Annotated in this window: 198 protein-coding genes, 12 pseudogenes and 2 riboswitches (1 of these 212 cut by a window edge); of the genes and pseudogenes, 101 read left to right on the forward strand and 109 right to left on the reverse strand. The window is 62.9% G+C overall.

Translation table 11 applies throughout. The features are described from left to right. From PM2_RS07055 to PM2_RS07065, 3 genes are all read left to right on the forward strand, one after another. Positions 1 to 982: BamA/TamA family outer membrane protein (locus tag PM2_RS07055; protein WP_042131558.1), on the forward strand; the 982-nt coding region annotated here is incomplete at its 5' end. Positions 983 to 1,080: 98 nt separating this feature from the next. Next, the gene (locus PM2_RS07060; RefSeq protein WP_016714065.1) at positions 1,081 to 1,464 is read left to right on the forward strand and encodes a hypothetical protein; all 384 of its coding nucleotides are present in this window, start codon (positions 1,081 to 1,083) and stop codon (positions 1,462 to 1,464) included. A 14-nt stretch (positions 1,465 to 1,478) separates the two neighbouring features. Further along, on the forward strand, positions 1,479 to 2,444 hold the full coding sequence (locus tag PM2_RS07065) for an endonuclease (protein WP_028698915.1): 966 nt from the start codon (positions 1,479 to 1,481) through the stop codon (positions 2,442 to 2,444). 49 nt (positions 2,445 to 2,493) lie between these two features. Here PM2_RS07065 and PM2_RS07070 read toward each other — a convergent pair whose 3' ends face one another. The 8 genes and pseudogenes from PM2_RS07070 to PM2_RS07105 form a co-directional block, all read right to left on the reverse strand. Then, positions 2,494 to 3,468, reverse strand: coding sequence for a 2-hydroxyacid dehydrogenase (locus tag PM2_RS07070; protein ID WP_016714063.1), 975 nt, complete (start codon positions 3,466 to 3,468; stop codon positions 2,494 to 2,496). Positions 3,469 to 3,478: 10 nt separating this feature from the next. Then, a complete protein-coding gene (locus tag PM2_RS07075) occupies positions 3,479 to 4,771 on the reverse strand; it encodes an MFS transporter (protein WP_028698914.1) in 1,293 nt (430 codons plus the stop codon). 58 nt (positions 4,772 to 4,829) lie between these two features. Next, complete coding sequence (locus PM2_RS07080) at positions 4,830 to 5,780, reverse strand: sugar kinase (protein WP_028698913.1); 951 nt, start codon at positions 5,778 to 5,780, stop codon at positions 4,830 to 4,832. Beyond that, complete coding sequence (locus PM2_RS07085) at positions 5,773 to 6,546, reverse strand: sugar phosphate isomerase/epimerase family protein (RefSeq protein ID WP_016714060.1); 774 nt, start codon at positions 6,544 to 6,546, stop codon at positions 5,773 to 5,775. Before PM2_RS07085 ends, PM2_RS07080 begins: the two co-directional genes overlap by 8 nt. 66 nt (positions 6,547 to 6,612) lie before the next feature. Beyond that, the gene (gene ptxS, locus PM2_RS07090) at positions 6,613 to 7,632 is read right to left on the reverse strand and encodes a transcriptional regulator PtxS (RefSeq protein WP_016714059.1); all 1,020 of its coding nucleotides are present in this window, start codon (positions 7,630 to 7,632) and stop codon (positions 6,613 to 6,615) included. A 264-nt stretch (positions 7,633 to 7,896) separates the two neighbouring features. Continuing rightward, positions 7,897 to 9,144, reverse strand: a pseudogene (locus tag PM2_RS07095) (c-type cytochrome). 12 nt (positions 9,145 to 9,156) lie between these two features. After that, positions 9,157 to 10,941, reverse strand: coding sequence for a GMC family oxidoreductase (locus PM2_RS07100; RefSeq protein ID WP_028698912.1), 1,785 nt, complete (start codon positions 10,939 to 10,941; stop codon positions 9,157 to 9,159). Positions 10,942 to 10,944: 3 nt separating this feature from the next. Beyond that, positions 10,945 to 11,694: a gluconate 2-dehydrogenase subunit 3 family protein gene (locus PM2_RS07105; RefSeq protein WP_016714056.1), complete on the reverse strand. Its 750-nt coding sequence runs from the start codon at positions 11,692 to 11,694 to the stop codon at positions 10,945 to 10,947. A gap of 276 nt (positions 11,695 to 11,970) precedes the next feature. On the opposite strand from PM2_RS07105, the gene pmrG reads away from it, so the two are divergent. From pmrG to PM2_RS29825, 4 genes and pseudogenes are all read left to right on the forward strand, one after another. After that, on the forward strand, positions 11,971 to 12,660 hold the full coding sequence (gene pmrG / locus PM2_RS07110; protein ID WP_028698911.1) for a lipopolysaccharide core heptose(II)-phosphate phosphatase PmrG: 690 nt from the start codon (positions 11,971 to 11,973) through the stop codon (positions 12,658 to 12,660). A gap of 2 nt (positions 12,661 to 12,662) precedes the next feature. Further along, positions 12,663 to 13,481, forward strand: coding sequence for a phosphatase PAP2 family protein (locus PM2_RS07115; protein WP_028698910.1), 819 nt, complete (start codon positions 12,663 to 12,665; stop codon positions 13,479 to 13,481). A gap of 339 nt (positions 13,482 to 13,820) precedes the next feature. Beyond that, a pseudogene (locus tag PM2_RS07120) lies at positions 13,821 to 15,122 on the forward strand (T6SS effector BTH_I2691 family protein); the annotation flags it as partial. Further along, complete coding sequence (locus PM2_RS29825) at positions 15,122 to 16,282, forward strand: DUF6708 domain-containing protein (protein ID WP_080693998.1); 1,161 nt, start codon at positions 15,122 to 15,124, stop codon at positions 16,280 to 16,282. The pseudogene PM2_RS07120 and the gene PM2_RS29825, both read left to right, overlap by 1 nt. Here the strand turns inward: PM2_RS29825 and PM2_RS32175 are convergent. Then, positions 16,185 to 16,469 (reverse strand): OprD family outer membrane porin, encoded by a 285-nt coding sequence (locus PM2_RS32175; RefSeq protein ID WP_459170665.1) that lies wholly within the window; start codon positions 16,467 to 16,469, stop codon positions 16,185 to 16,187. The two genes, PM2_RS29825 and PM2_RS32175, sit on opposite strands and share 98 nt — an antisense overlap. After that, positions 16,418 to 16,800 (reverse strand): annotated as a pseudogene (locus PM2_RS07130) (LysR family transcriptional regulator); the annotation flags it as partial. The pseudogene PM2_RS07130 and the gene PM2_RS32175, both read right to left, overlap by 52 nt. Positions 16,801 to 17,069: 269 nt before the next feature. Between PM2_RS07130 and PM2_RS07135 the strand changes: the two are divergent. From PM2_RS07135 to PM2_RS07160, 6 genes are all read left to right on the forward strand, one after another. Further along, positions 17,070 to 18,398 carry a hypothetical protein gene (locus PM2_RS07135; protein ID WP_016714045.1) on the forward strand — a complete coding sequence of 443 codons (1,329 nt, stop codon included), beginning with the start codon at positions 17,070 to 17,072 and terminating at the stop codon, positions 18,396 to 18,398. A 32-nt stretch (positions 18,399 to 18,430) separates the two neighbouring features. After that, positions 18,431 to 20,662: an Ig-like domain-containing protein gene (locus PM2_RS07140; protein WP_028698907.1), complete on the forward strand. Its 2,232-nt coding sequence runs from the start codon at positions 18,431 to 18,433 to the stop codon at positions 20,660 to 20,662. Between the two features lie 15 nt (positions 20,663 to 20,677). Continuing rightward, the gene (locus tag PM2_RS07145; protein ID WP_016714043.1) at positions 20,678 to 21,151 is read left to right on the forward strand and encodes a curlin; all 474 of its coding nucleotides are present in this window, start codon (positions 20,678 to 20,680) and stop codon (positions 21,149 to 21,151) included. 16 nt (positions 21,152 to 21,167) lie between these two features. Next, a complete protein-coding gene (locus PM2_RS07150) occupies positions 21,168 to 22,613 on the forward strand; it encodes a curlin (protein ID WP_028698906.1) in 1,446 nt (481 codons plus the stop codon). Positions 22,614 to 22,722: 109 nt separating this feature from the next. Next, the gene (gene alkB, locus PM2_RS07155) at positions 22,723 to 23,370 is read left to right on the forward strand and encodes a DNA oxidative demethylase AlkB (protein WP_028698905.1); all 648 of its coding nucleotides are present in this window, start codon (positions 22,723 to 22,725) and stop codon (positions 23,368 to 23,370) included. Positions 23,371 to 23,516: 146 nt separating this feature from the next. Next, positions 23,517 to 23,804, forward strand: a complete 288-nt coding sequence (locus tag PM2_RS07160; protein ID WP_016714040.1) for a hypothetical protein — start codon at positions 23,517 to 23,519, stop codon at positions 23,802 to 23,804. A gap of 58 nt (positions 23,805 to 23,862) precedes the next feature. Here PM2_RS07160 and PM2_RS07165 read toward each other — a convergent pair whose 3' ends face one another. The 4 genes from PM2_RS07165 to PM2_RS07180 all read right to left on the reverse strand — a co-directional run bounded on the left by PM2_RS07165 (position 23,863) and on the right by PM2_RS07180 (position 26,863). After that, positions 23,863 to 24,123 (reverse strand): DUF1652 domain-containing protein, encoded by a 261-nt coding sequence (locus PM2_RS07165; protein ID WP_028698904.1) that lies wholly within the window; start codon positions 24,121 to 24,123, stop codon positions 23,863 to 23,865. A gap of 232 nt (positions 24,124 to 24,355) precedes the next feature. After that, complete coding sequence (locus tag PM2_RS07170) at positions 24,356 to 25,243, reverse strand: pirin family protein (RefSeq protein WP_028698903.1); 888 nt, start codon at positions 25,241 to 25,243, stop codon at positions 24,356 to 24,358. Between the two features lie 96 nt (positions 25,244 to 25,339). Beyond that, positions 25,340 to 26,212: an alpha/beta fold hydrolase gene (locus PM2_RS07175; RefSeq protein ID WP_028698902.1), complete on the reverse strand. Its 873-nt coding sequence runs from the start codon at positions 26,210 to 26,212 to the stop codon at positions 25,340 to 25,342. A 21-nt stretch (positions 26,213 to 26,233) separates the two neighbouring features. Further along, positions 26,234 to 26,863 (reverse strand): LysE family translocator, encoded by a 630-nt coding sequence (locus PM2_RS07180; RefSeq protein WP_019099248.1) that lies wholly within the window; start codon positions 26,861 to 26,863, stop codon positions 26,234 to 26,236. Positions 26,864 to 26,987: 124 nt separating this feature from the next. On the opposite strand from PM2_RS07180, the gene PM2_RS07185 reads away from it, so the two are divergent. Then, complete coding sequence (locus tag PM2_RS07185) at positions 26,988 to 27,467, forward strand: GNAT family N-acetyltransferase (protein ID WP_016714035.1); 480 nt, start codon at positions 26,988 to 26,990, stop codon at positions 27,465 to 27,467. 45 nt (positions 27,468 to 27,512) lie between these two features. Here the strand turns inward: PM2_RS07185 and PM2_RS07190 are convergent, their stop codons facing one another. The 4 genes from PM2_RS07190 to PM2_RS07205 are packed head-to-tail and all read right to left on the reverse strand — an operon-like array spanning position 27,513 to position 33,068. Beyond that, positions 27,513 to 28,442: an aliphatic sulfonate ABC transporter substrate-binding protein gene (locus PM2_RS07190; RefSeq protein WP_028698901.1), complete on the reverse strand. Its 930-nt coding sequence runs from the start codon at positions 28,440 to 28,442 to the stop codon at positions 27,513 to 27,515. Between the two features lie 3 nt (positions 28,443 to 28,445). Next, the gene (gene mgrA, locus PM2_RS07195) at positions 28,446 to 29,489 is read right to left on the reverse strand and encodes an L-glyceraldehyde 3-phosphate reductase (RefSeq protein WP_016714033.1); all 1,044 of its coding nucleotides are present in this window, start codon (positions 29,487 to 29,489) and stop codon (positions 28,446 to 28,448) included. Further along, entirely contained in the window at positions 29,486 to 30,820 is a 1,335-nt protein-coding gene (locus PM2_RS07200) for an LLM class flavin-dependent oxidoreductase (RefSeq protein ID WP_028698900.1), read from the reverse strand. The genes mgrA and PM2_RS07200 overlap by 4 nt, the downstream gene beginning before the upstream one ends. 31 nt (positions 30,821 to 30,851) lie before the next feature. Beyond that, positions 30,852 to 33,068, reverse strand: a complete 2,217-nt coding sequence (locus tag PM2_RS07205) for a TonB-dependent receptor (protein WP_028698899.1) — start codon at positions 33,066 to 33,068, stop codon at positions 30,852 to 30,854. Between the two features lie 260 nt (positions 33,069 to 33,328). Here PM2_RS07205 and PM2_RS07210 point away from each other — a divergent pair, with 260 nt between their 5' ends. The 9 genes from PM2_RS07210 to PM2_RS07245 all read left to right on the forward strand — a co-directional run bounded on the left by PM2_RS07210 (position 33,329) and on the right by PM2_RS07245 (position 42,351). After that, entirely contained in the window at positions 33,329 to 34,375 is a 1,047-nt protein-coding gene (locus tag PM2_RS07210) for a LacI family DNA-binding transcriptional regulator (RefSeq protein ID WP_016714030.1), read from the forward strand. Positions 34,376 to 34,628: 253 nt separating this feature from the next. Continuing rightward, entirely contained in the window at positions 34,629 to 35,450 is an 822-nt protein-coding gene (locus PM2_RS29835) for an RHS repeat-associated core domain-containing protein (RefSeq protein WP_232866175.1), read from the forward strand. Between the two features lie 93 nt (positions 35,451 to 35,543). Next, a riboswitch (cobalamin riboswitch) is annotated at positions 35,544 to 35,767 on the forward strand. Positions 35,768 to 35,860: 93 nt separating this feature from the next. After that, a complete protein-coding gene (locus PM2_RS07215) occupies positions 35,861 to 36,049 on the forward strand; it encodes a CbtB domain-containing protein (RefSeq protein WP_016714029.1) in 189 nt (62 codons plus the stop codon). A gap of 9 nt (positions 36,050 to 36,058) precedes the next feature. Beyond that, positions 36,059 to 36,745, forward strand: a complete 687-nt coding sequence (locus tag PM2_RS07220) for a CbtA family protein (RefSeq protein ID WP_028698898.1) — start codon at positions 36,059 to 36,061, stop codon at positions 36,743 to 36,745. Then, positions 36,745 to 37,131: a cobalamin biosynthesis protein gene (locus PM2_RS07225; protein ID WP_028698897.1), complete on the forward strand. Its 387-nt coding sequence runs from the start codon at positions 36,745 to 36,747 to the stop codon at positions 37,129 to 37,131. The genes PM2_RS07220 and PM2_RS07225 overlap by 1 nt, the downstream gene beginning before the upstream one ends. 32 nt (positions 37,132 to 37,163) lie before the next feature. Then, positions 37,164 to 37,916 carry a precorrin-4 C(11)-methyltransferase gene (cobM, locus tag PM2_RS07230; RefSeq protein ID WP_028698896.1) on the forward strand — a complete coding sequence of 251 codons (753 nt, stop codon included), beginning with the start codon at positions 37,164 to 37,166 and terminating at the stop codon, positions 37,914 to 37,916. Positions 37,917 to 37,982: 66 nt separating this feature from the next. Further along, positions 37,983 to 38,225 carry a DUF1272 domain-containing protein gene (locus tag PM2_RS07235; protein WP_016714025.1) on the forward strand — a complete coding sequence of 81 codons (243 nt, stop codon included), beginning with the start codon at positions 37,983 to 37,985 and terminating at the stop codon, positions 38,223 to 38,225. Between the two features lie 222 nt (positions 38,226 to 38,447). Continuing rightward, positions 38,448 to 39,062, forward strand: coding sequence for a response regulator transcription factor (locus PM2_RS07240; RefSeq protein ID WP_016714024.1), 615 nt, complete (start codon positions 38,448 to 38,450; stop codon positions 39,060 to 39,062). A gap of 13 nt (positions 39,063 to 39,075) precedes the next feature. Beyond that, positions 39,076 to 42,351 carry a transporter substrate-binding domain-containing protein gene (locus PM2_RS07245; RefSeq protein WP_028698895.1) on the forward strand — a complete coding sequence of 1,092 codons (3,276 nt, stop codon included), beginning with the start codon at positions 39,076 to 39,078 and terminating at the stop codon, positions 42,349 to 42,351. On the opposite strand, the gene PM2_RS32015 is transcribed toward PM2_RS07245, so the two are convergent. The 3 genes and pseudogenes from PM2_RS32015 to gnuR form a co-directional block, all read right to left on the reverse strand. Continuing rightward, positions 42,326 to 42,820 carry a methyl-accepting chemotaxis protein gene (locus PM2_RS32015; RefSeq protein WP_373446710.1) on the reverse strand — a complete coding sequence of 165 codons (495 nt, stop codon included), beginning with the start codon at positions 42,818 to 42,820 and terminating at the stop codon, positions 42,326 to 42,328. The genes PM2_RS07245 and PM2_RS32015 overlap by 26 nt on opposite strands. Positions 42,821 to 42,859: 39 nt before the next feature. Continuing rightward, positions 42,860 to 43,681 (reverse strand): annotated as a pseudogene (locus PM2_RS32020) (PAS domain-containing protein); the annotation flags it as partial. Between the two features lie 100 nt (positions 43,682 to 43,781). After that, positions 43,782 to 44,801, reverse strand: coding sequence for a transcriptional regulator GnuR (gnuR, locus tag PM2_RS07255; RefSeq protein ID WP_025752930.1), 1,020 nt, complete (start codon positions 44,799 to 44,801; stop codon positions 43,782 to 43,784). A 207-nt stretch (positions 44,802 to 45,008) separates the two neighbouring features. Between gnuR and PM2_RS07260 the strand changes: the two genes are divergently transcribed. The 3 genes from PM2_RS07260 to PM2_RS07270 all read left to right on the forward strand — a co-directional run bounded on the left by PM2_RS07260 (position 45,009) and on the right by PM2_RS07270 (position 47,395). Beyond that, positions 45,009 to 45,548 (forward strand): gluconokinase, encoded by a 540-nt coding sequence (locus PM2_RS07260; RefSeq protein ID WP_019099261.1) that lies wholly within the window; start codon positions 45,009 to 45,011, stop codon positions 45,546 to 45,548. Positions 45,549 to 45,658: 110 nt separating this feature from the next. After that, positions 45,659 to 47,011 (forward strand): GntP family permease, encoded by a 1,353-nt coding sequence (locus PM2_RS07265; RefSeq protein WP_028698893.1) that lies wholly within the window; start codon positions 45,659 to 45,661, stop codon positions 47,009 to 47,011. Positions 47,012 to 47,095: 84 nt separating this feature from the next. After that, entirely contained in the window at positions 47,096 to 47,395 is a 300-nt protein-coding gene (locus tag PM2_RS07270; RefSeq protein WP_016714016.1) for a hypothetical protein, read from the forward strand. A 9-nt stretch (positions 47,396 to 47,404) separates the two neighbouring features. Here the strand turns inward: PM2_RS07270 and PM2_RS07275 are convergent, their stop codons facing one another. From PM2_RS07275 to PM2_RS07290, 4 genes are all read right to left on the reverse strand, one after another. Further along, entirely contained in the window at positions 47,405 to 48,832 is a 1,428-nt protein-coding gene (locus tag PM2_RS07275; protein ID WP_028698892.1) for a sigma-54-dependent transcriptional regulator, read from the reverse strand. Continuing rightward, the gene (locus PM2_RS07280; RefSeq protein ID WP_033740247.1) at positions 48,801 to 50,294 is read right to left on the reverse strand and encodes a sensor histidine kinase; all 1,494 of its coding nucleotides are present in this window, start codon (positions 50,292 to 50,294) and stop codon (positions 48,801 to 48,803) included. Before PM2_RS07280 ends, PM2_RS07275 begins: the two co-directional genes overlap by 32 nt. 284 nt (positions 50,295 to 50,578) lie before the next feature. After that, positions 50,579 to 52,039 carry a sensor histidine kinase gene (locus tag PM2_RS07285; protein ID WP_028698889.1) on the reverse strand — a complete coding sequence of 487 codons (1,461 nt, stop codon included), beginning with the start codon at positions 52,037 to 52,039 and terminating at the stop codon, positions 50,579 to 50,581. 149 nt (positions 52,040 to 52,188) lie between these two features. Continuing rightward, the gene (locus PM2_RS07290; RefSeq protein ID WP_028698888.1) at positions 52,189 to 52,782 is read right to left on the reverse strand and encodes a lytic transglycosylase domain-containing protein; all 594 of its coding nucleotides are present in this window, start codon (positions 52,780 to 52,782) and stop codon (positions 52,189 to 52,191) included. Between the two features lie 185 nt (positions 52,783 to 52,967). On the opposite strand from PM2_RS07290, the gene gspG reads away from it, so the two are divergent. From gspG to PM2_RS29840, 3 genes and pseudogenes are all read left to right on the forward strand, one after another. Then, positions 52,968 to 53,393 carry a type II secretion system major pseudopilin GspG gene (gene gspG / locus PM2_RS07295; protein WP_028698887.1) on the forward strand — a complete coding sequence of 142 codons (426 nt, stop codon included), beginning with the start codon at positions 52,968 to 52,970 and terminating at the stop codon, positions 53,391 to 53,393. An 11-nt stretch (positions 53,394 to 53,404) separates the two neighbouring features. Beyond that, a complete protein-coding gene (locus tag PM2_RS07300; protein WP_016714011.1) occupies positions 53,405 to 54,595 on the forward strand; it encodes a type II secretion system F family protein in 1,191 nt (396 codons plus the stop codon). A gap of 57 nt (positions 54,596 to 54,652) precedes the next feature. Next, positions 54,653 to 54,838: pseudogene (locus tag PM2_RS29840) on the forward strand (transposase); the annotation flags it as partial. 318 nt (positions 54,839 to 55,156) lie between these two features. Here PM2_RS29840 and PM2_RS29845 read toward each other — a convergent pair. Next, positions 55,157 to 57,466, reverse strand: a complete 2,310-nt coding sequence (locus tag PM2_RS29845; protein ID WP_161775517.1) for a phosphatidylinositol-specific phospholipase C domain-containing protein — start codon at positions 57,464 to 57,466, stop codon at positions 55,157 to 55,159. Between the two features lie 421 nt (positions 57,467 to 57,887). On the opposite strand from PM2_RS29845, the pseudogene PM2_RS30700 reads away from it, so the two are divergent. The 6 genes and pseudogenes from PM2_RS30700 to PM2_RS07340 form a co-directional block, all read left to right on the forward strand. Continuing rightward, positions 57,888 to 58,053: pseudogene (locus PM2_RS30700) on the forward strand (IS5/IS1182 family transposase); the annotation flags it as partial. 298 nt (positions 58,054 to 58,351) lie between these two features. After that, positions 58,352 to 59,593, forward strand: a complete 1,242-nt coding sequence (gene mexE, locus PM2_RS07320) for a multidrug efflux RND transporter periplasmic adaptor subunit MexE (protein ID WP_016714008.1) — start codon at positions 58,352 to 58,354, stop codon at positions 59,591 to 59,593. Between the two features lie 12 nt (positions 59,594 to 59,605). Then, positions 59,606 to 62,785: an efflux RND transporter permease subunit gene (locus PM2_RS07325; RefSeq protein ID WP_016714007.1), complete on the forward strand. Its 3,180-nt coding sequence runs from the start codon at positions 59,606 to 59,608 to the stop codon at positions 62,783 to 62,785. Next, entirely contained in the window at positions 62,782 to 64,197 is a 1,416-nt protein-coding gene (locus PM2_RS07330; RefSeq protein ID WP_016714006.1) for an efflux transporter outer membrane subunit, read from the forward strand. Before PM2_RS07325 ends, PM2_RS07330 begins: the two co-directional genes overlap by 4 nt. A 188-nt stretch (positions 64,198 to 64,385) precedes the next feature. Then, positions 64,386 to 65,441 carry a tetratricopeptide repeat protein gene (locus tag PM2_RS07335; protein ID WP_028698885.1) on the forward strand — a complete coding sequence of 352 codons (1,056 nt, stop codon included), beginning with the start codon at positions 64,386 to 64,388 and terminating at the stop codon, positions 65,439 to 65,441. A 79-nt stretch (positions 65,442 to 65,520) separates the two neighbouring features. Next, positions 65,521 to 67,137: a response regulator gene (locus tag PM2_RS07340; RefSeq protein WP_028698884.1), complete on the forward strand. Its 1,617-nt coding sequence runs from the start codon at positions 65,521 to 65,523 to the stop codon at positions 67,135 to 67,137. Between the two features lie 6 nt (positions 67,138 to 67,143). Here PM2_RS07340 and PM2_RS07345 read toward each other — a convergent pair whose 3' ends face one another. Beyond that, positions 67,144 to 69,207 carry an ATP-binding protein gene (locus tag PM2_RS07345; RefSeq protein WP_016714003.1) on the reverse strand — a complete coding sequence of 688 codons (2,064 nt, stop codon included), beginning with the start codon at positions 69,205 to 69,207 and terminating at the stop codon, positions 67,144 to 67,146. Positions 69,208 to 69,401: 194 nt separating this feature from the next. Here PM2_RS07345 and PM2_RS07350 point away from each other — a divergent pair, with 194 nt between their 5' ends. Continuing rightward, positions 69,402 to 70,088: a type 1 glutamine amidotransferase domain-containing protein gene (locus PM2_RS07350; RefSeq protein WP_016714002.1), complete on the forward strand. Its 687-nt coding sequence runs from the start codon at positions 69,402 to 69,404 to the stop codon at positions 70,086 to 70,088. A gap of 133 nt (positions 70,089 to 70,221) precedes the next feature. Then, positions 70,222 to 71,028: a CSS-motif domain-containing protein gene (locus PM2_RS07355; RefSeq protein ID WP_016714001.1), complete on the forward strand. Its 807-nt coding sequence runs from the start codon at positions 70,222 to 70,224 to the stop codon at positions 71,026 to 71,028. 22 nt (positions 71,029 to 71,050) lie between these two features. Here PM2_RS07355 and hppD read toward each other — a convergent pair whose 3' ends face one another. Next, complete coding sequence (gene hppD, locus PM2_RS07360) at positions 71,051 to 72,127, reverse strand: 4-hydroxyphenylpyruvate dioxygenase (protein WP_016714000.1); 1,077 nt, start codon at positions 72,125 to 72,127, stop codon at positions 71,051 to 71,053. Between the two features lie 299 nt (positions 72,128 to 72,426). Here hppD and PM2_RS07365 point away from each other — a divergent pair, with 299 nt between their 5' ends. Together PM2_RS07365 and rarD are read left to right on the forward strand one after the other, a co-directional pair. Beyond that, positions 72,427 to 74,013 (forward strand): EAL domain-containing protein, encoded by a 1,587-nt coding sequence (locus tag PM2_RS07365; protein ID WP_028698883.1) that lies wholly within the window; start codon positions 72,427 to 72,429, stop codon positions 74,011 to 74,013. A 33-nt stretch (positions 74,014 to 74,046) separates the two neighbouring features. Continuing rightward, positions 74,047 to 74,934 carry an EamA family transporter RarD gene (gene rarD, locus PM2_RS07370; protein WP_028698882.1) on the forward strand — a complete coding sequence of 296 codons (888 nt, stop codon included), beginning with the start codon at positions 74,047 to 74,049 and terminating at the stop codon, positions 74,932 to 74,934. Here rarD and PM2_RS07375 read toward each other — a convergent pair. Beyond that, positions 74,897 to 76,468: a TerC family protein gene (locus PM2_RS07375; protein WP_028698881.1), complete on the reverse strand. Its 1,572-nt coding sequence runs from the start codon at positions 76,466 to 76,468 to the stop codon at positions 74,897 to 74,899. The genes rarD and PM2_RS07375 overlap by 38 nt on opposite strands. 270 nt (positions 76,469 to 76,738) lie before the next feature. Between PM2_RS07375 and PM2_RS07380 the strand changes: the two genes are divergently transcribed. After that, positions 76,739 to 77,320 carry a LysE family translocator gene (locus tag PM2_RS07380; RefSeq protein WP_028698880.1) on the forward strand — a complete coding sequence of 194 codons (582 nt, stop codon included), beginning with the start codon at positions 76,739 to 76,741 and terminating at the stop codon, positions 77,318 to 77,320. On the opposite strand, the gene PM2_RS07385 is transcribed toward PM2_RS07380, so the two are convergent. The 3 genes from PM2_RS07385 to PM2_RS07395 all read right to left on the reverse strand — a co-directional run bounded on the left by PM2_RS07385 (position 77,313) and on the right by PM2_RS07395 (position 80,490). Beyond that, on the reverse strand, positions 77,313 to 78,101 hold the full coding sequence (locus tag PM2_RS07385; protein WP_028698879.1) for an AraC family transcriptional regulator: 789 nt from the start codon (positions 78,099 to 78,101) through the stop codon (positions 77,313 to 77,315). The genes PM2_RS07380 and PM2_RS07385 overlap by 8 nt on opposite strands. Before the next feature lie 42 nt (positions 78,102 to 78,143). Further along, the gene (locus tag PM2_RS07390) at positions 78,144 to 79,262 is read right to left on the reverse strand and encodes a glycosyltransferase 61 family protein (protein WP_016713996.1); all 1,119 of its coding nucleotides are present in this window, start codon (positions 79,260 to 79,262) and stop codon (positions 78,144 to 78,146) included. A gap of 73 nt (positions 79,263 to 79,335) precedes the next feature. Then, on the reverse strand, positions 79,336 to 80,490 hold the full coding sequence (locus tag PM2_RS07395; protein ID WP_016713995.1) for a GNAT family N-acetyltransferase: 1,155 nt from the start codon (positions 80,488 to 80,490) through the stop codon (positions 79,336 to 79,338). A 457-nt stretch (positions 80,491 to 80,947) separates the two neighbouring features. Between PM2_RS07395 and PM2_RS07400 the strand changes: the two genes are divergently transcribed. From PM2_RS07400 to PM2_RS07410, 3 genes are all read left to right on the forward strand, one after another. Beyond that, on the forward strand, positions 80,948 to 82,567 hold the full coding sequence (locus tag PM2_RS07400) for an NADP-dependent glyceraldehyde-3-phosphate dehydrogenase (protein ID WP_028698878.1): 1,620 nt from the start codon (positions 80,948 to 80,950) through the stop codon (positions 82,565 to 82,567). 110 nt (positions 82,568 to 82,677) lie between these two features. Next, positions 82,678 to 83,145 carry a VOC family protein gene (locus PM2_RS07405; protein ID WP_028698877.1) on the forward strand — a complete coding sequence of 156 codons (468 nt, stop codon included), beginning with the start codon at positions 82,678 to 82,680 and terminating at the stop codon, positions 83,143 to 83,145. Between the two features lie 63 nt (positions 83,146 to 83,208). Then, positions 83,209 to 84,390 carry a DUF8534 domain-containing protein gene (locus tag PM2_RS07410; protein ID WP_028698876.1) on the forward strand — a complete coding sequence of 394 codons (1,182 nt, stop codon included), beginning with the start codon at positions 83,209 to 83,211 and terminating at the stop codon, positions 84,388 to 84,390. 109 nt (positions 84,391 to 84,499) lie between these two features. Here PM2_RS07410 and ilvA read toward each other — a convergent pair whose 3' ends face one another. Together ilvA and PM2_RS07420 are read right to left on the reverse strand one after the other, a co-directional pair. Further along, on the reverse strand, positions 84,500 to 86,059 hold the full coding sequence (gene ilvA / locus PM2_RS07415) for a threonine ammonia-lyase, biosynthetic (protein ID WP_028698875.1): 1,560 nt from the start codon (positions 86,057 to 86,059) through the stop codon (positions 84,500 to 84,502). Between the two features lie 181 nt (positions 86,060 to 86,240). Then, positions 86,241 to 86,672: a PACE efflux transporter gene (locus PM2_RS07420; protein WP_016713990.1), complete on the reverse strand. Its 432-nt coding sequence runs from the start codon at positions 86,670 to 86,672 to the stop codon at positions 86,241 to 86,243. 193 nt (positions 86,673 to 86,865) lie between these two features. Here PM2_RS07420 and PM2_RS07425 point away from each other — a divergent pair. The 3 pseudogenes from PM2_RS07425 to PM2_RS07435 form a co-directional block, all read left to right on the forward strand. After that, positions 86,866 to 87,294: pseudogene (locus PM2_RS07425) on the forward strand (glycosyltransferase); the annotation flags it as partial. A gap of 148 nt (positions 87,295 to 87,442) precedes the next feature. Then, positions 87,443 to 88,126 (forward strand): annotated as a pseudogene (locus tag PM2_RS07430) (DUF4434 domain-containing protein). Positions 88,127 to 88,131: 5 nt separating this feature from the next. After that, positions 88,132 to 88,332: pseudogene (locus tag PM2_RS07435) on the forward strand (nucleotidyl cyclase domain-containing protein); the annotation flags it as partial. On the opposite strand, the gene PM2_RS07440 reads toward PM2_RS07435, so the two are convergent. Both PM2_RS07440 and PM2_RS07445 read right to left on the reverse strand, forming a co-directional pair. Continuing rightward, entirely contained in the window at positions 88,307 to 89,605 is a 1,299-nt protein-coding gene (locus PM2_RS07440) for an ATP-binding protein (protein WP_016713987.1), read from the reverse strand. The pseudogene PM2_RS07435 and the gene PM2_RS07440 overlap by 26 nt on opposite strands. Before the next feature lie 6 nt (positions 89,606 to 89,611). After that, positions 89,612 to 90,313: a response regulator gene (locus PM2_RS07445; RefSeq protein ID WP_016713986.1), complete on the reverse strand. Its 702-nt coding sequence runs from the start codon at positions 90,311 to 90,313 to the stop codon at positions 89,612 to 89,614. A 159-nt stretch (positions 90,314 to 90,472) separates the two neighbouring features. On the opposite strand from PM2_RS07445, the gene PM2_RS07450 reads away from it, so the two are divergent. The 5 genes and pseudogenes from PM2_RS07450 (at position 90,473) to mobA (ending at position 96,402) form a co-directional block, all read left to right on the forward strand. After that, positions 90,473 to 91,648, forward strand: coding sequence for an efflux RND transporter periplasmic adaptor subunit (locus PM2_RS07450; protein ID WP_028698873.1), 1,176 nt, complete (start codon positions 90,473 to 90,475; stop codon positions 91,646 to 91,648). 11 nt (positions 91,649 to 91,659) lie between these two features. After that, positions 91,660 to 94,806 carry a multidrug efflux RND transporter permease subunit gene (locus tag PM2_RS07455; RefSeq protein WP_016713984.1) on the forward strand — a complete coding sequence of 1,049 codons (3,147 nt, stop codon included), beginning with the start codon at positions 91,660 to 91,662 and terminating at the stop codon, positions 94,804 to 94,806. Between the two features lie 43 nt (positions 94,807 to 94,849). After that, positions 94,850 to 95,119 carry a hypothetical protein gene (locus tag PM2_RS07460; protein WP_016713983.1) on the forward strand — a complete coding sequence of 90 codons (270 nt, stop codon included), beginning with the start codon at positions 94,850 to 94,852 and terminating at the stop codon, positions 95,117 to 95,119. A gap of 83 nt (positions 95,120 to 95,202) precedes the next feature. Continuing rightward, positions 95,203 to 95,556: pseudogene (locus PM2_RS31890) on the forward strand (Fic family protein); the annotation flags it as partial. A 261-nt stretch (positions 95,557 to 95,817) separates the two neighbouring features. Continuing rightward, positions 95,818 to 96,402, forward strand: a complete 585-nt coding sequence (gene mobA / locus PM2_RS31340; RefSeq protein ID WP_033740241.1) for a molybdenum cofactor guanylyltransferase MobA — start codon at positions 95,818 to 95,820, stop codon at positions 96,400 to 96,402. 67 nt (positions 96,403 to 96,469) lie between these two features. Here the strand turns inward: mobA and PM2_RS07475 are convergent, their stop codons facing one another. From PM2_RS07475 to peaA, 5 genes are all read right to left on the reverse strand, one after another. Further along, entirely contained in the window at positions 96,470 to 98,143 is a 1,674-nt protein-coding gene (locus tag PM2_RS07475) for a fatty acid CoA ligase family protein (RefSeq protein WP_028698872.1), read from the reverse strand. A gap of 139 nt (positions 98,144 to 98,282) precedes the next feature. Then, positions 98,283 to 99,404, reverse strand: coding sequence for a quinohemoprotein amine dehydrogenase subunit beta (gene peaD, locus PM2_RS07480; RefSeq protein ID WP_016713981.1), 1,122 nt, complete (start codon positions 99,402 to 99,404; stop codon positions 98,283 to 98,285). A 32-nt stretch (positions 99,405 to 99,436) separates the two neighbouring features. Beyond that, positions 99,437 to 99,760: a quinohemoprotein amine dehydrogenase subunit gamma gene (gene qhpC, locus PM2_RS07485; protein WP_016713980.1), complete on the reverse strand. Its 324-nt coding sequence runs from the start codon at positions 99,758 to 99,760 to the stop codon at positions 99,437 to 99,439. A gap of 1 nt (position 99,761) precedes the next feature. After that, positions 99,762 to 101,192, reverse strand: a complete 1,431-nt coding sequence (peaB, locus tag PM2_RS07490; protein WP_028698871.1) for a quinohemoprotein amine dehydrogenase maturation protein — start codon at positions 101,190 to 101,192, stop codon at positions 99,762 to 99,764. Between the two features lie 48 nt (positions 101,193 to 101,240). Next, complete coding sequence (gene peaA / locus PM2_RS07495; protein ID WP_028698870.1) at positions 101,241 to 102,806, reverse strand: quinohemoprotein amine dehydrogenase subunit alpha; 1,566 nt, start codon at positions 102,804 to 102,806, stop codon at positions 101,241 to 101,243. 448 nt (positions 102,807 to 103,254) lie between these two features. Here peaA and PM2_RS07500 point away from each other — a divergent pair, with 448 nt between their 5' ends. Together PM2_RS07500 and PM2_RS07505 are read left to right on the forward strand one after the other, a co-directional pair. After that, positions 103,255 to 104,748 carry an aldehyde dehydrogenase family protein gene (locus tag PM2_RS07500; protein ID WP_028698869.1) on the forward strand — a complete coding sequence of 498 codons (1,494 nt, stop codon included), beginning with the start codon at positions 103,255 to 103,257 and terminating at the stop codon, positions 104,746 to 104,748. Positions 104,749 to 104,839: 91 nt separating this feature from the next. Next, a complete protein-coding gene (locus PM2_RS07505; RefSeq protein ID WP_028698868.1) occupies positions 104,840 to 106,153 on the forward strand; it encodes an alginate export family protein in 1,314 nt (437 codons plus the stop codon). A 106-nt stretch (positions 106,154 to 106,259) separates the two neighbouring features. Here PM2_RS07505 and qhpG read toward each other — a convergent pair whose 3' ends face one another. The 34 genes from qhpG to mdcA form a co-directional block, all read right to left on the reverse strand. After that, positions 106,260 to 107,552 carry a flavin-dependent monooxygenase QhpG gene (gene qhpG / locus PM2_RS07510; RefSeq protein ID WP_028698867.1) on the reverse strand — a complete coding sequence of 431 codons (1,293 nt, stop codon included), beginning with the start codon at positions 107,550 to 107,552 and terminating at the stop codon, positions 106,260 to 106,262. Beyond that, positions 107,545 to 108,222 carry a subtilisin-like serine protease QhpE gene (gene qhpE, locus PM2_RS07515; protein ID WP_028698866.1) on the reverse strand — a complete coding sequence of 226 codons (678 nt, stop codon included), beginning with the start codon at positions 108,220 to 108,222 and terminating at the stop codon, positions 107,545 to 107,547. The genes qhpG and qhpE overlap by 8 nt, the downstream gene beginning before the upstream one ends. Then, complete coding sequence (locus PM2_RS07520; RefSeq protein WP_016713973.1) at positions 108,212 to 109,945, reverse strand: ABC transporter ATP-binding protein; 1,734 nt, start codon at positions 109,943 to 109,945, stop codon at positions 108,212 to 108,214. Before PM2_RS07520 ends, qhpE begins: the two co-directional genes overlap by 11 nt. A gap of 3 nt (positions 109,946 to 109,948) precedes the next feature. Next, a complete protein-coding gene (locus PM2_RS07525) occupies positions 109,949 to 111,859 on the reverse strand; it encodes a sigma-54-dependent Fis family transcriptional regulator (protein WP_016713972.1) in 1,911 nt (636 codons plus the stop codon). Positions 111,860 to 112,077: 218 nt separating this feature from the next. Next, entirely contained in the window at positions 112,078 to 112,929 is an 852-nt protein-coding gene (locus PM2_RS07530) for a CsgG/HfaB family protein (RefSeq protein ID WP_016713971.1), read from the reverse strand. A gap of 34 nt (positions 112,930 to 112,963) precedes the next feature. Next, the gene (locus tag PM2_RS07535; protein WP_028698865.1) at positions 112,964 to 113,377 is read right to left on the reverse strand and encodes a curli assembly protein CsgF; all 414 of its coding nucleotides are present in this window, start codon (positions 113,375 to 113,377) and stop codon (positions 112,964 to 112,966) included. Then, positions 113,374 to 113,769 (reverse strand): curli production assembly/transport protein CsgE, encoded by a 396-nt coding sequence (gene csgE, locus PM2_RS07540; RefSeq protein ID WP_019097062.1) that lies wholly within the window; start codon positions 113,767 to 113,769, stop codon positions 113,374 to 113,376. The genes PM2_RS07535 and csgE overlap by 4 nt, the downstream gene beginning before the upstream one ends. After that, entirely contained in the window at positions 113,766 to 114,293 is a 528-nt protein-coding gene (locus tag PM2_RS07545; protein ID WP_028698864.1) for a type II secretion system protein, read from the reverse strand. The genes csgE and PM2_RS07545 overlap by 4 nt, the downstream gene beginning before the upstream one ends. After that, positions 114,268 to 114,642: a type II secretion system protein gene (locus PM2_RS07550; RefSeq protein WP_016713967.1), complete on the reverse strand. Its 375-nt coding sequence runs from the start codon at positions 114,640 to 114,642 to the stop codon at positions 114,268 to 114,270. Before PM2_RS07550 ends, PM2_RS07545 begins: the two co-directional genes overlap by 26 nt. A 5-nt stretch (positions 114,643 to 114,647) precedes the next feature. Then, positions 114,648 to 115,127 carry a type II secretion system protein gene (locus tag PM2_RS07555; RefSeq protein ID WP_016713966.1) on the reverse strand — a complete coding sequence of 160 codons (480 nt, stop codon included), beginning with the start codon at positions 115,125 to 115,127 and terminating at the stop codon, positions 114,648 to 114,650. Next, a complete protein-coding gene (locus tag PM2_RS07560; RefSeq protein WP_016713965.1) occupies positions 115,124 to 116,989 on the reverse strand; it encodes a secretin GspD/PilQ domain-containing protein in 1,866 nt (621 codons plus the stop codon). The genes PM2_RS07555 and PM2_RS07560 overlap by 4 nt, the downstream gene beginning before the upstream one ends. Beyond that, a complete protein-coding gene (locus PM2_RS07565; protein ID WP_016713964.1) occupies positions 116,986 to 117,495 on the reverse strand; it encodes a hypothetical protein in 510 nt (169 codons plus the stop codon). Before PM2_RS07565 ends, PM2_RS07560 begins: the two co-directional genes overlap by 4 nt. Continuing rightward, a complete protein-coding gene (locus tag PM2_RS07570) occupies positions 117,495 to 118,055 on the reverse strand; it encodes a GspMb/PilO family protein (RefSeq protein WP_016713963.1) in 561 nt (186 codons plus the stop codon). The genes PM2_RS07565 and PM2_RS07570 overlap by 1 nt, the downstream gene beginning before the upstream one ends. After that, positions 118,042 to 118,584: a PilN domain-containing protein gene (locus PM2_RS07575; protein WP_016713962.1), complete on the reverse strand. Its 543-nt coding sequence runs from the start codon at positions 118,582 to 118,584 to the stop codon at positions 118,042 to 118,044. The genes PM2_RS07570 and PM2_RS07575 overlap by 14 nt, the downstream gene beginning before the upstream one ends. Before the next feature lies 1 nt (position 118,585). Continuing rightward, positions 118,586 to 119,365: a hypothetical protein gene (locus tag PM2_RS07580; protein WP_016713961.1), complete on the reverse strand. Its 780-nt coding sequence runs from the start codon at positions 119,363 to 119,365 to the stop codon at positions 118,586 to 118,588. Beyond that, positions 119,349 to 121,022 (reverse strand): GspE/PulE family protein, encoded by a 1,674-nt coding sequence (locus PM2_RS07585; protein ID WP_028698863.1) that lies wholly within the window; start codon positions 121,020 to 121,022, stop codon positions 119,349 to 119,351. The genes PM2_RS07580 and PM2_RS07585 overlap by 17 nt, the downstream gene beginning before the upstream one ends. A 60-nt stretch (positions 121,023 to 121,082) precedes the next feature. Beyond that, positions 121,083 to 121,616: a response regulator gene (locus tag PM2_RS07590; RefSeq protein ID WP_016713959.1), complete on the reverse strand. Its 534-nt coding sequence runs from the start codon at positions 121,614 to 121,616 to the stop codon at positions 121,083 to 121,085. Between the two features lie 249 nt (positions 121,617 to 121,865). Beyond that, positions 121,866 to 122,507, reverse strand: a complete 642-nt coding sequence (locus PM2_RS07595; RefSeq protein WP_016713958.1) for a SurA N-terminal domain-containing protein — start codon at positions 122,505 to 122,507, stop codon at positions 121,866 to 121,868. 12 nt (positions 122,508 to 122,519) lie between these two features. Continuing rightward, entirely contained in the window at positions 122,520 to 124,037 is a 1,518-nt protein-coding gene (locus PM2_RS07600; RefSeq protein ID WP_230852984.1) for a cytochrome c/ABC transporter substrate-binding protein, read from the reverse strand. A gap of 5 nt (positions 124,038 to 124,042) precedes the next feature. Beyond that, a complete protein-coding gene (locus PM2_RS07605) occupies positions 124,043 to 124,708 on the reverse strand; it encodes an SCO family protein (RefSeq protein ID WP_016713956.1) in 666 nt (221 codons plus the stop codon). Then, entirely contained in the window at positions 124,705 to 125,361 is a 657-nt protein-coding gene (locus tag PM2_RS07610; RefSeq protein WP_016713955.1) for an SCO family protein, read from the reverse strand. Before PM2_RS07610 ends, PM2_RS07605 begins: the two co-directional genes overlap by 4 nt. Continuing rightward, a complete protein-coding gene (locus PM2_RS07615) occupies positions 125,358 to 127,334 on the reverse strand; it encodes a cytochrome D1 domain-containing protein (protein ID WP_016713954.1) in 1,977 nt (658 codons plus the stop codon). The genes PM2_RS07610 and PM2_RS07615 overlap by 4 nt, the downstream gene beginning before the upstream one ends. Positions 127,335 to 127,352: 18 nt before the next feature. Further along, positions 127,353 to 133,208 carry a manganese-oxidizing multicopper oxidase MnxG gene (gene mnxG / locus PM2_RS07620; protein WP_028698861.1) on the reverse strand — a complete coding sequence of 1,952 codons (5,856 nt, stop codon included), beginning with the start codon at positions 133,206 to 133,208 and terminating at the stop codon, positions 127,353 to 127,355. A 276-nt stretch (positions 133,209 to 133,484) separates the two neighbouring features. Next, complete coding sequence (locus tag PM2_RS07625; RefSeq protein WP_016713952.1) at positions 133,485 to 133,700, reverse strand: DUF6708 domain-containing protein; 216 nt, start codon at positions 133,698 to 133,700, stop codon at positions 133,485 to 133,487. Then, positions 133,633 to 133,824, reverse strand: coding sequence for a toxin VasX (locus tag PM2_RS31895; protein WP_085985037.1), 192 nt, complete (start codon positions 133,822 to 133,824; stop codon positions 133,633 to 133,635). Before PM2_RS31895 ends, PM2_RS07625 begins: the two co-directional genes overlap by 68 nt. A gap of 431 nt (positions 133,825 to 134,255) precedes the next feature. Beyond that, on the reverse strand, positions 134,256 to 135,020 hold the full coding sequence (gene madM, locus PM2_RS07630) for a malonate transporter subunit MadM (protein ID WP_028698860.1): 765 nt from the start codon (positions 135,018 to 135,020) through the stop codon (positions 134,256 to 134,258). Positions 135,021 to 135,022: 2 nt separating this feature from the next. After that, positions 135,023 to 135,445, reverse strand: a complete 423-nt coding sequence (gene madL, locus PM2_RS07635; RefSeq protein WP_016713950.1) for a malonate transporter subunit MadL — start codon at positions 135,443 to 135,445, stop codon at positions 135,023 to 135,025. 65 nt (positions 135,446 to 135,510) lie between these two features. Beyond that, positions 135,511 to 136,431, reverse strand: a complete 921-nt coding sequence (mdcH, locus tag PM2_RS07640) for a malonate decarboxylase subunit epsilon (RefSeq protein ID WP_028698859.1) — start codon at positions 136,429 to 136,431, stop codon at positions 135,511 to 135,513. Next, complete coding sequence (locus PM2_RS07645) at positions 136,428 to 137,042, reverse strand: malonate decarboxylase holo-ACP synthase (RefSeq protein ID WP_028698858.1); 615 nt, start codon at positions 137,040 to 137,042, stop codon at positions 136,428 to 136,430. The genes mdcH and PM2_RS07645 overlap by 4 nt, the downstream gene beginning before the upstream one ends. 1 nt (position 137,043) lies before the next feature. Further along, on the reverse strand, positions 137,044 to 137,835 hold the full coding sequence (gene mdcE / locus PM2_RS07650; RefSeq protein WP_019098519.1) for a biotin-independent malonate decarboxylase subunit gamma: 792 nt from the start codon (positions 137,833 to 137,835) through the stop codon (positions 137,044 to 137,046). Next, a complete protein-coding gene (locus PM2_RS07655; RefSeq protein WP_016713946.1) occupies positions 137,832 to 138,680 on the reverse strand; it encodes a biotin-independent malonate decarboxylase subunit beta in 849 nt (282 codons plus the stop codon). The genes mdcE and PM2_RS07655 overlap by 4 nt, the downstream gene beginning before the upstream one ends. Then, positions 138,673 to 138,972: a malonate decarboxylase subunit delta gene (locus PM2_RS07660; protein WP_016713945.1), complete on the reverse strand. Its 300-nt coding sequence runs from the start codon at positions 138,970 to 138,972 to the stop codon at positions 138,673 to 138,675. The genes PM2_RS07655 and PM2_RS07660 overlap by 8 nt, the downstream gene beginning before the upstream one ends. Position 138,973: 1 nt before the next feature. Beyond that, positions 138,974 to 139,879, reverse strand: coding sequence for a triphosphoribosyl-dephospho-CoA synthase (locus tag PM2_RS07665; protein WP_028698857.1), 906 nt, complete (start codon positions 139,877 to 139,879; stop codon positions 138,974 to 138,976). Beyond that, positions 139,879 to 141,540 (reverse strand): malonate decarboxylase subunit alpha, encoded by a 1,662-nt coding sequence (gene mdcA, locus PM2_RS07670; protein WP_028698856.1) that lies wholly within the window; start codon positions 141,538 to 141,540, stop codon positions 139,879 to 139,881. Before mdcA ends, PM2_RS07665 begins: the two co-directional genes overlap by 1 nt. 254 nt (positions 141,541 to 141,794) lie before the next feature. On the opposite strand from mdcA, the gene PM2_RS07675 reads away from it, so the two are divergent. Next, the gene (locus tag PM2_RS07675) at positions 141,795 to 142,865 is read left to right on the forward strand and encodes an enoyl-CoA hydratase/isomerase family protein (RefSeq protein WP_016713942.1); all 1,071 of its coding nucleotides are present in this window, start codon (positions 141,795 to 141,797) and stop codon (positions 142,863 to 142,865) included. 16 nt (positions 142,866 to 142,881) lie between these two features. After that, complete coding sequence (locus PM2_RS07680; protein ID WP_016713941.1) at positions 142,882 to 144,033, forward strand: acyl-CoA dehydrogenase family protein; 1,152 nt, start codon at positions 142,882 to 142,884, stop codon at positions 144,031 to 144,033. Between the two features lie 139 nt (positions 144,034 to 144,172). Here PM2_RS07680 and PM2_RS07685 read toward each other — a convergent pair whose 3' ends face one another. Next, positions 144,173 to 145,105, reverse strand: a complete 933-nt coding sequence (locus PM2_RS07685) for a LysR family transcriptional regulator (protein WP_016713940.1) — start codon at positions 145,103 to 145,105, stop codon at positions 144,173 to 144,175. Positions 145,106 to 145,231: 126 nt separating this feature from the next. On the opposite strand from PM2_RS07685, the gene PM2_RS07690 reads away from it, so the two are divergent. Beyond that, positions 145,232 to 145,492, forward strand: coding sequence for a DUF2790 domain-containing protein (locus tag PM2_RS07690; RefSeq protein WP_016713939.1), 261 nt, complete (start codon positions 145,232 to 145,234; stop codon positions 145,490 to 145,492). Position 145,493: 1 nt separating this feature from the next. On the opposite strand, the gene PM2_RS07695 is transcribed toward PM2_RS07690, so the two are convergent. Continuing rightward, positions 145,494 to 146,186, reverse strand: a complete 693-nt coding sequence (locus PM2_RS07695) for a tRNA (adenine(22)-N(1))-methyltransferase (RefSeq protein ID WP_028698855.1) — start codon at positions 146,184 to 146,186, stop codon at positions 145,494 to 145,496. Between the two features lie 137 nt (positions 146,187 to 146,323). Here PM2_RS07695 and PM2_RS07700 point away from each other — a divergent pair, with 137 nt between their 5' ends. Together PM2_RS07700 and PM2_RS07705 are read left to right on the forward strand one after the other, a co-directional pair. Then, positions 146,324 to 146,704: a RidA family protein gene (locus PM2_RS07700; RefSeq protein WP_016713937.1), complete on the forward strand. Its 381-nt coding sequence runs from the start codon at positions 146,324 to 146,326 to the stop codon at positions 146,702 to 146,704. 121 nt (positions 146,705 to 146,825) lie between these two features. Then, the gene (locus tag PM2_RS07705) at positions 146,826 to 148,826 is read left to right on the forward strand and encodes a peptidase U32 family protein (protein WP_028698854.1); all 2,001 of its coding nucleotides are present in this window, start codon (positions 146,826 to 146,828) and stop codon (positions 148,824 to 148,826) included. A gap of 146 nt (positions 148,827 to 148,972) precedes the next feature. Here PM2_RS07705 and PM2_RS07710 read toward each other — a convergent pair whose 3' ends face one another. After that, positions 148,973 to 150,298, reverse strand: coding sequence for a sigma-54 dependent transcriptional regulator (locus PM2_RS07710; protein WP_016713935.1), 1,326 nt, complete (start codon positions 150,296 to 150,298; stop codon positions 148,973 to 148,975). A gap of 342 nt (positions 150,299 to 150,640) precedes the next feature. On the opposite strand from PM2_RS07710, the gene PM2_RS07715 reads away from it, so the two are divergent. Beyond that, on the forward strand, positions 150,641 to 150,907 hold the full coding sequence (locus PM2_RS07715; RefSeq protein ID WP_013972506.1) for a hypothetical protein: 267 nt from the start codon (positions 150,641 to 150,643) through the stop codon (positions 150,905 to 150,907). Between the two features lie 100 nt (positions 150,908 to 151,007). On the opposite strand, the gene PM2_RS07720 is transcribed toward PM2_RS07715, so the two are convergent. The 4 genes from PM2_RS07720 to cobW form a co-directional block, all read right to left on the reverse strand. Beyond that, positions 151,008 to 151,574 carry a vWA domain-containing protein gene (locus tag PM2_RS07720; RefSeq protein ID WP_016713934.1) on the reverse strand — a complete coding sequence of 189 codons (567 nt, stop codon included), beginning with the start codon at positions 151,572 to 151,574 and terminating at the stop codon, positions 151,008 to 151,010. A gap of 101 nt (positions 151,575 to 151,675) precedes the next feature. Continuing rightward, the gene (locus tag PM2_RS07725) at positions 151,676 to 152,686 is read right to left on the reverse strand and encodes a magnesium chelatase ATPase subunit I (protein ID WP_028698853.1); all 1,011 of its coding nucleotides are present in this window, start codon (positions 152,684 to 152,686) and stop codon (positions 151,676 to 151,678) included. Position 152,687: 1 nt separating this feature from the next. Further along, the gene (cobN, locus tag PM2_RS07730; RefSeq protein WP_028698852.1) at positions 152,688 to 156,449 is read right to left on the reverse strand and encodes a cobaltochelatase subunit CobN; all 3,762 of its coding nucleotides are present in this window, start codon (positions 156,447 to 156,449) and stop codon (positions 152,688 to 152,690) included. A gap of 3 nt (positions 156,450 to 156,452) precedes the next feature. Then, positions 156,453 to 157,520, reverse strand: coding sequence for a cobalamin biosynthesis protein CobW (cobW, locus tag PM2_RS07735; RefSeq protein WP_003247913.1), 1,068 nt, complete (start codon positions 157,518 to 157,520; stop codon positions 156,453 to 156,455). A 100-nt stretch (positions 157,521 to 157,620) separates the two neighbouring features. After that, a riboswitch (cobalamin riboswitch) is annotated at positions 157,621 to 157,834 on the reverse strand. A 100-nt stretch (positions 157,835 to 157,934) separates the two neighbouring features. Between cobW and PM2_RS31145 the strand changes: the two genes are divergently transcribed. The 3 genes from PM2_RS31145 to PM2_RS07745 all read left to right on the forward strand — a co-directional run bounded on the left by PM2_RS31145 (position 157,935) and on the right by PM2_RS07745 (position 159,644). Then, positions 157,935 to 158,111 carry a glyoxalase superfamily protein gene (locus PM2_RS31145; protein WP_162998273.1) on the forward strand — a complete coding sequence of 59 codons (177 nt, stop codon included), beginning with the start codon at positions 157,935 to 157,937 and terminating at the stop codon, positions 158,109 to 158,111. After that, positions 158,108 to 158,470, forward strand: a complete 363-nt coding sequence (locus PM2_RS07740) for a hypothetical protein (RefSeq protein ID WP_016713930.1) — start codon at positions 158,108 to 158,110, stop codon at positions 158,468 to 158,470. The genes PM2_RS31145 and PM2_RS07740 overlap by 4 nt, the downstream gene beginning before the upstream one ends. 154 nt (positions 158,471 to 158,624) lie before the next feature. Beyond that, positions 158,625 to 159,644: a branched-chain amino acid aminotransferase gene (locus PM2_RS07745; protein ID WP_016713929.1), complete on the forward strand. Its 1,020-nt coding sequence runs from the start codon at positions 158,625 to 158,627 to the stop codon at positions 159,642 to 159,644. A gap of 80 nt (positions 159,645 to 159,724) precedes the next feature. On the opposite strand, the gene PM2_RS07750 is transcribed toward PM2_RS07745, so the two are convergent. After that, on the reverse strand, positions 159,725 to 160,153 hold the full coding sequence (locus PM2_RS07750) for a multidrug/biocide efflux PACE transporter (RefSeq protein ID WP_016713928.1): 429 nt from the start codon (positions 160,151 to 160,153) through the stop codon (positions 159,725 to 159,727). 92 nt (positions 160,154 to 160,245) lie between these two features. Here PM2_RS07750 and PM2_RS07755 point away from each other — a divergent pair, with 92 nt between their 5' ends. Next, positions 160,246 to 161,100, forward strand: coding sequence for a LysR family transcriptional regulator (locus tag PM2_RS07755; protein WP_028698851.1), 855 nt, complete (start codon positions 160,246 to 160,248; stop codon positions 161,098 to 161,100). A 157-nt stretch (positions 161,101 to 161,257) separates the two neighbouring features. On the opposite strand, the gene PM2_RS31380 is transcribed toward PM2_RS07755, so the two are convergent. Then, entirely contained in the window at positions 161,258 to 162,304 is a 1,047-nt protein-coding gene (locus PM2_RS31380) for an RHS repeat-associated core domain-containing protein (RefSeq protein WP_080578110.1), read from the reverse strand. Between the two features lie 228 nt (positions 162,305 to 162,532). On the opposite strand from PM2_RS31380, the gene capB reads away from it, so the two are divergent. The 3 genes from capB to PM2_RS07775 all read left to right on the forward strand — a co-directional run bounded on the left by capB (position 162,533) and on the right by PM2_RS07775 (position 167,481). Continuing rightward, positions 162,533 to 164,278: a caprolactamase subunit beta gene (gene capB / locus PM2_RS07765; protein ID WP_027614937.1), complete on the forward strand. Its 1,746-nt coding sequence runs from the start codon at positions 162,533 to 162,535 to the stop codon at positions 164,276 to 164,278. 13 nt (positions 164,279 to 164,291) lie between these two features. Next, complete coding sequence (gene capA, locus PM2_RS07770) at positions 164,292 to 166,376, forward strand: caprolactamase subunit alpha (protein WP_028698850.1); 2,085 nt, start codon at positions 164,292 to 164,294, stop codon at positions 166,374 to 166,376. Between the two features lie 148 nt (positions 166,377 to 166,524). Beyond that, on the forward strand, positions 166,525 to 167,481 hold the full coding sequence (locus PM2_RS07775; protein WP_016713923.1) for an AraC-like ligand-binding domain-containing protein: 957 nt from the start codon (positions 166,525 to 166,527) through the stop codon (positions 167,479 to 167,481). A 33-nt stretch (positions 167,482 to 167,514) separates the two neighbouring features. On the opposite strand, the gene PM2_RS07780 is transcribed toward PM2_RS07775, so the two are convergent. The 3 genes from PM2_RS07780 to PM2_RS07790 form a co-directional block, all read right to left on the reverse strand. After that, entirely contained in the window at positions 167,515 to 168,408 is an 894-nt protein-coding gene (locus tag PM2_RS07780) for a DUF2950 domain-containing protein (protein ID WP_028698849.1), read from the reverse strand. Continuing rightward, entirely contained in the window at positions 168,405 to 169,784 is a 1,380-nt protein-coding gene (locus PM2_RS07785; protein WP_028698848.1) for a DUF3300 domain-containing protein, read from the reverse strand. The genes PM2_RS07780 and PM2_RS07785 overlap by 4 nt, the downstream gene beginning before the upstream one ends. Positions 169,785 to 169,932: 148 nt before the next feature. Continuing rightward, positions 169,933 to 170,592, reverse strand: a complete 660-nt coding sequence (locus PM2_RS07790) for a VIT1/CCC1 transporter family protein (RefSeq protein WP_028698847.1) — start codon at positions 170,590 to 170,592, stop codon at positions 169,933 to 169,935. A gap of 120 nt (positions 170,593 to 170,712) precedes the next feature. On the opposite strand from PM2_RS07790, the gene PM2_RS07795 reads away from it, so the two are divergent. Next, on the forward strand, positions 170,713 to 170,964 hold the full coding sequence (locus tag PM2_RS07795) for a hypothetical protein (RefSeq protein WP_028698846.1): 252 nt from the start codon (positions 170,713 to 170,715) through the stop codon (positions 170,962 to 170,964). An 81-nt stretch (positions 170,965 to 171,045) separates the two neighbouring features. Continuing rightward, a complete protein-coding gene (locus PM2_RS07800) occupies positions 171,046 to 171,765 on the forward strand; it encodes a TorF family putative porin (RefSeq protein WP_016713918.1) in 720 nt (239 codons plus the stop codon). On the opposite strand, the pseudogene PM2_RS30705 reads toward PM2_RS07800, so the two are convergent. Both PM2_RS30705 and PM2_RS07805 read right to left on the reverse strand, forming a co-directional pair. After that, positions 171,762 to 171,904, reverse strand: a pseudogene (locus PM2_RS30705) (EamA family transporter); the annotation flags it as partial. The gene PM2_RS07800 and the pseudogene PM2_RS30705 sit on opposite strands and share 4 nt — an antisense overlap. Before the next feature lie 29 nt (positions 171,905 to 171,933). Further along, the gene (locus PM2_RS07805) at positions 171,934 to 172,347 is read right to left on the reverse strand and encodes a RidA family protein (protein WP_016713916.1); all 414 of its coding nucleotides are present in this window, start codon (positions 172,345 to 172,347) and stop codon (positions 171,934 to 171,936) included. A gap of 189 nt (positions 172,348 to 172,536) precedes the next feature. Here PM2_RS07805 and PM2_RS07810 point away from each other — a divergent pair, with 189 nt between their 5' ends. Beyond that, entirely contained in the window at positions 172,537 to 172,860 is a 324-nt protein-coding gene (locus PM2_RS07810; RefSeq protein ID WP_028698845.1) for a hypothetical protein, read from the forward strand. Positions 172,861 to 172,904: 44 nt separating this feature from the next. On the opposite strand, the gene PM2_RS07815 is transcribed toward PM2_RS07810, so the two are convergent. Together PM2_RS07815 and PM2_RS07820 are read right to left on the reverse strand one after the other, a co-directional pair. Then, entirely contained in the window at positions 172,905 to 173,117 is a 213-nt protein-coding gene (locus PM2_RS07815) for a PLDc N-terminal domain-containing protein (RefSeq protein WP_016713914.1), read from the reverse strand. Positions 173,118 to 173,205: 88 nt separating this feature from the next. Then, on the reverse strand, positions 173,206 to 173,673 hold the full coding sequence (locus PM2_RS07820) for a hypothetical protein (protein WP_016713913.1): 468 nt from the start codon (positions 173,671 to 173,673) through the stop codon (positions 173,206 to 173,208). Between the two features lie 157 nt (positions 173,674 to 173,830). On the opposite strand from PM2_RS07820, the gene PM2_RS07825 reads away from it, so the two are divergent. After that, positions 173,831 to 174,838, forward strand: a complete 1,008-nt coding sequence (locus tag PM2_RS07825) for a GlxA family transcriptional regulator (RefSeq protein ID WP_028698844.1) — start codon at positions 173,831 to 173,833, stop codon at positions 174,836 to 174,838. A 7-nt stretch (positions 174,839 to 174,845) separates the two neighbouring features. Here PM2_RS07825 and PM2_RS07830 read toward each other — a convergent pair whose 3' ends face one another. Beyond that, on the reverse strand, positions 174,846 to 175,517 hold the full coding sequence (locus tag PM2_RS07830; protein WP_016713911.1) for a TetR/AcrR family transcriptional regulator: 672 nt from the start codon (positions 175,515 to 175,517) through the stop codon (positions 174,846 to 174,848). 138 nt (positions 175,518 to 175,655) lie between these two features. After that, positions 175,656 to 176,537 (reverse strand): NHL repeat-containing protein, encoded by an 882-nt coding sequence (locus PM2_RS07835; RefSeq protein WP_028698843.1) that lies wholly within the window; start codon positions 176,535 to 176,537, stop codon positions 175,656 to 175,658. Positions 176,538 to 176,734: 197 nt separating this feature from the next. Here PM2_RS07835 and PM2_RS07840 point away from each other — a divergent pair, with 197 nt between their 5' ends. From PM2_RS07840 to PM2_RS07855, 4 genes are all read left to right on the forward strand, one after another. Continuing rightward, a complete protein-coding gene (locus tag PM2_RS07840) occupies positions 176,735 to 177,715 on the forward strand; it encodes an aliphatic sulfonate ABC transporter substrate-binding protein (RefSeq protein WP_016713910.1) in 981 nt (326 codons plus the stop codon). A gap of 16 nt (positions 177,716 to 177,731) precedes the next feature. Continuing rightward, positions 177,732 to 179,123 carry an LLM class flavin-dependent oxidoreductase gene (locus PM2_RS07845; RefSeq protein WP_016713909.1) on the forward strand — a complete coding sequence of 464 codons (1,392 nt, stop codon included), beginning with the start codon at positions 177,732 to 177,734 and terminating at the stop codon, positions 179,121 to 179,123. Between the two features lie 106 nt (positions 179,124 to 179,229). Further along, the gene (locus PM2_RS07850; protein ID WP_013972924.1) at positions 179,230 to 180,066 is read left to right on the forward strand and encodes a bifunctional allantoicase/(S)-ureidoglycine aminohydrolase; all 837 of its coding nucleotides are present in this window, start codon (positions 179,230 to 179,232) and stop codon (positions 180,064 to 180,066) included. A gap of 90 nt (positions 180,067 to 180,156) precedes the next feature. Continuing rightward, a complete protein-coding gene (locus PM2_RS07855; RefSeq protein WP_016713908.1) occupies positions 180,157 to 180,756 on the forward strand; it encodes an START domain-containing protein in 600 nt (199 codons plus the stop codon). Positions 180,757 to 181,199: 443 nt separating this feature from the next. Here the strand turns inward: PM2_RS07855 and PM2_RS07860 are convergent, their stop codons facing one another. Beyond that, entirely contained in the window at positions 181,200 to 181,622 is a 423-nt protein-coding gene (locus tag PM2_RS07860; RefSeq protein WP_016713907.1) for an Lrp/AsnC family transcriptional regulator, read from the reverse strand. A gap of 183 nt (positions 181,623 to 181,805) precedes the next feature. Between PM2_RS07860 and ocd the strand changes: the two genes are divergently transcribed. Then, positions 181,806 to 182,858 carry an ornithine cyclodeaminase gene (gene ocd / locus PM2_RS07865; protein WP_016713906.1) on the forward strand — a complete coding sequence of 351 codons (1,053 nt, stop codon included), beginning with the start codon at positions 181,806 to 181,808 and terminating at the stop codon, positions 182,856 to 182,858. Positions 182,859 to 183,100: 242 nt separating this feature from the next. Here ocd and PM2_RS07870 read toward each other — a convergent pair whose 3' ends face one another. The 3 genes from PM2_RS07870 to pobA all read right to left on the reverse strand — a co-directional run bounded on the left by PM2_RS07870 (position 183,101) and on the right by pobA (position 187,066). Then, positions 183,101 to 183,982, reverse strand: coding sequence for a LysR substrate-binding domain-containing protein (locus tag PM2_RS07870; protein ID WP_028698842.1), 882 nt, complete (start codon positions 183,980 to 183,982; stop codon positions 183,101 to 183,103). 44 nt (positions 183,983 to 184,026) lie between these two features. Beyond that, complete coding sequence (gene ggt / locus PM2_RS07875; RefSeq protein WP_028698841.1) at positions 184,027 to 185,817, reverse strand: gamma-glutamyltransferase; 1,791 nt, start codon at positions 185,815 to 185,817, stop codon at positions 184,027 to 184,029. Positions 185,818 to 185,878: 61 nt separating this feature from the next. Then, positions 185,879 to 187,066, reverse strand: a complete 1,188-nt coding sequence (pobA, locus tag PM2_RS07880; RefSeq protein WP_016713903.1) for a 4-hydroxybenzoate 3-monooxygenase — start codon at positions 187,064 to 187,066, stop codon at positions 185,879 to 185,881. 172 nt (positions 187,067 to 187,238) lie between these two features. On the opposite strand from pobA, the gene PM2_RS07885 reads away from it, so the two are divergent. From PM2_RS07885 to PM2_RS07915, 7 genes are all read left to right on the forward strand, one after another. After that, a complete protein-coding gene (locus PM2_RS07885; RefSeq protein ID WP_016713902.1) occupies positions 187,239 to 188,117 on the forward strand; it encodes a helix-turn-helix domain-containing protein in 879 nt (292 codons plus the stop codon). A 72-nt stretch (positions 188,118 to 188,189) separates the two neighbouring features. Next, entirely contained in the window at positions 188,190 to 188,588 is a 399-nt protein-coding gene (locus PM2_RS07890) for a MerR family transcriptional regulator (RefSeq protein WP_016713901.1), read from the forward strand. Between the two features lie 19 nt (positions 188,589 to 188,607). Then, positions 188,608 to 189,507 carry a hydroxymethylglutaryl-CoA lyase gene (locus PM2_RS07895; RefSeq protein WP_016713900.1) on the forward strand — a complete coding sequence of 300 codons (900 nt, stop codon included), beginning with the start codon at positions 188,608 to 188,610 and terminating at the stop codon, positions 189,505 to 189,507. A 636-nt stretch (positions 189,508 to 190,143) separates the two neighbouring features. After that, positions 190,144 to 190,383 carry a DUF3203 family protein gene (locus PM2_RS07900; RefSeq protein ID WP_016713899.1) on the forward strand — a complete coding sequence of 80 codons (240 nt, stop codon included), beginning with the start codon at positions 190,144 to 190,146 and terminating at the stop codon, positions 190,381 to 190,383. A gap of 121 nt (positions 190,384 to 190,504) precedes the next feature. Next, positions 190,505 to 191,908, forward strand: coding sequence for a cytochrome c oxidase accessory protein CcoG (gene ccoG, locus PM2_RS07905; protein ID WP_016713898.1), 1,404 nt, complete (start codon positions 190,505 to 190,507; stop codon positions 191,906 to 191,908). Positions 191,909 to 191,958: 50 nt separating this feature from the next. Beyond that, positions 191,959 to 193,368 carry a GntR family transcriptional regulator MpaR gene (mapR, locus tag PM2_RS07910; protein ID WP_016713897.1) on the forward strand — a complete coding sequence of 470 codons (1,410 nt, stop codon included), beginning with the start codon at positions 191,959 to 191,961 and terminating at the stop codon, positions 193,366 to 193,368. Positions 193,369 to 193,490: 122 nt separating this feature from the next. Continuing rightward, a complete protein-coding gene (locus tag PM2_RS07915) occupies positions 193,491 to 195,557 on the forward strand; it encodes a hybrid sensor histidine kinase/response regulator (RefSeq protein WP_028698840.1) in 2,067 nt (688 codons plus the stop codon). A gap of 9 nt (positions 195,558 to 195,566) precedes the next feature. On the opposite strand, the gene PM2_RS07920 is transcribed toward PM2_RS07915, so the two are convergent. Next, positions 195,567 to 196,313 (reverse strand): SDR family oxidoreductase, encoded by a 747-nt coding sequence (locus PM2_RS07920; protein WP_016713895.1) that lies wholly within the window; start codon positions 196,311 to 196,313, stop codon positions 195,567 to 195,569. A 118-nt stretch (positions 196,314 to 196,431) separates the two neighbouring features. Continuing rightward, positions 196,432 to 197,349: a LysR substrate-binding domain-containing protein gene (locus PM2_RS07925; protein WP_016713894.1), complete on the reverse strand. Its 918-nt coding sequence runs from the start codon at positions 197,347 to 197,349 to the stop codon at positions 196,432 to 196,434. A 194-nt stretch (positions 197,350 to 197,543) separates the two neighbouring features. Between PM2_RS07925 and PM2_RS07930 the strand changes: the two genes are divergently transcribed. The 4 genes from PM2_RS07930 to PM2_RS07945 all read left to right on the forward strand — a co-directional run bounded on the left by PM2_RS07930 (position 197,544) and on the right by PM2_RS07945 (position 201,563). After that, positions 197,544 to 198,293 (forward strand): SDR family NAD(P)-dependent oxidoreductase, encoded by a 750-nt coding sequence (locus PM2_RS07930; RefSeq protein WP_016713893.1) that lies wholly within the window; start codon positions 197,544 to 197,546, stop codon positions 198,291 to 198,293. 99 nt (positions 198,294 to 198,392) lie between these two features. Continuing rightward, positions 198,393 to 199,691, forward strand: a complete 1,299-nt coding sequence (locus PM2_RS07935) for an MFS transporter (protein WP_016713892.1) — start codon at positions 198,393 to 198,395, stop codon at positions 199,689 to 199,691. A 19-nt stretch (positions 199,692 to 199,710) separates the two neighbouring features. Further along, positions 199,711 to 200,559: a transketolase gene (locus PM2_RS07940; protein WP_016713891.1), complete on the forward strand. Its 849-nt coding sequence runs from the start codon at positions 199,711 to 199,713 to the stop codon at positions 200,557 to 200,559. Then, positions 200,556 to 201,563, forward strand: coding sequence for a transketolase family protein (locus PM2_RS07945; protein ID WP_016713890.1), 1,008 nt, complete (start codon positions 200,556 to 200,558; stop codon positions 201,561 to 201,563). The genes PM2_RS07940 and PM2_RS07945 overlap by 4 nt, the downstream gene beginning before the upstream one ends. Before the next feature lie 64 nt (positions 201,564 to 201,627). Here PM2_RS07945 and PM2_RS07950 read toward each other — a convergent pair whose 3' ends face one another. From PM2_RS07950 to PM2_RS07970, 5 genes are all read right to left on the reverse strand, one after another. Then, entirely contained in the window at positions 201,628 to 203,163 is a 1,536-nt protein-coding gene (locus PM2_RS07950) for a DHA2 family efflux MFS transporter permease subunit (protein ID WP_016713889.1), read from the reverse strand. Continuing rightward, a complete protein-coding gene (locus PM2_RS07955) occupies positions 203,160 to 204,353 on the reverse strand; it encodes an HlyD family secretion protein (protein ID WP_028698839.1) in 1,194 nt (397 codons plus the stop codon). Before PM2_RS07955 ends, PM2_RS07950 begins: the two co-directional genes overlap by 4 nt. A 30-nt stretch (positions 204,354 to 204,383) precedes the next feature. Further along, entirely contained in the window at positions 204,384 to 204,857 is a 474-nt protein-coding gene (locus PM2_RS07960; protein ID WP_016713887.1) for a MarR family winged helix-turn-helix transcriptional regulator, read from the reverse strand. A 136-nt stretch (positions 204,858 to 204,993) separates the two neighbouring features. Beyond that, positions 204,994 to 205,623 carry a response regulator transcription factor gene (locus PM2_RS07965; protein ID WP_016713886.1) on the reverse strand — a complete coding sequence of 210 codons (630 nt, stop codon included), beginning with the start codon at positions 205,621 to 205,623 and terminating at the stop codon, positions 204,994 to 204,996. Positions 205,624 to 205,636: 13 nt separating this feature from the next. Then, positions 205,637 to 207,043: a sensor histidine kinase gene (locus PM2_RS07970; protein ID WP_016713885.1), complete on the reverse strand. Its 1,407-nt coding sequence runs from the start codon at positions 207,041 to 207,043 to the stop codon at positions 205,637 to 205,639. Positions 207,044 to 207,238: 195 nt separating this feature from the next. Between PM2_RS07970 and PM2_RS07975 the strand changes: the two genes are divergently transcribed. From PM2_RS07975 to PM2_RS07985, 3 genes are all read left to right on the forward strand, one after another. Next, positions 207,239 to 208,861: an acyl-CoA synthetase gene (locus PM2_RS07975; RefSeq protein ID WP_016713884.1), complete on the forward strand. Its 1,623-nt coding sequence runs from the start codon at positions 207,239 to 207,241 to the stop codon at positions 208,859 to 208,861. 72 nt (positions 208,862 to 208,933) lie between these two features. Beyond that, complete coding sequence (locus PM2_RS07980) at positions 208,934 to 210,703, forward strand: acyl-CoA dehydrogenase C-terminal domain-containing protein (protein ID WP_028698838.1); 1,770 nt, start codon at positions 208,934 to 208,936, stop codon at positions 210,701 to 210,703. Positions 210,704 to 210,919: 216 nt separating this feature from the next. Beyond that, complete coding sequence (locus PM2_RS07985; RefSeq protein ID WP_016713882.1) at positions 210,920 to 211,927, forward strand: FecR family protein; 1,008 nt, start codon at positions 210,920 to 210,922, stop codon at positions 211,925 to 211,927. A gap of 13 nt (positions 211,928 to 211,940) precedes the next feature. Here the strand turns inward: PM2_RS07985 and PM2_RS07990 are convergent, their stop codons facing one another. After that, the gene (locus PM2_RS07990) at positions 211,941 to 213,260 is read right to left on the reverse strand and encodes a Na+/H+ antiporter family protein (protein WP_016713881.1); all 1,320 of its coding nucleotides are present in this window, start codon (positions 213,258 to 213,260) and stop codon (positions 211,941 to 211,943) included. A gap of 545 nt (positions 213,261 to 213,805) precedes the next feature. On the opposite strand from PM2_RS07990, the pseudogene PM2_RS32025 reads away from it, so the two are divergent. The 8 genes and pseudogenes from PM2_RS32025 to PM2_RS08025 all read left to right on the forward strand — a co-directional run. Continuing rightward, a pseudogene (locus tag PM2_RS32025) lies at positions 213,806 to 214,771 on the forward strand (methyl-accepting chemotaxis protein); the annotation flags it as partial. 102 nt (positions 214,772 to 214,873) lie between these two features. Beyond that, positions 214,874 to 215,629: a methyl-accepting chemotaxis protein gene (locus PM2_RS32030; protein ID WP_371058886.1), complete on the forward strand. Its 756-nt coding sequence runs from the start codon at positions 214,874 to 214,876 to the stop codon at positions 215,627 to 215,629. 95 nt (positions 215,630 to 215,724) lie between these two features. Beyond that, complete coding sequence (locus PM2_RS08000) at positions 215,725 to 216,741, forward strand: ABC transporter substrate-binding protein (RefSeq protein ID WP_016713879.1); 1,017 nt, start codon at positions 215,725 to 215,727, stop codon at positions 216,739 to 216,741. After that, positions 216,738 to 217,586, forward strand: coding sequence for an ABC transporter permease (locus PM2_RS08005; RefSeq protein WP_016713878.1), 849 nt, complete (start codon positions 216,738 to 216,740; stop codon positions 217,584 to 217,586). The genes PM2_RS08000 and PM2_RS08005 overlap by 4 nt, the downstream gene beginning before the upstream one ends. A 70-nt stretch (positions 217,587 to 217,656) precedes the next feature. Beyond that, positions 217,657 to 218,520: a LysR family transcriptional regulator gene (locus PM2_RS08010; protein WP_016713877.1), complete on the forward strand. Its 864-nt coding sequence runs from the start codon at positions 217,657 to 217,659 to the stop codon at positions 218,518 to 218,520. Between the two features lie 124 nt (positions 218,521 to 218,644). Further along, entirely contained in the window at positions 218,645 to 219,562 is a 918-nt protein-coding gene (locus PM2_RS08015; protein ID WP_028698837.1) for an AEC family transporter, read from the forward strand. 32 nt (positions 219,563 to 219,594) lie between these two features. Next, positions 219,595 to 220,206: a cell wall hydrolase gene (locus tag PM2_RS08020; protein ID WP_016713875.1), complete on the forward strand. Its 612-nt coding sequence runs from the start codon at positions 219,595 to 219,597 to the stop codon at positions 220,204 to 220,206. 296 nt (positions 220,207 to 220,502) lie between these two features. Beyond that, positions 220,503 to 221,354, forward strand: coding sequence for a CAP domain-containing protein (locus PM2_RS08025; RefSeq protein ID WP_016713874.1), 852 nt, complete (start codon positions 220,503 to 220,505; stop codon positions 221,352 to 221,354). A gap of 44 nt (positions 221,355 to 221,398) precedes the next feature. Here PM2_RS08025 and PM2_RS08030 read toward each other — a convergent pair whose 3' ends face one another. Further along, positions 221,399 to 222,373 carry a GlxA family transcriptional regulator gene (locus PM2_RS08030; protein WP_020371274.1) on the reverse strand — a complete coding sequence of 325 codons (975 nt, stop codon included), beginning with the start codon at positions 222,371 to 222,373 and terminating at the stop codon, positions 221,399 to 221,401. 105 nt (positions 222,374 to 222,478) lie between these two features. Here PM2_RS08030 and PM2_RS08035 point away from each other — a divergent pair, with 105 nt between their 5' ends. Beyond that, the gene (locus tag PM2_RS08035) at positions 222,479 to 223,090 is read left to right on the forward strand and encodes a LysE family translocator (protein ID WP_016713873.1); all 612 of its coding nucleotides are present in this window, start codon (positions 222,479 to 222,481) and stop codon (positions 223,088 to 223,090) included. Positions 223,091 to 223,099: 9 nt separating this feature from the next. Here the strand turns inward: PM2_RS08035 and PM2_RS08040 are convergent, their stop codons facing one another. Continuing rightward, positions 223,100 to 224,299 carry an MFS transporter gene (locus PM2_RS08040; RefSeq protein ID WP_028698836.1) on the reverse strand — a complete coding sequence of 400 codons (1,200 nt, stop codon included), beginning with the start codon at positions 224,297 to 224,299 and terminating at the stop codon, positions 223,100 to 223,102. A gap of 111 nt (positions 224,300 to 224,410) precedes the next feature. Continuing rightward, entirely contained in the window at positions 224,411 to 225,310 is a 900-nt protein-coding gene (locus PM2_RS08045; protein ID WP_028698835.1) for a LysR family transcriptional regulator, read from the reverse strand. Between the two features lie 117 nt (positions 225,311 to 225,427). Between PM2_RS08045 and PM2_RS08050 the strand changes: the two genes are divergently transcribed. The 3 genes from PM2_RS08050 to PM2_RS08060 all read left to right on the forward strand — a co-directional run bounded on the left by PM2_RS08050 (position 225,428) and on the right by PM2_RS08060 (position 229,809). Continuing rightward, the gene (locus tag PM2_RS08050; protein WP_028698834.1) at positions 225,428 to 225,778 is read left to right on the forward strand and encodes a cupin domain-containing protein; all 351 of its coding nucleotides are present in this window, start codon (positions 225,428 to 225,430) and stop codon (positions 225,776 to 225,778) included. Positions 225,779 to 225,997: 219 nt separating this feature from the next. Next, a complete protein-coding gene (locus tag PM2_RS08055) occupies positions 225,998 to 228,415 on the forward strand; it encodes a glucose/quinate/shikimate family membrane-bound PQQ-dependent dehydrogenase (protein ID WP_028698833.1) in 2,418 nt (805 codons plus the stop codon). 125 nt (positions 228,416 to 228,540) lie between these two features. Then, positions 228,541 to 229,809, forward strand: a complete 1,269-nt coding sequence (locus PM2_RS08060) for a carbohydrate porin (RefSeq protein ID WP_016713868.1) — start codon at positions 228,541 to 228,543, stop codon at positions 229,807 to 229,809. Positions 229,810 to 229,842: 33 nt separating this feature from the next. On the opposite strand, the gene argE is transcribed toward PM2_RS08060, so the two are convergent. Beyond that, positions 229,843 to 230,686 carry the 3' portion of an acetylornithine deacetylase gene (gene argE / locus PM2_RS08065; protein WP_016713867.1) on the reverse strand. It continues 317 nt past the right edge of the window, so the window shows 844 of its 1,161 coding nt (coding positions 318-1,161); its start codon lies beyond the right edge, outside the window; the stop codon is at positions 229,843 to 229,845.

Consider the following 230,686-nt stretch of genomic DNA (forward strand, 5'->3'; position numbering starts at 1 on the left):
CAGCGAATACCAGACCAAGTACAATTTCGGCTTCACCGACCCCTACTTCACCGCCGACGGCGTGAGCCTGGGCTACAACGCCTTCTACAGCAGCACCGACTACAGCGATTACTACGACGATGGTGTTTCTTACTATGCAATCAACAGCTACGGCGCCGGGGTCAGCTTTGGCTACCCGATCAACGAAACATCGCGCCTGACCTATGGACTGACCCTGCAACACGACGACATCTCGCCCGGCACCTACAGCGCCGACGAGATCTACGACTTCATCGCCCGGGAAGGCAAGAGCTTCAACAACCTCAAAGCGTCGATCGGCTGGTCTGAATCCACCCTCAACAAAGGCGTGCTGGCCACCCGTGGCCACTCGCAAAGCCTGACGCTGATGGCCACCACCCCTGGTAGCGACCTGTCGTTCTACAAACTGGACTATAACGGCCAGACCTACCTGCCGGTGACCGCCAAAACCGCGCTGCGCCTGCACACCAGCCTGGGCTACGGCAACGGTTACGGCTCCACCGATGGCCTGCCGTTCTACGAAAGCTACACCGCAGGTGGGCTGGGTTCGGTGCGCGGCTTCAAGGACGGTGGCCTCGGCCCGCGCAACACGCCGGCCACCGGCACCTATGCCAGCGCCGGCCAAGCCTATTACTCCGACCGCGATACCGATGTGCTAGGGGGCAATATCCTGATTACCGGTGGCGCCGAGTACATCTTCCCGTTGCCGTTCGTGAAGGACCAGAGCCAGCTGCGCAGTTCGGTGTTCGTCGATGCAGGCAACGTGTATGCCGACACCTGCTATCTGTCGACCACCCAGGGCTGCGGCAGCGTGGACCTGGCGCAGATGGCCGTGTCGCTGGGGGTTGGCGTGACCTGGTACAGCCCGATGGGGCCGCTGAGCTTCAGCCTGGCGGCACCGCTGAAAAAACCGGACAACGCAGAAACGCAGATCTTCCAGTTCTCGCTGGGGCAGACCTTCTGAGCACCGACATTACCTGCTTTTACCCCTGCTTAACCCAAGTTGACAGTCACCTTGCCTAAGCTGGGCGGCATTCGAACGCCGCCCAGCAGGACACGCCCATGCCACCTTTCACACCTTGCTTGCCCAACGCATTGCGACACGATGAAGTCCCGCTCGCGCTACTCGATCTGGTCCAGCAGCGCCTGGCCAACCTGCTCGGCCCGCGTTTCACGGTGGTCCTGGGCGGCAGTGGCAACGGTGCCGGGGTCAGCCACTACCACCTGGCCATCCAGCACAACCAGAGCGGCGTTTCACTGGAAGACTATGGCGACGTCGGCGCCGGTTTCATCGAGCGCCTGCTGCGCATGGGCACCCAGGTCAGGGACATGCTCGACTCAGCCACGTTCAACCATATGGCCAGCGACGACCCAGGCCGACCCTTGGTGTGGCTCCGCGAGCTGGCCAGCCCCGGGGAAACCATTACAATGCGCGACCCATCCTGAAATATGTTTTTCTCATGAAATCACTGCTTTACGCCGTAACCTTACTGTTTTCCTTTACCCTGCCTGCCTTGGCCAACCCGCCGGCAACCTTCACCGAAGCCAAGGTGGTGGCCAAGCAGAAGGTGTACCTGGACCAGGCCAGCAGCGCCATGGGCGACCTGTACTGCGGTTGCAAGTGGACCTGGGTGGGCAAGTCCGGTGGGCGCATCGATGCGGCCTCGTGTGGGTACCAGACCCGCAAGCAGCAGAACCGCGCCGAGCGTACCGAGTGGGAACACATCGTGCCCGCCTACACCTTCGGCAACCAGCGTCAGTGCTGGAAAAATGGCGGCCGCGAGCACTGCGTGGACAACGACCCGGTGTTCCGTGCCATGGAAGCCGACCTGTTCAACCTGTACCCGGCAGTGGGCGAGGTGAATGGTGACCGCAGCAACTTCAACTACGGCATGGTTGCCGGCAATGCCGGCGAATATGGCCAGTGCACCACCAAGGTCGATTTCATCCAGCGCGCTGCAGAGCCGCGTGATGAAGTGAAAGGCCTGGTGGCGCGTACCACGTTCTACATGTTCGACCGCTACCAACTGAGCATGTCGCGCCAGCAGCAACAGCTGTTGATGGCGTGGGACAAGCAGCACCCGGTGTCGGCCTGGGAAAAAGAACGCGACCGCCGTATTGCCGCGATCATGGGCCATGCCAACCCGTTCGTGAGTGGCGAACGCAAATGGACTGCCGACTACAAGCCGGCTGGCAGTGGTGTGGTGCAAGCGGTGTCGGTGAAAGCGACCAAAGCGCAGGCCAAACCGAGCCTGGCCAGCGCCGCGTCGGTCGGGGCTGTGCTTGGCAACCGCAACAGCCATGTTTATCACCTGTCTGTTGGCTGCCCGGGCTACAACCAGGTAGCGGCGAAGAACCAGGTGACCTTCGCCACCGAGGGTGAGGCGCAGGCTGCGGGCTATCGCAAAGCCGGTAACTGCCGATAAGTGCCCGCTCAGCTGCACAGCAAAGGGGCCGTATGGCGGCCCCTTGCTCTCACGACCTGCACACCTCATTCACCAGATTCGCCGGCCGTTCGCCGGCCAGCGCGCTGAGCAGGTTGTCCACCGCGCAACGCGCCATGGCCTGGCGTGTCTCCTGGGTTGCCGAGCCGATGTGGGGGGTCGCTACCACGTTATCCAGCTGCAGCAGCGGCGAGTCTGTGGACAGCGGCTCCTGCACGAATACATCCAGCCCCGCACCCCGTATGCGCTTGGCCCGCAGCGCATCGACCAGCGCAGGCTCATCCACCACGCGCCCACGCGAGATGTTCACTAGGATCGCCTCAGGTTTCATCAGCGCCAGCTCCCGTGCGCCAATCAGGCCTTCGGTGCTGGCACTCAGCGGCACGGTCAGGCACACGAAATCCGCCTGCTGCAACAACTCATCCAGGCTGCACTGGCGCGCGGCGTAGCGCGCCTCCACCTCGGGCTTGGGCCGCTGGCTGTGGTAAAGCACGCGCATCCCGAAGCCGGCAGCCGCTCGCCGGGCCAAGGCCTCGCCGATGCGGCCCATGCCGACGATGCCCAGCGTCTTGCCATGCACGTCACAGCCAAAATGCGCCGGGCCCAGGTTGGCCTGCCAGTGCCCGTCGCGTACCCAGTTCGCCAATTCCACTACCCGCCTGGCAGTGGCCAGGATCAAGGCAAAACCCGTGTCGGCAGTGGTTTCGGTCAGCACGTCGGGCGTGTTGGTCAGCATCACGCCGCGTTGGCTGAGCTCGGCAATGTCATAGTTGTCCACGCCGACCGAAACGCTGGACACCACTTCCAGCTGTGGCGCCAGGTCGAGCAGGCTGGCATCCAGGCGCAGGCTGGCACCCAGCAAGCCATGGGCGCCCGGCAACGCGTCGCGCAGGCGGGCCAGGCCATCGGGCCGGGCGGTATCCACCCAGGTGACCTCGACGCGGTCTTGCAGGCGGGTCATCAAGTCGTCAGACAGGCGTTTATACAGGACGATTCGCTTCTTCATTGCAGGTTTCCTAAGGGTTCATGGCCAGCCGCGTGCTGTTGCGCTTGGCCCGGCCAGATGTCTGTGACGTATTGAGTGCGGCGGTAAGCGCCACGGCGGTCAGCAACGCGCCGCACATGAACAGGTAAGAAGCGCCCGGCCCGCCAGTGGCGCCATTGAGGTAGCCCACCAGCCACGAACCGCCGAACGAACCCAGCGCGCCCATGCTGTTGATCAGCGCCATGGCCCCGCCTGCGACGTTGGCCGGCAGGATCTCGGGCACGATCGCGAAGAACGGGCCATAGGGTGCATACATGCAGGCGCCGGCCAGCACCAGCAGCGCGTACGACAACCAGAAATGCTCGCTGCCCAAGGCGTACGAGCCATAGAACGCCACTGCGGCCACCAGCAGCGGCGGCCAGACGAAGCGCTTGCGCTTTTGCAGGCGGTCGGAGGCCCAGGACACGCCCACCATCGCCAGTACCGCCGCCAGGTAAGGCACCGAGGCCAGCCAGCCGGCCTGCACGATATCGACATTGGCCGCCTGCTTGAGGATCGACGGCAGCCACAGCACGAAGCCATAGACGCCGATGCTCCAGCAGAAGTACTGCAGCGCCAGGATGATCACCTGCGGCGAACGGAACGCCTCGCGGTAGTTCTTCACAGGCTTGATGCCCTGCTGCTCGGCAGCCAGCGCCTGCTGCAGGGCTTCTTTTTCCTGCTCGCTCAGCCAGTTCACCTGGGCCGGGCGGTCGTCTACCAAGCGCCACCAGAGGAACGCCCAGATGACGGCTGGCAGGCCTTCGATGATGAACATCCAGCGCCAGTCGTAATGCTTGATGAGGTAACCCGACACCACCGACATCCACAAAATGGTCACCGGGTTGCCCAGCATCAGGAAGGTATTGGCACGCGAACGCTCGGCACGGGTGAACCAATGGCACAGGTACACCAGCATCGCCGGCATGACGGCGGCCTCCACCACCCCGAGCAGGAAGCGGATGCCAATCAGCATGTAGACGTTGCTGACCATGCCCGTGAGTGTGGCAAGGCCACCCCAGAGGATCAGGCAGACGAAAATCAGCTTCTTCACGCTGCGCTTTTCGGCGTAGATGGCGCCAGGCACCTGGAAGAAGAAGTAGCCGAGGAAGAACAGTGCGCCCAGCAGCGAAGACAGCACCGGGGTGATATGCAGGTCTTCGGCCATGCCGGACGCTGCAGCGAAACCGTAATTGGCGCGGTCCAGATACGCCAGGCTGTAAGTGACGAACACAATCGGGATGATGTACCACCAGCGGCGAGGTGCCAGGCTTTGGCTTTGCATGGTTTGTTTCTCCTGAGCTTGTTGTTTTTGTTGCAACAGGTGATTCGGGGTCAAGGGGTCACGCGCTTCTGCGCAGGTCGAAGGCCTCCAGCTCGTGGCGCAGCGGCAGCCCTTCCATGTCGCCTCGTGACTGCACGGCACGGCTGCCGCACCAGTTGCCGCGCGCCACCGCCTCGGCCACTGCACGGCCCTCCAGCAACGCGCTGAGCACGCCGACGGCGAAGGCATCACCGGCGCCGACGGTGTCCACGACACGGCTGACGGGCACGGCTGCTACCTGGCCTTCCCCATTGGCACTGCGCAAGTAGGCACCGGCGTCACCCAGCTTGATCACCACCAACTCAACCCCTCGGTCGAGGTAGAACGCGGCGATGTCTGCCGGGGTGTGCCGGCCGGTCAGCAACCGGCCCTCTTCCAGGCCCGGTAAAACCCAGTCGGCCTTGACCGCCAGGGCATTGATTTCGCGCACCATGCTGTTTTGATCAGGCCATAACGAGGGGCGCAGGTTGGGGTCGAACGAGATGCTGCGACCGGCTGCACGCATGGCGTCGACCAAAGTGTGGGACAGGGCCCGGCAGCTATCCGACAGCGCCAGCGGAATGCCAGTGGCGTGCAGGTGCCGCGCTTGCAACAGGTCTGCACGCAGCAGTTGGGGTGACAACTTGCTGGCCGCCGAACCACGGCGGAAGTACTCCACAGCCGGGTCGCTGCCGTCATCGCAGCGGGCCTTGAGCTGAAAGCCCGTGGGGCAGTGGGTATCCACTTCGACACCAGAGCAGTCCAGGCCTTCGCGTTGCAGGCTGTCGAGCACGAAACGGCCCAGTGAATCGTCACCGACCCGGCTCAACCAGCGCACCTTGAACCCCAGCCGCGCCAGGCCGATCGCCACATTGCTGTCGGCGCCGGCAATGCGCTTGCCAAACTGGCCGACACTGGCCAGGTCGCCGGTTTGCTCGGCAACGAACATGGCCATGGTTTCACCAAAACACAGCACGTCATGCTCATGCATGGGCCACCTCCTCCCCCAGCGCAGACAGGCTACGCACCTGGGCACGGGTCAGCGCCAGCAGGTCGTCGCCCACCAGGGGGTACTCGACAGCGCGCACCACGCCGGGGGCGAACTCGGTCATCAGTGTTGCCCATGCGTGCAGGTCAGCTGCTTGCGGCGGTATGGCAACCCGTCGGCCATCGGCCCGGCGCTCCACAGCCTTGCAATGCACATAGCGCACCCAGCGGCCCAGTTGACGCGCGGCTTGCCTGGCAGACTCGTCTTGCCATTGCCAGTTGCCAATATCGAAGGTCATGCCCAGGCGCAGCCCAAGCGGGTCGGCGTGCCGGAAGAACTGCAGCAGCGGTTCGATCCTGCCACCGTGTTCAGTCTGGTCGTTTTCCACCAGCAACAGCGGCCCCTGTGCGGGCAGTAGCGCTGCCAGGGCGGCGACATCGCAACGCTCGTTGAAGTGCCCCAAGGACACCTTGAGCGCTACCGCGCCAAACGCGCGGGCGAGCTCCAGCTTCTGCACCACAAGTGGGTCGGGTACGCCTTGCGCGGTCCACAACTCCAAAGGAGTCGAGTACAGGCATTCCAGGCGCAATGCGGCAATGACAGCACCCAGCGCTGTCGCGTCCGGCGCACTGGCAAACAGTTCTTCGCGCAACTCCACACGACTAACGCCAGCGGCGGCCAGCAGGTCAAGGAACTGCTCCTGACCACGTTGCCGCACGAAGTCGGCGCCGTAGCTGGAGAGGCTGATGGAAACGGGGTTCGTGTGCATTGTTCTTGTCCTTATGAAACCGGTTTCATTTTTAGTCGACAGCAGCAGGCGTCAGCCTGCCGTTGCTTATTGGGGTTGGGTTGAGCCTCGGATGATCAGCTCGGCCTTGAAGTCGATGCGCCGGGCCGCCCCGCTGTCGCCGCGTAGGCGGCCAAGCAGGCTTTCGAAAGCCGCCACACCGATACGCTCGGTGGGCTGCGCCAGTGCAGTGATGCCATTACCGACCAAGGGGTACCAGTCAAGGTCGTCGAGGGCGATCAGCCCGACGTCTGCAAACAGGTTGCGCCCGGCTTCGTGCAAGGCCCGGGTCACCGCCAAGGTTGCAACGCCGTTGAAGGTGAAGATGGCTTGCGGGCCATGGCCACGGCTGGCCAGGAATGACGCCAGCTGCCCCTCCAGCCCGGTGCCGATTTCCAGCACCTGCTGGCGCATGCCGGCCCGACGGCTGACCGACGTGCCGAATGCCTGCACCCGCTCCAGGCGTGAACTGGTGCCATCGAGGGGTTCGCTGACCGCCAGGATATCGCGGTAGCCCTGTGCCTGCAGGTGGTCGAGGGCCTGCTCGACCGCATCGGCATTGTCTAGGCCAACCAGGTCGACATTCAGCTCGGGCAATTGGCGATCGACCAGCACCATGGGGATGTCACGCTGCAGGTTGAGCAGCTCGCCGGGGTGATGGCCAAGGGTGTTCACGATCAGCCCTTCGACGTTGTAGCTCTGCAGGGCCACCAGGTGATGACGCTCCTGCTCGTCGTCGCGGTTGGTGTTGCACACCACCAGGCTGTAACCGTGCTGACGGCAGGCGGTTTCCACGCCATGCATCACGGCCACTGAGTAGGGGTTGAGAATATCGGCTACCAGCATGCCGATCAGCCGCGTCTGGCCGCGCTTGAGCCCGCGGGCCATCTGGTTGGGGCGGTAGCCAAGCCGCTCGATGACTTCTTCCAGGCGCTTGGCCGTGGCTTCGGCCAGCAACTGGCGATCACCACCGATGTAACGGGAAACGGTGGCTTTGGAAACGCCAGCGACACGCGCTACTTCGCTGATGGTGACCCGTTCGCGGGCATGGGCAGGCGCGTCGGTCATGGGCAGTCCTTATGATTGTTGTGATTGCGATGAAACCGGTTTCAATACAGCAAAACTGCGGCAGTTCGTCAACCTTCCACTGGTCGGCAATGTGGAAATAAACATGATATTCGAGGTTAGATAAGCAAATTAAATGATTGATGCAAATACAATTTCAACCAAAAAACTGTGGGAGCGGGTTCACCCGCGAATGCGGCGGTAGATTCGACATCGCATTCGCGGGTAAACCCGCTCCCACAGAGGATCAGGGTGCAGCTGGAGAAGTCAGCGAAGCGACTTCACATCACCGGCCGTGACGGCGCTTCCCTGGTTGCCCCAGCTGCTCCTGACGAAGTTCACCACCTCGGCAACCTCCTGGTCGCTCAGGCGCCATCCAAACGCCGGCATGGTGAAATTCGAAGGCGCCGTGTGCGTCGCCGGTACCGTGCCCCCTGCCAGCACCACATGGATCAGCGACGTGGCATCCGCCGTCTGCACCACCGGGTTGCCGGCCAAAGCCGGGAACGCGCGGGTGTAACCCTGGCCGTCGGTACGGTGGCAGGCCGCGCAATTGTCGATGTACACCGCCGCCCCTGGCTTGCTGTCATCGCCCTTCCACAGCGCATCCGCCACCTGCTTGTCGTAGACGTGTGGCCGGTCTTCAGGGTTGCTCGGCGGCAGGGTCTTCAGGTAACGGGCGATCGCGGTCAGGTCGGCATCACTCAGGTGCTGCATGCTGTGCTCGACCACGTCGCTCATGCCACCGAACACGGCGCTGCGATCACTGCGCCCAGTCTTGAGAAACTGCACCAGCTGTGCTTCGCTCCAGCTGCCCAGGCCGTCCTTGTGGTCGCCACGCAGGTTCTTGGCAATCCAGCCTTCCAGCGGAGCGCTGCCGGCCAGAAATTGCTCACCCTCTGCCGGGCTAAGCGCCTTTTCCTGCATGGTCAGCGCCCGCGGCGTATGGCAGGCACCACAATGGCCAAGGCCCTCGACCAGGTACGCACCACGGTTTACCACCGGGTCGGCAGCAGCCGTTGCCTGCCAAGGCTTGGCCTAGGGCGCGAAAAGGCCGCGCCAGACAGCCAGCGGCCAACGCATGCTCAGCGGCCAGGGGATGTCGCTGGCCTTGTTCGCCTGTTCGACGGGCGCCACGCCCTTCATGAAGTAGGCGTACAGCGCCTGCATGTCCTGCTCGCTGACGCGCGCGTAAGACGGGTATGGCATAGCTGGGTACAGGGTGCTGCCGTCCTTGCGGATGCCCTTGCGCACGGCCTGGTCGAAGTCTTCGAAGCTGTACTGGCCAATGCCGCTGGCAGCCGGGGTGATGTTGGTGGAGTACACCGTGCCGATCGGCGTTTCCATCGGCAGCCCACCGGCAAAGGGCTGGCCGTTCCTGGCGGTATGGCAGGCCACACAGTCACCGGCGCGGGCCAGGTACTCGCCCTGGCGCACCTGAGCATCATCATTCGTGGTGGCTTGTACAGCCGTCGTGGCCGCCAGCAGCAGGGTTGCGATCAACATTGTCTTCATGCTCATCGCTCCTCAAGCCTGGACCAGCGGACCTGGGTTTTTCAGGTACTGCTCGCGGATGGCGCGGGCCGACCAGTAGGTCAACGCGGCCACCAGCCCGGTCGGGTTGTACCCCAGGCCCTGAGGGAACGCCGAAGCGCCCGGGACAAACACGTTATGCACGTCCCAGCTTTGCAGGTAACGGTTCAGTGCGCTGGTCTTGGGGTCGGAGCCCATGATCGCGCCGCCGTTCAGGTGGGTGGTCTGGTAGCTGGCGGTGTTGAAGTGGTCCTTGACCTTCTTGCCCAGTACCGCAATGGACTTGGGGTTCATCGCCTGGGCGATCTTGCTCAGCTTGTCGACCATGAACTGGTTCATCCTGATGTCGTTTTCCTGCCAGTCGAAGGTCATGCGCAGCAGCGGTTGGCCATAGGCGTCGCGATAAGTCGGGTCCAGGTCCAGGTAATTGCCACGGTACGACTGGTGGGCGCCATGGGCGTCCATCGATACCTGATGGGTGTAGTAGTCGGCTGTGGCTTTCTTCCAGGCGCTGCCCCAGGCTGGCGTGCCCGGCGGGTTAGCGGTGCCGGCAATCGGCCGGCTGCCAGCCTGGTTCACCCACATCGGTGAGCCGCCGACGAAGCCGTGCGGGCCATGGTCGAAGTTGTCGGCGTTGAAATCGTCGATGGCAATACCGTTGCCACCCGCGCCGATGAAGTTGTTGGTGTAGGTGTCCTTGTCGAAGAACGCCTTGACCGTGCCCATGTTCTGATAGGCAAAGTTACGCCCCACCACGCCTTCGTTCTTCACCGGGTCGTAAGGCTTGCCAATGCCGGAAAGCAGCATCAAGCGCACGTTATTGAACTGGAACGCCGCCAGGATCACCAACTCCGCCGGCTGTTCTACCTCGCGCCCTTGGGCATCGATGTAGGTGACGCCGGTGGCCTTGCGCTTGCTGTCGTCCAGGTTCACCCGCAGCACATGGGCATTGGGCCGCAGCTCGAAGTTAGGCACTTGCCGCAGCGCCGGCAGAATATTCACGTTGGGCGAGGCCTTGGAGTACATGTAGCACACGTACCCGCTGCAGAAACCACAGAAGTTGCACGGCCCCATCTGTGCCCCGTAAGGGTTGGTGTATGGCCCGGAGGTGTTGGCCGATGGCAGGTTGTAAGGCTTGTAGCCCAAGCTGGTGGCGGCCTTTTCGAACAACCTGGCCGACACCACGTTCTTCTGAGCAGGCAGCGGGAACGGGCTGGAGCGGTCCGGCGCATAGGGGTTGCCGCCCTTCCCTTCGCCCACGACCTGGCCGTTGACGGTCCAGGCCTGGCCAGAGGTGCCGAACACCTTTTCAGCGAAGTCGAAATACGGCTCCAGCTCCTCGTAAGTGACGCCAAAGTCCTGGATGGTCATGTCGTCGGGGATGAACTTTCGCCCGTATCGCTCTTCGTAGTGGCTGCGCATGCGCAACTCGACCGGGTCTACCCGAAAGTGCACACCCGACCAGTGCAAGCCCGCGCCGCCCACGCCTTTGCCCGGCAAGAAAGCGCCAAGCTGGCGATTGGGCAGAGCCACATCGTTCATGCCGTGGCGGACAGTGACGGTTTCTTTAGACACGTCGACGAACAGCTTCTTGCGCACGCTGTAGGTCAACTCGTCGATCACCTGCGGGTAGCTGCCTTCCGGGTAGGTGTCCTGCATCGGCCCACGTTCCAGCGCCACCACCTGCAGCCCGGCCTCGGTCAGCTCCTTGGCCATGATCGCACCGGCCCAGCCGAAGCCGACGATCACCGCATCCACTTTGTTCAACACAGTCGCCATGCCTCAGGCCCTCTCGCCGCGGATCGATACAGCCGGGAACGGGTAAGGCTCGTTGCGCTCGACCCAGTCCATGAAGTCGGCGCGGGCGCCGGGGAAGCCGATCTGGGTCCAGCCGACCATGCCTTTGTTGCCCCCATGGATCGGGTCGCAGAAAAACCCTTCGCGGGTGTTCTGCACCAGCAAGCTGAAAAACACCTTGGCCGGCACGGTGTCGAAAACCAGCTCTCCGGCCTCGATCTTGCTGAGAATACGGTCCCGGGTAGCGCTATCTTGTACAGCAAAAACCTGCCCGGAATTGGCCTTGCACCAGCCGTCCACGGCAGCGATGCCCAGGCGGTAGATTTGCTGCGGGCTGAGCTGCAACTGATAACCCAGCTCGGGCGCTGCGTCGGCGTTGAAAGGGCCTTGCATGTACCACTGTGCGCCAGTGGCGTACGGCGTGTTCATCTGCCGGTCGATGAATTCGGCAGCGCCGGCTTCAAGCGCGCCGGGGCCAAGCTCATCGGCCGGAATGATGCGGGACACGGCGGCTTGCAGAAACGCCCACTCTTCGGCGCTGAAAAATGTCGGCTGATAGTTACCCGCCGGTGGCGTGGCCGGCACTTTCGGTGGCTGTTGCTGCTGTTGCGGGGCCGCAAGCAGTTGGCTGGCACCCACGCCCAGCCCTGTGCTGGCCACGGTAACGACAGGGATCAGGGTCAAGGTCTTGCGCAGAAAATCCCTGCGCGGGTTGTCTGGGGCATGCTCAGGCATTGGGAATCCTCATCGGCTCTGGGGCGGCCTTGATAAGCGCCATCTGATTTTCAATGGAGAGGTGATCTTGATAGGCCATCAAGAAGACAGCCGAATAATCTAGCGCGTTCAGAAATGTTTTGAAACCGGTTTCATGGTTGACTTCTCGTCTTTGCCGCAAGGCCAGAGCGCTGTCGGGCCAAGGCTTTTTTCACATCTGCCTCACTCTCTACCGACATCCCGCTACCTACAGTGCCGACGCTCTCGTAATGGAGCGAGCTGACTGGAGTGGCAAACATGCTGCAAGGCGTTATCGACAAATCCCTCGCCTCACGCCGTGTGCAGGTTTACCGGTTTCCTTGGGGCACAGCGCTATTCGCAGTCTTGTGCCTGCTGTTCCTCCTGGGCGTGGCAGCAGCCTGCGCGCATGCCCGCACGGCCGTCCCCAACCTGGGCAACCCGCACCACCTGCAACGCAGTGGGCTGGAGGCCGCTTGGGCAAAAGGCTCAGTGATTGTGGTACTGCGCCATGCCGAACGCTGCGACCGGTCCAGAGGTGCCTGCCTGGGTGACCCCAGCGGCATTACGGTTGCGGGCAGCCAGGTGGCCGCCGCTGTAGGCCAAGGCCTGCAACACCTTGGCCTGGCGTCATCCGACGTGTGGACCAGCCCGCAGGTGCGCACCCGACAAACCGCACAAGCCATGTTTGGTAAAACCGTTGCCACGCAAGGCTGGCTTAACCAGTGTGATGGGCACTTTGCCGATAACGCCTTTAGCCACAAGCGGGCCGGCCACAACCTCGTGCTGGTCAGCCACAGCGGTTGCATGGAACAGCTGGAGCAAGCGCTTCAGGTACCCGTCAGCGCGACGTCGAACAGCTATGCCAGTGCCCTGTTCATCACCCAGGGCAGCGATGGCAAGACGACGCTGCTGGGCCAGATGGCTGCCAGTGAATGGCGCAAACTCGTTGATGCCAAGGAGCTGTGAACATGCCCTCCCGCGCCGCTTTCTACCGCAACAACCTGCTACTACCGCTGTTGCTGGCCGCCATCGTGTTCGTGGCATTCGACCTCACCGAGTTCGATCGCTGGATCAGCAACCTGCTGCTCGACCCCGCCACCGGTCAGTTCCCGCTGCTGCACAACCAATGGTTCGAGAAGGTCACCCACAAGTGGCCGCGCATCCTGCCGGACTGGACAGGTGAACTGGCAGTCATCGGCAGCTTGTTGTCGTTCATCTGGCCGCGCCTGGCCAACCGCCCCCAACTGGGCCTGACCCGGGCGCTGGAAAAAGCCCGTATCGCACCCGTGCTGCGCTTCACCACCCAACACCGCCGCGACTTACTGTTCGTGGTCGTGGCGTTTGCACTGAGCACAACCGTGATTCATTACCTGAAAAGCCACACCAGTGTGTATTGCCCTGTCGAAACCACACTGTATAGCGGTACGCAGGCCCGCGTTGAATGGTTCGAAAACTTCTCCTGGTGGAACAAGGCCGGCGCTGGCCGCTGCTGGCCGGGTGGCCATGCCTCCAGCGGATTTACCTTGTTGGCGCTGTACTTCGTGGCATTGCGTCATCGCTGGGCACATGCGCGTAAGTTACTGGCGGTCATTCTGCTGATCGGGTTCGTGTACGGCACAACACGGGTACTGCAGGGCTGGCACTATATGTCCCATACATTCTGGGCGGGGATTTTTGTCTGGCTGACAACCTGGGTAACGGCGTTGTTCTTCTATGGCCGCATCGCGTTGCAGGCGCCAGAACACAGCCCGGTCATTCATGACGCTGCCATGGCACAGCCCTTGTAGAGCAGCCTTGTCTCTCAGCAAGGGGCATAGTGGAATCTGACAGGCACCTGCCATCCACTTAGTTGCTAATAATACTTTTAAAATAAACCTTAGCGAAACTTCCTACAGCGCTTTAGGAAGTTTCAATCTCCCCTGCCTATTGATTCCTCGTTAGTCTTCAGGATTTCGCAAGATACTTGTGCGCGACCGCATGGAAAGTGCGCGCGTGAGCCTGATCTGTTAACTGACGAGGATTATGGATGTCCAGACAGTCCGACGGCACTGACAAGCCTGTGCCCGCCATGAAAAAGCCAATTCTGCTTGAGGATATAGAGGCTGCCCAGCAGCCTCACAGCGGGGATCGGCATGGAGCTGAGCGACTGGGGCACGAAAGTGCTGGACCATTGGTGGCGCAGTGACGTGGCGGACCGGGTCAACCTGGCGATGCGCGGCATCAGCTACAACCAGGACGACATCCGGGAAGAGCTGGCGGCGCTGACTGAGGCCGCCAAGGGCGAACCGCCCTCGGAATTCAACTACACGCTGGCCGAAGGCCTTGCCAAGCGAGCACACGCGGCAGCGAATGCCTTTGGACGTATCAACTCGCTGTACGAGGAACTGCAAAAGCGGAACAACACCGCCAGCATCGGCCTGCATGCCTGGTTCGTCGCGCTTGGGCGACAGGTGCTGCGTAGCGGAGCCCCCAACAGTGCAGACCGGGCGCTGCACCATGGCCTGCGACTGACGTTGTTTGCGTCGGTGCATGAGACCGCGCTCGACATTCGTCTGAGCGAAGCCGCTCGAAATGGACAATCGCTCAGCTCTCAACGCAGCGGTGGCCAGATTGCACGCTTTCTGGACCAGGCCTGGGCTGAAAGCCTGATGCAGGCAGACGGCAAGAAAAGTGACTTCTACAAGGTGCGTGCCGCCAGCTTGGTCTGCCTGCTGGAAGGCATGCTGATGGCGTTCAAGGCGCGGGAGCTGCCCGACAGTGATGCGCGAGTGAAGACCGAACTCCTGGCGGCTGCGATGACCACGGCAGCGGCGGGCTTTGAAATCGGAGCCAGCTATGTGGACCAGGTGGTAGCCCGATACGGCACTAAGAGTGTGACCGGGAAAGGGGCAGCAGCGACTTTGGGAAGGTTGAAACTGTGGGGCGCTGGACTGGCTGGCATCGGAGGCTCACTGCTCGCGTGGTGGGATTTCACTGATTGGTATGAACATCTCAACAACAGTCACGTTGGACGCAACAAACAGACTCAAAAAAGATCCAGGATTTTAGCCACTACGTACCTTGTAAGAGGGATGGCGACAATAACACTTTCGTTGGCTGAGTTAGGAACGGCCATTGCGATTGCAAAGCCTCTGTTCGACTATCTGTCTCAGAACGCAAAAACAAAAGCCGTGCGCGTGCTTTCCAAGTCCATGAGTATTTTAGCAAAAAACCTTGGAACGCAAGCCGCTCGCCTATTGCTTGCGCGCTTAGTATTAGGAGCATTTTGGGTAGGACTGGCCTTGACAATAATAATCTACATTTTCGAAGACGACGCACTGGAAGAATGGTGCAAACGCAGCACTTACCGCTTAACAAAAAGCTCGAAGCCCTATTCGGACGAAGAAGAACTGGCAGAACTTTACTCAGCTTTCAACGAGGTCCTGTAATGTACTTGGTCGAATGGGGGTTCTGGAAAATGGCCACTGAGTCGGTGGCCGCACGTAAAGCGTACGAAGCGGAACTGACACCCCAAGAAAAGCGCGATAGCCAGGAAATATATGAAAACGAGATAGAAGAAGAAATGCACTTCCGATCCGTCAGTGACAAACCAACCTCTAGAGGACCTGTTTTTGCTTTTAACGACACATTTTTAGAAATGCGCTGCGGTGGTTCAGAAGAAAAGCGCGGCCTTATCACACTCGCAACGCTCGGTGCTATTGTCCCCGCCATCGCTGCCGCACTCATCACAACCACTGACTTTCTATGGATGGATATTACGGATCCTGAGGGACGATCCGCAGTCACGCTTCTCACCACAGTTATAATGCTCTCTGTTACGTCAGCCATACTCTACCTTTACTCAAAGTATGGAATTCATTTAACCCGACTGGAAATGCTCACCAGCCGCTATCTGCTCATTCGGTTTAATCGAATAACTCAACAGGTCCACCTCCATCGACCAAAATATTGCGGCGGCATCTTAACACTCCCATGGAAAGCAACGTGGAGCACAGGCATCAGTCCAGAAGATGATTGGCTCAGCACGGGAATACGACTTGCCCTAATTTGGCACCCGAGCCGTACCGGTCTCTCGCACATGGAGATAGCCCAGATCGGCAAACAAGGCCAAGGCGGCAGTGAACTCCGCGACGAGTGGGAGTTCATTCGCCGCTACATGGAAGAAGGCCCGCACGCCGTCCCCCGCCCTCGCCTGAGCACCCAACTGCCCTCACCCATCCAGGCCTTCAGCGCCCAGTTCGAAGGCCTTGGTCGCTTCTTCCGCAAAAGCAGTTGGCTGTTCAAAGTCGTCCTGCTCATGATCTGGCCCGCCTTCGTCATCGTAGGTACCGGCCATTGGCTCAGTCTGCTGCTGTGCTGGCGACCACGGTGGCCAAAGGTTATCCGCGAGGCGGGTATGCCTGGCAAACCCGTTCCACCGGTGACGACCCTCAGCGACTACCCGCCGGCCATTCAAGAACGCCTGCTCACCAACGCCGATCGCTGGCAGCTCAAGCCTGGCAAGCGTCCGGAGAAAAAACCACGCAAACCGCGTGCGTCGAATAGGCGTACGCCGTGTCACCGCTCACCTTCTGATAGCCACCACTGAACGTGTGGCCCTGAATGCTGTAGCCGACGTTGGTGCTGAGGGTCTGTTTGTCGACTTCACCCAGCAATGCCCGGCCCTGCTGGCGAGCATTGAACCAGCGCCACTCGGTGAAGACATCCCCTGCCCCCAGGTGGTCTGTCGGTAAGGCACGAACTCCAGGTCGCCCACCGCCATGGGCTTGCGGCAAATCCCCAGGTCCGCATTGCCCTCCGCCACACCGCGCACCACGTCCGGGCTGAAGCGCTCTTCGATATCGGCCTGGATCAGCGGGTTTTCCAGCATGAACGCCGAGAGTTCTTCGGGCAGGAACTCCATGATCGACGACCCGTTCGCCAGTACCCGCACATGGCCTCGTGCACCTTCGGCGTAAAGACGGTGCCAAAGCGCGCTTCGATGTCCGAAATGCGTTTGCTGACGGCGGACGGCGCCATGAAAGCACGCTCGCCGGCGCGGGCGATGGTGCCCTCTTCGCAAACGACGATGAACAGGTTCAGGGGCAAGTGATCGAGGGGCTGCATTACATCGCTCGGCGTGGGGAGGTGGAAGGCCGATGCACTGTAGCAAAGTTGGGACTGCAGCCGCCTGTCGGGTCGCAAAGGCCTCCCCCCAATCCCCAATCCTGGGGGAAGGCTGCCCACCGTCGACACCGTGTGGAATGCCCCGTTTAAAAACTGGATCCCTTGCGCCGCAAGGCCTTCAAGGCACTTTCCAGCTTTTGGCACAGCTCTTGCCGATCTCCTCCCAGACGCCCCAAGTCCATGGGCCCGTTTGCAGGAGGAATAGACTCATGCACCGACCGATACCCCACCCGCTGGCAGTGGCGATTTTCGCCGGCATGCTCCAGCTCCCGGCGCAGGCTGCCCTGAACGCTGTCGATCCAGGCGCCTACGTCCCCGCCAACGGCGGCTTCCCTGCTTGGTACCAGGACAGTCACGGTCGTACCCTCGACCTGTGCCTGACCAAGGCGGTCAGCTCCAGGGTTGCCGGCGCGCCCGGCGCACCGGCGTACATGTGTACGCTGCTGCCCACGCCGGGCGTGTTCGACGATACGCAACCTATTGTCTTCCCCACCAACTTCCCTGACGAAGCGTTCTGGTTCACTGCAGATGCCGCCATCGTCGACGCCGCCCGCGGCATCGACCTCAGCTACGGTACCGCGATCGAGGCGGCATTCGCCGCCGAAGAACCGGTCGAGGGTGACCAGGTCAGCTTCGCCCGGGTGCGCATCCGGGTCGATGTACCTACCGCTGGCACCTACGTGGTCACCCACCCCTACGGCGTCGAAGTATTCGACGTGCCCGCCGCCGGGCGCCGGGCGATCAATATGACCCGCGATATCGGCATTGCCGGCGCAGGCGACTTCACCGGCGCGCTCAAGGGCGATGTCGGGCCGTTCCTGCGCAGTGTCAACGGCCCCTACACCGAAGGCAGCGAACGCTTCATCGGTGACCCGAACCTGGATGAACGGGTAACCGGCAGCCCGTTCAATACCAACTTCGTACGCATCGAAGGCCCTGGTGGCATCGACTTGCGTACCGAGCTGTTCTCGATATCTGGCAAGCTTTCGACCGTCGCCCTGCCAACCCCGCTGATGCCACAGCGCAGTACCTATTCGCGGCACACCGAAAACGGCAACCTGCGCGCCCAGCAAGACATCTTCGTGATGGCCCCGCCACCACCGGCCAGCGTCACCCTGACCAGTCAAACACCCAGCCTGAACCTCACCGAGGCCAACGGCACCGGTGCCTGGTATGCACAGTCGGCCCTCAACCCGGCGGCAGGCAGCATCCTGACACTGACCGCCGACAACAGCGTGGCGATCCCGACCAGCAGCCTGACCACCCGCGAGGTGCCATTAACCGACCTGGTGACCATTACCCAGGCCCAATACCGCCTGTCCACGGGCGAGCTGACCCTGGTGGCCAGTACCAGCGACGAAACGACCCCACCAGTGCTTACCGCACACACCGGCAACGGCACGTTAATCGGCAACCTTGGCGGCACCGGCGCCGTGAAAACGTTGAGCATGACCCTCTCGCCCATCCCGCCGGCCAAGGTGCAGGTCACCAGTGCCAATGGCGGTAGCGACACCGAAGACGTGGTGCTGGTGCCATGAACAGACAAAGGCTCAGCCTTCAAGGAGGCCGCATGAACACTTGGTCGCGCCGTGCGCTGTTCGCCGCCGGTTTTTCCCTTACCGTTACCAGCGCCGCCTTTGCCGCGCTGTCTGAAGTCGACCCAGGGCCCTACACCTTCGCCACGGGCGGCTACCCGATGTGGTACAAGGACGGCCTCAATCAGTCCCTGGAGCTTTGCCAGTCACGTGCAACGAGCACACGTGCCCCGGGGGCGCCGGGGGCACCGGCCTACATGTGCACCCTGCTGCCTGAGCCAGGGGTGTACGATGACGCTCTGCCCTTGGTGTTCCCGGACAACTGGCCACCGGAAATGTTCTGGTTCCTGGCAGAAACCACTATTCCGCAGGTCGGCAATAGCGGTTACGAACTTGAAGTGTACGTTGCTGGCCTCGAAGCTGCATTTGCAGCTGAAAACCCGGTCGACGGCGACCAGCAAAGCTTCGCGCGCATCCGTATACGTGTCTCGGTGCCCCGCGCAGGTACCTACACAATCACCCACCCTTACGGCGTTGAAACAGTCAACGTCACCACGCCGGGGCGCAGGGCGATCAATATCACCCGCGATATCGGCATCGGTGCACCAGGTAACTTCACCGGCGCGCTCAATGGCGCCCTGGGTCCTTGGCTGCGAGGTGTGGGTGGGCCGTATACCGAGGTCAACCCTGACACGGGCGCCACCGAAACCTACATTGGCGACCCCAATATCACCGAAGCAGTGACCGGAAGCCCATTCAATACCAACTTCGTGCGCATTGAAGGGCCCGCTGGCACGATCCAGACCAATGCTTTTACGGTTTCGGGCAAGGTACTGGACCAACGCGCGCAAACCCCGGTAACCCTGGAACGCGCCACCTATTCGCGCAATGGCAACGGCACCCGTGTAGAGGTGTTCGCCAAGGCACCGAAAGAGGCCAGCTTATGCATGCGCAATGGCGTGGCCTTGATCGGCACGCCCCCTTCGCCTTGCCAGTTCAACCTGACGGCGGACAACAACGGCCTGTTCTTCAGCCAGCAACTTAGCCAAGCCGTACCGCCTGCGGTGGTGGTGGTCACCGCCAGCAACAGTGCTGGCGGCACCCAGCCGACCGCGCTGTCGAGCAAGTTGACCGACGTGGTCAAGGTCAGCACTGCACGCTATGACTGGGCCAACAAACGCCTGCTGATCGAGGCCATGTCCAGTGATGAGGTCGTCATCCCCGACATGCTCGCCCAAGGCTACGGCCGCATGTCGAAAGCGGGCACGCTGCAAAGCATCACGGTCAACGACGTGGCACAACCGCCAGCCACCGTTACGGTCAAGTCTGCCCACGGGGGCAGCGATGTAGAACCGGTGATCGTGGTCGGCAACGCACCGGTCGAGGCGGCCAACCAACCACCGCTGGCCCAGGCCGATGTCGGTAGCACCAGTGTCGGTGTGCCAATCACCCTCAACCTGCTGCAAAACGACAGCGACCCGGACGGTAACGTGCCGTTGACCATCAGTGACCTCACCCAACCAGGCACCGGCCTTGGCGGCGTGGTGCTCAACGGTACCACCTCGGTCACCTACACCCCGCCAGCCGGGGCTACGCAACCACTGGTGGCCACCTTCAGCTACCGGGCGGTGGACGCCAAGGGCCTGAAGTCGGAACCGGCAACAGTCACCATCAACGTTGCACCCAACCAGGCTCCAACCGCCAACCCGGAAACCGTCGCCACCCTGAGCGTGCCTTTGACCATCAACGTGCTGGCCAACGACACCGATCCGGAAGGCAACGTGCCGTTGGCTGTTGCGGTCGTCACCCAACCGGCGGCAGGCCGAGGCACCGTCAGCACCGATGGCACCACGGTGACCTACACCCCACCGGCCACGGTAACCGCAGCCTTCACCACCACCTTCACCTATCAGGCACGTGACTCGCTGGGAGCGCTGTCCACCCCGGGTACGGTCACCGTCAACGTGTCGCCAAGGCCAGCCGCCGAAACCTTCACGGTCACGGCAGCCACCGTCACGGCACGCTCCAACAACCGTTACAACTGGGATATCAGCGGTACCTCATCGGTTACCACGGGCAACATTGTCACGGTACGGGTCACCACTACCACCGGGGTGCAGACGCTGGGTACCGCCACAGTGCCGGTTACCGGCCGCTGGCGCCTGGCCGTCAGCAACAGCACCACGATAATCCCAACCGCCGCGCCGACGGCGACCATCACCACCAGCCCGGGTACTACCCGCACCGTCAACGTGGTTGTGCAGTAAAGGCGGGGAAACGCCATGAAACGCCTGTATCCACTGCTGCTCAGCCTGGCCCTCGTGGGCCAGGCCAGCTGGGCCGACGACCTGATGGACAATGCCGACCTTGCGCCCGGCAACGACCTCGGCGACCCGGTGATCATCCGCCTGCTACCGGTCGGTGCCGGTCAGGCTGCGGTGATCGAGCAGCAAGGGGCGGGCAACCGCGCCGCCCTCGACCAGAACGGCCAGGCCCTGCTGGGCCGCATCGTCCAGGCCGGCGGTGCGCAGGAAGCGTACATCTTGCAGGAAGGCAGTGACCTGATGGCCAGCATCAGCCAACAGGGAAATGGCAACAGCGCATCGATCCGCCAGAGCGGCAGCGGCAACAGTGCAGCCATCGAGCAGATCGGCAACGACAACAGCGCCAGCATCGTGCAGTCCGGCTCGGGCCTCAACAGCTCCGTGACCCAGACCGGCAATGGCCAGCATGTGCAGATCACCCAATACCGATAGACCTGGAGGCACCACCATGTACAAGCTCGCTCCGTTAAGTGCCGCTATCGTCCTGGCCCTCGCTGGTCAGGCCATGGCTGCTGACAGCACCTCGTCCCAGACCCAGGACGGCAAGCAAAACATCGCCGAAGTCAGCCAGACCCAGGCGTCCTTCGCTTCGGCCACCCAGAACCAGACCGGCAAGGGCCACAATCACCTGGCCGTGCAAACCGAAAGTACCAGCGATATCCAGCAGAGTGCCACCGGCCAGTACAACGCGGGCTATGCCGAGCAGTTGTTCGAAAATGGCAGCCAGATCAAACAGCAAGCCGCAGGCAGCTACAACGATGCTTTCGCCAGCCAGTCGGTGGGGCTGAACAACGAATCGCTGCAAACCCAACAAGGTGTCGGTAACAAATCCACCGTGTGGCAGGACAGCCAGGAAGGCAGCAAAGCCACCACTTGGCAATCCGGCCAGCGCAACGAGGCTTTCATCGAACAGACCTTCGGAGGCAGCAACAACCGCAGTACCGTCAACCAGACCGGCCAGGACAACTATGCCGCCGCCGAGCACCTGAACCATGTCGACGGCGACATCCAGGTCTACCAGGATGGCCACGACAACTGGGCTTACGGCGACCAGCGCGAAGGCACCGGTGGCACCATTGGCATTGGCCAGTACGGTGGCGGCAACTCGGTTGAAGTGTGGCAGGACACCCAGATTGGCAGCCAGGCTTCCGTGGTCCAGACCGGCCAGTCCAACGAAGGCTATATCGACCAGAGCTTTGGCATGAACAACAAGGTCAGCCTGTTGCAGCAAGGCAACGCTAACGCCAGTTGGTCGGACCAGTTCGAGACCAACAACTCGACCACCACCATCACCCAGACGGGCAACAACAACCTGCATTTCACCTATCAGAATGGTGAAAACCTCAACCTGACCATCAATACCAAAGGCAATGGCAACAGTATCACCGCCAGCAACTGGAAAGGCGCCAAGATGGGCGGCCAGTTCGGCACCAATCAGAACGCCACCATCAACCAGAACGGTAACGGCAACGGCGTCAACCTGACCCAGAACGGATCTGACCAGCTGGCCACGCTGACCCAGACAGGTAAAGGCAACCAGATGCAAACCAAGCAGGCCGACAGCAACAACGAGCTGTATTTCGAGCAGAACGGTACGGACAACATCCTGATCGCCGACCAGCGCGGTACCGACAACTACGCCTACGGCAACAGCCAGGGGACTGGCAACACCATCACGCTGGACCAGTCCGGTTACAACAACCAGAGCTACACCAACCAGCTGTACGGTAGCGGCAACGAAGCCACCATCAAGCAGACTGACAGCATCAACGTCGCCTATGTGACCCAGGGAGGCCAGGGCAACAAGGCGTACGTCGACCAGAGCGGTATCGCCCAAACCGCCACCATCACCCAGCTGGGCAGCGCGAACCTGGCCACCGTGACCCAGAAGTAAACGACTCCCCCCTTGAACCGCGGTGCTCCTCTCCCTGGTGCCGCGGTTCCTTTTTCTCGATTGCACATGCCGGGATACAATGCCGTAACCCTTGAACATGTGCAGTGCCATGATCCAGTCCGACCTCGACCTGTTCGGCCCTCAGCCACAACGCCTGGCCAGCCATACCGTGCTGCTGCCCGGCTTCGCGCTGGGCGAAATCGAACCCCTGCTGGACGCTTTGCGCCCGGTACTGCGCGCCGCGCCGTTCCGGCACATGCGCACACCGGGAGGCCTGCACATGGCCGTAGCCTTGACCAATTGCGGCACGCTGGGTTGGGTGAGTGATGAACACGGCTATCGCTACAGCGCCACCGACCCGCTCAGCGGCAAGCCCTGGCCCGCCTTGCCCCCGGTGATACTGAGCCTGGCCGCCCGCGCTGCGGCAATAGCCGGTTTCGAGGGTTTTGTCCCCGACGCCTGCCTGGTCAACCATTATCTGCCCGGCACCCGCCTGAGCCTGCACCAGGACCGTAACGAGCAGGACTTCGGCCAGCCGATCGTGTCGGTGTCGCTGGGGTTACCGGCCGTGTTCCTGCTTGGGGGCCTGCAGCGCGCCGACAAGACCCAGCGCGTACCCCTGAGCCATGGCGATGTGTTGATCTGGGGCGGCGAAGACCGCTTGCGCTTTCACGGCGTGCAGCCCATCAAGCCCGGCATCCATCCGCGCATGGGCGAGCGGCGGATCAACCTCACCTTGCGCAAGGCCGGTGGCTGACACAAACACGATGAACGTGCATGAAACACGTTGAACATCTTGGTTTGGCAAGCTTCAAAGGATAAGCCGCGTTCTCACACTCAGGAGCCTGCCATGCCGTACTTGCCTTGCCCGATGCCCCCGCACGACTCACCGGCCGCACGCTCATGAAAATGCCCGGTCGTGCACCCAATGCCTCGCTGCAACTCGATTACGTGCGCGACACCCTGTTTGGCCCGGTGGCGCAAAGCGTGGAGTGCCAGTGCCAACTCGCCGCCCTCAACCTGCAGGGCCGGCCAGCGTTGCGTTTGCACATTTGTCCGCCACTGCCCGACAAGGTCGACCGGGCCCACAGCGTGGCGTTCGTTTGGGACGGGCGCAGTTATCACGGGGTCGTACGTGACCAAGGCAAGTGCGGGGATGGTGGTTTGAACCTGTTGCTGGAGCTGCAGTAAGGCGGATAACGCAAATACACCCGGCCAGCTCAAGCCGGCCAGGTGTACACCGGATCACTCAGGCAATGGCCTTGAGTGGCACCGGGGGGCTGTCACGCAGCGCGTGCAGCTGCTCCACCAGGTGGACCAGGTCACGGCAGCTGTTGAGGTTTTGCAGCGGGACCCCACTCAGGGTCACGCCCTCGTCGAGACTCTGACCCTGACCCAGGCGGATGGTCAGGTTGGTGCCATCCAGGCAGCTGACTTCACAGCGATCAGGCAAGCAGGCCTGCTCGATCAACTGCCGCATCTCTAGCATCGAAACTCCAATCAACGACATGGTACGACCCTCTCTGTGGGATGGCCTGTTGTGTGGATTTACGCCCTTGTGAGGCGAGGCGCCAATTGATATTGCGCATGCCCGGGCAGGCATCCATGCGCCCGGGCAATGATGATGCTGGGAATCCTTTAGCACCTTAGTGGATGATTGCCAGCACGGGCCGTGTGTTCGGTCGCAATCGCACACTTGGCGACGGGTGGTATTGGCAGCGTTCATGAGGGCGGGCTACCGCTCAGTGCGCCGCACTACCACGTTCGTCCTGCATGTGCCCAAACCGCCCGGCATGGAAGTCGTCGAACGACTCGGCAATTTCCGCCTGGCTGTTCATCACGAACGGGCCATAACCGACGATCGGCTCATCGATAGGCTCGCCACTGAGCAACAGCACGCTGGCACCTTCCAGCGCTTCGACAGTTACATCCTCGCCACCTCGGTCCAGCAGCACCAGGCTCGATGGCCCGGCTTCGCGTTCACCGTTGACCTGCACGCTACCGCGCAACACCACCAGCGCCGCGTTGCGCCCGGCGGCCAGCGGCAGTTGTAGGGCCACACCGGCGTTCAGTCGCAGGTCCCATACATCCAAGCGGGTAAACGTCCGCGCAGGGCCGGTATGCCCACGGTAGCTACCGGCAATTACCCGCAAGCTACCGCCCTCGCCGTCCAGCGTGACTTCAGGGATGTCCTGCGCCAGCAACGTCTGATACCCGGCCGCTGCACGCTTGTCTCGCGCCGGCAGGTTGACCCACAGCTGCACCATCTCCAGCGTACCGCCACTGCGGGCAAAGGCCGGGGAATGGAACTCTTCATGAATGATGCCGTTGGCTGCGGTCATCCACTGCACGTCGCCAGGGCCGATCAGGCCGCCAGCGCCCGTGGAGTCACGGTGCTCCAGCTCCCCTTGGTAGACGATGGTGACCGTCTCGAAGCCGCGGTGCGGGTGCTGGCCAACGCCACGCCGTGCGTTGGTGGGGGTGAAGTCATGGGGCCCGGCGTAGTCCAGCAGCAGGAATGGACTGATTCGGCTGGCCAGGTTGTCGTAGGTGAACAGGCTGCGCACCGGGAAGCCGTCACCCACCCAATGGGCGTGCGGGCTGCGGTGGATACCCAGGATCTGTTTCATGAGAAGGCTCCTCTCTTGGCTGAGTTAACCTTATCAATGATGGCAATCTGGCGGTAGCCAGCGGAATTGGCATGCATCGTTCCATACATGGAACAGTTAGCCCTGCAAGAAGGCGAGCACCTGCTGGACCGCCGCAGCCGGGTCTTCCTGCATGAAACAATGCCCACCCGCAACTTGCTGTGCAGTCACGGTGCGGTTGAGCGCCGCCAGACGGTTCACTGAGTGCGGCACGAAGGGATAAGTATGCTCGCCATACAACACGCGCGTGGGCGTAGTGATTGCGGCCAGGTTTGCCCACATGCGCTTGGGGAATGAACTGAAAATTTCCACTTCCCGGCTGGGCCGGCACTTAAGTACCACGGCATCACCGCAATCACCGATGGCATGTTCAACATAGGCCCGCAGCGCCGCATCGGCCCAGCCCTTGAAAATGCCCCGCCCTTTCAGCGATGCCAGGGCTGCCTCGCGATCGGGCCAGTGGCTGCGGCGGCTGGCAGCCTTGCGCGCCAGAGCATGGCGTTGGTGCAGGCCAACCAGAGCAGCCGCCCCCATCACACCGATCATGCGCCGGCTGAACAGTACCGGGTCAAGCAGCACCGCACGGGCAAACAGTTGCGGCTCACTGGCCAGGATCAGCCCGGTGAGCACGCCACCAAAACTGTGGCCCACGGCAAACCGGGGAACATCGCCATACTCGCCACGCCCGGCCTGAAAAGCTTCCACTGCCAGCTCGGCTGTACGGTTCCACCCCCGAAACACACCGCCGTGATCGCTGTCACCATGCCCCTGAACGTCGCAAAGCCACAGGTCAAAATGCTCGCCAAGGCCCATCAGCAATGGCTGGTAGGCCAGGCAACAGAAACCGTTGCCGTGCAAGAAATGCAGCAGCGGCTTGCCACTGGCCGGGGTTCGCCAGCCACGCAGGGTGAAACCTTCGGCGCATTCGTGGGACCAGGGAATCAACTGCATCGGTTTGCTGTACTCGCGGGGCTAGGAAAACGCTGATTCTACAAACAGCAGCGGGTACAGTGAAATCACCAGCAACAAGGCCATCAGGACATTGAACAGCATCAGCCAGCGGGGGTTCTGCAACAGATTGCGCAAGGCGCTGCCAAACATCACCCACACGCCGACGCTGGGCAGGTTGACCAAGGCGAACAAGGCCGCGATCACAATCACGTTCGTTACATAGCCTTGCGCGGGTGTGTAGGTGGTGATCGCCCCCACTGCCATTACCCAGGCCTTGGGGTTGACCCACTGGAACGCCGCCGCCCCCCAGAAACCCAGCGGTTTTCGGGTGCTGGACGAGGCCGTGCCGACCGGCCCGGAGGTGGCGATCTTCCAGGCGAGGTAAAGCAGGTAGACGGCGCCGGTGTAGCGCAACACGGTGTAAAGCGGCGGCCAGGCCTTGAACACTTCACCCAGGCCCAGGCCGACGGCCAGCACCATCACCATGAAGCCGACGCTTATGCCCAGGGCGTGAGGGATTGAGCGGCGCACACCAAAATTCACCCCCGAGGCCAGCAGCATGGTGTTGTTGGGGCCAGGGGTGATGGAAGACACGAAGGCAAACAGCACGAAGGCGGTCAGCAGGTCGGCAGAGGCAAGCATGGCGGGCATTCCACTTTCGTTATAGGTGCTGTCACACTATCGGAGTCGCCCTTCCCTGCGACCTGTACAGTTGCATTAAATTTTGTGAATACACATCACTGTACTGCAAACCTGGATCAAGGAAGCCGTCACCATGAGCCTCACCATTCGCCCTGCCGTTCGTTCCGATGCCGGGCAGATCCTCGCGTTTATCACCGAGCTGGCCGAATACGAACGCGCCCGCCACGAGGTAGTCGCCACCCTTGCCGACATCGAGCACAGCCTGTTTGGCGAGGGAAGCACGGTGCACAGCCTGATGTGCGAGCGCGATGGCCGGGCAGTCGGCTTTGCCGTGTACTTCTACAGCTACTCGACGTGGCTCGGGCGCAACGGCATTTACCTGGAAGACCTGTACGTGACTCCCGAACAGCGAGGCGACGGTGCCGGGCGGCAACTGCTACGACACATTGCCCGCGAAGCGGTGGCAAACAAGTGTGGCCGCCTGGAATGGAGCGTGCTGGACTGGAACGAGCCGGCGATCGGCTTCTATGAGAAGCTCGGTGCCGAGGCGCAGGATGAGTGGGTGCGCTACCGGCTGGATGGCGAGAAGCTGACGGCGTTTGCCCAAGGGTGAACGGACTGGGGGCTGCTTTGCAGCCCCCAGTGTCTAGCAGCTATCTCATTCCCGCCGCCACACCGCTCCGGCAATGTCGACCCGTTTTGGCAGGATCTTGTTGTCAAAAAACAACGCCGCCGTGCGCTGCTGCGCCGCCACGATTTCATCACTCACCGGCAGCACCGGTGATGCCGGCCGGTGGCTGAAACTGCGCTGCACCACCGCCTCCGGCAAGCCCATGAACTGCGCCAGCAAGCGGATGCTCCCAGCCTCATCGCTGCGGGTCAGCGCCTCGGCCCGGCTGATTTCATCGAGCAACTGGCCGACAAAGGCGCCATGGGCTTCGACGTAGGTCCGTGAGCCCAGCATAAACGGCCCGATCAGCCCCAACCCTTGGCCGTCCGCCAACAGCCGCGCCTTACCCTCCAGGTCGATGGCCGAGTAGAACGGGTCCCAAATCGCCCAGGCATCCACACTGCCCCGCTCGAACGCCGCCCGGGCATCGGCGGGTGCCAGGTACACCGGCTGAACATCGCGAACTCCAAGCCCCGCCTTGGCCAAGGCACGCAGCAGCAGGTTGTGCGCGCTGGACCCCTTCTGCAGGGCAATGCGCTTGCCCTTGAGCTCGCCCACTGCGCTGATCGGGCTGTCTTTCGGCACCAGAATCACCTCGGCCCGGGGCTTGGCCGGCTCGGCACCGATGTACAACAGGTCGGCACCGGCAGCCTGGGCGAAGATCGGCGGGATATCACCGGTCGAGCCGATATCGAGGCTGCCGATGTTCAACGCCTCCAGCATCTGAGGGCCGGCCGGGAACTCGATCCACTCAACGCGGGTATTGGCAAATCGCTGCTCCAGCAGACGATGCTGCTTTGCCAGCACCAGGCTGATCGAGCCCTTCTGATAGCCAATACGCAAGGTAGCCGGGTCTGCAGCCTGGGCCGCTCCGGCCAGGGCCACCCACAACAGCATGGCAAGGCGTAGCACGCGCATCGATCACTCCTTCCAGTCGGTCGAGGGTTTTTCCCACAGATTGATCCCGCCTTCCACGGCGTACTGGTCGATGGCAGCCAACTCTTCGGCGCTGAACACCAGGTTGTCGAGCGCTGCAACGTTCTCGATGACCTGCTCGGGCCGGCTGGCACCTATCAAGGCAGAGGTCACCCGTGGGTCACGCAGTGTCCAGGCCAGCGCCAGTTGGGCCAGGCTCTGGCCACGCTGACGGGCGATGTCGTTCAGGGCGCGTGCACGGGCGATGTTGGCTTCCGACAAGTGCTGGGGTAGCAAAGAACCCCCGCCCGCGCGGTTCACCCGGGCGTCGGCCGGGATGCCATTCAGGTATTTGTCGCTGAGCAAGCCCTGCGCCAGCGCTGTGAATACGATCACCCCGGCACCCAAGGCATCCGTGGTATCGAGCAGGTCGCGCTCGATCCAGCGGTTGAACAAGTTGTACGACGGCTGGTGGATCAGCAGCGGCACCTTCAGCTCATCGAGCAATGCCGCAATTTCTGCGGTTTTGCCGGCGGAATAGGACGAGATGCCGATGTACAGCGCCTTGCCCTGGCGCACGATGTCGGCTAGCGCGATCGCCGTTTCTTCCAGCGGCGTGTCGGCATCGAAGCGGTGCGAATAGAAGATGTCGACGTAATCCAGACCCAGCCTTGCCAGGCTCTGGTCCAGGCTGGACATCAGGTATTTGCGCGAGCTGCCGCCCTGCCCGTATGGCCCCGGCCACATGTCCCAGCCAGCCTTGCTGGAAATGATCAGCTCGTCGCGGTAGCTGCGCAGGTCTTCACGCAGCAGCCGGCCGAAGTTGGTCTCGGCGCTGCCATAGGGCGGGCCATAGTTGTTGGCCAGGTCGAAATGGTTGATGCCGGCATCGAAGGCGGTGTGCAACAAGGCACGCTGCGCGGTGATGGGCGTGGCATCGCCAAAGTTGTGCCACAAGCCCAGGGACAGGGCCGGCAGCACCAGGCCGCTGCGGCCTACACGTCGGTAAGGCATGCGCGCATAGCGCTCGGGGTTGGCGGTGTAGCTCATGGTTGGCCTCGTTCGGCAAAGTAAGGGTTGGCTGGGCGCTGCAAGCCCAGGTGTTCGCGCAGGGTGTGGCCCTGATACTGGCGGCGGAACAGCCCACGCTGCTGCAACTCGGGCACTACATAGCGGGCGAAGTCTTCCAGGCCCAGGGGCAGGTGCGGCACGAGCACGTTGAAGCCATCGGCGGCGTTGCCTTCGAACCAGGCTTGCAGCTCATCGGCAATCTGCACCGGGGTACCGACCAGGCTGTAGTGCCCTCGCCCACCGGCAATGCGCCGCCCCAGTTGGGCCAGGGTCAGCTGCTCGTTGCCGGCCAGTTCGGTGAGCAACTGCTGGCGGCTGCGCTGGCCGTCTTCGGTCGGCGGCAACTCGGGCAACGGGCCATCCAGCGGGTAGCCGGAAAGGTCGAAGTTGCCGAGCATGCGCCCAAGCAGGCCAACCCCGACACGCGGGTCGACCAGTTTCTGGAACTGTTCGTACTTGTCCTCGGCCTGCGCCTGGCTTTGCCCCACTACCACGAACACGCCGGGCATGATCTTCAGCGATTGCTCATCCCGCCCATGGCGGGCCAGGCGGCCCTTGAGGTCGGCGTAAAAGGCCTGTGCGCGTGCCAGGCTGGGCTGGGCGGTGAACACCACTTCGGCGCTTTGGGCCGCCAGTTCGCGGCCGGTTTCGGACGAACCGGCCTGCACCAGCACCGGTCGCCCCTGTGGCGAGCGGGCGACATTGAGAGGGCCTTTAACACGAAAGTGTTCGCCGACATGGTCGATGGCCCGCACGGCTTGCGGGTCGTGGAACAGGCCACTGACCTTGTCACGCACGAACGCGTCATCGGCCCAGCTGTCCCACAGGCCTTGCACCACTTGCTGGAATTCCCGGGCACGGGCATAGCGTTCGGCATGTGGAATATGCGCCTGGCGGCCGAAGTTACCGGCCTCGGCGGCAGCATCGGAGGTGACCAGGTTCCAACCAGCACGGCCTGCGGACAGGTGGTCCAGGGAAGCGAACTTGCGTGCCACATGGTACGGCTCGTTGTAGCTGGTGGTGGCAGTGGCGATCAGGCCGATGCGATCGGTAACAGCACTGAGTGCCGACAGCAGCGTCAGTGGCTCGAAGTACACCGAGCGGGCGCTGTGGCTGGCGAGTGCGTCACTGGGCGCAGCCACGCTGTCGGCGACGAACAAAGCATCGAAGCACGCGGCTTCGGCGATGTGTGCGGTGCGCTTGTAGGTGGCGAAATCCAGCGGGTCGGCGGGTACGTCCGGGTGGCGCCAGGCAGCCACATGGTGACCGGTGCCCATGAGAAAGGCACCCAGGTTCATTTGGCGGGGCATAGTGTTCTCCTTGGTCCGAAAAGCCACAGATTCAGAAATCCTTGCGCAGCTGCACGCCGAAGTAGCGCCCGTCATCGCGTGGTACCGAGCGGTAGATGTAGTCACCGCCACTGGCCAGCATCTGCGCATACGACTTGTCGCCCAGGTTCTTGCCCAGCAGCGCCACGCGCCAGCCGTCGTTGTAGTCGGCCAGGGCGATGCTGGCGTTCCAGATGCCGTAGGCGCCCTGCACGGTGTTCGGGTTCTGGTCGAGGCTGAACTGCACCGCGTCCTGCCAGCTGTAATCGCTGCTCAGTTCCACATCCAGGCCGTTGTCCAGCGGGATCACGTAATCGGCGCGCAGGTAGGTCTTCCAGTCCGGCGTGAACGGCAAGCGGCCGCCATCGATGTTGCAGCTGGCGGCTGCACCCGCCGGGCAGTTGAAGTGATCGACGCGAGCCTTGGTGTAGGCCACGGCGGTCGACAGCTTCAGGCGCGAGGTGGCCTGGAAGCTGGCATCCAGCTCCACACCCTGAGTCTTGACCTTGCCCGCGTTGACCAGGCGGGTCACCACCTGGTTGGCCACGGTGTCGTAGAAGTTGGCCTGATAGTTGTCGTAGTCGGTGTGGAATACGGCCAGGTTGGCGGTCAGGCGATTGTCCAGCGCCGTGCTTTTCAAACCGATTTCATAGGCATCGGAGGTCTCGGGTTTGAGCGCTTCGGTGTCGCGCGGCTGCATGTTGAAGAATACGTTGTAGGCCGGGCCTTTGTAGCCGCGCGAATAGGTGACGTAACCGGTCAGGTTGTCGCTGAAGTCGTATTGCAAGCCGGTCCGCCCACTCCAGCCGTCCTCATCCACCGACCCCGAGCTGGCGGTAGAGGGCTGAATGCCGGTTACAGAAGTGGCCGAGGTGGAGACGCGGCGGTGATCGTATTCGAGGTCGTCGTGGGTCCAGCGCAGGCCGAAAATGGCACGCAAGTCGTCAGTGAAATTGAACGTGTTCTCGCCGAACAGCGCGACACTGTCGTTGGTGGTGGAATAATCGGCACGGCCACTGTTGGCAACACCGCCGTTGACCGACAGGCGCTGGTAGGTCTCTCTGGACGTGCCATGCATGTAGAAGGCTCCCAGCACATATTCGTTGAACTGCCCTTTGGGCGAGGTCAGACGAAACTCCTGGCTGTACTGGTCATAGTCCACCGTGCCTTTGTCGTGGGACGCGGTCAGTGGCAGCAAGGCGCGGCGGTCTCCGTCCTGGTACTGGGTGTTGTCCCAGCCGCGCCAGGCGCTGATCGACGTCAGGGTGTAGTCGCCCAACTGCCAGTCCAGTTGCGCCGACAGCCCCTGGTTCTCGTCCTCGACGTGGGTCTTGAAGTCGCTGTTGATGTCGCGGTTGTGGGCGCTTGGCGTCACCGGACGCAACTGGTTGGCGAAGGCGGCGCTGGCGCTGGTGATCACACCGCTGGGCAAGGTGTCTTCGCCTTTCATGTAGTCGGCGATCAGAGTCAGGCGCAGGTCTTCGTTGGGCTCGAACTCCAGCTTGCCGCGGGCGCCTTTGCGCTCGTAGCCATTGACGTCGTGACCATTGGCAACGTTCTCGACATTGCCGTCATAGTCGCCCCACAGGGTGCTTAACGACCCCTTGAACTGCTCGCTCAGGCGCCCGCCAATACCGAAACGCAGGCGGTTTTCGTCGCCACCACCAAAGTGCGAATAATCTACATAACCTTGGGTCTGTTCAGGGATGGCCTTGCTGACCACATTCAGCACGCCGGCCGAGGCATTTTTGCCAAACAGTGTGCCCTGCGGCCCGCGCAGCACCTCGATACGTTCCAGGTCGAGCAGGTCTAAGGTCGACTGGCCCGGGCGGCCGAATACCACGCCATCGACCACCGTGGCCACGGTAGGCTCTACGCCCGGCGAGGTGGAAATGGTGCCCACGCCACGAATGAACAACGAGGTGTCCTTGTTCGAGGCCCCGGCGCGGTAATTGAGGGTAGGCACCTGCTGGACGATGCTGGCCACGTTGTTGCGGTTGTCTCGCTCCAACTGCTCGCCATCAATCACCGACACTGCCACCGGCACTTCCTGCAATGTGGCTTCGCGGCGTGTGGCTGTCACGGTAACCGCACCCAGCGCAGTGGCCTGCGCAGCCCCCGTTTCAGCAGGCTCGGCTGCTTGGGCGCCCTGCCCGAAAACGGCCAGCAGGATGGCTGCGGCCAACGGCCGGCGTTGCGTAGCGGGAAAAGGTGTACGGTTTTTCTGCATGGTGCTCACTGCCTCGGGAAACCAGACCAGGCCCCCATTGACGGGGCCGACACGAAGTTGCTGTGGTTGTCTGGTCTCGCTCGTGCGAGTGGCAGGCGCTTGCCAACAGCAGCGCTTGTTAGCGCTAACATGAGCAAGTATCTGTGGCCATCGTTTAGCACGTCAAATACTTAAAAGTCAGATTTATATGCAATAAAGCTATTTGCCAATCGCTGATCCGTTAGCGCTACCATCGGGCCATTTCCACAGGAGGCAGCCCGGTGAGCCAGGCCAAGGATCCCCCCCGCAAGCGACGCGGCGCAGGCCGTGTCACCCTCGCCGAGGTGGCGCGGGCTGCTGAGGTTTCAGCCATCAGCGTGTCGCGCTACTTCAACCAGCCAGACCAGGTTTCACCGCCGCTGCGTGAACGTATCGAGGCTGCTGTACAAGCGCTGGGCTATGTCCCTAATCTGGTCGCCGGGGGGTTGGCCTCGGCGCGCGGACGCATCGTGGGCATGGTGATCCCGAACATTTCCGGGCCGATCTTCGCCCAGACCATCCAGGCCTTCAGCGATACCCTCAGCCGGCATGGTTACCAGTTGCTGTTGGCGTCCAGCTACTTCAGCGAAGCGCAGGAAGAAAGCGCGGTGCGGGCGTTTCTTGGCTGGTCACCGGCGGCGTTGGTGGTGACCAGCCATTTCCACAGCCCGGCCACGGAAAAGATGCTGGCCGACGCAGATGTGCCTGTGGTGGAAATCTGGGATTACCGCCCGGAGCGGGCGCCCCTGCAGGTGGGCTTCCTTCATCACCAAGTGGGTGTACAGGCCTGCCGATACCTGCTGGAGAAGGGCCATCGGCGCATCGCGTTCGTGCAAAACAGTGCAGCCGGCGACCTAAGTGCGCTGGAGCGGCGCGACGGCTATGTCGAGGCACTGGGTGAAGCCGGGCTGGAGCCTTGGGTGTTCGTGCCCTCGGCAGACTGCGCGCCGTTCGAGGCGGGCAAGCAGGCGATGGAAGCGTTGATCCGCCGTAATCCACGGCCCGAGGCGATCATCTTCGCCAATGACAACCTGGCGGCCGGCGCCCTGTTGGCAGGCCAGCGCGCCGGCTTGCGCCTGCCTGAAGACATGGCCATTGTCGGCTTTGGCGACTACCCCTTTGCCAACATGCTGCTGCCCAGCCTCACCACCCTGCGCCCGCCCTCCCGGGAGATTGGCGAAGTGGCGGCGCTGCGGGTGCTGCAGCACCTGGGTGTGCTGGCGTGTGACGGTGAGGTACAGCGGCTGAACCTGTTGGCGTGCGAGTTGATTGCCCGCGAGAGCGCGTGAGGGGCACATGTGCTGTCGGCAAGAGCCCCCTACGGAGCACAAATCACACAGAAACGACATGCGCCTGCATTGCGCCCGCCTCAATACCATTCCCGCGACCTGATATTTTTACCAGTTGCAAGCTTACAGAGAGGCTAGGAGAGTATTGTGAAATACGGGAGTTCACCGAATGCTACTTTTTTACCAGTCTACATTCCCCACGACCTTAATGTACTCCACCAAAGCCCCTCGTATAATGGCGCAGGATCGCCAATTGCTTGCCCTACAGCATGGTGGCGCAGTTCGTTCCGACCTGATCGCTATTGATAGTATGCACTCGCCTCTGCGAGTGATGAACTCCAGAGATAATCAACCGATAGCATACACAGCTTATGGCTTTGGCAGTGGAGTGAAAAACCTACCGCTGGGGTTCAATGGATATCTCTGGTATGAAGTAAGCAAGCTGTACGCCTTAGGGGCAGGCTATCGCTGGCTTTCAACATTGATGAGATTCACGAGCCCTGACAGGGTAAGTCCGTTTGGTATAGGGGGAGTCAACGCATACGTCTATGCACTCAATGATCCGATTAATCGATCCGACCCCGGCGGCAACGCTAGCCTTGCGCGTTTTTTTGGCAGGAAAAATAATTCGTACCAAGGGCTAAAGAAAATCTACGGTTGGGGAGAGGATGGTGACGGACTTTATAAAACGACTAACAATCTATTCCGCAAACCCAAGGCAGTGTTTTTTACACATGGGCAAGGGGAAACCATATCCATAGATGGAACCAATAAAAAACCAGCACAACTTAGAGACTGGATGCTAGCACATAATATAAACCCACAGGATTACCGAAAAATCACCTTTCTTGCCTGCAACTTAGGGAAGACCGCTTTTCCGCAAATATTTGCTAACGACAACACGGTTGTCGTCAGGGCTGCCAGCGGCACGATTGATACGACCATATGGATACCCCAGGAAGATGGCTACCTTACTAAGATTTCTATGCGAATCAGGCGCTTACCTGACGACTCATCTGAAGATGTTTACCGACTAAAGACTTACTACCCGCAACCAAATCAAGCGATTAGGTGAGCGAAACGGTGGCGGCACGCTGGGCAGCGGCTTCCCCCTGAAACACCCTGTAAATAAAGCCTGGCAATTGACGCAACGCTCGCCTCATGCTCTCCTTATGCCTCACGTTCAGGTGCCCCCTTGGGGGTGAAACGGGAAACCGGTGCGTCGCAGGCCCTCCAACAGGGCCGGACAATTCCGGTGCTGCCCCCGCAACGGTAAGCGAGCGAAGCGTCTGTACCACTGTGCCCTTGTAATGCGGCATGGGAAGGTGACGCTTTCCAGGAGCCCTGCTCCTCCTCGCAAGCCCGGAGACCGGCCTGGCGTTCATGAACACTCCGCGGTGGGCGGGCGCTGTTGCATTCCCCTGGGCGACTACGCTCGGGGCTGCCGCGCTTGCCCATTGCCCACAAAAAGCAGAGGAACGCGTCATGCCCGTCACCAGCGCCAAGCAACACAGCCTTGCCACGCCTGTCACCCTCAGCCAGCGCATCGTCATCGCCGTCGGCGCCAGCCTGCTGGGCCTGTGCCTGGTGTACTTTGCCGGTTTCTCGCACATCGAGGCCGTGCACAACGCCGCCCACGACACCCGCCACAGCGCCGCCTTCCCCTGCCACTGAGTACGCCTGATGATCACGCGCATTGCCCGTACCTCGGGCTTCAGCGGGCTGCTTGCGGCCCTGTTGCTGACCTTGCTGCAAAGCTTCTGGGTCGCCCCGCTGATTCTTGAGGCGGAAACCTACGAGTCCTCGGCCCCTGTCGCCCACCACGAGCATGGCAGCGAGGTGCCCGCCCATGAGCACAGCGCCGAAGCCTGGTCGCCGGAAGACGGCTGGCAGCGTGTGCTGTCCACTACGGGCGGCAACCTGGTGGTTGCGGTCGGCTTCGCCCTGATCCTCGCCGCCCTGTACAGCCTGCGTGAACCGACGCGCGCCGGCACGGGTGCATGGTGGGGCCTGGCCGGCTTCGCCGTGTTCTGTCTTGCCCCGACCTTGGGCCTGCCACCCGAACTGCCCGGTACGGCAGCCGCCGACCTGGGGCAACGCCAGGCCTGGTGGATCGGCACAGCCAGTGCCACCGCACTGGGCCTGGCCTTGCTGGTGTTCGCTCGCCACTGGCTGCTGAAAGCACTGGGCGCCGTGCTGCTGGTAATCCCCCATGTGATTGGCGCACCACAACCCGAAGTGCATGAAAGCCTGGCCCCCGATGCACTGGAAACACAGTTCAAAGTGGCCTCCTGGCTGACCAACGCCGCCTTCTGGCTGGCCTTGGGCCTGCTCAGCGCATGGCTGTTCCGCCGTTCCAGCCGGGCCTGATGCCGCTCCTCTACGCCGGCTTCGGCTGCCGCCGGGGTTGCCCGGCGGATACCCTGCAACGCTTGCTGGACCAGGCCCTGGACAACCAGGGCCTGGCATTGGCCGACCTGCGCGGTATCGCCAGCATCAGCCTGAAGGCCGAAGAACCTGGCTTGCTACAGCTGGCTGATCGCCTCGGTTTGCCCTTGGTGCTGTACCATAGCGTGCAACTGCAACCTTACGAACCCCTGCTCAGCCACCGCTCCGCCGCCGCCCATGCCCACAGTGGCTGCTGGGGTGTGGCCGAGAGCGCGGCACTGGCCCTGGCCAGCCAGCACCTTGGCACGGCCAGGTTGCTGCTGGCCCGCCAGGTGCTTGGCCCGGCGACCCTCGCCTTGGCAGGCTGAGCGCTTCCCCTTCTTTCCTGCAAGGACTTTCCATGACGGTCTATTTCATCGGCGCCGGTCCCGGCGACCCGGAACTGATCACGGTCAAGGGCCAACGGCTGATTCGCCAGTGCCCGGTGATTATCTATGCCGGCTCACTGGTACCCGCCGCCGTGCTCGAAGGCCATCAGGCCGAGACCGTGATCAACAGCGCCGAACTGCATCTGGAACAGATTGTCAGCGCCATGCGCACCGCCCACGAACAGGGTAAGGATGTGGCCCGTGTACACAGCGGCGACCCTAGCCTGTACGGCGCCATCGGCGAGCAGATCCGCCACCTGCAGGCGCTGGACATCGATTACCAGATCATCCCCGGGGTCACCGCCACGGCAGCCAGCGCCGCCCTGCTCGGCTGCGAACTGACCCTGCCGCAGGTGGCGCAAACGGTGATCCTCACCCGCTATGGCGACAGCTCGCCCATGCCGCCGGGCGAACAGCTGGGTGACCTGGCGCGCCATGGCAGCACCCTGGCAATTCACCTGGGGGTCAAGCACCTCTCGCGCATTGTCGAAGAACTGCTGCCACACTACGGCACGCACTGCCCGGTAGCGGTGGTGCATCGTGCCACCTGGCCCGACCAGGACTGGGTGCGTGGCAACCTCGGCAATATCGTCGAACGCGTGGCGGCCAAAGATTTCCGGCGTACGGCACTGATCCTGGTTGGCCATGTGCTAGGGGACACGCCATTCGCCGAGTCGGCCTTATACCGTGCCGGCCATGCCCACTTGTATCGCCCTGCCGACTGAGCATTGCCAGGCTTGCCACGGGCGTAGCAGACTCCGGGTTCCCGCCTGCGAACAGGAGTTACGCCCATGCTGGAATTACGCCCCAACTGCGAGTGCTGCGATACCGACCTGCCGGGCGACAGCCCCGACGCGCTGATCTGCTCCTTCGAATGCACCTTCTGCCGCACCTGCGCCGAAAGCCGCTTCCAGGGCCGTTGCCCGAACTGCTCCGGCCAACTGGTGGCCCGCCCGACGCGGGTCGACCGGGCGTTGGCCAACAACCCCGCCTCAGCCCAGCGCGTAAACAAACCGCATGCGGCCTGCGTCTGACCGACCGGAGGAAAACCGGCATCACCGCTTTGACAGGGTGATATCTTTCCCGCTTTTTGTAGGATTTTTCAACAACAAGTGCGGGTGATTTCAACACTTCTATACTCGGCATTACCAAACTTCGGGATTGGTCGTATCTTGCAGCGCTTCCGATTAACCCACTTGCAGACGTATTCCTGAGTGATCCAGGAAGCGGACCACATCCTGACAGGAGTTTTCCCCATGACAACCGTGCTGATCGTCGATGACCACCCTATCGTCCGGGTGTCCTTGCGGATATTGCTTGAACGCGAGCGCTTCCATGTCGTCGGCGAAGTTGGCAATGGCAGTGAAGTGGCGCAGGTGGCCCGCGAACTGCGCCCGGACGTCGTCATTCTCGATATCGGCTTGCCTGGGCTGGACGGCATGGAAGTCATCAAGCGCCTGCAGTGCCTGGAGCCGGTGCCGAAGATCATGGTATTGACCGGCCAGGCCACCGACCTGTACGTGCGACGCTGCCTGGATGCTGGTATCGGCGCTTTCGTCACCAAGGAAGAAGACCACGAAGCACTGCTGTTTGCCCTCAAGGCCCTGATCAAAGGTTATTCGACCTTTCCGCAGATGTCGGTAAACAGCAATTCGCTGGAAAGCGAGCCCGTGCGCCTGGCCAGCCTCTCCAACCGGGAGATGGAAGTACTGCGGCGCCTGGCGCGCGGCGAGAACAACAAGAATATCGGCACTTGCATGAACCTCAGCGCCAAGACCATCAGTACCTACCGGGGACGCATCATGGAAAAACTCAAGACTGAATCACTGGTAGAAATGGTCGACCTGGCCAAACGCAACAGCGTTTATTGAGCGTTTGCACACCATGAAGCGCCTGCTGGCGAGCGTCTTTCTGGCTACCGGCTTACTCGCCTCGGCCGATCTGCTGGCCAGCAGCGAACCCCGCCAGTTGCTGGCCCGGTCGGCCAGTGCCGCCGCCCCCCTGTCGTTGTCCAGCGAAGACCGGCAGTGGCTGCAGCGCCGCCAGCACCTGGTACTGGGCAGCTCTCGGCCCGACTATCCACCGTTTGAAATCAACGTCAGTCAGCACGAATACGAAGGCCTTAGCGCCGATTACGCCGGGATTATCGCCGAGCAATTGGGCATTCCCGTCGAGGTACGGCGCTACGACAGCCGCCACGAAGCGATTACAGCCTTGCGTGAGGGCAGCATCGACCTGCTGGGCAGCTCCAATGCCTTCGAGGCGGCTGACGCTCAACTTAGCCTCAGCACCCCCTATGCTGACGACCTCCCGGTCATCGTCACCCGCAAGGGGCACAGCCTGAAGGACACACCTGACCTCGCCGGCCTGCGCCTGGCCATGGTCGATCATTATCTGCCCGCCGCTGCCGTTCGAACGCTGTACCCCAAAGCGCAACTGAGCCTGTACCGCTCGACCCAAGCCGGGCTGGCGGCCGTCGAACTGGGCGAGGCGGATGCGTACCTGGGCGATGCCATCAGCACCGACTTTCTGATTGGCAGGAGTTACCAGGGCACGCTCAAAATCGATCACTTCTGCCAGGTGGCCCCCGGGGCTTTTGCCTTTGCCCTGGCCGATGACAACCCACGCATGCACCGTCTGGTCGACAAGGCGCTGGCGCGCATCAGTGAAAGCGAACGCCTGAACATCCTGCGCCGCTGGAGCAGCGGTAACACTAGCCTGCTGCTGCAGCGCCATCTCTCTGCCTTGAGCGCAGAAGAAGAGGCCTGGATCGCCGCCAACCCCACCATCCGTGTGCTGGTCAATACCTCGCTGGCCCCCTTGACCTTCAACGACGCTCAGCATCGCCCCAGTGGCATAACCCTCGACCTGCTCAAGCAGATCTCGCTGCGCACGGGGCTGCAGTTCACACCCGTCGACAGTGCTTCAGCACAGGCCATGGTGGACCGCCTGGCCCGAGGCGAGGCGCAAATGATCGGGGCGCTGGGCTATGGTGCTGACCGTTTGAAGCAGTTGCGCTTCACCCGCCCCTATCTGGTCAGCCCACGCGTGCTCGTCACCCGCAGCGACGTCGAATCTCCCGCACAAGCCAAGGCCATGAACGGCAAGCGCATCGCCCTGGTGCGTGGTTCACCGCAACGGGCCATACTGCAACAGCGCTACCCGCAGGCCAAGATAGTCGAAGTGGACAACCCGCTCGGCCAGATGGAGGCCGTGGCCAACGGTACCGCCGACGTTGCCCTTAGCAGCCATATCAATGCTGCCTACTACATCAGCCATGTTTTCAAGGACCGCTTGCGCATCGCCAGCGTCCTCGACGACGAACCGGCCGTTGCCGCCTTCGCCGTCGCCGCCGACCAGCCCCAGCTGCAGGCCATTCTCGACAAGGCGCTGCTGAGCATTCCGCCTGAAGAGCTCGATCAACTGATCAATCGCTGGCGTACCAGCACCCTGGTCAGCGACAGCCCCTGGCGCGACTACCGCACCTTGGCCTTGCAGGTGCTGGTGCTGTCGGCCCTGCTGCTGGCCGGCGTCATATTCTGGAACAGTTACCTGCGCAAGCTGATCAACCAGCGTACAGAGGCCCAGCACGCGCTGCAGGCACAGTTGGCGCTGAGCCGCGGGCTGCTTGAGCAATTGCGCCAGGCCAAGGACGACGCCGAACAGGCCAGCCAGACCAAAAGCACGTTCCTGGCCACCATGAGCCACGAAATCCGTACCCCGATGAATGCCGTGATCGGCCTGCTGGAACTGGCACTGGAGGACAGCCGTGGCGGCCGCTGCGACACCCAGACCTTGCAGACCGCTTACGACTCAGCAATTGGCCTGCTTGAACTGATTGGCGACATTCTCGACATTTCCCGCATCGAATCCGGCCACCTCAGCCTGCAGCCAGTGCCCATCGACCTGGTAGAGCTGGTGCGCGCCACACTGCGGGTATTCGAGGGCAATGCACGGGCCAAAGGCCTGCACCTGCACGGCGAACTGCCGGCAAAACCGGTCTGGGTGCTGGCTGACCCGCTACGATGCAAGCAAATTCTGTCCAACCTGGTCAGTAACGCCATCAAGTTCACCGACCGTGGCGAAGTGCAGGCGAGCCTGCTGCTGCCCAAGGTTGCCGGTCAGGGCATTCTGGCAATCGAGCTGAATGTGCGCGACACCGGTATCGGCATCGGCCCTGCCGACCAGGCCCGCCTTTTCAATGCATTTGTTCAGGCCGATGGCCCAAGGGCCCGCCAAGGTGCAGGCCTGGGGTTGGTCATCAGCCGTACCCTCGCCGAATTGATGGGCGGCGCCTTGAGCCTGCAGAGCGTGGAAGGCGTCGGCACCCGGGTGCAAGTCTGCCTGCAACTGCCCACATGTGCAGCACCGGTACAGGCCGAGCAGGACCCGCCAGCACATGAAAGCACTAGCAGCCCACTCAACATTCTGGTGGTCGACGACTACCCCGCCAACCTGCTGTTGCTGGAGCGGCAACTGCATACCTTGGGGCATCGCGTGACCCTGGCCGACAATGGCGAAATCGCCTTGGCGCACTGGCAGGCCGCGCGCTTCGACCTGGTGATTACCGATTGCAGCATGCCGGTCATGGATGGCCACGAACTGACCCGGCGCATTCGCAGCCTGGAGGGTGAGTGCGGCCTGCCAGCGTGCAGGATTCTCGGCGTTACAGCCAATGCCCAGGCTGAGGAACGCGCCCGCTGCCTGGCCAGCGGCATGGACGAATGCCTGTTCAAACCGATTGGCCTACGTTCGTTAAAGGCCCATCTACCCCAGGTCCGCCCTCAGCAACAAAAAACACCGACAACACGCCATAGCGGGTTCGACTTGGCTGAACTGCGCCACCTGACCCAGGACGACGAACAGCTGACGCGGCATTTGCTCGAACAACTTTCGGTAAGCGTCGCCGAAGACCTAGCCGCCTTGCGTGCCCTGGCACCAGACGCCGCCGACGAAGCCGTGCGGGCCCTGGCCCATCGCATCAAGGGTGGCGCCAAGATGATCAGGGTGCGCACCGTGGTCAAGGACTGCGAAGCCATCGAGCTCGCCCACGCACAGGGGCTGCCGACGGTCGAGCAGCGCGCGCTGCTGCAAACCAGCCTGCAAGCCCTGCTTGACGAAATGCGCGATGCGCTCAATGCAATTGCAGCGTCGAGCTGATCTGGCTGATGGCATCCACCACGTGCCGTGAGCCTTGCTGGATTTCCATGATCACCGTACCGGCCTCGTTTGCCAGCGCCACACCGTGACCGGTGCGGTTCAGGCTCGACTGCATGCTGGCTACCGCCAGTAGCGACAGGTCATGGTTTTGCCGCACCACATCGACAATCTCCAGGGTGGCCTTGCTGGTGCGCGCCGCCAGGTTACGCACCTCATCGGCCACCACCGCAAAGCCTCGCCCGTGCTCGCCGGCACGGGCGGCTTCGATCGCGGCATTCAGGGCCAGCAGGTTGGTCTGGTCGGCGATGCCACGAATGGTCAGCACGATCTGCCCGATTACATCCGATTGCTTGCTGACCGCATCGATGCTGCGTGCAGCGTCGTTTAGCTCCTGGGAAATCTGTTCGATTACCTGCACCGCCTGCTGCACCACTTCTGTGCCCTTGCGCGCGCAGGCGTCGGTCTGCATGGAACTGGCATGGGCGGCTTCGGCGGCGTTCTGCTGGGTGCAGACCTGGCGGGTAATGTCACTGGCGAACTTCACGACCTTGTTCAAGCGCCCCTTGCTGTCGAAAATGGGGTTGTAGGAGGCTTCCAGATAGACCATCTGGCCCTGCTTGTTGATACGCTCGAAACGGTGCGAATGGTATTCGCCACGGTTAAGCGACGCCCAGAACTCGCGGTACTCGACCGACTCGCGTTCATGCGGCAGGCAGAACAGGCCATGATGCCGGCCAACCACCTCGTCGAGGCGATAGCCCATGGTGTCGAGGAAATTCTGGTTGGCTTTGATCACCCGGCCCTGGGGGGTGAATTCGATCACCGCCATGGAGCGGCTGATGGCCTTGAGCAGGTTTTCACTTTCATGCTCCTGCACCACCCGCTGTGTGATGTCGGCGGCCACCTTGATCACGCTGGTGACCTGACGCTGCTCGTCCAGCACCGGCATGTAGCTGGCCTCCAGCCATACCTCGCGACCGGCCTTGTCGAGGCGCTCGAAGGTACCGCTGATAGCCTTGCCCTGCCCCAGTTCTCGCCACAGCTGTTGGTATTCGGCACTTTTTGCGTAGTCTGACTCGCAAAACAACCGGTGGTGCTTGCCACGCAATTCGTCAACGCTGTAACCCATGGCCTGACAGAAACGCTCGTTGGCATCGAGAATGGTGCCATCGGGAGCGAATTCGATCATCGCCATGGAGCGGCTGATAGCGGCGAGTTTGGCCTGCGCGGTGGCCAAAGCCTGGTGGCTGCGCTGGATCTCGACCAAATCGGACTTGCGGTGGAAATCGAACATGACGCCGGGCTCCTTTATGCGCGGTTTCATGAGCATAGATCGCCATCATTAGCATGCAAGCACAATGCTATCACTTTGTAATTAGTGCATTTTCATTACCAAGCGTCCTGACACGCTTACTGCCCAGGCGTGAAACTCAGGAGCTCTCCCGCACCATCAACTCAAAGCCCAAGTCCTGCTGTGCGTTCGGCACTCGCTTGCCATCGAGCAGCGCCAGCAGCGCCTGCGCCGCCCCACGCCCCACAGCAGCCCGGGGCGTGCGAATCGAGGTCAGCCGGGGCACCATGTGCGCCGAGGCCGGCAAATCGTTGAACCCGACCATTGCCACCTGGCGTGGTACCTCCACCCCCTGGCGCAAGGCCTGCAGCACCGCGCCCTGGGCAAGGTCGTCGTTACAGAAGAAAATGCCGTCGACATCCGGCGCCTGCTGCATCAGTTGGCTGAACAGTGCACTGCCCAGTGCAATCGATGACGGCTCCGGCGCCAGTACCTCCAGCTCGGTCGCCTGCAAACCGGCCTCGGCCAGCGCCTGGCGGAAACCTTCGGCTCGCTGCATCACCCGTGGGTCGAGCTGCGCGGCAATGAATGCCAGGCGCTTGCGCCCGCGCTCGATCAGGTGCCGGGCAGCGGCACGCCCGGCCTGCTGCTGCGAAAACCCGACCGACAATGCCCCAGGCTCGCCATTGAGCTCCATCATGTGCACACAAGGCACACCACTGGCAGCCAGCATCTGGCGGGCCGCATCGCTGCGCTCGAAGCCGGTCAGCAGCATGCCGCAGGGCTGATAGGCCAGGTAGTTGCGGATCAGGTTCTCTTCTTCAGCAAGGTCATAGTGATAGTTGCCGATCAACACCTCGAGCCCACGCGGGCGCATGACCTCGTGGATGGCCTCCAGGGTATCGATGAACAGCTGGTTGGACAGTGACGGGATCAACACCACCACCGACTGGCTACGCGCCGAGGCCAGCGCCCGGGCCGCCGGGTTGGCGACATAGCCAAGGTTTGCCGCTGCGGCGAAAACCTTTTCCACCAGCTCCGGCGCAACCGTGCTGACTCCGCGCAAGGCGCGCGAAGCGGTAATCGGGGAAACCCCGGAAAGCCTGGCAACTTCTGCCAGGGTGGGACGACCTGTAGTACGGGAGCCGGTGCGGGACATGGATGTTGTAATTTTACTACTTGCAAGGAGAGGGAACGGCCACTAAGGTAGCGCTGTCTCAGGACGCAGGCAATGTAATCTTTGGTAGCAGCCATCACGCGCTCGCCACCAGGCGTCCATACTGCGTAAGGACAAGACCAATAACACCGGGGAGGTCGTTGTTCGTCAATGACGAGACAGCGCTATCTCACCCCGCAGGAGGTACTGATGAATTCTCCCCTGTCCGCCATCGTGGTGATGGGCGTGGCCGGTTGCGGCAAAAGCTGCATCGGCGCCGCCATCGCTGCCAGAAGCGGCGGCCGCCTGATCGAAGGCGACGCTTTCCACCCTGCCGAAAACATCCGCAAGATGAGCGCTGGCATCCCGCTGGACGATGGCGACCGCGCCGGCTGGCTGGTACGCCTTGGTCAGGAGTTGCAGGCCACCACCCAGGCTGGGGAGCGCCCGATCCTGACCTGCTCGGCACTCAAGCGCCGCTACCGCGACACCCTGCGCGATGCCATGCCCGGGCTGGTGTTCGTGTTCCTTGAACTGTCACCTGCCGAAGCGGAAAAACGCGTGCGTGCCCGCCCCGGTCACTTCATGCCGGCCAGCCTGATCGACAGCCAGTTCGCTGCCCTGGAATCGCCACGCGGCGAGCCACTGACCCTGCCACTGGATGCGACCCAACCCGTCGAAGCACTGGCCGAAGCGGTGGACCGCTGGCTAAAGGCCTGCGGTGAGCTGGGGCTGGCGCAAACCGCCTGACCCCGGCGGTTTTCCGGCTCACCAAAGACAGCGCTACCCCATCCCGCAAACGCGGGAAAAGTTCCAAAAAGCTACGCCCAAAACAACGATAAGACCGAGGCCTTCAAACCATGTTCGGACTGGCTACTGATACCTTCCTGCTGCTCGACGCGCTGGTTACCATCGTCGGGCTGATCCTGCTGATCACCCACTTCAAAGTGCACCCCTTCGTCGCCCTTACCCTCGCGGCCGGCTTCCTGGGCCTGACCTCCGGCATGCCGGTGGCCAAAGTCATGAAATCGTTCCAGGACGGTTTTGGCGGCGTGCTGGGCTTTGTCGGCATCGTCCTTGCCCTGGGCACCATGCTCGGCAAGCTGATGGCCGACTCCGGGGGCGCCGACCAGATCGCGCAAACCCTCATCCGCGCCTTCGGCAAGAAGAACGTGCACTGGGCAATGATGTTCGCCGCGTTCCTGGTGGGCATACCGCTGTTCTTCGAAATCGGCTTCGTGTTGCTGATTCCGCTGGTGTTCATCGTCGCCCGCCGCTCTGGGGTGTCGCTGGTGAAGATCGGCATTCCGTTGCTGGCTGGCCTTTCCGTGGTGCACGGCCTGGTCCCGCCACACCCGGGCCCGCTGCTGGCGATCGGTATTTTCCACGCCGACATCGGCAAGACCATCTTCTATGGCCTGATCGTCGCACTGCCCACCGCGATCATCGCTGGCCCGCTGTTCGGTAACTTCATTTCCCGCTACATCCCGGGCAACCCGTCGCAGGAACTGATGGACCAGATCGCCAAGGAGTCCGACCAGGGCAACCTGCCAAGTTTCAGCATCACTCTCATCACCGTGCTGCTGCCAGTCGCGTTGATGCTGCTGAAAACCTTTGCCGACGTGGTGCTGCCGGCCGAGCACATCGTGCGCCAGTGGATGGACCTGATCGGCCACCCGATCACCGCCCTGCTCGCCGCCCTGCTGCTGGCCTTCTACACCTTTGGTTCGGCTCGCGGCTTCAACCGCCAGCAGATCATGAAGATGCTCGACCAGAGCCTGGCCCCCACTGCTGCCATCGTGCTGATCGTCGGTGCTGGCGGTGGCTTCAAGCAGATGCTGGTGGACACTGGCGTGGGCAACGTGATCGGGCAGATGGCCGTGCAGGCGGAAATTTCACCCATCATGCTGGCCTGGCTGGTGGCGGCAGTGATCCGCATCGCTACCGGCTCCGCCACGGTCGCCACCATTACCGGTGCGGGCATCGTTGCTCCGGTGATCGACCTGGTGCCGGGTGTAAACCGTGAGCTGTTGGTACTGGCCACCGGTGCCGGCTCGCTGATTCTGTCGCATGTGAACGACGCCGGCTTCTGGCTGGTGAAGCAATACTTCAACATGACCGTGGCAGAAACCTTCAAGACCTGGAGCATGATGGAGACCATTCTCTCGGTGGTCGGCATCATCTTCATCATGTTGTTGTCGCTGGTGGTGTAACCGTTGATCGGGGCAATGGCACCTGGATGCGTCGGGTAGGGCCGAAGAAAAGTATGAGCCCTACCCAACGCAATGGAGTCTGCCATGACCCGCACAAGCATTCTGCTGATCACCCTGCTTGGTTCGCCGCTGGCCTTGGCCGCCGGCACCGGCCCGACCTACCCTGACGACCCGCACAGTACTGCGCCAAGGCCAGGCGTGGACAGCACCCTCAACCCGATCGAGAAGCCCATGCCGCGGGATACCGACCCGCGCATCAAGGGCAACGACCCGGACAGCCCGCCGGCAGAGCAGAATGACAACCGTGACCTGCCGGGAATGGGTGGCAGTGGCCAGGAGGGCACTCGCCGGCAAAGTGGCGCAACTGACGATAGTCAGCACTAGACGCCTGCCCTACCACTGACGCTTGTCTGGCCGGGTCAGCCCCAGTTTCTCGATCCGGTACCGCAGCATGTCCCGCGACAGCCCCAGCATCCGCGCCGACTTGGTCACGTTCCAGTCGGTACGGTCCAGGGTCTTGCACACCAGGTCGCGCTCCATGTCGGGCAGGCTGGTGCCCGGCTCCGGCTCGTGCCGTGGCATTTCGAACATTGCCGGCGCCTGCTGGGCTGCCAATGGCTCGTCGATCAACGTCATGCACAGGTTCAGCTGGTGCGCCTGCACCACCTCGTTCGGTGCCAGCAGCACGGTCTGCTCCAGCATATTACGCAGTTCGCGCACATTGCCTGGCCAGCTGTAGCCCAGCATCAGGCTCTCGGCTTCGGTGGAAAAACGCAGGTTCGGCTTGCCATAACGCCGGCCATGGTGGGCCAGGAAATGCCGGGCCAACAGCAGAATGTCCTGCCCACGGGCATACAGGCGCGGCACCTTCAGGGCAATGATGCGCAGGCGGAAGAACAGGTCGCGGCGGAACTTGCCCTGCTGCACCATCTGCTCCAGGTTGCAGTTGGTGGCACTGATCACCCGCAAGTCAACCTTGCGCTCCTTCACCGCACCAATCCGGCGGATGCAGCGGTCTTCCAGCAGCTTGAGCAGCTTGGCCTGCAGCACCAGGTCCATCTCGCCAATTTCGTCGAGGAACAAGGTGCCGCCATCGGCCGCCTCCACCAGGCCTACCCGGCGCTCCTTGGCGTCGGTGAATGCACCCTTCTCGTGGCCGAACAGTTCGGCCTCCAGCAGGTTGGCCGGGATCGAGGCGCAGTTGAACTCGATGAACGGCCCCTTGCTGCGCGTGCCATCGAAATGCAGGGCGCGAGCCACCAGTTCCTTGCCGGTGCCGGTTTCGCCTTCGACCAGCACCGGTGGCAGATCGTCACTGGCCATACGCCGTTCGGCATCCAGCACCTGGCGCAGGGTGTGCTTGAGGGTCAGCATCGTTGGCGACTCGCCGATCAACGCCTGCAACCCGGACTTCTGCGCCTCTCGCTCTTGGTAGAACGACAGCGTGCGCTCCATGCGCTCGGCAGCCAGGGCCTTGTCCAGGGTCAGCTTGAGTTCGGCCAGTACCACGGGCTTGCTCAGGTAATGGAAGGCGCCCTCCTTCATCGCCTGCACGGCATCTTCAACATTGCCGTAGCCGGTCATCATGATCACTTTCAGGTCCGGCACCTGTGCCACCAAGCTCCGCAGCAGGTCGTGCCCGCTCATGCCAGGCAGCGAGTTGTCGGTCAGCACCGCGTCGGGCCGGGCCCGTTTGATCTGCTCCAGCGCCAGCTCCGCGCTATGGCATACGGTGACCTCGTAGCCCTTGAGGCTGAGGTAGGTGCGAATGTTGTCGGCGAGAATTTCATCATCCTCGACTACCAGGATGCTGTGCTCCATGGTCCCCTCCCGCTGCGATATTGAATGTAAGGCTGACGCGGGTTCCTTCCTCTTCGCGGCTGCTCAGGCTGACCGAGCCGCCAAAACGTTCCATGATGCGTTTGACCAGGGCCAGGCCTACACCGAGGCCACCCTGTTTGGTCGTGAAGAACGGCTTGAACACCATCCGTTCCTGCTGTTGGCTCATGCCCTTGCCCGTGTCGGTGAGCACGAGTTCGGCACGCAGGCCACCCTGCACATTGACCTGGGCATTCAACATACCGCCGCAGGGCATGGCCTCCAGGGCATTGGAAAACAGGCTGTTGAGAATTTGCGTCAGCTGCAACGGCTGGCTGACCACCCACTGCACGTCAGGCCCCTCGAAATGGAAGCGCACGCCGTTTCGTTCGATCTGCTGGGCGAAGGCCAGGTGGGTGTCTTCGATGGCGGCCACCAGGTCCACGGCTTCAGGTTCGTCGCTGGTCGGGCGCAACGACACCAGCAGGTCACGTACCCAGCGCGACATACGGTCGACCTGGCCGATGATATCGGTGATGTTCTTCTGCGCAGCAGCGTTGGCGGTTTCCTGAGCCAGCTCGGCGCTTGAGCGGATGTTGGCCAGCGGGTTGCGCAAGCTGTGGGCTACCGCCGACGACATCTCGCCCAGCGCCACGTAGGTTTCGCTGGCCACCAGCCGGTCCTGTTGCAGGTGCAGCATCTGCGCCGCCCGGCGCACGATCCAGAACAGCCCGAAATAGATGAGTGCCCCGCCCACCAGTGTCGAAGCCCAGATCAGCACATAACCCCGCTGGATGCGCCGCACCAGGTCCTGTGGCTCTTTGTAGATTTCCACCATGGCCAATACCTGCTCGCCCTGGCTGTCGAACAGCGGAATGTAGTTTTCGATGAACAGGTAGCGCGGTTCACGCTGAAACTTCTGTTCTTCGCGATCTTCCTCGGCCTTGTGGTAGCTGGCAGACACCGCCTTGCGCGACCGGAAGGCACGATCGAGGTCGCCGTCGGCTTCTATTCGCTTGCCAATCAGCTCGACGTTGGTGGACCAGACGATGGTGCGGTCGCGGGCGTAGACGTTGGCCAGCAAGGTATCTGGCAAGTGCTCGACATGGTCCAGGAACTCGACCCGGGTCGACTCGGCCAGTGCGGGGATGAACTGCAGGTGCTGCAGGTCCAGACGCGGGTCAAGCAGCTCACCCATGGTGGTGCCTGGCGGCAACTGCGAATGGCGTACCTCAGCCTGGGCCATGGCCTGAATGAACTGCGCGGTAAGCATGGCATCGCGCTGCACGCTGTCGCGAACCACGAACCGCGTTGACACATAACCCAACCCGCCCGCCACGGCGGTGATGATCAACAGGCTGATGACCGAAAACCACCGCAGCAGGTTGAACTCACGCAATGGCACAGCCAGACCGCTGGCGGTCGCACCGGGCTTGTCGCGAACTTCGTTTTCCAGCATCTGCATCGCGTGGTTCCCGCACAGGGCGTCCGTTCAGAAATGCCTCAAGGCCAACAGCCAATTGAAAGCACCCCGCCTGGGCAGCCTGATAGCTGCCTTGTGTTGCGTGTTGCGCTCTGCACATCACGTAGCAAGAACTCAGCCAGCCAGCAATAAAACATTATAATTCAGTACCTTATAAAGCTTTTCTAAATACAGCATGAGGAAAAATCCCCACATTTGGGTAACTATCACCCAAACCCTACAAAATCTTTAAATATCAATAGCTTAAATAGATTAATTAATGTTTTCTATAAGCCGGATACCAAGCGGAACGTCAAAGATACCCGCGTACCATGGCCCTCGCTGCTGCTGAGCCGAACCGAACCGCCGAAGCGCTCCATGATGCGTTTCACCAGCACCAGGCCCACCCCTAGCCCACCCTGTTTGGTGGTGAAGAACGGCCGGAAGGCCATGCGCTGCTGCTCTTCGCTCATGCCCTTGCCATTGTCGGACAGGCGCAGTGTCAAGCAGCGCCGTTTCTGGCGCACCACCTCGATACGCAGACGCCCGCCCTGCTCCATCGACTCCAGGGCATTGGCAACCAGGCTGCTGAACACCTGCCGCAGTAACGCCGGGTGCCCCAATACCTGCACTGCCGGTAACGGTTGCAGGTCAAGGCTTACCCCACTGCGTGCCAACGGCACGGCATAGGTCTGCAAGCTTTCCTGCAACGCCTGTGGCAAGTCCACCGCCACGGCCTCGTCGTTGAGCGGGCGCAGTGACTGCAGCATCTGGCGGATCCACTGCGACATGCGATCGACCTGGCTGATGATATCGTTGACTTGACGTTGCGCCGGGCCGTCGTCGAACGCCTGGGCCAGTTCGGCACTCGAGCGGATACTCGCCAGCGGGTTGCGCAGGCTGTGGGCCACCGCCGACGACACCTCGCCCAGTGCAACGTAGGTCTCGTTGTTAATCAGCCGCTTCTGCTGCACCGCCAGCAACCGCGCGGCACGGTGCATGATGCCGTACAGGCCGATATAGACCAGCGCGGCCCCCACGGTGATAGCCAGCCAGATCAGGATCAGGCCATGCTCGATGCGCACGATCAGATCATGGGGCTCTTTATAGATTTCGACCATTGCCGTGACGTTCTCGCCATCGGCATCGAACAGCGGAATGTAGTTTTCGATGAACAGCTGCTCGGGCGGGGTAACGAATTTCTGCTCGGCGCGGGCCTGTTCGAAGTTATGGTAGCTGGCCGAGACCCGCATCTTGTACTCGAAGGCCCGCTCCAGGTCGTCGTCGCCATTGATCAGCTTACCGATCAGCGCCGGGTTGCTGGACCAGATCACCGTACGGTCCGGCGCATAGATATTGGCCAGCAGCATGTCGGGCAGGTGGGCGATATGGTCGAGAAACTCACCGCGCGCCTTGCGTCGGGCATCCGGGTCGACATCGGGCAGGTTGCTGCGGTCGGTACGCGGGTCTATCAGCTCGCCCATGGTGCGCACGTTGGGGATCGACACGTGGCGTACTTCGGCGTCGGCGATGGAGGTGATGAATTGCGCGGTGAGCAAGGCATCGCGCTCCACGCTCTCATCGATGATGAAACGGCTGGAAATCAGCCCCAGCCCGGCAGCCACCGACAGGATGATGGCCAGGCTGACCCAGGCATACCAACGCAAAAGGTTGAAGGGCTTGCGCGGGGCAGCCAACTCGTTACCGACAGGCACTTCGATGGTCTCGGAACGAGGGGCGATGTCCATGGCGGACTCCACATCTGGGCACCTTCAGAAGGTTATAGCCCAGAGTTGGGGAAACCATAGTATTAAATTGATGGCATCCGCCGAAGGGTAACGTTTTTTTCACTTCGTACAGCCGGTCACTGCAGAAACGGCAGCCGTACCCGCCCCCCTCAGAGAGCGCCATCGTCTGCCAACCCCTGCAATTTGCGGTATTCGCGCAGCACAGCAGGTACATAACGGCGAGTTTCGGCATATGGGGGCACCGCTCCGCGCCGCAACACGGCATCCGGCCCCGCGTTGTAAGCCGCCACGGCCAAGGTGATGTCGTTATCAAACAGAGTCAGCATGCGCTTCAGGTAGCGTGCCCCACCCTGCACGTTGTCTTCCGGGTCCAGGCGGTCTTCCACGCCCATCTCGCGAGCGGTATCGGGCATCAGTTGCATCAACCCCACCGCACCCGCCGGCGAACGGGCTTTGGGGTTATAGCCGGACTCTGCCTTGATCAGCGCGTGCAACAACGCCGGGGGCACATTGTGGATGCGTGCCGCTGTGGCGACCACCTCGGCATAGGGGCGGCCAGTGATCATCTGCGCATTGGCCGGGCCAGCCTGGGCGAGCGGTTCGTTGATCACCTTTTCATAATGTCGTCCGGGCCGATGGACGTTGGTCAGTACGTAGCCCCCCTTGGCATCGATTGAGATGTACACATCAGCCTGGGCAGCCCCTGCCGTCAGCCAGATCAAACCGAGGATGAGTCCACGCATGTCGGTCGCCTCTTCGTCGTGGCCCCCGATGTGGGGGAAATGCCCCGGAAAACCCGAGGTCGATGACCACGACGCAAGCACTGTGCCGCTTCCAGTGCCGCATGGCGCAAGGCCCCGAGGCAGACGTGCATGGCTGTTGCATGGTGCCTGTCAACGCGTGTTCCCATGCAGTGGAGGGCTTCACCATGCAGCGCAGAACCAACCCGCAACGTGGCTTCACCCTGCTTGAACTCCTGGTGGTACTGGTGGTGCTCGGCCTGTTGGCCGGCATCGTCGCGCCCAAGTACTTCAGCCAGCTCGGCCGCTCCGAGGCCAAGGTGGCCCGGGCGCAGATCGAGGGGCTGAGCAAGGCTCTGGACCTGTACCGCCTGGAAGTCGGCCGCTACCCCAACAGTGAGCAAGGCTTGCAGGCGCTGGTGGTCGCCCCCAGTGGCGAGGCTCGCTGGACCGGCCCGTATCTGCAGAAGGCCGTGCCGCAAGACCCATGGGGCCGCCCGTACATCTACCGGCAGCCCGGCGAGAACGGCGGTGAATACGACCTGCTGTCGATGGGCAAGGACGGCCAGCCGGGTGGTGATGGGGAAAACGCGGAAATTACCAGCTGGCAGTAAGGAGAGCGGCCATGCGCTACAGCCTCAAGGCCCTGGGCAGACAGGGTGTGGTGCAGTTGCAGATCGACGCCGAGGACGCCGACCAGGCCCGTCGCCAGGCCGAGGACCAAGGCCTGCGTGTGCTCAGCCTGCGCAGCAACGGCGGCGCCTTGCGCGGCACGGTCTGGCGCCGCGAGGCGGCGTTTGATCTGGTGCTGTTCAGCCAGGAACTGTCGACCCTGCTCAATGCCGGCCTGCCGTTGATCGACGCACTGGAAAGCCTGGCCGAAAAGGCCCCCGCTGCGGCCACACGCAAGGTGCTGGGCGAGCTGGTGCGCCAGCTGTACGAAGGCCGCTCGCTGTCCCAGGCACTGGGCCAGCAACCCCGGGTGTTCCCGCCGCTGTATGTGGCGCTGGTGCAGTCCAGCGAACGCACCGGTGCGCTGGGCGACGCACTGGCCCGTTACATCAGCTATCGCCAGCGCCTGGACCTGGTCCGGCAGAAGCTGGTGGGCGCATCGGTGTACCCCTTGCTGCTGTTGCTGGTAGGCGGCGGCGTGGTGCTGTTCCTGCTCGGCTACGTGGTGCCGCGTTTCAGCCAGGTGTTCGAAGGCATGGGCACCGAGTTGCCCTGGCTGTCACGGGTGTTGATGCAGATCGGTCTGTTTTTGCACGCGCAGCAACTGCCTCTGGCGCTGGGCACTGCAGGTGGCGTCACGGCGCTGTGGCTGCTGCGCCGCCATCCCCGGGTACGCCGCTGGGCATCCTGTCAATTGCGCCGGCTGCCAGCGCTGCATCAACGTTTGATGATGTACGAACTGGCGCGCTTCTATCGCTCGTTGGGTATCCTGCTGCAAGGTGGCATTCCCATCCTCACCGCCATGGGCATGGCCCGCGGCCTGCTCGGCAGTGCCGCAGGTCAAGGCCTGGCACAGGCCAGCCAGCGCGTGGGCGAAGGGCTGCCGCTGTCCGATGCGCTGAAGGCCGGGCACCTGGTTACACCCGTGTCGCTGCGTCTGCTGCAGGCCGGCGAGCAGTCCGGCAACCTCGGCGAGATGCTGGAGCGCTGCGCCGACTTCCACGACCAGGAAATCGGCCGCTGGGTGGAATGGTTCGTCAAACTGTTCGAACCGCTGCTGATGACGTTCATCGGCCTGCTGATCGGCCTGATCGTGATCCTGATGTACATGCCGATCTTCGAACTGGCTTCAAGCATTCACTGAGGCGCCAGGCCCAGGCTTCGGCGAGACGTGGTGCCTTCCTAGGCGGTGTGCTGGTGGATGATAACGACGAACGGGCCAACGACCGAGAAAGGCACGCCTGTCACCGATGTTGCCCGGCGCCTGGGCATGTCCGCTCACAGCCTCTACGCCTGGATCGAGCGCTACGCCAAGCCCCAAGAGCATCGTCAGCAAGACGATGACCAGCAAGCCGAGCTGCGTCAGCTTCGCGCTGAGCTCAAGCGTGGATGTGCAGCGACGTGGCGATCGACGCATTGGTGATGGTCGTGTGGCGCCGCAAGCCACAGCAGCAAGTGATGATTCATTCAGACTAAGGGAGCCAATTCAGTAGCTCAGATTGGCAAAAGTGGGTTCCCAGCAAGGGTGACAAGGAAATTGAAGAAGCCAGGCAGGATATGACCAGCTTCTTCATGCGATACAACCCCATCTGGCTCCAGCGCCGCAACAACTACCGGTCGCCAATAGCTATGGAGCAGGAAGCAGTGTGATCACCGTAATCTGTATCCGGAAGGACATGACCCGAACACCCTCTTGTCATCTCGACTATGGTGTCTCATTTAGCTCGCAGTGCAATCGCATACCATTGAGCGCCGTATCGTCCCCATCAAAAGGATCCTCGACACGGGTTACAAAGCCATTTGCAGATTGACCTGTCGGGCAAGAGAAGAGCTGACTCCATACACCCCATTGAGAGCGCGGTTCCAGCGCCAACTCTTTCCCGTTTCTGCAGATCAGTCGCACATTGCCGGCGGCAGTATCATCACCATTGCCTTGATACTGTTCGATGCGAATCTTGAATCCGGTCACTGGCCCGTCACTTTGCTGACAAAAGACCGGGCCGGTAACCTGTGAACCCCAGGGCCCTTCCTTACTTTTAATTGGCAATGAAGTGTCTCTAGAACAGTACATCTCGATGGCATTCAAAGCCGAGTCGTCTCCTTTCCCCAAGTAAGGTTCATTCTTCAGCCTGAAGCCCCAAATGAATTTTCCGGCCTGACATTTCCGGAGCGGCCCCCACCCCCCCCAAAATCCGTCTGAAGCCGATGATGCTGTCTTGGGTACGACGTTCTGACCAGCAAAGGGATCCATTGATACCCGAGCCGAGGATATTTTGCCATCGAGTTTCTGTGTTCCGCCCGAACGAACAACTTGGACCTTGCGATCAGGGCTGGTCCAATTGTATTCAAACCTGGGGATTGTGACAGGCGTGGTTACATCCTCCTTGACCGTTATGGTTGAACAGCCCTGATCACAGGTATTTGAGTTCCAATTACCATAAAACTGGATGACCGTATTCTTCCTTGCCTTGAGCAAGCGAGCGGAAACAGCCTCATCATTATCGCACCCCCGACTGCTAGGAAAATTGAATGAATAGTTACCATCCAGCTTAATGGTACAAAGATTGTTCTGACCACCACCCGTGCTCTCATACAAAGCAATTGACGCACCTGAATAGTCGAACGACATATCGTTTTCCACCTTGACTCGACTTACCTTCCCGTCGAGCCCATTATTTTTGACCCAAACAATCTGATAATCATCATTGCTATAGAATGACTGCTCGAAGGTATTAACCTTCACCACTTTGTCACGGCCAATATCGCGCTTGATGTCGACAACTGCGTAATCGTCTTGCATGTTACCATCGGGACTGTCATAAAATGTAATTTGCGTCCCCTTTTTTATCCCTGACATAGAAAATGATCGCATTTCGTCATTTTCGCATCCGAGCCGAGCCTGATCGCTCCCCTGCAAACTAACGGTCCGATCAAACGCAGTGGAGAACGTACAAACAAGAGATTGGCTTACATTATTCCCCTCATAGGCAACAATGCCCCCATTATTATGGGCCTCGACATACTCCAAGACATCGCCTTGATCAACAAAATCGACCGCAATAAAATTGGGATCTCGCCCAGCGGCTGGCTTGCACTGTCCATTGATCCTGTCTACCAGCCCCACGCGACCACCCATTTCATTGTCGTCGCCACTATGCTGACTTAAGGGAACACCATGGTAGTGGTTCATAACAAAAAGCCGCGACCAGCCGTTGAAGTCAGGGTGACTGGCTTGCCTTGTATTCAAGGGAATACTAGCCCAACGCGTCTTGCAACTTAAATCGTGATCAAAAGCAGTATCACCCAAAGACCAGTAGTTTTCGACGGTAATATCCTCATCCTCAAACATATAAACATTACTTGCATAAACACCCGCATTTTCTGGTTTTTGCGTGATGAGGATGAGCCGCTGATTAGCGTTAACCATCTCTTGCAACGTTGGCCACTGAGAGCGCCCGCCCCACCGCCCAACCGGATTGAAAACAAAGTTTTTTAAAGTCGGTACAGCATTGAAAGCATTCTGCATGGCTGTTCTGTTAGCGTAATCCTCAAAATGAATAGTTATTACGGCATCTGCATTTGCTGCCAGAAACGCAGCCACCGTATTCAGCGCTGCAACCAAGGTAGTTTGACAATCAGACTTGGGATGACACAGCTGAACCGGATTATTATAGGTGTCCAGCATAAGCCCTCTCACTCCACGGGCTAGTTGCTCTGAAATCGACAGGTCTTGGTTAGGGGTGCCCGTCCAGGTGTTGGTGACAAATGAATTATGGGACATCACCCATTGATAGTCACTGAAGGGTCGTGATTTGTCCACTACCGCACCTGGCTGGGCGTTACTGATACTAGACTGCTGCGCCGACACGAGACCACTCAACAACATTATGAGCAGCGCTAACAACCAACGCACCAGATATACAGGAGCACCTCCACTCCAACGAGCTTCTCGGAGAAGAAGCATGAACGACTCAAACCTCCTTAGTCCAACACCACACGAAGCAATCTCGTTCATCATAATATCCCTCTTCTGCAATTTTCTGCTTAGCGCAAATAGACGTTATGCCCACAGCCAATACAAAAGAACGAAAATAAATGAAGAAAATTTGCGCCCCATGCATTCCACTTAACAATATCTCAGAACTCTATATGCGCCGTATAATTCAGCATTGGCATTTACCCCACTAAAGGCTGCCCTCAGTGGCTACGGAGCGCATGAACATAACGGGACACCGTTCCTAACACAAAACCAGGAGAATCAGTAACAATAAATACATCTAAAAGATCGCGTATATTTCAGCTTCATGCGGAACCCGCTTGTCCGCTGCTTGCGCCTCCACTCTGCCGAGTAGCCTTGCACAAGGCAACTAGCAAAAATGCTAGGGATTCTCCGAACGCAAGCCTTGCCCATGAGTCAGATGAGCTTCTCCGATTTCGAAGTGGAGCACCCATTCCGGGTGATCAAGCGCCAGTTCGTTTATATGACGACTCGCTTTCGTGGCTGGCCAAGAATATGGCGCAACTGACCACGCTGTTTGCGCTGTCGAATCTGTGGATTGTGCATAGGCAGTTATAAGCGCTGCGGGAGAGGTGCGCCTGTAGCGCGAAAGAACGAGGGCAAAGCCCTGGTTCTGACCCGACTAACGGCTGAAAAATGCGGCCGGCTGGCGCGTTGCGCTTCCTTCGCGGCACGTGCCTTCCCTGGTGACCGTGACCGCATGCGCATAGTTTGACGCCCCCGGCACGAACGGGGTACAGCTCAACCCCAATCATGCCCGACATCTATGAATGACCCGCACATATCATTCAGCGTGATAATAACCTTCGCCCCGTTCGATTCGTGCCTCACGCGCAACACACTCACACTCCGCCCACTACTAATACATTGGCGGAGTTCTCCATGGAACAATCACTCAAACACTTGCGCTTTCCCCTCGCTGCCCTGGCAGTGGTGGTGATCAGCGCTTGCGGTCGAACCCCAGACGCCGTGCAGGCTCCCGCCGCGCCGAAGGTCAGTGTGGCCAAGGTGATCGAGCAACCGATCAACGAATGGGACGAGTTCACCGGCCGCCTAGAAGCCCCGGAAACCGTCGAAGTACGCCCACGGGTTTCCGGCCAGATCGACCAGGTGGCCTTCACCGAAGGCGCCCAGGTCAAGAAAGGCGACCTGCTGTTCCAGATCGACCCTCGCCCGTTCCAGGCTGAAGTCCGCCGCCTTGAAGCCCAACTGCAACAGGCCAAGGCCACTGCCATTCGCAGTGCCAACGAAGCCCGCCGTGGCGAACGCCTGCGTGACAGCAACGCCATCTCCGCCGAGCTGGCCGAATCGCGCAGCAGCGCTGCCGCCGAAGCCCGTGCCGGGGTCGATGCCATTCAGGCCCAGCTTGACCTGGCACGCCTTAACCTCAGCTTCACCCGCGTCACCGCGCCTATCAGCGGCCGTGTCAGCCGCGCCGCGTTCACCGCCGGCAACATCGTCAGCGCCGATGTCACCCCGCTGACCAGCGTGGTGTCCACCGACAAGGTCTACGCCTACTTCGACGCCGACGAGCGCGTGTACCTCAAGTACACCCAGCTGGCACGCGAGGGCCAGCGTGGCCAGAGCACCCCGGTGTACCTGGGCTTGACCAACGAAAGCGGCAATCCGCACCTGGGCCAGATGAACTTCGTCGACAACCAGGTCAACCCGCGCACCGGCACCATCCGTGGCCGTGCGGTGTTCGACAACAGCGACGGCCAGTTCACCCCAGGCCTATATGCACGCCTGAAGCTGGTGGGCAGCGCCCAGTACGACGCCGTGCTGATCAACGACGAAGCCGTGGGCACCGACCTTGGCAAGAAGTTCGTGCTGGTCATGGACAAGGACAACAAGGCTGCCTACCGCGCCGTGGAGTTAGGGCCGAAGCTGGAAGGCTTGCGCATCGTGCGCAGCGGCCTGGGCAAGGATGACCGCATCGTGGTCAAGGGCCTGCAGCGCGTGCGTCCTGGCTCGCCGGTCACCCCGATCGATACCCAGATGGCCAGCGAACAGACCCTCGCCGCCCTCGCCCAGCAGCGCCAGGCCCTGGAGGCCAGCAACCCGGCGCCGAAGGTGGCGGGCAATAACGTGAAAGTCGCCAGCGCCCAGGCGCCACGCGGTTAAGGGACCACACCGATGAACTTCTCGAAATTCTTCATTACCCGGCCAATCTTCGCCGCGGTGCTGTCGCTGGTGCTGCTGATCGCGGGCTCCATCTCGCTGTTCCAGCTGCCAATCAGCGAATACCCCGAAGTGGTCCCGCCAACCGTGGTGGTGCGCGCCAACTTCCCCGGTGCCAACCCCAAGGTCATCGGCGAAACCGTCGCCGCGCCGCTGGAGCAGGCAATTACCGGTGTGGAGAACATGCTGTACATGTCCTCCCAGTCCACCGCTGACGGCAAGCTGACGCTGACCATTACCTTCGCCCTAGGCACCGACCTGGACAACGCCCAGGTACAGGTGCAGAACCGCGTCACCCGCACCCAGCCCAAGCTGCCCGAGGAAGTGACCCGCATCGGTATTACCGTCGACAAGGCCTCGCCCGACCTAACCATGGTCGTGCACCTGACCTCGCCGGACAACCGCTACGACATGCTCTACCTGTCCAACTACGCCATCCTCAACATCAAGGACGAACTGGCGCGCCTGGGCGGCGTAGGCGACGTGCAACTGTTCGGCATGGGCGACTACTCGCTGCGCGTGTGGCTGGACCCGAACAAGACCGCTTCGCGCAACCTCACCGCCAGTGATGTGGTCGCTGCAATCCGCGAGCAGAACCGCCAGGTGGCAGCAGGCCAGCTGGGCGCACCGCCCGCCCCCGGCTCCACCAGCTTCCAGCTGTCGATCAACACCCAGGGCCGACTGGTCAACGAGGAAGAGTTCGAAAACATCATCATCCGTGCCGGTGCCAATGGCGAAATCACCCGCCTGAAGGACATCGCCCGGGTCGAACTCGGCTCCAGCCAGTATGCCCTGCGTTCGCTGCTGAACAACCAGCCGGCCGTGGCCATCCCGATCTTCCAGCGCCCAGGCTCCAACGCTATCGAGATCTCCGACGAAGTGCGGGCGAAAATGGCCGAGCTGAAGAAGGACTTCCCGGAAGGGATGGACTACAGCATCGTCTATGACCCGACCATCTTCGTGCGCGGTTCCATCGAAGCGGTGGTACATACCCTGTTCGAAGCACTGGTGCTGGTGGTGCTGGTGGTGATCCTGTTCCTGCAAACCTGGCGTGCCTCGATCATCCCGCTGCTGGCTGTGCCGGTGTCGTTGATCGGTACCTTTGCAGTCATGCACCTGTTCGGCTTCTCGCTCAACGCCTTGTCGTTATTCGGCCTGGTGCTGGCCATCGGGATCGTGGTGGACGACGCCATCGTCGTGGTGGAAAACGTCGAACGTAATATCGGGCTGGGCCTGAAACCGCTGGAAGCCACGCAAAAGGCCATGAGCGAAGTGACCGGGCCGATCATCGCCACGGCGCTGGTGCTGTGCGCCGTGTTCGTGCCGGCCGCGTTCATTTCCGGCCTTACCGGGCAGTTCTACAAGCAATTCGCCCTGACCATTGCCATTTCCACGGTGATTTCGGCCTTCAACTCGCTGACCCTGTCGCCGGCCCTGGCTGCGGTGCTGCTCAAGGACCACCACGCACCCAAGGACCGTTTCTCGCGCATCCTGGAAAAACTGCTGGGCAGCTGGCTGTTCGCGCCGTTCAACCGCTTCTTCGACCGTGCCTCGAACCGCTACGTCGGTGGCGTACGCCGGGTCATCCGCTCCAGCGGCATCGCGCTGTTCGTGTACGCCGGCCTGATGGGCCTGACCTACCTGGGCTTCTCGTCCACCCCGACCGGTTTCGTGCCGGCGCAGGACAAGCAGTACCTGGTGGCCTTCGCCCAACTGCCTGACGCCGCCAGCCTTGACCGCACCGAGGCGGTGATCAAGCGCATGAGCGAAATTGCCCTGAAACAACCCGGTGTTGCCGACTCGGTAGCCTTCCCGGGCCTGTCGATCAACGGTTTCACCAACAGCCCGAACAGCGGCATCGTATTCACCCCGCTCAAGCCGTTCGATGAGCGCAAAGACCCGAGCCAATCGGCGGCAGCCATCGCGGCTGCACTGAATGCACAGTTTGCCGACATTCAGGATGCCTACATCGCCATCTTCCCACCGCCGCCGGTACAGGGCCTGGGTACCATTGGTGGCTTCCGCCTGCAAATCGAAGACCGTGGCAACCTGGGTTACGAAGCGCTGTACAAGGAAACCCAGAACATCATCGCCAAAAGCCACAACGTGCCAGAGCTGGCAGGCCTGTTCACCAGCTACCAGGTCAACGTGCCGCAAGTCGATGCCGCCATCGACCGGGAAAAGGCCAAGACCCATGGCGTGGCGATCACCGACATCTTCGACACCCTGCAGGTTTACCTGGGTTCGCTGTACACCAACGACTTCAACCGCTTTGGCCGCACCTACCAGGTCAACGTCCAGGCCGAGCAGCAGTTCCGCCTCGATGCCGAGCAGATCGGCCAGTTGAAGGTGCGTAACAACCTGGGCGAGATGATCCCGCTGGCGACCTTCCTCAAGGTCAGCGACACCTCCGGGCCAGACCGGGTCATGCACTACAACGGCTTCATTACCGCAGAAATCAACGGTGCCGCCGCCCCGGGCTACAGCTCTGGCCAAGCCGAAGCTGCGATCGAGAAACTGCTGAAAGAGGAACTGCCCAACGGCATGACCTTCGAGTGGACCGACCTGACCTACCAGCAGATCCTCTCGGGCAATACCGCACTGCTGGTATTCCCGCTGTGCGTACTGCTGGCGTTCCTGGTACTGGCTGCCCAGTACGAAAGCTGGAGCCTGCCACTGGCGGTGATCCTGATCGTGCCGATGACCCTGCTGTCGGCCATAACCGGTGTGATCGTGTCGGGTGGCGACAACAACATCTTCACCCAGATCGGTTTGATCGTACTGGTGGGCCTGGCGTGCAAGAACGCGATCCTGATCGTCGAGTTCGCCAAGGATGAACAGGCCAAAGGCCTCGACCCGCTGGCTGCGGTGCTGGAAGCCTGCCGCCTGCGTCTGCGGCCGATCCTGATGACCTCGATCGCCTTCATCATGGGTGTGGTGCCACTGGTGTTCAGCTCCGGTGCAGGTTCCGAAATGCGCCATGCCATGGGTGTGGCAGTGTTCTCGGGGATGATCGGCGTGACCGTGTTCGGCCTGTTCCTGACCCCGGTGTTCTTCTTCCTGATTCGCCGTTTCGTCGAGCGTCGCCAGGCCCGCAAGGCCGAACACGTTCAAGTGCTGGAGAACCATGCATGAACCTGCTCAAACCCCTGACCCCAAGCCTGCTGGCACTGGCCCTCGCGGCCTGTGCGGTAGGCCCGGACTACCAGGCCCCGGCCACCGAACCTGCGCAACTGAACAGCGACGTGCAGGCCAAGGCCTACGACCGTAGCCGCTTCGAAAGCCTGTGGTGGAAGCAGTTCGATGACCCGGTGCTGAACCAGCTGGTGCAGGCCTCGCTCGACGGCAACCGTGATTTGCGCGTGGCCTTCGCCCGTTTGAGATCGGCGCGTTCGATCCGTGAAGACGCCGAGAACGATCAGTTCCCGGTGGTCACCAGCCGCGCCAGCAGCGACATTGGCAAGGGCCAGATCCCTGGCCAGACCACGCAGCGGGTGAACAGCGAGCGCTATGACCTGGGCCTGGACATGGCCTGGGAGCTTGACCTGTTCGGCCGCATCCAGCGCCAGATCGAGGCCAGCGAAGCCCAGGAAGCGGCGGCCGCCGCCGACCTGCAGCAGTTGCAGGTGAGCCTGATCGCCGAGCTGGTCGATGCCTACGGGCAGCTACGCGGTGCCCAGTTGCGCGAGAAGATCGCCCTGGCCAACCTCAAGACCCAGCAAGAATCGCGGACCATTACCGAAACCCTGCGCGATGCCGGTGTGGGCAACGACCTCGACGTGGTGCGTGCCGATGCACGCCTGGCCGGGGTCGAGGCCACTGTGCCGCAACTGCAAGCTGAACAGGCTCGGGCGCGTCATCGCATTGCCACCCTGCTCGGCCAGCGCCCAGAGGCACTCAGCGTAGACCTGTCGCCCAAGGCCCTGCCGGCCATCGCCAAGGCGTTGCCGGTAGGCGATCCGGGGGAACTGCTGCGCCGCCGCCCGGATATCCGCAGCGCCGAACGCCAACTGGCGGCCGCCACCGCCAACGTAGGCGTAGCCACGGCAGACCTGTTCCCCCGCGTCAGCCTCAGCGGCTTCCTGGGCTTTACCGCCGCGCGTGGCTCGCAGATAGGCTCCTCGGCTGCCAATGCCTGGGCACTGGGCCCAAGCATTACCTGGGCGGCCTTCGACCTGGGCAGCGTGCGGGCCCGCCTGCGCGGCGCCAAGGCCGATGCCGAAGGGGCGCTGGCCAATTACGAGCAGCAGGTATTGCTGGCTCTGGAAGAGTCGGCCAATGCCTTCAGCGATTACGACAAGACCCAGCAGCGGCTGCTGTCGCTGATGCGCCAGAGCGATGCCAGCCGCAAGGCGGCAGAGCTGGCCTCGATCCGCTATCGCGAAGGGACGGTCGACTACCTGGTGCTGCTCGATGCCGAGCGTGAGCGGTTGAGCGCAGAAGATGCGCAGGCTCAGGGCGAAGTCGAGCTGTACCGCGGCATTGTCTCGATCTACAAGGCCCTGGGCGGCGGCTGGCAACCGGAAACCGTGGCCAGCGCACACTGATACCCCCTGTTTCAACGACTCCTTTGGTTGGCTCCTCCCCCAACCGTTTGCCCCGCTGGCCCTGGTCTGCGGGGCTTTTTTATTGTGGATAAGCATTGGCGCCGTTTTGCCGCCAAACTACAAGGGCGTGGTTGCATTTACCCCCCGTCTGGCCCAAGCTCTGCCCCTTCGCCGCCACGGATCGTCCGATGCCCAGACGCAACCGCTACCTGATCGCCTTGCTGTTGTTGATCCTGGTATCGGCCCTGTTCGGCTACCTGTGGCGCGACACCCCACCAGCCGCACCGACCTTGCCGGCGCACAGCTACGCCAAGGCACTGCGCCAGGCCCACGACGGCCAGCCCGGTGCGGCACGGGTGCTGTACCAGCAATTGCAACGTAACGACTTGCCCGCCATCCGGCGTGCGGCACTGTACGCCGAGTTGCCCAACTACCCCTCGCCACTGGCATTGAAGCTCGCCCGCCAGGACCTGGAGCATGCCGACCCACTGGTGCGCCGAGCGGCCATTGCCGGTATCCGCCGCCTGTTACCGGCGGCGCAGCGTAGCCTGGTGCTCGGCCCGCTGCTGGACGACGACGAGCAAAGCGTGCGTTTTGCCGCCGTGGATGCCCTGCTGGGCCTCGACCCCGACGCCATTGGCCTGTATTTCGGCCCGCTGCAAGCAGCCCTCGAGCAATACCAGCAAGCGCTGGAGCAACAGCCCGAGGATGCCGATGCCCAAGTGCACCTGGCACGTCTTTATCTGCATGAAAACGACTACACCCAGGCCGCCACAGCCCTGCAACGAGCGCTGGCGGTCGCCCCTGGCAACCTTGACGCCCTGGCTACTCAGGTACGCCTGCTCGAGCGCCAGGGGCATCACGATGCCTCGCGCCAGGTGCTGGGCCAAGCCTTGGCGCTAAGCCCCGACTCGTCCTTTCTGCAGTACGAGCTAGGGCTTTGGCTGAACCGCCACGAACAGCGCGAATATGCCTTGCTGGCCCTGTCCCGCGCCGTCGAGCTGGAGCCGGACAACGCCGACTACCGCTATACCCTGGCAGTTACCCTGCACGAGCTGGGCCAACTCGACGCCGCACAGAAGCAACTGGAAACCGTGCTCAATCGCCAGCCTGCCAACCGCCGGGCGCGGGTGCTGCTGATTCAGTACTGGAAAGAGTCCGGCCAGCTGCAGAACGTGCAGGTGCTGCTGGCCGAGCTGGAGCGGCAAAACCCTGACGACCCCGTGCTGCAACAGGGCATGTAGGTAACGACTGACTTTTGTTGAACCCTGAGTCTGTGCCCAGTGTCCAGTGAATATCAGGTCACCCTACAGGAGAGTCGTGTTGGCCAATTCATTGGCGCTGGACGAACGTGCCTTGATCCTGGCACCCCCGACGCTGGCGGCGGATACCTCGCGTCTACTCGCCTCCGCCGGCATCGATAGCCTGTGCGCAGTCGACCTGGCCAACCTGCAGGCGCGCCTGGCCGAAGGTGCAGGGTTGGCGATCATCGCCGAACAAGCGTTCAGTCAAGGCCCGAGCGCATCGCTGCAGGCCTTCATCGACCAACAACCGAGCTGGTCGGATTTGCCTATCGTACTGGTTACCGAGGGCGCCTGGTCGGCCAGTGGCGTTAGCAACCATCCATTGGGCAACCTGGCATTGCTGGTGGCCCCCTTTGAAAATGCCCAGCTGTTGCACATGACCCAGTCCGCCCTGCGCAATCGGCGCAGGCAGTACCTCACACGCGACCAGTTGCACGGCCTGCAGCAACGCCTGGACACCCGACGTTCGCCACCAGACGACGAACCGGAACGCGGCGAGTTCGCCCGCTACCAGGCACGCAAGATGGAAGCCATCGGCCAACTGGCCGGCGGCGTTGCTCACGACTTCAACAACCTGCTCACCAGCATTGGCGGCAGCTTTGAACTGATCGACCGACGCCTGCGACAGGGCCGTAGCGACGGTCTGGACGGGGTGCTGCGCATGGGCCACGAGGCCGTATCACGGGCCGCGCGCCTGACCCACCGCCTGCTGGCTTTCTCGTCGCGGCAATCGCTGCACAGCCAACGCATAGACCTGCATACCCTGCTACAGGCCAAACGCCTGAAAGCCTGCCTTAACCCGGCGGTATCCCTTCAGGTACACATGGCCAAAGGCCTCTGGGCCGTGCAGGCTGATGACCAGCAGCTGCACGAAGCCCTGGACAACCTGACGGCCAATGCCTGCGAGGCCATGCCCAGCGGCGGCCTTTTGCGCATCGAAGCAAGTAACCTGCACGTCACCTCTGGCCAGCTCGCCAGCGGCGCCCTGGCCAATGGCGATTACGTGCGGCTGCGTATCATCGACGACGGCCAAGGCATGGCGCAAAGCACACTGGAACATGCATTCGAGCCATTTTTCAGCACCAAAGCGATAGGCCAAGGCATCGGTCTTGGCCTATCGATGGTGTACGGTTTCAGCAAGCAGTCACATGGGCATGTGACCCTGCACAGCCAGATCGGCCAGGGTACCCGGGTAGACCTTTACCTGCCGCGTCATACCGGCCCGGCCAGGCAATCGTGCCAGCCGGCGCAACCTGCGTACCCTGACGGCGGCCGACATGTACTGGTCGTCGAGGACGACCCGCATGTGCGCCACTTGCTGTGCCAAGCGCTGCGCGACGACGGCTTCACCTGCCACAGTGCCGCTAACGGCAACGAGGGGCTGAAGGTGCTGCGCTCGGCGCAAAGGGTAAATTTACTGATCAGCGATGTCGGCTTACCCGGTATGAACGGCCGGCAACTGGCCGAGATAGCCCGCACCCTGCGCCCACAGCTGCCGGTGCTGTTCATCACCGGGTACGCCGAAACGGCCATGGCCCGAGCCGACTTTCTGGGGGCAGGCATGCACTTGATCTGCAAGCCATTCGAGCTGAAGCAGCTGCAAGCACAAGTGACGCAGATTCTTGGCAAACCGTAATGGGCACTATGCATCAAGCATGCGCAGTGCCTGGTCAGCAAGCTCTGCCAGCAGGAACGGCTTGTTCATCAACGCGGTGCCCGCTTGATCAAGCAATTGCGCTTCGATGGGCTGGTCCCCATAACCGGTGATGAACAGGATTTTCTGTTGCGCAATCTGCATGCGCATGGCCCTGGCCACTTGCCGGCCACTGAAGCCACCCGGCAAGCCGATGTCGGTGATCACCAGGTCGAAGGGGCCATCATGGCGGAAGCGTTCCAGGGCAGTATTCGCATCGCCTGCTACCGTCACGTCGAAACCACGCTCGGCCAGGTACTCATGCATGACCGCGCGCAAATTCACCTCGTCATCCACCAGCAGCAGGCGTTCGCCCCGGGCCACGCGCTGCGGTGGCGGTAAGGGTTTGGGCTCTTCAAGGACCCGCTCATGGCACCTTGGGAAAAGCATGGAAACCGTCGTGCCCTGCTCCGGGACAGACTCGATCCAGACATACCCGCCCGATTGGCTGACGAAACCATACACCATTGACAACCCCAGCCCGGCCCCACGCCCGACGGGTTTGGTGGTGAAGAACGGTTCAAAGGCCCTGGCTATGTCCGCTGCCGACATGCCATGGCCGTCATCCTCGACATACAAGGCTACGTAGTCGCCAGGTGGCAGGCCTCGCGCATCCGGAAAAGCACTGGTCAAGCGCTTGTTGACGGTACGCAACGTGACACTGCCCTGCGTCAGGCACGCTTCCCGGGCATTGGTGCAAAGGCTGATCAAGGCATTTTCAAGCTCACGAACGTCCAGTTTTACCGCCCACGGCACGACATCCAGCTGCCAGTGCAAGCCAACCTCCGCGCCCAACGTCTTCAGCAGCAGTGGCTCGCAAAGGCGTAATTGCCGATTAAAGTCCAGCGGCCGGGTGGCCAAGGGTTGAAGGCGCGAGAGCGCCAGCAGGCGATGGGTCAGTTCCATGGCGCGTTGCACCGACTCGCGGGCTACTTCCGCGTAGGCCTCCACGCGCTCCAGCCGCCCCTCTCGTAGGCGTCGTTGCAACAACTCAAGGCTGCCGCCAACGCCGGACAGCAGGTTATTCATTTCGTGGCCCATGCCCCCCGCCAACTGGCCTACCACCTGCATACGCTCGCTGTTGCGCATCAGCGCCCTGGACTGACGTGCAGCCTCCTCGCGGTCTTCGGTAATGTCCCGGCCAACCGCCGTCAGCAGGCTGCCATCAAACCGCGCGCTCCAGCGAAACCAGTGGTAGTGACCATCACGGTGCCGCAGGCGGGTCTCGATCTGTTCCGTGTTGCTGTCTTGCAACAGCCCGGACACTGCCACCTGCACGTCCGCGCGATCGGCCGGGTGCACCAGTTCCATTACCGGCATATCCTGCACCTGCTCTTGGGTCCAGCCCAGAATGCGGTACCAGGCCGGGTTGACGGCATGCAGTTTCAGTTCCGCAGTCACCGTCATCATCGCGTCGCGCGACAGTTGCCAGAACTGTTCGCGTTCAGCCACATGGCGTTCGATCTGCTGCTCAAACCCCAGCGCCTGCGCGCGCCAATGGCGGTGCGCCTCGACACTGGCCGTCGTTTCGATCACCGTATGCAGAAAACCCGCCACATTGCCAAGCTCATCATGCAACGGTGCAAAACCGAACGCGCACCATATCGGCTCTTCGTCCTCGACGCCGGGAACACTCAGGGGGGGATCCTCGACAAAACTCGAGCGCCCCTCCAATGCCTGGAACACACGGGGTCCCACTGCCGGCCAGACATCGTGCCAAAGCCTATCGAACGCTGTACCCAAGGCATCCGGCACTGCCCGCAGCGCCCTGTAGCCTTCGTTGTGCACCACAAAAAGGTCAGCCCCCCAGACCACGGCACAAGGGAACGGTGACAAATGCATCATGTCGACGGCAATACGCAAGGAAGCCGGCCAGCGCGGCAATGGCCCGAGCGAAGTACGCCCCCAGTCGAACCGTGCAATCCGTTGCGCCATCAACTCGACCGGCTGCGAAACAGACGGCTGCAGCATGACCGGCTGCGAAGGCCCGCGTGGCGTACTGTTTGCGACCAATATCGTGACTCCAGCAATGTTACGGGTTGGCCACAGTGCTACCTGAACAGACAGGGTCACTCGTGGAATGTGTTCAAGTTAGCACAGTACGCACCACGTACCATGGCGCACCTGCAGGGGGCAGCTATGCTGATTAGGTTTTCCCTTGGGCCAGGGAGCATCGGCCTATCCAGGTTGCCGACAGGAGCACGGTCATGAGCAAGAAAATGCTGGTAGTGCTGACCAATACAGCTAAGTACCCAGCCCTCAAGCGGGCGACCGGGTTGTGGCTGGGAGAGGCCGTGCACTTTGTCGAGAAAGTCGAAAAGGCCGGCTACAGAGTCGATTATGTCAGCCCACAGGGCGGCTACGTCCCCATCGACCCGCACAGCCTGCAGATGGCGCCGGACCTGGACTGGCAATGGTATGACGACAAGCGCTTCATGACGCGCCTGGGCACCACCTTGAGCCCTGGTCAGGTAAAGGCCGACGACTACGGCGTCATCTACTACACCGGTGGCCATGGTGTGATGTACGACTTTGTCGATAACCCGCCACTGCAGGAGCTGGCACGCGAGGTCTACGAAAAAGGCGGCATTGTAGCGGCGGTCTGCCACGGCGTGGTTGGCCTGCTGAACATCAAACTCAGCGACAACTGCCTGTTGCTCAAAGGCCGTAAAGTGACCGGCTTTTCCAATATCGAGGAAAAACTGGTTGAGCTGGACACCGTGGTGCCTTTCCTGACGGAAAACGAACTGGGTGGCCGCGGCGGCGAGTACAGCAAGCATGATGATCCGTGGATGCCACACGTGGTCGAGGATGGTCGATTGATCACTGGGCAGAACCCGGCCTCGACCGCCCTGCTCGCCGAACACGTGCTGGCAAAACTCAAGGCGAGCTAAAGCCTGACATCAGCCTTGTAGTTTTCCTCTACCGCACGCTGCACAAGGACTACAGCCGACCGGTCATTGAGTGCATAGGCTCAGGGTTCAGTTGTTCACCCCGAACAGCTTCGGCCCGGAGAGCGATTGCCCTATGTTGAAAATCCTGAACTCAGGACACCGCCCGCGAGAGCTGCTGCTGCTCTGCACGGTGTGCCTCGTGCCTGTGATTTCCGGTTTGCTGGTAATGGTTGTTCAACTGGAAATGAAACTCGCGGAAAACGCAAACATCTCAGTGCAGGAAGCGGTTTTCAGTGTCGATCAGGCGCTGAACCGAATCCATGAGGCTGCCCAACGCGCTATGCCGCTTGCAGGCAAACCCTGCGAAAATGTCAAAGACGTTCTACAGGACCAGGTTGTGAGCCGCTCCATGCTCAGGTCGTTGACCTTGGTAGAGGGCAGCGAAGCCTACTGCAGCAGCGCCTCGGACTCTCTGGAGTACTTGTCATCTTTCGCGTTGTCGGGCCAACAGGTCGAACTGTCTCATGGACAACCCGATAGCCGCCCCAAACTGCTGGTCAACTTCTACCTGCAAGGCAAAGGGGTCGGTGTAATCGTGACTGCGTATGCCATTCAGTTGCGCAACGAACTGGATGGTTTCCAGGATGGGCTGACACTGCTGCTGGAGTTCGATGACCGCTATATCTGGAGCAATGGCGATAGCCGTGACGCACAACGCCCATCGCAGTCAGAGTTCCTGGCACATGCCTTCTCGGCCAGGTACGGGTACCGGGTTAAAGGCGGATATGCGCAGGGTTTCACCGCTCAGGAAATCCGCCAGTCCATACTGCAAATCCTGCCGTCGCTGGTGCTGGTAGGGATCGTGACGGCATCGATCGTTTATCTGGCTTTGCTCAGGGCACGCTCCCACGGGCGTGAAAACGCCGCCGCGCGTGCATGACGGCGGCGGCGTCCAGGCCGCATCAATCGGTGCTCAGCACACCACGGCGTACCTGGTCACGTTCGATGGATTCGAACAACGCCTTGAAGTTGCCTTCACCAAAGCCATCATCACCCTTGCGCTGGATGAACTCGAAGAACACCGGGCCAAGCAGGGTTTCCGAGAAGATCTGCAGCAGCAGGCGCTTGTCTTCAGGCTGCGAAGCGCCATCGAGCAGGATGCCACGCGCTTGCAACTGATCCACCGGCTCGCCGTGGCCAGGCAGGCGCTCTTCGAGCATTTCGTAATAGGTCTGCGGTGGCGCCGTCATGAAGCGCATGCCGAAGCCCTTCAGGGCGTCCCAGGTCTTGAGCAAGTCGTCGGTGAGGAAGGCTACGTGCTGGATGCCTTCACCGTTGAACTGCATCAGGAACTCTTCGATCTGCCCGGCACCCTTGGACGACTCTTCGTTGAGCGGGATGCGGATCATGCCATCGGGCGCAGTCATGGCCTTGGACGTCAGGCCGGTGTACTCACCCTTGATATCGAAGTAGCGGATCTCACGGAAGTTGAACAGTTTCTCGTAGAAGCCGGCCCAGTAAGCCATGCGCCCGCGGTAAACGTTATGGGTGAGGTGGTCGATGATTTTCAGGCCGGCACCTACCGGGTTGCGATCCACGCCTTCGATAAAGTTGAAGTCGATGTCGTAGATCGAACTGCCTTCGTCGAAACGGTCGATCAGGTACAACGGCGCACCGCCAATGCCTTTGATTGCCGGCAGGCGCAACTCCATCGGGCCGGTTTCGATTTCTACCGGCTGGGCACCCAGTTCCAGGGCACGGGCATAGGCTTCATGGGCATTGCGCACGCGGAACGCCATGCCGCACACCGAAGGGCCGTGTTCCGCCGCGAAGTACGAGGCGATGCTCTTGGGTTCGTTGTTCAGGATCAGGTTGATGCCACCCTGGCGATACAGGTGCACATCCTTGGAGCGGTGGGTAGCCACCTTGGTGAAACCGAGTATCTGGAAGACCGGCTCGAGTACGCCAGGCGTAGGCGAAGCCAGCTCAATGAACTCGAAGCCCATCAGGCCCATTGGATTGTCGAAGATATCAGCCATGTTCGTGTCCTCATCTGCAGCGAAAAATTATTGATTGCGTGGGATGTGGAACAGAAACGGCGGTGAGCACGGGATGCCCCGCACGCTGCGGGCGAGGAAGTCACCTATGATCAGCTTGAACCCATGGTATGTCATATGGACCCATTCTCGGCGGGCTTGATCCTTCGGAGTTGAAGGACCTTATTGTTGTATTCGTAAACGGATTCTACATTGCGTAAAATGGTTTGTCGCGTTTTAGTTGGTCGTGAGCGCCGACAAACGGCTATTCTCTCGGTATCACTCATCGTAGCCAGATCAGCATGCCCCTTACCGTAAAACGCCGCGCCGCATTCAGCTGGCGTACCCTGTTGCCCTGGGGCGTCGGTGTGCTGCCAGTGGTGTGCGGCCTGGCCATCATGAACTGGCAGGTCGAGCGCGAGATGCAGGCCAGCAGCCAGGCCACCACCCGCCAGGCGGTGGAGCACGTCGAGCGCATCCTCGACAACCTCTCCAGTGCTGCCAATGCGCTGCTGCCCTTGGCAGGCAGCCCCTGCGACCAGGCCCAGCTTACGCTGCGTGCCCAGGTGACCCGCAACGCCTTCGTACGCTCGACCAACCTGTTCAGGCACAACAACCTGTATTGCACCTCGCTGTTCGGCGAGTTCGACGAACCGGTCAACGCCAGCGACTATACCGACGGCAAACTGTGGCTGATGGACGGCAACTCGGTCACCCCGGGGCACGCGCTGCTGGTGTACCGTGCCAGCGAGGGCGACAAAGGGGCAATCACCACGGTGGATGGCGACCACCTGCTAACGGCACTGCGCCTGATCGGCCCTGACGAAGACTTGCAAATCCGCGTGGGCGATGCCTGGATGGGCAAGGACGGTGTCGTGCACAAAGGCGTACCACCTGCCGCCGCCAGCGCCAACGTACTGCTGGGTTCGACTCGTTACCCATTCAGCGTGCAGGGCGGCTACAGCACCGGCAAACAGGGCCAGCTGTTACGCAGCCACTACCCTGCCCTTATCAGCTTGCTGCTGGTGCTGGGTGCCGTGGCGGCGCTGGTATGCCGCTGGCAGATTCGCCGTGCCACCTCACCCCGGGCCGAGCTGGACCGGGCGCTGCAGGCGGACGAGTTTCTGCCGTATTTCCAGCCTGTGGTACGCAAGGGCGACTACCGCTGGGCCGGTGCCGAAGTGCTGATGCGCTGGAGCCACCCGCGCGAGGGCCTGGTAAGGCCCGACCTGTTCATCCCTTATGCCGAGCACAGCGGGCAGATCGTCGCCATGACCCGGGCGCTGATGATGAATACCGCGCAAAGCCTGGCACCCTATGCCGGGCTGCTGGAGGACGGGTTCCATATCGGTGTCAACATCACCGCCGATCATTGCCGCGACCTCAGCCTGCTGGACGACTGCCGCACCTTCCTGCAGCACTTTCCGCCGGGCCGGGTGGTGCTGACCCTGGAACTGACCGAGCGCAAACTCATCGAGCCTACCCCGGTGACCCTGGAACTGTTCGAAAAGCTCCACGCCATGGGCGTGATGATTGCCCTCGACGACTTCGGCACCGGCCAGTCGAGCCTCAACTACCTGCGCCAGTTCCAGGTCGACTACCTGAAGATCGACCAGAGCTTTGTCGCCATGATCGGCGGCGATGCGCTGTCCGTGCACATTCTGGAAAGCATCATCGACCTGTCGGCCAAGCTGGGCCTGGGTATCGTGGCCGAAGGTGTGGAAACGAACACCCAGCGCGACTACCTGGCCTGCCATGGGGTGGACTTCCAGCAGGGCTACCTGTTTGCCAGGCCCATGCCGGCCGCCCAGTTCCTGGAGGCACTGGCCACACGCCCGGGCGCTGCGCAGTTGCCGCAAGGCGCGGCCCCTGAGATCATGCGCGGCTGATCCACCCGCTCAACTCCCCTATTCGAGGCACTCGTGTCAAAAGGCATCGTTTCATCGGTCATGGCGTCCTGTCTGTTCGCTGTGATGTACTTCTATACCTCGCTGCTCAAGCCACTGGATGGCGAAGAGATCTTTGGCTGGCGCACCCTGCTGACGCTGCCCTGCCTCACCTTGTTCATGCTGGTCTCGAAAGACTGGAAGCGGGTGGGCGAGCTGCTGGCCCGGGTAAAGCGCACGCCTGTGCTGTTGCTGGGCATGGTCGGCACGTCGTGGCTGATGGGCGTACAGTTGTGGCTGTTCCTCTGGGCCCCCTTGCATGGGCGCAGCCTGGAAGTGTCGATGGGCTATTTCCTGCTGCCATTGGCCATGGTCCTGACCGGGCGGCTGGTGTACGGCGAACGCCTGTCACGCCTGCAAAAGGTGGCCGTGGCCTGTGCCGCACTGGGCGTGGGCCACGAGCTGTACCAAAACGGCAGTTTTGCCTGGGAAACCCTGTTGGTGACGATCGGCTACCCGATCTATTTCGTGCTGCGCCGACGCTGCCGCACCGACCACCTGGGCGGCCTGTGGTGCGACATGTGCCTGCTGCTACCGTGGGCGTTGTACTTCGTTATCCAGGGCCCGCTTTCCAGCGCTGACCTGCAAGCCCACCCAGGGCTGTATGCGTTGATCCCGATCCTTGGGGCGATCAGCGCCTCGGCCCTGATCGCCTACGTGCTGGCCAGCCGAATGCTGCCATTCAGCCTGTTCGGCCTGCTCAGCTACGTCGAGCCCGTGCTGCTGGTGGGCGTGGCGTTGCTGCTGGGCGAAACCATCGGCCCGGATCAGTGGCTGACCTACCTGCCGATCTGGGCCGCGGTGCTGGTGCTGGTGCTCGAGGGTTTCAAGCACCTGCTGCGTCAACGTCGCCGTTCGGTGTAAGCCGAACCTGGCGCACCCGCCGCTCTTCCACCGCCTCCACGGTCAGCATCCAGCCATTCCAGGCCAGGCGGTCACCCACAATCGGCAGGCGGTCGAGCAAGCTCATCACCAGGCCCGCGAGGGTCTGGTAATCCTCGGTAGCACGGGCACTGAAGCCGGTACGCGCCTGGACCTGGCTCAGGTTCAGTGCACCACTGACCACGAAGCCCTCGCCCTCCTGGACGATGCCGGGGCCTTCAACCTCGCTCGCATCCGGCAGTTCACCGGCAATCGACTCAAGGATGTCGGTCATGGTCAGCAGGCCGGTGAAGTCACCGAACTCGTTGACCACGAAGGCGATGTGAGTCGACTGGCCACGCATCTGCTCCAGGGCGTTGCGAATGCTGAAGCTCTCCAGCAAATTCAGCGGCACACGCGCCATGCCTTCCAGGTCCGGCTGGCTGCCCGACAGCAGCTCCTTGAGCAGTTCCTTCTTGTGCACGAAGCCCAGAGGCTCGTCGACACGGCCATTGCGGATCAACGGCAGGCGCGAGTACGGCGAGTTGGCCAGGGCCTGGGTAATGGCGTCGGCCGGTTGCGCCAGGTCGATCATGTCGACCTCGGTGCGGGCGGTCATCACCGTACGGATAGGCCGCTCGGCCAGGTTCAGCACGCCACTGATCATCACCCGCTCACGGCGGTCGAACAGCACCTGCTCCTCACCACCCTCGACCAAGTCGGCGATTTCCTCACCCACTTCGTCAGCCTCGACACGGCGGCCACCCAGCAGGCGTAGCACGGCATGGGCAGTGCGCTCACGCAACGGCCGGTGCTGCTGCAAGCTGCGCTTGCGGCGGGCACGGGCCAGCTGGTTGAACAGCTCGATAAGGATCGAGAAGCCGATGGCCGCGTACAGGTAGCCCTTCGGGATATGGAAGCCCAAACCTTCGGCGGTCAGGCTGAAACCGATCATCATCAGGAAGCCCAGGCACAGCATGATTACCGTGGGGTGGGCGTTGACGAAGCGGGTCAGCGGTTTGCTGGCAACGATCATGATACCGATCGAGAAGATCACTGCGATCATCATTACCGACAGATGCTCGACCATGCCCACCGCCGTGATCACAGCGTCCAGCGAAAACACCGCGTCAAGCACCACGATCTGCGCAACGATCGGCCAGAACGCCGCATGACGTACCGCGCCACTGGCCTGGGTTACATGGCCCTCAAGGCGTTCATGCAGTTCCATGGTGGCCTTGAACAGCAGGAACACACCACCAAACAGCATGATCAGGTCACGGCCAGAGAAGCTCTTTTCGAACACTTCGAACAGTGGCGCGGTGAGGGTGACCATCCACGAGATGCTCGCCAACAAGCCCAGTCGCATGATCAAGGCCAGGCTCAGGCCAATCACCCGCGCGCGGTCACGCTGATGCGGCGGCAGTTTGTCTGCCAGGATGGCGATGAACACCAGGTTGTCGATACCCAGCACCAGCTCAAGGACGATAAGCGTCAACAGGCCTAGCCAGGCCGTGGGATCGGCTAGCCATTCCATTAGCGGGTACTCAACGGGGAAGCGTCACGAGGACGGGGGAAGGATGGCCAGAACGGCCGAAAACTGGGGGGCTCCGCGAAGGTGCTCATATAGACCTTGTTAACAAATTGGGAAAATGATCCTACAAGCAGCACTGGTTTCTCTGATAGCGCAAAACTATTACAAAACCTGTATCAGGTGTGAGGTGGCATTTGGGGGGTACTTTTCTTCAATACCCTCGACAGCCAACGGCTGAAAATCACGGTTTCTTCCAGCCACCGGATCTTTCTCATGAGCCTGTCCCTGTCCATGGCCGCCTTCGCACTGGCGGCGTCGATTTCCCCCGGCCCGGTCAACATCATTGCCCTGAGCAGCGGCGCCAACCATGGCTTACGCGCCAGCCTGGCGCATGTGGCCGGCGCCACGCTGGGCTTCTGCCTGTTGCTGGTGCTGGTCGGGCTGGGCCTGCATCAACTGCTGCTGCGCTGGCCGCTACTGGGCATGCTGTTGCACTGGGGCGGGGTCGCATTTCTGCTGTACATGGCGTGGAAGCTGGCCAGCGATAACGGCCGGCTGACCAACACACACTCGACAACAGCGCCTTCAGCCTGGCACGGCGTGGCGATGCAATGGTTAAACCCCAAGGCTTGGCTGGCAGCAGTGGCCGGGGTCGGCGCTTACACGGGGGGTGAGCAGCACCTGCTGTGGCTCTTTGCCTGGATATATGGCCCGATCTGTTTTGTTTCGGTCGCGTGCTGGGCATGGGCCGGGAGCATGATTCGCCAGTATCTGGGCAACCCACGGCACGTGCGCTTGCTCAATCGAGGGTTGGCGGTATTGCTGGTGGGCAGTGCGGGCTACCTGGTTATCTGACGCCAGCGGCATTGCGGTAATGCCCCGGTGTCGCCGCCAGGTGCTGCTTGAATGCCCGCTGCAGGTGCGCCTGGTCGGCAAACCCGGCCTCCTGCGCAACCTCGGCAATCGCGCGGCCTTGGCGCAGCTGCGCCCTGGCCAGCTGTACGCGCTGGTCGAGCAGGTAGCCATGCGGCGTCAGCCCGAAGCGTTGGCCAAATGCACGAATCAGGTAGGAACGTGACAGGCCGCAGGCGGTGCAGATGTCTTCCAGGCTCAGCGGATCGCTACGATGGGCACGTATGAAGGCTGCCGCCGCGTCCAGCCGTGGGTTACCTGCTTCACCCGCGCCAGTTTCACCCGAGAGAAAGCCCGGCAATGCACTAAACAGGGTCGCCAGGCGCGCCTCCCTGTCAGGCACGCTGGCGTCGAACAGGTCGGCAAAGGCCTGCATCAAACGTTGGTACAACGCAGGCGAGCTACTCCAGGTTTGCGTCGGCAAGGTGAAACCCAGCGCCTGTAGCCAGGGCAAGTCGACGAACAGCATCAGGTAGGACCAAGGCTCGCCATCGATGGGATTGCAGGTATGCACCACGCCCGGGTTCATCAGCACCGTGGTGCCGGCCCCCACCTCAATGCGCAGGCCCCCGTTCAGGTAAGTGCTGCGCCCACCGGTGATCACACCGATGGAAAAGCTCTCGTGGGAATGTGCGGCATAACACACCTGCCGCCCGTCCCCTACCCGCCGGGCTTCGACAAAGGGCAAAGCAGGGTCACGCCAGAACCGTGATACCTCGATCATCCCCTCGCCCACACGTTGCTCAGATGCCCCGATACTACACGGTTATCGCGCAAACAGATCAAGCGTGCGTTCCACTTCACCAATATCGATCCTGAAACCATCGCCCTCCGGTATCCCCACCACAAAGCCGAACTGCTGGTGGTCGCGGTCCGTCAGGTATTTGTAGTAACTGACAAACCGGTTAGGCGGCTGCAAGGTCAGCAGGCTACCGCCAGGCTGCAACACATTCACACCATGCACCAGTTGGCTACCCTCTACGCCAATGACCACGTTTGCCCCGGCACAGGCTGCGACAATACTCGGTACATCAGACTTCAGCGGGTTGACCACGCGAAACCCACGGGTAACCCGCAAATGCTCGGCAAGCTCCAGCTCATTGCGCAGCAGGCGCAGGTCGCCGTCGCCGCCCCGCAGCAGGAACACGCCTGGGTGTGGGGCGTGCGACACATGCGACAGCAGCTTGTCCCCCATGGCCCTGTAGCGGGCGTGACGGCTACGGTTGTTGCTCTGATCGTCGAACAGCACCAGCTCACGGAAAAACGCACTGCGCAGGCGCAGCGGCTTCATGTCCAGCCAGTCTTCATAGGCGGGGGCCTGGGTAAACAGCGGGTACTTGGCCGAGGGGGCGGTGGTCACGGGGATGCCTTCATTACAGGCCAGCGCATAGGTCGGGCAATCTTCCATCAGCCAGGTGCCAAACCAGGAATTGCCGTTTTGCGTGCAATAAATAGCTGCACGATCAATTTCGTTGTCCACGATGATGCCCGGAAAGGTGCTGGGTTTCAGTGACAACCAATGGCTGGCCTTGCCCTTGTACAACGCACCATCGACCAACCACACATTCTTGATCAGGTAGCCCCGGGTTGGCCCTTGTACCGTACTGATGCCGCCCTCCATGGTGCGCGCAGGGTGTACGTAGGGGTAAAAACGCTTGCCCTCCCAGCCCGTCACCCGCTCCAGCTGGCCGGGCAGGTAGATGGCCGGTGGCGACACCGTGGTCTCGCCCGGCGCAATGTCCCAGCTCTTGGTGGCCACACTCTTGAGGTCGATGGCCGTGTTCTTGCCTAGGCGCTTGCGTGCCATGTAGCGGTAGGCAGCCAGTGTCCAGGTGTGCTGCCTGGCTGCAAGCGATGCAATGAACTGCGAGATGTCGCTTCCCATGAAGCGTCCTCCCTTGGTAACGAAATCAGAAACCGGGCGCATCGCGCCCTCTCTACGCATCCCTGGCTAACACTCAGTTGGACATCACCCTTTCCATCGCGGGAGGGGATTGCAGGTTGGCATACCGGCTGCGCAGCGCTTCCACGAACGGTTCGCCTGCGCCGTTGCCGCCATACAGGTAAATCTTGTGCAGCCCGCCAAACACCATTTCATGGTAGCGGCTGGCAAATTCTTCTTCACTCGGCCCCTCGGGCAACCCCAGGTGCAACGTGAGCTTGTCGCCTTCGACCGCGAACATCGGCGTGTCCCACAAAAACTTCGCCGTGCCGGCCTTGGGCAAGCGAACGAACAGGTAGGCATGGTTGCCCAACGAGTCGATATCGCCGCCACGCCGGCGCTTCCACTTCAACAGCCCGTCATCTGGCCGCGCCAGGCACAGGCCAATGTCGTAATAATCGAAGCCCTGTTCCAGCGCCCACTCAAGGGCCATGAACGTGGTGATGGAGTTCACTTCGCGCAACTTCTTGGCATCGGAAAACACCGCTTCGCAATAGCCAAAGCGCAAGGTGCTCCAGTAGCGCTTGCCGCCGCGCACCACTTCGCACCCCAAGTGGCAGCCGATTACCTCATCGCCCAAGGTAATCAGGTCGAGCCGGCCAACGCTCTTGGCAATCCGGAACACTTCGTCCGTGGGGAACTGTGCCGCATGTATGCCTTGCCTGGCCGTGGCATAGGGGCGCAGCAGGTCCCGGTCAGCCATGGCGATCTCGTCGTCCGAGAGGGTTTTACGCATCTGGTAAAGCGGGCGGTTCTTGCGGATGCTGCGGCGCAGTTCGCTGTCGTAGCGGGCCGTGATGTCTTCCAGCGGCCGCCCCAGCGGAACCACGGCACTCAGGTAATGCGGCACCGACAACGCGCCCGTCGTGGGCATTTCGCTAATCACCACAACATGGTTGGCCGCCGCAGTCGCGCTTGCACCCTCCACGACCGATGCGCTGCCCTGACCCTTGCCGCCAATCAGCAGTTTGGCCATTTCCCGTTGCTGCTTGCGCCCTATGTAGAGGATTTCGTACGGGCTTTCCTGCTGCATCCGGAACCTGGCAACTTCCCAACGCCAGAAACAGGCACGCGCCAACACTTCACGCACCTTGCTGGCCAGCAGCCTCATTTCGTAGCGCATGGAGGGCGACAGGAATTTTCGCGCCACAGCCGTCAAGGTCTCTTTCATTTCTTCTTCGACGCCCTTTGAAGTGCTCTATGGTCTATCGGAAAAAGAGAAAAAATCAGCAAAAACACCTAACGTCTTGATTTTTATAGTATGAACTCAAACTTCTTTATCACATTCAGTAACAATTTAAGATGCCTGCAAACGCTTTGGCAAGCGGTTCCCCGCTAACTTTAGATCAAGTTTAATGGCGTCAAAATTCCTGCATGAAGTGCATGCCCAACAAGCACTTTGCTATAACCGTGCCCGGCGCGCGCCGCTGCAATTATCACTTCGCTATCAATCGATAACCCTTGATGCCGTCTTTGCATAACAGTCCTTGAACCCTAAGGTGACCTGTCGACAAGCACGAGGGGCCACGTTGAGCCAGACTGGTGTTTTTTCGGCAGCCGGTGCATGCTCGCAGCTGAAGCGATTCACCCGGCTTGAAAACCGCCCTGCCAAGTGAGGTGCAGTACCCATGGACCGTCTGCTCGATTCACTCTTCCCCAACGCCGAAAGCATCCCGCAAATCTGGCGCCTGGAAGCCCCCCTGGAACAACGTGATTACCTGGTGAACGGCGAGCTCAGGCGCTGGGACGGCGCCCTGGCCACGGTACGCAGCCCGGTCTGGCTCAAAGAAGGCGGCGAAGAACGCCAAGTGGTGCTGGGCAGCACCCCACTGCTTGATGCCGACACCGCCCTTACCGCGCTCGACGCTGCGGTTCAGGCCTACGACAAGGGCCGTGGTGCCTGGCCGAACATGCGTGTGGCCGAGCGTATCCAGCACGTCGAAACCTTCCTGGCACGCATGCACGAGCAGCGCCAGGCCGTGGTCAAGTTGCTGATGTGGGAGATTGGCAAAAACCTCAAGGACTCGGAAAAGGAATTCGACCGCACCTGCGACTACATCGTCGACACCATCAACGCCCTCAAGGATCTCGACCGCCGCTCCAGCCGCTTCGAGCTTGAACAAGGCACGCTGGGCCAGATCCGCCGGGCGCCGCTGGGTGTCGCCCTGTGCATGGGCCCCTACAACTACCCGCTCAATGAAACCTTCACCACGCTGATCCCCGCGCTGATCATGGGCAATACCGTGGTATTCAAGCCCGCCAAGTTCGGTGTGCTGTTGATCCGCCCGCTGCTCGAAGCCTTCCGTGACAGCTTCCCGCCCGGGGTGATCAACGTCATCTATGGTCGAGGCCGGGAAACCGTGAGCGCGCTGATGGCCAGCGGCAACGTCGATGTGTTCGCCTTCATCGGTACCCACAAGGCCGCCAGCGACCTGAAAAAGTTGCACCCACGCCCTCACCGCCTGCGCGCCGCGCTGGGGCTGGATGCCAAGAACCCGGGTATCGTGCTGCCCCAGGTCGACCTCGACAACGCCGTAGAAGAAGCGGTCACCGGTGCACTGTCGTTCAACGGCCAGCGCTGCACGGCACTGAAAATCCTGTTTGTCCACGAGGATGTGGTCGACGCCTTCCTCGACAAGTTCCAGCGCAAACTGGCCGCGCTCAAACCTGGCATGCCGTGGGAGCCGGGTGTAGCACTGACACCGCTGCCCGAGCCTGGCAAGGTCGACTACCTCGACGGCCTGGTTGCCGATGCCACGGCCAAGGGCGCACGCGTGTTCAACGAAGGTGGCGGGCAGAGCCGCGGCTCATTCTTCTACCCGGCCTTGCTGTACCCGGTTAACCACGAAATGCGCGTATACCATGAAGAGCAATTCGGCCCCCTGGTGCCTGTAGTACCCTACCGCGACCTGCAAACCGTGATCGACTACGTGCTGGACTCCGATTACGGCCAGCAACTGAGCCTGTTCGGCAACGACCCGGCAACCATTGGCAGCCTGGTCGACACCTTCGCCAACCAGGTCGGGCGCATCAACATCAATGCGCAGTGCCAACGTGGCCCGGACACCTACCCGTTCAACGGCCGCAAGAACAGCGCCGAAGGCACCCTGTCGGTGCATGACGCCTTGCGTGTGTTCTCCATCCGCACACTGGTCGCCACCCGCTTCCAGGAGGCCAACAAGGCGCTGATCAGCGAAATCATCCGCAACCGCCAGTCGAGCTTCCTGACCACCGACTATATCTTCTGACGGCCGCGCTTATAGGAAATTGATCTAGCGCCAATGTCGATTTTCCCTCTGTGCAAACGACTCTAAGCGACAGGGCGCCCTCCGGCGCCCACTGCGAAGGAGAGTCGAACATGGCAGCCAAACCCATCCCCGAAGGCCAGCACAGCCTTACCCCGTACCTGGCCATCAACGATGCCGCCAAGGCCATCGAGTTCTACAAGCAGGCCTTTGGTGCAGTCGAAATGTTCCGCCTCGATGCCCCAGGTGGCCGTGTGGGCCATGCCGAGCTGAAAATCGGTGATTCCTCGCTGATGCTGGGCGACCCCTGCGACATGGAGGGCGGCCTTACCGCCAGCCAGAAACTCAGCGGCGCAGGCGTGGGCCTGCACCTGTATGTCGAGGACTGCGACAAGGTCTACGCCCAAGCATTGGCGGCCGGCGGCACCCAGTTGCATCCGTTGACGGACCAGTTCTACGGCGACCGCAGCGGCACCCTGAAAGACCCGTTCGGCAATATCTGGTTCGTCTCCACCCACAAGGAGGACCTCACCCCGGACGAAATTCGTGCCCGCGCCGCGAAGATGTTTGGCGGCAACTGAGCGGCAAGTTGAAAGCGGCGCGACTTTGCTTGAAGCTTGAGGCTCGTAGCTCGGAGCTGCTTCATGCGAATCATCGACAAATCCGCCGCACAGGTGCGCAGCCTGACCCCCGCCGAAGAAGAGCTGCTGGTCGGCTTTGCCACCGGCAGCCTCGGCGGCCCACGCCTGCTGCAGGCCAACCAGCTGCTGATGAAAGTGCGCAATGCAAACCAGTGGCTGGCCTGTGACTGCCGCAGCGACGCCTTGCCGGTGCTCAATGTCACCCTCAACGGCAGCACCGGCACGCTGTTTCTCAAAAACAACCCGGGCACGGCAGAACACACACCCGGCTGCCCGTTCACCAAGGACGAGCGTGAGGCCGACGAGCGTGAAAACGACCCTGCCCCCCCTGCAGCCTGGCTGCCGCCCGACACGCCACTGCGCCTGATCGGCGACTTTCGCAGCGCCACCAGCAGTGCCAGCGGCGATAGCAACGACCGCCGCGAACAACAGCGCCTGCTGTCACTGCTGCTGACCTGGATCGAAACCAGCGGCCTCAATCTTTACGCCACCCACCTGAAAAAGGACCTGACCACCCAGTTTGCTGAATTGCGCAGCGTGGCCAGCCGCTACCCGCTGCTGGAGCGGGTGCCCGCCAGCAATTACCTGGAAACCCGCCTGGACATGAAGCACATGATGATGCTCAAGTCCCGACTTCGCGAAGCCACGGTGTTCGGTAACCACCGCCGCCACGGCTTGCTGCTGGACTGTGTCGACCAGATCAAAGGGCGCAAGCTGTTCAACAACCGCAGTGAAGATGGTTTCGACTTCCAGGGGCACCACCTGTATTGGGGCGGTAGCCGTACCACCGGGCCATTACTGGCGCTGATGATCTACTCACCCACCAGCGCCGGTAGCCATTTCTATGAGCTGATCCATGTGGCCAGCGTACCGGTGCTGTCCCGTGCCCACTTGTTCCCTGTGTATCGCGATGAAGAGCGTGAGCCGCTCAAGGCGTTGGTGTCGTTGATTGACTGGATGGCCAGCAAAGGTGTGAAAGTGCAAATGCGCCGGCCGGTCATCGGCGGGCAGGTCATGGATGAACTGGTGCTGACCTCGGACCAGGACCGCGTGCTGTCGGTGTCATTGCTGGAGCAGCCGATCGGGCCCGAGCCAGATGCCGAGAACTTCAAGCGCTATGCCGACTTCAAGAGCCTGGAAACCTTCCGCAAGTTCGTTGCCGGCTTTTTCATGCGTGAACGCTGAAATCCTAGGGCCGCTTCGCGGCCCAGCGCCGGCAAGCCAGCTCCCACAGGGACCGCGCAATGCTGAATAGCTACGCAGTACTCAGTACAGGCAGCCCCAAGCTTTCAGGTCACCCTAGGAACAGCTTGTAAGCCGGGTTATCCGTCTCATCCCAATACCGATACCCCATCTCATCCAGCGCCAACGGCAACCCCGCTACCTCGTCCCCCGGCACCTCCAACGCCGCGAATACCCGGGCCTCCGCCGCCCCATGGTTGCGGTAGTGGAACAGGCTGATGTTCCAGCGCTTGCCCAGCCGCTCCAAAAAGCCCAACAATGCCCCGGGCCGCTCGGGGAACTCGAAACGCATGACCCGCTCATCCGCACCCGGCGCGGCGTGGCCACCCACGGTATGACGCACATGCAGCTTGGCCAGCTCGTTTTCGGTCAGGTCCAGCACGCTGTAACCCTGCTCGCGCAGGTTGGCCAGCAACTGCTCGCGCGGGTCGTGCAGCGGATGGGTCTGCACACCCACAAACAGGCGAGCTTCCTTACCCGGGTAATAGCGATAGTTGAACTCGGTGATCTGCCGCTTGCCCAGCGCCTGGCAAAACGCGCGGAAGCTGCCCGGCTGTTCCGGAATGGTCACAGCGATGATCGCCTCGCGCTGTTCCCCCAGCTCGGCCCGCTCGGCCACATGGCGCAGGCGGTCGAAGTTGACGTTCGCCCCGGAATCGATGGCCACCAGCGTCTGCCCCTGTACGCCGTCGCGTGCCACGTACTTTTTGATCCCGGCCACCGCCAAGGCGCCGGACGGCTCGGTGATCGAACGGGTATCGTCGTAGATGTCCTTGATCGCCGCACACAGCTCATCGCTGCTCACGGTCACCACCTCGTCGACGAAGTGCCGGCACAGCTCGAAGCAATGGGCGCCGATCTGCGCCACCGCTACACCATCGGCGAACGTACCGACCTGCGGCAGGATCACCCGCTCACCAGCAGCCATGGCAGCCTGCAGGCAGTTGGAGTCTTCCGGCTCCACGCCGATCACCTTCACCTCCGGGCGCAGGTACTTCACATAGGCAGCAATGCCAGCGATCAAGCCGCCACCACCGACCGGTACGAAGATGGCATCCAGCGCCCCCGGGCGCTGGCGCAGGATTTCCATGGCCACCGTGCCCTGCCCGGCGATCACGTCCGGGTCATCGAACGGTGGCACGAAGGTGGCCCCTTCACTGTCGGCCAGCTTCAACGCGTGCGCCAAGGCGTGCGGAAAGCTTTCACCGTGCAGCACCACATGGCCGCCACGCGAACGCACCCCCTCTACCTTCAGCGATGGCGTGGTGGTTGGCATGACGATGGTGGCCTTCATGCCCAGGTGCGAGGCTGCCATGGCCACGCCTTGGGCATGGTTGCCGGCCGAAGCGGTAATGACCCCGCGCTCACGCTGCGCACGGGTCAGGCGCGACAGCCGGGTGTAGGCACCACGGATCTTGAACGAGAAGGTCGGCTGCAGGTCTTCGCGCTTGAGCAATACCTGGTTACCCAGGCTGGCAGACAAGGCAGGCGCGGCTTGCAGGGGCGTTTCGATGGCCAGGTCGTACACCGGGGCGGCAAGAATGCGCCGCACCTGTTCCGACAGCAGTTGCTGGGGGGTGACTGCAGTACGCGGGACGCTGAAGCTGGTCATCGATGACTCCTTGGCTGTTTTCAGTGTGCCCAGGAGTCAGAGAGAAGAAACCCGCCTCCAGGGCGGGTTCGGTGCACGTACGCGCTAGCCCGCCAAGCTGATAATGGCGGTAATAATAATGGCGCTCACGTGCGGGAATGTATTCATGGGGTAGGAACTTAGCCGGTAGCGCAGCACAAAGTCAACACTTGGCTTGCTGCGCCGAAAGCGGCACATCGAACACCTTGTCGAACCCCCACTGGAAGACAAAGGCGTAAACGAAGAAGAACACGAACAACGCCAGGTTGGTCAGCAGCGCCGCCCACAGGCTGACGTCCAGCCAGTACGCCACCAGCGGCAGCAAAATCACCACCAGACCACCCTCGAAACCCAGCGCATGCAGCAAGCGCCGCATGAAGGTGCGCTCACGCTGATGCTGGCGCGCTTCCCAACGCTCGAACACCCAGTTGTAGCCCATGTTCCAGCTCATCGCGATGCCCGACATCAGCACCGACAGCACGGTCGACTGCGCCATGCCGGCACCGAACGCCAGCTCCAGTGCAGGCGCCACGCAGGCCACAGCGATGGCCTCGTAAAGAATGGCCTGGACGATCTTGCGCGCCTTGCCTTGCATGTTCAGCTCCCTGGGTAAACGACCTGTAAAACTACAAGATGTGGCCCACAAGAAAAAGCCCGAATTTTGGACAACCTCGTATTCGGCTGCTTGTATCTATCCCGTACAAACGGCGACATGTCGTACAACTTCGTCGAGGGAACCGAGCGAGGATACAGACGATGGCCTACTCCACCCTGCCGGTGACTGCCACATGAGCCTGGCATTCATCGATTTTCTCACCTATGTGCTGTTCGGCCTGAAGATCCTGGCGATCACCCTCGCCTTGTTGATGTTCCTGCTGGGCCTGGACGACCTGTTCATCGACCTGTGCTACTGGGGGCGAAAGCTGATCCGGCGTTTTCGCATCTACGACAAGTTTGAGAAAGCCGACGAGAAACGCCTGTACGAAGTCCCGGAAAAACCTTTGGCCATCATGGTCCCGGCCTGGAATGTAGTGGGCGTGGTCGGTGAAATGGCGCACCTGGCGGCCTCCACCATCGACTACGAGAACTACCAGATCTTTGTCGGCACCTACCCGAACGACCCGCAAACCCAGGCCGACGTCGACGCGGTGTGCCTGCACTACCCCAACGCGCACAAGGTGGTGTGCGCCCGCCCCGGCCCCACCAGCAAGGCCGAAGATCCTCGCCTTCTGCCTGCTTGCCCTGTGCCTGCCGGCCACAGCTGACCAGCGCCTGTTCTACCAACCCCTGAACCGCGATGCCAGTATCACCCCTGCCCAGTGGCAACAGCTGTGGCACGCCACCGTGGCGTAGGGTGGCAAGACCTTGATCGTGCAGTGGAGCGCGTATGGTGACAGCGATTTTGGCGGTGCCCAGGGCTGGCTGGCAAACAGCCTGCGCTCGGCGCATGCCCAAGGGCTGCAACTGGTCTTGGGGTTGTACATGGACCCGGCCTATTACCAACGCCTTGAAGCGTTGGACGGCGAAGGTCAGAACAGCTACTGGAAAGCGCAGTTGGGCCGCTCGCTCAGCCAATACCAGCAACTGCGCAACGCCTGGCAGTTGCCGGTGGATGGCTGGTACCTCCCCATGGAGCTGGACGACCAGCATTTTCGCGAGGCTGAACGGCGCGATGCGCTGTACATCCAGTTGCAGGCCTTCAACCGCCAGCTGGACAAACCGTTGCATATCAGTGCGTTCAGCGCGGGCAAATTGTCGCCAGGAATCAACGCTGCGTGGCTGGAGCAACTGGCCGGGTTGGGCTTGACTGTCTGGTGGCAGGATGGCGCCGGGACCGGGCGTTTGTCCGCGTTGGTGCGCCAAGGCTACGAATAGGCTTTGCCGTGCCGGGTGGGCGTGGTGCGCGAGGCGTTCCGCCAGGTGAGCGGGCCAGGGCAGGCATTCAGGGCTGAGCCTGCCGAACCGAAGCTGGGTAGTGGGTGCCATGCCGAGGCGGTGTTTGCCTTGCGCTACCGGCCCTGGGCCCGAGGCGTGTTGCCACAGAATTGAGTCACCAGGTGGAGGCATTGGTACGCAGAGTGCGTGAAGATGCAGGCACACACCCGGTAACCATCAGTATCGGCCTGGCGCAGCTGTCCCCAGGCGATACGTTGACCATGGCGCCGATCAAGGCTGACCAGGCGCTGTATGAAGCCAAGCACACGGGCAAAGACCGGTTTGTGTTGTGGACTACCCGGCTGGCAGCCGAATCCTGAACTGCGCACCGCCCAGTGCCGATTGCGCGACCGTCAAGGTCCCGCCCTGCCCCTCGATCGCTCGCCGGCTGATCGCCAACCCAAGGCCAAACCCGCCGGTGTTGCGATCGCGGCTGCGGTCCAGGCGGTAGAACGGTTGGAAAATCCGCTCGCGCTCCTCAACCGGTATGCCAATGCCGTCATCCTCCACTGTCAGCAGGCAGGCACCATCGCCCTCCAGCCGCAGGCGCAGCAACAGGCTTTCATCGCAATAACGCATGGCATTGCGCACCAGGTTCTGCACCGCACGCGCCGTCAAGCGCGGGTCCAGCACGAACCGGGGCAGATTACCCTCGGCCTGCACTTCCCAACGAATACCCCGGCCATCGAGTTCCTCGGCAAAACCACCGAGCACGCTGTCGACCAGCTCCAGCAACGATACTTCAACCCGCTCGCGGGCCTGGTCGGCATTGTACAGCCGGCTGTAGGACAGCAGTTCCAGCACCAGTTCATCCAGCTCACGCACATGCCCCACCAGTTCCAGCAGACGTTTGCGGCTGGCCGGCGGTACTTCGTCGAACAGCAATACCAAGCCGAAATCCAGCCGGGTCAGGGGTGTGCGCAATTCGTGCGACACTGCATTCAGCAGCTCGCGCTGCTGGTTGACGTGGCGCTCCAGGTCGCTGGCCATGGTGTCGAACACGCCGGCCAGCTCACCAATGTTGGAATGCGGTGAAATGTGCGTACGTTCGGCCATCTGCCCCTGACCCAGGCGCCGGGCGGTTTCCTTCAGGCGCTCCAGGTCGCGCCAGTGCGGCCATACCCACAGCAGCAGGCACCCCAGCATGGCCGCACCGATCAGTACGGTCACCCCCCACGACAACACGTTGATGTCCAGCGGGTCTGGCGGTGAGTGCAGGCGCACCAGCCATTCCTTGTCCAGCGGTGCCAGCACCGTTTCGTAGTAGCCCCACTCGGCAATGCGCACCGCGTACAAACCATGCTCCAGGCGCGCCTGTTCCTCATCGCTCAGGCCGGCTTGGTCCATGCGCAGCAGTTGCAATTCCAGCGGCGCGAAATCGCTGGCCAGTTCTTGCGCCACGGCTGGCCACTGCTCGCGCGGGGCCTGGCGGAACTGGCGCACGATCAACGCCTGCACGCCCTTGGCCTGGTCCAGGTTGTAGGCCATGAAGCGGTCGCGGAACAGGCCGACAATGGTGTCGGGGATGAACAGCAACGCACCGGCGTAGGCAACGATGATCACCAGGTACAGCCGCACCAGGATCTTGAGCATGGCCGATCAGCACTCCCACTCGACGCGGCTGAACAGGTAACCCTTGCCCCACACGGTCTTGATCTTGCGCGCTTCGCCGGCGTTGTCGTCGAACTTGCGCCTCAGTTTGGAGATGGCCACGTCCACGGAACGATCGGTGCCATTGAACTCGATACCCCGCAGTTGTTGCAGGATTCGGTCGCGGTTCATCACCTCGCCCGCATTGCGTGCCAGCACCACCAGCAGGTTGTACTCACCACTGGACAGCTCCACTTCTTCGCCACGCCAACTGACCGTGCGCTCGGCCAGGTCGATGCGCAACCCCCCGATCAGGATCAGGTCGTTGTCCAGGCGCGGCTCATTGATGCTGCTACGACGCAGCAGCGTACGCACCCGGGCCAGCAGCACGCGTGGTTCACAGGGTTTGGTCACGTAATCATCGGCCCCCATTTCCAGGCCCAGTACCTGGTCATGGCTGTCATCACGCGCAGTCAGCATCAGGATGGGCAGGCTCTGCGACTCCTGGCGCAACAGGCGGCACAGTTGCAAGCCGTCGATGCCCGGCAGCATCAGGTCGAGGATGACCAGGTCCGGTTTTTGCCGGCGGAACTCGTCCAGCACATGGTCTCCCCGGGCGATCACCTGGACATGAAAGTCGTTGCGTTGCAGGTAGCTGGCGATCAGTTCGGACAGGGCGCTGTCGTCTTCGACCAGGAAAATATTCGGCATAGGTGCTAGAGAATCCGGGTGCAGGTGTACGCAGAATATATAACCCTACCGGCCCAGAGGATTGATCTTCACACTTTTTCACACTCACCCTACAGGTATTAACAGCCGCCAGTGCAACAGCTGCCGTAGCATATACCCGGTCATCATCGGAAGATCCGCATGCCTACTACCTTCCCCCCTCGCCTGCGCCCAGTGGCGCTTCTGGCGTTTATGAGCTTGTCCCTGGCTGGCTGTGGCGACAGCGCCGAGCAAGACGAAAAGGCCCCTACCCCGCAGGTGCGGGTGGAAACCCTGCAATTGCAGCCCTTGGCGATAAGCAGCGAGCTCAGTGGCCGCATTCTCGCCCCGCGCACCGCCGAAGTGCGCGCACGGGTCGCGGGCGTGGTACTCAAACGCGTGTACCGCGAAGGCAGTGACGTCAAGCAAGGCGATGTGCTGTTCCTGATCGACCCGGCGCCATTCAAGGCCGACCATGACAGTGCCCGCGCCACCTTGGCCAAGGCCGAGGCCACCCTGTACCAGGCACGCCTGCAAGAGCAGCGCTACCGCGAGCTGGTCGACGACAAGGCCGTCAGCCGCCAGGAATACGACAACGCCAAAGCGAGCTTCCTGCAGGCCAACGCCGACGTGGCCGCCGCCAAGGCCGCCCTGGAGCGCACCCGCCTGAACCTCGGCTACGCCACGGTAACCGCGCCGATTTCCGGCCGTATCGGCCGCGCCCAGGTCACCGAAGGCGCCCTGGTCGGGCAAAACGAAAGCACGGCGCTGGCGACCATCCAGCAGCTGGACCCGATCCACGCCGACGTCACCCAGTCCACCCGCGAGCTCAACGCCTTGCGCCGCGCCTTGCGCGCAGGCGAGCTGCAGCAGGTGGGCGACGGCCAGGCCCGCGCCACGCTGATCCAGGACGATGGCAGTGCCTACCCGCTGCCAGGCAAGCTGCTGTTCTCCGACATCAGCGTCGACCCCAGCACCAACCAGATCACCCTGCGCAGCGAGTTCCCCAACCCGGACCTCGACCTGCTGCCCGGCAGCTATGTGCGTGTGCGCCTGGAGCAAGCCGTACAGCCCAAAGGCCTGAGCGTGCCGCAGCGGGCCATCCTGCGCGACAGTGCTGGCGTGCCCAAGGTGCTGGTGGTCGACGCACAGGCCCGGGTCAGCGACCGCCAGGTGGTACTGGGCAGCGCCCAGGGTGATCGCTGGGTCGTCAGCGAAGGCCTGACGCCAGGCGAGCAGGTGGTGGTCGAAGGCCTGCAACACGTCAAGGCCGGTGACCAGGTGCAGGTCGACAACGCAACGGGCACAGCGCCCATCGCACAGCACACCGGCCAGTGAGGGCCTGATTCATGCCGCAATTCTTCATCGACCGCCCGGTGTTCGCCTGGGTGGTCGCACTGTTCATCCTGTTGGCCGGCGCGCTGGCCATCCCGCAGCTGCCGGTAGCCCAGTACCCGAACGTGGCCCCGCCGCAGGTGGAAATCTACGCCGTATACCCAGGCGCCTCCGCCGCGACCATGGACGAAAGCGTGGTCAGCCTGATCGAGCAGGAGCTCAACGGCGCCGACAACCTGCTGTACTTCGAGTCGCAAAGCAGCCTAGGCAGCGCCACCATCACCGCCACCTTCGCCCCGGGCACCAACCCGGACCTGGCCCAGGTTGACGTGCAGAACCGCCTGAAGGTGGTCGAGTCGCGCCTGCCGCGCCCGGTCACCCAGCAGGGTCTGCAGGTAGAAAAGGTGTCTACCGGGTTCCTGCTGCTGGCCACCCTCACCTCTGAAGATGGCAAACTCGACGAAACCGCGCTGTCGGACATTCTCGCGCGCAATGTGATGGACGAAATCCGCCGCCTCAAGGGCGTCGGTAAAGCCCAGCTGTACGGTTCGGAACGCGCCATGCGCATCTGGATCGACCCGCGCAAGCTGATCGGCTTCAACCTCACGCCCAACGATGTGGCCGAGGCCATTGCCGCGCAGAACGCCCAGGTCGCGCCCGGCAGCATTGGCGACCTGCCCAGCCGTGGCACCCAGGAAATCACCGCTAACGTGGTGGTCAAGGGTCAACTGAGCACGCCCGAAGAGTTCGCCGCCATCGTCCTGCGGGCCAACCCGGACGGTTCCACGGTCACTATCGGTGACGTTGCCAGGGTCGAGATCGGCGCCCAGGAATACCAGTACGGCACCCGCCTGAACGGCAAGCCGGCCACCGCGTTCAGTGTGCAGCTGTCGCCGGGGGCCAACGCCATGGAAACCGCCACCCTGGTGCGGGCGAAAATGCAGGACCTGGCGCGCTACTTCCCGGAAGGCGTCACGTACGACATCCCCTACGACACTTCGCCGTTCGTCAAGGTGTCGATCGAGCAGGTCATCAACACCCTGTTCGAAGCCATGCTGCTGGTGTTCGCAGTGATGTTCCTGTTCCTGCAGAACCTGCGCTACACCCTGATCCCGACCCTGGTGGTGCCAGTGGCCCTGATGGGCACCTTCGCGGTCATGCTGGCGATGGGCTTTTCGGTCAACGTGCTGACCCTGTTCGGCATGGTGCTGGCCATCGGTATCCTGGTCGACGATGCGATCGTGGTGGTGGAAAACGTCGAACGCATCATGGCCGAAGAGGGCCTGCCGCCCAAAGAGGCCACGCGCAAGGCCATGGGCCAGATCAGCGGCGCGATCGTCGGCATCACCCTGGTGCTGGTGGCGGTGTTCCTGCCCATGGCTTTCATGCAAGGTTCGGTGGGGGTGATCTACCAGCAGTTCTCGGTGTCGATGGCGGTATCGATCCTGTTCTCGGCATTCCTGGCTCTCAGCCTGACCCCGGCGCTGTGCGCCACCTTGCTCAAACCGGTCGCCAAGGGTGAGCTGCATGAACGCAAGGGCTTCTTCGGCTGGTTCAACCGCCGCTTCGAAAGCCTAAGCAATGGCTACCAGGGCTGGGTGATGCAGGCGCTCAAGCGCAGCGGCCGCTACCTGCTGGTGTACGCGGTGCTGCTGGCGGTGCTGGGCTACGGTTTCAGTCAGTTGCCCACAGCGTTCCTGCCCACCGAAGACCAAGGCTACACCATTACCGACATTCAGCTGCCACCCGGCGCCAGCCGCATGCGCACCGAACAGGTGGCCGCGCAGATCGAGGCGCATAACGCCGAGGAAGCGGGCGTAGGCAACACCACGCTGATCCTGGGTTTCAGCTTCTCGGGTAGCGGGCAGAACGCAGCACTGGCATTCACCACGCTCAAGGACTGGTCCGAGCGTGGTGCCGACGACAGCGCCCAGTCGATTGCCGACCGCGCGACCATGGCCTTCACTCAGCTCAAGGATGCCGTGGCCTATACCGTGCTGCCGCCGCCTATCGACGGCCTGGGCGAGTCCACCGGCTTCGAATTCCGCCTGCAGGACCGTGGCGGCATGGGGCACGCCGCGTTGATGGCTGCCCGCGACACGCTGCTGGCCAGTGCCGGCAAAAGCAAGGTATTGACCAACGTGCGTGAAGCATCGCTGGCCGAAAGCCCGCAGGTGCAACTGGAAATCGACCGCCGCCAGGCCAATGCCCTGGGCGTTTCGTTTGCCGATATCGGCTCGGTGCTGGACGTGGCGGTGGGCTCCAGCTATGTCAACGACTTCCCCAACCAGGGCCGCATGCAGCGGGTGGTGGTGCAGGCCGAAGGCGACCAGCGTAGCCAGGTCGAAGACTTGCTGAAAATCCACGTGCGTAATAGCAGCGGCAAGATGGTGCCACTGGGCGCGTTCGTCCAGGCCAAGTGGGTCAGCGGGCCAGTGCAGCTGACCCGTTACAACGGCTACCCGGCGGTGTCGATTTCCGGCGAACCGGCAGCAGGCTACAGCTCGGGCGAGGCGATGGCGGAAGTCGAGCGCCTGGTCGCCCAACTGCCGCCTGGCGCCGGCCTGGAATGGACGGGGCTGTCGCTGCAGGAACGCTTGTCCGGCAGCCAGGCACCGATGCTGATGGCGCTGTCGTTGCTGGTGGTGTTCCTGTGCCTGGCGGCGCTGTACGAAAGCTGGTCGATTCCCACCGCCGTGCTGCTGGTAGTGCCCCTAGGCGTACTGGGTGCGGTGCTGGCCGTGACCCTGCGCGGCATGCCCAACGACGTGTTCTTCAAGGTTGGGCTGATTACCCTGATCGGTCTGTCGGCAAAAAACGCCATCCTGATCATCGAGTTCGCCAAGCACCTGGTCGACCAGGGCGTGGATGCCGTCGACGCTGCGGTGCAGGCCGCCCGCCTGCGCCTGCGCCCCATCGTGATGACCTCGCTGGCATTCATCCTCGGCGTGGTACCGCTGGCCATTGCCAGCGGCGCCAGCTCGGCCAGCCAGCAGGCCATCGGTACCGGGGTGATCGGCGGCATGCTCAGCGCCACCTTGGCGGTAGTGTTTGTGCCGGTGTTCTTCGTGGTGGTGATGCGGCTGGCGGGGCGTGGCAAAGCTGCTATTGAGCATGAAGGCGTGGTGAGCGTCGGCCAGGCCGAGCAGCCGCACGGGTAAAAGTGGGTATGTTAATATTGCTGGCATCGGTGGAGGAGCTGAAATGACACAAGCCCGCGATGCCAGCATCAAATGCCAGGTCCTGGAACTTGCCAAACAGCAGGGTGTTACCAGCGAGAAGGACCGTTTCAGTGATCTGGCAACGACCATTACCAACCTGTCGGGTGATGTCGTCAACCTTGATGACATCGAGAGAATGCTGGTAGCGCTCAAGAAGAAAGGCATTCTCACCAAGCGACAGATACTTGAGCTGGAAGCATGCTATCTGAACGAGTTGTCTGGCCATGACGATGGGCAAAAGATCAGCGCATGATGTTCGATCCATTCGACGATTTTGAAACCGCAGGCTACTTGCGCAATGTCTTCAAGCTGAAAGACCCCGCGCAAATCAAGAAAATGGAGCATCTGGCGTTTGAATCCAGCCTGGAAGACGCCATTTCCCTGCTGTCGAGCTGTCGGCACATTACCTACCAAACCCTGCTTGAGCTGCATCATCTCCTGTTTGCGGATTTCTACCCCTGGGCTGGTAAGGACCGCGCCGAGCTGGCACCGAGGCTTGCGGTATTCAAGGGAACGGATAGCGATCCTCGCCATACTGTTTTCTGTCCACCCGACCAGATCCGGCACTGGACATCCCACGCACTGATATTGGGCCAAGACCAGCAAAGGCTCAAGCAGCACCCAGGTGAGGTACTTGGGTTGCTGGCAGATGCTCACCCCTTTCTGGATGGTAACGGCCGAACGATACTGCTGGTTTTCATGGAGCTATGTCATCGGGCCGGCTTTGCCATCGATTGGTCTCGTACCACCAAGGACGACTACCTCGCAGCCCTGAGTACTGAAATCAATCAGCCCTCGAAGGGCCATCTTGATCAGTATCTGAAACCGTTTTTGGTGAAGCTCTCTAACAGAAAGCAATGGCCAGACGTTCTGGGCGCTATCAATGGGCTGGATGGACTGGATAAAGAGAACATCAGGCATGAAAGCCTGGACGACCCAGGGGTACAAGCGTTGTATCGTGGCTATCGCTCACTCCCCCCCTGCTCCACCCTCATCCTTGCCGGTGGCCGTGGCCAGCGCATGGGCGGCCGTGACAAGGGGCTGATCGAATGGAAGGGCGAACCGCTGGTGGCGCATGTGCAGCGGGTGGTGCGGCCACTGAGCGATGACTTGGTGATTTCCTGCAACCGCAACCAGGAGGCCTACCGGGCGTATGCCGACCAATTGGTCGGCGATGCCGAGGCGGACTTCCCCGGTCCGCTGGCGGGGGTGATTGCCGGGCTCAAGGTGGCGCGGTATGAGTGGGTTGTGCTGCTGGCATGCGATGCGCCGCTGGTTGACCGGGTGTTGATCGAGGATCTGCTGCGGTTGGCAGTGGCGAATGACAGTGCGGCGATGGTGCGCCAGGGTGGGTATTGGCAGCCGATGTTCAGCGTGCTGCCACGGCGGGTGCTGCCGAGGCTGGAGCAGGCTTGGGCACAGGGTGAGCGGAGTTTGCAGAGGGCCTTGCTGCGCGAGTCGGTTCAGGGGTTGGAATGTACCGAAAATGATTCCCGGTTGAGCAACTTCAATAGCCCGGAGTTGCTGAAAGGCTGAAGGCATCTCCCGCCTGTTCCGGCCTCTTTGCGGGCTTGCCCGCGAAGAGGCCGGAACAGGCAGTAAGTCATCCGGCAGACAATTCCTCGACACTGATCTCTCGCATCCTGAACTTCTGTACCTTGCCAGTCACCGTCATCGGAAACTCGTCGACAAAGCGGAAGTACCGGGGCACCTTGAAGTGCGCAATCCGCGCCCTCGCCCACTCACGCAGTTCATCCTCAGTGGCGGTATGCCCCGGGTGCAGCCGCACCCAGGCCACGATCTCCTCACCATACTTGCTGCACGGCACGCCAATCACCTGCACATCGGCCACCGCCGGGTGGGTGAAGAAGAACTCTTCCAGCTCGCGCGGGTAGATGTTTTCCCCGCCACGAATGATCATGTCCTTGCTGCGCCCGACAATGCGCACATAGCCCTGCTCGTCCATCACCGCCAAGTCGCCGGTGTGCATCCAGCCTTCACCATCAATGCTTTCTGCGGTGGCCTTGGGGTTGTTCCAGTAACCGAGCATCACGCTGTAGCCACGGGTACACAGCTCGCCTATCTCGCCACGCGGTACGGTGTTGCCGTCAACGTCGACCACCTTGTTCTCCAGCCGTGGCTGGGTACGGCCGACACTGGTCACACGGCGCTCCAGGTCATCGTCCGGCCCGGTCTGCAATGACACCGGGCTGGTCTCGGTCATGCCGTAGGCAATCTGCACCTCGGCCATGTGCATTTCGCCAATCACCCGGCGCATCACCTCAATCGGGCAGGTGGCACCGGCCATGATCCCGGTGCGCAGGCTCGACAGGTCGAATTCCGCGCGTTGCGGGTGGTCCAGTTCGGCGATGAACATGGTCGGCACGCCATACAGCGCGGTCGCCTTTTCCTCTGCCACAGCGCGTAGCGTGGCCAGTGGGTCGAAGGCATCGTTGGGGTAGATCAGGGTGCTGCCGTGGGTCATGCAGCCAAGGTTGGCCATGACCATGCCAAAGCAGTGGTACAGCGGCACCGGCACCACCAGCCGGTCGTGCTCGGTCAGGCCCAGGCTTTCGCCGACCATGTAGCCGTTGTTGAGGATGTTGCTGTGGCTGAGGGTCGCGCCCTTGGGGAAACCGGTGGTACCCGAGGTGTACTGGATGTTGATCGGGTCGTCGCAGCACAGTTGCGCCTGGCGCTCGGTCAGGGCCTCACGTCTGATTGCGTCGGCACGGGCCTGCAATTCATGCCAGGCCAGAAAACCTGATGGTGGTGCGGCCGCCAGGCTGACCACGCCGCGCAGCTCCGGAAAGCGCTCGCAGATCAGCTCCCCCGGCTGGCCTGTACTCAGGCCCGGTACCAGGCCCAGCAGCATGGCGTGGTAGTCGGAGGTCTTGAACGCGTCGGCGCAGATCACCCAGCGGCAGCCCGACTGGCCCAGGGCGTAGTCCAGCTCGCTGGAGCGGTAGGCCGGGTTGATGTTGACCAGGATCGCGCCAACCTTGGCACTGGCGAACTGGGTGATGCACCACTCGGCGCAGTTGGGTGCCCAGATGCCCAGGCGGTCGCCGGGTTGCACGCCCAAGGCCATTAGGGCGCGGGCGTGCTGGTCGACTGCAGCGGCCAGTTGGCGCCAGGTGTAGCGCAGGGCTTGGTGGCGGACTACCAAGGCTTCGCGATCGGGGAAGCGAGCGACGGTGGTGTCGAAGGCATCGCCGATGCATTGGCTGAGCAGGGCTTTGTCGGGGTTGCCCTGGGAGTAGCTTGGCTGGGGCATGGGCGCTCTCTTGTTGTTCTTGTATTGTTTTGACTGGCCTCTTCGCGGGACAAGCCCGCTCCCACAAAGAACCCACAAGATCCGAATGCGGTGCAGTCTTGTGGGAGCGGGCTTGCCCCGCGAAGGATCCAGCACTGAACTACCTGATGAACACCTGCGGCGTCGTAGTCGACATGTCACCACCCGGCAACTTGATGTTCTTCACTTTCTCCAGCGTATCCGGGTTGAACACCGCCAGGTCGTTGAAGGTGCCGCCCAGGTACAGTTTGTCGCCCTTCTTGTCGAACGTGACGCAGTAATAGGTGTGCTCCAGATTAGCCGCCTTGATCAGCTTGCGCTGCTTGATGTCGTATTTGGCCAGGCGGTTGAGCACGCCGTAGATCTGGTTCGGGTCCTTGGGCGAGCGCAGGCCGGTGAAGTACAGCTCGGTCAGGTCGGCGAACTCCTGGGTATGGGTCTTGCCGGTCTTCAGGTCGACGCTCAGGTAGCCGTACAACAGCTCAGCCTCGTTCGGGTCCTGCTTGGCATCCTTGAACTTGGCAATGGTGTACAACATCGAGAACTCGTGGCGCGGGTTCTGGTGCGGCCAGAAGTACAGCACGTCCGGGGCACTGTAGCCTTTGCGGTTCCAGTTGCGCAGCGGCAAGGCCACCGTGTACTTGCCGGTCTTTACGTCCATCTTGTAGATATCCGGCCCGGCAAAATACAGGGTGCCATCGTCGGCGGTGCGCATCAGGTATACCTGGCGCGGCATCGGGAAGGTACGTATCGGCTTGGCCTGCAGGCCATCGCCGGTACTGAACACCTCAAGCCGTGGTGGCTTGACCACGTAGTGGTCGTTCAGCATCTGGGTCGGGTTGACCGTGGCGTACACTTCCTTGCCGTCGGGGCTGATGGCGAACGAGTAGATCGACCGGCCCACTTCGCCTGCCACGCTGGACAGGTTGGCGTGGAAGGTGTTCTTGCAGGTGTCCAGGTCGATGCCGTAGATGTCACCGTAGTGGTTGTTCAACACATAGGCAGTGCGGTTGTCCGGCGCCATCATTGCGGTGCCGGGGCCGAACTTGTCGGGCATGACGCAGCTCTTGTACACCGTATCAGTGGCCACATCGACCACATGCAGGTTGTTCGGGTAGTTGGTCACGATCATGTATTCGTGGCCAGCCTTCAGTGCCGGCCCGGTATCGTCGGCCTGTGCCAGGCCGGTACACGCCATGGCGGCGATGGTGAGCGCGAGTGACGCGCAGCGTCCAGCTTTCATGCGGTTTCCCCTTGTCATTCTTGTTGGGCCGGTCACTTGTCTTTCGGGAACACAGTGCCGAGGTTGCGCCAGTCATCCGCCGAGTTGGTGGCCTGGGCGTTCCAGTTCTGATAGGTGCTCATCATGTCCGGCACCTGGGCCGGCCACCAGCAAGGGTCGGAGCAGCCATACAGGTCGGCTTCCATCGGCTGGCAAAGCGAGCTCACGCCACCAAAGGCGTCCACTTCCCAACCCGGGTCGGTGGTGGCCGTACAGCCGGCCACTGCACTCATGGCCATGACTTCTTCGACGCGGTCTTCGGCAGCGGCCTGTTCGAGGATGCGCGCCTTGTTGTTCAGGGGCTTCAAGTGCTTCATGTCAGTGCGCCTTCCGCGGAGTGATGTAGCGATCGATGAAGGCCGGGTTGGCGGCCATGATGCGACTGTAGACTTCGATGCCGAAGTCGACCCAGTCGCGCATCAGTTCGCAGTAGTGATACGTCGGGTGCTGCGGGTCGCCGTAGCGCGCATAGCTTTCGTGGTAGCAGCCGCCAGAGCACAGGTTGCGGATACGGCAGCTCTCGCAGCCGGTGTTGCTGCGGTCCAGGCGCTGCGACAGGAAGTCGTTGAGCTGCGCCTGCTTCACGCCCTGGTGCACGTTGCCGAAGGTCGGCAGGCTAGAGCCGGTGAAGCGGTGGCACAGGTTCAGCTCGCCTTCGTGGTCCACCGCCAGCATCTTCAACCCGGCGCCGCACGGCAGCGCCTTCTTGTGGCCTTCGTGGATGTCGGTGATCAGCTGGTGCAGGTTGGAGAACCCGATGTTGCGGTGCTCCAGCGCGGCTTCCAGGTAACGGCGGCCCAGCGCCTTCATATTGGCGAACACCTCGATCAGTTCGTCGCCGGTGAGGTTGAAGTCCGCCATATCGCCGGAGGTGACCGGGGCAAACCCAACCTCGGCAAAACCCATTTCGTTGAACAGGTGGTTCCAGATGGTTTCGACATCGGTGATGCCGCGGGTCAAGGTCACCCGCGCCCCTACCGGGCGGCTGGTGTAGCGCGACAGCAGCAGGTCGGCCTTGCGCCGCACCACGTCATAGGTGCCCTGCCCGCCCACGGTGATGCGGTTGCGGTCGTGCACGGTCTTCGGGCCGTCGATGCTGATAGACAGGCCAAAGCGGTGGGCATTGAGCCAGTCGATGATTTCTTCGGTCAGCAACGTGGCGTTGGTGGTCATGATGAACTCCACCGCCTTGCCCGCCTCGGCGAAACGCCGCTCGCAGTAAGCCACCATGTGCTCGATCAACGGCCGGTTGGACAGCGGTTCGCCACCGAAGAACACCACGCTGTAGCGCTCCTCGTTGGGCGATTCCTTGAGCAGCATCTCCACCGAGGCTTCGGCGGTGGCGGTGCTCATCTTCTTGCCGGCGGACGGTTTATCCAGGTCTTCCTTGTAGCAATAGGTGCAGCTAAGGTTGCAGCCGGTGTTGACGTTGAGCACCACGGTATTCAGCGCAGTGCGCTCAACCTGCCTGAGGGCGATTGCCGGGGTCAGCGGCGAGCCGTCGCTGACCAGCTCCAGCGCGATCAGCTCGCGCAGGGTGTCCTGGATATCGTCGCCGGCAAACTGCTGGCCCAGGCGCTGCATCAGCTCCTCGGCCGAACAACCTTGCTGGCGCAAGGCGTCGATGATGCTACCGGTCACGGCATCTGTGGCAAACAGCGAGCTGCTGGGAATATGGAACAGCATGCGGTCGGCATCGACCTGCACTTCATGCAGGTTGCGTTCGACCAGGTTCAGTAGTGCGCCCATGGCGACCTCCCGATAATCGATCCGTTGGAAAACCGTTGCGCCGTGCCGTTACGGCAGCGGCGGGTTGTTCCAGCGCTGAACGGTGACGATCATGTGCCCTTCGCCAGTCTGGCCACCGTCGGCCAGGGTGGCGATGACCTTCAGGTTACCGGCGTTGTTGGTCATCATCTTGCGCTCAGGGTTGGGGCCGGCACCGCCTGGCACGAACACGCCATCGGCCTGCATCCTGCCAGCGAACTTCACGTCCTCATCCTCGACCGCACGTTCGTTGAACGGCTCGACTTTCCAGGTGGCTGGCAGGTAGCCGATGCGCAGTGGCTGGCCGCTGGCGTCTTTACCCCAGGCCTCGGCTTCGAAACGGCCCTGCACTTTCGGTACCGAAGCACCGTTCTCGCCAATGCGGGCAATGGAGAATGCCGGCACGACCTTCACTTCCTCGACCTTGTCGTATACCGCCAGGTTTGCACCTTTGAGCGCGCCCACTGCCACCTCGCGCTGGCCAGGCTTGGCATCGGCGGCTGCGCGGGCCTTGACCCGCACCAGGGTCGGGGTTTGCTCCAGCACTTCGGTCACCTCCACCCCGGCACCCAGGTCGGGCTTGCCGTCCAGGCCGCTGCCTACCAGGGTGATCTCGCTTTCGCCGCCCGCCTTGATAAATGCCGGCTGTACGGCAAGCAGGCGTGCCTTGCCTTCCTTCACCGCAGTGAAGTCCAGGCCACGTTCATCGTGCTCGGCCTCGAACATGCGGCCTTTCATTTCGCCATCCAGTGCCGCGAACACCTGACGCAGGTTGGCGTCGCCCACCTTGACGTTGCCGCGCCATTCATAGCCGTTGTACAGGATTGCCGTGCCGCTGCCGTTGAACGGCGTGCCATCGGCATAAGCGCCCTTGACCTCCACCTTGAAGGTATCGCCCTGGTCGGCGGTGACGCTCATCACCCCGCGCACATCGCCCTTGGCCAGCATGTGCCCGCTGAAGGCCCATTGCCCCGGCAGCACATCGGCGCTCGGCTTGGCCTTCTGCCACTCGGCCCAGGCCGGGTTGTCCAGCGGGTAACGCTTGGCAAGTTCCGGTACCACCTGTTGCAGGGCAATCGGCAGCCAGTCGCGGTCACGCGCCTGGGCCTGGTATTCGAGGGACGGCCATTGGCCGAGGTGGAAGTTGACCAGGTGCTCCCATTCCTTGGCCGGGCGGCGCTGCAAGGCCACGCGGGCACCGGAGTGACAACGGCCACAGGTTTCGCTGAGCTGGGTATCGAAGTGCTCGACGGTGTTCAGCCGGCGTTCCATGGCGTAGCGCACACCATCGGTTTCGCTGGGCGCCAGACCCTGCTTGTCGGCCAGGTACTTGACCAGCGTGCGACGGTCGTCGTCGCTGATCTGCAGGCCGTGCATCACCTGCATGCGGGCGATGCTCATCAGCCAGCCTTCCGGCGTTTTTCGCTGGTGGCTGATGCGGCTGTAGTTATCGTTACCTTCGGGGATATGGCACCCCATACACTTGTTCTGCAACAGGCTCGGGCCCTGCTCGGCCGCCATGGCCTGGGTGCTCAGCAGCGCGGCGGCGACCAGCGCCAGTTTGCCCGCATGCCGCCGGAGTCGAGTCGTCTTCAAGGTCAGACCTCCACGGTTGTTGTTCTTATCGTTTTTCGCACGCTTTGGTACAGCAGGTGTGCATGTGGCAGTTGTGATACAGGAACTGTGCCATATGCTGCAAAAGCGTTGTCTTTCAGGCTTTTAGGCCGTTTTCTGGTCTTGGCCAGCATCCAGGATGGCTAATTGCAGCGTGCCATTTCGCGACAGGGTGTTTCATCCTGAGACAGGGCCTGCTGCACAGGCCTTCGCGGGCTCGCCCGCTCCCACAGCAATTGCGAAATGCCTGAGTACAGCCACTGTTTCACCACCGTCTCACAGCGTCTCAATGTGCAACAGCGCACACCTGCAATCACAGCCTTGCACCCAGGCAAAACCCAATGCCTTCAACACCTTGCGACCAATTGCCCACCTTGGCACGGCCATTGCGCCTGTGCCCGTCACACCCAATGACAAGAGGCACAGCCCCATGCTTTCTGAACTGCCCATCCTGCCCGCCACCCGCGCCTTTCTCGAACGCAAGCTGAAGATGCGCATCGGCGCCGACTGGCAGGAGGCCGCCAGCGGTCGCACCCTGTCGTTCCGTAACCCGGCCACTGGCGAAGTGCTGGGTGAAGTGCCCGCCGCCGAGGCCGAAGACGTCGACCGCGCCGTGCGCGCCGCACGCCAGGCCTTCGACGACTCGCCATGGAGCCGCCTGCGCCCGCGTGAACGGCAAAACCTGCTGTGGCGCCTGGCCGACCTGATGGAGCGCGACGCCCGCCAGCTGGCCGAGCTGGAATGCCTGAACAATGGCAAGAGCGCCGCCGTGGCTCAGGTGATGGACGTGCAGTTGGCCATCGATTTCCTGCGTTACATGGCCGGCTGGGCCACCAAGATCGAGGGTAGCACTGTCGAAGCCTCCATGCCGTTGATGCCCAACGACCAGTTCCACGGCTTCGTGCGCCGTGAGGCCGTCGGCGTGGTTGGCGCCATCGTCGCGTGGAACTTCCCGCTGCTGCTGGCCTGCTGGAAGCTCGGCCCGGCCCTGGCCACCGGCTGCACCGTGGTGCTCAAGCCAGCAGATGAAACCCCACTGAGCGTACTCAAGCTGGCCGAACTGGTCGACGAAGCCGGTTACCCGGCGGGCGTGTTCAACGTGATCACCGGTACCGGCCTTAATGCCGGTGCCGCACTCAGCCGCCACCCCGGCGTGGACAAGCTGACCTTCACCGGCTCTACCGAAGTCGGCAAACTGATCGGCAAGGCGGCCATGGACAACATGACCCGCGTCACCCTGGAGCTCGGCGGCAAATCGCCAACCATCGTCATGCCCGACGCCAACCTGCAGGACGCGGCTGCGGGTGCGGCCACGGCAATCTTCTTCAACCAGGGCCAGGTGTGCTGCGCAGGCTCGCGCCTGTATGTACACCGCAAGCACTTCGACAACGTGGTGGCCGACATCGCCGGCATCGCCAATGGCATGAAACTGGGTAGCGGCCTGGACCCGGCCGTGCAAATGGGGCCGCTGATTTCGGCCAAACAGCAAGACCGCGTCACCGGCTACATCGAGCTGGGTCGCGAGCTGGGCGCGACCATCGCCTGCGGTGGCGAAAGCTTCGGCCCGGGCTACTTCGTCAAGCCGACGGTGATTGTCGATGTCGACCAGCGCCACCGCCTGGTGCAGGAAGAAATCTTCGGGCCGGTGCTGGTGGCGATGCCGTTCGATGACATCGACGAAGTGATCGGCATGGCCAACGACAACCCCTATGGCCTGGGCGCTAGCATCTGGTCCAACGACCTGGCAGCGGTGCATCGGATAATCCCGCGTATCAAGTCGGGGTCGGTCTGGGTCAACTGCCACAGCGCGCTGGACCCGGCATTGCCATTTGGTGGCTACAAGATGTCTGGCGTCGGCCGTGAGATGGGCGCAGCGGCCATCGAACATTACACCGAGCTCAAATCGGTGTTGATCAAGCTCTGACCTCCTGCCTGTGCCGGCCCTTCGGGTTCACCCGCGAAAGGGCCGGCACAGGCAGCCCCAAAACAACAAAAAAAAAACCATGGAGCACACCATGAGGCACACTCTCGCCTGCACGCTGACCCTGCTGATCACCGCCCCCCTCACCCAGGCCCACGAGCTGTACAACCACAACGGCACCACCCTCAACGCCGACCTCGAAGCCCTGTTTGGCGTGTTCCACAGCGACGAAAGCTTCAACCAGGCCGGCAACCGCCAGCCCGGCAGCACCGCCTGGCAAGAGGGCTACGTCAAATACGGCCTCAGCGGCAGCCAGGCCCTGCCCGATGCAGGCGCATTCTACGGCGCGTTCAACCTGCTCAGCTCCGCCACCTGGGGCGACGGCGACGCCGCCGGCCTGACCCTGGGCGACGAACGCCGCACCGCCATCGAAGACCTTTACCTGGGCTGGCGCTCGGCCAACCTGTTCCCGGCTTTGGGCGAAGATGGCGTAGACATTTCTGGCGGCCGCCAGGTGGTGACACTGGGTGACGGCTTCCTCATTCAGGGCGACCCGGTGAACCTGGGCAAGGTCGACCTGGGCGCCAACTTCGACCGTGGCGGCGCTTACTACCTGGCCGCCCGTAAAGCCTTCGACCGCACCGCAGTCCTGCGCCTGGGCGGCAAACAAGGCTGGCGTAGCGACCTGATGTGGCTGAAGTCCGACAACCACTACCAGGCCGACACGTCGCTGGCAGTAGCCAACCTGGAACACGTCGCCGACGCCGGCACCGTGGGCCTCAGTTGGATACGCGGGCTGGACGTTGACCAGCGCTACGCGCAGATCATGGGCCTGGAGCACCGCGACGGCATGGACACCGCCAGCCTGCGCGGGCGCGGTAACCTGGGCGTGAAAGACCTGGAACTGGCCGCCGAATACGTGACCCAGGACAAGACCGGCGGGCGCGAGAATGCCTGGTACCTGGAGGGCAACTGGACGTTCTCCGAGCGCCCCTGGTCGCCTACCGCCACCTACCGCTACAGCCGCTTTTCCGAAGGTTTCGACCCACTGTTCTATGGACTGAGCCGGGGTTATGGCACCTGGTTCCAGGGTGAAGTGGCGGCCAACTATGCCGGACCGTTCAACAAGAACAGCCAGGTGCACCACGTGGCGCTCAAAGGCAAGCCACGGGATAACCTGACCGTGGGCGCGCTGTACTTCGACTTCGACACGCAGGACACCGACCAGGGCAACCTCGGCGGGCGGGAGCTGGACCTGTATGTGGAATGGATGGTCAACGACCACCTGCTGATCAGCCCACTGGTGGGGTTCTACAAGCCGGAGCGCAGTGCGGACAATGGCGGCACGCAGCTGGGTAGCCGGGATACCGGCGCCTATATGCAACTGATTGTCGGCACCTTCTTCTGACTCAAGGCCCTATCGCAGGCAAGCCAGCTACCACAGGTACTGCACAAAGCCTGAGCCTTGTGCAGTACCTGTGGTAGCTGGCTTGCCTGCGATAGGGCCGGCGATCTCACGCGAAACCTTGCTCTCGCAGCCAGTGCCGCACCATCACTTGCTGTTCATCCAGAAGACCTGGCAACACTACCTCAAGTGCTTGCCCGCCATGTAGCCTCTGCACGATAGGCGCCAACTCCACCCCCTGCAAATGCCAAACCCCCAACGGCTGATCCGCCGTCACCACCACCTCAGCCTCATCCACCCACCCATCACGCAGTACTGGCCGCCGCTCGACCCGCACTGCGCTCCAATCCGCAGGCACATGCAACGGCTGCGCATCCGGCCAACCTTGCCGCCGCGCCCAAAACGGCTGCCCTGCGCGCCCCTGCTCCTGCCCATAGAAATCCCGCCCGATCCGGGCAAAGCGCAAGAACAGCTGCTCGACCCGCTGCTGGTGAAACTGCCGCGCCAGCCCTGCGCGCTCGGGCTTGCGCAACAACGTATTGATAACCACCGGCGCCTGCAACGCTGAAGACAGTGACTGGAAAATCCCGTTCCCCGACAGCGGGTCAACGGCCATCGCCGCATCGCCGACCCGAATCCAGTCCTGCCCGACACATTCGCCGGCCAGAATTGCAGTGCTGCTGCGTGCATGCACCTGTGCCGGAACCAGCGCCTGGCCATCAAACAACTCGGCAACCAGCGCGCTGTAGGCTCGCCGCGCCACGCAGTATTCCGCCAACCCGGCCTTGCCCGGTAGCCCCGCCGCGTCAAGGGTGACTTGCCAGTAACAGCGGCCATCCTCCAACCGCGCCATCCACGCCCAGCCATCCTCCAGGCTTTCCACCGCCGACGCAGGCGCCCCCGGGCTACCCTGCCACACATTGAGCAGGCTGACCGTTTCCGGTCCGCGCAGCCGGTCCGGCGCCAGTGGTGCCTGACGGCCTCGGGCTTCGACGAGGAAGTCAGCCATCAGCACCTGCCCATCGTCCAGGCGCACGTGATGACCGCCCTCGTGCATAACCTCGCGCACCCGCCCCTCGACCACACTCACGCCAGCACGCTGAAGATCGTCGCGCAGCACCCGGTCAAAACGCTGTCGATCCAGCAAGAACTCCTGGTTCATTTGCAGGTGCTGGCCGTTCCAGTGCACCTGCCGGGTAGCCGGCATGGCCGCCTGGCTCAAGGCCCCACCAAGGCCTGCATGTCGCAAGCCCTCCAGCACCCGCTGAGAAACCCCTTCAACTGCCGCGAAACGGCGCCACTCCGACACCACCGCCACTGAGTAGCCCAGCCGGCGCAGGCCTATGGCCGTGGCAGCACCCGCTGGGCCAGCACCCAGCACCACAATGCGTGGTTCAGGCATGGCCAACACCTCGTCGCTCGGGGCCGGTATACGCCGCATTGCTGCGCAGCCAGTCATAAACCTGCTGGCGATCCATGCCCGGTTCGTCGCGCAACAACGCTGCAATCCTTCCGCTCAAGGCCGCGCAGCCCAGGCTAGCGCCCGCCCTGCCGCCCGTGCCCACGTAACCGCCAAAGTCCGCCTGCCGCGTACCCAGCCACGACCACTCGCCCGGAGCGCAGCGGGCATCGCCGGTCACCCGAATCACCCCGCTGTAGCTGGCCGGGTACACCGCCCCGCCTTGTGCCGGGCTGGATGCGCACAACAGCACACCCGCTGCCAACGCTTCGGCGCAAGCCTGGTGCAGCACAGGGCGGTCCTGCTGCAGGCCAAGGCTAAGGTTGACCAAGGTAACCCCCGCCTCCACCAGCCACAGCAGCGCGGCAGCCACCTGCAAGGCGCTGGTACTGGCCTGAGCACTGAACACCTGGGCCACCAACAGCGGCACCGGCCCAGCCTCACGCTGCACACCGGCAAGCACCGCGCTGCCATGCCCCAGCTGGTCGGGCAGCACCTCTCCTTCACGCAACTGGCCGTCTTCCAGCCAGAAACGGCGCGCAGCCAGCAAACCGTTGGCCTGCTCCGGCGAGCAGCCGCTGTCGATGATGCCAACACGCACGTCAGTGCCCATGTTTGATTGCCTCCTGCGCCAGCACCTGCAACTGGCCATCATGCAGTTGCAAGTGCAGGTCGGCATCGGCCAGTGTCGAAGCTCGGTGGCTGATCAGGATGCGCGTGCGGCCAGCGAAAAGCTGGTCGATGGCCGCGATCACTTCGCGCTCGGTGGCTTCGTCCACTGCGGATGTTGCTTCGTCCAGTACCAATATCGCCGGGGCCTGCAACACTGCCCTAGCGATGGCGATGCGTTGTTTCTGCCCGCCGGACAACTGCTGGCCACGTTCGCCCAGCAGGCCGTCCAAGCCCAGTGGCAGGCTTTCGACCAGGCTGTCCAGCCGCGCCAGGCGCACGACCCGTTCCAGCTCTGCACGGCTGGCTTCAGGTACACCGTAGGCCAGGTTCTGCGCCAAGGTGCCACGGAACAGCACGATGTCCTGGCTGACCACCGCAATGCGCCGGCGCAGCGCGGCCAGGTCCAGGTCACGCAGGTCGGTGCCATCCAGCAGAATGCGCCCGGCGTCAGGGTCGTAGAAGCGCTGTAACAGGTCGATCAGGGTAGACTTGCCCACCCCCGAGGCACCGCTGATGGCCACCTTCAGGCCACCCGGCACACACACCTGCACGTTGGTCAGTACGGCACCTTCGCGCCCTTCATGGGCAAAACTCAGGCCTTCAAGGCGCAGCTCACCGGGGCCATCGGGTATCGGCTTCGGGTTGCTCGCCGGGCGCACGGCCACAACCTCCTGCTTCAGCTCCATCACCCGCCCCAGGCTCACGGCCATGCGCTGTACCGCTACGTACAGGCCCAGCAAGCTCTGCACCGGGCCTACTGCCATGCCCATGTAGGTGGAAAAAGCGATCAGCGCGCCCAACTGCCAAGTGCCCTGGATCACCCACCAGCCGCCGACCAGGAACGCACAAGCGCGGCACCAGGAGGTGAGCGTGCCGGGGATGGCCTGGGTGAAGAACTCGGTCACCTGCACTTTCAGCAACTGGCGCATGTAGCCTTGCCCAAGCTGGTCCAGGCGCCCTGCCTCGCGGCCTTGCTGCCCGGACGCCTGAATGAACTTCATCGCCGGCAAGGTCTCGACCAGGAACGACGACACATCCGCCGAACACTCACGCAGGTTGCGCACTTCGCGCTCTACCTTGCGCCGCATCCAGCGCAGCCACAGCACTTCGATCGGTACCAACAGCGCCAACAGCAACGACAGTTGCCACGACAGCATCAGCATCAGCGCCACCGCGCCCACCAGGCCGATTACCGCCGACACCGCCGAGAACAGTGAATCCACGGCAAAGCGCTGGATCTCCGCCACGTCGCCGTCCAGCCGCGAAAGGATGTCGCCCATGCGCCGCCGCCCGTAGAACGTTGGCGACAATTGTTGCAGGTGGCGATAAAGGTCATCGCGCAGGGCGAAGAGGATGCGCCCCGACAGGCGCGTGTGCAGGTAACGGTTGACCCCGGCCAGCACCGTGCCCAGCAGGCCTGCGCCGATCATGATCGCCGCCATATGCCAGAGGGTCTGGTAATCCTTGGCCAGCAGCCCCTCGTCGATCAGCGTCTTGACCAGCCAGGGCTGCGCCAACGCCAGCAGCGATGCGCCCAGTGACAGGCCCAGCAACAGGCCGATGGCGCGCCGGTGCGGGCGCACGAAACCATACAGCCAGGCCAATGCCTGGCGCATGAGTACAGGGTCGCTGGACTCCACCAGCCTTGCGAACAGGGGGCCCATGGTTCAGCCGCGCAACTGTTTGAGCTTGCGGTACAACGTTGCCCGGCTGATGCCCAGGGCCTCGGCGGCGGCCGACACGTTACCCTGGTGGCGCGCCAGCGCACCGCGAATCAATTCCAGTTCGTTGTCCTTGAGGCTGCCGGAAGGCGCCGTGCCACTGGCCAGTTCTTCCAGCAAGCAGTCTGTAAGGTGGTCCAGAGTCAGCACCTGCTCGCCGTCCTCGCGCATGGCAAGCGCCGTGCGCACCACCATCTCCAGCTGGCGAATGTTGCCCGGCCAGTCGAAGCCTTCCAGCAAGGCGGCCAATGCCGGGTCCAGCGTAACGCCACGGGCATCGGACTTGTCCAGCAACCCCTGAATGATCGCGGCCAGGTCATCCCGCTCGCGCAGGGCCGGCAAGCGCAGCGACACGCCGTTAACCCGGTAGTACAGGTCTTCGCGGAAGTGTTGCTCTTGTACCAGGCGCTTGAGATCACGGTGAGTGGCGCAGATCAGCGCCACATCGATGTCCTGCTCGTCACCCGCGCCCAGCGGTGCTACACGGCGCTCCTGCAATACCCGCAACAGGCGCGCTTGCAAGGCCAGCGGCATGTCGCCGATTTCGTCCAGGAACAGCGTGCCGCCATGGGCCTGCATCAACCGCCCGACCATGCCGCCCCGGCGGGAACCTGTGAAGGCGCCCTCGCGGTAGCCGAACAGTTCTGACTCGATCAAGCCTTCAGGGATGGCTGCGCAGTTGACGGCCACGAACGGTTTGTCGGCACGCGGGCTGGCCTGGTGCAAGGCCCGGGCGACCACTTCCTTACCGGTACCGGTCTCGCCCAGCAGCAGCACTGGCAGGCCATTGCCCAGCCCTTGACGGGCCATGCGCAGGTTGCGCGCCAGGCGTGGATCGCCGCCGGCCAATGCATCGAGCGCGGGCGACGGCTTGCCGAGCGTCGGTTTGCTGCCTGGCGTACCACCATTTACCCGGCCATGGCGCGGCAACTGCAATGCGCGGAAGTAGAACTCGCCCTTGGCCGTTTGAACGCTACTCACCCCGCCCTGCCACAGGCGTGCAATAAACGCAGGTGAACGTTCCCCAAGCAGGTCTGTGCTGCGCCGGCCAATCAGCTGATGGCGCGGCACCTGAAGCAGTTGGCAGGCACTGTCGTTGGCGGCCAGCACTTCACCGTCCAGGCTCAACGCCAGCAGGCCGTGCCATGCGCTGTTGAGGTATTGCGGTCGGCTGTGGAAGGCCAGCACCAGTTGCTCCGGGTGGCACAGGCCGAACATTCGGCTTTCGATGTTGCCGGCCGCCAGCATCAGCGTCGAGAGGCTGTCTTGTGGCTGCGCCATCACTCCTTCGCGGGTGATGTCCAGCACACCGATCACCTCGCCACGCGGGTCGCGCAGGGGCACCGATGTGCAGGAAAACGGGCTGAGGCGGTCGAGGTAATGTTCACCGCAGTTGATCAATGTCGGCCGGCCTTCCACCACGGCGGTGCCGATGGCATTGGTGCCACGCAGCGATTCGCTCCAGCAACTGCCCGGGTGCAGATCACGCAGGCCCTCGCGGCTGAGCACGTGGGTCTGGCCTTCGATGGCCAGCACGTTGGCCTGGGCGTCACCGAGGATGACGATACCAGCTTTACCCTGGCGTGCGACCAGGTAGTCCAGTTCGGGGGTAACGGCGTCGACCAGCAGCCGGTTGCGCTCCAGCAGCATGCGCAAGTCGTGGCCCTGCTCCAGGCCCAGGCCGACTTGCTCGCCTTGCAGGCAATCCAGGCCATGGCCCAGGCTGCGGCGCCAGGAGGCATCGATTTCGTCGCGCAGCATGCCCAGCGGCAGCTCGCCCTCGCTGGCCAGCTTGAGGCGGGCCTGGCGGGATTCGTGCAGCGGGTCGTGGGCGTTTGTTATGAGTTGTCGCGCCATTTTCTACTCCGGCTGTGCCCCGCGAAGGTGGCGGGGAACGGGCTTGGGAATTTTCCGCAGTGTGCGGGAGAAATTCCTGGCCGTCATCAGGCTGGGGTAGAAGGTGGCATATGGTGACGTTAACGTAAAGGGACAGGAGGGGTGGGGGGGAGATGGACATTATATAGCCCGTACCGGCCTCTTCGCGGGCAAGCCCGCGAAGAGGCCCTCAAGGTGAATCACGGCTGCTGATTCTGGCTCAGGTACTTGTCCACCGTCCCCTTGCCCTCCCCCGCATCCCCCGCCACCTGCCACAACCGCCGCTCAATCCCCTGCGCCAGCAAATGCCCCACCGCCGCCTCGATAGCCGACAGCACGCACAGCTGCGCCGGTTCGTTGGTGGTGTACCCCACCTCGGCTTCCAGCAGCTTCTTGAACTCGATGAACTTGAACACCCCGGCACTGCGGCCAACCGAGTAGATGGTCTTGCTGGTCATCACGTTGGCCAGCACCTGTCCGGTGCGCACGTCTACCGCTCGCAGGTTCACGGTCACCTGGTCCACCCGGTACTCGCGTGAGATGTCTATCCCCAGGTAGCGGGCGCCCTCCCCGCCGCTGCGTACGTTTGTGTCGTAGGCGATGATGCCGCCCTCCAGCATCAGGTTGGCGGCCTGCAGCGGTGGCAGCTCGCCCATGATGTTTTCCGGTACATCCGGTTTTTTCTGCGAAGCACGGATGATCTTGCGCTCGGTCAGCAGGTTCTGCAGCCCTTCACGCTCCAGCACCACAAACCAGCCGCTGGCGCTCAGGGCGTCCATCAGCATGCTGGCTGCGCCCTGGGTGACACTGGTGGAGAACGAGCTGGCCGGGGTGGGCTTGTACTGGCCGGTCTGGTCGCGGAAGCCGTACACCACGGCCATCAGCCGGCCTTTGGGCCGTGGCATGTTGATCAGGTCGTAGTAGGTCGAGGCGCGCGGGGTCAGGGTCGGGGTTTCCGAGTCCTGTTCAGCCGACATGGGTTCTCGCAGGCTGCAACCACTTTGCAGGCCCAGGGCGGTGAGGATCAGCAGCGTGCTCAGCAGACGTTTCATGGTGTTCTCTCCCCAACATAAAAGCCCTTCCCTCTCAGGGGTTCAGGCCGCTGACCTCAATGATCGAAATTTCTCCTGTGACGCGATCGGTGACCTTGATACTCAAGGCCCCGGAATCGTCGATGACGTCGATGAGAAACGCATCGGTCGCCATGCTGCCGGTGCTGCCATTGCTGATGTTGTCCAGCAACTGCGACAACATCCGCGACTCCAGCTGGTTGCTGAAACGCTCCAGGGCCGTGGTGCCGGTAAAGGCCGAGGCACGGTCCTTGAGGTCGGGGTCGTCGTAGTCGTTCTGCGCCTGGGCGTTGTTCAGCAGCCAGGTGCCGTTGAGCGGGTTACCGCCAAAGGCCGGGTTGACTGGGGTGTACACCAGCTCGGTGGCCTGGGCAGCACAGGCGCTGGCCAGCAGGCAGGCGGCGATGCAGCGGGGTATGCGGTGGTTCATAGCTCGTCCCTCTCCAAGTCGGTGGTGTCCTGTAGCAGGCGTTGCAGCTTGCGTTGAATGATCTGCTGCTTGACCAGGTCGGCGGCTGCAACGGCCTCGTCTTTGAGCTCGGTGGTGTTCGGGGGCAGGAAGCGGCGGTACATGACCTCACGTTCGAACTCCACGGTGACCAGGCTGCCCCAGCGCGCATCCGGGCGTTCGCGTACCACCAGGTTGAAGTCCAGGCGGCTGGTGGCCCGCAGGCGGTCGGCGAAGTAGTAGTAAAAGTCGTGGCCGATGTGCGAGATGGTGTTGTCGACGATGAAGCCCTGCATCTCGTCCTCGCTCGAGGCCTTGGCCGAAGTGGCCAACACCAGCAGCATGCTCAGGCAGAGTGCGGCCAGGGTATTCATGGCGTGTCTCCCGGGCCGCTGTGGGTTTGCACGCCGTCGGCGCCTTCGCTGAAGGCCTGCTCGGCGACGAACTGCCAGTCGCTGTAGTGTTCCAGCCCTTCGAAACCGGTCCACTCGGCGCTGAAGCCACTGCGCTTGAACGGGGTGGCGTCCGAGCGGCTGTGCACACCCGTGATGCGGCCGTCGATCGAGCGCAGCAGGCCCCACTCGTCGCTGTTGGTAATGGGGTCGGGGTACAGCCTGCGAATGTGCCGCTTGGCCTGCGGAAAGCGGTTGTCCTGCAGCAAGTCGACCAGGTCTTGCGGGTACTGGGCCAGGCCCGGCGAGGCGCGGTAGTAGCTGCGCAGGGCCTGGGCGTACTGGCTGCCCACCCACAGCAGTTGGCGTTCGCGGTCGCGCTGGGCGGCGCTGGCCCAGAGCGTACCGGTGGCGGCCAGCGCCACGCTGCTGACGGCAATCAGCAGCAGCACGCCCAGGTAGGTGAAGCCGCCGTTGGCCTTACCATTCAGCAAAGAGGCTGCCATCACGCGCCCTCCCTGTGGCACCGCTCTTGATATCCGCCACGCCGCCAGCCACGCCTTCAGGCGGTGGCACCAGCTGCCAGGCGTCGCTGCGCTCGGTGATCGGGTCGACCGGGGTGTTGCGCAGGTAGCGCTGTTCTACCAACTGCTCCAGCGAATCCGGGTAATGGCCTGTGTCGCCGTAGTAGTGGTCCAGCGCCTCGCGCAGCACCGCCAGGCTCTGGCGCAGGGTGGCCTCGCGGGAGCTTTCCAGGCTGTTGAAGTAGCGCGGCATGGCGATGGTCAGCAGCGTGGCGATGATTGCCATCACCACCAGCAGCTCGATCAGGGTGAAGCCTTTGCTGCGTTTCATGGCTGTCACCATTGCCCGTAAGGGATGTTGTTGAGGCCTTTGCCGCGGGCCTTGGAGTACACATCGAACACGTCTTCGCCTTCGCGCGGGTTGTCGGGGCTGCTGTCGTATGCGCGCAGCCCCCAAGCGCCTTCGTCCCTGTCCTTGGCCGCCACCAGTGGGTCGTGCGGGATGCGCCGCAGGAAGTAGAACTTCGCGCCCTTGGCACTGCGCACGTCACGCACGCCGTCAACCAGCACCTGCAGGTTTGGCGGGTAACCGCTGGCGTCCAGGCGCTTCTCGATGTAGCCGGCGTCAAAAGCCCGCTTGTAGGCGTCTATGGCATCGCGAATCTGGTACAGCGCTTCACGCAGTTGCTGCTCCTTGCCGCGGCGCACCACGGTTTCGGTCAGCGGCGCTGCCATGCTGGCCAGCAGCCCTAGCAGTGCTAGGGTCAGCACCACCTCGATCAGGCTGAAACCCTGCATGCGGCGCTGCGCTTTCATGGGCGTGGGCTCCCGTTGGCCGGGACGACCGCCATTTGGCTGTCCACCACTGGCGCGTCGGTGGTCGGCGCATTGCCGGGTACATCCATGGGTGGCAGCGGTGCCATCTGGCGTACCTGCATGGCCGACTCGGTACCGGTGGAAAACTCCATGTCCGACGGGCTCTGGTACGGCAGGTTGCGCACGATGCGGGGGGTAATCGCCAGCACCAGCTCGCTTTTGCTCATGTCGTCCTTGTTGCTGCCGAACAGCCGGCCCAGGCCCGGGATATCGCCGAGCCCCGGGATCTTGTTGCCGCTGGCGTTGTGGTCGTTGCGCACCAGGCCGGCCAGTACCTGGGTCTCGCCATCGTGCAGGCGCAGGCTGGTCTGGGCGTTACGGGTGTCGACCTGGACCGGGATGGTGCCTTGGCGGGTGGCCTCCAGCGGGGTAGCGTTGCTCACTTCCAGCGCCACCTTGATCGCCACCTCGTTGTTCAGGTGCACGGTGGGCTGTACTTCGAGCTTCAGACCGACGTCCAGGTAGGTGACGCTTTCGGTGATCACCGGGCCCTGAGTGGACGGTACCGAGGTGGCGCTGATGATCGGTACGCGCTGGCCAATGTGGATACGTGCCTGCTCGCGGTTGCTGACGCGGATCACCGGGCTGGCCAGGGTGTTGATGTCCTTGTCCTGGGCGTTGATCTTGGCCTGCGGCGCCGGCGAAATGCTGATGCGGCTGGAATCGATGCCACGCAACTGGTCGAGCACGCTCACCGGTTTGCCATCGTTGCTCAACACGCCGAAGGTATTGGGCCATTGCAGGCCGAGGTCGAGGATGCGCGAGGTGGCCACTTCCATCACCTCCACTTCCAGCACCACCTCGGGGTTGGACTGGTCCTGCGACTGCAGCAGCTTCTCGGCCATGCGCACGGCGTCCGGGGTGTCGCGCATGGTCAGGGTGTTGAGGCGCTCGTCAACGAACACGTCGCGGGTCTTGAGCATGGTCTTGACCATGTTCAGCGCGGTGTTGGCATCGATACTGGTCAGGTAGAAGGTGCGCATGACCAGTTCCTGGTAGTCCTTGGTCTTCTGCGGCGAGTCGGGGTACACCATCACGGTGTTGTCGTTGACGATCTTCTGGCGCAGCTGGTTCTGCTCCAGCAGCAGCGCTACGGCGTCCTCGATGCGCACCTCACGCACGAAGATGGTGGCCTTCATGTCCGGGCGCATGTCCTTGTCGAAGATGAAGTTGATGCCGGCGACCTGGGACAGCACTTCGAAGATGGTCTTCAGGTTGGCATCGCGAAATTCCAGGGTGACCGGCCGCTCCAGCTTGCTGCGCAGCTGTGGGTAGGGCTGAGCGGTGCGCGCCTGGACGTTTTCGATGTCGCTGCGCAGGGTCATGCCCTTCTGGTTTTGCGGGTCCAGGCGCAGCACTTCGCGCATGTAGCGCTCGGCGCCGAACAGGTCGCCCTGGCGCAGTGCGGCCTGGCCCAGCGCTACACGCTCGTCGAGGGTGCGAATCAGCTCCAGTTGGCGGATGCCTTCCTGGGCGCGGCGGTTGTTCGGCTCCAGGGTCAGCACCCGACCGTAGCCCATGCGGGCATTGGCGAAGTCATGGCGGATACGGTCGGCATCGGCCTGGGTGATCAGCGCCTCGACTGCGGCCTGACGGCTATGGGCCAGGGCGATGTTCAGCTCGGTATCGCGCGGGTCGTCGCGCAAGGCCTCTTCCAGCCGGGCGATGCCGGCTTCGTACTGGCCCTCCTTCATCAACTGGTCGCTGTCCTTGCGTACCGCACTGGAACCGCAACCGGCTATGGCCACGCACAACGCCAAAAGCAGGAACGGAGCAGGCTTGCACAGCTTTGACGACTTCATGGTGCGCTCCCTACAGACAAAGTCTGCGACTGATGCAAAGGCAGGTAGACCAGGCTCAGCTCTTCGGCCGATACCCGATCGAGGCGATAGGTGTCTTCGATCACGTCGCCCTGGCGCACGACGTAGAGTTTTTCGCCGCTCTGCAAAAAGATTTGCAGGTCGTCGTTGGTCCCCATGCGGCCAATGAACTGGAACGGCAGCTCAGGAGCGGTCGGGGCTGCCGCCGCGACCGGCGCGGCTACCACGGGTTGTTCGGTGACGGTGGCCAGGGCCTGGGGTTTGCTCCACTGCTGCTTGGGGAACAGGTCTCTGGAGGCCTGTTCCGGCCCTTTCGCGGCTAAAGCCGCTACCACCGGTTCGGCGGCGCCCACAGTCCCTGTAAGAACGGGTTTACCCGATAAGGCCGCGACGCCGTCGTCCTGGCCAAACCAGTGTCCCGGTGCCCAGGCCAACGCCGCGCTCACCCCGAGGAAGCCGGCCCAGATGACTGCACGTTGTGTGTTCATCACGACCTCGACAAGTAAAGGGTCATGCGCAGGCGGGCATTCAGCTCGCTATCGCCGATGCGTTTGCGTTGCAGCTCAAGGTCTTCCAGCACCAGGGTCGGCAGTTGCTTGAGCAGGCCCTTGAGGAAGCCGCGAATCTGGGGGTAGCTACCACGCACCGGCAGCACGATCTGGTAGCGCGCCAGCTGGGTCTTGGGGTCGATGCCCAGGGCATACTCGCCACGGGCCAGGCTGATGTGCTCGGCATTGGCCAGGTGGTAAAGGCGCTCGATCAGTTCGCTGGCCTGGGGCTGGCCCGGCAACTGCTGGCGCAGGCTGTCGAGCGCCTGCTGCTCGGGCTTGACGGCGATTTTCAGCTCGCCACGCTTGACCCGCTCCACCTGTACGCTGGCATCCGCCTCGGTTGCACGCAGCTCGCGCACGTTCTGCCACTGCGGCAGCACCCCGGCGCACACCACGCCCACGGCCAGCAGGCCAACCGCCACCGCCGCCAGACCAACCGGGCCAACGCGACGCAGGCGCTCCTGGAGGATCAGGCTGTTCAGCTCAAGGGCGCGCATGGCCGGTCTCCCAGGTGGCGGTGAGGGTGAAGCGCACCGGCTGTTCAGGCTGCGCGGCCAGCACCTCGTGGTTGAGCAGCGACACATCGCTGAGCTCGTCGCTGGCTTCCAGGCGCTGGTGGTACTGCAGCATCGCCTCCAGGTTGCGTGCCTCGGCGGAAATGCGGACCTGGCCCTTGCGCGCGTCCGGAGTCAGGCCCAGCAGTGCGACATCGTCCTGCGGCATGGCTTCGAGCATGGCGAACAACTGCTGCCACGGGCGTTGCAATTGCTGCGACACACTGCGCATCTGCGCCAGGCGCTCGGCCTGCTCACGGCTGGCAGCCGTGCTTGGCGCGGCGGCAGTGGCCGGGCGGCGTCCCAGTTGCAGCTCCAGGCTGTGCACGCTGTCTTCCAGCTCGACCTGCTCGTTCTGCAAGGTGTACTGAAGCAATACCAGGCCTGCGACCACGGCACTGCCCAAGGCCAGCAGCGACCAGGCCAACGGGCCGCTGCGCCGGGGTTGGAATTCAAGTTCGAGGCGGCGCATGTCAGGCCACCGCCCGCCACATGGCGCACAACGGGTCGGCTTCGCTGGCCGGCTGGCACAGCTGCACCGCCGCCAGTTGCGGCACGTCGCCCCGGCCTGGGGCATGCAGGTACACCCGGGGCAGGTGCTCGCCATACAGCTCGCAGGTGCGCTCAATCAGCGCTTGCAGGGCTTGGTCACTGTCAGCGCAACCTTGCGCCAGCACTTGCTGCCAGGCGCCACCCGCAGCCAGCAGCAGCACGCTGCGGCGCGGCTCGGCCAGCACGAACAGGAAGTCACCCTGCGCCAGTTGTGACGAGCAGCGGTTGTAGGCGGCCATCAGGTACGGTTGCACCGAGCGCAGGCTCAGGCGGCTTTCCCGGCCCAGCCCCTGCAACCGTTGCAGCAGGGCATCAGGCAGCGCCGTGGCGATGCGGGCGGCACCGGCAGGCTCGGGCGACAACACGATGCGCCAGTCGTCCAGCGGCTGCCCGTAGAGGTTTTCGAAGCAGGCCCGGGCGTAGGCGTCCAGCTCGCGCGGGTGGCCGATGGCATCACTCCAGGGCACCAGGCAGAAGCGGCTGTAGCGGGCCGACAGCAGCACCCGCAGTTGAGCACCACGTACAGCATGCTCGGCCAGGAGCGCGGCCAATGCGTCAACGGCAGCTTCCCAGGCCGGTTGGACGGCGTCGCAGCTGAACTCGCGGCTGCCCAGCCACTGGTGTTGGTGTTTGTGCCAGCAACCCAAGCCGACACCCTCGGCGCCGAGTACAGCGCAGAAACGATCAGATGAATGTGACACGGTTGATCTCCTCGAGGGTGGTGCGGCCATCACGGACCAGGTCCAGGGCCGAAGTGCGCAGCAGGCGCAGGCCGCGCTGGCAGGCGAGTGTCTTGATTTGCGACAGGGGGCGGCGCTCGACGATCATCTGGCGCAGGTCGTCGTCCAGGTGCAGCAGTTCGGCGATGGCGCTGCGGCCGCGGTAGCCACTGCCACGGCACTGGCCGCAGCCCTGCACGCGGACAAACTTCCAGCCGGCAACGCCCTCGCGGGTCAGGCCCGAGCCATACAGCGTGTCGTCATCGTGTTCGCAGGGCGTGGCGCAGTGCGGGCAGGCCAGACGGATCAGGCGCTGGGCCAGCACGGCGTTCAGCGCGGAAACGAAGCTGTAGGGGTCGACCTGCATCTGGCTGAAGCGGCCAATCACATCGAACACGTTGTTGGCATGGATGGTGGTGAACACCAGGTGGCCGGTGAGTGCCGACTGCACAGCGATCTGGGCAGTGTCCGGGTCGCGGATTTCACCCACCAGGATCTTGTCCGGGTCGTGGCGCAAAATCGAGCGCAGGCCACGGGCGAAGGTCAGGCCCTTCTTCTCGTTCACCGGAATCTGCAACACGCCGGGCAACTGGTACTCGACCGGGTCTTCGATGGTGATGATCTTGTCCACGCCGTGGTTGATCTCGCTGATCATGGCGTACAGGGTGGTGGTCTTGCCGCTGCCGGTGGGGCCGGTGACCAGGATCATGCCGTAGGGTTCGGCGGCCAGCCGGCGCAGGGCGCGCAGGGTCTCGTCGGCAAAGCCCAGGGCCTGCAACTGCACGCCGCTGACCCGGTCGGACAAGTCCTGCTTGTCGAGCACCCGCAGCACGGCGTCTTCGCCAAAGATGCTGGGCATGATCGATACGCGGAAGTCGATTTGCCGGTCACCCACGGCGACCTTGAAGCGGCCGTCCTGTGGGACGCGCTTTTCACCGATGTCCAGTTCGGCCATGACCTTGATGCGCGAGATCACCTGGTCGGCAAACGCGCTGCCACTGGCCTTGCCAGCGCCGTTGAGCACACCGTCGATGCGGTACTTGATGGTCAGGCCCTGGCCGGTCATGCTCAGGTGGATGTCGCTGGCGTGCAGCTTGAGGGCGTCGTACAGGGTGGAGTTGACCAGCTTGACCACGCGGCTCTGATCTTCACTGATGCTGGCCAGCGACAGGCGTTGCAGCGGGTCGCCTTCGCTGCCGGCCTCGGCGTCATGGTCGAGGGCATCGACGGCGTGGAAGCTTTCTTCGTGGCGGGCCAGGAAGGTGGCCAGTTCGGCGGCGTGGGCCAGGTACAATGGCGCGCCTTGCAGCACATCGTCGATCCAGGCCAGGCGGGCGGGGTCGAAGGGGTCGGCGAACACGCCCAGCAGCTGGCCGCCCTGCTCGATCAGCACGAATTCGCGTTTCAGGCACTGGGCCAGGGCCACCTTGTCGAAGCGCGGGGTGCTGGCCAGCAGGCTGTGGCTGTCCAGCACCGGGTAGTGCAGGGTCAGGCCGAGGCGCTGGGTGAAGGTGGCCGGGGTGTCGCAGGCCAGGCGTTCCAGGCAGTTGAGCAGGCGCTCGTCGCTGGCTTGCAGGCGGGCCTGGGCCAGCAGGTCGCGGGGGTAGGCTGAGACTGTTGCATCACGTGCTTGCGGCATGGCCTGCGACTCCGCTCAGGGGCGCGTCGCAGGCTGGCTCGGCCAGGGGTGCGGGCGCCGCTATTCCCCTGCGAGCAGTTGTTCGTCGTCGGGCCCTGGGGGCTTGGCGCCATTACGGCGGCGGTCGGCCAACACCCAGCTTCCATCGTACAACTGCAGGGGGAACGATTCGTTCCTGTTCTGGCGTCGTTCGACGAACCCTTCAGCCGGGTTGTCCGTGGCCCTGCGCCGGCGCTCGATGCCCATCAGGTCGAAGATCGCACGGGCCAGTTCCACCAATGGGAACGGCTTGAACAGGACATGGCTCACACCGAGTTCGGCGGCCCGCTCACGCACTTCGACAGTGGGGTGGGCGGTGATCAGCACGAAGTGGCACTGCCTGTTCTTGCGTACGGCCTCCAGAACCTGAAAACCCTCCATATCGGGCAAGCGGTAATCCAGCACGATCACTTGCGGTGCCAGGCTTGCAGCCTGTTGGATACCACTGGCACCGTCGTGGGCAACATGAGCTTCCAGGCCTTGCGCCTGCAGGTACGCTTGCAGGTTTTGCGCAAGGGTCTGTTCGTCATCGACTACCAATACTCTGTTCACCAAGGTCGACTCCCAAGTACTGCCCGGTTACCCGGTCTGCGAAGTGCGCCCTTGTACAGGCTTGAGCAGGCTTCGTGCCAGGCGTGAATAGTCATGTTGCACCGCTGTAAGTGTCTGATTTGCCAAGGGTGCCGGCCAACACCCGAAACGCGCCGGGCAGGCACACCCGCCCGGTTCCCCACATGCGGGGGAACTGATAGCACATTGCCAAACCTTAATTCCCCAGCATTGGGGGAAACGCCATCAGGGGCCTCAGTCTGCAACCTCCACGTTAGCGGCGTCGCGCAAACGTTGGCGCACGGACCTGCGCGCATCGGCCTCTCGCTTGCCGATAAGCGCCGCCCTGGCCAAGACCAGGCCCTGTTCACGTATGACCGAAGGGTTATCACTTTGGTTCTGCGCTCCTTGCAGTGTTTCCCGGTTGGCAGCATAGAAAGCCTCCACTTCGACCTGGCTCGGCGCGTCGACTGCACTGAGCTGGGCATACACCTGCTGGGCCGCCATGTCTTGCCGGGTGTACTCAGTGTACTGTGCCCTATCGAAACCCGCCTCCGCCAGACGCCGCTCGAAAATTGCCGGGCTGCCGAACGCCGCTTCGACCTCGTCCACATGCGCCGACACCTGCGCGTCACTGATGGCGATGCCTTGGCGCCGAGCTTCCTGCCATAGCAGCTCTTTGTCGATCAGCTCGTCCAGCGCTTGATCGCGCAGGCGCTTGTACAGGCCCGGGTTGCGAATGCTGGTCAACGCACGGCCCTGGGCGCTCAGGTATTCGCTGAAGTAACGCTCCAGGCGCGTCACGCCGATTTCCACGCCATTGACCCGCGCCGCAGGCACATCGGCCCAGCTCGCCTTGGCCAGCACCAACAGCAGGCACAGCAACACGATACGCATGGCAGCCTCCGCTCAAGGGGTATCCGGCACCGGCCGGTACGGGGTAACCGAGGTGAAACGCGGCCCAGGTAGCGCCACTGCTACCACATGGGCGCCCGCCATGCCCTGGCGGCGGCCTGGGCCAAAGCCCAAGGCCGGGGTCAGGCCGGTGGCCACATCGTGCAGGCCTTCCAGCGCGGCAATCAGTTGCTCGCGGCTGGCGTCACGGCCTATCTGCTTCAGCGCTTCGCTCAGCAACCGTAGCGCGCACAGGGTGTTGACCTGCAACGATGCCTGGCGTGGGTCGAGGCCCTGGCGCTGCTGCAGGCCGGCCAAGGTCGCCAACCCCTGCTCTGTCCAGTCTTCCGGCACATAGGGATACGCCAGGAACACCCGTTGCGACCACTGCTCGGGCAAGCGCGCCACCGCACCGGCCACCTGGTTGGAGGCGGCGAACAGGTAGGGCTGACGGCCTGCCGCCTGCAACGCGGCGGCCAATTCGGCAAAGGCCTGGGCACGGCCAAGGAAGACGATGCCCTGCCCGTCCACGGCCTGGCCGTCGAAGGCCTGGATGGCAGGCGCCCAGCCTTGCTGCTGCAGGCGCTCGCGGACCTGTTCAGCCAATGCGGCCTGCTCGTTGCCGGCATACACCACACGCAAGTCACCCGAGGCCAGGCCGAGCGCAGCACGGGCATGGGCGGCCAGGCTAAGCAATTGCACGGGCAGGCCGGGCAGCGGGTCGAAGATCTGTGGGCTGCCGCCGCTACGTGGCGTGCTGCCGATCAGGGGCACATTCTGTGGCGCCAGCAAGGTTGCCAGGCGTTGGTCGAGCATGGGTGCCAGGGGCGAGATCAACGCGAACACGCGCGCCTGCTGCAGCAACTGCTGCAAGGCTTGCTCGGCGCTGGCGGGGTCTAAGCCCGGATCAAGCACGACCAGCTCCAGGCGGCGCCCGTGTATGCCGCCTTGCTGGTTGAGTTGTGCCATGCCGTCTTCCAGCACCGCACGCACCACCTGCCCGGCTTCGGCCAAGGGGCCGCTCGCGGGCAGCAAGGTGCCCAAGCGCAATACGCCCTCCTCTACACCGGGGTCGCGTTCCTCGGCCAGGCGCTTGAGGTAGGCGGCGAGGTTGCGCTGGTCGGCCAGGGTCAGCTCGAAGCGTGGCATGGCCGGGTCCAGGCGGTTGCCGGCCGGGTCCACGCCATGCTGAATGGCCCGGGCCAGGCTGCTGTCGGTATAAGCCGGGTAGCTGCGGCCATTGGCCTCGCGCGTGCCTTGGCCGAGTGCCAGGCGTTGCCAGTCGAGGCTGGGCGGGCGCACCCCACCTTCCGCGCGACCACGGCCGTCGTTGCCGTGGCAACTGGCACAGGGCAACACGCTGGCGGGCACCGTCATGTCGCTGGCACCAACCCGGGCTTGCAGTTGGGCGTCACTGCTGGAGACGCCTTCGCGGTAGAGGCGTTTGCCGGCTCGCTCGTGGTCGGTCAGGTCCAGCGCAAAGGCCGAAGTACCGCATGCCAAACCAATAAGCAAAACCGCCCAGTTATGCATGATGCTCACCGGCCTGCCAGTGGCTGGGTCAGCAGTTGGATGCGCTGGGCAATGGCCATGGCTGGCGCATCCGGGCGGATCTTGCTCCAGCGTTTGCCCGCCACATCACCGGCAATCAACTGCGTCGAATGCTGCTCGGGGCTGGGCAGAAACTGGCCGATACGCCCGAGCACCAGGTCGACATTGGCCTTGTCACCGGTCAGGAACAACCAGTTCGGCCCATCCACCCCCTGTTTCTCGGCAAACGCCTTGAGCGCCTGCGGGGTATCGTTCAGCGGGTCGCTGCTGATCGAGACGAAGGTCGCCTGGCTGGCCAGCTGCGGCCCCATGGCTTCGCGCACTTCACGCAGTTTGCGGGTGATCAGCGGGCACGCGTCGGTGCAGTGGGTGAAGATCACGTTGAGCATCACCACCTTGTCCTTGAGCACATCGCTGTAAAAGCGCAGTTCGCGGCCGTTCTGGTCCTTCAGCACGGTGTCGGTGAACCAGGCCTGGGCATCGCGGGTGCCGCCGCCGCTGGTCATCGCCTGGGGCGCCAGCTGTGGCGCTGGCGCTTGCGGCGCATGGCCCTCGTGGGCGAACGCCACCGAGGCGAGGATCCACAGGCAGCCGCCCAGTACCAGCCAGTCGAACGCGCGCATGCCAGCGCGACGGGAAGTGACAGTGCTCATGGTTGCACCTCGTGATGGTCGGCGATGGCCGTGCTCTTGGCATGCACCCGGCGGGCGCTGAGGCGGTTGATTTCTTCGATCAGTACCGCCGGGTCGGTGAAGCCGTAATAACGCGTCCAGTGCCCGCTACGCCCGTCACCGACCAGAATCAGCGGCGGATGCTGGCTGAGGTCGGCGCTGAAGCTGCCTAGGCCCTTGAGGGTTTCGGTGATGGCGTACGGGGTGCCGGTCAGCCAGCTCCAGCCCGGCCCCTTCTGGAAGGCCTTGGCGTAATCTTGCAGGCGCTTGGCGTCGTCACGCTGCGGGTCCACACTGATCGACACCATGTGGATTTCCTCGCCTACACGGCCACCCAGTTGTTGCTGGACCTTGCCCATGATCGACGACACCACCGGGCACACCGTGGTGCAGCTGGTGTAGATGAAGCCCATGACCACCAGGTGGTCGCCTACCAGGTCTTTCTCCAGCCGTACCGGCATGCCGTCCTGGTTCAGCAGCGAAACGTCGGCAAAGCGCACGCTGGTCTTTTCCTGGCTCGCCGCCGGAGGCTGCTCGGCATGGCCTTTGTGATCGTGTCCGGCGTGGGCCAGGGCCAGGTTGCTGGCCAGTGCCAGGCTCAGGGCCAACAGTGTGAAAGCATGCTGGTTGTTCATCGCACATTCCTCACATCAGTCTGGGAAGCGTTGGTCGCTGCAGCCGGCAGGACGCGCAGGCTGGTGTAGTTTTCTTCGGCAAACTTGCGCCCCAGCGAGGGCGACTGCACATGCAGGTACCAAGCGCCAGCCTCGGGCAGGTTCAGGGCCGCCTGGTACACGCCCTCGCCCACCTCCTGCAGTTGCAGGTTGCGTGGCATCGACGACGGTGCCAGGAAGTAGCGCAAGCTCAGGTCGTTCAGGCCCAAGCGTGGCTGGCCGTCGTCGCCGACGATGCGCACGCGCGCGTTAATGGCGCTGTGCTGCGACATCGGCTGGTCCAGGCCAATGAACTCGGCGTGCGCGCCCTTGCGCTTGCGGGTATTGGGGGCTTCGGCCACGTCGGTACTGAAGCAGTGGATGATTTGCGGCTGGTTGAGCAGGAAGGCCACGTCGAACTTGCCGGCGGCGGGCAACTTCACCGTCGAGCCGTACACCCCAGGCGCCACCTCACGCAGGCTGCGGTCGACGACGAGGGCGGCGCGGGCCTGGTGGCCACGGTTGTTGTAACCGGACATCGGCGCGTTCATGCCTTCGGCGTAGAAGTAGGTGGTGTTGTCCACCGGGTTGACCACGAACACCGAATTGTCGTCACGCGATACCGACAACCCCTGGGCCAGCGGCAGGTCACCGGCCTGGCGCGGCGCCGCCGGGCCGGCCTCGAAGCCCTGGACAATGGGCGAGCGCCCCTCACCGAGGCTGGACAGGTTGATCATGGTCACCTTAGGCGAAGCCAGGCCACGGACGTAGGCATAGCCCTTGGTGAAGGTGAGCTGGTACGGTTCGGCCGCCACCGGGATGTGGTGGATCAGCTTGTCGGTACTGGCGTCGATCACCAGCGCCTGGTTTTCCAGGGTGTTGAGCACGATGCCGTAGCGGCCATCGCTGCTGAAGCGCATGGGGCCCAGGCCCTGCTCGGCCTTGACCGTATGGCGCAGCTGGTGGCTCCGGGCATCGAACACCCGCACGCTGCCCTCTTTGCCATCGACCACGTACACCGCCTGGGACAGCGCCGAATAGCTGACCGACAGCGGGTGCGGGCCCACCTTGATGGTTGTAGCCAGGCGCATTTGCGGGATATCGATCACGCTCAGGGTGCCACTGTCACGGTTGCTGACATAGGCAAAGCGCGAGTCGGCGCTGAAGGCGATTTCATGGTGCCCGGTGCCGGTGTTGAAGCTTTTCAGGGTGGTGCGCCCCGGTACGTCGATCACCGTAACCCCACCCTTGGCCGGGTCACGGCTGTTGTTGCCCACCCACAGCCGGTGCTGATCGGGTTGCAGGGCCACACGCAACGGCTGGTCGCCAGCGTCCAGGTCGGCCACGCGGGTAAAGGTCTCGGTATCGATCACCGCCACCTTGCCGCGCTCGGGGATCGACACGAATACCTGCTTATCGTCGCTGGTGGCCGCCCAGTCCATGGGCCGCCCGGGCAGGTCGATGCGCGCCATGGTGCTGGTCACGCCGCCTACCGAGACGGTGGGGTCGATCACCGTCAGGCTGGCGTCGTTGTTCAGCATCAACAGGAAGTAGCTGTTCAGGTCGAGCAGCGGTCGGGCACCGATGCTGCTCTTGAGAAACAACGCAACCCGCGCTTTGCAGCTCTGGTCACGGTCGCCCACCGGGGCCGACTGCGCCGGGTCGATCCACGCCCCCGGCGCCATACCCGATAGCGGCTGGCCACTGGTCTGGTCGCTGAGTTTGAAGCGGATGTTGGCGAAGCCGCCTTCCTTCAGCTCGCCCCCGGCCAGCGGCCGGGCCTCGAACTCCACGGTTACGCCATCTCGAATGAGCCGGTGCGGGGCCTGCGGTTCGGCAGTCTCCTGCAACAGCTCGCGGGGATCGCACCAGAGCTTTTCATACGCCACACCCAGGCCGATCAGCGCCACGCCCAGCACTACCCCCAAGTAAGCAGGGCGAGTCTTCTTGTTCATGCTCGCGCTCCCCTTCCGTCACTGCGCCGGGGCCGTTGCCGGCGGCGCTTCGTTGGTCACCCGCAAAATCCCCCACAACCCCGAGAGGTTGCCGTAGGCGGCGTAGTCGCGGAACAGGTAATCACCCGCCACCGCGTTGGCACCGCCGGCACTGGGCAGCATGAAGCTGAAGTGTGCCGCTGGCAGTACGCTTTCCTGGGCGCCGATGTACATGGCCATCGGGTTGTAGCCGAAGCGCACCGAGCCGATGCCGGGCAGGCTCATCGGGTAGCCCTCCGCGTCGCTCTTCTCGGCCTGGTAGTTGTGCAGCGGCCACAGGTGCCCATCGAGCTGGTAGGTGATGCCGCGGCTGCCACCGCTGGGCATCAGCACATGGCTGCGCACAGGCTGGCCGGGCTTGGCATACAGCACCGGGGTTTGCGGGTCACCGCCGACCAGGGCGTTGCTGTAGGCCATGTGCGCGTTGGGCACATCGGCAAAGCCGAAGCCGTCGGCATGGCCGAAGGGTGCATCCGGTGCCAGGCCAAAGCGCAGCCACAGCGGTTCGGTCTTGTAGTTCATGGCCATGTTGCCGTTGTCTTTCGGGTCGCCCGGCACGCCATTGCCTTCGGTGGCGATACCTTCGACCGGACGGCCGTCAGCCCAACGCATGTTCATCGAACGCTGCCACACCGTGACCAGGTCGCGGTAGTCGGGCTGGCCGGTGACCTTGACCGTGGCCTGGGCCCGGCTGGCGGTGTCCTCGGTCCAGGTTGCGGTTTGCGGCAAGATACTCATGGCGCCCACCAGGCCTTTCTGCGGCTGCTTGATGAAGTCTGACGGCGCCAGGTTCAGGCCACCGAACTCGATGGCGGTGGTGTTGATGTTGTCTACCGTGCGGCCCAGTTGCAGCACCGGCTTGCCTTCGCGCTCCAGGTGCCCGGCGTAGTACTGGTACACCCGGCTTGGGTAGGCCCCACTGTTGCCCGCCCGGGGTGGCACGGTTTGCACCGGGTTGGCGCCCACGTTGGTACCGTCGGACTTGGTGATGTCGTAGGCCAGCAACTGGGCATGCAGGCCCACATGGCTGGACGGCCGCATCAGGTTGTTGTTAAAGGCGGTGGAGCCTTCGCTGTCGAAGCGGTCACGCTTGACCACGTTCTGCATCACGGCAGTACTGGGCAGGTCTGGCATGACCGACGGCAGGCGGTTCTCCAGGGTAATGCTGATGCAGTCCCCGGCATTGGCGCGCAGCACCAGCGGCTCCACCGGCACACCAGCCTTGAGCTTGCCGGTGGTGGCGTCCAGGTCAGCCTTGCGCACGTACAGCACGGCGGTCGGGTCATGCAGCGGTGCGCTGTGGCCGCCGACGGTGAAGGTGGTGCCGTCCTCTTCGTCCACCACCGTGACCTGCGGGATGCTGGCCATGCGGCTGTTGAACACCAGGGTGCCGCCATTGGCCTTCAGTGGCCCGCCGACATGCTGGCCCGCGCCGGCCGGGTCGTTGATGCTGACACCGTTGCGGTTTTCGAGAATGTCGTTGGCCAGCGCCGCGACAATCTCGTAGCTGCGTTTGACCGTGGTGCGGGTACCGATGCCGTTGGGGTTGGCTGTGGTTTTCGGGCAAATGCCGTCAAAGTTCACGGTATTGCGCATGGCCACCGGCTGGGTGTTGTTCGGCAGCGGGAACAGGTCGGCGCGTTGAGCGGTGTAGTTGCGCATCACCCCCCAGATACCGTTCCAGTAGCCTTCCAGGGCGGCGTCCATGGAGTACAGGTAATCACCATTGGTAGCGGCGGAACTGGAAATCATCGACACCGGTGCCATGAAGCCCATCTGTTCGGAGATACCGATCATCTGCGAGGCCTTCCAGCCCGAGTTGGAACTGTTACCGAAGCCCGAGCCATTCTGCAGCCACTTCACGCCGTGCAGGGTGACGTTGTGCTCCTCTTCATGGCCACCGGCGTGCAGGCGCAGGCGCACGTTGTCGCCAGAGTAGGTGCGCAGCATGGGCGTGAACGGGTCGCCCGGCTCGCTGCCGGCCTTGTTGATGTTCGGTGGGAACAGCGTGGTCCCGCCGGTTGGGCCAACGGCCGAGGTGATCGCCGACGGCGCCATGTTCATGGCCGGGATCGCACGGTCGGTACGGCTTTGCAAGGCGTAGCTCAGGTCGCCGGCCAGGCCATCCGCCTGCATGCCGCGTTTGCCGTCGGGGCCGACCTTGTTAGGGTCGAACACGCGCAGGGCCAGCGGCTCGTTGCGGTAGTTGACGACGAACATGCCCGGGTCATCCACCGAAATCGCCTGTGGGCAAGGCCGGCTAGGGCAACCAGGGGCCAGGCCACCGCGCGATTCGACCACCGACTCCAGCAGGTTGGATGCCTTCTGCCGGACTGGCGGGTTGATGGCATAGCGGAAGCTGTCGGCCGTGGCCGGGTAGGACTGGCCATTGGGGATGCCGTCCGGGCCTGCGCCCACATACACACCGGCTTCATAGGCATGCTGGAAGTCGCTGTACTCCAGGAAGAACTCACGGTAGCTGTCGTTCTTGCCGTCGCCGTCGTGGTCGCCGGTCTTGATCACCGCCTGCCACGAAGTCGGCCCGCCGTCCTGGCGTGTGGCCGGGTTGTACAGTTGTTCGCCGGTTTCGGCATGATACCAAGTGGAACCAGCAGGCTCGGCCAACACGGTGGCGTACAGCCCGAGCTGCTGGTGGGTCGATGGGCCGAGGTGGTCGTGGGTAAAGATGGTGCCCAGGCCACGGTCGACGTTGTTCACGTTTACCAGCGGGTCGGCAAACCAGCGCTGCATGGCCGTGCGCGCGCCCAGCCAGTCAGCCCGGCCAAAGCGGCCGAAGTACGGGTGCTGCTTGGCTTTCGGGCAGGCAGCAGTGCCGTCGCGGCTGTCGCCTTCGGTGCAGCCGTTGTAGGCACGAATGGCATGCACACGTTCTACCACGCTGCCGGGCGAGAGAATGCCGTCTTCGTAGTTCCAGCCGTTCGCCGAGCCGTCAGCGGCGGTCAGGTCCCACTTGGGCAGGTGAATGTGCTGGCCGATCACGTCGGTGGGAGTACGCACCTGGTAGTCGTCCATTTCGTAGTACGACGGGATCAGGTTGGTGTGGGTGTACATGGTGCAGTCAAACGTGTTCATGCGCATCACCAGCGGCTCTGGCGGGCGCTGCTTGGTGATCACCGGCCAGGCGTCTTCCCACAGCGCCAGAATGCGCGCCTGCGGGAAGTGGTAGCCAACCTTGTTGTACACCGCGTCGAACTGGATGTTGGCGCCTTTGTAGATGCGCGGGCGGTCGGCGGTGAAGGTGGACGAACCCCGGAAGTTCATGCCGGTGAGGCTCTCGCCGCTGACGTACTCGCCTACCCCCGAGGTTTGGGTCAGGCGCTTGCCGCGGTCATCCATGCAAGGCTCGTAGAACGGCGCACCGGCCGTGGGCAAGGCACCGTTGGTGCGGAACGCCTTGGCAACGGGTTGGCTGCCGGGCACCAGGGCAAAGCTTGGGTGCTCGGCCTTGGCGTGGAACTGCATGGCGGCCTGCTCGACATCGGTGCCTTCTTCAGGCAGGTAGATGGGCTTGGCCTTACGCACCACCTTGGAGAAGTCCAGCTTGGTGGTGGTGGTCACCGCTTCGCCGCCTGCAGACACGCCGTCTAGCGCGTGCCGGCCCAGGCCGCCATCCCAGCCATCGACCTGGTTGGGGTCCAGGTTTGCCCAAAGGGCTTTGCCGCTGTCTTTCAGTTGCCGGGCCAGGGCCGGGTCGAGCATGTCCAGTGGCGGGGTTGGCGGGCGGTTGCCCACGCTGCTTTCCATGCCGCCGATCCAGAACGGGTAGCCTGGGTTTTTCAGGGTGCCATCGGCGTTGCGGTTGGCATCGGTGCGGTCGACCAGTGCCAGCGAACCAACTGCCTTGCGCGCTGGCGTTTCGTTGGCGTGATCGTCGTCGTCCTCTTCTTCGTCGTCATCGTCATTGGCAGCGACCAGTTCTTCGGACAGCTTGGGCACCACCACCACCTTGCCCGGCATCGGCGCCATGGCCTTGCCAGGCAGCGGCACGATGGCAGGAATCGGCGTACCGGCAACGATCTCGCCATCAGGCAATGCCCGAGCACCAACGGCTGGCTTGCCGCTGCGCAGGGCGAACGGCGTGCTGTGGAAGCCATTTTCGCCCTGCCCGCTCACTTCCAGCCGGGTGCCTTCTTCGAACACGTCATGTACCCGCCACATGGCCCACATGCCTTGGGCGAAGTGCGGGTAGAAGTGGCAGTGGTAAATCGCATCGCCCGCCACGCGGTTGCGGTTGCCCGAGCCACCGTTGGCGATTTCGTAGGTGTAGCCGATGCCAGGGCCGATGCCTTGGGCGTCGATGTAGTCGGAGTTGTCGTCGTTGGGGTTGAACAGCCACTGGTGGCCATGCAGGTGGAAGATGTGCTGTTCGTGGCCATTGTGAGTGTTGCGGAACTTGGTGAAGTCGCCAATGTAGCTGTGGTGCACGTTGGCAGGTTCTGCCGGGTACAGGGCCATGTTGGCCTTGACCCCCACGGCGCTGGCCGGCGGCGTTTCGCCTGGGCGAATGTTTTCCAGGCCGACGTTGGCTGGCACGTCCACCAGGGTGCCGATATCACCCACGGTGTGCGCGCTGAGGAAGAATTCCTCGTAGGCGCACGAAAGGCAGTCATGCATCGGCCCCACACCCAGGCGGTTGGCAACCACTTCGGCGCCCATACCGCCAGAGCCGTAGTTGATCATGAACGAATCGCGGGTTGGTTCCAGCACATGGCCCATCACCGGGTCCGCCCAGTAGCCCGGGAAGGCCTGGGTGGCAGCCACCTCATCGGCAAACTGCGAAGCGAAATCGCGGAACGCTTCCAGACGGTTGGGCAAGGCGGGGTTGCGTTTGTTGACGCTTTCCAGCGGGTAGGTCGAACGCGGGAAGCTGCCATCGGGGTTCGGCCCCATGACGATGGCGTCGGTTTCACTGTTGAGAATTTCATTGCCGTCGACCATGGCAATGATCGGCTTGCCGGCCTTGCCCTCGGTGAGCCACGGTTCGGCCTGCGGGTAGCGGGCCTGGTAATCGATCACCGGCTGGCCGGTGGCGGTACGGCCGGTGGTAGCCAGGCGCATTTCTTCTTCGGTCAGGGTGTTGCGGTAGGTTCGCCCACCTTTGGGTACAACCACCACCTGGCCGAACAGGCCGTTGGCAACGTTACCCGCCCCGCCCTGGCCACCAAAGGTCGCACCCTGGCTGGTGGCCGCAAAGGCCCCCTCGCGCTCGGCGTACAGGGTGTAGCTGCGGGTGTTGCCGGGCGACACCAGGAAGTTGCCATTGCGGCCCGTGTTGGCGGCGATGTCGCCAATGCTGTTGACCGCCTGCATGCCGTTCACCTGGAAGCCGACATGCCGGTCATTGACTTGCTCGTCGGCAACGAAATGTTCACCACCTTCGTTTTCGACCTCGGTTTCCGGGCCTTCCTCCTCGCCTTCGACCTCATTTTCTTCGGGGTCGATACCGTGTTTGTTGGGGTTGGCCTGGTACGCCAGCAGGTTGGTCAGGTTGACCGTGAGGCAGTCACCAGCGGCCACCCGCAGCACGATCGGCCTTGGGCGCTTGTCCGGGCGCAAGGTGACCTTGCCCGGGACAGCGGCCCCGCCCTTGCTAAGGGGGACCTGCTTGTCGTCCACCACATCTTCACGAAGGGCGAACATCATGCCGTTGGCGTTTTGCGCGCCAAGGCGGTTGAACATCAGTGGCTGGTCCAGCGCCACCACGTTGGCAACCAAGGTGCGCTGGCACTGCACGGCCGCCTCGCTGGTCGTTTGCCAGCCGAGCAGGGCCAGAACGAGTGATGACAGAAGGGGGCCTTTGCGTGGCGTGGGCATGCTGCACCTCCGGGACACGGGGACTCTGCGGAGGTGTGGAGCAAGGTGTGTGCCAGAAGAATATTTATATTCTTTTCAGTTAGTTACGGTAGCAACCGAAACAGATTGGGGAGGATCACCCGGCAGCATTCCCCCGAAGTGGGGGTACCTCGCTGGATTTCTTGAAGACGACGTGATCACTGTGGGAACGGGCATGCCCGAATTCCCAAACCGCCGCACCTTCGACCAGGAGATGCTTAACCCGCTCTCTATCTCTGCGCCACAGGTAGTCCCCGCTCATTGGGCCTCTGCGTCAGACGGTGCAGTACGGGATTCACGGTCGATGTCCGCTGGCCATTCAACCTTTGGTGCCAGGCAATGCATGTGGCTCAGGCCATCGTCGTCGTTCCAGTCGCGGGGTGGGTGCACGAATTTGAGCAGGGCTTCAGGGCCTTGTTGCATGAACAGACGGGTAATGGCCCAGTAGGCCTCGCCCTGACGCAGGGTAGGCATGCCAGACCTGCTGGTCGAGCAGCACGTACAGGTAGCCCATGCGTAAGGTGCGCACCCCTAGCTTCGCCGAGACATGCAGGCTGCCGGCCACGGTGCTGAGGCCCTGTGGGCGTGTGTCCGGCACCAGGGCGCGACGCAGGGGCAGGATCGGCAGGCCTTGGCGATACGTTGACTAAGGGTCATGAGCGCCTCCCGATTTTTCGAAGGGAATCGATCAGGCAGCCCCAGTTCGCCTCGAAATAGAGAGCAAGCAACGGAGAGGTATTGGTTGGGCCGGGCATGAAGTGGTCCTTGTCCTCCAGCAGGCTGAAGACACGAACACTATCGGGGAATCAATTCTTCAAGGAGTCTTGGGCTTCCTAAACAGCTGTAGGATCTGTCTCTTCGAAAAATTACCAGACATTTCCTGGGCAATTGATAAATACTGGCCTCGTGCAGTGGCCGTCAGCAAGTTACACCCCCTTTGGGAGCAACTGTCTTGCACAAAACCTGTAAGCTGGCGCGATCGCTGTGGGAGGGTCGTACCCGCTTCCCAAGCGATCGCGCCAGCTTCCTTCAGCCGACCAGACCGCGTATGCAGAAGTACAGGATCGAAGGCCCCATCAGGCACCCCAACCCCGTATTGAAGGTGGCCGTCAACGCCCCATACGGCACCAACCGCCGATCCGTCGCCGCCAGCCCCGCCGTCACCCCCGACACGGTCCCGGCCAAACCACCAAACACCATCGCCGAACGCGGGTTGTCCAGCGCCAACAGGCGCGCCGACACCGGTGTGAACACCATCACCAGGATCGCCTTGATCAGCCCGGTAGCGATCGAAAGCGCCATCACATCCGAGCTCGCACCGAGCGCCGCCCCGGTCACCGGCCCGACGATGTAAGTCACCGCGCCCGCACCGATGGTGGTCATGCTCACGGCATCGCGGTAGCCGAAGGCATAGGCCACCGCCGCGCCGACAATGAATGGCAGCACTGTGCCCAACAGCAGCGCGACTGCGCCAATCATGCCGGCTTTGCGCGCTTCGGTGGCCTGCACCTCGAAGGCCGTGGCAACGATGGCGAAGTCGCGCAGCATGGCCCCACCCATCAGGCCGATGCCAGAGAACAGCGCCATGTCGGCCAGGCCTTTCTGCCCGCCCGTCACGGTACCGCCTACCCAGGCCAGCACCAGGCCGATGACGATGGCGATGGCCGAGCCATGCACCCGGCCGAAGGTGAGGTATTTAGACAGCAACACCGACAACCACATGATGGCGCCCACCACGGCAAAAGCGGTGATCAGGCCGTTGTGTTCGAGGGCATTTTCAATGATCGGCCACATGTTCAACGACCTCCTGCAGGGGCAACCTGCGCCTGGGTTTCGGGGCTGGGCTCAAGCGCGGGCAGTGGCTCACCCCGGTGGCTGCGGCTGATCAGGGCGATGGTCAAGCCGCACACCAATACCGCACCTACCGCGGCCAGCAGCGCAACCGGCCCACCGTGCAGGGCGGTGACCACGTTCTGCTGGGCAGCCATGGCCACCACGACCGGGATGTACATCGCACCCCAGAAGCCCACCCCGAATTCACATTCCTTGCTCATGCCGCCGTTGCGGTGCATGTACAGCCGCGCACAGATCAGCAGGATCATGGCAATGCCGACCCCGCCCACATTGGATTTGACGCCCAGCAGCACGCCCAGGAAGTCGCCGACGATAACGCCGGCCAGCGTGCAGACCGCCAGCAGTGCCACACCATAGATGATCATTGTTGTTGTCCTCAGGTAGTGTCGAAGTTGCTTGTTGTTGTTCTTCGCCATCCGCAAACCCGCCATCATCGGTCGCCGGCCACCTCCTGGCGCAACAGCGCATCCAGGGTGTCCCAACGGGTGCCCTCCACCGCCACCACCCTGCCCTGTTCGAACACTGGCCGGGCCAGCCCGCTGAGCACGCTGCCGGGTGGCATCTCAAGGTGCAGGCGCACGCCGCGTTCATAGGCGTTGCGCAACGTAGCACGCCAGTCGACCACCCTTGCCATGTTGCCGGCCAGGTCGTCGCGCAGGTGCTGCGGGTCGAACACCGGTCGTGCGCTGCTGCCGCTGAGGTAGGTAATGCGTGGCCGCTGAAGCTCGACCGACGCGAATGCACTGGCCAATTGCGCAGCCGGGCCGTCGAGCAACCGGCAATGCGACGGCACGCTGACCGCCAAGCGCCTTGCCACACCTTGGCCCAGGCGACGAGCCCTGGCCGCCACCTCAGCCATCGCCGTATCGCTACCGGCAATCACAATCTGGTTATCACTGTTGAGGTTGGCGACGTATACCTCACCGCCCACCTCAATCAGCAGGCGCTCGACACTGGCCAGGTCCAGGCCACTTAGCGCGGTCATGCCGTAACCTTGCGGATAAGCACCTTGCATCAGCTCGCCACGCAAGGCGACCAGGCGCACGGCATCGGCAAAGCCCAAGGCGCCCGCCACGACCGCTGCCGGATAAGCACCAATCGACAAGCCCGCCACATAATCCGGTGCCGGGCTGCGTTGCATCAGCCAGCGCGCCCAGGCCACGCCGCTCAGCAGCAGGCACAGCTGCACGGCGCGGGTGTTTTGCAGGGCTTGCTGGCTGTCCATCTCAAGCACCTGCTGGCCGAGGACATCGCTGGCCTCTTCCAGCAGTTGCCCGCAACCTTCAGGCAGGCGTTGCAGCATGCCCACCTGCTGGGCACCTTGGCCGGGGAAGGCGAACAGGCTGCTCATGCGGCACGCTCCATCACGGCCCAAGGGTCGCTGACCAGACGCGGGCCATAGGGCGACTTGAGCAGCACGCGGGGGGCAAAGCTGGCCCACTCGCGCAGGGCAACCGCACCCGCCGGGGTTTCCAGTTGCACATCGATACGGCACGGCGCGCAGTCGAGAATATCCAGCAGCTCCCGCGCCTGGGCGCGGGCCAGCCGTCGTGGCGTGCGCAGCTGCAGGTCCAGGTCACTGTCGGCGTGTACCACTTCAATCCCGGTCGCAAGCTGGTACCCCACCCCACCCGTCGGCCCCCAGGCCAAGCCACGGGCCTGCAATACCGGGGTGACCGAAGCCAGTGCCTGCAATGCAGGCCATGGGCTTTGCTCATGCACGCGCAGGGCTTCAGGGCCTTGCTGACGCTGGATATCGGTCAGGCGCATCAAGGCACCCAACCGCTGCGCCCGGTCGTGACCGCGAAGCCCCACCGCCACCCAGCCCGCTTCGCAGGTGGCACGGCGCACCACCACCGGCTGACCGCTTGCCAACACCTCCAGCGCCCACTGAGGCGCGTCCGTGGGCAAAACCGACACGGGCATCCCCCACAGCAGGTCGTGCGGCCTTGGCGCGTTCATCTCAAGCGCCCTGCCACTGGCGGCGCAGCTGTTCACGTACTTGACGCGAGGCACTGCGGTTTTCACCCGCCAGCCGCGACGACAGGTCGGTCGAACTGCCAATGTCGCGCACGGCTTCGGTCAGGCAGGCACGTACTTGGGCAATGTCGGCGCTGCTCGGGGCTTCGGCGTTGTCCACGGTCAAGCGGCGCCACAGCAGGCCCAGCGAGGCGTAATTATCCAGGTCGTAGGCCATGGGCGGCACTTCGGCGGCCAGGGCCTCCAGTTGCTCGACGCTGCGCAGGGTAATCCGCGCCGCCGCTGCCTTGCCCATGGCGTGCACCATCACCCCGGCATCGTCCAGAGCGATCAGACGCTGGGCCTGATAGCCATGAGCCAGGAAGGCACCGGACATGGCCTTGCCAACCAGCAAACCGATCACCGGGTGCCCGGCCAGCCGCGCCTGGGCATAGGCCTGCACGGCACCGGCCAAGGCCTGGTGGATACCCAAGGCCTCCTCACGGCGGCCATAGGCCTGGCTGGGTACATCGATCACCGCGACAATGGCCCGCTTCTGTCCGTTGCGGTCAGCCGCCACCGCCTCGCTCACGGCCTTGGCCAGGCCCCAGCCTTCCAGCAAACCGACCTCGCCCGAGCGTGCGCGGGGGAACGGGTTTTCAGCATCAGGCACCACGGCGATGAAGCGCACCAGGCGGTTGTCCAGTTCGCCGTCGATCACCAGCAACGATGCGGGATAGCCCGGCAAGGCTTGCCCGCCGGCCAGGCCCGACAGCCAGTTCAAGGCACGGTTCATTGGGCTTCTCCTTGATAAAGGGCGCGTACGGCAGCGGCATCCAGTTGCGGGCAGTCATCGCCTAGCCGGGCCAGCCTGTCCAGGAACCAGGCATGCTGGCTGGCGCGATCTCTGGAAGGTGCGTCCAGCAATTGCAGCAAGCGTTCGCGCAGTGCATCGATGTCGTCGGCCACATAGCCGTCCACCAATCCGCTGGCATGGCGCTGCTCGCCACCGCTCAGGCTCCAGATGAAGGGGCGGTCCTTGGCGTCGTACTCGCCGATGCCGGCCTCCTGCTCGATCACTTGCGGGCCGTTTAGGCCCAAGCGGGCTTCGCGGGTGACCAGCAAGTGACTGCACAGGCCTGCGGCGATGGACATGCCACCAAAGCAACCGACCGAACCCGCAATCAGACCCACCACAGGTTGCCAGGTACGGAGTTCGACAATGGCGGCCTGAATCTCGGCAATGGCTGCCAGGCCCAGGTTGGCCTCTTGCAGGCGCACCCCGCCCGTTTCCAGTAGCAACACGGCGCACGTGGGGATGCCGTTGCGGTTGTCTTCGATGGCCAGCTCCAGCGCACCGGCGATCTTTGCACCGCCCACCTCACCCATGCTGCCGCCCTGGAAGCCACCTTCGATGGCAGCAACCACAGCATTGCGCCCGTTCAGCCGACCTTTGGCGATCACCACGCCATCATCAGCCTGGGGCACGATGCCTTGGCGCGGCAGCCAGGGTGACATCAGCCGGTCGAACGGCCCCAGCAGTTCACGGAAGCTGCCCGGATCGAGCATGGCGCGCGCACGTTGGCGGGCGCCCAGTTCGACAAAGCTGCGGCTCTGCAGCAAGCGTTCGGTGTCAGTCATGGGCAATCTCCTCGAAGCCTTGCTCAAGGCGTAGGCGCACCACACCAGGGGTGGCGCCAAAGTCATGGATGTCGATGTTCACAGCCGGCCAGGCGCGGCCCTCGAACAGGCGCTGGAACAGTTGCGCCCAGCGGGCAGCGCTGCCGTTGACCGAGGTGACCACCTGGATCTGCAGGCTGCCGGCAGTGCCAGGTTCGATCAGCACCTCCAGATCGCCGGAGCTGACGCAGCCCACCAGCGTGCGGCCACGGCCCGGTTCAGCGGCGGGGAATTGAAAATTCAGGGTCTCCATGTCACACGCTCCCGGCTTTATCGAGGAACAGGCAGGCGGCCAGCAAATCGGCGGCGCCGCCCGGTGAGGCGTTCAGGTACAGCAGGTGCTGGTCCAGCTGGCGCAGTTGCCGGCGCCCGGCCAGAGTGGCGCTGCCGCCTTCGGCCAGTACGGCCAGCGCACCTTGCTGCACGGTGGCCAGGCCGGAGGGGCCGCTGCGCCAGAGCACGCAGGTGTCGCTGAGTACGGCCATGATCGCCAGCAGCGCGTCGAGCCGGGCGTGCTGCTCACTGGCACCGGCGGCGCGGCTACGTTGCAGTTGTGGCAGGCCGTGGCCGATGACGGCGGGGAAGCCTTGTTGCGCCTGCTCGCGGGCTCCGCCGGTGCCGTAGCGGCGGCGGACCTGCTGGCCGTGGCTGTCTTGCGGGACCATGGCCGGGTCGTCCAGCAAGGCGAGGCGCCCGGCGCGGACGGCAAGGGTGTTGGCGTTCGCAAGGGGATCGAGGGCCGTGACCGCTACCAGCAGGCCGAGGGCCCAGATTGCGCCGCGATGGGTGTTTACCCCCCCGGTGGTGGCGAGCATGGCGGCCTCGCCTTCACGACCGAGCTGACCGAGCGAGGCACGCAGGGGTTGGCAGATTTCACCGAAGGATTGCGCGGCTTCGGCCATTTGGCGCAGGCAGGGCCACAGTGACAGCGCCGAAGCGTGCATCAGAGGCAGCGACATGTCGGGGTGGGCGCCGTTGCTGCGGCGGTCCACCAGGCCGGGTTTGGGGGACAGGTCGGCTTCGTCGATCAGGGCTTCTACGGCTAGGTCGGCCAGGTGGTCGGCCAGGGAGATTTTGGTTGGCTGGGCGGGCCTCATCGCGAGCAAGCTCGCTCCTACAGGGACCGCGCCAGCTTCGGGGCTCAGGTTGTGTGCGTTCATCACCAGCTCCTGAACCGTGCAGGCGGGTTGTAGAGGCCGCCGGACCACTCGACCAGGTCGGCGATGCTGCGCGCGGCCAGCAGTTCGCGGCTGGCGTCGGTGCGACGGATGCCGAGGTCTTCGGGCAAGGCGATCAGGCCCTGTTGGCGCATGCGCAAGGTATCTTTCGGGTCATGCCGCAGGCCGATGGCGGTGACCCCGGCCACGGCGGCGATCATCTGCTGGCGTTCTTGCAGGCTGCGGGCCTTGTACAGGTAGGCAATGCCCTCCTCGGTCAGCAAGTGGGTGACGTCGTCGCCATAGATCATTACCGGTGCCAACGGCATCCCCGCCTTCTTGGCCACTTCCACGGCATCGAGGGTTTCCACGAAGGTAGGCTTGCCGCCTTCCTGATAGGTCTCGACCATTTGCACCACCAGCTTGCGGCCGCGTTCGAGCATGGTGTCCGGCACCGTCATGTCGAGCCAGGCCGGGGTAGCGTGGCGTCGGCCGCGCGGGTCGTGGCCCATGTTCGGTGCACCGCCAAAACCGGCCAGGCGGCCGCGGGTGACGGTGGAGGAATGGCCATCGCCATCCACCTGCAAGGTGGCGCCGATGAACAGGTCGACAGCGTACTGCCCCGCCAGCTGGCACATCATGCGGTTGGAGCGCATCGAGCCATCGCGGCCTGTGAAGAACACGTCCGGGCGTTGGGCGATGTAATCCTCCATGCCCAGCTCGGTGCCGAAGCAATGCACGCTTTGGACCCAGCCGGTCTCGATAGCCGGAATCAAGGTTGGGTGCGGGTTGAGCGTCCAGTTGCGGCAGATCTTGCCCTTCAGGCCCAGCGACTCGCCGTAGGTGGGCAGGATCAGTTCAATGGCGGCGGTGTTGAAGCCAATGCCATGGTTCAGCGACTGCACCTGGTGTTTTTCGTAAATGCCACGGATCGCCATCATCGCCATCAGCACATGCACCGGCTTGATATGGCGCGGGTCGCGGGTGAAAAGCGGTTCTATGTAGAAGGGCTGGTCGGCGACCACCACGAAATCGACCCAGGAGGCCGGGATGTCCACCCGTGGCAGGTCGTCCACGCGGTCCACCAGCTGGTTGACCTGGGCAATGACGATGCCGTCGCTGAAGGCGGCCGGCTCTACCAGTGCCGGCGTGTCTTCAGTGCTGGGGCCGGTGTACAGGTTACCGTCACGGTCGGCCATGAAGCCGGCCACCAGGGTGACGTTGGGGATCAGGTCGACCAGCAGCCGCGAGTAAAGCTCGATGTAGGTGTGGATGGCGCCGACTTCGAGCAGGCCATCTTCCAGCAGTTGGCCGATGCGCAGGCTCTGCGGGCCGGCAAAGGAAAAGTCGAGCTTGCGGGCGATGCCGCGTTCGAACAGGTCCAGGTGCTCGGCGCGGCTAACGCTGGGCATGATCATGTGCAGGTCGTGCAGGCGCCCGGGGTCGACCTTGGCCAGCGAGCGTGAGAGGAAGTCTGCCTGCTTCTGGTTGTTGCCTTCCAGCACTACCCGGTCGCCAGGGGCCAGCAACAGTTCCAGGGCTTCGACCATACGTGCGGTGGGCAGCACCACGCCGTCGGCGAGGTGGCGTACCCGATCAAGGCGGCGCTGCTTTTCGGCACGCCGCCGCGACCATTGCGGCGGTGGATTCTGCGTTATTGTCATGGTGACTCCACGGGTTCGCTGTCGTGGGGTCACCTTAGGGCCGTGCTGCCTGACGGATCAATCAAGCTACCGGTGGGTTCGTTACGCTCAGATTAATGATTTCCCTGGCTGGGCGACTGGCTAACAGCAAAAATGCACGATGCCCCTGCATAATTGTCGATTGTGCAAGGCAAATTCGCATGACAGGATCCTGCGATCCTCCAGCGAACTCCAGACTTCACTTGGAAAATCAATAACAAAGCAGGGAGAACGCAATGACTGCGCACGCTCAAGCCTCGGTAACCGAGCATGTACTGGCCGAGGTCCGCAACCAGATCGGCCACCTGACCCTGAACCGCCCCGCCGGCCTCAATGCCCTGACCCTGAATATGGTCCGCAGCCTGCGCCAGCACCTGGACCAGTGGGCCGAAGACCCGCATGTGCGCGCGGTGGTACTGCGCGGCGAAGGCCCAAAGGGCTTCTGTGCCGGTGGTGACATCCGCTCGCTGCACGACAGCTTCAAAGCTGGCGACACGCTGCATGAAACCTTCTTCGTCGAAGAATACGCCCTCGATCTGGTCATCCACCGCTACCGCAAGCCGGTGCTGGTGCTGATGGACGGCTTTACCCTGGGTGGTGGCATGGGCCTGGCCCAGGGCTGCGACCTGCGCGTGGTTACCGAGCGCAGCCGCCTCGGCATGCCCGAAGTCGGCATCGGTTATTTCCCGGATGTGGGTGGCAGCTACTTCCTGTCGCGTATCCCTGGCGAGCTGGGCATCTACCTGGGCGTCAGCGGCGCACAAATCCAGGCGGCCGACGCGTTGTACTGCGGCCTGGCCGACTGGTACCTGGCCAGCGACCAACTCGCCGCCCTTGACCAAGGCCTGGACCAGTTGAGCTTTGGCGACAACCCGCTCAAAAACCTGCAAAACCTGCTGGCCAAGCTGGGCATGCAGGTGCTGGACGATGCGCCACTGGAAAAACTGCGCCCGGCCATCGACCACTTCTTCGCCCAGCCTACCGTGCAGGCCATCGTCGAGCAGCTGCGTGCCGTCAGCATCGGCGACAGCCATGCCTGGGCCGTCGCCACTGCCGACCAGCTGGAAAGCCGCTCGCCGCTGGCCATGGCGGTTACGCTGGAGATGCTGCGCCGTGGCCGCCACCTGGGCCTGGACGACTGCTTCGCCATGGAACTGCACCTGGACCGCCAGTGGTTCCGGCACGGCGACATCATCGAAGGCGTGCGCGCGCTGATCATCGACAAAGACAAGCAGCCCCGCTGGAACCCGCCGACCCTGGCCGCGCTGCAGCAACAGCGGGTCGACCAATTCTTCGAAGGCCTGTGAGCCCGGGAGTACACAGATGCAAGACCTGGAACTGAGCGAAGAACAAATCATGATCCGCGACATGGCCCGGGACTTTGCCCGTGGCGAAATCGCCCCGCATGCCCAGGCTTGGGAAAAAGCCGGCTGGATCGATGATGGCGTGGTGCGCAAAATGGGCGAACTGGGCCTGCTGGGCATGGTGGTGCCAGAGGACTTCGGTGGCAGCTACACCGACTACGTGGCCTACGCCCTGGCCGTGGAAGAAATTGCCGCAGCCTGCGGCGCCACCGGGGCGATGATGAGCATTCACAACTCGGTAGGCTGCGGCCCGCTGCTGGCTTACGGTACTGGCGACCAGCAACAGCAATGGCTGCCGCGCCTGGCCAGTGGCGAAGTGATCGGCTGCTTCTGCCTGACCGAACCGCAAGCAGGTTCCGAGGCACACAACCTGCGCACCCGCGCCGAGCTGGTCGATGGCGAGTGGGTCATCAATGGCGCCAAACAGTTCGTCAGTAATGCCCGCCGCGCCGGCCTGGCCATCGTCTTCGCAGTCACCGACCCGGAGCTGGGCAAGAAAGGGCTGTCGGCGTTCCTGGTGCCCACCGACAACCCGGGGTTCAAGGTTGACCGCAGCGAGCACAAGATGGGCATCCGTGCCTCGGATACCTGCGCAGTTACCTTCGACAACTGCCGCATTCCTGCCGCCAATATCCTGGGCGAGCGTGGCAAGGGCCTGGCCATCGCCCTGTCCAACCTGGAAGGCGGCCGTATCGGTATCGCCGCCCAGGCCTTGGGCATCGCCCGCGCCGCGTTCGAAGCGGCACTGGTGTACTCACGTGACCGCGTGCAGTTCGGCAAGCCGATCAACGAACACCAGAGCATCGCCAACCTGCTGGCCGACATGCAGGTGCAGGTGAACGCCGCACGCTTGCTGATCCTGCATGCCGCCCGCCTGCGCAGCGCCGGCAAGCCGTGCCTGTCGGAGGCGTCACAGGCCAAGCTGTTCGCTTCGGAAATGGCCGAGCGGGTGTGCTCGATGGCGATCCAGGTGCATGGCGGGTATGGCTACCTGGAGGACTACCCGGTGGAGCGCTACTACCGGGATGCGCGGATTACGCAGATCTATGAAGGGTCGAGCGAGATTCAGCGCATGCTGATTGCGCGGGAGTTGAAGCACTATCCCCTGTAATTGAACTGCAACAGGCCCTTTGTGGGAGCGGGCGTGCCCGCGAAGCAGGCGATGCGGTGGATGGCACCGGCTTCGCCGGTGTTCGCGGGCACGCCCGCTCCCACAGGATTGGCAAGTGGCTTAAGAAAGCGTCAGTCGCCTACCGCCAATACCGCGCATCATCCACCACCTTCGCATGCCCCTCGAACAGCGCCGGCAGTTGCTCCTTGAGGTAGTCGATCCAGGTCCGCACCTTGGCATCCAGGTAATGCCGTGACGGGTACATCGCATACAGCGCACTTTCGCGCAGGCGGTACGGCGCCAGCAGCCGGCACAAGCGCCCCTGCTCGATGGCCTGGCTGGCGGTATAGAACGGCAGCAGGCCGATCCCCATGCCCAGCTCACTGGCCACCAGCATGGCATCGGCCACGTTGGTGGAAAAATTGTCACGCGGTGCGATCACGCACTGATCCACACCCTGGGGGAATACCCAGTCGCCTTCATACATGGGATAAGCCATGCGCAGGCAGCGATGCGCATGCAGGTCCTCGGGGCGTTCAGGCACGCCATGTCGCTCCAGGTAGCTGGGTGCTGCGCAGGGGATACTGAAGATATCGCCAAGCGGTACAGCGATCAGCTGTGAGTCCGGCAGCGCACCGTCCACGGTGATCACCACGTCATGGCCTTCGGCCAACGGGTCAGGGTTGCGCTGGGACAGCGTCAGCTCGATCACCACTTCCGGGCACAACGCGTTGTAGCCGGCCACCAGCGGCATCAGCAACAGCCCAAGGCCGTGCGGGCAATGCAAACGCAGGTGGCCGCGAGGCGTGAGGTGCGCGCCACGCGCCTCACCCACCGCTTCTTCGGTCAGCAGCATGATCTGCCGCGCCCGCTCCAGAAACCGCTCGCCGGCCTCGCTCATGCGCAGGCGCCGGGTGGTGCGGTGCAGCAGGCGGGTCTGCAGCTGGTTTTCCAGCTCGGCAACAATGCGCGAAACCTGCGCCGCAGAGATGTCCAGGGCATTGGCGGCTGCAGCGAAGCTGCCGCATTCCACCACACGGGCGAAGGTACGCATGGCATGCAGCATGTCCATGACAATGTGCTCCTTGTTCAGTCTTATTCTTGCGTTACAGGCAGGAATCTATCACGACTTAGCCCATTTATTGTGTATCACCAATGAATACATCATTAGCCATACATTGAACACAAGGAGCCTGTCATGAAACGTTCGATCGCTGTCATTGCCGTTGCCGCTGCCCTCAGCACGTTCGGTGCCTTCGCCGATAGCGCCAAAAACCAGCCTGTGAGCAGCAATTACGAGTACGGCATGCCGCTGGATGTGGCCAAAGTGATCTCCATCACCCCGGCCAGCAATGCCGCCGACTGCCAGGTTGGCACGGCGCACATGGTGTACGTCGACCATCAAGGCCAGAAACACGAAGTGGACTACCGCGAAATGGGCAACTGCTCGCAGCAGTGAGTCAGGCCAGCACCTGGGTGATCCAGCCCACCTGCCGATTGAAGTCGTCGATCTTTACCTGAGGCACCGCATCGCGGGCACGTTCGAAGTTGGCCAGGGTTTGCTGCTTCTGTTTCAGCATACGCCGCCACTTCACCCGAAACGCCTCGCTTTTCTCCTGCAACAGCACCGGGCCGAAGTACAGCTGTTCAGCGGTGTACGCAGCCTCGCCGGGCTCGGCAACGATGATTTCGTAGTCGAAGCGGTTTTCGCGCAGCAGTTCTTCGTTGACGATGCGGTAACCGTTACCCGCCAGCCACTCGCGCAGCTCGCGCTCAGCGCCATTGGGCTGCAACACCAGGCGCATGACGCCAGCAAGGCGCTGCTTGCCGGCCTGCAGAATGTCGCACATGGTGTCGCCCCCCATGCCGCAGATGCAGATCACCGAAATACGGTCGTTTGCCTCCACTGCGGCCAGGCCATCGGCCAGGCGCACGGTGATGCAGTCTTCCAGGCCGTTCCTGCGTACATTGCGCTGGGCCGAGGCGAACGGCGTCTGGGCCACCTCCCCCGCTACCCCGGCCTCGATCACACCCCGCAGCATCAAGGCCACCGGCAGGTAGCCGTGGTCCGAGCCAATGTCGGCCAGGCGCGCGCCCTGTGGTACATGGGCGGCCACGCGCTCCAGGCGCCTGGACAAAGTCTGTTCGTTCACCGTAAACCCCCGGTTTTGCAATGGGGCGCGATTCTGACGGTGAACGCCGCGCATTTCAAACACCTGGGCACCCTCGACCCGCCAGCCCCGCTCGCGTAGGCTTGCCGCTTTCCTTCCGTTGCAAGGCAAGACACACCATGGCAAACGCAGACATCATCTACATCCCGGACCCGGACGCCGAGTCGATTTCGTCCGACGTCGCCGAATACAACGGCGTGCTGGTCACCACCCAGATCCCGACCCACGCCGATGGCAGCCTGGAACTGGGCGGCATCGTCGAACAAAGCGAATGCACCCTGCAGGCGCTGAAAGTGGCGCTGGAAAAAGCCGGCAGCGGCATGGACCGCGTGCTGCACCTGACCATCTACCTGACCGACATGGCCGACCGGGCCGCATTCAACGAGGTGTATCAGCGTTTCTTCTGCAAGCCCTGGCCAGTGCGTGCGGCCGTGGGTGTCGCATCCCTGGCGTTCGAAGGTATGCGCGTTGAAGTGACAGCGATGGCCGCCAAGCGCTGACCTGCTCTTTGTGGGAGCGGCCTGCGCTCCCACCTTGCACCTCCCAGCACCCCGATGATGCCGCCAGCCCGTTTCGCCGCTACAATGCCCGCCTACCGTGACAGCCCGAAAATATAACGACATGTCCCTTCCAAAGAATCACCTGGAACTGCTCAGCCCTGCCCGTGACGTGGCCATCGCCCGTGAAGCGATCCTGCACGGCGCTGATGCCATCTACATCGGCGGCCCGAGCTTTGGCGCGCGCCATAACGCCTGCAACGAAGTCAGCGATATCGCCGAACTGGTCGAGTTCGCCCATCGCTACCACGCACGCGTGTTCACCACCATCAACACCATCCTCCACGACAACGAGCTGGAGCCGGCGCGCAAGCTGATCCACCAGCTGTACGACGCCGGTGTCGACGCACTGATCGTGCAGGACCTGGGGGTGATGGAGCTGGACATTCCGCCGATCGAGCTGCACGCCAGTACGCAGACCGACATCCGTACCCTGGAGCGGGCCAAGTTTCTCGACCAGGCCGGTTTTTCGCAACTGGTACTGGCCCGTGAGCTGAACCTGCAGCAAATCCGCGCCATTGCCGCCGAAACCGACGCCGCCATCGAGTTCTTCATCCACGGCGCGCTGTGCGTGGCCTTCTCCGGCCAGTGCAACATTTCCCACGCGCAAACCGGCCGCAGCGCCAACCGGGGCGATTGCTCACAGGCCTGCCGCCTGCCGTACACCCTGAAAGATGACCAAGGCCGCGTGGTGGCGTTCGAAAAACACCTGCTGTCGATGAAGGACAACAACCAGACTGCCAACCTGGCCGACCTGGTCGATGCCGGCGTGCGCTCGTTCAAGATCGAGGGCCGCTACAAGGACATGGGTTATGTGAAGAACATCACGGCCCACTACCGCAAAGAGCTCGACGCCATCCTCGAAGGCCGCCCGGCCTATGCCCGTGCATCCAGCGGCCGCACCGAGCACTTCTTCCTGCCCGACCCGGACAAGACCTTCCACCGTGGCAGTACCGACTACTTCGTCACCGACCGCAAAGTCGACATCGGCGCCTTCGACTCGCCAACCTTCACCGGCCTGCCGGTGGGCGTGGTGGAAAAGGTGGGCAAGCGTGACATGCAAGTGGTTACCGACGTACCGCTGACCAACGGCGACGGCCTAAACGTGCTGGTCAAGCGCGAAGTGGTGGGCTTCCGTGCCAACATCGCCGAGCCGCGCGGCGAATTCGTGGAAGACGGCCACACGCGCTACCGCTACCGTGTCGAGCCCAACGAAATGCCAGAGGGCCTCTACAAGCTGCGGCCCAACCACCCGCTGTCGCGCAACCTCGACCACAACTGGCAGCAGGCCCTGCAACGCACCTCGTCCGAGCGCCGGGTCGGCGTGGAGTGGCACGCGGTACTGCGCGAGCAGCGCCTGATGCTGACCCTGAGCAGCGAAGAAGGCGTGAGCGTGCAGGTGGCCCTGGATGGCCCGTTCGGCGCGGCCAACAAACCGCAGCAGGCGCTGGACCAGTTGCATGACCTGCTCGGCCAGCTGGGTACCACGATGTACCACGCCGACAGCATCCAGCTGGACGCCCCGCAGGCGTACTTCATCCCTAACTCGCAGCTCAAGGCCCTGCGCCGCGAAGCCATCGAGGCACTGACCGAAGCGCGTATCAAGGCGCACCCGCGTGGCGCGCGCAAGGCCGAGACCACGCCGCCACCGGTGTACCCCGAGTCGCACCTGTCGTTCCTGGCCAACGTGTACAACCAGAAGGCCCGCGACTTCTACCACCGCCACGGCGTGCAACTGATCGACGCAGCCTACGAGGCCCATGAAGAGCATGGCGAAGTGCCGGTGATGATCACCAAGCATTGCCTGCGCTTCTCCTTCAACCTGTGCCCCAAGCAGGCCAAGGGCGTAACCGGCGTGCGCACCAAGGTCGCACCGATGCAGCTGATCCAGGGTGACGAAGTGCTGACCCTGAAGTTCGACTGCAAACCGTGCGAAATGCATGTGATCGGCAAGATGAAGAGCCACATCATCGACCTGCCTACCCCAGGCAGCGCGGTGGCCCAGGTGGTGGGGCACATCAGCCCGGAAGACCTGCTGAAAACCATCCCGCGCGGGCCGCATTGATCTTCAATCTGTACGGGCCTCTTCGCGGCTTAAGCCGCTCCCACAGGGAAATCACAGCATTCGAAGCGGTGAAAATCCCTGTAGGAGCGGCTTAAGCCGCGAACACCGGCTTAGCCGGTGCCAGCCAACAAAATCCTCGGTTCCAGTCAGCGAATCTGATGCTTGTGCAGCAGCCGGTAAAACGTCGGCCGTGAAATCCCCAGCACCTTGGCCGCCACACTCAGGTTGTCACTGTGCCGGTTCAGCACGTCGCACAGTGCTTGGTGCTCGGCCCGGTGCTTGTACTCTTCCAGCGTACCCAGCGGCTGTTGCTCCTGGTCGAGCAGCTGCAGCCCCAGGTCCTGCGCCTCGATCTGCCGCCCTTCGGCTAGCACCAGGCCACGGCGCACGCGGTTGGCCAGCTCGCGCACATTGCCCGGCCAGTCATGCCGACCCATCGCCGCCAAGGCATGGTCGCTGAACGAGCGCGGCCGGCGGCCGGTTTCCAGGCTGTAGAAATGAGCAAAGTGGTTGGCCAGCATCGAGAGGTCGCCATGCCGGTCGCGCAACGGCGCGGTCACCACCTGCAACACGTTCAGGCGGTAATACAGGTCTTCACGAAAGCGCCCTTGCTCGATGGCCCGTTCCAGGTCCACGTGGGTGGCCGCCAGCACGCGCACATCCACCGGGATTGGCTGGCTACCGCCCACCCGCTCAATGTGCTTTTCCTGCAGAAAGCGCAGCAGGTTGGCCTGCAACTCCAACGGCAAGTCACCGATTTCATCAAGAAACAAGGTGCCCCCATGGGCCGCTTCGATGCGCCCGGCCTTGCGCTGGTGCGCACCGGTGAAGGCGCCCTTCTCATGGCCGAACAGTTCGGACTGGATCAGGTGCTCGGGAATAGCCCCGCAGTTGATGGCAACGAAGGGCTGCTCGCTGCGTTGCGACTGGCGGTGCAGGGTGCGCGCCACCAGCTCCTTGCCGGTACCGCTTTCGCCTCGGATCAGCACCGGCGACTCGGTGGGCGCCAGTTTGCCCAGCAACTTGCGCAACTCACGGATGGGCCGGCTTTCACCGAGCAGTTCGTGGGTGGCTTCATCCACCTTCACCGCCCCTTTGCCACGCAAGCGCGCCATGCCGAACGCCCGGCCAAGGGTGACCTGTACGCGGGAGACGTCGAATGGCAGGGTGTGGAAGTCGAAGAACCATTCGCAGACAAAATCGCCGACGGCCGGCATGCGCAGTTGTTCGGCACTGAGCACGGCAATCCATTCGGTATTGCTGCGTTTGATCATGTCCTTGACCGCATCAGGGTGCCTGAGGTGCGAAGCCTGCAAGCGCAGCAGGCCTACATCACAAGGGTGATCCAGCGCCCCGCCGAGCACGCAGCTGTCTACATCCCAGCCTGCGCTGCGCAGGCCAGGTAACAATCGGTGGCAGTCGTCGCAGGGGTCGACGATAAGCAAACGGCGTTGGGCGGCAAGCTGTTGCATGACCGATCCTTGGCGCCAGTTTTTGGTTTTATGAAGTAAAACAGCAAGTTGTGGCGCCCGTTTAACAGTAGCAACGAAGTTGACGGTTCCCAGTACCGTCTGTCTGCCGACGCATTTTTTTACAAAGCGTCATGGGAATTTTCGCGTTTTATCGACATCACATGGCGGCGCAGGCAAGAACGGATTCGGCCCTGACAAAAAATTTTACATCCATTGTGTGACTTGCCCCCGGACAACGAGCATCAGTACACATAACCCCGCGCTGCACTTCGCGATGATTGAGGCGACTTTGAAGCAACGCGGACTTAACTTCGCTGTTTGGGACCATAGAGAGACCGAACCATGAATGCCCCGCTCCGTGTCAACGAAGCACTGCTGATTGCCGACCACGCCTTCGAACCTTTCCAGTGCGTAGCCTGGGATGCACCCAACGGTACTGGTGAACTGAGCCTGGCAGTGATCGACCGGACCAGCACCCGCATCGGCAGCAAACAAGTGTCTTCGCGCATCTATTCCGACCCGGCCCAATGGGCCAGCCTGATCGAGGAAGTGCGCGCCGAACTGTGCGAAAAAGGGTACGACCTGCAACCGTGGTCGATGCCGAAGTAATAACGCCCGGCAATGCAAGTGCGTGCAACGTCACGCACTTGATTGCATGCAAAGTTGCTGTTCTGGCAACTTTTTCTATGGCGACATAGTGTCGCGCCAATCAGTCCAAGATTTTGAAGTGCTGCAAGTGCTGGTAATCGGCCTGCAATTGCTCAGCCAGACGCTGTGCGCGCCCAAGACGAACGGGGGCAAGTTCCATATCCACCAATAACGTTGCACAAGGCATGGGCTGCACGGCGTTGCAGTGCTGCAGGCGACCGTCGGTAAAGACCAGGCAGCGCATGGCTTCAGTCGGATGGGCGCGCTGGCGCGCCAGAAGCCAGTGCCGAGCCTGTTCCAACGCGGCGATCAGGGGCGTACCGCCACCGGCCCCCAAGGCCTGCAGCCAGGGCTGCAAGGCCGCCGAGGCTTTCAGGCCGTGGCGTTGCCATTGTGGCGTTTGCCCGCTGGCGGTGAGCAGGGCCAACCGGGCGCGCTGGCGGTAAGCCTGGTCGAACAGGGCTGCCAGCAGCCCTTTGGTTTGCGCCAGCGCCTGATGGCGACGGGTGGAGGCCGAGGCATCGACAATCACCAGCCACAGCTCTGCGGGCCTGGCCTGGCGCTGCTGCCAGCACAGGTCCTGGGGCAACCGTGGCCGCCCCTTGAGCAAAGTTGGCAGCCAGGCCACCCGACCGGTCGCCGCACTGCGTGCCCGGCCACGGCTGGCCCCGCCCTGCTTGCCCGCGCCAGGTCTGGCATCCGCCCCTTTGGCAGGTGGCTGGCGAATGCTCAGGGCTTTTTTGCCCAGTTCGGCACCTCGCGGCGGGCACCGCTGGCCACCGGCTGCGCCGGCAACGCCCCCCAGTCACCCTGCCCGCCCTGTTCGCCAGGGTGACTGGCACCCTGCTGATCGGGCTGCGGCGGTGCCGACGGCGCAGGGGCCTGGGGCGCCACTTGGCGACGATGGCGCAAGGCAAACTCGGCCACCGCGTCGACATCTGCTTCTTCAATAGCCGCCCCCCCGCGCCAGGCGCAGTGGGCGCGTGCAGCGCGCAGCCACACCAGGTCGGCGCGCAGGCCGTCGACGCCAGCGGCATAGCAGCGCTCGGTGATCCACGACAGCGCCTGGTCGTCCAGCGCTATGCTGGTCAAGGCCCGGCGCGCCGCCTGGCAGCGTTCGCGCAACTGCGCCTGGGCCGCATCCCAGTGGGCACAGAAGGCGTGCGGGTCGCTGTCGAAGGCCAGACGACGCCGAATGATCTGCTGACGCGCCTCAGGCTCGGGCGAACCTTCCAGGGCCACGTTCAGGCCAAAACGGTCGAGCAGTTGCGGGCGCAGCTCGCCTTCTTCCGGGTTCATGGTGCCGATCAGTACGAAACGGGCACTGTGCCGGTGCGAGATGCCGTCACGCTCGATACGGTTGGTGCCACTGGCCGCCACGTCGAGCAACAGGTCGACCAGGGTGTCGGGCAGCAGGTTGACCTCATCGACATACAGCACGCCACCGTCAGCCTGGGCCAGCACGCCCGGGGAGAACTGCGCCTTGCCCTGCCCAAGCGCGGCGCCCAGGTCCAGGGTGCCGACCAGCCGCTCCTCGCTGGCACCCAGCGGCAAGGTGACGAATGGCCCCTCGCCTAGCAGGTCGGCCAGGCCACGGGCCAGCGTACTCTTGGCCATGCCGCGCGGCCCTTCGATCAGCACACCGCCGATTTTCGGGTCGATGGCCGTCAGGCACAGCGCCAGCTTCAGGTCGTCGGCACCAACCACCGCGGCCAGCGGGAATTGTACGGGTTCACTCATTTCAAGCCTGTTCCTCGCCGTCGAGCAATTGCGCCTCAAGGGCCTCTCGGTAGTCGCCTGGCGCCTGCCACAGCCCGCGCTGCTGGGCCTCCAGCAGGCGCTCGGTCAGGTCGCGCAGGGCCTCGGGGTTGTGCTCGCGCATGAAGTCGCGGGTCGCCGGATCGAGCACGTAGGCATCGGCGAGCCCCTGGTAATGATGGTCGTCGATCAGGTGCGTGGTGGCGTCGAAGGCGAACAGGTTGTCGACCGTCGCCGCCATCTCGAAGGCGCCTTTGTAACCGTGGCGCTTCACCCCGTCGATCCACTTGGGGTTCAGCGCACGGGCGCGGATAACCCGGTTCAACTCTTCCTTGAGGGTACGGATGCGCGGCCGGTCGGCCTGGCTGTGGTCGCCGTGGTAGCTGGCCACGGTGGCACCGGACAGGGTTTCCGACGCGGCCAGCATACCGCCCTGGAACTGGTAGTAATCGTTGGAGTCGAGCAGGTCGTGCTCGTGGTTGTCCTGGTTCTGCAGCACCGCCTGCACCTTGGCCAGGCGCTGGGCGAACTGGGCGCGGGCCGGGGTGCCGTCGTCACGGGCGCCGTAAGCGTAACCGCCGTGGTTGAGGTACACCTCGGCCAGGTCGTCGCGGCTATGCCACAGACGCCCGTCGATGGCGTTCTGCACCCCGGCGCCGTAGGCCCCAGGCTTTGCCCCAAACACCCGCCAGCCGGCCTGGCGGGCAGCCTGCTCGGCATCCACACCTTGCGCTTGCAGCGCCGCGCGCTCGGTGCGCACCCTAGCGGCCAGGGGGTTGAGGTCGTCGGGTTCATCCAATGCGGCTACGGCCTGCACGGCTGCATCGAATAGGCGAATAAGGTTGCCGAATGCGTCACGGAAAAAGCCCGAAACGCGCAAGGTCACATCCACCCGAGGGCGGTCGAGCAGGCTCAACGGCAGGATTTCGAAGTCGTCGACACGCTGGCTGCCAGTGGCCCACACCGGCCGCACGCCCATCAATGCCATGGCCTGGGCGATGTCGTCGCCGCCCGTACGCATGGTCGCCGTGCCCCACACCGACAGGCCGAGCTGGCGCAGGTGGTCGCCGTGGTCCTGCAGGTGCCGCTCAAGGATAAGGTTCGCCGAGGCGAAGCCCAGGCGCCAGGCCGTGGTAGTGGGCAGGTTGCGCACGTCCACGGTGTAGAAGTTGCGGCCGGTGGGCAGCACGTCGAGGCGCCCACGGCTCGGCGCACCGCTGGGGCCTGCGGGCACGAAGCGCCCGGCCAGCGCTGCCAGCAGGCCATTCATTTCGGCTGCGCCGCACGCGTCCAGGCTAGGGGCTACCGCTTCGCGCAACGCCTGCACCACGTCGTGTACAGGCTGCCATTCGTTCTGCTCGGGTAGCGGTACCGTGCCAGCCAAGGCCTGACCGATCACCTGAAGTGCCAACAGTTCAAGGCGCTCGCGGGTGTCTCCGCAGGTGCGCCACGGTTCGCTGCTCATGGCCTGCAATTGCGCTGGGCGTGCGCCCTGCCACGGCTGCCCAAGCTCGCAATCGAGCGGATCGAAGCCCGGCACCAGGGCTTTGGCCAGGGCACGCAACAGGCTGGCATTGCCGCCGCGCCCGTCGCCCCGCTCAACCCGCAACAGCGCCAGCAAGGTATCCAGCCGCAAGCGGCCTTCGGGCGACTGGCCGAACACGTGCAGGCCGTCGCGAATCTGCGATTCCTTCAGGTCGCACAGGTAGGTGTCCAGGCGCGGCAGCCATATGGCGGCATCGTCCAGCTGCCCTTCCAGCTGCAGCTCGCGGTCGATGTGGTTGGCCTTGACCAACTCCAGGATGTCGCGCTGCAACTCGCGGGCACGCCGTGGGTCGAGCATCTGCGCTTCATAGAACTCGTCGGCCAGCTGTTCCAGGTGGCGCAACGGGCCATAGGTCTCGGCGCGGGTCAGCGGCGGCATCAGGTGGTCGATGATCACTGCCTGGGTACGGCGTTTGGCCTGGGCGCCCTCGCCAGGGTCATTGACGATGAACGGGTAGATGTTCGGCAACGGGCCGAGCAAGGCGTCTGGCCAGCACTGCGCCGACAAGCCGACGCCCTTGCCGGGCAGCCATTCGAGGTTACCGTGCTTGCCGACGTGGATCACTGCATCGGCCGCAAAGGCATGGCGTAGCCAGAAGTGAAACGCCAGGTAGCCATGCGGCGGCACCAGGTCGGGGTCGTGGTAGACCGCGCTCGGGTCTACCTGGTAGCCCCGGGCCGGCTGAATGCCGACAAAGGTCAGGCCATAACGCAGGCCGGCCACCATCAACCGTCCGCTGCGGTACATCGGGTCTTGCTCGGGCGGCCCCCAGCGTTCCAGCACGGCCTGGCGGTTGGCCTCGGGCAGGCGGTCGAAGGCGGTCTGGTAGTCGGCCAGGCTCAGGCTCTGAGCGCAGGGGCGCACGTCGAGGTGGTCGAGGTCGTTGGTTACCCCGCCAAGCAGTTGGTGGATCAGTTGTGTGCCGCTGTCCGGCAATTCGGCCAGCGGATAGCCCTCGGCCTGCAGTGCCTTGAGAATGTTCAAGGCAGCGGCAGGGGTGTCCAGGCCGACGCCATTGCCAATGCGGCCATCGCGGGTTGGGTAGTTGGCCAGCACCAGGGCCACGCGCTTCTGCGCATTAGGCAGGCGCGCCAGCTCAACCCAGCGCCGGGCCAGCTCGGCAACGAAGTCCATGCGTTCGGGGTGGGCGCGGTAGCACACCACGTCGGACTGGCTGCGCTCGCTGCGCCAGGCCATGTCCTTGAAACTGACCGGCCGGGTGATAATGCGCCCGTCCAGCTCAGGCAAGGCAATGTGCATGGCCAGGTCGCGCGCGCCCAGGCCCTGCTCGCTGGCTTCCCAACCCGGCTGGTTGTCCTGTGCGCAAATGGCCTGCAATACCGGGATGTCGCGGCGGAACGGGCGCAGGTTGGGGCGCTCGGGGCTGGACAGGGCAAAGCCTGTGGTATTGACCAGCACTTCGGCGCCGACCTCGTCCAGCCAGGCTTCGACCTGCTCCAGGCAGGCGCTTTCCTTGAGGCTGGCCACCGCGATCGGTAACGGGTTCAGCCCGGCAGCCTGCAGGCGCTGGCAGAACACGTCGATGAATGCGGTGTTAGCCGCTTGCAAGTGCGAGCGATAAAACAGCAGCGGCGCTACCGGGTGCTCGGGGTGCCAATGCGGGTACCAGTCTTCCAGCGTGGTGCTGCCCTTGGCCGGGTGATACACCGCCGTGCGCGGCAAGGGCTGCGGCTCCTCCCAGGCATAGTCACGGCCCAGCCACTGGCTGGCCAGGCAGTTGAACAGGTTGATGGCGTTGGCCTTGCCGCCTTGGCGCAAGTAGTGCCAGAGGCGCTCGGCCTGCTCGCCACCGACAGTGCCCAGGGAGGTCAGCTCCGGGTCCGGGCGGTCATCGCCGGGCACCAGAATCAGCTGCACGCCACGGGCGGCCAGCTCGACCAGTTGCTCGACGCCATAGCGCCAGTAACCGACGCCGCCGTGCAGCGACACCAGGATGACTTTGGCATGGCGCAGCACCTGGTCGACATACAGGTCGACCGACGCGTGGTTTTGCACCTGCATCGGGTTGGCCAAACGCAGGCTGGGGAAGTCGTCTGGCAATTGCTCGGCGGTATCGGCGAGCAGTGCCAGGTGTGAATCGCCGCTGCAGAGAATCACCAGCTCGGCGGGTGTCTGGCCGAGGTCGGCAATGCTGTCATCCGGCACGAAGCCGCCGGGCTGGGTCCGCAGCAGGTGCATGGCTCAGGCGCCCAGGGCCTGGCGCAGGCGCGCTTCCAGCTGGGCAGCGTCAAGGTCCTGGCCAATCAGCACCAGGCGGGTAATGCGCGGCTCGTCAGCACGCCAGGCGCGGTCGAAGTGTTTGTCGAAACGGGTACCCACGCCTTGCACCAGCAGGCGCATCGGCTTGCCCGGGATGGCGGCGAAGCCTTTGGCGCGCAGGATGCCGAACTCCACCACCAGTTGGGTCAGGGCATCGAGCAGCAGGCTTTCGTCGGCTTCTGGCAGGTCGATGGAGATAGAGTCGAAGGCATCGTGGTCATGATCATCATGGTCGTCACCGTCGTGGTGCGAGTCATGGTGGGTACGGCGGCCATCGATGTGCGCCTCGGACTCGGCGCCCACGCCCAGCAGCACCTCCAGCGGCAGCTTACCGCTGCTGGCTTCGATCACCTTGACGGCTGGCGGCAGCTCTTCAGCCACTTCGGCACGGACCTTGGCCAGGCCTTCGGCGTCGATCAGGTCAGCCTTGTTCAGTACCACCAGGTCGGCGCTGGCCAGCTGGTCGGCGAACAGTTCGTGCAGGGGCGATTCGTGGTCCAGGTTAGGGTCGAGCTTGCGCTGGGCATCGACCTGGTCCGGGTAGGCAGCGAAAGTACCGGCCGCCACGGCCGGGCTGTCGACTACGGTGATGACCGCATCGACGGTGCAGGCATTGCGGATTTCCGGCCACTGGAAGGCTTGCACCAGCGGTTTGGGCAGGGCCAGGCCGCTGGTTTCGATCAGGATGTGGTCCAGGTCGCCACGGCGTGCCACCAGCTCGCGCATCACCGGGAAGAATTCTTCCTGCACGGTGCAGCACAGGCAGCCGTTGGCCAACTCGTAGACACGGCCACTGGCTTCTTCTTCGGTGCAGCCGATGCTGCACTGCTTGAGGATCTCGCCGTCGATGCCCAGTTCGCCGAATTCGTTGACGATGACCGCAATGCGACGGCCCTGGGCGTTGTCGAGCATGTGGCGCAGCAAGGTGGTCTTGCCCGAGCCGAGGAAGCCGGTGACGATGGTGACGGGGAGCTTGGCCAGTGTTTTCATGTCGCAGTGCCCTTGGCAGTGTGGCGCGGGCATGCAGGACGACAGCCAAGGGCCAGGCCGGCCGGGCTTGTTCGCCACCGGATCACCCCGCCCGGTTTAAAGTCGAAAACGTGACGAGGCAGGTCTCCTGGCTCGCACCGTTCCATAGGCCTGGCAAACAGCAGGCGGTGGCGGGATGACGCCTTCCCGCGCGCGGGCGCAGTGGCTGTGTCGATCCGTTATCGGTGCTTACAGTTGCGGGGGCAGCCGCGGCTTGTACCGCGTTCCCGTCTTAGCTTCGGCCTGGCCGAAGAACCTCGAAGTGGCAAGGCTACGCAGTGGCTGGCGGGTGGTCAACCGTTGCGCAGCGCTGGCTGACCACAAGGCACCCAACTGCGTTACAGTGGCGCCTTCACCCACGGTCAAGGACGCCCCATGCACCTCGCCCCCGCCATACCGGTACTGCGCATCTTCTCGGTCGACAAGGCCAAGGAGTTCTACCTTGATTTCCTCGGTTTCAGCGTGGACCGGAGCCTGCAGATGCAGGTGTATGACCCGTTTGGCAACCGCCTGCGCCTTTGCCAGCAGGTCGATGACGAGGCCAACCCTTGAAAGCGTTGAGCAAGCGCGAAATGGCCAGGCTGGAGCGGGAACTGGTGGTGTGCCTGACCGAAGCCTGCGAAACCGCCAAGGCGGAAATTGTCGGTTTCAGCTGGCTTACCCACCGGCTCGATCCCGAGGATGTTCCGGGCAGCCTGCGCGTTACCTGGGTGTTCGAGCAAGAGGCCGACAAAACCGCTGCCGTGGCAGGCCAGGCGAAGGTGCGCATGCTGACATTGACCAGCCAGGCGTTGGAGCAGGCCGGTATCCAGCTAGACCACCCGGCTTGGCATGTGCGTTTCGACAGTGAAGAAGCTTGCGTCAAGAGCCACGGCGGCGACTGGGCAAAGCGCTTGCATAAGCAGCGCTGAGGTTATTTCGCTGAATGGCGCCTTCAAAAGATACATCGCAGGCTATCAATTCGTGACTGGCCGTTCCCGATCTGCCACGGATGTATTATGGTGGCGTGGTGCGCATATAACAGCAGCCCGAGCGATCGGGCACTTGCAAGACAATGAGGGTGTCATGAGCAACGAAAGCATTAATTGGGACAAGCTGGGTTTCGACTACATCAAGACCGACAAACGCTACCTGTCCGTATGGCGCAATGGCGAGTGGGACAAAGGCACCCTGACCGAAGACAACGTACTGCACATCAGTGAAGGCTCCACTGCCCTGCACTATGGCCAGCAATGCTTCGAAGGCCTGAAGGCCTACCGCTGCAAGGACGGCTCGATCAACCTGTTCCGCCCGGACCAGAACGCCGCCCGCATGCAGCGCAGCTGCGCCCGCCTGCTGATGCCGCACGTGCCCACCGATGTGTTCATCGAAGCGTGCAAGCAAGTGGTCAAGGCCAACGAAAAGTTCGTGCCACCGCACGGCAAAGGCGCCCTCTACCTGCGCCCGTTCGTGATCGGCACCGGTGACAACATTGGCGTGCGCACCGCCCCCGAGTTCATCTTCTCGGTATTCGCCATCCCGGTTGGCTCGTACTTCAAGGGCGGCATGAAGCCGCACAACTTCCAGATCTCCAGCTTCGACCGCGCCGCCCCACAAGGCACCGGTGCGGCCAAGGTCGGTGGCAACTACGCCGCCAGCCTGCAGCCGGGCGCTGAAGCCAAGAAGGCCAACTTCGCCGACGCCATCTACCTCGACCCACTGACCCACACCAAGATCGAAGAAGTCGGTTCGGCCAACTTCTTCGGCATCACCGCCAACAACGAGTTCGTGACCCCGAAATCGGCCTCGGTGCTGCCAGGCATCACCCGCCTGTCGCTGATGGAACTGGCACAATCGCGCCTGGGCCTGACCGTGATCGAAGGTGATGTCGAAATCAACAAGCTGGACCGCTTCATTGAAGCCGGCGCTTGCGGTACCGCGGCGGTGATCACCCCGATCGGCGGTATCGAGTACAACGGCAAGCTGCACGTGTTCCACGACCTGGAAAAGGTCGGCCCGGTTACCCAGAAGCTCTACAACGAGCTGACCGGTATCCAGAACGGTGACGTTGAAGCCCCGGCAGGCTGGATCGTCAAAGTCGCCTGAGGCGCTTAAGCAGTATGAAAAACGGGGCATGCCAGCAATGGCATGCCCCGTTTTTATTGGCTAACGCTCGCACGGGTAACTCATGCAAGGCGACGCTGCATGAGCAAATGCCGGGCTTTGTCGAAGGTCCAGTTGTACAGCACGGTGTAGGGCAGGATGATCACGAAGAAGCCCAGTTCCACCATGAACGCCTGCAGCAGCGAGATATCCAGCATCCACGCCGCCACCGGCAAGCACCACACCACCAGCCCGGCCTCGAAGCCCAGACCGTGTACAAAACGCGCACTGGCCTTCCAGTGGATACGCTCGGTTTGTACCCAGCGATCGACCAGCGCGTTGTAGACCATGTTCCACAGCATGGCGATCACCGACAGGGTGACCGCCAAGGCCCCCGCGGTCGCCAGCGATTTGCCCATTACCCAGGACAACAGCGGCGCACACAACAATACCGCGAACACTTCGTAACCCACGGCGTGAACCAGGCGCTCGGTGAAAGACACGTTTTTCATTGCAAAATCCATCCATTGCGTAAGTCGTGCTTTCCATTTTCTTTGGTAAAACTGATACTCGCGACATAGCTACCATCGGTTTTATCAATACCATGCGCTACTCACCCGAAGCTCTGGTTGCCTTTGTCGAAGCCGCATCGCTCGGTTCGTTCTCCGCTGCGGCGCGCAAACTGCGCAAAAGCCAGTCCACCGTCAGCATTGCCATTGCCAATTTCGAGGCGGATATCGGCTGCCCGCTGTTCGACCGGGGTGGCCGCCACCCCATGCTGAATGAGGCGGGCCGACAGGTGCTGAGCCATGTGGAGGCCATTCTTGATGCCAGCGCCCAGCTCGATGCCTTGGCGGTGCGGCTGGCGGAAAACGTGGAGCCGCTGGTGTCGGTGGTGATGTCGGACAGCTACAGCGTCACCTTCCAGGGCGCGGTAATGGCCCGCTTCGCCCAGCAGTACCCGCATACCGAGCTGCGTTGCGGCCCGGCGGAGGACGCTGATGTGATCGACATGATCCAGCAGGGCCTGGCGCATGTCGGCATCCTTGCCACGCAACCCGGCTACCCCGCCGACGTTGCCGTTGCCCGCTTGCCCGAACAGGCGGAGTTTGGTGTGTACGTGGCCAGCGGGCACCCGCTGGCGGGCCTTGGGAAGGTGCAAACGCAATACCTCGAAAACGCGCGGCAGCTGTACATCAAGACCTACGCCCCCAGCCTGCATCACGGCCGTGGTCAGGCTTGGTCGGCACCGGATTACCTCACGTTGCTGGAGTTCGCCGTGCGCGGGTTTGGCTGGGCCGAGCTGCCCAGGGCGCTGGTGGCAAGGTTTGGCGCTGAGTTGGTGGAGTTGCAGATAGCGGGTTACCCGCGCCGTGTCGATATGGATGTGGCCTGGTCTAGCCGGCGGGCGTTGGGGCCGGCGGGGCAATGGCTGGTGCGGCAGATGCTGGAGCAGTAGGCTTCGTCTAATCAAACGGTGAGCGGGTAACACGAATTACTAACGCAGTCATGGGCTTAACAAGCTATAAATCAGTACGCCCCTATGATGACAATAGAGCCCCAACTCACAAACGCCCTCACGCTCATGAGACAAGCTCAAACCAAATAAGCAAGCATTATGCACCCCGCCAATAAGCAAGCATTCCATTGAGGCTAGTTTTAACACGCCTTATTTGAGGACCCGTAAGTTTAAACCGACTATCTCCAAACGCTAATTTTAGGTCCTGCCCAATACGCAAAGCATCGATTGCGACTTGGCGAATCTCCCTAGAATCAGCCACACTCCGACCGAGCAGTTCGAAATTGTTTCCAGCATTAGCACGCACAAGTAAGTTGAACTCCTCGTCGTTTACATTTTTGCGAACTTTTCTCAACGCCCCCCATACCCTTCCCCCTGCTGATGCTGTCGGTGCAGGTAATCGCGCTTCAGGGCCGGCAGCACTCGTAGCGGGTACAGGCTGTGCTTGAGCAGCGTTTAATGTCAGAGTACGCTGCTGACCGACTTGCCCTGGGGTGGCAACCGGATTCAAATCCGGAACACCTTCCATTGCCTCTGCAATCATGGTCGCGGGAGACGGTGACCTGCTTCTTCCACCTGCACCAATAACTTTCCATCCTTGACCCGCGTTCATTTCTTCCAATTGGCGAGTAAAGGGCGAAGGTGACCTACTTCCAACTGTGACAGGTGACCTCGATCTCGCTCTGAGCATATGCCCACTGGGGTCACTGAAATTAATCGGATCACCCGCACAATAGGCATAACAGTTCAAACCACCCGCAGCAAATGGGCTGAGGCTGTCCGGGCTATGGAAGCGCATCAATACAGGGTTATAACCACGATAGCCATTACCCAGCAGATAAAGATGACTCACCAGCAAGTGCCCATTGAATGCAGGGCGCTGAGCAGGAATATCATTTGGGCTATGTAAGCCATATGCATTGTAAGCAACCGACTCAGGTAGTGCCTGAGACTTGACTCGCAATACCGAATCCCCGCTGTCTGCAGCCAGTAATGCTGACCAGTTTGTTTCTTCCGTTACCCTGGTTTCTGCCAAAACACCTGATTGCGCTCTCATGCAAACCACCGCAGCGCTGCCCGTCAAGGCTGTATGCACCCTATCCCGCTGTAAGAAAAAGCACGTGGTGTTCTTCGAGTCGTTCATGCGCTGGCTCCAGTCTGTGAGGCTTTAATGCTTTCGTGCCAGGGCAATTTGAGCAACTGTTAAAAATGCCAGGGGGTAGTAGCTCTCCTTCGCGCCCCTTGTGCATCAGAACGCAAGATCCAGTACACCCAGCGACAAGCCTTCCCCCCACCCTCCCCCGTAGCCTGTCACCACGCGCCGCCCCGCTGCGGCACGCACCCAAAGCACAAGAACAAACGTTGGTGACCTATGCAGACAGTTGATCCGATCACCCTTGCGGTTGTCCGGGGTGCGCTGGAAACAGCGCAACGCGAAATGACCCTGACCCTGGAAAAGACCGGCCGGTCCAGTGTGTTCAACCTGGCCCACGACTATTCCAACTCGCTGTTCGACCACCTGCCGGAAATGATCCTGCAGGGCCAGGACATCCCCATTCACCTGGGCTCGCTGATCCCAGCCATGAAGTGCGTGGCCGAATTCTTTGGCGACGACATCGCCGAAGGCGATGTGATCTACCACAACGACCCGGCCTACAAGGGCAGCCATATTCTCGACTGCTGCATGTACAAACCGGTGTACTACCAGGGCGAGCTGGTGTTCTGGACCGTGTGCAAGGGCCACCTGACCGACATCGGCGGCCCGGTGCCCGCCGGCTACAACCCCGATGCCAAGGAGATCTACGCCGAGGGCCTGCGCATTCCACCCGTCAAGCTGTGGGAAAAAGGCAAGCGCCGCGAAGACGTGATCAACTTCATGCTCACCAACATGCGCGCACGCCCCTACCAGGAAGGCGACCTCAATGCCCAGTACGGCGCCTGCAAAGTGGGCGAGCGGCACTTGCTGGAGCTGCTCGACAAGTACGGCGTGGCCCAGGTGCGTGCCTGCATCGCCGAGCTGAAGAACATGGCCGACCGGCACATGCGCGCGCTGTTGCGCGACGTGCCGGACGGTGATTACAGCGGCACCGCCGTGCTCGAAGATGCCGGCCACGGCCTGGGCGAGCTGGCCATCACCGCCCATGTGCAGATCCGCGGTGACCAGGCCCATGTGCGCATCGACAGCCCGCCACAAGTGCCCTACTTCATCAACTCCTACGAGGGCAACTCGGTGTCAGGCGTGTACCTGGGGCTGATGATGTTCGCTCAGGTAGCGCCGCCCTACAACGAAGGCCTGTACCGCTGCGTCACGGTCGATGTCGGGCCCAAGGGTACCCTGTGCAACGCCGAAGAACCGGCGCCCCACGTCAACTGCACCACCACGCCGATGGAAACCCTGGCCGATGCCGTGCGTACTGCGCTGGAGCAAGCCTCGCCACAACGGGTTACGGCCTCCTGGGGGCATACCAGCGGTATCAACATCGCCGGCCATGACCCGCGCAACGGCAACAGCGAGTACGTGACCATGGTGCTGGCCTCGATCATTGCCGGTGCCGGTGCCAACAAGGTGATGGATGGCTGGCACGCGTGCGGCCCGCTGTGCTGTTTCGGCGCGCTGATGAGTGGCGACATCGAGCTGCTGGAACATGCCTACCCGGTGCTCATCCACCGTTACAGCCTGATGGCCGACAGTGGCGGCGCTGGCGAGTTTCGCGGTGGTTCGGGCACCCGGCTGGAGATCGAGCCGCTGGACCACGCCATGACCGTGGTCGGCTTCGGCGAAGGCCGGCAACTGCCCACCGCCGGTGCCGCCGGGGCACGCAATGCGTTGCTGGAGCCCAAGCTGGGCCGGCTGATCCACCGCCACGCCGATGGCAGCGAAGACCACTACACGCAAAACCCGATGCTCACCCTGCAGCCCGGCGAGCGAATCATCAACATCAACCCCGGTGGCGGTGGCTACGGCGACCCGCTTCGCCGACCGATTGCCGCAGTCCTGCAAGACCTGCGCAACGGCCTGGTCTCGCCCCAGGGCGCAGCCCTGGAATACGGAGTGGTCGTCGATGCCGATGGCCAGCTGGATGAACCCGCAACCCGCCTTGCCCGCGCCCCGCACTGACCGGAGACCCATCATGCGCAACCAATATCGCCTGGGCATCGACGCCGGCGGCACCTTCACCGATTTCATCCTGGCCGACCGCGACGGCGGCGTGCAGCTGTTCAAGGCCCCGTCCACGCCGCAGGACGGCACCCTGGCCATTCGTGCCGGGCTGGCGCAGATCGCCGACGCCACCGGCCGCACCCCGGCCGAGCTGATCGCCAACTGTGACCTGTGCATCAACGGCACCACCGTAGCGCTCAACGCGCTGATCGAGCGTACCGGGGTCAAGGTGGGCCTGCTGTGCACCGAGGGCCACGAAGACAGCCTGGAAATCCGCCTGGGGCACAAGGAAGAAGGCCACCGCTACGACGCCCACTACCCGCCAGCGCACATGCTCGCCCCCCGCCACCTGCGCCGTCCGATTGGTGGCCGCATCCTCGGCGATGGCCGTGAATACAGCCCGCTGGACGAACGCGCCATCCACGCCGCCATCGACTACTTCCGCGCCGAAGGCGTAGAGGCCGTGGCCATTTCCTTCCTGTGGTCGGTGCGCAACCCCAGCCACGAGCAGCGTGCCGCCGAGCTGGTGCGGGCAGCCCTGCCCGGGGTATTCGTCTGCACAGGCTGCGAGGTGTTTCCGCAGATTCGCGAGTACACCCGCACCTCCACCACGGTGGTCAACGCCTACCTCAGCCCGGTGATGGCGCGCTATGTGGCGCGCATCGACAGCCTGTTCCACGAGCTTGGCGTGCAACAACCGGTGCGTTACTTCCAGTCCAACGGTGGCCTGGCGCCCGGGCACCTGATGCGTGAGCGCGCGGTCAATGCCATCAACTCCGGCCCCGCCTCGGCGCCCCAGGCCGGGCTGGCGGTGGCACGGCCGTTCGGTATCGACAACGTCATTACCGTGGACATGGGGGGCACTTCGTTCGACATCACCCTGACCAACGCCGGGCGCACCAACTTCAGCAAGGATGTGGACTTCCTGCGCCAGCGCATTGGCGTGCCGATGATCCAGGTTGAGACGCTGGGTGCTGGCGGCGGCTCCATCGCCCACCTGGACGAGTTCGGTATGCTGCAGGTCGGCCCGCGCAGCGCCGGTGCCATGCCGGGGCCCGTGTGCTACGGCAAAGGCGGCAGTGAGCCCACGGTAACCGACGCCAACCTGGCGCTGGGTTACCTCCCGGATGGTGCATTGTTGGGCGGCAGCATCCGCCTGAACCGCCAGGCCGCGCTGGATGCCATTCGCAGCAAGATCGCCGAGCCACTGGGCATCAGCGTGGAGCGGGCGGCGTTCGGCATCACCACATTAGTCAACCTGAACATGGTCAACGGTATTCGCCGCGTGTCCATCGAACGCGGCCATGACCCGCGCGACTTCGCCCTGATTGGCGCAGGCGGTGCGGCGGGCATGCACGTGGTGCGCCTGGCCGAGGAAATCGGCATGCAGACCGTGCTGATCCCCAAGGTGGCCTCGGGCTTGTGTGCGTTCGGCCAGATCCTGTCCGATGTACGTTACGACCAGCTCACCAGCCTGTCGATGCGCCTGGACGCCGGGCACGTGAACCTGGAGCAGCTCAACCAGGCCCTGGCCGAACTGCGCCAGCAAGGCCTGGCCAACTTGCGCGAAGACGGCTTTGGCGACCAGGCCAGCAGTTGCCACTACACCCTGGAAATGCGCTACCAGGGGCAGATTCATGAATGCAGCGTGGAGCTGGCGCAGCATGACCTGGATGAAGCAGGCCTGGCCGCGCTGATCAGCCGATTCCACAGCCGCCACCAGACCCTGTACTCGTACAGCGAACCCGACAGCCCGGTAGAACTGGTGAACCTGGAGTGCTCGGTGATCGGCCACCTGCCACGCCCACCGCAACCTGAGTTGCAGGGCCCGGCCGAACCGCCGGCAGCTACCCCGCAAAGCGTCCGGCCGATGCTGTTCAGCGCCGACGGCGCGTGGCAACCCACGCCCGTGTTCAACGGCAATCGCCTATTGCCGGGGCAGACCGTGCAGGGGCCCTGCGTGATCGAGGAAGACACCACCAACATCGTCTTGCCGCCGGGCTGGCAGGCGCGCCTTGAGCCTTCGGCCACCTACCGGGTGACACGCGGGGCTTGATCAAACGGTCGGCGTGCGCCGATCATGGGCCTGAAAGCCGCCTGGCAGCCTTGCGCTGCCGGGCGGTTTGCACAATAACAAGAGCTGCTTGAGTAGCTTGCCTGCAGTTCCTTTTTTCAATGCTGCCCTCTTTGAAAAAGGACCCACCATGCCCACAGAACTCTCGACCCACGGCTGGGCTCAGCCGGAGCGCCAGGCGCGCTGGGCCGAAGCCATCAGTGACACCTATTTCCCATTGAGCCTGCAGTTTGCCGCCGAACAGCCGTTCAATGGCCACCTGCAGCGCTGGAGCACGCCCAGCACGCCGCTCAGCCTGTCGCGCCTGCGCTCCAGCCCGCTGGGCTACTCGCGCAGCAAGGCGCACATCGGCCAGGACCATGAAGCGTTCTACCTGGTGACCGTGCCGCACAGCAGCGAGGTGTACTTCGAACAGGACGGTCACCCGATCAGTTGTCGCCCGGGTGGTTTCATCGTCGAGCGCGGCGACGCCCCCTACCGCTTCCATTACGGTACACAGAACGACCTGTGGGTGCTCAAACTGCCTGAGCAGGCTCTCAAAGCCAACTTGCTGGGGCACAAACGCTATACCCGGCATTGCTTCGATGCCAGCCAAGGCCTGGGGCGCATCTTCGTCGAACAACTGGACCTGTGCGCCCGCCATTTCGATGCCAGCCCCGTGGCTGCCCGACATTTGCTGCTGGAGCAGGCCTCGGCCACCCTGTTGCTGGCCCTGCAACAGGACGAACGCGTACTGGGCAGTGAAGGCAGCAACCTCAGCACGCTGCACCTGACACGGGTGGAGCAGTACGTGCTGCAACATCTGGGCGACCCCGAACTCACGCCACGAACCATCGCCAGCGCCTGCGGGCTGTCGTTGCGTTACCTGCACAAGCTGTTCGCGATCACGCCCTATACCCTTGGCGAGTGGGTGCGCCTGCAACGCCTGGAGGCTGTGCACCGGCAACTGCGCGACCCGTATTGCCACCTGACCATTGGCGAACTGGCGTTTCGCTGGGGCTTTGCCGATCAGGCACAGTTCACCCGCGCGTTTCGCCAGCAATATGGGTGCACGGCACGGGAGGTCAGGGCTGCGCGTACGCACTGAACGGTGCAAACGGCGATCACTGCGCGACCGGGATCAGTCTTCGGCCGCCACGTCCACCACCTGCCAACTGTCATCCGGATCGAAGCGTTTCATCGCCTTGGCCAGCCTGTCGCCCTGTGGCCCGAGGTCTTTTTCGAACACCTGGCCGTCATGGCTGATCATGAAGCTCATCACACCGGTATCGTCGTACCTGGCCGGCCAGGCGACCATGGCGAAACCACGGCTCATCTGGTTGCCTATCAGGTAGCTGTAGGCGCCGCCAGGGGCGGAGGGGCCTTGTGCATCGAGGATGCGGAAGTGGTAGCCGTACCAGTCATCACCGACCACATCCTGGCCGAACAACGGGCCCAACGGGCTTACCTCGCCGTCGCCATCCTCGTCCCAGTACAGCCCGTCATGTTTGCCGGGCTCGCTGAAGATTTTCCGCGCGTACTCCAGCGCACCGTTACCGTTGTGGTCCTCGGTGGCGTAGTCCATTTGCGCGTCGTGATAAGCCAGCAACGACTGCAACACCCCCAGTTCGTTGCGGCCGATGCGCCGGGCGCGGATTTCGGCGCTGCCGGCCTTGAGGTCGAACCGCCAACCCTGGCTGCTTTTGGTCAAAGGAATGGGCAAGGTCCAGTGATCACTGCCCACCGCCAGAATGGCCTTGCCCTCGCCCGTCATGTCGATGGTGTGCTGCGCACGGTACTGCGCCAGGAAGGTGTCCACGTCGCTACGTTGCACACCGCCGCGCGGTATGTACATACGCCAGTCATCGCCCAGCAATTGGGCCAGGCGGGCTTCATCCGGTTTCTCCGCGCCCAATGCCGTAACGAAGGACTCCACAGCCTTCTCCGGCGTTGGAAAGGTTTCTTGAGCAGCCGCCAGGCAGGACCAGGCCAGGCTCACAATGAACAGGAACCCTGCAAATGCTGGACGGTTCATCGACGGCCACCTCCGCCGCGACGCATGGGCGCACTGGGTCGGGAGATCGGGTGTCCGGCGGCACGTGAGGTGTTCGGGCGCTGAGCGAAGGACTGGCTGGTGCGACCACGGTTAGCCTGCAGGTTGGTACGCGAAGGCGAGCGTACGCCGTCAAACGCATTGTTACGTGCCCGGCCGGCGGTATTGGCGGGTCGGTTCTGGGCCACTTGCCGGCCTTGGGCTGTGCGAGGTTCCTGCCGACGCTCGGCGACCCTCGGGTTGTCGGCACGCGATTGCATACGGTTACCCACCGCGTTGCCCGTCTGCGCCTCGCGCATTTGCTGACGCGCCTGGCGATTGCTGGTGGCGGGCCGTTCGATACCGGCCCGGTCCATCGAGGCCCTGGCCTTGTCCCGTGCCTGGGCACGCTGTACGTCGTCGCCACGGAAGGCCGTGCGCTGGGTGGCGCCGTCCAGCTGGCGGCCATACTGCTGACGGCTGCGGGCATCACGGTAAGGCACGCCATCGCGGTTGGCCGCGTTGTGCTGCCATTTGTTCTGGTTGTTGGTGATGCGGTTGTTGGCGTTGATGTTGTTGTAACGGTTGACGTCGATATCGATGTCATTGTTGCCCCAGTCACAGTCACCCCAGAGCGAAGCCACAATTGCCACGCCGGTACCGAAGGCCAGGCCCGCCACCAACGCGGAGCCGGGGTAGTACATCGGCGGTGGCGGGTAGTACACCGGCGGCGAGGCCGGATAGGCCCAGGTGCCATACACCGTGGTCGGGTTGTAGCTGGGCACGTACACCACCTGCGGGTCGGCCGGCTGGATGACGATGGTGGACGGCGCGCTGCTGGCCGCCTGTGTCGACGGGGCGGCCTGCACGGTCACGTTCTGGTACTGGTTGCTTTGCAGGTTGCCGGCAGCCTGTGCCTGGTGTCGCAAGCGCTGCACGGCGCCCATGACATCGTCGGGCTGCGCCAGGAAGGCGTCACCCAGGCGCTGCACCCACACCGGGTCCTGGCCGAGGGTCGCCAGCAGCTGCGGGAAAGCCACCAGCGCTTGCACACTCGGGTCCCAGGGCTGCTTCGCCACTTGTTTGACCGCGTCGTCACCCGAGGCTTTGGGGTTGGCCTTGGACCAGGTCACGGCTTCACTCACCTGCCCTGGGTAAGTGGCCGCCATCAATACCTGGGCCAGCAGCGCATCGGGGTACAAGGCAACCGGCGCCAGCATCTGGTCCAGTTGCTCCTGGGTGAACACCGGGTCCTTGGCCGTGACCGTGTCAGCTTGCGGGGCTGGGTCAGGCGCGGGTACGTCTTGCGCCAGCGCCGGGCCGGTTGCCGCGAGCAGGCACAGAAGCACCGACAGCAAAGCAAACAATGGCATACGCATCGCTTTTCCCCATGAGGTCAGACCGCGTGGGTTAAGGGTAGCAATGACGATGCTTTTGACCAGAAGTGGCGCGCAAACTTTTCGCACTCCAAGGAGGATGAGCTGCTACTTCTGGCTCTATAGCACAACCTGGGCGGTGAGGGGCTGCTCACCCCCCTAAAGCAATGATCGCCAGGATCAACAACGCCCCGACGCCCGCCAGTACCACACCGGTCAATTGGGTGCGGCCACCGGAGTAGCGCGCCAGCAGCCAGCCCGCCAGGTAAAGCATGGCCAGGGCGACAAGGTGCGACACACGGATCGCTGTGGCGGTGGTGTCGATCAGCAGGAACGGGATGACCATCGGGAACGTCGCCAGCACCACCAGCAGGAACGTGGCCAAGGCGGCTTTGAAATCATCCAGGCCCAGGCGTGGCGGCATCGGCCGGGCGACATCGCGCAGCATGCGGTCACGCAGCATCTCCAGCCCGTCTTCATCCAGTGCCAGGCTGACGCGTTCGGGCAGCGCATCGCTAATCAATTTGCGCCCCAGGCTGCTTGGCGCAGCCTGCAGGCGGGTCAGCAAGGTACGGCTGCGGGTGCGCTCGGTCCAGGTGCGTAACAGGTAGATGACCGCATCGGCCAGGCCCCAGGCCAGGTTGCAACCGAACGCGGCAACCAACATCAGCCGGGCATCTTCGCGCCCTGCCGTAGCCACACTCAGCGAGCCAATGAAGGTCATGGCCATCAACAAGCCGAAGATGACTTCAGTAATGCGGTCGATCGGCTCCAGAACGCCCCATTTACGCGGTTGCTCATCTCGGCCCATCACGCCCTCTCCTCCGTCGATAGTCACTATCGAGAATGGCAATTTCTACCAGGCACCGTGGCCGAATAACCTTGCTCCATCGACTCGCCGCCCACGACCCTGGCCCCTGGAGCTACCCCAATGAACACCTTGGCTCGCCTGCTGACCGCCACGTTTGCCGTTTTATCCATCGCTGTCATCAGCGGCTGTGCCAGCCACCCTGAATTGCGCCCGTATACAGCAGAAGAAACTCGCCAACTGCAGTTGGAATCGTTGCAACGCCGTGGCCTTTCCCTGGACGACTACGAGCAGCAACTTCGGGTGATCCAGCGTGCTGGCAACCTGCCAGTGGTCACCGAAGCCGCCGATGCAGACCGTTCGACCAAAGGCTGAGTCGTGAAGGCTGCGGTTCCCTGTGCCCACACGCGCAGGTATGCTCTACCGCTCAACCGCAAGCCTTCCAGGACGGAGACCATGACCAGGCCCCTTCTGTTGCTGAGCGCTTTACTGCTGTTTAGCCCTGTTCTACTGGCACAGCAGATCAAACGCGAACTGGGCAGCTTCGACTTCACACTCGGCACCACGCCCTCGCGCACCATGGCCCAAGGCCTTATCTCACCCAGTGCCGTCGGCGCCTTCCATGGTGGGCTGGACTTAAGCCACCCCAATGGCTGGTACCTGGGCCAGTACGCGCCCAGCATGGGCGTTGCCCCCAACTCGACCCTGCGCCTGGACAGCTACCTGGGCTACAAGCACCATTTCGACAGCACCTTGGGCTACGAGATGGGGTTGATTCATTATAGTCAGCCGAATATCGCAGGGCCCGACAGTTATGCCCTGTACGGTGGCATCTCGGTGTTCGGCAGCCGCTTCGGCGGCGCGTTGCGCGATAACCCCGACAACCGCACCGGCACGCTGTTCGCCGATTTTGGCCAATTGCCGCTGTTCGATGTCGACCTGACCGTAAAGCTTGCCCACCACCAACTGGGTACGCCGTTCACCATTGGCGACGGCGGCCAGGTGACTGCTTTTTCCGATTGGTCGCTGGAGCTGTCGCGGCCTTGGCTTGGCATCGACCTGAACCTGGTCTACAGCAACTCCAACCTCAGTGGCGGCGGTTGCGATGCGTATTCGGGCATGAACACCTATTGCGACAGCGTGGTCACGCTCAAGGCACAGCGCAGTTTCTTCTAGCGCCGTGGCGCCAGCGCCAAGACTAGCCGCCCAGCACCACCACGCACGCAATCAGCAAGCGCAGCGTCAACGGCTCACCAATCAGAGCAACACCGCCCAGAGCGGCAATCACGGGCACACTGAGTTGCAAGGTTGCAGCCCAATGTTCGCGCAGCGCCTGCTGGCGCGTCATTGCAGTGCTGCCACAGCCTCGATTTCCACCAGCATGCCGTCCAGTGCCAGCCGTGGCACCGGGATCAGGGTGCAGGTCGGTTTCATATGCGGCCCCCATGCCCTGTCAGCCTCCGCTACCCATTGGCGCAGGCGCGCGTCGGAATGTTCGACTATCAGCAAGGTCAGCTTGAACACCTGGGCCAGGCTGGCGCCTTTCGATGCCAACGCCAACTCCAGGTTGGCCAGCGCTTGGCGGGCCTGTTCGGCAAACAGGGGCGACAGCTGGCCATCACTGTCCTCTGCGCCCTGACCGGCGATGAACAACAGCCGGCTGTCGGCGCGTACCTCGGCGACGTGGGAATAGGCATTGCCACTGGGATCGTACAGGCCCTCAGGGTTGCTCAACTGGAACACGGCTGGATGGGTCACGACATGCCCTCGATCGGATGGAAGAGTGGCGGAGTATCGGACCTTAAGTTAACTCGAGGTCAAGCGCAGCGTAGGATGTTTCGCACAGAAGGCAAACTGATGTGAACCACGCGTCTGTTTGCGCGGCGGCCATCACGCGCTAGATTGCCAAACCCGGCACGGAGGCCTGAATCCAACAAGGAAAAGCGCATGAGTAATTTTGATTTCCAGCTGGCCTATACCATCAAGCCGCACACCGCACGCGATGACGCCGATGCCGCCCAGGCACGGGTGCATCTGCGGGAAAATCTCGGCCTGGGCACCGTTGAGCACATTGAAACCACCTTGCTTGGTACGGTCGAACTCAAGGGTTCCACCCTCGCAGAGCGCAAGCTCGAGGCTGAGAAACTGATTCATGAATACATTCATAAAGCGCTCAAGCAGCTGCGTGTGCTGTCGACCGTAAGGTTCTACGGCTGCCTGATGGTGAACGGGCTAGGCCCCGCCATACGCTTCGACATCCTGCCCAAGTGAGCCTCGCCGGCATCAGGCGCCCCCGCGCCTGATGCCCGCCACCGTCACTTTTCCTGCAATACCGCCCTGCCCTTCACCGCCCTGGGCCCGCGCCATGCCCAGAACAGCAACCCGGGGAATGGCGCGTACACCACGAAGACGACCCACAGCATCTTGCGTTCGGCGCGCCGCTCACTGCCGATGATGTGCCAGATCGCCCAGACCTCCAGCAGGATGACGAAGGCCGCGATGATGATCCAGATCGTTCCGATTTCCATGAGCGCTCTCCCATTTGGCATGTAATGGGTTGGGTTTCAGCAAGCGCCGAGGGTTCAGATTGTTTTGTCTGGCGCCAGGGCAGCCCATTCAGTGCGGTGCTTTTTCCAGCGCCGACTTCAGCGCCGCCGCATCGGTAAACGCCCGCTGGCCCACCAGCACTCCCTGCTCCAGTTGCAACCACTGTACCTGGCCATCCTGCCCGGAATAGCGGCTGGCAACGCGCCCTTCACGGTCAAGCAGCACGCGGTAGTTGTATGCGCGCATGGCGGGGATGGCGAACAGCTTGCTGATGATCGCCGGCATGCGCTGGATGTCGGCAACAAACACAGCATGACGCGCCTCGAGGTAGCCCTTGGGCTGCTCGGCCAGCGCAGCCTTTACCATCTTTGCGCCGTCCATGTCGCGCGCCACCAGCAGGATCTGCGTGCCAGCATCAAGCCTGTAGGCGTGGTCATACTGGTCAAGCAGCGTGAACGGTGCCAGCTTGTCGCCCGGCTCCAGGGCATTGGCCAGCAACGGCAACAGACTGCACAACAGGGCAATGACGTACTTCATCAAGAATATCCTCGGTAACAGGGCGCGGCATGGCCGAAGGGCCAAGCCAGGTAGGTTGCCTGAACGCGACCTGAAATACGACACACCCACCCGGGAGATTGTCTTTCCCCCGGCCAGCCGCCACACTCTGCGGGCCAGCCAGGAAGCGGAGACCAGAGTGCCCACGCCACGTCAGTTCAGCAAGAAGACCAGTACCAGCAACATGCTGCGGCTGAAATCCACGAGCGCCAATGCCCAGGCCCCGTACAGGGTCGACTTCGTTCTGCTTGAACATTTCTCGATGGCCAGCTTTACCGTCGCCATGGATGTGTTGGTCACCGCCAACCTGCTGCGCGCGGACAGCTTCCGGTTCACCCCGCTGTCGATGGATGGCGACCGAGTGCTCAGCGACCTGGGGCTGGAGCTGGTGGCCACCGAGCTGTCCGCCGAGGCGCTGAAGGATCTGGACTTGCTGGTGATCTGCGGCGGCCTGCGCACGCCCCTGAAGTACCCGGAACTCGACCGCCTACTGGACGACTGCGCTGCCCACGGCATGGCCCTGGGTGGCCTGTGGAACGGCGCCTGGTTCCTTGGCCGCGCCGGGGTGCTGGACGACTACGGTTGCAGCATCCACCCCGAACAGCGCGCCAGCCTGTCCGAACGCAGCCCGCAAACGCGCATCACCCCGGCCAGCTTTACCCTCGACCGCGACCGCCTCAGCGCCGCCAGCCCCAATGGCGCCATGGAGCTGATGCTGGGCCTGGTGCGCCGGCTGTATGGAGATGGCCTGGCCGAAGGCGTGGAGGAAATCCTGTCATTCTCCGGAGCGCGTTACCGTCAGGTTGGGCCGGGGGCGAAGAAGTCCATGAGCCTGCACCTGCGCACCATCGTCGAACTGATGGAAAACAACCTGGAGGAAACCCTCAGCCTCGACCAACTGGCCGCCTACAGCGGGCGCTCGCGACGGCAGATCGACCGGCTGTTCCAGGCCCAGCTGGGCACATCGCCGCGGCGCTACTACATGGAGCTGCGCATCACCAAAAGCCGCCGCCTGCTGCAGTACTCCGACCTGTCGGTGATGGAAGTGGCAGTGGCCTGCGGGTTTGTTTCGGTGTCGCATTTCAGCAAGTGCTATGCGGCTTACTTCGGCTACCCGCCTTCGCGGGAGCAGCGGCTGGGCGAGTGAGCGCCGTTCAGGCGCGTATGTAACGCAGCACGGCGTCGCAGATCATGGCTTTGTGGCGCAGCTTGATCTCGTCATCGGACAGGTCGATCTGGAAGATCTCGCCAAAGGTGTGGCGGTTCGACACCCGGTAGAAGCAGAACGAGCTCATCAGCATGTGCAGGTCGATCACTTCGATGCCGCCACGGAAAACCCCTTCCTGCACACCACGGCGCAGGGTGTTGCCCAACGCTTCGAGCACCAGGCTGCTCATTTCACGAATGGCCGGCGACTGCTTGACGTACTCGCCATAGTGGATGTTTTCAGTGCAGATGATGCGCACGAAATCGACGTTGCGATCGTGGTGATCGAAGGTGAACTCCACCAGACGACGAATCGCCTGCTCGGCCGGCAGCGACTCCAGGTCCAGGCTTTGCTCGGTCTTGCGGATGTCGCCATACAGCTTGATCAGGCACTCGCAGTACAACTGCTCCTTGCTGCCGAAGTAGTAGTAGATCATGCGCTTGGAGGTGGCAGTGCGTTCGGCGATGGCGTCGACGCGGGCGCCGGCCAGCCCTTGCTGGACGAACTCGTTGATGGCCGCCTGGAGGATATCCTCGCGCGTTTTCTCGGGGTTGTTCTTGCGCGTTCTGCGCCCCCCTTCGGTTTCAGGCTGGCCGAGGCCAACTACGGAATCACTCATACCCACTCACAGGCTATTTATTGGAATGAGGGGGATTATCCGTGAGCGCGGCCATGCAGGGAAGCGCGCTGTTGGTCGGGTAGCCATAAAGCCTCACGGGTGGCTGGCCGTGAAATCATTCACGGCAAGCCGCTGGCATCACTCCCGCTGGGCAGTATTGCGCTCCAGCGGCGGGGTCAGGTGCAGCACGCGGTTGCGCCCGCCTTCGGCCAGCAAGTAACCGCCTTTGCCATCCGCCACGATCGACTGTGGCGCCTTGAGGAAGGTCAGCACGGTGTGCTGAACGCCATCGGCGTCAACACGCAGCAGCCGGGCACGGTGGGTGTTGTCTTCGCTGATCCACAGGCCGCGCTGGTCACAGTACAGGAACGTCGGGTTGCGCAGGCCTTCGACCACCACCGGGTCGCTGCCATCGTCGGACACGGCGCGGACCTTGCCATTGGCCTTTTCGGTGTACAGCAAACGGCCCGCGCAGCGGGTGAGCCCTTCGGTTTCGGTCAGGCCGGAGCGCAGCACATCGAGCTGGCCGCTGTTCCAGTCGTAACGCATCAAGCGACCATTGCCTTTGCGGTCTTCGATGGCATACAGGTGGTCGCCGTCATTCCACAAGCCTTGCACGCTATCGCCGTCGAACAGGGGGGTCACCTGGCCATCGCGGGCCAGGCTGACAGGTGCCCGGCCGCCTTCCTGACTGAACACCCACCCCCCGTGAGCCGCCGCCATGCCGTCGGGCTTGGACAGGTTGTCGATCACCACGACCCGGTCGCCAGTCGCGGTGATCTTGAGGATGCTGCCACGGCCATCATCCAGCTCGCGGCTGACCAGCAGGCTGCCATCGGCTTGCGGCAGCAGCGAGGCGGCTTTGGTCACATCGCGGAGCAGTACCTCGACATCCCAGCCTGAGGCAGCCTGAACCGGGTAGAAACTCTGCCAGGCGAAAAAGCCCAAGGTGGCGGTAAGCAGGCCGGTGGTGGCAGTCAGGGCGATGCGGGTGCTGCGCCTGCGCAGGATGTGCGGCATGTAGGGGCTCCTCGGGATTGCCGCGATGCTAGCAAGCGAATGTGAAAAAAATGTCGAAGATTGCAGAGCATTACAAAAACAAAAGGATATAAAAATAACTAAACATTCTAACAAACAGGAATATAAAAATTGAAAGCCAAACGCCACCTCCTTAGGCTGGGTACATCGTTTCCCACTCTGTTTCAAGGAGCAAACCCATGCCAACCCGTGCTTTCTCTCCCCTGCGCCGGCTGCTGATCGGCGGCCTGCTGGCCAGTGTCGCCAGCGCCCTGCTGCCTTGGTCCGAAGTTCTGGCCGACGATGCCAAGACCCTGCGCATCGGCTACCAGAAGTTCAACAGCATCAACATCCTCAAAGGCAGCCGCGCCCTGGAAAAAGCGCTGGCACCGCAAGGTGTAACCGTAAGCTGGCACGAATTTGCCGCCGGCCCGCAGTTGCTCGAAGCCCTGAGCACGGGCGCCATCGACCTGGGTCATGCCGCCGATGCGCCGTCTGTGTTCGCCCAGGCCGCCGGTAAGCCGGTGGTGTACCTGGCCGCCGAACAACCCTACCCGCGCGGCATCGGCCTGGTGGTGCGCGAGCAGGACCACCTGGCCAGCGTGCAAGACCTGAAAGGCAAGCGCGTGGCCACCGGCCGCGGCTGGAACGCCCAGTACCTGCTGGCCGTAGCGCTGGAGCAAGCTGGCCTTACCTACAAGGACATCACCCCCGCCTACGTCAACAACGCCGCCGACGCCGTGGCTGCCCTGCAGTCCGGCAGTGTCCAGGCCGTCACCCTGTGGGACCCGTTCCTCGCCGCAGCAGAAAGCCAGCCTGGCCTGAAGAACCTGCGTGACGGCAGCGGCCTGTCCAACAACCGGACGTTCTACCTGTCCACCGCCAGCTATGCCGATCAGCACCGTGCGCTGCTGAAAACCTTCTTCAGCGAACTGGGCAAGGTCAGCCAGTGGGCCAACGCCAAGCCTGCCGAGGTTGCCGCGCTGCTGGCGCCGCAACTGGGCATCAGCGCCAACGTGCTGGAAGTGGCCAGCGAACGGCGTAACTACAATGCCGTGGCCATCACCCCGCAGATCATTGCCGAACAACAGAAACTGGCCGATACCTTCCAAGGCCTGGGCCTGATTCCACGCAAGCTCCAGGTGGCCGACGCGGTCTACCCGGCTTCCGTGTTGCCTTGAGCGGAGCGCAGCCACCATGCCCCGCCCGATCCGCTTCAACGCCTTCAGCATGAACGCCGCCAGCCACCAGTCCCCCGGCCTGTGGCGCCACCCGCGCAACACCAGCGTGGCATTCAACCGCCTGAGCTACTGGACCGACCTGGCTCGCCTGCTGGAGCGCGGCCTGTTCGACGCCGTGTTCATCGCCGATGTGCTGGGCATCTACGATGTCTACCAAGGCGGGCCCGACGCCGCCTTGCGCGGCGGTGTGCAGGTGCCGGTCAACGACCCACTGCTGCTGGTACCGGCCATGGCCGGGGTCACCGAGCACCTCGGTTTCGGCGTTACCTTTTCGCTGACCTACGAACACCCCTACCCCTTTGCCCGGCGTATGTCCACGCTCGACCACCTGAGCAATGGCCGGGTTGGCTGGAACATCGTCACCGGCTACCTCGACAGCGCCGCACGCAACCTCGGCCTGGCGCGCCAGCTGGGCCACGACCAGCGCTACGACCTTGCCGAAGAGTACCTGCAGGTGCTGTACAAGCTATGGGAAAAAAGCTGGGACGACGACGCCGTGCTGCTGGAGCGTGACAGTGGGCGCTATATCGAACCTTCGCGGGTGCACCCTATCAACCATGTGGGCGAGCACTTCCAGGTGCCCGGCATGCACCTGTGCCAGCCCTCGCCACAACGCACGCCGGTGCTGTTCCAGGCCGGTGCTTCGGCACGTGGCCAGCAGTTTGCCGCGCGACATGCCGAATGCGTGTTCATCAGCGGCCCGACGCCCACGGTATTGCGCCGCTACGCCGACGGCATCCGCCAGGCGAGCGAGGCCGCCGGGCGGGATCGTGATGAGGTGCTGATCTACGCCCAGGCGCTGTTGATCGTCGCCCCCACCCGGGAAGAAGCCGAGGCCCGCTTCGCCGAATATCGTCGCTACGTCGACCTGGACGCTGCCCTGGCACTGCTGTCGGGCTGGACCGGCATCGACTTTGCCGGCCTCGACCCCGACGCGCCGATCGAGTATGTCGAAAACGATGCCGGTCGCGCCGCGCTGGCCGCGTTCACCGCCGCCGACCCCAAGCGCCGCTGGACCGTGCGCGAGGCCGCCGAATTCGTTGGCCTGGGTGGTCGCGGGCCGGTGCTGGTCGGCTCAGCCAGCGAGGTCGCCGACCAGTTGGAAAACTGGCTGGACCAGACCGGCATCGACGGCTTCAACCTGACCTATGCCGTGCAGCCGGACGACCTTACCCATGTCGTCGATTTGCTGGTGCCCGAACTGCAACGCCGTGGCCGCTACCCTTCGCGCTACACCGAGGGCACCTTGCGCCACAAGCTGTTCGGCCAAGGCGACCAGCTGCCGGCACAGCACGTTGGGCGTCAGGTTGACATTCAGATATCAAATACCGGGTATTCCAACATTTAATTTGTGGATGCCACGCGCTCGACCCTATTCTGTCGCCACATCCCCTGCGCCGCACCGGCCGGTGCGGTTCACGGCATGGGGAGAGAACAACAAGTCGAGACCGTCCATGTCGAACCATTCGTACTTCGCCCCCCACGGTGGGCACCCGGCTCAAACCGAGCTGCTGACTGACCGTGCCATGTTCACCGAAGCCTATGCCGTTATCCCTAAAGGCGTGATGCGTGACATCGTCACCAGCCACCTGCCGTTCTGGGACAAGATGCGCATGTGGGTCATTGCCCGCCCACTGACCGGTTTTGCCGAAACCTTCTCCCAGTACATCGTCGAAGTGGCCCCGGAAGGCGGCAGCGAGCGCCCAGAGCTGGACCCGAACGCCGAAGCCGTGGTGTTCATCGTCGAAGGCGAGCTGGACATCACCGTCGAAGGCAAGCATCACACCCTGGTACCGGGCGGCTACGCCTTCCTGGCCCCGGGCGCCGAGTGGAGCCTGCGCAACAACAGCAAGTCCAACGTCACCTTCCACTGGCTGCGCAAGCACTACCAGAAGGTTGAAGGCCTGGACGTACCTGAGTCGTTCGTTACCCACCGCGACAACGCCACCGTCATCGAAATGCCGGGCACCGAAGGCCGCTGGGTCACTACCCGCTTCGTCGACATGGCCGACATGCGCCACGACATGCACGTGAACATCGTCACCTTCCAGCCGGGCGGCGTCATCCCGTTCGCGGAAACCCACGTGATGGAACACGGCCTGTACGTGCTGGAAGGCAAGGCGGTGTACCGCCTGAACCAGGACTGGGTCGAAGTCGAAGCCGGCGACTTCATGTGGCTGCGCGCCTTCTGCCCGCAAGCCTGCTACGCCGGCGGCCCAGGCAAGTTCAGCTACCTGCTGTACAAGGACGTGAACCGTCATGTGCATTTGACGCTGAATCCTAAGCGCTAAGCATCAGGCTGATGCCCTAAGCCCGCCAATCTGGCGGGCTTTCTGTTTGCCGCGCATACTGAAACACCCATCCCCCGCACGGTACCGGCTATGCCCCGCGGCCTGCTGCTTACCCTCCTGTTGCTCTGCCCCCCTGCCCTGGCCGCCGATGCCTGGAACCTCGCCTACGACCGCGAAGGCATCCGCGTGTACCTCAGTGGCGTGCCCGACTCGCCCTACCAGCAGTTTCGCGGTGTGAGCACCATGAAAGCCAGCGTGCGCACACTCACCGACCTGCAGGAGAACCTGCGGGTGGCCTGCAAGTGGCTGTATGCCTGTGACCAGATGCGCCTGCTGGACGTGGACGGTGCCAATACCTGGGTGTACCTGACCACCAACCTGCCCTGGCCGACGATGCCACGGGACATTGTGTTGAAGGTGAGCAGCGAACGCCTGGATGACGGTACGCTGTTGCGGCACCTGAGCGCTGAGCCCGACAGGATTCCCAAGGTTGACGGGTTGATCCGTGTGCAGCGCCTGAGTGGTGAATGGCGAATGAAACCGTTGGGTGAGCGGTTGACCGAAGTGACGTACCAGTTGCAAGCCGACCCGGCCGGAGATGTGCCGGGCTGGCTTGCCAATCGGTTCGTGGTGGATGCGCCGGTGGTGACGTTGCGTACGTTGCGGGCTGTTGCTGAGCGCCAGCCCTGAGATGTCACCGGGCCTGAGCGAGCCCTTGTAGGAGCGCGTTAACGCTTGAGCACTCGGCCCTCTTCCGGCGCAGTGCTTTACGCGTTGCACGTTTGATGAATCGTCAATCTCTTATTCTTTTTTTGTAAAACTTCCACACCCCGCAGCGCACCAACAAGTGGGTGCCAAGGTGCAGGTTTGATGGCATTTAAATGATGAGAGCGCAGGCAATAACAAAAAATCAAACTAACGCCCGATGCAACTTCGCAGCGGACTTTCTTATTGTTTGAACGCACCTTCAGAACGTGCGCCTGAAACCATCCCGCGAAAGCCGTTTCATTCTGCCAGCGGCCCAGGTCAAGCGAAACGCTACAGAATGCACACCGGCAAAGGGATTTTTTGCAGAGTGAAAAGCTTGGGTGACAGTTTGCGCAGTGCGCCTGTCAAAAGGCCTGACCCAGCGGTCACATCTTGTAGCTCGAGAGCAGGATGCTGGTCTCGGTATTCTCGATGTGCGGGATTGACCGAATGGTGTTGAGCGCCCGGTCGAAGGCTTCGAGGGTGTCGGCGCGCAGCTCTGCCATCAGGTCCCAGCGGCCATTGGTGGTATGGATGGCCACCACGTTGGGGTGCCCGCGCAGCGCGTGCTTGACCTCTGCGGCGTGGTGGCCGCTGATGCCGATGCTGGTGATTGCCCGCACGCCCTGCTCCAGCACGTCGGAGCGCAGGCGTACCGTGTAGCCAATGATCACGCCCTGCTCTTCGAGCCGGGTAATGCGGTTTTGCACGGTTGCCCTGGCCACCTTGAGCTTCTTCGCCAGGGTCAACACAGGAGTACGTGCATTGTCCCGCAACAGCGCAATCAGTTCCCGATCGATCGTATCCATAACGCCTGCCAATAGTCAGATTGCTACTTTGGGGTAGCAGATTGTCTAGAAAGTTGATGAAACTGGCAACCTGCATTCTTCCGATTGACGCAACCTTTCATCAAAATGTTCATGCCACTTCAACAATTTAAGCGTGCCGCCTGCCGTGACCGGGGCGACCGCACAATAACAAGGTGCAAGAGCATGACGTATTTCATTGATGTTCCAACCATGTCGGACTTGGTACATGACATTGGCGTAGCGCCGTTCATAGGTGAACTGGCTGAGGCCATGCGTGAAGACTTCAAACGCTGGCAAGAGTTTGATAAGTCTGCGCGTGTTGCCAGCCATTCGGAAGTGGGTGTTATCGAATTGATGCCGGTTGCCGACAACAGCCGCTATGCCTTCAAATACGTTAACGGCCACCCGGCCAATACTGCCCGTGACCTGCATACGGTAATGGCCTTTGGCGTGCTGGCCGATGTCGACACCGGCTACCCAGTGCTGCTGTCCGAACTGACCATCGCCACCGCCTTGCGCACCGCCGCCACCTCGTTGATGGCCGCGCAGGCACTGGCGCGGCCGAACGCGCGCAAGATGGCGCTGATAGGCAACGGCGCACAAAGCGAATTCCAGGCGCTTGCCTTCCATAAGCACTTGGGCATCGAAGAAATCGTTGCGTACGACACCGACCCGCTGGCCACCGCCAAGCTGATTGCCAACCTCAAGGAATACAGCGGCCTCACGATCCGCCGGGCCGGCTCGGTAGCCGAAGCCGTGAAAGGCGCGGATATCATCACCACTGTTACCGCCGACAAGGCCTACGCCACCATCATCACCCCCGACATGCTCGAACCCGGCATGCACCTGAATGCCGTGGGCGGCGACTGCCCGGGCAAGACCGAGCTGCACGCTGATGTACTGCGCAACGCCCGCGTGTTCGTCGAGTACGAACCACAAACCCGTGTTGAAGGCGACATCCAGCAACTGCCGGCGGACTTCCCTGTCGTCGACCTGTGGCGTGTACTGCGCGGCGAAACCGAGGGGCGCCAGAGTGACAGCCAGGTCACCGTGTTCGATTCGGTGGGCTTCGCCCTGGAAGATTACACCGTACTACGTTACGTACTACAGCAAGCTGAAAAACGCGGCATGGGCTCGAAGATCGACCTGGTGCCGTGGGTGGAAAACGACCCGAAAGACCTGTTCAGCCACACCCGTGGCCGCGCTGGCAAAAACCGCATCCGACGCGTTGCCTAACCCAAACTCGGTATTCCCCAACAACGGGTTCTCCACCCACCCCGGGGGGCACATCGTGATTTACTCAGCAGATCTGTCAGTCTGCCGGTAACGCCATCGAGCTGTCCGGGCGTGACGGGCGTATTCTGGCGCTATCACGCAAGGCCGTCGACAGGACGATCGCGGGCATTCACCTGTCGGCGAGAAGGCTGCGGCCTGACCACTGACGCGGTCGGTGTAGGAGCGCCATGTCGTCAGACACGCTATATCCCACCGCCCGCCAGCAGTTGCGTCATCACCTCGGCCAACGCCTTGACCATCATATCCGCCGTCGGCCGATGCACGATGACGATTTCATAACTGTCGACCTCCGGCAGCCCCTGCCCCAACCCCAGCACCCGATGCTCGCCAGTGGCCGCCCTTGGCGGTAGCAGGCTGACGCCCATGCCATCGGCCACTGCCGCCTGGATACCGCTGAGGCTGGAACTGGTGAAACTGATGCGCCAGCGCCGCCCCATGCCTTCGATGGCGTTGATCATGTCCTCGCGGTACAGCCCACGCGGCGGGAAGGTCACCAAAGGGATCGGGTCCAGCTCGAAGGCGGGGGTGCGCGCACTGTCGATCCATTGCAGGCGCTCGGGCCAGCAGGCCACGCCCTCGCGGGTGTTGCGCCGCTGCTTGAGCAACACCAGGTCGAGCTCACCGTTGTCGTAGGCCTGGCTGAGGTCGCGGCACAGACCACTGGTCACTTCCAGCTTCACCTGCGGGTGCAGGCGGCTGAAGGCCGACAGCGCATTGGTGGTGCGCCCGCCAACGAAGTCTTCGGGCACACCAAGGCGCACGGTGGTGCCCACCATCGCCCCGGCCAGGGCTTCGAGCATCTGGTCGTTCAAGGCCAGCATGTGCCGGGCGTAGCCGAGCAAGGTTTGCCCGGCATCGGTGGGCAGCACATCGCGGTTGCCCCGCACCAGCAAACGGTGGCCGACCATGTCTTCCAGGCGGCGTACCTTCTGGCTGATGGTCGACTGTGTCGAGTGCAGGCGAGCGGCAGCGGTGGTGAAGCTGCCGCAATCGGCCACCACCACAATGGCGCGTAGCAGGTCGAGGTCGAACAGCGCCCTATTCGATTTCACGCTAATGGACATCTGGGTATTCAACTACTGAATGGCAAGACTGCGTTCTATCACGGCTAGTCGCCAAGGGCCACACCTTCACGCCGCGGGTCAGCCCCGCCCGACCAACCCTCGCCACTGCGCTGGATGATCTGCATACCGCTGGTCATGGTCATGGGCGTTACCTCGTGCCCCCAGGCTGCCAACTGCCGGATCAGCGCCGGGCTGCTCAGCCCCGCTTCCACCTCGGTGCCAGCATTGCGGCTGCCAAAGTTGGGCAAGCCTGCGGCCTGTTGCGGGTCGAGCTGCCAATCCAGCAAGCCAACCAACGCCTTGTTCACATAGCCGATGATCTGCGAGCCGCCCGGTGACCCCAGGCTGGCCACCAGATCGCCCGAGGCTCGCGAGAACACCAGCGTGGGTGCCATGGCCGACAGCGGCCGCTTGCCCGGCTGTACCCGGTTGGCCACGGGTTTGCCATGCTCCTGCGCAATGAACGAGAAGTCAGTGAGGTGGTTGTTGAGCAGGAAGCCCTTGACCATCAGGTGCGAGCCGAACGCCGCCTCCACCGAGGTGGTCATGGCCAGGGCCTGGCCGCTGTCATCCACCGCGCTGAGGTGCGAGGTGGAAATGCGCAATGGCGAGCGATCCGGGGCCAGGGCCAAGTCGGCGCCCTGGGGTTGGCCCGGGCGAGCCCGTTTCATGCTGTGTTCGCCAATCTGCGCTGCACGGCTGGCCAGGTAGTTGGCGTCGGTAAGCGCCTTGACCGGGACCGGCACGTAATCGCTGTCGGCCAGGTATTGTGCGCGGTCGGCATAGGCCAAACGCTCAGCCTCGGCGATCAGGTGCACGGCCAGTGGTAATGCCTCCAGGCCAGCCGGGGATGCATTCGCAAGCGGGCGCAACACTGCCAGATCGCGCTGCGGCGTGGCGCGCTGTACGGCTTCGAGAATGCCCAGGGTCTGCAACACCGTCACCCCGCCCGAAGACGGCGGCGGCATGCCGCAGATGCGCCAGGCCTTATAGGGGCCGCACACGGGCTCGCGCTCTTTGGCCTGGTACTGCTGCAAGTCCTGCAACGAGAGGTAACCGGCATTGGCATGGCTGCGCACCGTGACCACGATGGCTTCGGCAATCTCGCCGGTATAGAACGCGTCAGGGCCTTGCGCGGCAATCTGATCGAAAGCCTGCGCAAGCTCGGGGTTGCGCAGGATCGTTCCCACCGCCAGCGGCCTGCCCTGCTCATCCAGGAAGTAGCGGGCCATGGCCGGTGACCGGGCAATGAACGGGTCTCCGGCCAGCAGGGTGTGAAGGCGCTCGGACACCGGGAAACCGTTGCGTGCCAGCGCGATGGCCGGCGCGAACAGATCGCGCCAGGGCAGCTTGCCGTGCTGATCGTGGGCCAGTTTCAAAGCACGCAGAACACCCGGCACGCCAACCGAGCGCCCGCCAATCTGCGCCGCCCTGAATGGCATCGGTGTGCCGTCGGCTTGCAGAAACAGCGTTTGCGTCACAGCCGCCGGTGCGGCCTCGCGGCCATCGAACGCCTGCACGCGCTTCCCGTCCCAATAGAGGATGAATGCCCCGCCGCCAATACCGCTGGATTGCGGCTCGACCAAGGTCAGCACCATCTGCATCGCAATGGCCGCATCGATGGCGCTGCCACCGGCACGCAACATTGCCCGCCCCGCTTCGCTGGCCAACGGGTTGGCTGCAGCAACCATATGGCGGCTGGCCTGCACGGGCCGCAAGCCTGTGCGGTAGCCAGAGGCCAGCTCGGGAGGTGCGGGCAGCACCTGGTCGGCACAGGCCAGGCCACTGGCGGCTACCAGGCAAAGGGCGCTGATCAGGGGTGGAAAGAAGTACATCGGCATGCTTCCTGCGAACTTCAAAAGCCCCGAAGATACCCTGTCGTACCCCTGAAAAAAACTAAACCACTTCCTCGAACGGCAAGCCCACGTAGTTCTCGGCAATGTTCACCAGCCCGGCTGGCGACGTCAGGAAGTACTCGCGGTCGGCCTCTTGCATCTTCTGGTCCCAGGCGTCTTTGTGGCTGCCGAAGTCGTGCAACAACTGGGTCATGAACCAGCTGAAGCGCTCGCCTTTCCACACCCGGCGCAGGGCCAGCGGGGAGTATTGCTGCAGCAGGTCGGTGCGCCCTTCGCGGTAAACCTTGACCAGAATGCGATACAGGTAATTCACGTCCGACGCTGCCAGGTTCAGGCCCTTGGCACCGGTAGGCGGGACGATGTGCGCCGCGTCACCCACCAGGAACAGGTGACCATACTGCATCGGTTCTACCACCAGGCTGCGCAGCGGGGCGATGCTTTTTTCCAAAGCCGGGCCTGTGACCAGGTCAGCCGCTACGTCGGCGGGCAAACGGGCTTTCAGCTCGTTCCAGAATCGCTCGTCCGACCACGCTTCGACCCGGTCCTGCAAGGGTACCTGCAGGTAGTAGCGGCTGCGTGTTTGCGAGCGCTGGCTACACAACGCGAAACCACGCTCGTGGTGGGCATAGATCAACTCGTGATTGACCGGCGGCGTGTCCGAAAGCAGGCCCAGCCAGCCAAACGGATAGACCCGCTCGTACTGCTTCAACACACCTTCGGGAATGCTCTGGCGCGATACACCGTGGAAGCCGTCACACCCGGCGATGTAGTCGCAATCCACCCGGTGCGACTGGCCGTCCTTCTCAAACGTGAGGTAGGGCTTCTCGCCCTTCAGCTCATGTGGCTGAACATTGCTGGCGGAATAGATGATCGGCGCGCCACTGGCTTCACGGGCCTGCATCAAGTCACGGGTGACTTCGGTCTGGCCGTATACCATGACGGTCTTGCCGCCGGTCAGGGCTTTCAGGTCCAGGCGTTGGCGGCGCCCGCCGACCAGCAACTCGACCCCTTCGTGCACCAGGCCCTCACGGTCCATGCGCTCGGCCACACCGGCTTCGCGCAGCAGGTCGACAGTGCCTTGCTCCAGCACCCCGGCACGGATGCGGCCAAGTACGTATTCAGGCGTCTGGCGCTCGACGATGACGTTATCGATGCCGGCCTTGTGCAGCAGTTGGCCAAGCAGCAGGCCAGACGGACCTGCACCAATAATTGCAACCTGAGTTTTCATTGTTGTTGTCTCTGTTCGGACGATGCCGGCCCTGGACTGGCAGTGGGGCGGCATCTGCTGTTAGGGTTTGCCCTTGCATTTTTACTGGCAAAAAAAGCTACCGAAGTGTGCTATTCCATCTAAAACCTGCACTTTTATAAAAAACGTTCGATTAACGGACAGGCTACCCCTGATGAAATCCACCCTCCCCGGCGTTCCGTTGTTCAAGCTGTATGGCGAAAACCAGGCCTGGCCCGGCACCGACCTGCTGCACTGCGAATCGATCCCTGCGCGCAGCCGCCTGCACCACTGGGAGATCAAGCCACACCAGCATGCCGAGCTGTTCCAGTTGCTGTATGTACAGCGCGGCCAGGCTCAGGTGGAGATCGAAGGGTTGCGCAGCGCCATCGGCGAAGCGGCGATCCAGGTGGTGCCGCCGATGACCGTGCATGGCTTTCGCTTCAGCGCCGATATCCAGGGCTATGTGCTCACCTTCGGCACCGCGCTGGTGGCGAACCTGGAGCAGCGCCTGGGCATGCCGCTGGCGGTGCTGGCGCAACCTGCGTGCTACCCGCTTGGGCATGACCGTGTGCATCTGCGCAGCCTGATCGACACCTTGCAGCAGGAGTACCAAGGCAATGCCCCGGCGCGCGCGGCCATGCTTGAAGCGCTGGTGACCGCGCTGATGGTGTGGATCAACCGCCGCCAGCAACTGGGGCAGGCACCGCGTAACCGCGATGAACGCGACCGGCAGTTACTGGGGCAGTACCTGCGGCTGGTCGAGGCGCATTACCGCGAGCATCTGTCAGTAGAAGCTTTTGCCGCACGGCTGAACGTTCCAAGCCTGCAACTGAACCAGCTGTGCAGGGCTTTGAGCGGGCAGACTGCGTTGCAGGTGGTACACCAACGGTTGCTGCTGGAGGCGCGGCGTAACCTGATTTATACGCGGATGAGTATCGGGCAGTTGTCGGATAGCCTGGGATTCACCGACCCGACGTACTTTGCCCGGTGGTTCAAGCGGTTGACCGGGGAGACCCCTAACGGGTACCGACGCGCTGCGCAGCCGGACTGATTGCGGCAGGCTGCTTGACGTAAACGTCAACCTGCCTTCAGGATACCCGCATACCCCACGCCGAGCCCCAGCATGAGCAACCAGACCTACAGCATCTCCGACCTGTCCCGCGAGCTGGACATCACCACCCGGGCCATCCGCTTCTATGAAGAGCAGGGCCTGCTGAGCCCCGAACGCCGTGGCCTGGAGCGAATCTATTCGGCCCGCGACAAGGTCAGCCTCAAGCTCATCCTGCGCGGCAAGCGCATCGGCTTTTCACTGGCCGAGTGCCGCGAGCTGATCGAGCTGTACGACCCCACCAGCGGCAACCTCAAGCAGCTCAACAGCATGCTGGCAAAAATCGCCGAGCGCCGCGCCCAGCTGGAGCAGCAGATGCTCGATATCCACCAGATGCAACTGGAACTGGACACCGCCCAGGAGCGTTGCGAACAAGCCCTGGCCGCCACCCTGAACAACAAAGACAACCGCTGAACCCCACAGGAATCCCGCCATGTCCTTGCCCAAACACGTCCGCCTGGTCGAAGTCGGCCCCCGCGACGGCCTGCAGAACGAAGCCCAGCCCATCAGCGTTGCCGACAAGGTGCGCCTGGTCAACGACCTTACCGAAGCGGGCCTTGCCTATATAGAAGTGGGCAGCTTCGTCTCGCCCAAGTGGGTGCCGCAAATGGCCGGCTCTGCCGAGGTGTTCGCCGGTATCGACCAGCGCCCCGGTGTTACTTATGCAGCGCTGGCACCCAACCTGCGCGGTTTCGAGGACGCGCTGGCTGCCGGGGTGAAGGAAGTGGCAGTGTTCGCGGCCGCCTCCGAAGCGTTTTCGCAGCGCAACATCAACTGCTCTATCAGCGACAGCCTCAAGCGCTTCGAGCCGATCATGGAAGCTGCGCGCAACCACGGTGTACGTGTGCGCGGCTACGTATCGTGCGTACTCGGCTGCCCTTATGAAGGCAAGGTCAGCGCCGAACAGGTGGCCCCGGTGGCCCGCGCACTGCACGACATGGGCTGCTACGAAGTATCGCTGGGTGACACCATCGGCACCGGCACTGCCGGCGATACCCGGCGCCTGTTCGAGGTGGTCTCTGCCCAGGTGCCGCGCGAGCAACTGGCCGGGCACTTCCACGACACCTATGGCCAGGCCCTGGCCAACGTCTATGCCAGCCTGCTCGAAGGCATCAGCGTATTCGACAGCTCGGTGGCCGGGCTGGGCGGCTGCCCTTACGCCAAAGGGGCTACCGGCAACATCGCCAGCGAAGATGTGGTGTACCTGCTGCAAGGGCTGGGCATTGAAACCGGCATCGACCTCGACCGGCTGATCGCCGCCGGCCAACGCATCAGTAGCGTGCTGGGCCGCGGCAATGGGTCGCGGGTAGCGCGGGCGCGCAGCGCGCAGTAAGTCATACGGGTGTCACACAGGTGTGGGTGAAGTGTTACCGACCCCACATTTCACAGCAAAAAATCGGGTAACAGGGAAACAAATCGGCAGAATCTCAGGCCAAGCACTTTTGACGAAAACCGCTAAGCCACTGATTTTAAAAGACTTTCAAAAGTTGGCACGCACCCTGCTATATCTTTGGTACAAGAACAAAAAAAATGTGACACCCAATAAAAACAACAGGTAACGGCTCTGACATAACAAGAACAACACGGCAGAGGCGTAGCAAGCAGATTTTTTTGGAGTAGACACGCTTTTCAGGGGTACGCCCCGCGGTCTGGCACAGAACAATAAAACTACCTCAAGGTAGCGGCAGCCAGGTTCGGATCAGCCATGATGAAAGCAGGTCAGCGCTCAAAAAAATACGTTTGCTCTTGACCCCGCATGGGGGTCGCCCGCAACACCAGGACAGGCTGACAAAAACAACAAAAGGCCGGTCCCAATAATAAAAAAAGAGCAAGCAACAACGCTTTGAGGGGAGCTTCGGCTCCCCTCAGTGCTTCCCGCCCTCCTCCTTTCTTCTCCTTTCAGCCCCCTGATGCAGCAACCCGCCTTGCATTGTGGTCCACCCTGTAACCCTACAAGGAGGACAACGCCATGCCCGTTGAAATCGACGAAACCACCCGCCGCTGCACCCTGATCGGCGAGAACCTGCGCATCGAAGGCGATGGCCCTGCTATCGAAATCGTCACCGACGAACACCTGCGCATGTCAGTGGCCCTGCTGGCAGGCCAGCGCGTCCCCATTACCGAAGCCGAGGCCGATGCGTTGACCGTAGCGGGTGCGGTGGATAGCCGCAGGCATCTGAAGGCCAGCGTGCCAGGCTCGGTAATTTAAGGCCTGGCGGTCGAAGCCGGGTAATCTGATATGGTTTTTATCGCAAAATCTGAGCCTGTGCTGATAACAGCCTCAGGGCCATAGTGCTCATGCCTGATCGAGGCCTGATGAGCACCGAGCCATGAACAATAGAATCCCTTTCACAGAGATCGCCCCCACCCCAGCCAGCCCCCGACCGCGACACACCGACAGCGGCATTCACACCCGCAGCTTCAGCGGGCTGTACCGCAACCTGCGCATCGGCTTTGCCGGTGCCCTGTTCGTGCTGTTCTTCGGCACCGCTTGGCTGAACTGGAACGGACGCCAGGCCGTGTTGTGGGACCTGGCCAACAGCAAATTCCACATCTTTGGCGCGACCTTCTGGCCACAGGACTTCATCCTGTTGTCAGCGCTGCTGATCATTTGCGCCTTCGGTCTGTTCGCCATCACCGTGTACGCCGGCCGCGTGTGGTGTGGCTACAGCTGCCCGCAGAGCACCTGGACGTGGCTGTTCATGTGGTGCGAAAAGGTCACCGAAGGTGACCGCAACCAGCGCATCAAACTGGCCGCCGCGCCCTGGAGCCTGAACAAACTGGGGCGCCGCACCCTGAAACACAGCCTGTGGCTGGTCATCGGTATCCTCACCGGGCTGACCTTCGTCGGCTATTTCACACCGATTCGCCCACTGGCCGCAGAACTGTTCACCTTGCAACTGGGCGGCGTGGCGCTGTTCTGGGTGCTGTTCTTCACCGCCGCCACTTACATCAATGCCGGCCTGCTGCGTGAAGCGGTGTGCCTGCACATGTGCCCGTATGCGCGCTTCCAGAGTGTGATGTTCGACAAGGACACCCTGGCCGTCGCCTATGACCCACGGCGCGGTGAGGCCCGTGGCCCGCGCAAGAAGGGCAGCGACGTCCAGGCCCAAGGCCTGGGCGACTGCATCGACTGCACGCTGTGTGTGCAGGTGTGCCCCACCGGCATTGATATCCGCGATGGCTTGCAAATGGCCTGCATCGGTTGCGCAGCGTGCATCGACGCCTGCGACGGGGTGATGGACAAGATGGGTTACGCTCGCGGGCTGATTGGCTACAAGTCCGAACACAGCCTGCAGGGCGGTACTACTCACTGGCTGCGCCCACGCCTGCTCGGCTATGCCGCTGCGCTGGTGGTGATGATCGCGGCGCTGGTGGTGGCCTTGCAACTGCGCCCGATGGTGTCGCTGGATGTGATCAAGGACCGTGGCCTGTTCCGTGAAAATGCCTTGGGCCAGATCGAGAACATCTACCTGCTCAAGGTCATCAACAAGACCGAGCGCACCCAGCACTATGCGTTGCGCCTGCTGGACGCCGACGGCTTCACCTTGCAGGGCAACACCGCATTGGTCATCCCGGCGGGCGAAATGAGTGAACTGCCGGTGTCGGTGGCGATGCTCGCCGAGCGCCCGACCAGCAGCTCGCAAACACTCAGCTTCGAAATCAGCGAGCGTGACGACCCCGCCATCCGCAGCGTGGCCCACAGCCGCTTCGTCGCCCCCATGAACCGTTGATCCCTTACACTGACGCCACCTTGCCTGCCAGGCTTCGACAGAAGGCCAGAATGAAACGCTACGAACGCTTTGCCGACGACATTGCCGAACTGATCCGCTCCGGGGTACTGGGCCCCGGCCAGCGCGTGCCCTCGGTGCGCTACGCCAGCCAGACCCACGGGGTCAGCCCTTCTACCGTTTTCCAGGCCTATTACCTGCTGGAGCGGCGCGGGCTGATCCGCGCCCGGCCGCGCTCGGGGTATTTTGTCAACGCCCACGCCCCACGCCAGTTCAGCGAACCTCAAGCGCTGCAGCCGGTCAGCGAGTCTACCGATGTCGACGTCAGCGCCTTGGTGTTTTCGATCCTCGACTCGATCAAGGACCCCAACACCATACCGTTCGGTTCGGCCTTCCCCAGCCCCGAACTGTTCCCGCTGCAACGCCTGTCGCGCTCGCTGGCCAGCGCCAGCCGCAGCATGGACCCGCGCATGGTGGTCACCGACCTGTCGCCCGGCAACCCGCAACTGCGCCGGCAGATTGCCCTGCGCTACATGGTTGGCGGGTTGATGCTGCCCATGGAAGAACTGCTGATCACCAACGGCGCACTGGAGGCCCTGAACCTGTGCCTGCAGGCAGTGACTCAGCCCGGCGACCTGGTAGCCATCGAGGCCCCGGCCTTCTATGCCTGCCTGCAGGTACTGGAGCGGCTCAAGCTCAAGGCGGTGGAAATCCCGGTGCACCCGCGCGAAGGCATGGACCTGGGCGTGCTGGCACAAACCCTGGAGAAGCACCCGGTCAAGGCCGTGTGGTGCATGACCAACTTCCAGAACCCGGTGGGCGCCAGCATGCCGGAAGCCAAGAAACAGGCCCTGGTGGAGTTGCTGGCGCGCCATGAGGTGCCGTTGATCGAAGACGACGTGTACGCCGAGCTGTACTACTCGCAACAGGCGCCCAAACCGGCCAAGGCCTTCGACACCCAGGGCCTGGTGATGCACTGCGGCTCGTTCGCCAAAAGCCTGGCACCGGGCTACCGCATCGGCTGGGTCGCCGCCGGGCGCTTTGCGCAGAAGATCGAACGGCTGAAACTGATGACCTCGCTGTGTGCCTCGATGCCGGCCCAGGCGGCAATTGCCGACTACCTGCAGCACGGCGGCTACGACCGCCACCTGCGCAAGCTACGCTACGCGCTGGAAGGCCAGCAGGCCAACATGCTGGCGGCCATCGCTCGCCACTTTCCGGCGCAGACGCGGGTCAGCCAGCCTTCCGGTGGCTACTTCCTGTGGCTGGAACTGCCCGAACAAATGGACGCCCTCAAGCTGTTCCACATGGCCCTGGCGCAAGGCATCAGCATCGCCCCCGGGCCGATCTTCTCGCCCACCCGGCGCTTCGGCAATTGCATCCGCCTGAACTACGGAAGCCCCTGGCATGACGGCGCCGAACGGGCCATGGAAACCCTCGGGCGGATCATCCGCTCCTTCTGACCATCGAACACTCGGCGGCCGAACGACGGCTGCCGGGCATCGCCCGCCAACTGTGCTGACCCGCTATTCGCATGCAGATGAACACGCTAAAGTCAGAGCCTCCCCTTTTGTCGGACGTCGGCATGCCCTCCCGCGACCTGCGCTCACTGCGCCAACACGTCGAAGCCCTTCAGCGGCAGAACGCGCAACTGGAATCCCAGCTTGCCAGCCTCCAGGACCACGATCAGAACTTCTACCGTTCGTTGTTCGACACCATGGACGAAGGCTTCTGCATCATCGAGTTCTTCGACGGCCCGCACGGCCCGCTCAGTGATTACGTGCATGTACTGGCCAACGCGGCCTACGCCAAGCACGCCGGCATCCCCAACGTGGTCGGGCAAAAGCTGCGCGAGATGGTGCCCGATGAAGCCGATGACTGGGTAGCCCGCTATGGCGCAGTGCTGCGCACTGGCGAACCCCTGCATTTCGAGCAGGAACTGGTCGCCACCGGCCATGTGCTGTCTGTTACCACTTTCCGCGTGGAGCCTGCCGAGAAACGCCAGGTAGCGGTGTTGTTCAAGGACGTTACCGAACGCCGTCGGGCAGAGCAGGCCCTGCAACGCCTGAACGAAGAACTGGAGCAACGGGTAAGCGCTGCACTGGCAGAGCGACAGCTGTTCGCCGAGCTGGTCGACCACAGCGTGGTCAATGTGCATGTGGTCGACAAAGACATGCGTTGGCTGGCCATCAATCGCCAGGCGAAACATGACTTTCAACGGTTGTTCGGGCGTACGCCTGAAATTGGCGATTACTTGCCAGACCTGATCGACGATGAGCCAAACGTTCGGACATTAAGCTTGTCCATGTGGCAGCGTGCCTTGGCAGGCGAGCAATTCGTCGAGATCGGTACATTCGGCAAGGCGCCCGAGCAATACCATTACGAACTGCGTTTCAATGCCTTGCGCGACCATGATGGCGAAATACAAGGCGCTTTTCTGTTTGCCTATGACATCAGCGAGCGCGTACAGGAGCAGAAGCGCCTGGCCAAAGCCGAGGAAGCCCTGCGCCAGGCGCAGAAGATGGAAGCCGTGGGCCAGCTCAGTGGTGGCATCGCCCACGATTTCAACAACCTGCTGGGCGGTATTCTGGGCGCGCAAGAGCTGATGCGCCAACGCCTGAACCAGTCACGCTTCGACGCCATCGAGCCATTGCTGGAGCTCTCCAGCGGCTCGGCTCAACGGGCTTCTTCGCTGGTGCACCGTTTGCTGGCGTTCTCACGCCAGCAGACCCTGCAGCCCTGCTCAACGCAAGTGGCAACATTGGTGGCTGGCATGGAAGAGCTGTTACGCCGCACCATTGGCCCGGCCATCACCCTGAGCAGCCGGTTTGCCTGCGAGCTATGGCCAACGTTCATCGACCCACCCCAACTGGAAAGCGCCCTGCTCAACGTGTGCATCAACGCGCGCGACGCCATGCCAGGGGGCGGCGTTATCGATATCGTCGGCGACAACCTGCTGCTTGACGCGGTACAGGCCCAGGCGCTGGAACTGCCCGCCGGCGAATACGTGCGGCTGAGCATCATCGACAACGGCAAGGGCATGTCGGCGGAGGTGGCCAAGCGTGCCGTAGACCCTTTCTTCACCACCAAGCCCATGGGCCAGGGCACTGGCCTGGGTTTGTCGATGACTTACGGGTTCGTGCGCCAATCGGGTGGGCAACTGCGCGTACTTTCGACGCTGGGTGAAGGCACGCGCATCGAGCTGCTTTTGCCCCGCCACTATGAGCAACCCAAGCCGCCTGCCCCCAAACCGCAGCGCAAGGTACTGGAAAAAGACAGTGCAGTGGCGCGGCGTATCCTGTTGATCGAAGACCAGACGGCCTTGCGCCTGGTGGTTTGCGAAGTGCTGGAAGAGCTGGGTTACCGGGTTGATGCATTCGAGGACGGCCCAACTGCCTTGGCCTACCTGCAAAACGGCGAACGGCCAGACCTGTTACTGAGCGATATCGGCTTGCCCGGCGGCCTGAATGGCCGCCAGGTGGCTGAGCGCTGCCGCGAGCGCTACCCGGACCTCAAAGTGCTGTTCATCACCGGCTACGATGAAAGCGCGGCGCTCAGTGACGGCCAGTTGCTACAAGGCACGCTGGTGCTGACCAAGCCGTTTGAACTGGAGGCGCTGGCCGAGCGGGTCAGTACCCTGCTTGAGGATTGAGGGGCGCGCTCAGCGCCCGCCGCCCAGGTCGATGAAGCTGCCCGTGGAGTAGGATGCCTTGTCAGACAGCAACCAGAGAATGGCCTCGGCCACTTCTTCAGGGCGCCCGCCCCGGCCCATGGGCAAGCCGGGTTCCAGCTTGCTGACGCGGTCCGGATCACCGGACAGCGCATGGAAGCCAGTGTGAATGTAGCCTGGGCGAACGCCATTGACCCGCACGCCCTCGCCAGCCACCTCTTTGGACAGACCAATGGTGAAGGTATCGAGTGCGCCCTTGGAGGCGGCATAGTCGACATATTCGTTGGGCGAACCCAGGCGTGCAGCCACCGATGACACGTTGACGATGGCCCCGCCCTGCCCGCCATGCCGACGTGCCATGCGCAGCAGGGCGTGCTTGGCGCAGAGCATGGGGCCGACGACATTGGTTTTCATGACCTTGAGCAGGCGAAACTCGGACATATCCTCCACCCGGCTTTGCTGGCCGATGGTGCCGGCGTTGTTGACCAATGCGGTGACCGGGCCGAGTTCATCATCAACGCGCTGGAACAGCTGGATGATTTCATCCTCGACGCTGACGTCGGCGCGCACGGCAATGGCCTCGGCGCCCAAGGCGCGGACCTGGCCCAGGATACCTTCGGCGGCCTGCTCGTCGGTGTGGTAGTTGATGCAGATGCGGTAGCCCTGACGGGCGGCCAGCAACGCCGTGGCGGCGCCGATGCCACGGCTGCCGCCGGTGATGACGATGACTTTTTCCATGGATCTGCCATTCGTTCCGGGGAGGGAGAGCCGACAATAGGCGAAATAGCTGTGCGTGGGAATGACCAAGGTCAGGTCAACCCACTCCTATGTTCGCAGCCGTCTTCGGCACCAAGCACTAGAAAGCGAAGCCCTGCCCCAACTCGCTCTCCATCCACTCCAGAAACCGCCGCACTCGCGGGAAGCTGGAATGAGCCCTTGGGAAAACGAGATGGTGCGCTGCCACAGGGACTCGCAACGCATCGGGTGCGACTTCGACCAGCGCGCCAGAGAGAAGATACTTGTGAGCGAGAATTGAACTTTCGAGCGCGAAACCAAGGCCGTGGCTCGCGGCCTCCAAGGTCATGTAAGAGCGGTCAAAACTCAATGCATAAGGTTTCTCAGGGCGCTCCAACCCATGTTGAGCGAACCATTGCGGCCATTTGAGCAGGGTGGCCTCAGACAGAATAAGGTCTTGGCTCAGCAGGTCGCGTGGATGTGAGACAGCACGCTTGGCAAGCAGGCCCGGTGACGCCAGAACAGTGAACGTCTCATCGCGTATCGTGCGGACTTCATAACTTGGCCAGTTCGGTGTGCCGTGGCGGATATCAACATCAATCTTGTCCCGGCTGAAATGCAAGGACTCGTACGAACAGGAGAGGTTGATCTGGATATCAGGATGCGCCAGTCGAAACGCCTCCAGCCTCGGCATGATCCACAAAAGACCAAAACTGGGTGACGAGTGCAGCCGCAGGCAATCAAGGCTGACGTCGCTCGCTGCACGCTCGGTGGCAATTGCCAGGCTATGGAGCACACCCGAAATTTCTTTCAAGTACTGCTCGCCTACCGGTGTAAGCCTCACACCGCGAGCCTCTCGAATGAACAACTGGCGACCGATCATTCCCTCTAGATTGGCGAGTTGATGGCTGACAGCTGAAGGCGTCAAGTCGAGTGTCTCGGCAGCCCGCGCTACATTGCCGAAACGTGCAGTCTGTTCAAAGCACTGAATTGCCCTCAACGGTGGAATGACGGGTATCGCATCGGCAGTGACTTTCATGCATCGGCTTCCGCTGTAGATATTGACCTTGCTTGGAAGACGCATTCAATCATTGGCCATCGCGCAATGCGAGCCATGAATTTTCTTCAGCAACGAGTGATTTTTACCTTATTGCTCGGCCTGTACCTGAAGAACAAGCTGCGCCTATCGATTCAGGTGAATCGAACCCATAAAAATAATCAGAGGTTTCACTCATGCTTCTTCAAGGAAAAGTCGCCATCATCACAGGCGCAGCATCGGCACGTGGTATCGGACGAGCCACTGCCACCACGTTCGCACAACAGGGTGCCCGCGTGGTTATCCTGGACCTGGATGAATCCGCCGCTCGCGACGCTGCCGCCGCGCTTGGCGAAGGGCATCTGGGGCTCGCTGCCAACGTCGCCGACGAAGCTCAAGTGCAGCATGCCGTAGCGCAAATCATTGAGCACTTCGGCCGCATCGACGTGCTGGTCAACAACGCAGGCATCACCCAACCGTTGAAGATTCTGGACATCAAGCACAGCGACTATGACAAAGTGCTGGACGTAAGCCTGCGCGGCACATTGCTGATGTCGCAGGCAGTGATCCCGCACATGCGCCAACAGCAATCCGGCAGCATCATTTGCATGTCGTCGGTATCGGCGCAGCGCGGCGGTGGCATCTTCGGTGGCCCACACTACAGCGCAGCGAAAGCCGGCGTGCTGGGGCTGGGTAAAGCCATGGCCCGTGAGCTGGGCCCTGACAACGTGCGGGTAAACTCGATTGCACCCGGCCTGATCCACACCGACATCACAGGCGGCCTCATGCAGGACGAGCGCCGCCACGCGATCATCGATGGCATCCCGCTGGGTCGCCTGGGTGAAGCACAGGACGTTGCCAACGCTGCGCTGTTTCTGGCCAGCGACCTGTCCTCCTACCTGACAGGCATTACCCTGGATGTGAACGGCGGCATGTTGATCCACTGATGACCGGCCGGATGTAGTTGCGCTGGCCTGTCGGCTGGCGCTGTTCTGAATCGACGTTACAGCCGTTAGCTGTCAATAAAAACAAGAGATCAGACCATCATGACAACCCTGTCTCTGGAGGCGGTCGTCAGCGTCCGCGCCAACGCGTATCGCAAAACTGCCTGGCGATTGATGCCGTTCCTGATGCTGTGCTACCTGTGTGCTTATCTGGACCGCGTCAACGTTGGCTTCGCCAAGCTGCAAATGATGAACGACCTGTCATTGAGCGAGGCCGTCTACGGCCTTGGTGCGGGCATGTTCTTCCTGGGTTATTTTCTCTGCGAGGTGCCCAGCAACCTGATCCTGCATCGGGTTGGCGCTCGGCGTTGGATCGCTCGTATCATGATTTCCTGGGGCATCATCTCTGCCCTGTTCGCCTTCGTCGAAACGGCCTGGCAGTTCTATGCGTTGCGCTTTTTGCTCGGCATTGCCGAAGCGGGCTTGGCACCAGGGCTGTTGCTGTACCTGACCTACTGGTTTCCCTCCTACCGCCGCGCAAGAATGACGGTGCTGTGGTTCGTGGCGATCCCCCTGTCGGGCATGGTTGGGGGGCCGATCTCCGGCTGGATCATGAACAGCTTTGCAGGCTTCCATGGCTGGGCCGGCTGGCAGTGGATGTTCGTTCTCGAAGCCATTCCGACTGTCATCGTTGGCCTGTTGGTGCTGGCCTATCTGAAGGACGGCGTGCATCAGGCAACCTGGCTCACGGATGATGAAAAGGCGCTGGTCAACAAAGAGTTGGCCGAAGACAACAGCTGCAAGGTCACCCACGCCTCACCTCGTGAGTTCATCCGGGATCGCCGCTTGTGGCTGCTGGCGTGCATCTACTTCTGTGTCGTGATGGGCCAGTACGCTATCACCTTCTGGCTGCCGACACTGGTGCGCAACGCAGGCGTATCCGACCCCTTGCACATCGGCCTTCTGACCAGCCTGCCGTACATCTGTGCAATTGCTGCCATGTTGCTCATGGGCCGCAGTGGCGACAAACACCGCGAGCGCCGCTGGCACCTCGTCGTACCGATGATCGCCGGTGCAATCGGCCTGACGCTGGCAACACTGATGGGCGGCAACCTGTTGCTTTCGATACTGAGCCTGTGCCTGGCGGCTTCAGGCGTGCTGTCGGCTTCCTCGCTGTTCTGGATGCTGCCCACCACGCTGCTGGGCGGCGTGTCGGCGGCGGCCGGTATTGCCGGAATCAACAGCTTCGCCAACCTCGCCGGGTTCTGCTCGCCTTACCTGATCGGCTGGATTACGACCACAACCGGGTCCAGTGCCATCGGCATGTACCTCATCACCGCCGTACTGCTGGTAGGTGCCTGCCTGGTGTTGCGCATCCCTGCCGCTTCGGTCAATCGCTGAGTTAATTGGAGTTTCCCGAATGACTGCTCAACCCTCACCCACCACACTGGCGGCGCTGACAGAGCGCGCCTACAACATTCGTCACCATGCCCTGCGCATGGGCCAGGTTCAGGGCCAGGGCTATGTCGGCCAGGCGCTAGGCGCGGCCGATCTGCTTGCGGTGTCTTACTTTCACGCACTGCGCTACCAGCCTCATAACCCGGAATGGGAACAGCGTGATCGCTTCTATCTGTCCATTGGTCACTACGCGATAGCCTTGTACGCGGCGTTGATCGAAGCCGAAGTTATCCCGCTCGAAGAGCTGGAAACCTACGGCTCCGACGACAGCCGCTTGCCGATGTCGGGCATGGCGGCCTACACACCGGGAATGGAAATCACCGGCGGCTCTTTGGGCCACGGGCTGGGCATCGCGGTCGGCGCTTGCCTGGGCCTCAAGCGCAAGAAGTCGGATTCATTCGTCTACAACCTGTTGTCCGACGGAGAGTTGAACGAGGGTTCGACCTGGGAGGCAGCGATGTCGGCCTCGCACTGGAAGCTCGACAACCTGATCGCAATCATCGACGTCAACAACCAACAGGCTGACGGCCACTCAAGCGAAGTACTGGCTTTTGAACCCATCGTGGATCGCTGGCAGGCCTTCGGCTGGTTCACGCAGCGTGTAGACGGCAATGATCTGCAAGCGCTGGTCACCGCATTCGACGCTGCCCGACAACACCAAGGGGAGCAACCAAGAGTGATCATCTGCGACACCAAGATGGGCAAGGGCGTGGACTTCCTGGAGGGTCGCGAGAAAACTCACTTCATCCGCGTTGATGAACACGAATGGGATCTGGCGCTTGAAAACCTTCAGCTCGGGAGCAGCAAATGAGTAGTGTAAATAACCCGGCAACGGGCAAAAAACGTTTGACCACTTCGGCGATGATTGCCTCGATCGCTTCTGAAGGTCAGACGACACGCCCTGCGCCGTTTGGGCATGCACTGGCGACACTGGCCGAGCAACGTCAGGACATCGTCGGGCTGTCTGCAGACCTCTCGAAGTACACAGACCTGCACATCTTCGCCAAGGCCCACCCGGATCGTTTCTATCAGATGGGCATGGCCGAACAGTTGCTGATGAGCGCAGCTGCCGGTATGGCCCGGGAAGGCTTCACGCCGTTCGCGACCACCTATGCGGTATTCGCCTCACGCCGCGCGTACGACTTCATCTGCATGGCGATTGCAGAGGAAAACCTCAACGTCAAGATCGTATGCGGCCTGCCAGGGCTGACTACCGGCTACGGCCCGAGCCACCAGGCGACGGACGACCTTGCGATCTTCCGCGCCATGCCAAATCTGATGATCGTAGACCCCTGCGATGCGCTGGAAATCGAACAAGCCGTTCCAGCGATTGCAGCGCACCAAGGGCCAGTGTACATGCGCCTGCTCCGGGGCAATGTGCCAGTAGTGCTTGACGAATACGGCTACAAGTTTGAAATCGGCAAAGCCAAGAACCTGCGCACGGGCAACGATGTACTGATCATTTCCACAGGCCTGATGACCATGCGCGCCCTCGAAGCTGCCGAGAAACTGAAGGCGGATGGTGTCGACGTTGCGGTGCTGCACGTACCGACCGTCAAGCCGCTGGACGAGCAAACGATTCTGGCTGAAGCGCGCAAACCCGGACGCCTGGTGGTCACGGCAGAAAACGCTTCGATCATTGGCGGCTTGGGTGAAGCTGTGGCCGGGTTGTTGATGCGCAATAGCGTAACGCCGACATTCCGCCAGATCGCGCTGCCAGATGCCTTCCTGGATGCCGGCGCTTTGCCGACTTTGCACGACCGCTATGGCATCTCAACGCAAGCAGTCAGCGCTCAAATCAAGGCTTGGCTTTAAAAGTAGGCCTGACACGGCCACAGCACTGGGGGTAACCCAGGGTTGTGGCCGTGATACTGCGGCTTCAATGCCCTGCCGAAGCCGGTCCCGCCTTGGCGATGAACGGTGGCTTGGCAAACCACACCAGCAAGATCAACCCGGCAAACACCCAGGTCATCAAGGTGAAGTAATCCACCGTCGACATCATGTACGCCTGCCCATTGAGTATCTGCTCAAGTTGCGCATAGCTCTGCGGGTTAGCCCCACCCAGTTGCTCAAGCGTATGCCGCGTAGCCGGGTCGAACTGGCTGATATTCTCGCTCAGGTAAGCATGGTGCTGATCCGCCCGACGAATCCAGATCCAGGTCGTCAACGACGCGGCAAAACTCCCCCCCAGCGTACGCAGGAAGGTCGCCAGCCCCGACCCGTCGGCGATCTGGTGCGGCGGCAGGTCAGACAGCAGGATGCTCAAGGTCGGCATGAAGAACAGCGCCACACCAATACCCATGAACAACTGCACCAGGGCCACATGCTGGAAGTCCACCTCACTGGTGAAGCCCGCACGCATATAGCAGCTGGTACCGATCGCCAGGAACGCCAGCCCCGCCAGCACCCGCAGGTCGAACCGGTGCGCATACTTGCCCACGAACGGCGACATGATCACCGGCAGCAAGCCGATTGGCGCCACCGCCAGGCCCGCCCAGGTCGCGGTGTAGCCCATCTGCGTCTGCAACCATTGCGGCAGGATCAGGTTGATGCCGAAGAACCCCGCATACCCCCCGACCAGCACAAGGGTGCCAACCCGGAAGTTGCGGTGCACGAACAGGCGCAAGTTCACCACAGGGTGGCGGTCGGTCAGTTCCCAGATCACGAACACGGCCAGAAACACCACCGAAATCAGGCTACCGACGATGATGAACGAAGACTCGAACCAATCCAGGTCATTGCCTTTGTCCAGCACCACCTGCAACGCGCCGACACCGATGATCAACGTGAGCAAACCGATGTAATCCATCGGCTGGCGGCTGGTGACCACAGGCCGCGAACGCATCTGCTGACGCACGACGGCGGCGGCGAACAGGCCGATGGGCACGTTGATGAAGAAGATCCATGGCCAACTGTAGCTGTCGGTAATCCAGCCCCCCAGAATCGGCCCGGCAATCGGCGCCACCACCGTGACCATCGCCAGCAGCGCCAACGCCATCCCCCGCTTGGCCGGGGGGTACACGGCAATCAGCAAGGTCTGGGTCATCGGGTACAACGGCCCGGCAACCACCCCTTGCAACACGCGAAAGCCGACCAGCTCCGGCATCGACTGGGCGATACCGCACAGGAACGAGGCCAGCACGAACAGCAGCGTGGCCCAGATGAACAGTTTCACTTCACCAAACCGCCGGCTCAGCCAGCCGGTCAGCGGCAAGGCGATGGCGTTGCTCACCGCGAACGACGTGATGACCCAGGTGCCCTGCTCGTAACTCACCCCCAGGTTGCCGGAAATGGTCGGCAACGCCACGTTGGCGATGGTGGTGTCGAGCACCTGCATGAACGTCGCCAGCGACAGGCCGATGGTGGTCAGCAGCAGGCTCGGCGGCGTGAACTGGGCAGCGGCGTTGTTGCTCATCGCTGGGCCGTCTTGCCGGTTGCGCTGTTTTCGTGAATCAGCCGGGCAATCAGGTCGTCTGCCTCGACCAGTTGGCGGTCGTACACCTGGGTGGTGTAGCTGGCCTGCTGCGGCGGCTGCTGGGCCAGGGCCGGGCCACTCTGGTCGTGCAGGTCGACTTCCACCACCGTGGAAAGGCCGATGCGCAACGGGTGGTCCTTGAGCTGGTCAGGGCTGAGGTGAATACGCACCGGCACCCGCTGCACGATCTTGATCCAGTTGCCAGTGGCGTTTTGTGCAGGCAACAACGCGAATGCGCTACCGGTACCGGCCCCCAGGCTGTCCACCGTGCCGCTGTACTTGACCTCGCCGCCGTACAGGTCGGCGCTGATCTGCACCGGCTGGCCGATGCGCATGTCACGCAGCTGGGTTTCCTTGAAGTTGGCATCGATCCACACCTGGTCCAGCGGGATCACCGCCATGGTCGCAGTGCCCGGTTGCAGGCGCTGGCCCAATTGCACGGTGCGCTTGGCAACGTAGCCGGTTACCGGTGCCACCAAGGTGGTACGGGCATGATCGAGGTAGGCCTGACGCAGGTCGGCAGCAGCAGCCATCACCTCGGGATGCGAAGACACCACGGTGTCATCGACCAGCGCGCTGCTGGTGCTGAGTTGCTGGCGGGCACTGTTGACAGCAGCCTGGGCCACACTCAGGTCGTCGCGGGCATGAGACAGCTCTTCTGCGGCAATGGCACCGCTGTCGGCGAGCACCTTGCGCCGGTTGAAGTCCTGCTGTGCCTTGCGCAATTCGGCCTGGCGGGTTTCCAGCTGAGCCTTGAGCGAGTCGACGTTGCTGTACAGCCCGCGTACCTGCCGCACACTGCGCGCCAGCTTGGCCTCGGCGGACTGCAAGGCCACCTCGCTGTCGGCCGGGTCGAATTGCAGCAACACCTGGCCGGCGTGGACCAGGTCGCCGTCATCGGCACCAATGCTGGTGACGGTGCCGGTGACCAGCGGGGTGATCTCCACCACGTTGCCGTTGACGTAGGCATCGTCGGTGCTTTCGTGCCAGCGCCCGACCAGGCTGTACCAGGCCCAGGTGCCGATACCGGCAAGGATCAGCAACAACACCAGGCCAAGCAGCCAGGCCTTGCGCTTGCGCGACGGCTCGGGCGCGGCGGAGGGAGTCGGGGTGTCTGCGGGAGTGGCCATGACAATACCTTGGATAATTCGTGACAGGGTTCAACGGTCGCCAAAACGGCGGATCGTCAACGGGTCGCCAGCACTGAGCAGCACCTTGGCCAGCAGGCCTTCCAGGGCCTTGAGCTCGTCAGGTGCCAGCACGCCGCACAACTCGTTCATGGCGGCGGCGCCAATTTCCGGCAGGCGGTCGGCCAGGCGCTGGCCGTCGGCGGTGAGCGCCAGGCGCACCTGGCGGCGGTCGTCGGCGCAGCGGTTGCGCACGATCAGGTCCTTCTGTTCGAGGCGGTCGAGCATGCGGGTCATCGAACCGCTGTCCAGGCCCAGGTAGCGGCACAGCTCGGCCGGGGTGTCTACCTGGTACTGAGTGACGATGATCAGCACCTTGAACTGCGCGGCGGTGACGCCCTCTGATTCAAGGTGCCAGTCGAGAATGCGGTCCTTCAGGATCGCTGCGCGGCCGAGCAACATGCCGATGGCGCAGGTCTGGAAGTTTTCGGGGGAAAAATGGGCCATCGGGGATTGCTCGGGTAATTGTGTGAAAATATTACTGCCTAGGCAGTGAATGTCAAAGCCTTGATTAGGTAGCTATGCAAAATTTCATATTTCTGGCTGAAATGCCGCTTCTGTTAGGGGTGGGGCGCCAAGGCGGCTAGCGCGCTCGCAAGCCCAATGCCTCCACAGCCCCACAGGCAATCGCCATGCCCACCAGTTCTGCCAGGCTGCCCGCCTGCAAACGCTTCATCACCCGCCCCCGGTACAGGTCCACGGTCTTTACGCTGATGCCCAGTTGCTCGGCAATCTCTCGGTTGTTCAACCCCTGGGCCAGCGGCACGAACACATCACGCTCACGCGGCGTCAGGCCGTCGATACGCGCCTGCACCTGGGCCAATGCCTGATCGCCCTGCCGCGCACGCGTGGCATGCTCCAGCGCGGCCTGCACGCTGTCGAGCAGCAACTGGTCGTTGTAAGGCTTTTCGATGAAGTCGCAGGCGCCAGCCTTGAACGCGCGCACCACGATCGGTACATCGGCATGGCCACTGACGAAGATCACCGGCAGCGCCAGGCCGCGCTCGCGCATCGCCTGCTGTACCGCAAGCCCGCCCAGCCCCGGCATGCGCACATCCAGCAGCACACAGGCAGGCCTATCGTCGACGCAGGCATCGAGAAATGCCTGCCCACTGGCAAACGGCAACGCCTGCAAACCCACCGACTCCAGCAGCCACACCGTCGAGTCGCGCATCCCTTGGTCGTCATCGACCACATACACCTTCGCTTGCACCCTCAACTCCCCCTTATCCCCTGCTGACCGCCAGGCGGCAGCACAATACCAGACCGCCGTTGTCACCCGCCCGCGCCCACAGGCTGCCGCCAAAGCCTTCGATCAGGCTGCGGCTCATGCTCAAACCCAGGCCCAGGCCGTCGGCCTTGCTGGTGGTGAACGGCGTGAAGATTTCGTCCAGGCGCTCGGGGTCCACACCCGGGCCCTGGTCAGCCACCTCCACCAGCACGCCGTCGCCATCACGCACAGCGCCGAGCAGGATACGTGACGGCCGCTCGCCCTGCTGCTCGCGGTTGGCATCGATGGCATTGCGCAACAGGTTGAGCAGGACCTGTTCCAGCAACACCCGGTCGGCGTACACCAAGGGCAGTTGCGTACTCATGCGCAGCTCCACCGTCACGTGGTCGCGCGCGGCCTCCCAAGCGCACAAGCGCATGGCCTCCTCGGCGACCTCGGTCACGTCCAGCGCCTGCAGGTTTCGTGGCCCCTTGCGCAGGAAAGCGCGCAAGCGGCGGATCACTTCAGCGGCGTGGGTGGCCTGTTCGCTGATGCGTTGCAACCCCTGCCCTACACGCTCACGGGCCTGCGGGTCGCGCTCGATGCTCGACAGGTAGCGCAAGCTGGCGTTGGCGTAATTGACCACCGCAGCCAACGGCTGGTTGATCTCGTGGGCAATGCCCGAGGCCAGTTCGCCGAGGGTGGCCAGCCGGGCACTGTGCGCCAGGCTTTCCTGGGCTTCGATGCGCAAGGTGATGTCGCGGGACACGCTGACCACCTCCACCACCGTGCCGGTGTAGGTTTCGCGGATGGCCCGGCTGGCGATTTCGAACCAACGGTAACCGCCCGCAGCCTGGCGTACCCGGCAGGTCATGGTGTGGTAGCCATCCTGGTCCAGCGCCGCTGCCGCCTGGCGCAGCACCTGGCGCCGCTCGCGCGGGTGCAGCAAGCTGTGCACGGGCATGCCGCGCAGTTGCTCGGGCCACAACCCGAGCAGGCGGAATGCGGCCGGAGAAGCATCGAGAAAGCGGCCATCGGGGCTGTGCCGGGAGATCAGGTCGGTGGTGTTCTCGATGATCAGCCGATACAAGCGCCGTGCGCGGCTGGCCTCTCGCGCCCCCTGGCGCTCTTCGCTGGCGTCACGGCAGCGCCCTAGCACCTGCTGCCCCTGGTCATCAGGAATGAACGTCCACAGCACGATGCGCTCACCCACCTGCACCTCGACATCGGCAATCGCCCGATGCTGGCGCAGGCAGGCACGTACCAGCGCGGCGCAGTTGGCCGGCAGCCAGCTGGCCAACCCCGGGCCTTCATCTACCCAGGCTTGCAGCGCGGGGTTGAGCGCCAGCGGCCTGGCGTCATCGGCCAGCAGCAGGCTGGGTTGAGGGTCCTTGTCGAGCAAGGGATAAGCGGTCTTGTCCACGGTAGGCGGCTCGTTGTTATAGTAGTTTTACTATATTGCTATAGTCGATATTCCTACTACCATATCGGTTCGCGTAAAACTGCGACAGAGGAAGGCGACCTACCGTACGCCTCCCCGCACCCTGAACAGAGCTAACAATCAGCCACCGGGGGCCAAGCGCACAGGCTGCGCCTGCCTCCCTTACAGGATTACCGCATGTCGATCTATGCCCAGGGCCTGATGCCCGCTGCCGTCAACCATGTCGCCCTCACCCCGCTGAGTTTCATCGAACGCACCGCTGCCGTGTACGGCCAGTATCCAGCCGTGATTCACGGCGCCATCCGCCGTAACTGGCAAGACACCTACCAACGCTGCCGCCGCCTGGCCAGTGCCCTGGCGGGCCGCGGCATCGGCCGTGGCGACACCGTGGCAGTGATGCTGCCCAACACCCCCGCCATGCTCGAAGCCCACTTTGGCGTGCCCATGACCGGTGCCGTGCTCAATACCCTGAACGTACGCCTGGACGCCGAGGCCATCGCCTTCATGCTGCAGCACGGCGAAGCCAAGGTGCTGATTACCGACCGCGAGTTCCATGCGGTGATTGAAGCCGCCCTGGCGCTGCTCGAACATCCGCCATTGGTAGTGGACGTGGATGACCCCGAGTACGGCGAAGGCCGTGCGGTCAGCGAGCTGGACTACGAGGCCCTGCTCGCCGAGGGCGACCCAGAATATGCCTGGGAGTGGCCGGATGACGAGTGGCAGGCCATTTCGCTCAACTACACCTCCGGCACCACCGGCAACCCAAAAGGTGTGGTCTACCACCACCGCGGCGCCTACCTGAACGCCTTGGGTAACCAGATGACCTGGGCCATGGGGCATCGCCCGGTGTACCTGTGGACCTTGCCGATGTTCCACTGCAACGGCTGGTGCTACCCCTGGACCATCACCGCCCTGGCCGGTACGCATGTTTTCCTGCGCCGGGTCGACCCGCAGAAGATCCTTAACCTTATCCGCGAACACCGGGTCAGCCACCTGTGCGGCGCACCGATCGTGCTCAACGCCTTGGTCAACATGCCGGAAGCCGCCAAGGCCGCCATCGAGCACCCGGTACAGGCCATGGTGGCCGGCGCCGCACCACCGGCCAAGGTGATCGGTGCCGTGGAAGAAATGGGTATCCAGGTCACCCACACCTACGGCCTGACCGAAGTCTACGGCCCGGTGACCGTGTGTGCCTGGCATGACGCGTGGGACGAACTGACGCTGGAAGAACGCGCGCGCATCAAGTCACGCCAAGGTGTGCGTTACCCGACCCTCGACGGCCTGATGGTCGCCGACCCGCAAACCCTCGAGCCGGTGCCGCGCGATGGCAACACGCTGGGCGAGATTTTCATGCGCGGCAACACGGTGATGAAGGGCTACCTGAAGAACCCCGAGGCCACCGCCGAAGCCTTCCGTGGCGGCTGGTTCCACACCGGCGACCTGGCCGTGTGGCATGCGGACGGTTATGTGGAGATCAAGGACCGGCTCAAGGACATCATCATTTCCGGTGGCGAGAACATTTCCACCATCGAGGTCGAGGACGCCCTGTACAAACACCCGGCGGTGCTCGAGGCCGCCGTGGTGGCGCGCCCGGATGAAAAATGGGGAGAAACCCCATGCGCCTTCGTAGCCCTGAAGCCTGGCAGGGAAGACACCCGCGAAGCCGACATCACCAGCTGGTGCCGCGAGCACCTGGCCGGGTTCAAGGTGCCCAAGACCGTGGTGTTTGGCGAGCTGCCCAAAACCTCCACCGGCAAGATCCAGAAGTACGTGCTGCGCGACCGGGCCAAAGCCCTCTGATCCCGTAGCGGCCTCTTCGCGGGCATGCCCGCGAAGAGGCCGCACCTGATTTCTCCCCTTCAAGAGCCAACGATGACTACCTATTCAGCCCCACTGCGCGACATGCGCTTCGTCCTGCATGACGTATTCAACGCCCCGGCCCTGTGGGCCCGCCTGCCCGCCCTGGCCGAGCGCATCGACGCCGACACCGCCGACGCCATCCTCGAAGAAGCCGCCAAAGTCACCGGCCAGCTGATCGCTCCGCTCAGCCGCAACGGCGACGAACAAGGCGTGCACTTCGAAGCAGGCCAGGTCACCACACCAGACGGTTTCCGCAAAGCCTGGCACACCTACCGCGAAGGCGGCTGGGTCGGCTTGGGCGGCAACCCGGCGTATGGCGGCATGGGCATGCCGAAAATGCTGGGCGTGCTGTTCGAAGAAATGCTCTACGCCGCCGATTGCAGCTTCAGCCTGTATTCGGCCTTGAGTGCTGGCAGCTGCCTGGCCATCGATGCCCACGCCAGCGAAACGCTCAAGGCCACTTACTTGCCGCCCCTGTACGAAGGCCGCTGGGCGGGCACCATGTGCCTCACCGAACCCCATGCCGGCACCGATCTGGGGCTGATCCGCACGCGTGCCGAACCCCAGGCCGATGGCAGCTATCACATCAGTGGCAGCAAGATTTTCATTACCGGTGGCGAGCAGGACCTGACCGAGAACATCGTCCACCTGGTCCTGGCCAAGCTGCCGGATGCACCTGCTGGCGCCAAAGGCATCTCGCTGTTTCTGGTGCCCAAGTACCTGGTCGAGGCCGACGGCAGCCTGGGCGCACGCAACGCCGCCCATTGCGGCTCGATCGAGCACAAGATGGGCATCAAGGCATCGGCCACCTGTGTGATGAACTTCGATGGCGCCATCGGTTACCTGGTGGGCGAGCCGAACAAGGGCCTGGCAGCCATGTTCACCATGATGAACTACGAGCGCCTGTCCATCGGTATCCAGGGCATCGGCTGCGCCGAAGCCTCTTATCAAAGCGCCGCCCGTTACGCCAACGAGCGCCTGCAAAGCCGCGCCGCCAGCGGCCCGCAGGCGCAGGACAAGGCGGCCGACCCCATCATCCACCACGGCGATGTTCGGCGCATGCTGCTGACCATGCGCACCCTCACCGAAGGTGGCCGGGCGTTTGCCGCCTACGTTGGCCAGCAGCTGGACCTGGCCCGTTACGCTGAAGACACCGGCGAACGCGAACATGCCCAGCGCCTGGTGGCACTGTTGACGCCAGTGGCCAAGGCGTTCTTCACCGACAACGGCCTGGAAAGCTGCGTGCTTGGCCAGCAGGTGTATGGCGGCCATGGGTATATCCGCGAGTGGGGGCAAGAGCAGCGGGTGCGTGACGTGCGCATTGCGCAGATTTATGAAGGTACCAACGGTATTCAGGCTCTGGACCTGCTCGGCCGCAAGGTACTGGCCGACGGCGGCCACGCGCTGGCCAGCTTTGCCGCCGAAGTGCGGAGTTTCAGCGTGGATGCCCCGTTGCACCGCGAAGCCCTGCAGGCAAGCCTGGCGCGGTTGGAGGCGACCAGTGCGTGGCTGCGGGCACGTGTCGGCGAGGATGCCAATCTGGTCAGCTCGGTGGCGGTAGAGTACCTGCAGCTGTTCGGGCTGACGGCATATGCCTACATGTGGGCGCGGATGGCCGCGGCGGCGGTGGCCAAGCAGGACGAGGACGCTGACTTTTACGGTGCCAAGCTGGCGTGTGCGGCGTTCTTCTTCCAACGTATTTTGCCGCGTGGGTTGGGGCTTGAGGCCAGTATTCGGGCCGGTAGTGACAGCCTTTATGGGCTGGAGGCGGCGCAATTCTGATAGGACGTTGGGGGCGCTTTGCGCCCCTTGTGTCGCGATGGGCTGCGCAGCAGCCCCAAGGATCTCAGCCTGCATTTACTTGCGCGAAGGGTTCTCAAACGCTGAAAAACCGTTGCAAATCCGACGAAAAAACGGCACAACTGATAGTCATTCGCCATTACATCGGTTCTCGGGAGCCCTCTAGCAAGGGTAGAATGCGCAAAACCCGGAGCCGCAATGAACCACGACCGCCTCAATCCCAGCCCAGACGATGCCATGACCGACGCCGCCGCGCATTGGTGCATGCGCCTGCACGCCGAAGACTGCACGGCTGGCGAGCGCGAGGCTTTCGCCCGCTGGCTTGCGGCAGATCCGCGGCATGCCGAGGAATACGAGGCAATGCTGGAAATCTGGCAAACCGCCGACCTGTTGCCACGCACCGCCACTGTCGTCGAGTTCAACCCGCCTGCCCGACACCCTGCGCGTCCACGCAGCTGGCGCCCGCTGGCGTCTGCCGCAGCCATCGCCCTGGCGGTACTGCCGCTGGCCGGTTGGGTGGGCTGGGAACAAGGTTGGCTGCCCAACCACTACCAGCACTTCGAAGCCAGTGACCGCATGCAGACCGTGGAGCTGAGCGACGGCAGCACGGTGCAGCTCAACCTCAATACCGAGCTCACCTACCTCAACTACAAGGACCAGCGCCAGGTCATGCTCAAGCGCGGCGAGGCGTTCTTCAAGGTTCAGCACGACAGCAACCACCCGTTCATCGTGCGCGCCGGTCGCGGCCAGACACGGGTCACCGGCACCCAGTTCAACGTGTGGAAGTACCAGGACCAGGTCAAGGTCACCCTGGTGGAAGGCTCGGTACTGGTGTCCAGCGATGGCAGCACCGGCGGTTATCGCCTTGGGCCAGGCATGCAGGCCAGCTACCACCAGGGCGATTTCGAGCCCCAACTGGAGCAGAGCGACGACTACGGCAACAGCCTGGCCTGGCGCAGCGGCAAGCTGGTGCTCGACAACCTGAGCCTGGAACAGGCGCTGCCGGTGATCAACCGCTACCTCGACGCGCCGCTGCTGCTGGCCGATGCCAGCACCGGTCGCATCCGCATCAGCGGCATTTACAACACCCGTGAAGTGGGCCGCCTGGTCAACAACCTGCCCAAGGTGCTGCCGGTCTACCTGACCCGCAGCAAGGACGGCAGCACCGTGCTCAACCGCATCTCGCCGCCGCCCGACAAGGGCTGACGCCCTCCCCGCCTTACAAGGTCATCGCAGCCAACCAGCCGAACGCCAGCAGCGGCAGGTTGTAGTGGATGAAGGTCGGCACCACGGTGTCCCAGATATGGTGATGCTGGCCGTCGACGTTCAGGCCCGAGGTTGGGCCCAGGGTCGAGTCCGAAGCCGGCGAGCCCGCATCTCCCAAGGCACCGGCAGTACCAACGATGCACACCGTGGCTACCGGGTCGAAGCCCAGTTGCACGCACAGCGGCACGAAGATCGCGGCCAGGATCGGCACAGTGGAGAACGACGAGCCGATACCCATGGTCACCAGCAGGCCCACCAGCAGCATCAGCAAGGCGCCGATGCCCTTGCTGTGGTCGATCCACTGGGCCGAGGTTTCCACCAGGCTTTTCACCTCACCGGTAGCCTTCATCACATCGGCAAACCCCGAGGCGGCAATCATGATGAAGCCGATCATGGCCATCATCTTCATGCCCTCGGTGAACAGGTCATCGGTGTCCTTCCATTTGACGATGCCCGACAGCGAGAAAATCAGGAAGCCGACCATGGCCCCGATGATCATCGAGTCCAGCAACAACTGGACGATGAACGCTGCGGCAATTGCCAGCCCGGCCACCAGCAGTGTCAGCGGGTTGTACTGCACGCTCACCTGTTCCACCTGCTCGATGCGGGCCAGGTCGTAGTCACGCTTCTTTCGGTAGCTGATGAAGACGGCCAGCAACAGGCCTGCGAGCATGCCTGCCGCCGGGATGGCCATGGCCTGGGTCACATTGACGCCACTCACATCGACACCGGCACGGGCAACGTTGGCCAGCAGGATTTCGTTGAGGAAGATGTTGCCAAACCCCACCGGCAGGAACATGTACGGGGTAATCAGACCGAAGGTGATGACGCAGGCGATCAGCCGACGGTCGATGCGCAAACGGGTCAGCACATACAAAAGCGGCGGCACCAGCAGCGGGATGAAGGCAATGTGGATGGGCAGGATATTCTGCGACGACACCGCCACCACCAGCATCAGGCCAATCATCAGCCATTTGACCTTGCCGCCATTGGCGTGGCCCTGGCGATCGATCATGGCCAGTGCACGGTCAGCCAAGGCATGGGCCAGGCCGGACTTGGCGATGGCCACGGCAAAAGCGCCCAACAGTGCATAGGACAAGGCCACCGTGGCACCCCCGCCCAGGCCGCCGTTGAAGGCCTTGAGCGTGCCTTCGACGCCCAGGCCGCCCACCAGCCCACCGACCAGGGCGCCAATGATCAGGGCGATGACCACATGCACGCGGGACAGGCTGAGTATCAGCATGATGCCGACCGCGGCGATCACTGCATTCATGGTTGGCTTACCTCATTACGACAGAAAAAAGCGCGAACTCTGAAGCAGTGGGCGGCAGATGTCAAAAGCGCCATGTTGCGGCGCATTAGCAACTCCTAAAGGATCACGCTCCCACAGGGGGTCGCAAGCGACCTCAACAATTAAATTGAACGTTTGAATAAAGAAAAAACGGCGCCCGCCGACACAGTCGCTAGCCACACTCTTATTACAAGGGATTCGACCCCATGCCTTTGCGACAACTTTCCATCCAGTGGAAAATCACCCTGCTCGCCGGTCTCTGCCTGGCCGGCATCGTCACCTTGCTCGTTGGCCTGTCGCTGTACCGCATGGACCACAGCTCGGACCTGGTCAAAGCCAGCAGCATGCAGATGCTGACCGAGGCGGCGCAATCGCGCATCGAGTCGCAGGGTGAGGTGCAAGCCCTGAATATCCGCCGCCAGTTCATGGACGCCTATCAGTACGGTGCAGGCTTCGCCCGCCAGGTGCTGTTCCTGCGTGAGCAGGCGGAAAAACGCTATCTAGATGCCTTCGACCTGCGCGAGGACATGACCCGCCAAGTGCGCGCCGCACTGCAGGCCAACCCCGACCTGCTTGGCCTCTCGCTGGTGTTCGAACCCAACGCACTGGACAACAAGGACAGCCTGTTTGCCGGCAAGGCGGAGCTGGGCAGCAACGAAACCGGGCGTTTTGCCCTGTACTGGTCGCAACCGCGCGCCGGCCAGCTGACCGCCATGGCGCTGCCCGAGCATGACATGGCCAACACCGAGATCGGCCCCAGCGGCCAGCCGGCCAACACCTGGTGGGTGTGCCCGCGCACCACCGGCAAGGTGTGCGTGGTGGAGCCGTACTTTTACGACATCGATGGCCAGCAGGTGCTGATGACCAGCATCGTCTTCCCGCTGGCGGTCAACGGCAAGATCATTGCCACCCTGTCCATCGACATCAACCTCAACAGCCTGCAGGCCCTGAGCCAGGACGCCAGCCGCAGCCTGTACGAAGGCCGCACCACGGTCGGCATCCTCAGCCCGGTCGGCCTGCTGGCCGGCTACAGCGCCGATGCCAGCAAGCTGGCCCAGCGCTTCGATCAGGTGGACCCTACCAACGGCGCCGAACTGGTGCGCAAGCTGGCCGATGGCAAGATGACCATCCTGCACGACCAACAGCGCCTGAAAGTGCTGGCCGCGTTCCGGCCGATCCCCGACGCCCAACCTTGGGGCGTGCTGCTGGATGTGCCGGAAAACGCTCTGACAGGGCCTGCCGAAAAGCTGAAGCAGGAACTGGACACGCTGAACACCAGCGGCACCCTGCTTGAACTGGGCCTGGGCCTGGCTGCAGCCATTGCCGGCCTGCTGATGGTGTGGCTGATGGCCCGTGGCGTTACCCGGCCCATCCTTGGCGTGGCCGCCATGCTCAAGGACATTGCCAGTGGTGAGGGCGACCTGACCCGCCGCCTGGCCTACCAGAAACAGGACGAACTGGGCGAACTGGCCGGCTGGTTCAACCGCTTCCTCGACAAGCTGCAGCCGACCATCGCCGAGGTCAAACGCTCGGTGCAGGCCGCCCGAGGTACCGCCGACCAGTCCTCGGCCATTGCCAGTGAAACCAGCGCCGGCATGGAACAGCAGTACCGCCAGGTCGACCAGGTGGTCACCGCCTCGCACGAAATGAGCGCCACCGCCCAGGACGTGGCCCGCAGCGCGGCCCAGGCCGCGCAGGCTGCCCGTGATGCCGATCAGGCCACCCGTGAAGGCCTGGCGGTGATCGACCACACCACCACCAGCATCGATGCCCTGGCCGCCAACATGAGCGACGCCATGGCCGAGGTCCAGGGCCTGGCGCAAAACAGCGAGAAGATCGGCTCGGTGCTGGAGGTGATCCGCTCGATTGCCGAGCAGACCAACCTGCTGGCCCTCAACGCGGCCATCGAGGCTGCCCGCGCCGGTGAAGCCGGCCGTGGCTTTGCCGTGGTGGCCGATGAAGTGCGCAACCTGGCCCGGCGTACCCAGGAGTCGGTGGAAGAAACCCGCCAGGTGATAGAAGCCTTGCAGGCAGGCACCCGCGAGGTGGTCGACGCCATGGACAACAGCCATCGCCAGGCCCAGGGCGGCGTCGAGCAGGTTGGCCAGGCCGTGACGGCGTTGCAGCGTATCGGCCAGGCGGTGACCGTGATTACCGACATGAACCTGCAGATCGCCTCCGCCGCCGAAGAGCAAAGCGCGGTGGCTGAAGAAATCAACAGCAACGTGGCGACGATCCGCGACGTCACGGAGTCGCTGTCGGGCCAGGCCAACGAGTCGGCGCGGGTCAGCCAGTCGCTGAACAGCCTGGCCAACCAGCAGCAGGCGCTGATGGACCAGTTCCGCGTCTGAGGCAGGCTGGGCCGCCTCGTGCGGCCCTGAATACCGCTCAAACCTCGTCGTCTACACTTGCCTGCACCCAAGGCGCGGCAAACGACGAGGTCTGGATGAAGAAGCTTTCAACACTGCTGGCGGGCCTGCTGCTGGCCGTAGGCCTGGCAAGCACTGACAGTGCCGCTTCGGCAGAACAACGCCCACCCATCCATTTTGGTGCCATCGGCTGGGAAAGCGGCGCCCTCACTACCGAAATCCTGCGGCTGATCGTGGAGCGCGGTTATGGCTACCCTACAGACACCCTGCCCGGCAGCACGGTCAGCATGGAGGTGGCCCTGGCCCGCAACGACCTGCAAGTGATCGCCGAAGAGTGGGCCGGACGCAGCCCGGCCTGGGTCAAAGCCGAGCAGGCAGGCCAGGTATTCGCACTGGGTGATACGGTGAAGAACGCCGAAGAAGGCTGGTGGGTGCCTGCGTATGTGATCGAGGGCGACGCCGCTCGCAAACTGAAGCCCATGGCGCCCGAATTGCGCCATGTCGACGACCTCAAGCGTTACCCGCAGGTATTTCGTGACCCCGAGTCGCCCGACAAAGGTCGCTTCCTGAACAGCCCCACTGGCTGGACATCGGAAACGGTCAACAGCCAGAAGCTCAAGGCATACGGCCTGGACAACCTGTACACCAACTTCCGCAGTGGCTCCGGTGCTGCGATGGATGCCGAAATCGGCTCAGCCTTCCGCCGTGGCCAGCCGGTGTTGTTCTACTACTGGAACCCGACCCCATTGATGGGGCGCTACAAGCTCATACGGCTTGAAGAACCACCGTTCGATGCCCAGGCCTGGGCCACCCTCACCGATGCCAGCAACCCCAACCCGCAGGGCAGCCGTTCGCTGCCGGCAAAGTTGTCGATTGGTGTGTCCAAAGCCTTCCGTGAAGGCTACCCGGACCTGGTGACGGTGTTCGAACAGGTCGACTTGCCGATCGACCGGCTCAACAAGGCGCTGGCCGACATGAGCGAAAAACGCACGCCGCCGCGCGATGCCGCCCTCGCCTTCCTGCGTGACAACCGTGCCGTCTGGAAGGCCTGGCTACCCAGTGAAGTCGCCGCCAGGGTCGAGGGCAGCCTGTGAGCAACGGCTTCCCGCAAGCCTTGCAGTTTTCCTTTGCCGACAGCGTCAACCGGTTGGTCGATTGGCTGGTACTGAACTACGGCGATCATTTGCGTAGCGTTTCCGACCAGTTGCTGCAACTGCTGGTAGCCCTGGAAAACCTGCTGCGCCTGTTGCCGTGGTGGCTGTTGTTGCTGCTGGTAGGCGTGCTGGCCTGGCACGCCAGCCGAAGCCTGCTGCGCAGTGCGGTACTGGTGTCGCTGCTGGCCCTGATCGGCATGCTCGGGCTGTGGGACAAACTGCTGCAAACCTTGGCCTTGGTGCTGGTGAGTACCGGCCTGTGCGTGCTGGTGGGCGTGCCGCTGGGCATTCTGCTGGCTGCCCGGCCACTGGCGAAGCGGCTGTTGTTGCCAGTGCTGGATGTGATGCAGACGCTGCCTGCTTTCGTTTACCTGATCCCGGTGCTGATGCTGTTCGGCCTGGGCAAGGTGCCCGCCGTGTTTGCCACACTGATCTACGCCCTGCCGCCGTTGGTGCGATTGACCGAACTGGGCCTGAGCCAGATCGACCCCTCGCTGCTACAGGCCGCGCACGGTCTGGGGGCCAGCCGCTGGCAACGCTTGCGGCGCATTGCCCTTCCGCTGGCGCTGCCGAGCATCATGGCCGGGCTGAACCAGTCGGTAATGATGGCCCTGTCAATGGTGGTGATGGCTTCGATGATCGGCGCCCGCGGGTTGGGTGAGGATGTACTGATGGGGATCCAGACGCTGAATGTGGGGCAAGGTGTGGAGGCCGGGCTGGCAATTGTCGCGTTGGCCATGGTGATTGACCGGATCAGCCAGGCGTACGGGCGCAACGGGCACTGAACAGTGTTGCCGGCGATAGGGCCGGGCCTGACAATGCAGCTCTGTCAGCTTGAAACCGGACCTCATCCGCATGTCCCTCAAAGCCCTGCGCACCCTGGTAACCATCGCCCGCCATGGCACCTTTGCCCGCGCCGCCGACCTGCTCAGCCTCACACCTTCGGCAGTGAGCCTGCACATCAAAACCCTTGAAGACGAATTGCAGGTGACCTTGTTCGACCGCAGCCGTCGGCAGGTGGTACTGACCGAGGCCGGCCAGTTGGCCGTGGCGCGTGCCGAAACCATCCTGGGCGCCTATGACGAACTGGCCGACGCCCTGGCCAGTGGCCCTGGCCTGCGTGGCCGCCTGCGCCTGGGGGCCATCCACACGGTGCTGGCGCGGCGTCTGCCCAAGGCGCTGGTCTGGATCAAGACCCACCATCCGCAATTGCATATCAGCGTGGCGTCGGGGATGTCGGCGGAACTGGCGCGGCGCGTGGAGGACGGCGAACTCGATGCAGCGATCACCACCGAGCCGGTCAGCCCCTACCCGCAAAGCCTGGACTTCACACCGTTGTTCGAGGACCGCTTCTGGGCCATCGCCAGCCCGGAACTGGCCGGGCACGGTGTAGCCGAGTTGCTGGCCAGCCAACCGTTCCTGCGCTTCGACAAACGCGCCTGGGCCGGGCGGCAGATCGAGCAGGAACTGCGCCGCCAGCATCTGCAGGTGAGCGAGCAAATGGAGCTGGACAGCCAGGAGGCCCTGGCGCGCATGGCCGTGATGGGCCTGGGCGTGGCGATCATCCCCATGGCGGATGACGACCTGCAACGCCTGCCACCCGCCACCTGCCTGCCGTTTGGCGAACCGCAACTGACCCGGCGGGTGGTGTTGCTGGAGCATGAGAAAAGCCAGCGGCGGCATTTAAGTGCGGTGTTGAAGACGGCCTTGGAAGCGTGAGCGCCAACGGGCGCCGTCGCCTCAACAATGCATTTTTTCTCAACAGTCAGTGCAGAAAACAACGTTTTTACAAACCCTTTCTCACCCGTAGTCTGTGCGCGTACCCGACCACGGAACGTCGAACATGCTCCCGTTGCTGCTGACCACCCTGCTACCGATCATCCTGCTGATTGCCCTGGGCACCTTCCTGCGCCTTCGCGGCTTTTTGGTCGAAAGCTTCTGGCCGGGTGCCGAACGCCTGAGCTACTACGTATTGCTTCCCTCGTTGTTCCTGCACGGCCTGGCCACGGCCAACCTCGACGGCGTGCCAGTGCTGGGGATGGTCGGTGTGCTGATGCTGTCGACCCTGACCGGGGCGCTGCTACTGGTGCTGTACCAAGGCGCTGTGAGCCACGATGGCGCCGATTTCACGTCGGTCTTCCAGGGCGGTATCCGCTTCAACAACTACATTGGCGCCACACTGGCCGCCGGCATCTACGGCAGCGCCGGCATCGCCCTGGCCGCAGTGGCCAATGCCGCCATCGTGCCCTTGGTCAACCTGCTGTGCGTGCTGGTGTTCGCCCGCTTCAGCGCCCGCCACAGTTCACCGGCCACGGTGCTGAGGGCGATTTTCGCCAACCCTTTGATCGTCGGTTGCGCGGGCGGCTTACTGCTGCGGGTGACGGGGCTGGGCCTGCCGCCCGGCATCGAACCCACGATCAAGGCGCTGGGCCAGGCCGCCCTGCCGATGGGTCTGCTGTGCGTTGGCGCGGCACTGGGTGGCGCCAGCCTGGGCCAGCAGGTGCGACCGTTGATGGCGGCCTCGGCGTTCAAGTTTCTGATCATGCCGCTGACCACCTGGGGCTTGTGTCGCCTGGTTGGCCTGAGTGGCCAAGCAGCGGTCGTGGCGGTGCTGTTCCAGGCCCTGCCTACCGCCTCTTCGTCCTACGTGATGGCACGGCAAATGGGTGGCAACGCCCCGCTGATGGCCACCATCATTGCCCTGCAGACCGTGGCCGCCGCAGCCACCCTGCCTTTGGTACTAATGCTTACGCTTGGCTAGACTGGTATCAGCCCTCTTTCGGAAGCTTGCCCATGCGCCTTGCCTGGATCCTGATCGGCTTGACCTCGGCCCTGCTCGCAGGCCCCTTGCAAGCAGCCGACACTGCCAAGGCCGCAGTGGCTGAAGACAAAGCCGAAGTGCTTGAAGAAAAGGTGGTGGAAGACGCCCCTCCTCCCAAGAAAGCAGAAAAACTGACCCCAGGTGAAGCCCAGGCGGTCGATCCCGCCGGCCAGGCACCGCTGGACGACAGCATCACCTGCCTGGCCCGCACCATCTACTGGGAAGCCAAGGGCGCCGACGCCGAAGACATGTCGGCTGTGGCCAGTGTGGTGCTCAACCGCCTGGGCCACGATGGCTTCCCCGATACCATCTGCGGCGTGGTCAAACAGGGCGTGGAAACCAAGGCGTGCCAGTTTTCCTGGTGGTGCGACGGGCGCCCGGACCAGGTCGAGGAAGCGCAACGCTACGATGTGGCCAAGGAAATCGCGCGCAAGGCGCTCAACCAACAGTTGAAAGACCCCACCGGCGGCGCCCTGTACTTCCACGACCGCACCGTGCACCCTGACTGGGCCAAAACCTACCGCAAGACGGCGCAGACCACGCATTTCCTGTTCTATAAGCCGAATCAGGCGTTGGCCCGTTGATGCGGTACCGACCAATCAGAAACCGATGCTACCTGAAAACTTGACCAGCCGTGGGTCACCCTGCGCTACCTGGAAGGTTGGGAACAGTTGGCGTTTGAGTATTGTTTCTGGCCGATGTTACGAATGATTACCAAGTAATCGCACTTTTGTGCCGACCAGTGGTCTACTCCCTCTTTTGCCGCCCGCAACGATTGCCGGCGGTTTCATTGCTTTGCACCCGCCAGGGGCCAAAAGCCCCGGGCTTGTGTAGGATGAGCAGCGCATACCACGACGCTGCCAGTCATAGGGAGATCCACATGCGCGTCCTGTCATCCGTTGCCGCCTTGTCACTGGGCCTGGTCGTCTCGACCGGGGCACTGGCTGTCACCGGCGAAGAGGCGCAACTGATCGATTCGATCAATGTCTACCGCAGCCAGGCCCAGCCCTGCGGTGGCGAGGCGTCGCTGGAGCTGCCGCCGCTCAACAGCGACACCCGCCTGGCGCTGTCGCCAGAAGGCACCCGTGACCTGCAGCAGGCCATGACTCGCGCCGCCTACCCCATGGTCAACGTTCAGGCCATCAGCCTGTCGGGGCCACGCGATGCGCGCGCTGCCATGCACGCCATCGAAGAAAGCTTTTGCCAGGTGGTGCTCGACCCGCAGTTCGTCGATATCGGCGTCAGCCAGGAAGGCCGCGACTGGCGCATCGTGCTGGCCCGCCCACTGCTCAGCGGCCGCCTGGGTGACTGGCAGGTCGAAGGGCAGAAGGTGCTGCAGGAAATCAACGCCGCGCGCAAAGTGCCGCGCCAATGCGGTGGCCAACCCTTCGCCGCCGCCCCCGCCCTGAGCTGGAGCACCGCACTGGCCGGCGTAGCCGCCAACCACACGCGTGCCATGGCCAACCAGAACTTCTTCGACCACATCGACAAGGAAGGCCGTACCCCGGGTGACCGGGCGGAACTGGCGGGTTACCTGTACCAGCAGATTGGAGAGAACATTGCGGCCGGGCGTGATACCGCGCAAAAGGTAGTCGAAGGCTGGCTGGAGAGCCCTGGTCATTGCGCCACGCTGATGAACCCGGACTTCCGTGAAATGGGTGCGGCTTATGCGGTGGACCCAAAGAGTGACGCAGGGATCTACTGGACGGGGTTGTTCGGGACGCCGCAGTAACTTTGCAACGACTTGCCCGCTCCCACTGAAATCTGCGCCAGGCTTCAGCCCTGGAGGTTACCTGCGCGTAACTCAAGGGCAGTACACCCAAACCGCCGTCGTACGCATTTCCCCAGGTAACTGGCATCGCCCAGCCCTACTTCATCGGCAATCTGCGCCAGGCTGTGGCTGGAATTGAGCAAGCGCCAGCGCGCCTGCTGCAAGCGCATCTCCAGCCACCAGGCCTTGGCGCTCATGCCATGGCTGGCCTGAAATTGCCGGTCGAGCTGGCGCCGGCTGATGCCCAGTTCAGCCGCCAATTGCTCCAATGCCAGCGGCGTAGCCAGGTGATGGCGCATCAACGCCTGTGCCCGCTGCACCTGCCGCCCCTGCCCGGCGGCCAGCTCAAGCGAGCGTAGCGCATGGCGGCTGTCGCGGGTTTCGTCCACCAGCATGTCGGCCAGCCCTTTGAGCGCCCGGGTTCGCCCGCAGGCCTGTGACAACAATGCCACCGCCAGGTCGATAGCCGCCGTACCACCTGCGCAGGTGATACGGCTGCCGTCGATGCAATACAGCTGCTCACGCAGCACCTGCAACTGCGGGAATGCTGCACGAAACTCGGCTTCGTGGCGCCAGTGCACCACCACCTTGTGCCCTTGCAACAGCCCGCAGGCAGCCAGCAGGAAGGCGCCGTTGTCGACCCCTACCAGCTTGACCCCGGCTTTGCCGGCCCGCTTGAGCAAGGCCTGGTAGCGCGGCGCCAACGCGGCAGTGGCCATGGCATTGCGCCCGCCGAACACGACCAGATAGTCGAAACGGGTCAGATCGACCTGGCCGGCATCGGCCTCGACCTGCACCACCGCGCCACTGCTCGATGGCACCGGGTCGAGGCTGAGCCCTGCCACGGTCCAGCTGCAGTAGCGCTGCTGACTGTAGTCTTCGTCATCGGCGCTGAAGCGCAACTTGTCGAGAAAGGCGCCGAACGGCAACAGGGCAAAATCCGGTAACGGCAGGATCAGCAAACGGATATCAGGCAGCATGGTGTTGCGTCCAGAAACGACTGTTCAATGTCCAGATACTACCCTTCATGGGTGCAGTTCGCGCCATAAACTGGCCCCCTCCACACCAACAAGGCACTTGCGCAAATGGCACTCGACACCTGGCTGATCTACCTGCTGGCCAGCATTGGCCTGTCACTGACCCCAGGCCCCAACAGCTTGCTGGCCCTGACCCATGGTGCCCTGTACGGCGCCCGGCGAACGTTGTTCACGATCGTTGGCGGGGTGTTCGGCTTCAGCGCCCTCATCGCCCTGGCGATGTTCGGCCTCAGTGCCTTGCTGCAAACCTCGGCCTCGGTGCTGAGCGTGTTGAAATGGGTGGGGGGTGCTTATCTGGTCTGGTTGGGTATCCAGCTGTGGCGCAGCCCGGGGCTGCACCTGGAACTGAACGAGCGCAGCGCTCGGCTTGGCAATGCCGGCCTGTTCCGCCAAGGCCTGTTGTCGGCCATGGCCAACCCCAAGGTGCTGCTGTTCTATGGGGCCTTTCTGCCGCAGTTCATCGACCCGCAACGCGGCTTGATGCTGCAGTTCGTGGTGATGGCAACGACCTTCGCCAGCGTCGAGTTCCTGGTCGAGTACCTGCTGGCGCGGTTGGCATTTCGTATTCGGCCTTGGCTGGCCAAGGGGGGGAAGGGTTTCAACCGTTGCTGCGGCAGCCTGTTTGCCCTGATCGGTGTGGCGCTGCCGCTTGGCCGATGACGCCCCTTGTCAGTTGCCCCGGGCCTTGAACAGGAACACCAGCAATGCGAGGCAGGGCAAGCCTGCGCCCACCAGTGCCACCCCCTGCCAGCCGAGCTGGCTGAACAGCGCACTGGCTACCGCCGAACCCAGTGCCCCGCCCAGGAAGATGCTGGTCATGTACACCGCGTTCAATCGCCCCCGGCTGGCCGGGTCCAGGGCATACACTTCGCGCTGGCCAATGACCATGTTCATCTGCACCGCAAAATCCAGCAGCACACCGGTAAGCCCCAGGCCAATCACGCTGTAACCCGGCGCCGTCAGCCCCAGCAACAAGGCCGCCGGAGCCAGCAGCAGGGCCAGCAGCGAGCCGGCCCGAGCGTGCCCGGCATCGGCCAGGCGGCCAGCCAAGGGCGCGGCAACGGCCCCCACCGCCCCCACCAGGGCAAACACGGCAATCTGGCTCTGCGACAGGCCATGCTCACCCGCCAACGCCATCGGCACGGCTGTCCAGTACAGGCTGAACGCTGCAAACATCAGTGCCTGGTACAACGAGCGTTGGCGCAGCAGCGGATAACGGCGCAGCAGGGTAAGCAGCGATAGCATCAGCCCGGCATAGCTGGCCTTGTGCGCAGGCCGACGCTGCGGCAGGGTCAGCGCCAGCAGCAGGATGATCGCCAGCATCACCCCGGCGGCGCCAATGAACACGGCGCGCCAGCCGAAGTGGTCGGCCACCAGGCTGGACAACGGCCGCGCCAGCAGGATACCCAGCAACAGGCCGCCCATGATGTTGCCCACTACCCGGCCACGCTGCGCCTCTGGCGCCAAGTGCGCTGCCAGTGGAATGAGCATCTGCACCGCCACTGAGCTGAACCCGATCAACAGCGCATAGCCCAGGAACAGCTGGCCCTGGCCGCTGCTGCTGGTGCCCGCCAACAGCAGGCTGACGCAAGCCAGCACAGCGGTGCCGACCATCAACCGGCGGTTTTCCAAGAGGTCGGCCAGCGGCACCAGCAACAGCAGGCCCAGGGCGTAACCCAACTGGGTGAGAGACACGATCAGGCTGGCATGTTCGGTGGACAGCCCAAGGTCCGGTGCGATCAAGCCGACAATGGGCTGGGCGTAATAGATGTTGGCAACGATTGCGCCACAGCAGAACGCCACCAGCACGACCAGGGCCCGGCTCAGGCCGGTGGCTGCGGGCTGCGCGGCGGCAAGGGAGGGATTCATGCGAGGTTCCTCGGCAAGGAGTGGAGTATGCCGGCTACCTTACCCAGACGTCTCAGTGCAGAGAATCCGCTGCTGGCGCAACGCGGCTTTGCACACCGCGCAATGCCGCGCCTACCGCTCCATCAACGCTGCGCAAAAGTCGATGAACGCATTCACCCGCCGCGAGCCACGGTGGTTGGGCAGGTACAGGGCATTGATGCTGTTGTTGGCCATGCCTGGGCTGACCTGCCAGTCGGGCAACACCCGCTGCAAACGCCCGGCCTGCACATCCTCGTGTACCAGCCAATCGGCCAGCAGTGCGATGCCGCTGCCCGCCAGCGCGGTTTCACGCAACATGTCGGCATTGGCGCTGCGCAAAGGCCCAGTTACGTTCAGCTCCAGGCTGTCCTGCCCGCGCGCCAAGCGCCAGGGCCGTGCCTTTTGCCCATAACGGAAGCGCAGGCAGGCGTGCTCCAACAGTTGCCGGGGGTGATGCAGCGGGTCACGCCCGGCCAGGTATGCCGGGCTGGCCACCAGCCACCGCTCGAAGCGGCCAAGTTGGCGACACACCAGTTCGTCATTGGGCGAGGGGTCGCCCAGGCGAATCGACAGGTCATAACGGCCGTCCAGCAGGTCATCCAGCCGGTCGCTGAGGTCGATATCCAGCTCCAACGCCGGGTGCCGCGCCAGAAACGGCCCCAGGTGCGGGGCGATGACCCGCCTGCCGAACTCCACCGGCAGGCACAGCCTCAAGACACCGACAGGCCCCTCGCCACGGTCGGCAACACTGGCATCGGCCTCGTCCAGCGCCTCGAAAATGCTGCGAGCCCGCTCATAGTACCGGGCTCCGGCCTCGGTCAGGCTGACCTGGCGCGTCGAGCGATTGAGCAACGAAGCACCCACGGCCGTTTCCAGGGCATCAACCAGGCGGGTTACCGACGACGTCGCCAACCCAAGTCTGCGTGCAGCCGCAGAAAAGCCCTGAGCATCGACGGTAGCTACGAACATTTTCATCGCCAGGAGTTTGTCCATCTGCTGCACGTCTTCCAAAACTCAGAAAGTTCTTACAAACCGCAGGGCGGGTCAAGAAGCGCGCTACGCGGCGATTGCGTCCATAGTGGAACCACTCCCATTCAAGCGAGGCTTCCCATGACACCCAGCAACCTGCTGACTGCCCTGCCACCGTGCGACCCTACCAGCGCCGAATGTATCGATGAACTGCTCAGCCGCCCAGGCCTGCGCGTGGAGCGTATCGTCTCCAGCGGCCAGGCCAGCCCGCCCGGGTTCTGGTACGACCAGGCCGAAGGCGAGTGGCTCGTGCTGCTCAGTGGTGCTGCCGGCCTGCGTTTCGAACATGAGCAGCACACCCGCCTGCTGAAGCCGGGCGATTGCCTGGACATCCCGCCGCACTACCGCCACCGCGTGGAGTGGACTACACCCGGAATGGCGACTGTCTGGCTCGCCGTTTTTTACAGCAGCGGCGCGCCTTGGCCGGTGTGACTACGGCCAAACGCCAACTCGACCAACGTATGAATGCAAAATTATTAGCCAACCTGAACATATCGTTTAATGCATTTTTAAGCACATGTTCTAGACTTTTAGCCACATCTTCGCAAGTTCAGCCCTGCGACAATCAGCCTCACAAAATTATGTACCAACTTGTTAATTAGCAAGCTAAGGGCTTAGACTGCGCGCATTCCACCTGCTGAGATCCCTGGCATGAACGAAACACCGCGCGCCTCTGGCGCTACAAATATCCTCTTGGTTGGCCTGGGCGTAATCATCGCCCTGCTCGGCCTCCTCCTTGCTGCTGGCGGCGTCAAGCTGGCCGGCCTGGGCGGTTCCTGGTACTTCCTGATCGGCGGCCTGGCCATGGCCATCGCCGGTGTGCTGATTGCCCGGCGCAAGCAGGCCGGTGCCTGGCTGTACGCGGCATTCCTGGTGGGTACCGCCGCCTGGGCGCTGATCGACGCCGGCCTGGTGTTCTGGCCGCTGTTCTCGCGCCTGTTCATGTTCGGCGCAATCGGCATGGTCGTGGCGTTGGTCTACCCGCTGCTGGCGCGTGCCAACGGCGCCAGCGCCGGCCGTGGTGCCTACGGCGTTGCCGGGGTGATGGCCGTGGTGCTGGTGATCGCCGCCGGCAACATGTTCGTTGCCCACCCAAGCGTTGCCCCCACTGGCAACGGCCCGGGCATGACCCCGGTCGAAGATGGCAAGCAGCAGAAAGACTGGGCCCACTACGGCAACACCGAAGGTGGCAGCCGCTTCGCCGCGCTGGACCAGATCAACCGCGACAACGTCAACAAGCTGAAAGTGGCCTGGACCTACCACACCGGTGACGTGGCCATCAGTGACGGCAACGGTGCCGAAGACCAGCTGACCCCGCTGCAGATCGGCAACAAGGTGTTCATCTGCACCCCGCACAACAACCTGATCGCCCTGGATGCCGACACCGGCAAAGAGCTGTGGAAGAACGCAATCAACGCTCAGTCCAAGGTCTGGCAGCGTTGCCGTGGCATGGCGTACTTCGATGCTACGGTCGCCATCGCCCAGCCGACCCAGCCGAACAGCTCGCCGATCACGGTGGCAAGCGTGCCGGCCGGTGCCAACTGCCAGCGTCGCCTGCTGACCAACACCATCGACGGCCGACTGATTGCTGTCGACGCCGACAACGGCGAGTTCTGCCAAGGCTTCGGCAACAACGGCCAGGTGGACCTGAAAGCGGGCCTGGGCAACGTACCGGACTCTTACTACCAGCTGTCCTCGGCACCGCTGATGGCCGGCACTACCGTGGTGGTCGGCGGCCGTGTAGCCGACAACGTCCAGACGGACATGCCAGGCGGCGTGATCCGTGGTTTCGACGTAATCACGGGTGAAATGCGCTGGGCCTTCGACCCGGGCAACCCGGAAGATCGCCAGGCACCCCAGGGCGACAGCACCTACGTGCGCAGCACCCCGAACAGTTGGGCACCGATGTCCTACGACCCGGCGATGAACACCGTGTTCCTGCCGATGGGCTCGTCGTCCACCGACATCTATGGCGTTGAACGCAGCAAACTGGACCACACCTACGGCGCTTCGGTGCTGGCCCTGGACGCCACCACCGGCAACCAGAAGTGGGTATTCCAGACCGTTCACAACGACCTGTGGGACTTCGACCTGCCCATGCAGCCGAGCTTGATCGACTTCACCAAGGACGACGGCCAGTCGGTACCTGCGGTGGTGATCGGCACCAAGGCCGGGCAGATCTACGTGCTCGACCGCGCCACCGGCAAGCCGCTGACCCAGGTCGACGAAGTACCGGTCAAGCCAAGCAACATTCCGAACGAGCCGTACTCCCCGACCCAGCCAAAATCGGTGGGTATGCCGCAGATCGGCGCACAAACCCTGACCGAGTCGGACATGTGGGGCGCCACCCCGTATGACCAGCTGCTGTGCCGCATCGACTTCAAAAAAATGCGCTACGACGGCCTGTACACCGCGCCAGGCACCGACCTGTCGCTGAGTTTCCCGGGTTCGCTGGGTGGCATGAACTGGGGCAGCATCTCCACCGACCCGGTGCATGGCTTCATCTTCGTCAACGACATGCGCCTGGGCCTGTGGATCCAGATGATCCCATCGCAGAACAAGGGCGGCGCGGCGTCCGGTGGCGAAGCACTGAACACTGGCATGGGCGCTGTACCGCTCAAGGGCACCCCGTATGCGGTGAACAAGAACCGCTTCCTGTCGGTCGCCGGCATTCCGTGCCAGGCCCCGCCGTTCGGCACCCTGACCGCTATCGACATGAAGACCCGTCAGGTGGCCTGGCAGGTTCCGGTGGGCACTGTTGAAGACACCGGCCCGCTCGGCATCCGCATGCACCTGCCGATCAAGATCGGCCTGCCAACCCTGGGCGGCACCCTGTCGACCCAAGGCGGCCTGGTGTTCATCGCCGGCACCCAGGACTTCTACCTGCGCGCCTACGACAGCAGCAACGGTAACGAAATCTGGAAGGCCCGCCTGCCAGTGGGCAGCCAGGGCGGCCCGATGACCTACGTCTCGCCGAAGACCGGCAAGCAGTACGTGGTGATCACTGCTGGCGGTGCGCGCCAGTCGACTGACCGTGGCGACTACGTGATTTCTTACGCACTGCCGTAAGACCGCGTCGCCTGCATCGCCGGCAAGCCAGCTCCCACAGGATCGCGCCACCTGCAAATAGGGTGGGGACCTGTGGGAGCTGGCTTGCCGGCGATGAGGCCCTGAATAACAACCGAGATTTAGCAATGCCATCCGCAATCCGCATCACCCCCACCCTGCTGCTGGCCCTGGCCAGCACCACCGCCCTGGCCGACGGCGACCTCATGACCCGCAGCACCCTGACCGGTGACTGGGGTGGCCTGCGCCATCAGCTGGAAGACGACGGCGTCAAGTTCACCGGCGACTACAGCGGCGAAACCGCCTACAACGCTCACGGTGGCCTGCACCGCTCGGCGCGTTACTCGCAGAACCTGAAGCTGGGTGTGCAGTTTGACCTGTCCAAATTGTATGGCCTGGACAACGGTGGCAAGGTCCAGCTGACCATCAACGACCGTCGCGGCAACAGCGCCTCGGAAGACCTGGTCGGCAACCGCCTGCCAATCCAGGAAAACTTCGGTGGCCTGTATACCCGCCTGACCGAGCTGAGTTACGAGCGCACCCTGTTCACCCCGGCACTCAACGTCAAACTGGGCTACATGGCCATGGGTAACGACCTGGGCGGCCTGGACAGCGGTATCCTGTGCAACTTCATGAACGCCGGCTTCTGCGGCCACCCGCTGAACATGTCGGGTGGCAGTGGCTGGACCAACTACCCCAATGCCCACCTGGGCGTGCGGGTGAAGTATGACCTCTCGCCTGCCTGGCAACTGCGCGTGGCAGCGTTCAACGTCGACCCCGAGAGCAATGGCAACTCCAGCCGTGCCTGGCACCTTGGCCCCAAGCACACCACGGGCACCGTGGTGCCGGTGGAGCTGGTGTACAAGCTGCAGGGTGAACTGCCGGGCGAGTACAAGCTGGGCTACTACTACGACAGCTCCGACGTGAAACGCATCGGCAGCGATGATGAAGTGTCCGGCCGTGGCGGCCATTACCTGCTGGTTGACCAGGCGGTGTGGAACGACCAAGGCTCGCCAGGGCGCAGCCTGCATGCCTTCGGCCAGTACTCGGCGTCGAGCAAGGCTGCCTCGCCGTTCACCAAGTGGTATGGCGCCGGCGTGGTGCTGTACAAGCCGTTCGAAGGCCGCCCGAAAGACACCCTGGCGCTGGGTTATGGCCGTGCCGTGCCCAACCCGCGCAGCCGCGATGTGCTGGAGGATGCCGCCTTCAATGCCGGCCAGCAGTTCCCCGACATCGACAGCGCCGAGCAACTGATCGAACTGAGCTACGGCTACCAGGCCACACCTTGGCTGAACCTGCGCCCGGATGTGCAATACATCATCGAGCCTGGGGCGTTTTCCGGGAAGGACATCGACAACGCGTTGGTGGTTGGCCTGCAGGTCAAGGCCAGTTTCTAACTTGAAAAGGGCCGCGTTGCGGCCCATTTTCGGTCAATGCTGCCTGAGGTAATCCACCAACCTCAGCAGCATGGCATCACAGCCCTGCAACTGCTCGACACTGACAAACTCATCCGGCTTGTGCCCCTGGTCCATGCTGCCAGGCCCGCACACCACGGTCGGGATACCTGCCTGGTTGAACAACCCGCCTTCGGTACCAAACGCCACCGTACCGAATTCATCGGTACCACTGAGCAACGCCACCAGCTGCGCCGCCTCACTGTCGGCAGGTGTCGCCAGCCCCGGATAGGCGCTCAGCGGCGCCAGGCGAATATCACTGGCCGCATTGACCTTGCGCATACGTGGCAGCAACTCGGCTTCTGCATAAGACTGCAACTGGTCGGCCACTGCCTGCGCCTCGAACCCCGGCAAGGCCCGCACTTCGAAGTCGAACTCGCACTCCGCCGGCACGATGTTCAGTGCCCTGCCCCCTTTGATCACCCCGGTCTGCACCGTCGAGAAAGGCGGGTCGAAGCGCTCGTCGCGATGCTGCGGCAAGGCCAGGGCGTCACCGATGTCAGCCAGTTTGCCAATCAGCTTCGCCGCATACTCGATGGCATTCACGCCATAGGGCGCATAGGCCGAGTGGCAGGCCGCGCCATGGACTTGGCAGCGCATCGCCAACTTGCCCTTGTGCCCCAGTACCGGCTTGAGCTCGGTGGGTTCGCCAATCAGGCACAGCCGTGGGGTGTGCGGGCGCTGCGCCAACGCGGCCAGCATCGAGCGTACCCCCAGGCAGCCCACTTCCTCGTCATAGGAGAATGCCAGGTGCACCGGCATGCGCAGAGGCTGGGCGAGGAACGCGGGCACGGCGGCCAGCACCGAAGCGATGAAGCCT

This window comes from Pseudomonas monteilii NBRC 103158 = DSM 14164 (assembly GCF_000730605.1).
GTDB classification, from domain to species: domain Bacteria; phylum Pseudomonadota; class Gammaproteobacteria; order Pseudomonadales; family Pseudomonadaceae; genus Aquipseudomonas; species Aquipseudomonas monteilii.

Coding starts and splice junctions, on each gene's coding strand:
- PM2_RS08000 (WP_016713879.1), top strand. CDS start 215,725: ATGAAGAAGCTTTCAACACTGCTGGCGGGCCTGCTGCTGGCCGTAGGC.
- PM2_RS08045 (WP_028698835.1), bottom strand. CDS start 225,310: ATGGACAAACTCCTGGCGATGAAAATGTTCGTAGCTACCGTCGATGCT.
- PM2_RS07440 (WP_016713987.1), bottom strand. CDS start 89,605: ATGCTCAAGATCCTGGTGCGGCTGTACCTGGTGATCATCGTTGCCTAC.
- PM2_RS07895 (WP_016713900.1), top strand. CDS start 188,608: ATGTCCTTGCCCAAACACGTCCGCCTGGTCGAAGTCGGCCCCCGCGAC.
- ilvA (WP_028698875.1), bottom strand. CDS start 86,059: ATGACCAGCTTCAGCGTCCCGCGTACTGCAGTCACCCCCCAGCAACTG.
- ccoG (WP_016713898.1), top strand. CDS start 190,505: ATGAACAATAGAATCCCTTTCACAGAGATCGCCCCCACCCCAGCCAGC.
- pmrG (WP_028698911.1), top strand. CDS start 11,971: ATGCTGCAAGGCGTTATCGACAAATCCCTCGCCTCACGCCGTGTGCAG.
- PM2_RS07225 (WP_028698897.1), top strand. CDS start 36,745: ATGCCGCTCCTCTACGCCGGCTTCGGCTGCCGCCGGGGTTGCCCGGCG.
- PM2_RS07710 (WP_016713935.1), bottom strand. CDS start 150,298: ATGCAACAGCTTGCCGCCCAACGCCGTTTGCTTATCGTCGACCCCTGC.
- PM2_RS07280 (WP_033740247.1), bottom strand. CDS start 50,294: ATGCAGATGCTGGAAAACGAAGTTCGCGACAAGCCCGGTGCGACCGCC.
- PM2_RS07820 (WP_016713913.1), bottom strand. CDS start 173,673: ATGAAGTACGTCATTGCCCTGTTGTGCAGTCTGTTGCCGTTGCTGGCC.
- PM2_RS07365 (WP_028698883.1), top strand. CDS start 72,427: ATGCCCCTTACCGTAAAACGCCGCGCCGCATTCAGCTGGCGTACCCTG.
- PM2_RS07260 (WP_019099261.1), top strand. CDS start 45,009: ATGAATTCTCCCCTGTCCGCCATCGTGGTGATGGGCGTGGCCGGTTGC.
- PM2_RS07075 (WP_028698914.1), bottom strand. CDS start 4,771: ATGCAAAGCCAAAGCCTGGCACCTCGCCGCTGGTGGTACATCATCCCG.
- PM2_RS07390 (WP_016713996.1), bottom strand. CDS start 79,262: ATGGGAAGCGACATCTCGCAGTTCATTGCATCGCTTGCAGCCAGGCAG.
- PM2_RS07715 (WP_013972506.1), top strand. CDS start 150,641: ATGAATGCCCCGCTCCGTGTCAACGAAGCACTGCTGATTGCCGACCAC.
- PM2_RS08020 (WP_016713875.1), top strand. CDS start 219,595: ATGCGCCTTGCCTGGATCCTGATCGGCTTGACCTCGGCCCTGCTCGCA.
- PM2_RS07375 (WP_028698881.1), bottom strand. CDS start 76,468: ATGGAATGGCTAGCCGATCCCACGGCCTGGCTAGGCCTGTTGACGCTT.
- PM2_RS07180 (WP_019099248.1), bottom strand. CDS start 26,863: ATGCCCGCCATGCTTGCCTCTGCCGACCTGCTGACCGCCTTCGTGCTG.
- madM (WP_028698860.1), bottom strand. CDS start 135,020: ATGTGGCCGATCATTGAAAATGCCCTCGAACACAACGGCCTGATCACC.
- PM2_RS07830 (WP_016713911.1), bottom strand. CDS start 175,517: ATGAGTGATTCCGTAGTTGGCCTCGGCCAGCCTGAAACCGAAGGGGGG.
- PM2_RS07070 (WP_016714063.1), bottom strand. CDS start 3,468: ATGAAGAAGCGAATCGTCCTGTATAAACGCCTGTCTGACGACTTGATG.
- PM2_RS07980 (WP_028698838.1), top strand. CDS start 208,934: ATGACTACCTATTCAGCCCCACTGCGCGACATGCGCTTCGTCCTGCAT.
- PM2_RS07915 (WP_028698840.1), top strand. CDS start 193,491: ATGCCCTCCCGCGACCTGCGCTCACTGCGCCAACACGTCGAAGCCCTT.
- mdcA (WP_028698856.1), bottom strand. CDS start 141,540: ATGACAATAACGCAGAATCCACCGCCGCAATGGTCGCGGCGGCGTGCC.
- PM2_RS07240 (WP_016714024.1), top strand. CDS start 38,448: ATGACAACCGTGCTGATCGTCGATGACCACCCTATCGTCCGGGTGTCC.
- PM2_RS07385 (WP_028698879.1), bottom strand. CDS start 78,101: ATGATCGAGGTATCACGGTTCTGGCGTGACCCTGCTTTGCCCTTTGTC.
- ocd (WP_016713906.1), top strand. CDS start 181,806: ATGACGTATTTCATTGATGTTCCAACCATGTCGGACTTGGTACATGAC.
- PM2_RS07100 (WP_028698912.1), bottom strand. CDS start 10,941: ATGGCGACTGTGTTGAACAAAGTGGATGCGGTGATCGTCGGCTTCGGC.
- PM2_RS07140 (WP_028698907.1), top strand. CDS start 18,431: ATGAACACTTGGTCGCGCCGTGCGCTGTTCGCCGCCGGTTTTTCCCTT.
- PM2_RS07560 (WP_016713965.1), bottom strand. CDS start 116,989: ATGAAGTCGTCAAAGCTGTGCAAGCCTGCTCCGTTCCTGCTTTTGGCG.
- PM2_RS07930 (WP_016713893.1), top strand. CDS start 197,544: ATGCTTCTTCAAGGAAAAGTCGCCATCATCACAGGCGCAGCATCGGCA.
- PM2_RS07085 (WP_016714060.1), bottom strand. CDS start 6,546: ATGCACACGAACCCCGTTTCCATCAGCCTCTCCAGCTACGGCGCCGAC.
- PM2_RS07545 (WP_028698864.1), bottom strand. CDS start 114,293: ATGGCAGCCTCTTTGCTGAATGGTAAGGCCAACGGCGGCTTCACCTAC.
- PM2_RS07185 (WP_016714035.1), top strand. CDS start 26,988: ATGAGCCTCACCATTCGCCCTGCCGTTCGTTCCGATGCCGGGCAGATC.
- PM2_RS07860 (WP_016713907.1), bottom strand. CDS start 181,622: ATGGATACGATCGATCGGGAACTGATTGCGCTGTTGCGGGACAATGCA.
- PM2_RS07925 (WP_016713894.1), bottom strand. CDS start 197,349: ATGAAAGTCACTGCCGATGCGATACCCGTCATTCCACCGTTGAGGGCA.
- PM2_RS07755 (WP_028698851.1), top strand. CDS start 160,246: ATGCGCTACTCACCCGAAGCTCTGGTTGCCTTTGTCGAAGCCGCATCG.
- PM2_RS08035 (WP_016713873.1), top strand. CDS start 222,479: ATGGCACTCGACACCTGGCTGATCTACCTGCTGGCCAGCATTGGCCTG.
- PM2_RS07165 (WP_028698904.1), bottom strand. CDS start 24,123: ATGTCGTTGATTGGAGTTTCGATGCTAGAGATGCGGCAGTTGATCGAG.
- PM2_RS07890 (WP_016713901.1), top strand. CDS start 188,190: ATGAGCAACCAGACCTACAGCATCTCCGACCTGTCCCGCGAGCTGGAC.
- PM2_RS07680 (WP_016713941.1), top strand. CDS start 142,882: ATGCAAGACCTGGAACTGAGCGAAGAACAAATCATGATCCGCGACATG.
- PM2_RS08040 (WP_028698836.1), bottom strand. CDS start 224,299: ATGAATCCCTCCCTTGCCGCCGCGCAGCCCGCAGCCACCGGCCTGAGC.
- PM2_RS07595 (WP_016713958.1), bottom strand. CDS start 122,507: ATGCGTATCGTGTTGCTGTGCCTGCTGTTGGTGCTGGCCAAGGCGAGC.
- PM2_RS31380 (WP_080578110.1), bottom strand. CDS start 162,304: ATGAACGACTCGAAGAACACCACGTGCTTTTTCTTACAGCGGGATAGG.
- PM2_RS07160 (WP_016714040.1), top strand. CDS start 23,517: ATGAAAATGCCCGGTCGTGCACCCAATGCCTCGCTGCAACTCGATTAC.
- PM2_RS07235 (WP_016714025.1), top strand. CDS start 37,983: ATGCTGGAATTACGCCCCAACTGCGAGTGCTGCGATACCGACCTGCCG.
- PM2_RS07900 (WP_016713899.1), top strand. CDS start 190,144: ATGCCCGTTGAAATCGACGAAACCACCCGCCGCTGCACCCTGATCGGC.
- PM2_RS07570 (WP_016713963.1), bottom strand. CDS start 118,055: ATGCGCGCCCTTGAGCTGAACAGCCTGATCCTCCAGGAGCGCCTGCGT.
- PM2_RS07775 (WP_016713923.1), top strand. CDS start 166,525: ATGCCCACAGAACTCTCGACCCACGGCTGGGCTCAGCCGGAGCGCCAG.
- mapR (WP_016713897.1), top strand. CDS start 191,959: ATGAAACGCTACGAACGCTTTGCCGACGACATTGCCGAACTGATCCGC.
- PM2_RS07605 (WP_016713956.1), bottom strand. CDS start 124,708: ATGAGCACTGTCACTTCCCGTCGCGCTGGCATGCGCGCGTTCGACTGG.
- PM2_RS07855 (WP_016713908.1), top strand. CDS start 180,157: ATGCCCCGCGGCCTGCTGCTTACCCTCCTGTTGCTCTGCCCCCCTGCC.
- peaB (WP_028698871.1), bottom strand. CDS start 101,192: ATGGGCGCACTACTGAACCTGGTCGAACGCAACCTGCATGAAGTGCAG.
- PM2_RS07530 (WP_016713971.1), bottom strand. CDS start 112,929: ATGAAACGTCTGCTGAGCACGCTGCTGATCCTCACCGCCCTGGGCCTG.
- PM2_RS07990 (WP_016713881.1), bottom strand. CDS start 213,260: ATGAATGCAGTGATCGCCGCGGTCGGCATCATGCTGATACTCAGCCTG.
- PM2_RS07840 (WP_016713910.1), top strand. CDS start 176,735: ATGCCAACCCGTGCTTTCTCTCCCCTGCGCCGGCTGCTGATCGGCGGC.
- PM2_RS29845 (WP_161775517.1), bottom strand. CDS start 57,466: ATGAACGAGATTGCTTCGTGTGGTGTTGGACTAAGGAGGTTTGAGTCG.
- PM2_RS07175 (WP_028698902.1), bottom strand. CDS start 26,212: ATGCAGTTGATTCCCTGGTCCCACGAATGCGCCGAAGGTTTCACCCTG.
- qhpE (WP_028698866.1), bottom strand. CDS start 108,222: ATGGGCACTGACGTGCGTGTTGGCATCATCGACAGCGGCTGCTCGCCG.
- PM2_RS29825 (WP_080693998.1), top strand. CDS start 15,122: ATGTACTTGGTCGAATGGGGGTTCTGGAAAATGGCCACTGAGTCGGTG.
- PM2_RS08010 (WP_016713877.1), top strand. CDS start 217,657: ATGTCCCTCAAAGCCCTGCGCACCCTGGTAACCATCGCCCGCCATGGC.
- capA (WP_028698850.1), top strand. CDS start 164,292: ATGCGCAACCAATATCGCCTGGGCATCGACGCCGGCGGCACCTTCACC.
- PM2_RS32015 (WP_373446710.1), bottom strand. CDS start 42,820: ATGCAGACCGACGCCTGCGCGCGCAAGGGCACAGAAGTGGTGCAGCAG.
- PM2_RS07215 (WP_016714029.1), top strand. CDS start 35,861: ATGCCCGTCACCAGCGCCAAGCAACACAGCCTTGCCACGCCTGTCACC.
- PM2_RS07655 (WP_016713946.1), bottom strand. CDS start 138,680: ATGACTGACACCGAACGCTTGCTGCAGAGCCGCAGCTTTGTCGAACTG.
- PM2_RS07615 (WP_016713954.1), bottom strand. CDS start 127,334: ATGAACAAGAAGACTCGCCCTGCTTACTTGGGGGTAGTGCTGGGCGTG.
- PM2_RS07790 (WP_028698847.1), bottom strand. CDS start 170,592: ATGGGCCGAGATGAGCAACCGCGTAAATGGGGCGTTCTGGAGCCGATC.
- PM2_RS07810 (WP_028698845.1), top strand. CDS start 172,537: ATGAGTAATTTTGATTTCCAGCTGGCCTATACCATCAAGCCGCACACC.
- PM2_RS07265 (WP_028698893.1), top strand. CDS start 45,659: ATGTTCGGACTGGCTACTGATACCTTCCTGCTGCTCGACGCGCTGGTT.
- mnxG (WP_028698861.1), bottom strand. CDS start 133,208: ATGCCCACGCCACGCAAAGGCCCCCTTCTGTCATCACTCGTTCTGGCC.
- PM2_RS07275 (WP_028698892.1), bottom strand. CDS start 48,832: ATGGAGCACAGCATCCTGGTAGTCGAGGATGATGAAATTCTCGCCGAC.
- PM2_RS08060 (WP_016713868.1), top strand. CDS start 228,541: ATGCCATCCGCAATCCGCATCACCCCCACCCTGCTGCTGGCCCTGGCC.
- PM2_RS07460 (WP_016713983.1), top strand. CDS start 94,850: ATGACACAAGCCCGCGATGCCAGCATCAAATGCCAGGTCCTGGAACTT.
- peaD (WP_016713981.1), bottom strand. CDS start 99,404: ATGAAAGCTGGACGCTGCGCGTCACTCGCGCTCACCATCGCCGCCATG.
- PM2_RS07700 (WP_016713937.1), top strand. CDS start 146,324: ATGGCAAACGCAGACATCATCTACATCCCGGACCCGGACGCCGAGTCG.
- PM2_RS07395 (WP_016713995.1), bottom strand. CDS start 80,490: ATGAAAGAGACCTTGACGGCTGTGGCGCGAAAATTCCTGTCGCCCTCC.
- ptxS (WP_016714059.1), bottom strand. CDS start 7,632: ATGACCGACGCGCCTGCCCATGCCCGCGAACGGGTCACCATCAGCGAA.
- PM2_RS07800 (WP_016713918.1), top strand. CDS start 171,046: ATGACCAGGCCCCTTCTGTTGCTGAGCGCTTTACTGCTGTTTAGCCCT.
- PM2_RS07945 (WP_016713890.1), top strand. CDS start 200,556: ATGAGTAGTGTAAATAACCCGGCAACGGGCAAAAAACGTTTGACCACT.
- qhpG (WP_028698867.1), bottom strand. CDS start 107,552: ATGCCTGAACCACGCATTGTGGTGCTGGGTGCTGGCCCAGCGGGTGCT.
- PM2_RS08015 (WP_028698837.1), top strand. CDS start 218,645: ATGCTCCCGTTGCTGCTGACCACCCTGCTACCGATCATCCTGCTGATT.
- PM2_RS07795 (WP_028698846.1), top strand. CDS start 170,713: ATGAACACCTTGGCTCGCCTGCTGACCGCCACGTTTGCCGTTTTATCC.
- PM2_RS07585 (WP_028698863.1), bottom strand. CDS start 121,022: ATGCCGCAAGCACGTGATGCAACAGTCTCAGCCTACCCCCGCGACCTG.
- PM2_RS07355 (WP_016714001.1), top strand. CDS start 70,222: ATGTTGAAAATCCTGAACTCAGGACACCGCCCGCGAGAGCTGCTGCTG.
- PM2_RS07780 (WP_028698849.1), bottom strand. CDS start 168,408: ATGAACCGTCCAGCATTTGCAGGGTTCCTGTTCATTGTGAGCCTGGCC.
- PM2_RS07135 (WP_016714045.1), top strand. CDS start 17,070: ATGCACCGACCGATACCCCACCCGCTGGCAGTGGCGATTTTCGCCGGC.
- PM2_RS07785 (WP_028698848.1), bottom strand. CDS start 169,784: ATGCGTATGCCATTGTTTGCTTTGCTGTCGGTGCTTCTGTGCCTGCTC.
- mdcE (WP_019098519.1), bottom strand. CDS start 137,835: ATGAACCGTGCCTTGAACTGGCTGTCGGGCCTGGCCGGCGGGCAAGCC.
- PM2_RS07525 (WP_016713972.1), bottom strand. CDS start 111,859: ATGGCGCGACAACTCATAACAAACGCCCACGACCCGCTGCACGAATCC.
- PM2_RS07145 (WP_016714043.1), top strand. CDS start 20,678: ATGAAACGCCTGTATCCACTGCTGCTCAGCCTGGCCCTCGTGGGCCAG.
- PM2_RS07815 (WP_016713914.1), bottom strand. CDS start 173,117: ATGGAAATCGGAACGATCTGGATCATCATCGCGGCCTTCGTCATCCTG.
- PM2_RS07475 (WP_028698872.1), bottom strand. CDS start 98,143: ATGCCCCAGCCAAGCTACTCCCAGGGCAACCCCGACAAAGCCCTGCTC.
- PM2_RS32030 (WP_371058886.1), top strand. CDS start 214,874: ATGGAACAGCAGTACCGCCAGGTCGACCAGGTGGTCACCGCCTCGCAC.
- PM2_RS07675 (WP_016713942.1), top strand. CDS start 141,795: ATGACTGCGCACGCTCAAGCCTCGGTAACCGAGCATGTACTGGCCGAG.
- ggt (WP_028698841.1), bottom strand. CDS start 185,817: ATGTACTTCTTTCCACCCCTGATCAGCGCCCTTTGCCTGGTAGCCGCC.
- PM2_RS07300 (WP_016714011.1), top strand. CDS start 53,405: ATGCGCTACAGCCTCAAGGCCCTGGGCAGACAGGGTGTGGTGCAGTTG.
- PM2_RS07660 (WP_016713945.1), bottom strand. CDS start 138,972: ATGGAGACCCTGAATTTTCAATTCCCCGCCGCTGAACCGGGCCGTGGC.
- PM2_RS07850 (WP_013972924.1), top strand. CDS start 179,230: ATGTCGAACCATTCGTACTTCGCCCCCCACGGTGGGCACCCGGCTCAA.
- PM2_RS08050 (WP_028698834.1), top strand. CDS start 225,428: ATGACACCCAGCAACCTGCTGACTGCCCTGCCACCGTGCGACCCTACC.
- PM2_RS07500 (WP_028698869.1), top strand. CDS start 103,255: ATGCTTTCTGAACTGCCCATCCTGCCCGCCACCCGCGCCTTTCTCGAA.
- PM2_RS07645 (WP_028698858.1), bottom strand. CDS start 137,042: ATGAACGCGCCAAGGCCGCACGACCTGCTGTGGGGGATGCCCGTGTCG.
- PM2_RS07690 (WP_016713939.1), top strand. CDS start 145,232: ATGAAACGTTCGATCGCTGTCATTGCCGTTGCCGCTGCCCTCAGCACG.
- PM2_RS07935 (WP_016713892.1), top strand. CDS start 198,393: ATGACAACCCTGTCTCTGGAGGCGGTCGTCAGCGTCCGCGCCAACGCG.
- PM2_RS07335 (WP_028698885.1), top strand. CDS start 64,386: ATGCCCAGACGCAACCGCTACCTGATCGCCTTGCTGTTGTTGATCCTG.
- PM2_RS07565 (WP_016713964.1), bottom strand. CDS start 117,495: ATGAACACACAACGTGCAGTCATCTGGGCCGGCTTCCTCGGGGTGAGC.
- PM2_RS07445 (WP_016713986.1), bottom strand. CDS start 90,313: ATGCCGAATATTTTCCTGGTCGAAGACGACAGCGCCCTGTCCGAACTG.
- PM2_RS07600 (WP_230852984.1), bottom strand. CDS start 124,037: ATGCATAACTGGGCGGTTTTGCTTATTGGTTTGGCATGCGGTACTTCG.
- alkB (WP_028698905.1), top strand. CDS start 22,723: ATGATCCAGTCCGACCTCGACCTGTTCGGCCCTCAGCCACAACGCCTG.
- PM2_RS07625 (WP_016713952.1), bottom strand. CDS start 133,700: ATGCCTACCCTGCGTCAGGGCGAGGCCTACTGGGCCATTACCCGTCTG.
- PM2_RS07575 (WP_016713962.1), bottom strand. CDS start 118,584: ATGCGCCGCCTCGAACTTGAATTCCAACCCCGGCGCAGCGGCCCGTTG.
- PM2_RS07725 (WP_028698853.1), bottom strand. CDS start 152,686: ATGAGTGAACCCGTACAATTCCCGCTGGCCGCGGTGGTTGGTGCCGAC.
- PM2_RS07150 (WP_028698906.1), top strand. CDS start 21,168: ATGTACAAGCTCGCTCCGTTAAGTGCCGCTATCGTCCTGGCCCTCGCT.
- PM2_RS07975 (WP_016713884.1), top strand. CDS start 207,239: ATGTCGATCTATGCCCAGGGCCTGATGCCCGCTGCCGTCAACCATGTC.
- csgE (WP_019097062.1), bottom strand. CDS start 113,769: ATGAATACCCTGGCCGCACTCTGCCTGAGCATGCTGCTGGTGTTGGCC.
- PM2_RS07505 (WP_028698868.1), top strand. CDS start 104,840: ATGAGGCACACTCTCGCCTGCACGCTGACCCTGCTGATCACCGCCCCC.
- PM2_RS08030 (WP_020371274.1), bottom strand. CDS start 222,373: ATGCTGCCTGATATCCGTTTGCTGATCCTGCCGTTACCGGATTTTGCC.
- PM2_RS07610 (WP_016713955.1), bottom strand. CDS start 125,361: ATGAACAACCAGCATGCTTTCACACTGTTGGCCCTGAGCCTGGCACTG.
- PM2_RS08055 (WP_028698833.1), top strand. CDS start 225,998: ATGAACGAAACACCGCGCGCCTCTGGCGCTACAAATATCCTCTTGGTT.
- PM2_RS07060 (WP_016714065.1), top strand. CDS start 1,081: ATGCCACCTTTCACACCTTGCTTGCCCAACGCATTGCGACACGATGAA.
- PM2_RS07955 (WP_028698839.1), bottom strand. CDS start 204,353: ATGGCCACTCCCGCAGACACCCCGACTCCCTCCGCCGCGCCCGAGCCG.
- PM2_RS08025 (WP_016713874.1), top strand. CDS start 220,503: ATGCGCGTCCTGTCATCCGTTGCCGCCTTGTCACTGGGCCTGGTCGTC.
- PM2_RS07665 (WP_028698857.1), bottom strand. CDS start 139,879: ATGAACGCACACAACCTGAGCCCCGAAGCTGGCGCGGTCCCTGTAGGA.
- PM2_RS07535 (WP_028698865.1), bottom strand. CDS start 113,377: ATGAACCACCGCATACCCCGCTGCATCGCCGCCTGCCTGCTGGCCAGC.
- PM2_RS07065 (WP_028698915.1), top strand. CDS start 1,479: ATGAAATCACTGCTTTACGCCGTAACCTTACTGTTTTCCTTTACCCTG.
- PM2_RS07170 (WP_028698903.1), bottom strand. CDS start 25,243: ATGAAACAGATCCTGGGTATCCACCGCAGCCCGCACGCCCATTGGGTG.
- PM2_RS07105 (WP_016714056.1), bottom strand. CDS start 11,694: ATGCCTGAGCATGCCCCAGACAACCCGCGCAGGGATTTTCTGCGCAAG.
- PM2_RS07400 (WP_028698878.1), top strand. CDS start 80,948: ATGGACCGTCTGCTCGATTCACTCTTCCCCAACGCCGAAAGCATCCCG.
- hppD (WP_016714000.1), bottom strand. CDS start 72,127: ATGGCTGATATCTTCGACAATCCAATGGGCCTGATGGGCTTCGAGTTC.
- mexE (WP_016714008.1), top strand. CDS start 58,352: ATGGAACAATCACTCAAACACTTGCGCTTTCCCCTCGCTGCCCTGGCA.
- PM2_RS07245 (WP_028698895.1), top strand. CDS start 39,076: ATGAAGCGCCTGCTGGCGAGCGTCTTTCTGGCTACCGGCTTACTCGCC.
- PM2_RS07080 (WP_028698913.1), bottom strand. CDS start 5,780: ATGCATGAGCATGACGTGCTGTGTTTTGGTGAAACCATGGCCATGTTC.
- PM2_RS07520 (WP_016713973.1), bottom strand. CDS start 109,945: ATGGGCCCCCTGTTCGCAAGGCTGGTGGAGTCCAGCGACCCTGTACTC.
- cobN (WP_028698852.1), bottom strand. CDS start 156,449: ATGCACCTGCTGCGGACCCAGCCCGGCGGCTTCGTGCCGGATGACAGC.
- PM2_RS07685 (WP_016713940.1), bottom strand. CDS start 145,105: ATGGACATGCTGCATGCCATGCGTACCTTCGCCCGTGTGGTGGAATGC.
- gnuR (WP_025752930.1), bottom strand. CDS start 44,801: ATGTCCCGCACCGGCTCCCGTACTACAGGTCGTCCCACCCTGGCAGAA.
- qhpC (WP_016713980.1), bottom strand. CDS start 99,760: ATGAAGCACTTGAAGCCCCTGAACAACAAGGCGCGCATCCTCGAACAG.
- PM2_RS31145 (WP_162998273.1), top strand. CDS start 157,935: ATGCACCTCGCCCCCGCCATACCGGTACTGCGCATCTTCTCGGTCGAC.
- PM2_RS07960 (WP_016713887.1), bottom strand. CDS start 204,857: ATGGCCCATTTTTCCCCCGAAAACTTCCAGACCTGCGCCATCGGCATG.
- PM2_RS07270 (WP_016714016.1), top strand. CDS start 47,096: ATGACCCGCACAAGCATTCTGCTGATCACCCTGCTTGGTTCGCCGCTG.
- PM2_RS07325 (WP_016714007.1), top strand. CDS start 59,606: ATGAACTTCTCGAAATTCTTCATTACCCGGCCAATCTTCGCCGCGGTG.
- PM2_RS07985 (WP_016713882.1), top strand. CDS start 210,920: ATGAACCACGACCGCCTCAATCCCAGCCCAGACGATGCCATGACCGAC.
- PM2_RS07190 (WP_028698901.1), bottom strand. CDS start 28,442: ATGCGCGTGCTACGCCTTGCCATGCTGTTGTGGGTGGCCCTGGCCGGA.
- PM2_RS07555 (WP_016713966.1), bottom strand. CDS start 115,127: ATGAAAGCGCAGCGCCGCATGCAGGGTTTCAGCCTGATCGAGGTGGTG.
- PM2_RS07550 (WP_016713967.1), bottom strand. CDS start 114,642: ATGAAACGCAGCAAAGGCTTCACCCTGATCGAGCTGCTGGTGGTGATG.
- PM2_RS07940 (WP_016713891.1), top strand. CDS start 199,711: ATGACTGCTCAACCCTCACCCACCACACTGGCGGCGCTGACAGAGCGC.
- cobM (WP_028698896.1), top strand. CDS start 37,164: ATGACGGTCTATTTCATCGGCGCCGGTCCCGGCGACCCGGAACTGATC.
- mgrA (WP_016714033.1), bottom strand. CDS start 29,489: ATGAGCTACACCGCCAACCCCGAGCGCTATGCGCGCATGCCTTACCGA.
- PM2_RS07290 (WP_028698888.1), bottom strand. CDS start 52,782: ATGCGTGGACTCATCCTCGGTTTGATCTGGCTGACGGCAGGGGCTGCC.
- mdcH (WP_028698859.1), bottom strand. CDS start 136,431: ATGAGCAGCCTGTTCGCCTTCCCCGGCCAAGGTGCCCAGCAGGTGGGC.
- PM2_RS07885 (WP_016713902.1), top strand. CDS start 187,239: ATGAAATCCACCCTCCCCGGCGTTCCGTTGTTCAAGCTGTATGGCGAA.
- PM2_RS07950 (WP_016713889.1), bottom strand. CDS start 203,163: ATGAGCAACAACGCCGCTGCCCAGTTCACGCCGCCGAGCCTGCTGCTG.
- PM2_RS07205 (WP_028698899.1), bottom strand. CDS start 33,068: ATGCAGAAAAACCGTACACCTTTTCCCGCTACGCAACGCCGGCCGTTG.
- PM2_RS07410 (WP_028698876.1), top strand. CDS start 83,209: ATGCGAATCATCGACAAATCCGCCGCACAGGTGCGCAGCCTGACCCCC.
- cobW (WP_003247913.1), bottom strand. CDS start 157,520: ATGAAAACACTGGCCAAGCTCCCCGTCACCATCGTCACCGGCTTCCTC.
- PM2_RS07200 (WP_028698900.1), bottom strand. CDS start 30,820: ATGCCCCGCCAAATGAACCTGGGTGCCTTTCTCATGGGCACCGGTCAC.
- PM2_RS07750 (WP_016713928.1), bottom strand. CDS start 160,153: ATGAAAAACGTGTCTTTCACCGAGCGCCTGGTTCACGCCGTGGGTTAC.
- PM2_RS07845 (WP_016713909.1), top strand. CDS start 177,732: ATGCCCCGCCCGATCCGCTTCAACGCCTTCAGCATGAACGCCGCCAGC.
- PM2_RS07285 (WP_028698889.1), bottom strand. CDS start 52,039: ATGGACATCGCCCCTCGTTCCGAGACCATCGAAGTGCCTGTCGGTAAC.
- PM2_RS07870 (WP_028698842.1), bottom strand. CDS start 183,982: ATGTCCATTAGCGTGAAATCGAATAGGGCGCTGTTCGACCTCGACCTG.
- PM2_RS07115 (WP_028698910.1), top strand. CDS start 12,663: ATGCCCTCCCGCGCCGCTTTCTACCGCAACAACCTGCTACTACCGCTG.
- PM2_RS07705 (WP_028698854.1), top strand. CDS start 146,826: ATGTCCCTTCCAAAGAATCACCTGGAACTGCTCAGCCCTGCCCGTGAC.
- PM2_RS07455 (WP_016713984.1), top strand. CDS start 91,660: ATGCCGCAATTCTTCATCGACCGCCCGGTGTTCGCCTGGGTGGTCGCA.
- PM2_RS07420 (WP_016713990.1), bottom strand. CDS start 86,672: ATGCAAGGCAAGGCGCGCAAGATCGTCCAGGCCATTCTTTACGAGGCC.
- PM2_RS07380 (WP_028698880.1), top strand. CDS start 76,739: ATGAGCCTGTCCCTGTCCATGGCCGCCTTCGCACTGGCGGCGTCGATT.
- PM2_RS07920 (WP_016713895.1), bottom strand. CDS start 196,313: ATGGAAAAAGTCATCGTCATCACCGGCGGCAGCCGTGGCATCGGCGCC.
- PM2_RS07745 (WP_016713929.1), top strand. CDS start 158,625: ATGAGCAACGAAAGCATTAATTGGGACAAGCTGGGTTTCGACTACATC.
- PM2_RS07220 (WP_028698898.1), top strand. CDS start 36,059: ATGATCACGCGCATTGCCCGTACCTCGGGCTTCAGCGGGCTGCTTGCG.
- capB (WP_027614937.1), top strand. CDS start 162,533: ATGCAGACAGTTGATCCGATCACCCTTGCGGTTGTCCGGGGTGCGCTG.
- PM2_RS07330 (WP_016714006.1), top strand. CDS start 62,782: ATGAACCTGCTCAAACCCCTGACCCCAAGCCTGCTGGCACTGGCCCTC.
- madL (WP_016713950.1), bottom strand. CDS start 135,445: ATGATCATCTATGGTGTGGCACTGCTGGCGGTCTGCACGCTGGCCGGC.
- PM2_RS07405 (WP_028698877.1), top strand. CDS start 82,678: ATGGCAGCCAAACCCATCCCCGAAGGCCAGCACAGCCTTACCCCGTAC.
- PM2_RS07835 (WP_028698843.1), bottom strand. CDS start 176,537: ATGCCGCACATCCTGCGCAGGCGCAGCACCCGCATCGCCCTGACTGCC.
- pobA (WP_016713903.1), bottom strand. CDS start 187,066: ATGAAAACTCAGGTTGCAATTATTGGTGCAGGTCCGTCTGGCCTGCTG.
- PM2_RS07350 (WP_016714002.1), top strand. CDS start 69,402: ATGAGCAAGAAAATGCTGGTAGTGCTGACCAATACAGCTAAGTACCCA.
- gspG (WP_028698887.1), top strand. CDS start 52,968: ATGCAGCGCAGAACCAACCCGCAACGTGGCTTCACCCTGCTTGAACTC.
- PM2_RS07450 (WP_028698873.1), top strand. CDS start 90,473: ATGCCTACTACCTTCCCCCCTCGCCTGCGCCCAGTGGCGCTTCTGGCG.